Origin of the sequence: Citrobacter sp. Cpo148 (assembly GCF_030332375.1) — a bacterium.
In the GTDB taxonomy this organism is placed as follows: domain Bacteria; phylum Pseudomonadota; class Gammaproteobacteria; order Enterobacterales; family Enterobacteriaceae; genus Citrobacter; species Citrobacter portucalensis.
The window spans coordinates 57672-288357 of record NZ_JAOWHY010000042.1; the positions used below are offsets into that span (position 1 = coordinate 57672).

A 230686-nucleotide genomic window follows, 5' to 3' on the forward strand; every position below is an offset into this window, starting at 1 on the left:
AGCATGCTGAATGCGCACGGAAACTTCGCCTTCGCCGAGTAGCGTATTCAGAAAGGTGAGATCGTCTGCATTGAGCGCGGATAAATCCCATCCCAGCACATCCTGTTTGGCGGGAATTCTCTGGGTGAGCTGGTGGCGCACATCGGCTAACAATGCCATCACCGCCAGGCTGTGCGGACAGTTTTCCAGTGTTGCCATGCTGGGGTCGCTGTTGACCTGGCAGGTGAGGGGCAAGGGATTCATGCTGAAGCAGTCATCACCTGGCTGCGTTCCTGGCCCCAGCAGATGAAAAAAGGAATCGCTCATCATGCAGACTCCGGCGGTATACGTTCTTCAACTAGGGGACGCATCAGGTTGAGCAAGTCGGCCCACGGGTGGATACCGCTGAGAATGCCGCGCAGCTCACCTTGGGTAAACACCAGGGTAGCCGGAAAACGGAACACGCCGAAGCGATCGCCGATCGCCTCGCTGTGTTCAAGATCCGCCATGGCGATGTGCCAGTCAAACTGGGGAAACTCGCGGAGCAACTCGGCAATCATGACCGGGTTATCGCTGACTTCCGGTGTACGGCGAGGATCGCTACTGAGCAGGACCACGCCATTACGCACGCGGGTTATCCAGTCATCCAGTTCAGATGCGCTCAGCGGTTGCCAGCCCTTAGCCAGCATTCGCTGCCATAGCGCAGAAAACGGTTGGTCATTCAACATGTTAATTATCTCTCCAGCGTTACGCGATACTGGCGAATACGCACGCCTTCATAGTTTTCCATCGACAGGCAGTCATAGTTCAGGCAACGCGTTTCATCGCTTGTCTGTGGCGCAATGCCCCACGCGGCCAGTTGCGTAAGCGCGGCCTGTTCTGCCGCCGGGAGCTGAGCGTGCGCGATGTCGGTCAGGCTGCCGCCATAGTCGTCCAGCTGTACCGGCTGTAGTCCCACCAGAGCGATGTGCGCGGGGAGATGGCCGCGAATATCCGCCAGAGCCAGCACTTCAGAGAAGCTGTTCTGATGCAGACTCATTTTTTTAGCGCTGAGGTAACTCGGGACTTTGTCTCCGGCGTAAGTTTGCAGGGTTCCCGGCTCAAGCCCGTAGTCGATGGCGTCAAGCAGCAGCAAATGGCTGGCCTGCTCAACGTAGCCCAGCAGATTCAGTCCCTGCGTGCCGCCGTCAACAATCTCTACCGATTCTGGCCAGTGATAATGGGCGTACAGGCGCTCAGCGAGGCGAATACCAAACCCTTCATCTGCCCACAGCAGGTTGCCTAAGCCCATCACGATGACGTTAGGTTCGCTCATGACGCCTCCTTATCGTGCTGACCCTTGGGAAACTTATGGCTACGAAAGCCGTTAATCATGGTTGAGATGACGGTTTCGTCAGACATGATGTCCTCACGAATCGCCATATACACATGGCCTACGATGAAGGCGGCGATGAACCACATCCCTAACCGATGCCAGCTGTGGATATCGAGAGAGTTCCCGCCGGTCCAGTAGAAAAACTCTGTCACATAGCGGAAAGGGGTAAAAATGGCGTACTGGCTATGTTCGCTGTATAAGGCAAAACCGGTGAGGATCATAAAAACGGAAAGCAGGAAATAACCGCACATCGCCGCCTGTGCGATGGGGTTATGACCGATATCATCTCCCGGTTTTTTTTCCAGAAACAGATACCAACGCACCACAGAATACGCACCCTGCCACCAGCTGCGCCGCCAGACCGGCACGATAAACAGTTCGCGTGAATAACGGTTACCGACGAAGGCCCAGTAAATGCGCATCAGCAGTATCACCGTGAACACCATGGCGGCGGCGAAATGCACCAGCCGAATGTCGCCCATATAGAACAGATAAGTGGCCTCACCGCTGACCGACGGCAGCGGTCGGCCAATGAAGTATCCGGTCACCATCAACACCAACATGCAGCCCACCGTCAGCCAGTGCCACAAGCGTACTGGCGCTTCAAACACATAGTGGCTGGTGGTGGTATCACGCGCCTCCCCGACGCGTGGGGATGTTTTTCCAGTCATCGTTCCGTTCCTTAACGCTTAGCGAACCTGGACGGCGATAAGTTCGCTGCCGTCGTCGCCGAGTACGTGGGTTGAACATGCCAGGCAGGGGTCGAAGCTGTGCAAGGTGCGCAGGATCTCCAACGGTTGATCCGGTATCGCCATTTGGGTGCCCATCAGCGCCGCCTCGTAAGCGCCAATTTGTCCCTTTGGATCGCGCGGGCTGGCATTCCAGGTGGTCGGCACCACGCATTGATACAGGTCGATCTTCTGGTCGCGAATCGATGCCCAGTGGCCTAATGCTCCGCGCGGCGCTTCGGTAAAACCGATCCCGCGACAGTGCTGCGGCCAACTTTCAGGCTCCCACTTTTCGGTATTTGCGGTAGCCAGATTGCCGTTTTTCAGGTTGGTCATCAGCTTGTCGAAGAAATATTGCAGCTTGCTCACGGCCCACTGCGCTTCGTGCGCGCGACACAGAATACGTCCCAGCGTTGATTGCATACCCGACAGCGGCAGCTTGAGGGCGGACATCATGCGATCCACGGATTCAATCGTGGCGGCATCCCCTTTGTGATAGGCAATCAGCGTACGCGCCAACGGCCCAACTTCCATAGCGTGTCCCCGCCAGCGCGGGGCTTTAATCCACGAGTAGCGTTCCTGTTCGTTGAGCTGCTTGATATCGGTATCACTGCCTTTGACATCGCCCGGGTTATACCAGGGTTCAGTAATCCCTTCGAACGGATGACGACCTAATTGATCGTCCGGATAACGATACCAGGCATGATCGACAAACTCCTGAATTTGCTGCTGATCGTCCAGGTCCACCGGCATGACGTTGTTAAAATCACCGTTAATCACCGCGCCGCCAGGCATCAACAGGCTCTTCGCGCTGAAGTCATTGGCGATATCCGGGAACGCGCCGTAGCTTAAGACGCACTTATCAGAAAGCCCGGTGCCAATCTGGCTCCAGGGTTTATTGAACTGGCCGATAGCCAGCGCGTCAGGCACCATGACGTTGTTGATGAAATCAGCGGTGCGGGTAATGATCGACTGCACCAGGTTAAGGCGTTCCATATCGACTGCGCCTACCGCGCCGCTCTGATCGATATTGATAGCGCACGGCATCCCGCCGACAATCCAGTTCGGATGCGGATTCTTACCGCCAAACACCGTATGGATTTTGATGATCTCGCGCTGAAAATCGAGCGCTTCCAGATAGTGGGCAAAGCCCATCAGGTTGGCCTCTGGCGACAGCTTGTACTGCGGATGTCCCCAGTAACCGTTGCGGAAAATCCCCAGCTGACCGCCTTCGACAAATTTCTTCAGGCGATTTTGGACGTCAAAGAAGTAGCCTGGAGAAGACATCGGCCAGGCTGAAAGGCTTTGTGCCAACTGCGATGTGGCGCGCGGATCTGCTTTTAGGGCATTCAGCACGTCAATCCAGTCCATTCCGGCTAACTGGTAAAAGTGCACCAGATGGTCGTGGCACCACAGCGTCGCCAGCATAATATTGCGAATGATGTTGGCGTTGTCGGGCACCTTTATGCCAATAGCGTCCTCAATGGCATAGACCGAGGCGAGCGCATGTACGCCGGTGCACACTCCGCAAATTCGTTCGACAAATGCCCAGGCATCGCGCGGGTCGCGCCCCTGTAGAATGATCTCCAGCCCGCGGAACATAGTGCCGCAGGAAACCGCGTTGGTGATGATGTTCTGCTCATTAATGTTCACTTCACAACGCATATGGCCTTCAATGCGCGTGATGGGGTCGACAACCAGGCGGCGACCGGCATTATTGACCGTATATCCCTGGGTTTGATACGAATTGCTCATGCCTGTTTATCCTTATTGTCTGGAGACTGTTGTCCGGCGTCGGCTAGTTGCTGTTTGTGGCGGTGGTGTTGATTGACGGCGCTGGCGACTGCGTGAACACCGACACCGGCCGCCACGACGCCTAGCGCGGTGAGGCCCACGGTATCGGCGGTTGAATGCGTCCCCATTTGTGGAATATCAACCACGCGGCTGTAGAACGAACCGCGATCCCAGAAGCCGTTTTCCGAACATCCCAGACAACCGTGGCCGGACTGGATGGGGAAGGAAACGCCACCATTCCAGCGAGTGGTGGAACAGGCGTTATAGGTGGTTGGCCCTTTGCAGCCCATTTTGTACAGGCAATAGCCTTTGCGGGCGGCGTCATCGTCCCAACTCTCAACGAACTCCCCGGCGTCAAAGTGGGCGCGGCGGTAGCATTTATCGTGAATACGCTGACCATAGAACATCAGCGGACGACCCAGACGATCGAGTTCAGGCAAACGATCAAATGTCACCATGTAGGTAATGATGGCGCTCATGACATCCGGAATCGGCGGGCAGCCGGGCACTTTCACGATCGGCTTATCGGTGATCACCTTATCGATCGGCGTAGCCTGGGTAGGGTTAGGCCGGGCAGCCTGCACGCAGCCCCAGGAGGCGCAGGTTCCCCAGGCGATAATCGCGCTGGCACCTGCTGCGGCTCTTTTTAGCTTTTCAATAAAAGGGCGCCCGCTGCTGATGCAAAACATCCCTTGCTCGCCCAGCGGAGGGTTGCCTTCGACGGCCAGAATGTAGCGGCCATGGTACTGGCGCAAAATGTCTTCAAATACCTCTTCGGCCTGCGTTCCGGCGGCAGCCATCAGCGTGTCGTCGTAATCGAGGGAAATCAGGGAGAGGATGACGTCTTTGGCAAGTGGGTGAGAGGAGCGGATAAATGATTCGGTGCAGCAGGTGCATTCCAGCCCGTGGATCCAGACTACCGGGATCCGGGGTTTGTTCTCTAGCGCCCAAGCAATTCTGGGCGTCATTCCGGCTCCCAACCCCAGCGATGTAGCCGCGAGGCTACAATATTTGAGAAAACTGCGTCTGCTTACGCCTTTGCGGCGCATCGCCTGATAAAAGGTCTCCTCGTTATTCGTATTCATAACACGCGTTTCTTCCCCCGTTGAGTTCTGGCGCATGCCGCCAGCGATATCTAAAAAAGCGTATCCGATCGGAAGGGGGAAACAATGCAAAGAGTGTGGTTATGTCCTATTGCGATATTTTCGTACCTGTTATCTGTTTTTCGCTTTCCAGGAATAAAAAAACGCACAGGGGGGATCGCCCTGTGCGTCGGGTTTATCGCGGAAGAACTTAAACCCCAAGGCGATCGCGTAAGCTGTAATATGCCGCCCCCATGGCGGTAAACGGAATGCGCAGGCTGCGGCCTCCCGGGAACGGGTAGTGCGGCAGGTTGGCGAACGCGTCAAAGCGCTCGGCATCCCCGCGCAGCAGTTCGGAAATCAGGCGTCCTGCCAGGTGAGTACAGGTCACGCCGTGGCCGCTGTAGCCCTGCATATAGTAAATGTTGGTATCAAGACGGCCGAACTGCGGCATACGAGACAGCGTTAACAGGAAATTACCGGTCCAGCGGTAATCAATTTTTACCCCCTGCAATTGCGGGAAGGTCTTCAGCAGTTTCGGCATTACCAGACGCTCAATATCGTCCGGATCGCGAGCGCCGTAGACCACACCACCGCCGTACAGCAGGCGGTTATCCCCGGTCAGACGGTAGTAATCGAGCAGGTAGTTACAATCTTCCACACAGTAGTTTTTCGGGATCAGCGAGCGCGCCATCTCCGCCGACAGCGGTTCGGTGGTTAACACCTGCGTGCCGCACGGCATGCTGCTTTTTGCCAGCGCAGGTTCCAGTTTGTCACCGAGATAGGCGTTGCCCGCGACGATCACAAAGCGGGCCGTCACCTGGCCTTTTTCAGTGCTGACCACCGCCGGGCTGGTGTGCTGAATACGGGTGACTGGCGACTGCTCAAAGACGCGTCCGCCGTTCAGACGAATGGCGTTAGCTTCGCCAATCGCCAGGTTCAGCGGGTGAATATGACCACCGCTGTGGTCGAGCAGCGCGCCGACATAACGATCGCTGCTGACTTCGCGACGAATTTCACTGCTGTCTAACAGTTCAAGCTGCGTGTTGCCGTAGCGTTCCCAGTTCGACTTCTGCTCTTCCAGCGTTTCCATCTGTTTGTGGTTCAGCGCTACAAACAGCCCGCCGGGACGATAATCGCATTCGATCTGATAACGCTTGATGCGTTCGCGGATGATATTGCCGCCTTCAAACATCATTCCACCGAGCATTTTAGCGGCGTTCGGGCCATAGGTACGTTCGATGACGTCGATATCGCGACTGTAGGAGTTCACCAACTGACCGCCGTTACGTCCGCTGGCCCCGAAACCAATACGCGCGGATTCCAGTAGCACCACGTCGTAACCCATTTCCGCTAAATGCAGGGCGGAGGAGAGTCCGGTATAACCACCGCCCACGACGCAAACATCACAGCTAACCGATTCGCTAAGGGTCGGAAACGGTTCGTACTGATTGGCGCTTGCGGCGTAATAACTGCTGGTATGTTCAGTCATGATTAAGACTCCAGGGAGATCCAGATGGTTTTCAGTTCGCTAAATTTTTCCAGCGCATGCAGGGATTTATCGCGTCCGTTACCGCTTTGCTTATAACCGCCGAACGGCACGGTCATATCACCGTCGTTGTAGTTATTCACGAAGACCGAACCGGCCTTCAGGCGACGACTCATGCGATGGGCGCGCGACAAATCGCGGGTCCAGACCGCGGCACCCAGGCCGTAGTCGCTGTCGTTGGCCAGCGCCAGGGCTTCGGCTTCGCTGCTAAAACGGGTGATGACCAGTACCGGGCCGAAGATTTCATCACGGCTAACGTGGGCCTGCGGTGCGGTATCGACAAAAATAGTCGGGCCGATAGCGGCCGGATGTACGTGGCTGCGGCCATCCAGCGCCAGCGTGCCTTGCGCTTCACCGTCGCGAATAAAACCGTGCACGGTGTCGGCATGCGCATTGTCGATAAGCGTGCCCATCGTGGTTTCCGGATCCAACGGGTTGCCAGGCTGCCAGTTTTTCGCCTGCTCTTTCAGCAGGGCGATGAACTCGTCGGCAATGCTCTCTTCCAGCAGCAGACGCGTACCGGCGATACAAACCTGGCCCTGGTTATAGAAGATACCTGCCGCGGCATTGGCGGCGGCTTTCGGTAGATCCGGACAGTCGGCAAACACGATGTTGGCGCTTTTACCTCCGGCTTCCAGCCAGACGCGTTTCATGTTGCTGTCGCCAGCATCTTTGAGCAGTTGCTTGCCGGTACGGGTCGAGCCGGTAAAGGTGATCACATCAACATCCGGATGCTGTGACAACGCCTGACCCGCTTCGTGACCATACCCGCTAACAACGCTGAGAACGCCATCGGGCAAACCTGCTTTTTTAGCCAGCGCAGCCAGGCGAATGGCGGTCAGCGGTGATTTTTCGGAAGGCTTGAGGATCACGCTGTTACCCGCAGCCAGTGCCGGGCCGAGTTTCCAGCAGGCCAGCAGCAGAGGAAAATTCCACGGTACAATGGCGGCAATCACGCCTACCGGTTCGCGCACAATCAGTGCCAGATCGTTCACCGAGGTGGTGGCAACTTCGCCATAGACTTTATCTATAGCTTCGGCATACCAGCGGATGGCGCGTGCCGCGCCGGGAATATCATCACGCAGGCTATGGCGAATCGGTTTACCGGTATCGAGCGTTTCCAGTAGCGCCAGCTCCTCGTGATGCTGCTCCATTAAATCGGCGAGTTTGTGCAGTACCGCTTCGCGCTCTGCGGGTGATGCTTGCGACCAGTCTCCGCGTTCAAAGACGGTACGGGCTGCGGTGACCGCGCGGTCCACATCCGCTTTTTTACCGCGGGCGACTTTAGCCAGAGGACGTTGTCCTGCCGGATCCAGCGTAATAAAGGTTTCGTTATCAGCGGCGGCACAATATTCGCCGTTAATAAATAAACGGGTCTCTGGTGAATAATGGCTGGCTTTCTCACGCCAATATTTAAGATTCTGAAAGTTCATAGCTACTCCTTTTATATCAATAAGATAAAGTTCGTTGCTGATCTTTTTCAGGCAAAATCAGGCTGCACGATGCCCCAGGGATGTACCCTGTTAATGCGCGTTATTTAAGAAGGCCTGAGAAACTCAGGCCGCTACTTATTAGAAAGTGGTGGGAGTGTGGGCACTGATGATGCGGCAGATCCCTGCCGAGGTGTTGCTGAAACTGTGTGGTATGCCGGTGTTAATGGCATAGCTTTGCCCTGCAACAAGAGGATACGTTTGACCGTTGATGGTCAGTATCACTTCACCTTCCAGTATTGTGCCAATCTCTTCACCCTGGTGTTTAATTCTCTCCCCGGTTGTCGTGCCTGGCTGATAGGTTTCAAACATCATTGCCAGCGTACGATTCGGATTTCCGTTGTGTACCAGCTTCATGGATACTCCCTGACTCCCGATCTCAATCAAATCATCCTGATTGATAACCACCTGCGGTTCGTCAGGCTTTTCCGGTTCCGCGAAGAACTCGGAGAGCGACAGCCCATATACTTTCAATAGCTTTTGCAGCGTACTGATGGCAGGACTGACTTTATCCTGCTCTATGGTGCTGATGGCGCTATGCGTTAACCCAGACAGTTCGGCGGCACGACGCTGCGAAAGACCCAATTGCTGGCGGATCTCTGACAAACGTTTACCCGGCGCCAGGCCGTCATCGCTCATAATTGCATTTCCTTAACTGTAGTGGTCAGAGTCGCTGTTTTTCAGCGAGGTGGTTCTGACAAGCGGTGATAAAACCTTCAAGTAACAAACGCGACAGGGCGTATTCGCTACTGTTCCATTCCGGGTGCCACTGCACGCCGAGCGCGAAAGGATAGTCATAGACGCTGGCAGCTTCCACTAATCCATCCTGCGAGCGTGCTTCCACGCGCAGCTGCGGGCCAAGGGTTTTTGCGCCCTGACCATGCAAGGAGTTGACCCAAAACGTGCTGCAACCTGGTATTAACTGAGATAGCAATCCTCCCTGTTGAACCTGGACTTCATGAGATGGTGCATATTGCTGCTCCACCGGGAGTTCCGCATCTTCACGATGTTCCAGGAACTGTGGATGATCGCACAGGCGACGATACAGAGTCCCGCCAGTGGCGACAACTAATTCCTGTAAGCCCCGGCAGATGGCGAAAATGGGAATGCGCCTTTCGAGCCCGGCGGTAATTAGCGCCATGCTCAGAAGATCACGCCCGGGATCGGCGTCAGACTCATCGCCATTTTCACCATAGAGGTGCGGCTGCACATTGCTTGGGCTTCCTGGCAGGAAGATACCGTCCAGTTTCGGTAACAGCGCGTTCAACAATTCGGGTTCCGCAAGCGCATGGGGAAGCGCTATCGGTAATCCTCCGGCATTTAATACCGCATTTAGGTACTTTTCTTGCAGAGTCTGGGTCTGGTGACCCTTAAGCCTGTTCCTACACATCACTACACCAATAACTGGCTTGTCAAATATATTGCCCATGATCGACCTCACGTTTTGGAATAAATTATTGCCAAACGGTTCCTTGTTGTGCCATTCCGTTCATTATTTTCTCAATCTAGCAGCGGAATAACCTTCTAGCAAACTTAATTTAACATTTGACAAACAATTTGTTTGCATCCAGAGTCGAATGGTGGACATTATATTTAACAGTCAAATCACAGAACAGCTTACCAGGCCAACGGCGGTGAATCATGGAAACCAATATCGTAGAAGTTGAGAATTTTGTTCAGCATTCTGAAGAGAGACGAAGTAGCGCGTTTGCGCGCGAAGTTAAGCAGTATCTGGAACGCTATCCTAATACGCAGTATGTGGATGTGTTGTTAACCGACCTTAATGGCTGTTTTCGCGGTAAGCGCCTTCCCGTTGCGGGATTGCATAAGTTAGAGAAAGGCTGCTATTTCCCGGCATCCGTTTTCGCGATGGATATTCTGGGCAATGTGGTCGAAGAGGCGGGATTAGGCCAGGAGCTTGGCGAACCGGATCGGACCTGTGTACCCGTGGCAGGTACGTTAACCCCTTCGGCTGCCGATCCGGAATTTATTGCGCAGATGATGCTGACGATGCTGGATGAAGATGGCGCTCCCTTTGACGTTGAGCCGCGGAACGTACTAAACCGACTCTGGCAGAAACTTCGCCAGCGCGGTCTGTTCCCCGTCGTAGCGGTAGAGCTGGAGTTCTATTTACTCGATCGTAAGCGTGACCCCGAAGGTTATCTGCAGCCGCCATGCGCGCCGGGAACGGACGATCGTAATACCCAAAGTCAGGTTTATTCGGTTGATAACCTGAACCACTTTGCAGATGTGCTGAACGATATCGATGAACTGGCCCGTTTACAGCTGATCCCGGCTGACGGCGCGGTGGCTGAAGCCTCCCCTGGGCAGTTTGAAATCAACCTCTACCATACCGACAACGTGCTCGACGCCTGCGATGACGCGCTGGCGTTGAAACGTCTGGTACGGCTGGTGGCAGAGAAACATAAGATGCATGCCACGTTTATGGCAAAGCCTTATGAGGAGCATGCCGGTAGCGGGATGCATATCCACATCAGCGTCATGAATAACAAAGGTGAGAACGTGCTGGCTGATGCGAATGGCGATGATTCCGCGTTATTAAAGCGTGCGCTTGCCGGGATGATTGATCTGATGCCCGCATCAATGGCGCTGCTGGCGCCGAATGTGAACTCCTATCGCCGCTTCCAGCCGGGGATGTATGTTCCGACCCAGGCTTCCTGGGGGCATAACAACCGGACGGTGGCGCTGCGTATTCCCTGCGGCGACCGTGATAACCATCGGGTTGAATATCGCGTAGCGGGGGCTGATGCCAACCCGTATCTGGTGATGTCGACCATCCTGGCGGGGATCCTTCACGGTCTGGATAACGAACTGCCGTTACAAGAAGAAGTGGAGGGTAACGGTCTGGAGCAGGAAGGGCTGCCGTTCCCGATTCGCCAGAGTGATGCACTGTGGGAGTTTATGCAAAATGACAGTCTGCGTGAACTATTGGGTGAGCGGTTTAGCCATGTGTATCACGCCTGTAAAAACGATGAGCTTATCCAGTTTGAACGTCTGATTACCGACACTGAAATTGAGTGGATGCTGAAAAACGCCTGACCGTTGTACAGGTCATTGAAAAAGAAGTCGCATCATGCGGGCTGAGCGGAGCCAGCCCGTAAAAATTGCAGGAATACCTGCCATTTCCCGGATGTCGCGTAATGGAGCGCGGGCGACAACGGGTCTTCAGATAACCGACAGAGTTTGTGACGAGGAAATGTGATGATGCCAATGTTTAAAAACCCGCCCCGCGTGAGTATTCATGGCTCCCGCAGTAAATACGGACCGCATCTGTGCCGTACCCCATTGACGCCTTTTTTATGCCATTCCTCCCCGACACGACCCAGGTCTGCTGTACCCACGTTTCGAACGCAGATCTGGACTCGTAGCGGGGAGGAAAACTATGTCGACTAACTCTTCTGCTGATCGTTCTGCCCAGCCGGGCAAAGCACAGCTGCGTAAATCCCTCAAGCTGTGGCAGGTGGTGGTGATGGGGCTTGCCTATCTCACGCCGATGACGGTGTTTGACACCTTTGGCATTGTTTCGGGTATCAGCAATGGCCATGTTCCGGCCTCCTACCTGCTGGCCCTGGCGGGAGTACTGTTTACCGCCATCAGTTATGGAAAGCTGGTGCGCCAGTTTCCACAGGCCGGTTCGGCCTATACCTATGCGCAAAAAGCGATCAACCCGCATGTCGGGTTTATGGTCGGCTGGTCGTCACTGCTTGACTACCTTTTCCTGCCGATGATTAACGTACTATTGGCGAAAATTTACCTTTCCGCGCTGTTCCCGGGGGTTGCGCCATGGATTTGGGTGGTGATGTTCGTCGCGATCCTCACCGCGGCCAATCTGAAAAGCGTTAATCTGGTAGCCAACTTCAATGCGCTGTTTGTACTGGTGCAGGTGGCGATCATCGTGGTGTTCATTTTCCTCGTGGTGCAGGGGCTGCACAAAGGGGAAGGGGTTGGGACCGTCTGGTCGCTGCAACCGTTTATCAGCCAGAATGCGCATTTGATCCCGATTATCACCGGGGCGACCATTGTCTGCTTCTCGTTTCTCGGCTTTGACGCGGTGACGACCCTATCTGAAGAGACGCCGGATGCTGCGCGCACCATCCCGAAAGCTATTTTTCTTACCGCGCTGTACGGTGGGCTGATCTTCATTGCTGCCTCGTTCTTTATGCAACTGTTCTTCCCGGACATTAGCCGATTCAAAGACCCGGATGCGGCGCTACCGGAGATTGCGCTGTACGTCGGCGGCAAGCTGTTCCAGTCTATTTTCCTGTGTACCACCTTTGTGAATACGCTGGCTTCAGGTCTGGCGTCGCATGCCAGCGTTTCGCGTCTGCTGTACGTGATGGGCCGCGATAACGTCTTCCCGGAGAAGTACTTTGGTTATGTCCATCCCAAATGGCGTACTCCCGCGTTGAACGTCATCATGGTCGGGATTGTGGCGTTGTCGGCCCTGTTTTTTGACCTGGTGACTGCCACGGCGTTGATTAACTTTGGTGCGCTGGTGGCCTTTACGTTCGTTAATCTCTCCGTGTTTAACCACTTCTGGCGTCGTGAAGGACGCAAGCATACCTGGCAGGAGAAGCTGCACTATCTGGTATTGCCAATGGTCGGTGCCGCCACGGTTGCCGTACTGTGGGTGAATCTTGAGGTGACATCGCTGACGTTGGGACTGGTATGGGCCGGCGTTGGGCTGGTGTATCTTGCCTGGCTGACCGGACGTTTTCGCAAACCGCCGCCGCAGTTTGACGCCGCGAAATCTGAGCGCGCCTGGGAGTGATGGAAGCTGAATTGGCCGTAGCATTCGGCTGAGTTGAGTTAAAAATGAAACACGGTATGTCGCGGCAAACGGCCGCGGCATACCTGCTTTAATTAAAGTCCCGCTTGCTTTAGGGAATAAAAAAACCGGCACGGGAGCCGGTAAGTGAATCAATGTAGGAATATAATTATTATTATAATTACTGAATTATAATTCAGCCAACTCAATAGGAACGGGTTTCCCTATATGGTATCCCTGTAACCAACCAATACCCATCGTAATTAGCATCTTTTCAATTTCCTCATTTTCAACAAACTCAGCGACTACTTCCATGTTCTTGAGTTTTGCTACTTCGCAGAAGGATCTGACGGCGCATCGACTAAATTCATCGGTCAATATATTACGGATGAAGGAACCATCAATTTTCAGAATGTCTGCATCTAATGTTCGTAGTCGTGAATAGCTTGATGCTCCTGTGCCAAAATCATCAATAGCAATTTTAGAACCGGCTTTACGTAGTGCTCTCAGAACATCAGTGACATTAGCGTTGTCAATAATATCTGATTCAATGACTTCAAATATTATACGTTCAGGTGCTATTGAGTATTTTCTAAACAATGTAAAAACATTATCAAGAAAATCAATTTTATTAAGCGAGTCAGGCGTCAGATTAATGGAGAAGTGACTGTTAGGGTCAGATTTCTGCCGTGACTGTATAAAACGAAATGTTTGCTCTATAACAGTGATATCCAGCGCAGGAAGTAATCCTGCCTCGCGAGCAACCGGTAGAATGGTGTCTGGAAAGATTAACTTACCATCAACCATTTTTATCCGAATAAGTATCTCGTGATAACGTGTCAGTCCCGTGGTTGAAACGATCGGCTGAACAACCAGCATCGTTGATACGATGGGTTGAGCCATAAGCTCAAACGACTTTCTGTCAATTGCCTTTTGCAACATATGACGAATGACAGCCTGGCTGACAATTTTATCACCTGGCACTTGCGGGCTGAGTAACAACGGTTGCCCCTGCATTAACGAGATGTAGCTTTGGGTATTAAGATGCTTAATTGCTTGTGATAAATTTTTAATCAGGTTTTTCTCGGTGGTATATGCCACACCACAAGATAGCCCTAATTGGTAGTCCTTCCAGATAAAACGAAAAGAGTTTAGGTCTTTGTAGAGATCAGGAATGTCAGGGACAGCATTAAGGCGAAGAATTATTCCATGACCTGGTGCGTAATAAATGTCACCTGTACCCTTAATCAATTTACGTACATATGCGCTTAGCGCTTTTACAAATTCAAAACGGAATTCTATGCCGTGAGTTTGCTCCAGCGTATTCAACTCTGTACAACGGATGTAACACAAGCACTCTGTTGCGTGTTTACGGATGTCCATTTGCAGGGCCTGAAAGTTAGGCAGTCCGGTGTTAGGCTCTGATCTAAAAAGTTGTTTGAGGCGGCGGAGATATTTTCGGTTATGAACCACAAGTACACCGGTAACAACAATCGTAATAGAAAAGACAAACACTATCGTGGAGGAAATCACGAGACTATGTAAATAATTATTATAGTTAGCAGGTGGAATATAACTGTTTATATAATATCCCAACAGGATAAGCATCGTTACCCATACAGGGGATATCAAAGCATGGCCAATACAGATCACTCCCCATAGCATTACTGGAAGTAACCACAGTAATGAATAGTCTGTAAATATAAGAATATCTTCTCTGATGACGATCAAAGCGGACATAATGCAGAGTAACAGCACCAGCCATAATACTTGATACAGAATAGGAGGGCCGGATTTTATCAGCGCCTTTACTTGTCTAATGTATAGAATGCACCATGCAGGATTTTGAACGCTTCTAAGCAACAGATAACAAAAAGGGATGCCAGTCAGGCAAGAGTTCATCAGCCACTGTAAGTTAATTAATGTTTGTAGTGTGAAAAGGTTTGCGATCGGTGCAGAGGCTGTGTTCGATTGGAACCAGTGATCAATTGAGATGAATAGTAAGGCGTTGCAACACACGAGCCAGACAATACGCAGGGTTGTAAGCTGGCTACGACCAAAGCTAACCGCGCCTCGTTTGCCTGTCGAGAAAAAGTAGAGTGTCTGGCTAATGAGAGCAGCCAGTAGCTGAGCCGTTAGTGTGAATACCGAAGATAAAGAGTAAGTGTAAAGCGCATACAAGAAAAAGGCAGCCAAAATTGGCAGCGCCTTTTGCCGGTATAAAACCAGCAGTGCAGAAATGAGAGGTAAAGTGAGATCGTAAAAATGCAGTGTTATACCCGCAACATCCTCTTGCTTACTGAGATGACCTGCGACCAGCTGTAATGCAAAAAACGCGATGCCGACACAAAAATAGTCTCTAAATGTATTAATGAAATTTATACTTTCCGTTTTTCTTAGCAATATCATCATTCGCAATTCTCAGTGAGTTATCACCGTTCTCGATTTAAGTCATCTACTTAAAACAGGTTAGACTAGAGGTTTGAAATGTGTATTTTTGGATGTTTTCGCTAATTGAAAACTATTCTAAAATATGTTATATGGATTTTTTAAATGTGACCCTCGATAATTTCACTGTGTTTCACAACGCAGGGGAGAACAATCTTTGTGGCTGTACTGATAATAAAAGTTGCGTCAGAAGTCATTATTTAAGACAGAATATACGATCGATAATAACGATCAATATAAATCTTTTGATAGATTTTATCGATAGGTTTAGCAGATCATAAATACCATGAAAGATCGATGAAAGCTATTAAAGTGTTATCTTTTAATGGTATTTATTTCATAAATGTTAATTAGGTGCTTTGTTTATTAAAATTTAACCTATGGAGGCATCTTTCTAAGGGAATCATTCTTTTATTGCCAGGAAAGTGAGTTTCCCCACCTTCCCACAACGCACTCAATTGTTAATCATTAACGAGGCTGCTGCTGTGTCGCGCAGTGAATACCGCCGCCACCGGCAGCGATACCGTCGATATTCAACTGAATAATTTCACGATCGGCAAACAGCTCCTGCAAAATAGCATGGGTATTACGATCGGTGCGCTTATCGCCAAATTGCGGTGCAATGACGGCATCATTACACAGATAAAAATTGATATACCCCGCGGCGAAATCATCGCTCGCATAAGTCTGGCGGATGGTAGAAGGTCCTTCCAGCGTGACTACCTCCAACCGTCGGCCTTTGGCATCCGTGGCGGCCCGTAATATGTCCAGATGACGTCGGGTGATCGCGTAATCAAAGGATGACGGATCCTGCTCAAGACCCGCCACCACCGTACCCGGATGCATGAATCGGGCGTAAAAATCTGTATGGCCGTCGGTAATATCCTTGCCGGCAATACCTGGCAACCAGATGATTTTCTCCAGACCTAGCAGTCGCTTAAGTTCTTCTTCGCATTCGGCTTTGCTGACGCCAGGATTACGGTTGGAGTTAAGCACGCAGCTCTCGGTGATGATTGCTGTACCTTCACCATCTACCTCAATACCGCCACCTTCCAGAGTCAGCACTGAGCGGATAAACTCGGCATGAACGTAATCAGTAACAAATTCAGCCACATCGGCATCTCGTTCGTGCTCTTGCTTATTGCCCCAGCCGTTGAAATTAAATCCCACTCCGCCGAGCGCGCCGCTGGCACTTTTCACAAACACCGGCCCGGTGTCGCGGATCCACAGATCGTCTATTGGGTGAACCAGAAGATTGACTGACGGCCCGCACAGACGCGCGGCGAGCTCGCTGTCTTCTTCGCGTACTAACATATTCACGGGTTCAAATGCGGCGATGGTTTTGGCAACTAACGCCAGGTTTTCCTGCACCACCGGTAGCAGATGAGGTTCCCAGATCTCCGCACTGGCACCAAACGCCATCCAGGTTGCTGCATGCGGTGCGCCTTCATCAGGCATTTGCCAGCGGCGGTTCTCTGTCGCGCGGGCAAATTGGCTAAAGCTGAAGCCCGTCATACCAGCGAGTAGCATACTTGTTGAAGTCACCAGGCCTTGTCTGACGAATGAACGTCTTGTCATCATAGGATTAACCTTTGCGTATTTTTACCTGATATCAGGTGAATGAAATAATAATAGATAATAAATATTATGCGTATTTTAAATATTAAATAATAAATAAAGCAATCGCGGGTAAATTTCACGCGAAATATAGCACAGGAGATATACGTTGCAATCTCTTAGTTTTATATAATGAGTGAAACTGGCTACTATTAAAATTTCTCAACTATATATTTATATATAATTTATATTTATCAGCATGAACATATGTCACGCCGTTGGCTCTGAGCCCTCGTCTGGCGGGCCTTGCCGTGGATTGTGATCTGGCCGATTGTTCTGTTGTATTTATTAATGCCATGAACCGTGTGGACTATAGTAAAGATGGCCGTTATTTGTCATCATTAATAACCGTGAGTGGGGGATGTGAATGAAGAAGATACTGATGCTGGTCGGAGATTATGTCGAAGATTATGAAACGATGGTGCCTTTTCAGGCTTTGCAAATGCTTGGGCATCGTGTGGAGGCCGTCTGTCCGGATAAAAGTCAGGGTGACTACGTTCAAACCGCCATTCACGATTTTGATGGGGCGCAGACATACAGTGAAAAGCCGGGGCATCGTTTTACGTTAAATGCTAATTTTGCCGAGGCGCGGGCCGCCGATTACGACGCACTGTTGATCCCCGGCGGGCGTGCTCCGGAATATCTTCGACTGAATCCAGATGTCATTAAGCTGGTGCAAGATTTCAACACTGCCGGTAAGCCTATCGCCGCAGTTTGTCATGGGCCCCAACTGTTAGCGGCGGCGGGGGTGTTAGAAAACCGGACCTGTAGCGCTTATCCGGCCTGTGCGCCCGAGGTTCGTCTGAGCGGTGGACATTATGCCGATATTGGCATTGATCAGGCCCACGTTGATGGCAATCTGGTGACGGCACCAGCATGGCCCGCGCATCCGCAATGGTTAGCTAAATTTGTTGAAGTATTAATGAAGTAAGCGATGATGCGATGAAAAAAGTCGGTATAACCTGCCAGGCTATACCGACAGGACATATTACCTCTGCATGAGTGCGAACACGCCCCACCCGATATATTCCCGGGTGAATGCAACGTGGCGGACTGGTGAACTTCTCAGTTGCTCTCTGACTTCGGCGGCAAACTCATCGTCCGGATTAGCCTCTAGCCACCGGCGCATCGTCAACCATTTTGCCGCCTCGTATCTGTCCCAACCTTCCTGGTCAGCCAGTACCATTTCAACCACGTCATAACCGAGCAGGTCGAAAGACGAAACGAGTACTGGTAGAGAAAGAAAATCGGCTACTGAAGTTGCGCCGCAAGCCATAGCGATCTCCTCCGTTGCGGGTATCTGACGCCAGTACGGTTCGCCGATGAGCAGGGTCCCGCCTGGTTTGAGACTTTGTTCCAGCTGTTTGATCGTTCCGGCAACGCCGCCGGCAATCCAGGTTGCACCAACGCAGGCGGCAATATCGAATTTTTCTTCGGCGATATAACCTGTTGCATCGGCATGAATAAAACGCACGTGCTCAGTGACGCCCAATTCGCTTGCCCGCAGGGTGGCTTGCTCACTGAATAACTGGCTCATATCGATACCAACTCCGGAAATTCCATGATCGCGTGCCCAGGTGCACAACATCTCGCCCGAGCCGCTGCCGAGATCCAGGATGCGGGTTCCTGGGGGCATCCGTAAAACCTGACCTAACGTCGCATATTTTTGCGCGGTGAACGGATTATGAATGCGATGTGCGCTTTCGCTGATCGTAAAAATCTTCGGGATATCCATCTCTCTCTCCTTAGCGATTATCCAGTTGGGCGCGAACGTTGTTCAGCCCGGTGGTATTGATGCGGTAGGGCTGACCATTAACGGATTTGATCAGTTTTTTCGTTCTGAGCTTTTTGAATACGTCGAGCGTGCAGTCGCAGAGCAGTAACCCTTCGCGGCTATAGCATTCGACGGAAATGACGCGACCAGATGCATCTCGGACGTGAGCAATACGGCCACCTTTGGCGAGAACGTGTAAGGTACGTTGTTCCTGACGGGATAAATTCATACTGGAAAACCTGTTTAATCATCATGTGCAAAACGTGCAAACACACAGCGGTGTCCGCATTCGATTTCGGCGCATTGATAACCAGTCCGGCCTGAAAAGGTCGGTAAGCTGATTATCTGATGATTACATTCTCCAGCATCAAAGCCTCGGGTTGAGTTGATAGGTATTTACCTGCTGAATCATACCAGCCTGGGCGAGTAGGGGAATCGTTCTGTCGGGAAAATGTGATCTATGACGAAAAATTGCGTTTAGCTTATTTTATAATTTTTTAACTCTCGTTAGCTGAGCAGTGTATGGATATATTAAATTTATTGAATATTCAGACATCGTCAGTAGCGGTATTGGCCGTAATGATGCGTTGTTAGCCCCACTTGCGTCATACTATAGATTAGTGATATTTAATTTTTCCCTATCCTAATTTTGTTTTATTTGATAAACATGTCTTTATTATAAAAAGGATTTTTAATGGTGTTTTCTTTTAATTCTTTTTAGGAATTTTCTTAACGTCGTGAAGTGTGTATACTCAATCCAGCAAGAAGCTCTTCTGTTATCATCAAAACTATAAAAATGTCCTTAACACCCGTATTACCTCTGCCCTGAATCTCTTCTCAGGGGAGAGGTTTTTTTTGCCTGTGTATAATTTTGATAATCGTCATATATAGATAATTTAATATTATTGTTCTTGTTGTTTTGCATTAGTGATGACGACAGGTTTTGTTCTGTGAACCATACGGTAATGTTGAAATAGTATCGCTATGAATCTATTTCATGGTGAATAGTGTGATTTCATCTTTATTTATAGGGGTATTATATAGTTTTTCTTATAACTATCTGTTTTTAAGCGTTATGTTAATTTTCGCTTTTGAAGTAATTGTGATTTTGTTCACGGATTTTAGTGCGTTAAGTGGCTATTTGTAGAGAGGTGCAAACGGTTGCATGTTGCTGTTACAGCATTTGTTCATTAAAAAAATATAGCGATGGTATGTCTTGTGTCGGTATCGGGGGCAAGAATCTAAATGATTTTTATTATCCCTTAGACATACGAATTCAGTTTATGACTTCTGTTAGCTTAACACCATGGAAAATGTAGTAAAAACAGACAGGGAATATGATTTTATCAATCAAAAGGAGTTTTTAATCACTGGTATAATTACTGGCCTTTTTTATCTTCCTTTATATAAATCGTTGTCGTAACACTCATAAAATCAGCGTTCTGGGATGAGCGCTGATTTTATTTTGTTCTCAGATTATTCAACCCACGCTGTATGCAGGTCTTCTCTTGCAGTACCTCGTAAATGATACATTAAAGGATCTCCTGGAATGGATATTGTTGAACGCTTTATTAACTACACGAAAATCAATACCACGACCTCAAGGGAAAATGGTGCTAATGGGATAATGCCTTCTTCACCTGGTCAAATGGAACTGGCAAAACTACTTGCAGTAGAACTTGAAGCATTAGGAATGGAAAACATTGAGGTCAGGGATACTGCTATTGTGACCGCGACCTTACCTGGAAATACCGATGACACCATCCCTGTCGTTTCCTTTTTTGGTCATCTGGATACCAGCGCAGAACAGACCGCGGACACAAATGCGCAACGTCTTCACTACAGCGGTGGGGATTTGTGTCTGAACCAGGAGCTGAATATTTATCTGCGTGAAAGTGAATTCCCGGAACTGAAAAATTATATCGGTGATGACCTGCTGGTGACGGATGGTACCAGTCTGCTAGGGGCTGATGATAAAGCCGCCATCGCCGCGATTATGAATGCCCTAGAGTACCTTGTAGCGCATCCGGAGATTAAGCATGGGCCGGTGAAGGTCGGTTTTGTTCCTGATGAAGAGCAGGGATTACGGGGAGCAAAAGCGTTTGATGTTGCGGCGTTTGGCGCTGATTTTGGCTATACCCTGGACTGCTGCGGCATTGGAGAGTTTGTCTATGAGAACTGGAACGCGGGTGATGCGGAAATCATCTTTACCGGCCAGTCCGCGCACCCTATGTCGGCCAAAGGTAAGCTGAAGAACTCTCTGCTGATGGCGCATAAGTTTATTGCGATGCTGCCCGGTGGAGAGGCGCCTGAGTATACGGAAGGGCGCGAAGGGTATTACTGGGTAAAACAGCTTCAGGGTAACAGCGCCCGTACGGTACTTAAGCTGGATATCCGGGATTTTACCGAAGAAGGGTATAAGGCGCGTATGGCATATATCCGCCAGCTTGCCGTCAGCACCTGCGCGCTGTGGGGAGAAAACAGCGTGGTCTGTCATTTAACCGATCGCTATGCCAATGTGTTCAATAGCTTGCAGGGCGATGCACACTACCCGATTGATATTGCGTTTCGCGCGTATCAGAAGTGTGGCATTACCCCGCAACCTGTCGCCATGCGTGGTGGGTATGATGGCGCAGTGCTATCGCAGAAAGGACTGCCTTGCCCGAATATTTTTACCGGTGCTCATAACTTTCATTCAATTTATGAATATCTACCGGTGCGTTCACTGCGAGCCGCCAGCGATGTGGTGGTAGCGGTCATTGAGGAAACCTTTGCTGAGTTCGCGCAGAGGAGAACTCAGTCATGATTCAGGTGTTAATTGCCCTACTGGTTATCGTGGTGGTCGCGCGTCTGATACTGAAAGGTTATCGCGCTGAACCCGTGCTGTTCATTGCGGGCCTGGTGTTGATGATTTGTACGGCGTTAACCGGATGGGGTTCTGTATTACCGAAGGGCGTTGCCAGTACGGGGATTTCATTTCTCGATCCTTTCGAGGTGATGCGCGATCTCTTTAGTACGCGTGCTGCCGATCTCGGCCTGATGATTATGGCGCTCATGGGATTTGCGCATTACATGGATCATATCGGGGCAAATGAAGCGGTTGTGCGGGTCGTGACGAAGCCTTTGCGCGCGCTGCGTTCGCCCTATGTGCTTCTATTTTTCTCCTATCTGCTCGCCAGCCTCCTGCAGTTGGCCATCCCATCCGCTACCGGGCTTGCCGTGTTGCTGATGGGGACGATGTTCCCCATTATGCTGGGGTTAGGGCTTTCTGCGGCCTCGGCTGCTGGGGTTATTGCCACCTCGCTTGGTGTGGCGTATACCCCGACGGCCATCGATGCTATCAGGGGATCTAAAGCGGTCAATATGGATGTGGTGGAATACGTTGTTTACCACCAGGGACCCGCAGCGCTGGCAACCGTGCTGGTCGTCGGCGTCTGCCATTTCTTCTGGCAGCGGCATTGCGACCGTAAAGCGGGGACGCTTCCACGGGAAATCGGTAGCGCTGAGGTGACTGATTCAGGAAAAGCCCCGGCTTTTTATGCGCTGCTCCCGATGCTTCCGATATTGATGGCGGTGGGATCATCGGAAATGTTCGTCAGTGGTATTAACCTGAATATTATCACCATTGTGCTCATTTCAATGGCTGTCTGCATGTTGATTGAGTGGCTACGGGTGCGTGATTTAAAGTCAGTATGCGAAGGATTCAGCCATTTCCTTAAAGGCATGGGCACCGCCTTTACCGGGGTGGTTGGGCTACTGGTTGCGGCAGGTGTTTTTGCTCACGGGATTAAAGTTATTGGTGCCATTGATCAATTAATCCTGATGGCGGAGCACGTGGGATTACCTCCATTTGCTATGGCGGTGGTGTTTGCGCTGGTGACGCTGGCGGCAGCAATTATTATGGGATCGGGTAATGCGCCATTCCTTGCTTTCGTTGAGCTGATCCCGCAAATCGCGGCAAGTATGGGCGCTAACGCTGTTGCCATGATCCTGCCGATGCAACAGGCATCACATATGGGGCGGGCAATTTCACCGGTTTCCGGCGTGGTGATTGCCGTTTCCAGTGGGGCGAAAATAACGCCATTTGATGTGGTTAAACGTACCGCCGTACCGTTGATCGTGGGCTTTGTAACGCATACCCTGATCATCGGTATTTTCTATTAACTTCGTCTGTAATAAGCAAACTTCCGGGTTGCTGAATGCCCGGTAGTTTGCTTTTTCTGTTTACAGGTCTCATCACAAAAGGTGATATTGATTACTGGTGATTATTATTAACCTTTATCTTTATCGCATTATTCTTATTAGTCATTGTTGAGCCACCCCGGATTAATGATTAATAAGTATGATGTATTATATTTGCACGTTTATTACATAGAGATAAGTTAATCTGGATCATATTTTGGCGATTTTAGTTGTAGTAATTTTTTAATAGAGTAATACAAGAATGACGTGGAATAACAATGATGATTTTTTTGGGCAGGTTTAAGTGGTAAGGGATTCTGGAAGAGTTAGTACGTTACGACATCATTATCAGGATGATCTGGAAGCCTTTACCTGGAGTGCGTTAGTCGCAATTGGTATTGCAATAAAGGATCATAAAATCTACTCTAAAATGTCAGAGCATCTATTCATTATGCATTGGCTGGCTATTGCCAAAAAAAGAAAAATATTTTCGAAGAGCATTGTCAGTGAACTTCAGTGGTTAATTGATGAGGGGAAGAAAAAAAGCCTCAATGCACAACTTAAATTTAAAATAGAATATTTGTACGCCACATCGAGTGGTGATGTGACAATGCAAAACGACTATTTTAAATTTACTCACACGATTGAAGTGTTGAGAAATAATGGATGGGAGAGCTTTCTGCTCACTCCGGAGAAGTGGCAAGGCCTTCATGAAAGTATTAAGGTCAGAAAAGGTGACTTTATTTTTATGGATGACACCCGGCTTCAGGAGTGCTTTGGCGTGCAGGGCGAGATAGTCAAACCTTTCTGTATTCGAGTGTACGGCGATATTGAGTTTGCAAAGTTAACGTTCATCAAACATAACCTGCCGGTTGAGTTTGTGAAACATATTTCGAATGAGTTTTATTACTTCAATTTTCTTTCAGTTAAGTAATGCTTAACTGATATGGGGGACAAATTTCTGTTTGTTCAAAGAGTGTATTGATCTACCTGTGAAATTATCGGATTTATACCACGCGCAAAGGACAGCGAATGTTTACTCGAAAGTTAGTGATTACAACTGAATGGATAAGGTTGTCGGATACGCCAGACAATGTGTCCATTTCTTTTCGGGGCGTTCTTGAGATCGGTGAAAGCACGGTTGTACCAGATGGCAACACTCCTTTACTTCGCTTAGAAAATGAAATGGCACCTGTCGCCGTTGATGCGTTGTCATGGGTAAGGGTGCCAGTTGAACGCCAGGAAAATGTTATCGTCTATATTTTCTGAATCCTGGTTTATAAATCCATTAATAATGTTAATGTCGATTTGTTCTTATTTTATTCCTCCCGGTGCAAGATGAGATGTCTGGCTGAACAATTCGTTGGGGATCACATCGCGGGTGAGAGCATTTGTAGCGCGTGTACATTATAAATAATGCCAAACACCGCCACCGCGAGCAGAAACAGGGAGGAGATAAAAACGCTGCGTCTGGCAAACCGCTCTGGCATCCAGCGTTTGAAAACCATGATGTAAAAAGACAGCACCGTAACATCAAAAATAACCCACACCAGCGTTAGCGTCAGAATGCTGGTGGTGAAATCTTGCGTAATGGCAATGAACTGGGGAAAAAACGCTACGAAAAACAAAATGTCCTTTGGGTTAGAGACCCCTGTCAGAAATCCATGGATAAGCCCGCTGTTATCGCGTTTTGGCGCACTCAGTCCGGGGTGTGAGTCCCTGGCCCGCAGGCCGTTAATCGCCATCACACCGATATACAACGATCCCACAAGACCCAGTACGCCAAGCCATATCGCAGAGATTGATACCACGCCAGCTAGCATCAGTGCAGCCAGAGCAATCAATACTAAAGAAGCGCCGTTAGTGCCAATCAGCGTGAGAAAGGCCCGGCGATAGCCGTGCTGCGACGCGGTGGTGGTAATCAGCGCCACGACAGGACCCGGAGTTAACAGCAGGGTTACTACGCTGAGGCTATAGGCAGCCAGTAAAGTGAAATTCATACCTGATTATCCTGATGATATTTTCCATCAGTATTCCGCCTGCGTGGCGCATTGAAAAACGAATAAAACTGCGCTCTACTGTGAGTAAAACTCAACATAGAAGCTGAGAATGACGCTACCTCCGTTGTATGCCCTGAGGGCTTTTGAAGCCGCAGCCCGTCTGGGATCGTTCAGTAAAGCCGCTATTCAACTTAACGTGACGCCGGGCGCGGTAAGCCGTCATATTCGCACGCTGGAGGCATGGTTTGGTTGCGAGCTATTTGTCCGCAGCGGCCCGCGTATCGAGATAACGCCTTCTGGCCAAGGGCTGGCGCAGCAGTTGACGGCTGGGTTTCAGAGTCTGGAACACGCGTGTCATGCCTTTCGCAGCAGCAGTCATGAGCTACGGCTGAAAGCGCCGTCTACGTTGACGATGCGCTGGCTTCTGGACGTGCTGCGTCATTTCCGTGAAGCGCATCCGACCCCGGTTGTCGAAATTTCCAGCGTCTGGATGGATACCGATTCGGTATCCTTCGGTCGTGAACCGTATGACTGTGCGATCCTGTTAGGGAATGGCCATTTTGGTGACGATACTGACAGCCGGTTGCTGTTTCAGGAGTGGCTTATCCCGGTGTGCTCACCCGCACTGCTGGTGCAGGCGCAGCGCGATCTTTCTGCCTGTGAACTGATTCATCCCTCAGCGGATCGCCGTGACTGGCGTCGGTGGCTGCAACGCACCGGGAAGTTTCCGGCGTTGAATCTTGCGCGAGGCAAAGTGTTCGACACCCTGGAGCAGGGCAGTCTTGCCGCGATGAGCGGTCATGGCGTGTCCGTTGCCGACCTGCTGTTAAGCCTGGCGGCCATTCAGGCAGGGATGTTGGCGTTACCGTTTAAAGATGCGGTAGCGACTGGCGAGGGCTATTACCTTGTCTGGCCAAAGACTTCAACACGGCTTAGAAATATTGAGCTGCTGTATCGCTGGTTAAAAGAGGCTGCGCCGTGTGTCTCCTCGGCAGATCTAAACTGGCTGGATTAAGCTGTTTATTCTGCTAATCACCCATATTGATAATGGTTCTCATTATTATTGTCGTATTGCGCAGGTAATGGTAATGTTGCTTCAGTTATAAACCGTTAATCCCATTTTCTGTGCAGAAGACAGCATGAACAATACCACCGCCCTGAATGCCTCCGGACGCGTCGCTCGCACTTTCTCCGTCAGCGAGTTTATGGATTTTGGTGAGCGCTACGGGATCGATTACCGCTTTCCCCAGTTGGCACAAAGGCCGGATTTACCGTCTGGCAGCCCTGTTCTGCAAGGTGAAATTGAGGAGATGACTCTCCCATGTGGGATGTGCGTGACGCACTCCGACGTACAGGTATTGCAACCCTACGAAACCACCTCTCGTCACGACAGCCCTTTGTATATGCTGGTGGTACTGGAAGGCTGCGTGATCCTGACGCTTAACGGACAGGAGCATGTGGTGCGCTCCGGCATGGCGTTTAGCTCACGCCTGAGTGAGCACCAGACGATGCGTGCCCGTCATCATGCTGATTGTAAACTGCGGACATTATCGCTCGGTTTGTATCCCGACGGCGCGTGTCGCACGGGGTTGCTCGAATCGTTAATGCGTGAGTGGGAAAGATGCCAGACGCCGACGCTTATCTGGCAGGTGCCGGGGTTTTTACTCAGCGGACTACAGTACGCGCAGCAGAGTACGATTAGCCATATTTCTCGTCAGCTGATGCTGGAAGGGCTGATATTACAACTGTTTGGTCATGGCCTCAGCGTGTGTCAGGTCGAGAGCGGTAAACGTCTTGCGGCGAGCGGTGAGCAGCAGCGGCTGGAGGTCGTTCGCCGACTGCTGGAGCAGAGTCCCGAAAAAGACTACACCCTTAATGAACTGGCCCAACGCGCAGCGATGAGTCCCAGTAGCCTGCGCAGTAAGTTTCGCGCAGCCTATGGCTGTTCGGTATTCGACTACCTGCGCGATTGCCGTCTGGAACGTGCGCGCGGCTATCTACTGGAAGGATATAGCGTACAACAGGCGGCCTGGATGTCGGGTTATCAGCACGCCACTAACTTTTCTACTGCTTTTCGTCGCCGTTACGGCTTTTCGCCCGGCGATTTGCTCAAACTTTGCTAATCCATATTTGCGTTTTACGCACGTGATTTCCTGACAATTTGGCACTGCGCATAGGCAACCTGGCATCCGGCATAGCTATCTCCGTCAGCAAAAAGGTAATAATTCTCACTTACAATTAGACATGCCTTTGGAGATATTCATGTTCGCGAAGACTCGCTTGGCGCTGCTGGTGGGATGGGTTACCGGCAGCGTGGCTTTTCCTCTGCTGGCGCAGGAAACAACAAAAAACGATACGGTGGTTGTCACCTCGCAGATACAGAGCGGGGCCACGAAGCTTGCCACGCCGGATATTGAAACACCGCAGTCGGTATCGATCGTAACCCGTGAACAGTTTGAAGAGCAGGGCGCAACCAGCGTGCGCCAGGCCGTCAGCTATACGCCGGGGGTGTACAGCAATCAGATTGGCGCTTCCAACCGCTTTGACTACATCGTGCTGCGTGGCTTTTCTGACGGTAGCCTGGATAACGTCTATCTCGATGGTCTGAAGATGATGGGCGACACCAACTCACACAGCTCGCTGGTGGTCGATCCGTGGTTCCTCGAAGATATCGAAGTCGTACGTGGCCCGGCTTCCGTACTGTATGGCCGTTCCTCCCCGGGTGGCATTGTGGCGCTGACCTCACGTAAGCCGTCGTTTGATGCGGGTGGTGAGGTGAAGCTGTTTGCCGGCAACAATAACCAGCGCGGCGCGGCGTTTGACGTCACCGGGGCACTGGATGATAACGATCGCGTGGCGGCGCGACTGAGCGGGATGACGCGTTACGCGGACTCGCAGTTTGGTCCATTGAAGGAAGAGCGTTACGCGCTGATGCCCAGCCTGACCTGGCGTATCACCGACCAGACGCGTCTGGATCTGATGGCCTATCTGCACCGTGACCCGGAAGGCGGTAGCCACTCCGGTCTGCCGTATGACGGCACCGTGGTTCCGCATTACGGGCAAAAGATCTCCAACACCTTTTACGAAGGCGAGGATGATTACGACAAATACGATCGCCGTGAAAACATGGTGGGCTACAACATTGAGCATATGTTTGATAGCGGTTGGTCGGTGCGGCAAAAGCTGCGCTATCTGCATACCGACGTTGAGCTGAATCAGGTGTATGCGGCGGGCTGGCTGAATGAAACCGAGCTTAATCGCGGTTACTCCGGCTCCGATGAAAAAATGTCGGCGATTACGCTGGATAACCAGCTTGACGGCAGCTTTGATACCTGGCAGGTAAACCACCGTCTGCTGGTGGGGATCGACTATCAGGATCGCAGCAACAATACTACCGGTTACTACGGCGCTTTCCCGCCGATTGACGCTTTTAATCCAGTGTACGGCGCGAAGCCTGATTACATCGACATGTATGCGCGTGAGAAACACAAGCTGCGCCAGACGGGTTACTATTTGCAGGATCAGATGTCATGGGAGCGCTGGCGTATTACGCTCGGTGGTCGCTACGATCAGGTCAGCGTTTCTAACATTGATAAGATCAATGATACTCGCAGCGATCTGGATAAAAACAACTTCAGTACCCGTGCCGCGCTGCTCTATTTATTCGATAACGGCTTTGCGCCGTACGTGAGTTATTCCACTGCCTTTACGCCAACCAGTTTTGCCGATGAGAACGGCAATCTGCTGGATCCGATGAAAGGCAAGCAGTGGGAAGCCGGGCTGAAATATGAGCCGGAAGGACTCAACAGCCAGTTCAGCGCATCGGTATTCCGTATCAATCAGACGAATATAGCCACCAAAGAAGAGCCGACCGATCCGTACCGCTCGATTGGGGAAATTGAATCTGAAGGGGTGGAGCTGGAGGCAATTAGCCAACTGACGGATAGCTTCCGTTTGCAGGCGGCGTATACCTATACCGACATTCGCTATAAGAAAAGCAGCCCGGAAGAGCAGGGCAAGCGAGCAGTGTACGCCCCGCGTAACCAGGCCAGTACCTGGCTGAGCTACGATGTGAAAAGCGGTCCGCTGGACGGCCTGACGTTGGGTTCAGGCGTGCGCTACGTTAACGGTATTACCAGCGATCGCCTGAATACTCACACCCTGCCGTCCTACACACTGGTGGATATGGTGATTGGTTACGACTTAACGAATATCGGCATTAAAGGGTTGAGCGCGCAGTTGAACGTTAACAACCTGACCGACAAGCGCTACGTTGCAGCCTGTAACTCGCTCTCATACTGCTACTTCGGCGCCGAGCGCAGCATTGTCGGCAGTGTGTCCTGGAAATTCTGATGTTTTAGCCGGATGCGGCGCTGGCGCCTTATCCGGCCTACAGCAGCGTGCAAATCGTAGGCCTGATAAGCGCAGCGCATCAGGCTTTGTGATTGCGGCTATTGTGTAAAACCGTTCTGCAGACAAATCTGCGCGCTGGCGCCTTATCCGGCCTACAGCAGCGTGCAAATCGTAGGCCTGATAAGCGCAGCGCATCAGGCATTGTGATTGCGGTTATTTTGTAAAACCGTTCTGCAGACAAATCTGCGCGCTGGCGCCTTATCCGGCCTACAGCAGCGTGCAAATCGTAGGCCGGATAAGCGCAGCGCATCAGGCATTGTGATTGCGGCTATTGTGTAAAACCGTTCTGCAGACAAATCTGCGTGCTGGCGCCTTATCCGGCCTACGGCAGCGTGCAAATCGTAGGCCTGATAAGCGCAGCGCATCAGGCATAGTGGGTTGCGGTCATTGTGTGAAACCGTTCTGCAGACAAATCTGCGCGCTGGCGCCTTATCCGGTCTACGGCAGCGTGTAAATCGTAGGCCTGATAAGCGCAGCGCATCAGGCATAGTGGATTGCGATTATTGTGTAAAACCGTTTTGCAGACAAATCTGCGCGCTGGCGCCTTATCCGGCCTACGGCAGCGTGCAAATCGTAGGCCTGATAAGCGCAGCGCATCAGGCATAGTGGGTTGCGGTCATTGTGTGAAACCGTTCTGCAGACAAATCTGCGCGCTGGCGCCTTATCCGGCCTACGGCAGCGTGCAAATCGTAGGCCTGATAAGCGCAGCGCAACAGGCATAGTAGATTGCGGTTATTGTGTAAAACCGTTCTGCAGACAAATCTGCGCGCTGGCGCCTTATCCGGCCTACGGCAGCGGGTAAATCGTAGGCCTGATAAGCGCAGCGCATCAGGCATAGTGGATTGCGGTTATTGTGTAAAACCGTTCTGCATACAAATCTGCGCGCTGGTTCTCAGCGTAAAGGCGACTTTGTCTGGGTACTGGCTGTAATAGTTATGCTCTTCTTCCAGCCCTTTTGCCTGCGCCAGACGTACCGTTTCCAGCGAGCAGGTACGGTAGATCAGGTCTTTATTCATATTGGTCTGCTTCTCGCGCTGTTTATCTGCGGACAGCGCCAGCCAGCTTTCGGACAGTGAGTAATCGTAGACCACCCGATTTCCTTTCGCCTGCACGTTCTCAATGGTAATAAATTCGTCGATTTTCAGTCTTGGCTGCCCGCGCATTTTTTTCTTATCTTCTGCGGCGGCATATTGGGCCAGCGCATGAATATCCATACTGGCTATTTTCTGTTTATAAGCATCTACATAAGCGGTAGGTTGCTGATAATGCTGAGCGTAAGCGTTTCTTAATTCCCCGTCATTCATCGTACAACCTGCCAGAAACAGAGGTAATAGCAGTGCCAGTTTTATTTTAGTCATGATGTTATCCCGTTCATTATTTTGATCCCAGTCGCCCATAACAAAATAGAAAAATTATTACAGATGATATTTAAGGTTGTATAAACGAGAGCGCGATGGCACAAGTTCAATTGTCTTAAAATGGCAGGACAGGCGGGAAACCCTGCCAGAATTGGCAGGGTTTTGAACATACTGATAAAAAAATTAATGGCCGATCATCTTTGCCTTCGGGATCAGCTGGAAATACATATGATCGGGCACTGGCGTATCCCAGACATTGGCATAAACGGCATAACCAATGGTGGCAAACAGAATGCCAAGCACCAGTAGCGTCATGGCAACACCTGATAGCGTCCTCTGTCGCCATAACGGTTTACCGTTGTCTTGCGCCCCTGGTGGTGTTTGCAGTGAGAAGCTCAGCGTTGAGGCCACCGGGCAGGATTCAACGCAGGTCATGCAGCCAGTGCATTCCACGGTACGCACCTGAATCAGTCTGTCGACCGGGATATGCGACGGGCAGTTTTTCGCGCATTTTCCGCAGTCGATGCAACTGTCTGCGTTACGGCGGATTTTAAACGGCGAGAGCAGCGAGAACAGACCGAGCAGCGCACCATAAGGGCACAGATAGCGGCACCAGGCATTGCGAATAAACAGGCTCAGGACACTGATAACGACAACAAAGATGAGCGTAGCGGAGCCAATATGGCGAAAGAAATCGAGCATCTTCACGTCGATAATCATGCCATAGGCCGACATTAGAAAATACTGAATCCCCTGTGCAGGCATCGACAGGGCGATATACAAAAAGAAACTCAGCAGCAAATACTTCAGACTGAGCAGCGGGATATCCAGCCAGCGCGGCAGCGTGAAGTTGCGACCAAATACTTTTTTCCCCAGATTGCCGAGCAGTTCGGACAGCGTGCCCACCGGGCATAACCACGAACAGAAGGCTTTTTTTAACAACAAACTAATCAGGATAAACGCAACTAACAGCAGCATGGAGGCGGCATGGATAGGCGGAAGAAAACCAGTCTCCAGCGTATAGCGGATATTCATCAAACCCGCGATTGGTAGCCATCCCTCAATACCACCTGGCCTTGGAATATAGACGCTGGTGCCGGCGGTTTCGAAATAGCGGACCCAGTAATAGAACGTTACGCCAATATAAATATTAATAGCCAGCAGGAGAAACTGTGTGGCTTTTCGCCAGCTGCTGGCGTTGCGCCAGTCATTCCACGGCAGTTTGCCTCCGATCGTGCCAGGACGGCGCTGCCAGCGTGTTCTCTTCTTCCCGTTCATGATTTTATACTATCCCTCATATTTCCCCTTCTGCATTCAGAAGGCGTCATCACCGGGATATGCTAGCGCTATTCAGATTTGGTGTATTTGATTTGCATCTTATTACGTGGCTGTTATTTTCATCACGCAAATAGGCCTGAATAAAAATAACAGCTCGGTATTTATCGCCGATCAGATAAATACCCTGAACGGGGTATTTATTTCTCTGTGGCGGAGAAGGTTATTCCTGATAAACCTCAACGCGGTCGCGACCATTACTTTTTGCCTGATAAAGTGCGCGATCGGCTTTATCAACCAGCTGTTTGTAGTCGGGATGATAATCATATTCGGCAATACCGATACTGACGGTAATAGAAAACGTTTCTGTCGCAGAGGCTGCCATGCGCATCCCGGCAATTTTCATACGCAGCGTTTCCAGAATAATACTGGCCTGCGATTCATCTGACTCGACGAGCAGGATCATAAATTCTTCACCACCGTAGCGGAACACGTAATCGCTGCTACGGATATGATCATAAATGACCGCTGCGACATTTTTGAGCGTCAGATCGCCGGTATTATGCCCGAAGTTATCGTTAATTTGCTTGAAGTAGTCGATATCCAGCATCGCCAGGCTAAAAGGCTTACGCGCATGTAACGCTAACGAAATCTCACGCCGCATGATGGTCGGAATAAAGCGGCGATTAAGCAACTGGGTCAGCGAATCTTTACCATTTTCCTGCTTAACCAGCGCCTCAAACATTGAAGCGAGCAGGAAATGGATTTTTGCCGACAGCTGGCGAACATCCTGTAATAAGCTCATTCGCTCGGGTTCTGTCGGCTGATGCTGAGGTGACAGGGTGGTCGTCAGACGGGTGTCGATCTCTGCTATCAGCGATTCCATTTCTTTCAACAGATTGCTGTTGCCGAGAATGTGTTTTCCTTTATGTGAGAACCACATACCAAAATCAGAATTCGCCAGAAATACCATCTCACCGAAAGGCATACCGATGGCGATGTTATAGATAAACTGATTTTCCCAGTCGGTAAATGAGCGAATTTGCCGTTCGCGCTCGACGTTAACGTCATCGTAAATGGTCTGCAGGCGATACTGCTCCTGAGTATGCAGCGAGTTTTGGTGGCTTGGGGAATAGGAGACGGTCATGGCCTCCAGCGCAGTATCCATTGCCAGGCTGCTGAAACAGATAGCATTGCTCAACAGGGAAGACGAGTCGTCAGCTTTGGTTTTCAATACCCGATACAGCTCATCCTTGAGCTTACGCGCGCCGCGGTTTACCAGATCGATGGGCAGACCGATACGGGCATGCACCACGCCAATTTTGCGTTGTTTGGCCAGCAGTTGCGGTAGATCTTCGTGCGCGCTGCCGAGCACGCTGCGTAACCAGTCAAACATACTACCACTGAGGCGGGTACTGACCTGTTCTGTATTAAGGAACAATGCGCTCTGGGCATGGGAGAGCATATAGTCATAAAAAACGGTCACTAAATGGCGGATCTCTTCATCGCTTAACGATGTGAGGAGCGTGTGAACTTCAGGCGATGTTTGTCGTATCAGCGCCTGCCATTCTGTAAGGAGTAATGTGTCGTTTACCGGTTCAACCTGTTCCATCTCACTGCCACTCAACCTGCGATTAAAAATTCAGGCGGTATTACGGACAATTACCTCACGATGGTCAAGTTAAACTCTCTTATCGATGGCTAATACCTTCATAAATAAGTCTTAGCGCGAAAACACCTATTATTGCGCCAATCACCCGGCTGGCAACACGTTGGATACGACCATACGCCCGTCGCACGGCAGGCAAAGAAAATGCCTGGCTGAGAAATATACGCCAGATAACGGAAGACAACACAATGCCTGCCCAGGCCATCAGTCTGGCCCACGTAGGTGTGTCTGCGCTTAAGGTGACCGAGAAGATACTAATAAAAAACAGCACGGTTTGCGGGTTTGATAAATCCGTTAGTAATCCACGGCGGAAAAACACATACCAGGGAGCGGAAAGCGGTTGCTGTAGAGTGGGCATTTGCGGCGTGGCCTGATGGCGGATGCTGTTCCAGGCAAACCACAGCAGATAGGCGCCGCCGACAATCTTAATCAATGAAAATATCTCTTCACACTGGGTGATTAGCGTTGCCATACCAAAAAGCCCAAGGCCGGAGTAAAACGCATCACCCAAGGCAACACCCAGACCGGTCATCACACCTGCGCGTCGTCCGGATGCCAGGCTAGTTTGTACTACCACGAACAGATTTGCGCCGGGGTTAAAAAAGGTTAAAACAAAGAGGCTGATGGTAAGAACGACGGCGTGCAGAGGTTCCATAGACAACATTTCCTATGTTCTATTGTTTAACATTATAATATTTATACTTATTTTATAAAGATGAGATATTGCTCACAAAGAATCAGTGTTGAAATTTTTATGCCGTTATAAAAAAACAAATCACCTATTCCAATAGCCTGAAATAATAAATGCTGTAAATTCAAACGACTGCTTGTTTTTATAAAATATTATTTCAAAATAGTAGACAAAAAATCATGCAACAGCTAAATAATTAGTAAGGGCAATGTTTCTTATTGCCAAATAAAGATTGTTAAATTATGTATGCCTTAATGCTTTGGTATGATTTTATGTTGTTACTAGTAAGTTTATTATTTGATTGAGAGAACACTCAGCATCATCATAATTAAAAGATACATCAGTCCAAATAAATGCGGATGCAATTTATTGCGTCCGTACTGACACTTATAAAGCATTGTTAAAGGTGGATAATGGCTGATTACTCAGAACTAGAATTAGTTATTCAGCAGGCCTTTAATGGCAGTTTTCTTGCTCATGCAAGAAGACGCCTAAAAGAAGGTGATAGCATCACACCAATTGTTTCCATTGCTTTGGAACCTACGGACCCAAGGTTCAGGGATCCTTGCAAGTGTGGGTCACTTCTGTGCCAGGCATTGTTCTCCCCCGTTGAATTACGTAGCGAGTTCATTAAAGCGCGGGAACTATCTAAAGAGCGAGGACTACCGTTAAGAATTCGTCTTCGTATTGAGCCATCAGCGGAACGATTACATGGAATCGCATGGGAAACATTGACTGACCCAGATACGCCATTTGGTACCGAAGAACATGCACTTTTAGGGGAAAGTGAATGTGTTTTTTCACGTTACCTTTTTAGCCGTGATTTTCGTTTACCGAAGCTACGTAACCAACAGGGAACAAATGCTTTGGTTGTTGCTGCAAATCCAGTAGGGCTAAACGAAAAATTTGCCCCTATAGCAGCCGACGCCATCATAGATGTAGCTCGGAATGCGATGAGCCCACTCAAAGTACATACTCTGCCTGCAGATCAACCCGCGACTCTGAATGCCATGGCTAATATGATTGAGACGCATGCCGTTGATATTCTTTATCTGGCTTGCCACGGTTCTCGCAGCCAGGGAGAAGCTATTTTATGGCTTGAGGATGAACAGGGAAATGCGGCGAGGGTTACAGGAGAAACTTTTGCGCATTGTATTGCTGGACTGGAAAAACCGCCGACGCTAGTTGTGCTCTGTTCATGTCTGAGTGCGGGCAGCGGTTCTGCAGAAAGTGATGTATTGATGGCAGTAGGTCCTTTATTAGCCAGTAAAGGAATCCCTGCTGTGCTGGCTATGCAAGGTAATTTTCTTTTAAACACAGCGGCAAAGTTTATGCCGACATTCTTTTCTCAGCTCAAGAAACACGGTGAGGTTGATCGGGCTGTGGCGTTTGCCCGCGTTGAAATTATTAATGAACCTGACTGGTGGATGCCAGTGGTATTTACCCGATTAGACAATGCGAGAATATGGTATCCACCCGGGTTTGGCGGTGATGATAAAAACCAACAGGCATGGGATCCTATTATTGATAACTTAAGGGATGAGAAATGTACACCGATTCTTGGGTCAACGCTGAATGAAGCATTATTTGGCTCTCGTAGAGAGCTTGCACGTAGCTGGGGAGAAACATATGGTTACCCGCTAGACGACCATGATCTTGAAGACTTACCTCAGGTTGCGCAGTTTCTGGCGGTGACGCGACAGGGAAAATTTCCTCAGCATGAATTTTATAAGTCTGTCTATCGTTTTATTCTCAAACAACATGCTTCTGAACTTCCTGACCAACTAAAGCAGTTGAGTGATGCTCAGATATTGGAAAAACTGAACAGTATTATCTCGCTTGTTGGTAAGCGATTTCGACAAAGTAATCCGGACGATCCACATCGTGTGCTGGCCGGTTATCCACTTCCCGTTTATATCACGACAGATCCCAGTGATTTGTTGATAGATGCACTGAGGGAGGAGGGTAAAGCGCCTAAAGTGAGGTTATTTCGCTGGAATCATGCTGCTGAAGTATGGGATAAAAATAATGAAAAAAGAGACGGTCGGGTTGCTGCAAATAAAGCTACAGTTGATGCACCTATCGTGTTGAAATTATTCGGCACTTTAGATGTTCCCGGAACGTTGGTAATGACGGAGGATCATTATTTCGATCATCTTGCAAAAGCATCGACCAGTAATGTTAGTTTACCTTCAATTATTCGTAGTAGATTAAACGATAGTGCCTTGTTGTTTATTGGTTTGCAGGTTGATTCATGGGAATTCCGCGTCCTGTTTCGTAGCCTGTTACAACAGGAAGGTAAAGATTTACGTGACGATTACCAGCACTTCTCAGTTCAGCTTGATCCCAATAGTCTATTAGATGCCGCAAGTGCGCGACGATATATTGAAAAATATCTTCAGACAAAAGCATCATTACGATTGTATTGGGGGGACACTGAAACATTTATCCATGAATTAAATAAAAATTACAGGAGGCCATCATGATATCACCGTTCGTGGGGCCAGGACCTTTCGGGCCAGAACAAATACTGTTTGGCCGTGATAATGAAATTGAGGAGTTACATAATCGGCTGATTGCTGATCGTATCATTATTTTATATTCACCCTCAGGTGCGGGTAAGACTTCACTTTTACAAGCCAAGAATGGATTGCTTCAGCGTTTTAAGGAACGCTTTCATCTCCTCCCCATTTTGCGGATTTCCGGTGGCGCTCATCATTCTCCGGTAAAGGGAATTCTGGAACAGCTTAGTGCTAGCGGATATGGTAAATGTAGTGATGGTGACACGCTTGAAACCTATTTTGAACGGTTTCTGTACAGTGAAGGTAATGTCTTTAAGCGCGTCTTAATGGTCATTGACCAATTTGAAGAGATATTTTTATCTGAGATATCAGCAAAAGAACGTGAGGAGTTTTTTATCGATTTAGGTAATGTTTTAAGTCGCTATAGTAAAAGTGTGTGGATTGTTTTTAGTATGCGTGAAGAGTATTTTCCCTGGCTGGATGATTATCGTGATTTAATTCCGACAGGACTTGAATGTAGAGTTCGACTATCACTTTTATCCTTTGAGCAGGCTATTGAGGCGATACGAGAGCCAGCTAAGATGAGCAACATTATTTTGCCTAAAGATGATGGAAGAGATGCCGCAGAATATATTGTCGAGGAGCTTAGTAAGTTTCGTAAACGTATGGCCGGAGAGATAGCGGTTTACCAGGGAACAATTGAGCCAGTATTACTTCAGGTTGTGTGCACTGAGATCTGGAATGACCTCAGCGTTGGAGGGCAGTCGGTTCAGGAAATACGAATCGCTGACGTACGCCAGATTCAATTGGATGCTATCTTACAAAATTATTGTGAAGAGGTTTTGGAATATTCCGTTAGTAATCTAACTCGCGGTAGATGTTTGCGTGAGTGGATCGAAAATAAACTGTTAACACCAGGAGGTTTACGTACGCCTGCAATGATTGAATCCAGTGATATAAATTCCCCTCAACCTGATGAGTTGGAGTATTTAATATCTCACCACTTAATTCGACGGCAAATTAGAGAGGATGGCGATTGGTATGAATTATCTCATGATAGCCTGAGTTTGCCGATCAAAAACAGTATTGAAAAATGGCAACATGAGCATCTTGCTGAGTGGCAACGCCTTGCGTCTCAATGGCATATAAAGGGCCGGCGTAAGGATTTTTTTTCATCTTTACCTGGGCGGGTACGATTATTTCCGAGACGTGCACGAATTTTATCATTAGAATCTAATAATACAGAAAAGCCATCAGAAATAGAAAGCGCATTTATTGATGCTTATCAGGATTATTCATATTCCTGGTGGTCAAAAATAACCATTTTATTCATGGTGCTGGGATTTACGATGTGGTTTGCAATTGATAAGCATAAAAGTCAGTTATCAGCAGCAGAAGATAGATTAATAGCTCAACGGGATCTTTTTAATAAACAACAAAAAATCGTTTTGCAAAGAGAAAACGATACCTTGCAAACGGGGTTGCTGAACATATTAGGTGGGCGAACCAGTCTTGAACTCCGGGCTCTGGCAGCGGCTACAGGGGCTCAATTCCAGGAGGCATCAAATGGTGGAGTACGCACTGAGTATCGTGGACTTTTAGCTAACATATTATTTGATAATCGCTATATTTTATCTGTTGAATCTCCAGATAATGATAAAAGTAAAGTGGTCGCTATAAATGAAGATTACCGTGTTATCGCTCAAGTTGGCAAAGCAAGGAAAAATATTCAGGTTTTTGATAAAACTGATAATCTATTGTGGAATATTGATTTGTTAGCATTTTTAAAATTTCCTGTGAGCGATGCGCGAGTTATCACTTTGGTACGGAAATATTATCTGGCAATTGGCGATTCGCAAGGGAAGGTTGCGTTATGTGATATTCGTCGCAGAGAGTGTATTGCATTGAACTTGGCCAAGTCAGGACAGGAACCCGTTAATGAAACGATTCGTGGGATGTCCTTTGCCAATGATTTTCTTATTGTCAGTTATGCAGATACTACCATTTCAGCATGGCGTTTTGATACGCTGAATAATTTATTGTCGATATCCATTAATAGTAAAGACAATAAACCTAGAGCGAAATCGATAATTAACGCACTGACCTTCATTCCTGGCCAATCGGCATTTTTGGATGCAGGGCATTCCTCGCAGGGTATTAAGATTCTTAATGTAAGTGGTGGGGGAGTATATGTCAAGAAATTACCGCCTCCTCAGCGCCAGGCAATAAGTATGACATCTTCGGGAGAAATAATTTATTCTGTTGCAGTTAGTCCTGATGGTAGATTTATAGCTGCTGGGAATCGTGCAGGAAATATTCATTTATGGGATATTACTACATTGTCGCAGCCAAAATATATTTTTACTATAAAGAATGCGCATGAGGATGTAGTCTCGCAAATTAAGTTCCTGCAAGATGGCTCGCTTCTCTCAGCGGGATGGGATGGTCAATTGAAACGCTGGTCTGGGTTATCGCTAGCGGATAAATCTGCATTATTACCTCAGGCGGAAACATTACTGGGACTGCCGCACCAGATCACCAGTATAGCCATTCGTGCTGATAAGCGGGAAGCTTTTATTACCACAGAGAAAGGTAGTGTGTTAAAAGTTACACTTGCAGATGAGCATCATCCTTTCGGGATATTTTATCCAAATAATGGCCGCTTAGTTGGATTTGAGGAGACGAGAAACGGTACTCAGCTTAACTGGATTACGAGTGGACGACTGGAATCCATCCAGCCAGAGTACGCACAGGCAAATGGCTCTAAACCTCAGGTGCGAGCAGAGCTAACTGATGTTGAACATTTTGCTAGCGCCGATCGGGCAGGCATTATTTTAATCCGTCGCGGTGAGACATTAATGGCTTTGCGACATGACAGCAGTACACTTCAGGTTGTTAAAGGGGTTTACTTTTCGCCTGATGAAAAAGTTCTCTGGATGAAAGTGAATGATACAGCATCTCTTTTAATGATCGATCGTCAGGTCAGGGATAAACCACCGCGCTTATGGATTTTATCTACTGATACGATGAGTGCGGTGGAGTGTTTGCATTCTATTCCTATTGGATTTCGTGCTAGAGAACAACTTTCTGGATTTCGTCCACATAGCAAGGATTTTCTCTCTATAGATGCCTTGAATGATCAAATAACATTGTGGCAAGAAACAGCAACTGATGCTCAAGGATGTCCAATATATGTGGCGAATACTTCATTGCAGAATTCTGCCTCTTCTTTCCCTTTGCCAAAATATACGCTTAACTTTGCTTTTAGCCCTTCTGGAGAACAATTTTATCAGGGGAATTATCTTGGGCAGATTTACCCTATAGCAATTAAAGATGGAACACAGCGTCGCGAATTAATCAAGGATGACTCTACTTCCATCTCCAATACGTTGGCAGTCTTGCAGAATAAAACTGTTGCGATGGGGGATCGTAAGGGGCGGCTCTGGCTTTATTCATCCAATACTATGCTCCCTATTGAAATCAAACAGCAATTTCATCATTCAGCGATTACCGCTCTTGCCATTTCATCTGATGGTCGCTGGATGGCATCGGGTTCGCAAGAAGGTATTGCATTATGGGATCTTCGAATAGACACCTGGATTCAACGGGCGTGCGATTTTGTACCTGAAAGAAGGTTTTCAGATGCTCAAAATAGCATTTATTTTCCGGAAGTTAAAAAAAGGGTATCGCCCTGTGAAGATCATGGCGAAAAGATGACTAAGTTTCAGCAGGAGAACCCCCATGCCCTGGCAAAATATTGATGATTCGCAAACAGGTTATTTTCTGCTTTCGGTGGATAAACAGGGTAAGGAAACCCTATCTGATGTGAACAACAAAGGAGAATGTGTTTCTTCACAAGTTATCAATGTCGTTAAGTATGAGGTGATCACAGATCTTTTTCTATGGGTACATGGTTGGCAGCAAGATCCTGAGCGGGCAAGTAGCCAATTTGACTCGTGGATTGGAGCATTCAAGAATTGCACCTATGATCGACTACGGGTAGAAGCCTCAGTTCCACATTTTCGGTCACTGCATATTGGGTTCCATTGGCCCAGCCTGGCATGGGCTAATGAATCGCTAAAAGCAGTCCCTTTTGATGGTACAGAACAGCTGTCCAGAGCGATGTGGGTCGAGCAATATACGCTAATGCTGGGAAATGAGCCGGGTATTCGTCAGGCAATTGAAAACCTGTTTGACGCCATTAGTATCAATATGTGGATGGATACCTTACCAGATGATGTTTGCAGTGCGTATCTTGCTCTTAATGAGGCGCTAGCCTTGGGAGAAAATGGTTGCGACGGAGATGGTGCTGCAGATCGCCATGCTTTTGATCCACGAGCAATAGTCGAATCGGTGCCTGGGTTTGATAACTTCGCAATCAGTGGTTTAGGAGATGCTATTCTGCTGCCGCTTAGGCAACTGACATTCTGGGCGATGAAAAAACGAGCGAAGGTGGTTGGTGAAAATGGATTGTATCCGTTCATTGTTGCCCTTCAACGTTCAGCTCCTGAGCTACGTATTCATCTGATGGGGCATAGCTTTGGCTGTATCGTTGCTAGTGCTGGAATTGCTGGGCCGGAAGGTAATGCCCCGTTGATCCGTAGTATACAATCTTGTGCGTTGGTGCAGGGAGCTATGTCGATTTGGGCTTTTGCACCTACCAACGAGTATACCCCAAATACACCTGGTTACTTTTATTCCATCATTGCGGACAAAAAGGTGTCTGGCCCTTTAGTGTGCACGTTTTCTGCTTTTGACTATGCGGTAGGGCGTCTATATCCCTGGGCGGCGGGCGTTGCGAATCAAATTGCATTTGATCAACCAAGAGAAATGCCTCGCTATGCAGGGATTGGTACTTGGGGGATTCAGGGCGTTACAAACGATAAACCGAGTCCGATGCTGGAAGTAACAACAAGATACGTATGGGAAAACTCTTCCGTTATCTACAATATTGACGGTGGAAAATACATCTGCAAAGTCGATGGAATTTCAGGAGCTCACAGCGATATTGGCGGACCCGAGGTTGCGCACCTGATTTGGCAAACTGCTTTTCCGGAGGTTAATAATGAGTGAAAACGAAGAGCTACCGCTATCGTTTGGCGTTCATGCGACAACCGGAAAAACCCTGGAATTGAAACCTGGCACAGAGTTTATCTCCCAAATGTTGACCCAAGAAAAAACACTCAGTCAGGCGATCGGTACTGAAATTTTACCAGGCATGAAAGTTTGGGGGGTACCTTTTGATGTCAATCATCAGGAGCTGAGCGAAGCGGGTTGGGGTATTCTCTTTGCTGCTGATGTTGATCCTCAACCGTGGTTAGATGCTCTGGAGCCGCTTATTATGCAACGCCGTATTGAGGCCGGCGATCGGTTTCGACTCTTTTCTGGTTCAAACGGTTACCGTAAGGGCGAAAGTGCCAGTGCCTGGTTGAATAGACATGGTGCAGCGTTAATGATGATTGACCCTGCACAGGGGGTACCTTATTACCTGACGATAGTCGGGCCTCCCACGCAGGTGCCATTTAGTTTTCAATATTCGCTGGATATTGTGGCTGCTGTCGGCAGAATTGATTTTCAGTGTATCACTGAGTATCAATCCTATGCTTTAAGTGTGATTAACTGGGAACGTGACGCCAGCCGTTATACGCGGCGAAGTATTGATTTATTTGCAACGTGTCATAATTTTGACAGGGCAACTCAATTGTTTACTAACAAGGTTGCTGCTCCATTTGCTTCAGGAACAGACAAATATCCTCCTCTGGGGGAAAAATATGGATATCAGGTCAATGCGCTAATGGGGGCCAATGCTACGAAAGATAAACTTAAGCAATCCATGTGCAATGCTTTCGGCGCACCTTCGCTGATTTTCACAGGCTCACATGGAATGGCTTTTAATGCTGATGATCCGCGGCAACCGCACTGTCAGGGGGCAATAGTTTGTCAGGATTGGCCGGGATTAGGTGAAATTGATGAGCGGCATTGGTTTTCAGCAGATGATGTACCTGAACAGGCCTTTTTACATGGAGCAATACATTTTTTCTTTGCTTGTTATAGCGCTGGTACACCACAGTTTGATGATTTTAATTTTGAATCCCCCTCTCGGGCTATTGCTCCAGAGGCGATGAGTGCTCGCCTCCCGCAAAAGTTAATGAGTCTCCCTCAGGGTGGTGTTTTAGCCACGTTGGGTCATATTGATCGCGCGTGGTCTTCTAGTTTTCAGACGCCAGAAGGTGTTGCGCAGACGCAGGGATTTAAGGATGTTATCTCTCGATTATTAGCCGGACAGCGGGTGGGGCAGGCAGTAGATCGGTTTAACAGTCAGTGGGGGGTATGGAGTAGTGAGCTTGTGACAGCACTACTGAAAATTGATAGTGGCATGGCAATCAGTGATGCTCAGATCTTGTCACTGAGAACGCAGCGCGATGATTGTCGTAATTATATTGTGTTAGGTGACCCTGCTGTTCGCCTTAAACCTGAACCACTGACATAGCTTTGCCAGCTCAAGTATGACCTGAATAATTTAATTGATGAGCCTGGTCGACTGGATTTTTTTCTGAACATCAACTAATTATTTAATCAATCTGAACAAGTTATCCGTTCCGAGAACACGATGATGGCATATATAACAAAATCTGGAGCTTTTATATGAAAACTGGAATTAAAGTACTTATTGGTGCGTTAGCTTTTGTTGTGACCAACGCGTACGCCGCGGAATTTATGACGAAGGTTGAGTTTGAAAAGGTTGAGTCTCAGTATACAAAAATCGGTGATATTTCAACGAGTAATGAAGTCTCTACTTCGGATGCTAAAGAAGACCTTCTGAAGAAAGCTGAAGAGAAAGGCGCTGACGTGGTGGTATTAACCTCCGGCCAAACGGATAACAAAATCCATGGCACAGCGAATATTTACAAGAAAAAATAACGTGCAGCTGTAAAAAATACGACACCCGTCGGTCATTGTACCGGCGGGTTTTCTTTTAATCTGCGCCAGAACGTGGTTCTGCTAATTCCGAGATAGCGTGCAGCCGCGGTTTTATCACCATTGAATTGTGCCAACACCTGTTGTGGCGTCAGCAATGACGATGCTTGCGGTGAGTCTGCAACAATGGCCAGTTCCGGTAACAGCTGTTGTAAAAAATCCACATTCAGCTCTGGCTGCGGCTCGACGCTTAAAAACAGTGCCAGACGTTCCATCATATTACGCAGTTCGCGGATATTCCCCGGCCAGCCATAATTCAGCAGCGTCGGCTGACTTAATCCCAGCCCCTTGCGCACTGGCTCAGAAAAAGGCACGTCCAGTTCCGCCAGCGACTGTTTTAAAAAGCCCTCCGCCAGTGGCAGAATATCGGGCAACCGCTCGCGCAGCGGCGGCAGCTTGAGGCGTAAAATGCTCAGGCGATAAAACAGATCGGTACGAAATTCCCCCTGTTTCATCTCCTGCTCCAGATTACAGTGTGTGGCGCTAATCACCCGGACATCGACCGGAATCGGCTGATGTCCACCGACCCGGGTAACCTCTTTTTCTTCCAGCACACGCAGCAGTCGGGTTTGTAACGGCAGCGGCATCTCGCCTATCTCGTCAAGAAACAGGGTTCCGCCGTGAGCGATTTCAAACAGGCCCGCGCGTCCCCCTCGGCGAGAGCCGGTAAAGGCGCCATCCTCATAGCCGAACAGCTCCGCTTCCAGCAATGACTCGGTGATTGCCCCGCAGTTGACGGCAACAAACGGCGGTGAGGGTTTACCGCGCCGATTCTCCTGACGAGTGAAAAACTCACGGTGAATGGCCTGTGCGGCCAGCTCTTTACCCGTTCCTGTTTCACCCTGAATGAGGACCGGCGCACGCGAACGGGCGTACAGCATAATGGTGTGCCGTACCTGTTCCATCTGCGCAGAGTGACCGCGCATATCTCCGAGCGCGTAGCGAGTGCGCAACGTATCGCCAGAGACGTACTGACCGTTTCTGCGTAATGTCAGGCGGGTCATATCCAACGCATCGACAAAGGCCTGGCGCACGGTGGCCGCCGAATAGATAAAGATGCCGGTTATACCTGCTTCTTCTGCCAGATCGGTAATCAACCCCGCACCAACTACCGCTTGTGTACCGCCGGCCTTCAGCTCGTTGATTTGCCCACGAGCATCTTCCTCGGTGATATAGCTACGCTGTTCAAGCTGCAAATTGAAAGTTTTTTGAAACGCGAGAAGCGCCGGGAGGGGTTCCTGATAGGTAATGATGCCAATTGACGAGGTGAGTTTTCCCGCTTTTGCCAGTGCCTGTAGCACGTCGAATCCGCTGGGTTTAATCAGGATCACCGGAATAGACAAACGGCTTTTCAGATATGCGCCGTTGGAGCCTGCCGCAATGATGGCATCGCAACGCTCGGTGGCCAGCTTCTTACGGATATAGGCCACCGCTTTTTCGAAACCAAGCTGAATGGGGGTGATGGTCGCCAGATGGTCGAACTCCAGACTGATGTCGCGAAACAGTTCAAACAGGCGGGTGACCGAGACTGTCCAGATAACCGGTTTATCGTCGTTCACTCGCGGCGGTAGATGCGTATCTGCCATAACTAACCCCAAAAATTAAGGAACCGAGTAGTAGGGTTTAGTTGTGTTTCATAAATGTTGCAATGAAACGTGAAGGAACGTTTCATGAAACGATAGCTGACACGCTTTTGTGCAACAAAAATAGAAAAATTGGGTTTAATCTGTTGTTTTAAAAGATAAAAATTAAATTGAAGAGAAAATAAGCTCCCTGGCATACCCCTTGCTTTAGAAATATCAACGAACGATAACAAGTTGATAACAAGAGGACGGGATATGTCTCTACACTCCCCAGGGCTGGCGTTTCGCGCTGCGCTCACTAAAGAAAACCCATTACAAATCGTTGGCACCATCAACGCCAACCACGCTCTGCTGGCTCAACGTGCCGGGTATCAAGCGATTTATCTCTCCGGCGGCGGTGTCGCTGCGGGGTCGCTGGGGCTGCCGGATCTCGGCATTTCTACCCTTGATGATGTGCTGACTGATATTCGTCGCATTACGGATGTTTGCCCGCTGCCATTGCTGGTGGATGCGGATATCGGTTTTGGATCGTCTGCATTCAACGTGGCGCGTACCGTCAAGTCGATTTCCAAAGCGGGTGCTGCTGCGCTGCATATTGAAGATCAGATTGGCGCTAAGCGCTGCGGTCATCGTCCGAACAAGGCGATCGTCTCGAAAGAAGAGATGGTCGACAGGATCCGCGCAGCCGTTGATGCGCGCACCGATCCCAACTTTGTGATTATGGCGCGGACCGATGCGCTGGCGGTGGAAGGGCTAGAGGCTGCCATCGATCGTGCCCAGGCGTATGTCGAAGCGGGCGCTGACATGCTGTTCCCAGAAGCCATTACCGAACTTGAGATGTACCGCCAGTTTGCCGATGCGGTACAGGTACCAATTCTCGCCAACATTACTGAGTTTGGCGCCACACCGCTGTTTACCACCGATGAACTGCGCAGCGCGAACGTTGCGATGGCGCTATACCCGCTGTCAGCTTTCCGCGCCATGAACCGCGCGGCGGAGAAGGTTTACAACGTGCTGCGTCAGGAAGGTACGCAAAAGAACGTTATCGACATTATGCAGACGCGCAACGAGCTGTACGAAAGCATCAATTACTACCAGTTCGAAGAGAAACTCGACGCGTTGTACACAAAAAAGTAACCGTCGTAGGCCGGATAAGGCCTAGCCGCCATCCGGCAATAAATTAGTACCCTACATATTACAATAATGACGAGGACAACATGAGCGACACAACGATCCTGCAAAATAGTACCCATGTCATTAAACCCAAAAAATCGGTTGCGCTGTCAGGCGTCGCTGCCGGAAATACTGCCTTATGTACCGTGGGTAAAAGCGGTAACGATCTGCACTATCGTGGCTACGATATTCTTGACCTGGCACAACAGTGCGAATTTGAAGAAGTTGCGCATCTGCTGATTCACGGGAAATTACCCACCCGCGATGAGCTCACCGCCTATAAAAGCAAATTGAAAGCGCTGCGCGGATTGCCCGCTAACGTGCGTACCGTACTGGAAGCGCTGCCTGCCGCCTCGCATCCGATGGACGTGATGCGCACTGGTGTTTCCGCGCTAGGTTGTACGCTGCCGGAAAAAGAAGGACATACCGTCTCCGGCGCACGCGATATTGCCGACAAACTGCTGGCATCGCTCAGTTCTATCCTCCTGTACTGGTATCACTACAGCCATAACGGCGAGCGTATTCAGCCGGAGACCGATGATGATTCTATTGGCGGTCACTTCCTGCATTTGCTGCATGGTGAAAAGCCATCACAAAGCTGGGAAAAGGCGATGCACATTTCGCTGGTGCTGTACGCCGAGCACGAGTTTAACGCTTCCACCTTCACGGGGCGTGTGATTGCGGGAACTGGCTCTGATATGTACTCCGCGATTATCGGCGCGATTGGCGCACTGCGTGGGCCGAAACACGGCGGCGCGAATGAAGTGTCGCTGGAAATTCAGCAGCGCTACGAAACGCCGGATGAAGCCGAAGCGGATATCCGTAAACGCGTTGAAAACAAAGAAGTGGTGATTGGCTTTGGTCACCCGGTTTACACCATCGCCGACCCGCGCCATCAGGTGATCAAGCGTGTGGCGAAACAGCTTTCTCAGGAGGGCGGTTCGCTGAAAATGTACAACATTGCCGACCGTCTGGAAGAGGTGATGTGGGAAACGAAAAAGATGTTCCCTAACCTCGACTGGTTCTCGGCAGTCTCTTACAACATGATGGGCGTCCCCACTGAAATGTTCACACCGCTGTTCGTTATCGCCCGTGTCACCGGCTGGGCGGCGCACATCATCGAACAGCGTCAGGACAACAAAATTATCCGTCCTTCCGCCAACTATACCGGCCCGGAAGATCGCGAATTTGTCCCGATTGAAAAACGTTGCTAATGCAAAACTTCTAAAGATAAAAAAACAGGAAATGTACCCTATGTCTGCACATATTTCGAACGTCCGCCCTGAATTTGACCGTGAAATCGTTGATATCGTTGATTATGTCATGAACTACGAGATCACCTCGAAGGTGGCGTATGACACCGCGCATTATTGCCTGCTTGATACCCTTGGCTGTGGCCTGGAAGCGCTGGAATATCCGGCCTGTAAAAAACTGCTGGGGCCGGTTGTACCGGGTACCGTCGTCCCGAACGGTGTGCGCGTACCGGGTACCCAGTTCCAGCTCGATCCGGTGCAGGCGGCGTTTAACATCGGTGCGATGATCCGCTGGCTGGACTTTAACGACACGTGGCTGGCCGCAGAATGGGGTCATCCTTCCGATAACCTCGGCGGTATTCTGGCGACGGCTGACTGGCTGTCGCGCAATGCGGTGGCGGTGGGTAAAGCGCCGTTAACCATGAAAAAAGTGTTAACCGGAATGATTAAAGCCCATGAAATTCAGGGCTGTATCGCGCTGGAAAACTCCTTCAACCGCGTCGGTCTGGATCACGTCCTGCTGGTAAAAGTCGCTTCCACGGCGGTGGTTGCCGAGATGCTCGGCCTTAACCGGGATGAAATTCTCAACGCCGTCTCGCTGGCGTGGGTCGACGGTCAGTCGCTGCGTACCTATCGTCATGCGCCGAATACCGGCACGCGTAAATCCTGGGCGGCTGGCGATGCCACCTCACGTGCTGTGCGTCTGGCGCTGATGGCGAAAACCGGTGAAATGGGATATCCATCTGCACTGACGGCGAAAACCTGGGGCTTCTATGATGTCTCTTTCAAAGGCGAATCTTTCCGCTTCCAGCGACCGTACGGTTCGTACGTGATGGAAAACGTGTTGTTTAAAATTTCCTTCCCGGCAGAGTTCCACTCGCAGACCGCGGTAGAAGCGGCGATGACGCTGTACGAGCAGTTACAGGCTGCAGGTAAGACCGCTGCCGATATCGAAAAAGTGACCATTCGTACACACGAAGCCTGTATCCGCATCATCGATAAAAAAGGCCCGTTGAATAACCCGGCGGATCGTGACCACTGCATCCAGTACATGGTGGCTATCCCGCTGCTGTTCGGACGCTTAACGGCGGCAGATTACGAAGACGGCGTGGCGCAGGATAAACGCATTGATGCACTGCGTGAAAAGATTAACTGCTTCGAAGATCCGGCCTTTACTGCCGATTACCACGACCCTGAAAAACGCGCCATCGCGAATGCCATCACGCTTGAATTCACCGACGGCTCACGCTTTGAAGAAGTGGTAGTGGAATACCCAATTGGCCACGCGCGCCGTCGTAACGACGGTATGCCGAAGCTGGTCGAGAAGTTCAAAATTAACCTGGCGCGTCAGTTCCCGACCCGTCAGCAGCAGCGCATCCTGGATGTCTCCCTGGACAGAGCCCGCCTGGAGCAGATGCCGGTCAATGAGTATATGGACCTTTATGTAATCTAAACCTGCGTGCGGCAAGGCGTAAGTTCAACAGGAGAGCATTATGTCTTATAGCGAGTTTTATCAACGTTCTATTACGCAGCCGGAGTCGTTCTGGGCCGAACAGGCCCAGCGTATTGACTGGCAGCAGCCGTATACGCAGGTGCTGGATCACAGCAACCCGCCGTTTGCCCGCTGGTTTTGCGGCGGCAAGACCAATTTGTGTCATAACGCCATCGACCGCTGGGTGGAGAAACAGCCTGACGCGCTGGCGCTGATTGCCGTTTCTTCAGAAACTGAAGAAGAACGCACGTTTACCTTTCGTCAGCTGTACGACGAAGTGAACGTGGCGGCGGCAATGTTGCTGTCGCTGGGCGTACAGCGTGGCGATCGGGTACTGGTTTATATGCCGATGATCGCCGAGGCGCACATTACGCTGCTGGCCTGCGCGCGCATTGGGGCGATCCATTCGGTGGTGTTCGGTGGCTTTGCCTCGCACAGCGTGGCGGCACGCATCGACGACGCCCAACCGGTGATTATCGTTTCGGCGGATGCCGGCGCGCGCGGGGGCAAGATCCTGCCGTATAAAAAGCTGCTCGATGATGCAATCAGTCAGGCGCAGCACCAGCCGCGTCATGTGGTATTGGTCGATCGCGGTCTGGCGAAAATGGCGCGGGTAGAGGGGCGAGACCTCGACTTTGCCGCGCTGCGCCAACAGCATCTTGGCGCGCGGGTGCCGGTGACGTGGCTGGAATCGAATGAAACCTCCTGCATTCTCTATACCTCCGGGACAACCGGTAAACCGAAGGGCGTCCAGCGTGACGTTGGTGGCTACGCGGTCGCGCTGGCGACTTCAATGGACACCATTTTCGGCGGTAAAGCGGGCGGTGTGTTCTTCTGCGCGTCGGACATCGGCTGGGTGGTTGGGCATTCGTATATCGTGTATGCCCCACTGCTGGCGGGGATGGCGACGGTGGTGTACGAAGGGCTGCCAACGTATCCAGACTGTGGCGTTTGGTGGAAAATTGTTGAGAAGTATCAGGTCAGCCGGATGTTCTCCGCCCCAACCGCCATCCGCGTGCTGAAGAAATTCCCGACCGCGCAAATCCGCAATCACGATCTCTCCTCGCTGGAGGTGCTGTATCTGGCGGGTGAGCCGCTGGATGAACCGACCGCCAGTTGGGTAACGGAAACGCTGGGCGTCCCGGTTATCGACAACTACTGGCAGACTGAATCCGGTTGGCCGATTATGGCGATCGCCCGCGGGCTGGACGACCGCCCGTCGCGGCTGGGTAGCCCAGGCGTGCCGATGTACGGCTATAACGTGCAGTTGCTCAATGAGGTAACCGGTGAGCCCTGCGAAGCGAATGAAAAGGGCATGCTGGTGATTGAAGGGCCGCTGCCGCCGGGCTGTATCCAGACTATCTGGGGTGATGACGCGCGGTTTGTGAATACCTACTGGTCGCTGTTTTCTCGTCAGGTGTACGCCACCTTTGACTGGGGTATTCGCGATGCGGACGGCTATTACTTCATCCTTGGCCGTACGGATGATGTCATCAACGTGGCCGGGCATCGGTTGGGGACGCGTGAGATAGAGGAGAGTATTTCCAGCTATCCGAACGTTGCCGAAGTGGCTGTGGTCGGCGTGAAGGACGCGCTGAAGGGGCAGGTAGCGGTCGCGTTTGTCATTCCGAAACAGAGCGACAGCCTTGAAGATCGCGACATCGCACATTCGGAAGAGAAGGCGATTATGGCGCTGGTGGACAGTCAGATTGGTAACTTTGGCCGCCCGGCGCACGTCTGGTTTGTGTCGCAGTTGCCGAAAACGCGCTCTGGCAAAATGCTCAGACGGACGATCCAGGCGATCTGTGAAGGCCGCGATCCTGGCGATCTAACGACCATTGACGATCCCGCGTCATTGCAGCAAATCCGTCAGGCGATCGAAGAGTAACATCGTGTGATGCCCGGTGGCGCAATGCTTACCGGGCCTTTTAGTATCGTAGGCCGGATAAACCACGTGAGTGGTGCATCCGGCAAAGAGCCTTTTACAGCGCGACGCTTTCGCGACGACGCCGCAGGGAAAACGGCCCCGGACCGCTAAGGGTAAATACGGAAATCAGCGTGAAGCTCAGCGCAATAATCCCCAGCACCAGATAAGCTCCCTGGAAACCAATACTCTCATACATTTTCCCGGCCAGAACTGACATGAAAATCATGGCTAACTGTTTGAAGAAACAGAAACACACCAGATAAATCGTGGCCGAGAAACGTACTTCGAACTGGCTGGTGATGTATTTGAAGCAGCCGACGATCAGGAACGGTATCTCAAACATATGCAGCGTTTTGAGAATAACGACCTCCAGTGCAGTGGTGGCGAATGACGAGCCAATAATCCTTACCGACATGATCATACCGGCCAGCAGCAGGGCGTTCTTTCCGCCAATGCGGTTCACAATCAGCGGTGCAAAGAACATGATAGAGGCGTTGAGTAATTCTCCCATCGTCGTGACGTAGCCAAACACGCGGGTACCCTGTTCGCCGGTGGCAAAGAATGAGGTAAAGAAGTTGGCGAACTGCTGGTCAAACACATCGTAAGTACAGGAAACGCCGACCACATACAGGGAGAGGAACCAAAGTTTCGGTTGTTTAAATAACTCCAGCGCCAGCTTCAGGCTGAATGCCGAGTTATTGGCGCCTACCGCATCCGCGACTTTTGCAGAAGAGGGGGCATCTGTTTTTGAAAATAATAGCAGCAATGCCAGAATGACCGCACAGCCAGAGCCTAACCAGAAGACGAATTGGTTATTGATGGTGAACATAATTCCGGCAATCGAGGCGCACAGCGCCCAGCCCACGCAGCCAAACATGCGCGCGCGACCAAATTCAAAGTTGCTTCTGCGGCTGGCTTTTTCAATATAGGCTTCAATCGCTGGGGCACCGGCATTGTAAATAAAGCCAAGGTAAATCCCGCCGACAATTGAACCCAGTAAAATATTAACCTGTAATAACGGACCAAAAACGTAAATAAAGAACGGGGCAAACATTACCAGCATGCCGGTAATTACCCACAGCAGATGTTTACGCAGGCCAAGCTTATCGGACAGTAGTCCGAAAATTGGTTGGAATAACAAAGAAAACAGTGATATACAGGCGAAGATGATGCCGGTATCGCCTTTACTGATATGGTTTACATCGTGTAACCAGATAGGGAAGAAGGGGAAATACGCACCCATAATAAAAAAGTAAAAGAAGAAGAAAAAGCCGAACATCCAAAAGTTAGTGTTTTTTAAATAATACATAACAGACTTCCTATAAATGCGGGCAAGTATCAACCTGCCCTGCTTATATTATTATTTTTGGCCCCAGACGAACTGGAAGTGGTAGCGTCCGGCGCTCAGCTGGAATTCCGGCGACACGGAAGGACTCCACGAATCATCGCCGCCGACGCCCATATGGAAGCCATCAATATTGAGCCAGGTGCCTGCCTCAGGTTGCAGCAGATGGCGGTGGCTGGTTTCCATCAGTTGCTGCTGGCTAAAGCGGCTGATGTTGAACTGGAAGTCTCCGCGCCACTGGTGCGCACCGTAGTACAGTTCGCGCGTGCCGCAGCGCAGACCGTTTTCGCTCGGGAAAACATACGGGGTGTACATCTCATCAAGCGACAGATCCCAGCGATCGAAACAGGCGGCGCCCAGACGGTCCGGGTAGTTCTCATGCGGGCCAAGACCTAACCAGTTCACTCGCTCCGCAACCTGCGCCAGCTGGCAGCTCAGGCCGATGCGGGCCGGATGCGGCGTACCGCTGGCAACGTCGACATCCACCGTTACCTGCATTTCACCATTGCCGTCAATACGGTAGCGTTTTCGGCTGACGAACAGCGTTTCGCCCTGATACTGCCACGCATGTTCGGTGGTGATCAGTACCGCATTGCTCAGCGTATCGGCAGCACAGTGCAGTAACGTTGCTTCAGCCTGATAGTGACCGTCGGCCTTCCAGCGTTCAACCCAGGCGTTAGGGTCGATGCGGGTTGACTCGCTCACGCCGATGTCGTTGTCCAGCGGCGCGCGGGTGAACTGGTCAGTAAGCGGGCTTACCAACTGGGCTTCATCGCTAATCCAGTATTGTGTTAGCAGGCCGGACTGACGATCGAATTGCCAGCGTGTGTTGTTGGCCACCACGGTAAAATTGCTCTCACTAACATCCAGCTGTGGTGCGCTGCTGCCGCGTGATAGACGTACCAGGCTGAGCTTCTCTTCCAGCTTCCACTGTTGCCAGGCGCTGATATGCCCGGCTTCTGACCATGCGGTTGCCTGAGGCTGCTCTACGCGCACCGTCAACCACAGTTCGCCTGCGGTGTCCGGCATCGGAACGTTCGGCAGGGTAATCACCTGGCGGCCCTGTGGGGCGATATCCAGAACGATTTCTCCGGCGGCCAGCGGGTTGCCGTCCAGGGCAATCGACCAGTGCAGAACTTCGTTATCGCTGCGGCGGAACAGATATTCGCTGGTCACTTCAATCTGGCGTTCAGCAGCGCCCGGCAGTAACGTGAACTGGAAAAACTGCTGTTCATGTTTGGCCTCATATAACGCCGGATGCGGAGTGCGATCGGCGAACACCAGCCCGTTCATGCAAAACTGACGATCGTTAGGCGTGTCGCCAAAATCGCCACCGTAGGCTGACCATGCTTTGCCGTTCTTATCATATTTGGTCAGCGACTGATCCACCCAGTCCCAGACAAATCCGCCCTGCAGGCGCGGATACTGACGGAACGCTTGCCAGTATTTGGCGAAGCCGCCAAAGCTGTTGCCCATAGCGTGGGCGTATTCACAAAGGATCAGCGGACGCTGTTCGCCGGGCATCGACAGCCACTTTTTAATCGACCATTTGGGTACTGCGGGGAAGGGCTGATCCTGATCGACGCGGGCGTACATCGGGCAAATAATGTCGGTGGCGGCAGTATCAGCTCCACCGCCCTCGTACTGCACCGGACGTGACGGGTCTTCTGATTTTATCCAGCGGTAGAGCGCGTCGTGATTGACGCCATGGCCGGATTCATTGCCCAGTGACCAGATAATAATGCTCGGGTGGTTGCGATCGCGCTGCACCATGCGCGTGACGCGCTGGCTCATGGCAGGTAACCATGCGGGATCGTCGGTGAGGCGATTCATCGGCACCATGCCGTGGGTTTCAATGTTGGCTTCGTCGACTACATACAGGCCGTAACGATCGCACAGGGTGTACCACAGCGGATGGTTCGGGTAATGGGAACAGCGCACGGCGTTGAAGTTATTCTGCTTCATCAGGATGATGTCCTGCACCATCGTCGCCTCATCCATCACCTGGCCGTTGACCGGATGGTGCTCATGGCGGTTGGTACCGCGAATCAACAGCGGCTTGCCGTTTAACAGCAACAGGCCGTTTTCGATACAAACCTGACGAAAACCAACGTCACAGGCTTCCGCTTCAATCAGTACTCCGCCTGCGGTGTGTAACTGCACAACGGCGCGGTACAGATTGGGCGTTTCGGCACTCCATAGCGCCGGTTTTTCGACGTTCAGACGCAGAGTCACCCGGTCATGATAAGCGCCGCGTTCATCAATGATCTCGCTGCCGAGCGGTGAGGTCGTTTCGTGGGTGAGCGTTTCACTTTCCCACAATTGCAGGGTGACGCGTAAATCTTCGTTCTCGTTGCCACCCACTCTGACTTCCGCTTCCAGCGTGGCGCGGCTGAAGTCGTCATTAAAACGGGTATTAATGCGCAGGTCGCGGATTTGCGTAGTGGGCTTATGCAGCAGGGAGACATCGCGAAAAATGCCGCTCATGCGCCACATGTCCTGGTCTTCCAGATAGCTGCCGTCGCTCCAGCGCAGCACCATCACAGCCAGACGGTTTTCGCCGCGCAGCAGATAATCGCTAAGATCAAACTCAGACGGCAGACGGCTATCCTGACCGTAGCCGACCCAGCGACCGTTGCACCACAGATGAAACGCGGAGTTCACGCCGTCAAAAATAATGCGCGTCTGACCTTCCTCTAACCACGCGTCTTCAATATTAAATGTGAGCGAGTAACATCCTGTCGGGTTCTGTGCCGGAACGTACGGGGGATTCACCGGGATTGGGTAGGTGACGTTGGTATAAATTGGCGCATCATAACCGGCCATCTGCCAGTTAGAGGGGACGTTGATGATGTCTGCCTGTGGCAGATCGCTTGTCAGCCAGCTTTCTGGGACAGCCTCCGGCGCGGCAAACCAGGCAAATTGCCACTGGCCATTCAGCGAGCGTAACTGACTCGAACGCTGATTGGTACGTGCATCATCCGCTGAGCGCCAGCTACAGAACGGCGGATGTGCTTCCAGCCGGTTGAGCTGCGTGACGCCGGGATTCTCCCAGTCGCGGCGGGCCAGAACAGCGGAGAGTGAATCTGTGTTCAGGTTCATAACGGTATCCTGTTTGAATTTGTTACTCGCTCACAATTTCAATCAAAATACGAACAAGCGCTCCTTGCTGTAAAGGATGGGGCGTTCAATAAGTGAACTGACTCACACAATTGTTATGCGTTCACAATTTGGGTGTGAGCTGAGAAACTTGCCGTGCCAGCTGGATCAGTGAATCAGCCAGCGCCTGGGGAGTGGTGGTTTGCGTATCGGGAGGCAGAACCGTTTTGCGCTTGACCAGGGTGACGGGAAGCAGTTGGTTACCCACGCTGGAGCCGCCACGGGGGAGTTGCAATAGCCTGTCGACGCTGGTTTCACCCAGCAACGGAAAATCCTGCCTGATGGTGGTCAGCGGTGGGATGTAACAGGCGCTGTCTTCGGTGTCATCGTAGCCAATTACCGATATATCCACTGCAACCCGCAGACCGAACTCGCTGATTGCCCGCATCGCGCCCAGCGCCATTTGATCGTTAGCGACCAGCATGGCGGTAGGGAGGTTACCGTTATTCAGCATGTGCATCGTTTGCTGAAAACCAGACATCGCGCTCCAGTCGCCTTCCAGCTCCACAACGGGTTGTAGCTGGTAATGTGCCAGATACTTGTGCCAGCCCGCATGCCGAAGCCTTGCCGAAACGGAAGTGTGCGGCCCGCTCAGCAGGGCGATCCGTTGATGTCCGTGCTGCACCAGATGTTCAACGCCAAGGCGCGCGCCGTCGTCATGAGAGAAAATCACGCTGTTAATTGGCGTCAAGTCAGAGACATCGAGAAACAGCACCGGCACTGTACCGCAGGCAGCGGCCACGGCAATGGCATCTTCTTCATCCAGCGGATAGTTGATGATAAGCCCGGTTACGCGTTGAGAAAGCAGATTGTGGACCGCGGCTTTACAGGACTCAACGCCGCTGCGCTCGACCATGGCGATCACCACGCTGGCACCGGACTGGTCGGCGCGGGATTTTATGGCAGCAACGATTTGTGAGGGGGCATGCAGGGCAAGGTTTGCCGTCACAACGCCAATCAGTGGCGTCTGTTTGCCAGCCAGCTGCTGTGCAACGCGGTTAGGAATGTAATTGAGTTCCGTCATCGCGGCCTCAACTTTCTGTCGGGTTTTTGCGGAAACGTGGCTGGCCTGGTTCACGACGCGAGAGACGGTCTGGTAAGAGACACCTGCATGGTCTGCTACATCGTATAGCGTTACCGGTTTCACGTTTATCACCCCTGTCATGACGTTATCTGTGCGCTATGATGCCACAGCGGGACGGTTTTGGGGTATTTGCGCATGGGTTCTGCGAGGCGCATTCCAGGGTTTGAGGATAGCGTGATGAAGGATTTATCGCCGTTATACCTAACAGAAGAAAAAAGTGAGGATATTGTGAGCGATTCTGCGGCAAAAAATATTCTGTCCATCTACCGACGCCATGCGGATGCTTTTGCCAACCAGCGCTCGCGCACCTTGTTCGAGAAAAGCTGGCTCGATAAATTTATTTCCGTGATGGGCGGGCAGGGCAGCATTGTGGATATTGGCTGCGGCAACGGTCAGCCGATCGCCGGTTATTTTATCCAGCAAGGTTTTCAGCTTACCGGCGTTGATAGTTCCCCGGCGATGCTGGCGCGGGCCCGAAACACTTTTCCCGCACAGCGCTGGCTGGAACAGGATATGCGCGAGTTGACACTCAATGAGACTTTCGATGGTCTGATCGCCTGGGACAGCTTTTTCCATTTAACTCAGCAGGACCAGCAAAAGATGTTCCCGATTTTTGACCGCCTCAGCCATCCCGGCAGCGCGCTGATGTTTACCAGCGGTACGGACAACGGCATCGCGATGGGGCAATTTGAAGGTGAGCCGCTGTTTCACGCCAGCCTCGCGCCGGATGAATACCGCGCACTGCTGTCAGCACACGGTTTTGCGGTGGTCGAGATGGTGATGGAAGATCCGCACTGCACCGGGCACACCATCTGGCTGGCGCAAAAAAGAGGCTAATCACCGCGAAAGGTTTTACGCCATTCAGCCGGGCTAACGCCAAAGTGGGATTTAAAATGCTGGCGCCAGGTGACGGGCGACTGAAAACCAACCTGTTCTGCGATGCGTTCAACGGGTAACTGGCTGGACTCCAGCAACGTCTGGCTACGGCGCAGGCGCTCGGCAATCAACCATTCGGCCACGCTTGACCCTGTGGCCTTCATAAAATGACGGGTGAGGGTGCGACGGCTCATCATCACCCGTTGCGCCAGCTCGTCAAGATTATGCGGTTCATGGAGATGCTGGCGCAAATAGTCGAGCAGGACGTTGATGCGCTGATCTTTGGTATTTTTCGCCACCGGTTGCTCGATAAACTGTGCCTGGCCGCCCTCGCGATGTGGCGGCACAATCATCCGTCTGGCAATCTGATTCGCCACCGTGCTGCCAAAACGCTGGCGGATGACGTACAGGCAGCAATCCAGCGCGGCGGCGGTGCCTGCCGAGGTAATAATACCGTCGTCATCCACGTACAGCGCGTTGATATCCAGATGAGCTGCCGGAAAGCGGGCCTGAAAATCCTGCTCGAACTCCCAGTGCGTAGCCGCCCGTTTGCCATCCAGCAGACCGGCGTAGCCGAGCACAAACGCACCCAGGCATAACCCAACAATCTGCGCGCCGTTTTGTCGCGCACGATTAAGCGCATCAAGCAGGCTTTGTGGTGGCCGATGTGCCGTGGTACCCCACCAGGGGATCACCACAATGTCGGCGGCCTCCACCGCTTCATAGCCGTAGGCTGCGTTAATGGAGAAGCCATCCTGCGAGGAAACGATGCCCGGCTGTTCTGCACACAGTTGCACCTCAAAACGCTTTTTCGTCGCCACTTTGTCACTGAAAATAATGCACGGCACCGAGAAGTGAAACGGGCTGAAATCTTCCACGGCAACAATGGCGACGTTAAGCGGTTGCATAGGATTCCTTTGTGGAGTTTAAAACGTCAGGGTTTCGCCATCTTCCGGCACGTTAACGAATTGCGCAATCTGGTTGTCGCAGGCGTACTCTTTCAAGGCCGCGCGGGTCAGCAGACAGTGGTTAATCGCCTCCATGTGGGTCGCCACAATTTGTGCTTCGGGCAGCGTGAAGTGGGTTTTTAGCACATCTTCCGCGCCCATGATAATTGGGCCAAACCCGATAACGTGAGCAAAGCCTGCGTTCAGAATGACCACGCCTGGCTGGAAAGTCCGCATGTTGGTTTCCACCTCGTCGCGCCAGATGGTGTCCCCGACCAGATATAGCGTTTTTTCCGCCGGATGCTGGAAGATAACTCCGCAGGCATCGCCCAGACGTTCAGCCATTTGCGGGACGGCGTAAGCGCGATCCGAACCGTGCTGGCCGCCGGTTTTACGCAGGGTGATATCACCAAGCGCAGTGTTTTGCGTCAGTACGGTCAGTTGCGTGAAACCTTGTTCCCGCAGTACCTGCGCATCGCGATCGTTTTGCACATAAATCGGTTTGTCTTTCGGTACGACACGAGCCGCGGATTCATCCCAGTGGTCTTCATGCAGATGGGTCACGATCAGCGCATCAACGTTGAGCAGGGTGTCGATATCGACAGGCAGATCAACGGTCGGGTTGCGGATCTCGGCGCGTGCCGTACCGGCAAAGCCCGGATAAGTACCTTTTGCCGCCAGCATAGGGTCGATCAGAAAGGTTTTGCCACCAAAGGTGATGTGCTGCGTAGCGTTACGGATTTGCGTGATGTTCATGGTGTTTGCTCCACGTGTTGGGTCAGTGGTGTCATCGTAGAGTGTTGTCCAGAAGATGAATGTGGGCAAATGGGCGACTAGCGATGGGATTGGGCCAACTGCGGATTAAAGATGTCGATAATGTAATTAGAATTAAAGTAATTTAATATTTCCTTGGTGGCTCGTTATTTAATAAGCAGCCATTATATCGAACTGAATAAGAATGCTGTTATTTAAATACGGAAAGGTTTATTAAATGCGAAGTTGTGCCGGAAAACATTATTGATATATGTAATGCATAGTGACCAATAAAACAGATCGCGAACCATGAAATAAGAATGCTATCATTCACACCAGACGCGGCAGGCAACTGCTGGCACACGCATTTACCCCGGAGCAACTGATGAACAACGACATTCCGCTAAAATATTATGATATCGCCGACGAGTACGCGACCGAGGCCGCAAAGCCGGTGAGCGACACAGAACGTGACGCGCTGGCGCACTACTTCCAGCAGCTGATCACTCGTTTGATGAACAACGAAGAGATCAGCGAAGAAGCGCAGCAGGAGATGGCTACCGTGGCAGGTGTCGACGCTCAGCGTATCGATGATATTGCGGAGTTCCTCAATCGTTGGGGTAACGAGTAGCCAAAGACATGGCCTGTGTTTTACACTGCGCGCAAATTGAGTAGGTATACTCTACAAGTAATAGGTTTAATCAGGCGGAAACAGCAATGAACGGAACAATCACAACGTGGTTTAAAGATAAAGGCTTTGGATTTATCAAAGATGAAAACGGCGACAACCGCTATTTTCATGTGATTAAGGTTGCTAATCCTGAGCTGATCAAGAAAGACGCGGCGGTGACTTTTGAGCCCACCACCAACAACAAAGGCTTGTCTGCCTACGCGGTAAAAGTCATACCAGACAGCAAGTACATCTATATTGCAGGCGAGCGTCTGAAGCTCACCTCGATCAAGTCATTCCTGGTCTACAGCGAAGAAGTCCCTGTAGAGACCCGTATCGACAAAGAAAATGCTGTGCTGTCTGTCGGCGTGCTGATGAACAGCATCCGACCGAAATCAGACGTCAAGCCTGGTGAAATGCGCACGCTGAAAAAGCTGGCCATCACTACCTTCCAGGGCACGACGCTGATCTTCTCGGAAGATGAAATTGACATCGACGCGACGGTGAAACTGCTTAAAGTCTGAAACCCTTCAGACTGAATAAAAACCGGAACGCTGCTCTTTTCAGGAGCGGGTTTCGGTTTTTTTTTGATATGTGTAATTTACGTGATTCAGGTATGTAGTGATAAAATTAGTAGGTAGCAATCCGTTTCTGAATAGGTATATATTATCCGTATTAAATAAATATGATCGCCAACTATTTGCAGATTAGTAGCGCGGTTAACTAATAGTGATTCACCGGTATAACTAATGGGGTAATATAAGTGATTTTTAAAAAAATATGGAAAGCTATATCTTCTGAATATATACCATCGGCCATTTGCTTTTTTCTCCTTGCAAAAATGGATTATGAAATAATATCTATCTGGCCACAGAATGAATCGGTTGATGACAGAATTAAACTTTCTTTACTATTCATTCATTTGGTGATGATTTTAGTGATGTTTACTCCGCTAATTAATCGGTTTTTGTCACGAGTAGACAATGAGAAACTTGAAAAGTTTATAGCTCTTCCGCAGAAAGATAAAAACATCACATACATCGATTATTATGATTTTCTGAGCGGGCTTGCTTTATCAGCATTTTACTTATCTATCCTTATTTTTACAATGAAGAGTATTTACGAAGAAGCAGGATGGATAATTTCTGGTATTTATATATTTACAATGTTTGTGTCTTCTATTTCTATTGCTGCATTGTCATTACTTAGGTTTATCTGGTTATTTACAAAATTTAATAATTATATATATTGGTTTATTGTTTTACTTGCGAGCAGTATGTGTATGGCAGTTATTGGTGCCGCGATGAAAATGGCCTCGTAAAAATGCGCTTAATATCTGAAACAGTAATAATGGAGTATAAACTCTAAATAATAATACAGCTGGAACAGTGATGATTCCGCTTTGTAATCAGTGTGATGCATTGTTGCAAAGCTTAAAGCCTCTTTCGAAGAGGCTTTAAGCCCTCAGCGACCAGTGAAGTAAAAGACTTTCTTTCCTTGTGTTGAGCATCCTGCCAAAAACATAATTAACAGTAATCCCAGTATTTTCTTCATTATCACGAGACAGCCGGATTTACCACGTCATCCATCAGTATGTAACGTGCTTCCTGGCGAGTGTATTGATCGATTAATGGTACAAGTCGCTGGAAATGCTCGCTGGCACAATGTTCATCGAGAGCCGCGTGGTTTGGCCATTCTTCGATAAAAATAAAATGGCCCGGATCTTTTTCATCAATATAGAGGTCGTAAGCAATGCAGTGCGGTTCTTTCTTCGTTGCCGATATTAGCTCACGATACAACGGGAGAACGGTTTCAATATACTCAGGTTTGATGAAATCCTCAGCAATGACCTTTAACATGCAGCCTCCTGGCAGAAAACGAATGCACACTATGTAATGAAGATATTTTTTGGGCAAGAGGTCACAGAGTTTTATCGGCCGGTTAGTGAGTTATGCCAGCTATCAATCAGATGATCCGCATAACTGTGATCCATCTCACCTCCCGGCAACCAAAATCTCCTGCGATTCGACGCCGTCCTCTATCTGTTTCGCCACCTTTTGTAAGGCCGGAAGATGCTTTTCCGCGGCTTGTTCGATGGTCATGGCGCTGGCCATATACACCAAATTCAGGCAGCCGATCACCCGCTGTTCGCTGCGGATGGGGACGGCGATAGAAGCGATTTTTTCCTCCTGATCCCAACCGCGAAAGTTCTGGCCAAAACCGTCTTTTCGCGCGCGGGTCAAAATGGCATTGAGCTTCAGCGGCTCGCGCGCAAGCTGGAACTCTTCTCCCGATCGGGAGGCAAGCATTTCAATCAGTTCCTGCCGTTCATTCTCCGGGCAAAATGCCAGCCAGGTCAGGCCGGATGCGGTTTTCAGCAGTGGCAAACGACGCCCTACCATCGCCCGGTGAAACGACAGACGGCTGAAACGGTGGGTGGTTTCACGTACCACCATCGCGTCCACATCCAGCGTGGAAACGTCGGTCGGCCAGATGACCTCGCGCAGCAAATCTCCCAGCAGCGGGGCGGCGAGTGCAGAAATCCATTGCTCGTCACGAAACCCCTCGCTGAGCTGGCGGACTTTAATGGTTAAGCGAAAGCTGTCATCGGACAGGCTGCGCCGGACGTAACCCTCATCCTGCAGGGTTTCCAGCAGCCGTCTGACCGTGGTGCGATGCAGGCCGCTTAACTCAGCAAGCAAGCCAACACTGGCCCCACCATCGAGCCGGTTTAACATATTTAATAACATTAATCCGCGCGTTAATCCGCGTACGGTTTTGTACTCAGTGCTCTCGTCATTTTTCATATTCATTGACAAATCTACAGGTAAAACAACGTTGTGCACTTAGTGCACATCCTGGCATGTTTTGATTGTAGCGCAAAAACTCGCTTCTATACTGACCGCACAACAAAAAATTATTCACATATTTTTAACAAAACAAATTGCGCCTCACCAGGGTCCGCAATTGCGTTTTGTCCGAGTCGTGAGGTTCTGAAATGACAACAAAAAACCCGGATATCCAACCCGCTGTGCAGCATACCGCGCAGGTGGCAATTGCCGGTGCTGGTCCGGTAGGGCTGATGATGGCCAACTATCTTGGGCAGATGGGCATTGAGGTGTTGGTAGTGGAGAAGCTCGACACGCTGATCGACTATCCTCGCGCCATCGGCATTGACGATGAAGCGCTGCGCACTATGCAGTCTGTGGGGCTGGTCGAGAACGTTTTGCCGCACACCACGCCGTGGCACGCAATGCGCTTTCTCACCCCGAAAGGTCGCTGTTTTGCTGATATCCAGCCGATGACTGACGAATTTGGCTGGTCGCGCCGCAATGCTTTTATTCAGCCGCAGGTGGACGCGGTGATGTTGGAAGGGTTGTCGCGTTTTCCCAACGTGCGCTGCCTGTTCTCCCGCGAGCTGGAGGCCTTCAGCCAACAAAACGGCGAAGTGACGCTAAATCTGAAAGCGCCATACGGTCAACGTGAAACGGTGAAGGCTCAGTGGCTGGTGGCCTGCGACGGCGGCGGCAGCAGCGTCAGACGTTCTCTGAACGTGTCGTTTGAAGGTAAAACCGCGCCGAATCAGTGGATTGTGGTGGATATCGCCAACGATCCGCTCAGCACGCCGCATGTGTATTTATGCTGCGATCCGGTGCGCCCGTATGTCTCTGCCGCGCTGCCGCACGCGGTGCGCCGTTTTGAGTTTATGGTTATGCCGGGGGAAACCGAAGCGCAGCTTAGCGAGCCGCAGAATATGCGCCAGTTACTGAGCAAAGTGCTGCCGAACCCGGACAACGTCGAGCTGATCCGCCAGCGCGTGTATACCCATAATGCTCGTCTGGCCGAACGTTTTCGTATTGACCGCGTGCTGCTGGCGGGCGATGCGGCGCACATTATGCCGGTCTGGCAGGGTCAGGGATACAACAGCGGCATGCGCGATGCTTTCAACCTGGCATGGAAACTGGCGCTGGTGATTAACGGTAAAGCCGGCGATGCGCTGTTGGATACCTACCAGCAGGAACGCCGCGACCACGCCAAAGCGATGATCGACCTCTCCGTGACCGCTGGCAACGTACTTGCGCCGCCCAAACGCTGGCACGGCGCGGTACGCAACGGGGTTTCCTGGCTGCTGAACTATATTCCGCCGGTCAAACGCTACTTCCTTGAAATGCGCTTTAAGCCGATGCCGCAGTACCACGCCGGGGCGCTGGTGCGTGAAGGCGACGCGAAAACTTCACCGGTCGGCAAGATGTTTATCCAGCCGAAGGTGACGCTGGAATCGGGCGAAGTGACGTTGCTCGACAACGTCATCGGACCGAATTTCGCGGTGATTGGCTGGGGCTGTAACCCACTATGGGGCATGAGCGAGGCGCAGATCCAACAGTGGCAGGCGCTGGGGACGCGTTTTATCCAGGTCGTGCCGGATACGCAGATACATACCGATCAGGATAACCACGACGGCGTTACCCGCATTGGCGATACGCAAAACCGCCTGCGCGCGTGGTTTGCCCAGCACAACGCCGCGCTGGTAGTCATGCGCCCGGACCGCTTCGTGGCCGCCATCGCCATTCCGCAAACCCTGGGCAGCACCCTGAATAAACTGGCGTCGGTGATGACGCTCACTCGCGCTACTGCCGACATTCCTGTTGAAAAGGTTGCCTGATATGCACGCTTATCTTCACTGTCTTTCCCACTCGCCGCTGGTGGGCTATGTCGACCCGGCACAGGCTGTGCTCGACGAGGTTAACGGCGTGATCGCCAGTGCTCGGGCACGTATTGCGGCGTTCGAACCTGAACTGGTCGTGCTGTTTGCCCCCGATCACTACAACGGATTTTTCTACGACGTGATGCCGCCGTTCTGTTTAGGCGTTGGAGCTACAGCGATCGGCGATTTTGGTAGTGCGGCGGGGGAATTACCGGTGCCGACAGATCTGGCTGAAGCCTGCGCCCACGCGGTAATGAAAAGCGGTATCGATCTCGCCGTGTCCTACAACATGCAGGTCGATCATGGCTTCGCGCAGCCGCTGGAGTTTTTGCTCGGCGGCCTGGATAAGGTGCCGGTGCTGCCAGTGTTTATTAACGGCGTCGCCACGCCGCTGCCGGGCTTTCAGCGTACCCGCATGCTCGGTGAAGCGATTGGCCGTTTCGCCAGCTCGCTGAATAAGCGCGTGCTGTTTTTAGGCTCCGGTGGTCTGTCGCATCAGCCGCCGGTACCAGAGCTGGCGAAGGCTGATGCCCATATGCGTGACCGCCTGCTCGGCAGCGGCAAACAGTTACCTGAAAACGAGCGCGAGCTGCGCCAGCAGCGGGTGATCAGCGCCGCCGAGAAGTTTGTGGTCGATCAAAACACGCTACACCCGCTTAACCCTGTCTGGGATAACCGTTTTATGACCCTGCTTGAGCAGGGGCGTTTGCAGGAGCTGGACGCGGTCAGTAACGAAGAGCTGTCCGCGATGGCGGGCAAATCAACGCACGAAGTTAAAACCTGGGTTGCCGCCTTTGCCGCCATTTCTGCCTTTGGCAACTGGCGCAGCGAAGGCCGTTATTACCGCCCGATCCCGGAGTGGATCGCCGGATTCGGCTCCCTGAGCGCCACTACGCAGAACTAAAACAGAACTGAATATGCAGGAGAACATCATGACTTACCAACCGCAAACCGAAGCCGCTACCAGTCGTTTTCTGGAGGTGCAGGAAGCAGGCGAAACCCTACGCGTGCATTTCAATGACTGTGGGCAGGGCGAAGAGACCGTCGTGCTGCTGCACGGATCCGGTCCTGGCGCGACGGGCTGGGCAAACTTCAGCCGCAATATCGATCCGCTGGTACAGGCCGGATACCGGGTGATCCTGTTGGATTGTCCTGGCTGGGGCAAAAGCGATGGGATCGTTAACCGCGGTTCGCGATCCGATCTCAACGCCCGCATCCTGAAAAGCGTGGTCGATCAGTTGGATATTCAAAAAGTCCACCTGCTGGGTAACTCGATGGGCGGTCACAGTGCTGTGGCGTTTACCCTGAGCTGGCCGGAGCGCGTGGGCAAACTGGTGCTAATGGGCGGCGGAACGGGCGGCATGAGCCTGTTTACCCCGATGCCGACCGAAGGTATCAAGCGCCTGAATCAGCTGTATCGTGAGCCGACCATCGAGAACCTGAAGCTGATGATGGAGATCTTTGTCTTCGACACCAGCGACCTGACCGAGGCGTTGTTTGAGGCACGCCTGAATAACATGCTGTCGCGTCGCGATCACCTGGAAAACTTTGTCCAGAGCCTGGAGGCCAACCCGAAACAGTTCCCGGATTTCAGCCCGCGTCTGGGTGAAATCAAAGCTCAGACTCTGATTGTCTGGGGACGCAATGACCGCTTTGTACCGATGGATGCCGGTCTGCGCCTGCTTTCTGGGATTGCCGGTTCTGAGCTGCATATCTACCGCGACTGCGGGCACTGGGCGCAGTGGGAACATGCGGATGCCTTTAACCAACTGGTGCTGAATTTCCTCACACGCCCTTAAGGAACGGACATGACGAATCGTAATCTTGAGCAGCTAGCCGCCGATTTACGTCAGGCTGAAGAAAAAGGGGAAGCCATCGCCCCGCTGCGTGAATTGATTGGTGTGGATAACGCCGAAGCGGCCTACGCCATTCAGCGCATCAACGTACAGTACGACGTGGCGCGAGGACGTCGCGTGGTCGGGCGCAAAGTGGGGCTGACGCACCCGAAAGTGCAGCAGCAGCTGGGTGTCGATCAACCGGACTTCGGTACGCTGTTTGCTGATATGTGTTATGGCGATAACGAAACCATCCCGTTTTCCCGTGTTCTGCAACCGCGTATTGAAGCCGAAATTGCGCTGGTGCTGAACCGCGATCTGCCCAATACCGACACCACTTTTGACGAGCTTTACAACGCCATAGAGTGGGTACTTCCCGCGCTGGAAGTGGTCGGCAGCCGTATCCGCGACTGGTCGATCAAATTTGTTGATACCGTGGCGGATAACGCCTCCTGTGGCGTGTATGTGGTCGGCGGTCCGGCACAGCGTCCGGCAGGATTAGATCTGAAAAACTGCGCGATGAAAATGACGCGCAACAACGAAGAGGTCTCCAGCGGGCGCGGCAGCGAATGCCTGGGACATCCGATCAACGCCGCCGTCTGGCTGGCGCGCAAAATGGCCAGCCTCGGCGAGCCGCTGCGTGCCGGAGACATTATTCTCACCGGAGCGTTAGGTCCGATGGTGGCGGTGAATGCGGGCGAGCGTTTCGAAGCCCATATCGACGGTATTGGTTCAGTCGCCGCCACCTTTTCAGCGGCGGTTACAAAAGGAAGTCAGTCATGAGTAAGCGTAAAGTCGCCATTATCGGCTCCGGCAACATCGGTACCGATTTGATGATAAAAATTCTGCGTCACGGCGTGCATCTGGAAATGGCTGTGATGGTCGGTATCGATCCAGAATCTGATGGCCTGGCGCGTGCTCGACGCATGGGCGTTGCCACCACCCATGAAGGGGTGACAGGGCTTATCGCCATGCCGGAATTCGCCGATATCGACATCGTGTTTGACGCCACCAGTGCAGGCGCGCATGTGAAGAACGACGCCGCGCTACGTGCCGTTAAACCTGGCATCCGCCTGATCGACCTGACGCCCGCGGCAATCGGTCCTTACTGCGTGCCGGTGGTGAATCTGGCAGCCAACGTTGATCAGCAGAACGTCAATATGGTGACCTGCGGCGGACAGGCGACCATCCCAATGGTGGCGGCAGTTTCTCGCGTGGCAAAAGTCCATTACGCCGAGATTATCGCCTCGATCGCCAGTAAATCGGCGGGGCCGGGTACCCGCGCCAATATCGACGAGTTTACCGAAACTACCTCGAAGGCGATTGAAGTGGTCGGCGGCGCGGCAAAAGGCAAAGCCATTATTGTCCTTAACCCGGCCGAACCGCCGCTGATGATGCGTGACACGGTGTATGTGCTGAGCGAAGCGGCCTCTGAGGTTGAAGTTGAAGCGTCGATTAATGAGATGGCGGCGGCGGTGCAGGCCTACGTGCCGGGCTATCGCCTGAAACAGCGTGTCCAGTTTGAAGTCATCCCGGAAGATAAACCGGTGAATCTGCCGGGTATCGGCCAGTTCTCTGGGCTGAAAACCGCGGTGTATCTGGAAGTGGAAGGCGCGGCGCACTATTTACCAGCCTACGCGGGCAACCTCGACATTATGACCTCCAGCGCGCTGGCGACCGCTGAGAAGATGGCGCAGTCCCTCGCTCGTCAGGCAGGAGAAGCAGCATGAACGGTAAAAAACTCTATATCTCTGACGTGACCCTGCGCGACGGTATGCACGCTATTCGTCATCAATATTCGCTGGAGAATGTGCGCCAGATAGCCAAAGCGCTGGACGACGCACGGGTTGATTCTATTGAAGTGGCCCACGGCGACGGTTTACAAGGTTCCAGCTTCAACTACGGCTTTGGTGCGCACAGCGACCTGGAGTGGATTGAAGCGGCGGCGGACGTGGTGAAGCATGCCAAAATTGCCACGCTGTTGCTGCCGGGTATCGGCACTATTCATGACCTGAAAAATGCATATCAGGCCGGCGCACGGGTAGTGCGCGTGGCGACCCACTGCACTGAAGCGGATGTGTCGGCCCAGCATATTCAGTATGCGCGTGAGCTTGGCATGGATACCGTCGGTTTTCTGATGATGAGCCATATGACCACACCGGAGAACCTGGCACAGCAGGCGAAGCTGATGGAAAACTACGGCGCGACCTGTATTTATGTGGTCGATTCCGGCGGCGCAATGAACATGAGCGATATTCGCGCCCGCTTCCGCGCACTGAAAGCGGTGCTGAAGCCGGAAACAGAAACCGGAATGCATGCGCATCACAACCTGAGTCTTGGGGTGGCGAACTCGATTGCCGCAGTAGAAGAGGGGGGTGACCGTGTCGACGCCAGCCTGGCAGGGATGGGCGCAGGCGCGGGCAACGCGCCATTGGAGGTATTTATCGCCGCTGCGGATAAGCTTGGTTGGCAGCACGGAACCGATCTCTACGCACTGATGGACGCCGCCGACGATTTAGTGCGTCCACTACAAGACCGCCCGGTGCGGGTGGATCGTGAAACGCTGGCGCTGGGCTATGCCGGGGTGTACTCCAGTTTTCTGCGTCATTGCGAAGTGGCGGCAGCACGTTATGGCCTGAGCGCAGTAGATATTCTGGTGGAACTGGGCAAACGTCGAATGGTGGGCGGCCAGGAAGATATGATCGTCGACGTAGCGCTGGACCTGCGCAACCGCAAATAAAAAATGATTACGCGGCTGGCAACGTATCAGCCGCGATTCACCTGCATCGTGACCTCAGAGGGACATCTTATGACGACCCGTACCCCCGCATCTTACCGCCTGACGTTGACCGTTGGGCTTTGCTTTTTAGTTGCCCTGATGGAAGGGCTGGATTTACAGGCCGCCGGTATCGCTGCCGTCGGTATCGCCCACGCGTTTGCGCTGGATAAAATGCAGATGGGCTGGATCTTCAGTGCGGGCATTCTCGGGCTGCTGCCCGGCGCGCTGGTGGGTGGCATGCTGGCTGACCGCTATGGCCGCAAGCGCATTCTCATTGCCTCTGTGGCGCTGTTCGGCCTGTTCTCGCTGGCGACGGCGATTTCCTGGGATTTCTCATCACTGGTGTTTGCCCGTCTGATGACCGGTGTCGGGCTGGGCGCGGCGTTGCCGAATCTGATCGCGCTGACCTCCGAGGCGGCGGGCCCGCGTTTTCGCGGTACGGCGGTGAGCCTGATGTACTGCGGTGTGCCAATTGGCGCGGCGCTGGCGGCAGCGCTCGGGTTTAGCGGCCTGGCCTCCGCCTGGCAAACGGTGTTCTGGGTTGGCGGGGTGATCCCGCTGCTGCTGGTGCCGCTGTTGATGCGCTGGCTGCCGGAATCACAGGTTTATACCCAACAAACGCAAGTGGCCGCCGCACCGCTGCGTGCCCTGTTTGCGCCAGCGACGGCGAGTGCCACGCTGCTGCTGTGGTTGTGCTATTTCTTCACCCTGCTGGTGGTGTATATGCTGATCAACTGGCTGCCGATGCTGTTGGTGGAGCAGGGCTTTCGACCATCGCAGGCGGCAGGCGTAATGTTTGCTCTGCAAATTGGCGCGGCCAGCGGCACGTTAATTCTCGGGGCGTTAATGGATAAACTGCGCCCGGTGGTGATGTCGCTGCTGATCTACACCGGGATGTTGGCTTCACTGCTGGCGCTGGGTACGGTGTCGTCATTGAGCGGCATGCTAATGGCGGGATTTGTGGCGGGGATGTTCGCCACCGGCGGGCAAAGCGTGTTGTATGCGCTGGCGCCACTGTTTTACAGCACGCAGATCCGCGCCACAGGCGTGGGAACCGCCGTCGCAGTCGGGCGTCTGGGGGCGATGAGCGGCCCGCTGCTGGCAGGGAAAATGTTAGCGCTCGGTACCGGAACGGTAGGGGTGATGGCGGCTTCTGCGCCGGGCATTTTGCTGGCAGGCCTGGCGGTATTTATTCTGATGAGCCGCAAATCACAGATGCCGATCCCAGCCAGCGGTGCTTAAGCACTCATCCGGTTGTGGGAGTGGGGGGATTTGGTTCCTACTTCCGGGTGAACGCCGTCAGTCAACTGTGTTGCCAAAGTTTAGATAAAACATGGCAACGGAGGCGTTATGAGCTGGCGGCCCTTTTTGTATCTGATTATTAATCCCCACCCGCTATTAAGCGCCCGACGCGGTCATCTGCGTCTGGTGCAGGGTTGACTTTGCATTCTGTTAACAAACGCGGTATAACAAACCTTCTTTGGATGTTTAGATGTCCATACGTTTAGAAGGTTATATGCAAACAACACAACAAAATGCGCCACTGAAGCGCACAATGAAAACGCGTCACCTGATTATGCTTTCCCTGGGCGGCGTGATTGGCACAGGATTATTCTTCAATACCGGGTACATCATCTCCACCACCGGAGCGGCGGGAACGCTGCTGGCCTATCTGATTGGTGCGCTGGTGGTCTGGCTGGTTATGCAGTGTCTGGGCGAGCTGTCGGTCGCGATGCCGGAGACCGGGGCGTTTCACGTTTATGCCGCGCGCTATCTAGGTCCGGCTACCGGGTATACCGTGGCCTGGCTCTATTGGCTGACCTGGACCGTGGCGCTGGGTTCGAGCTTTACCGCCGCCGGATTCTGTATGCAGTACTGGTTTCCACAGGTGCCGGTATGGGTCTGGTGCATGGTGTTCTGCGCGATTATTTTTGGTCTGAATGTTATCTCTACGCGCTTTTTTGCCGAAGGGGAGTTCTGGTTCTCCCTGGTCAAGGTGGTCACTATCATCGCCTTTATCATCCTCGGTGGGGCGGCGATTTTCGGCTTTATTCCGATGCAGGATGGCTCGCCCGCGCCGGGGCTGAGTAATATCACGGCAGAAGGCTGGTTCCCGCACGGTGGCTTACCGATTCTGATGACTATGGTGGCAGTGAACTTTGCTTTTTCGGGTACCGAGCTTATCGGCATTGCCGCCGGTGAAACGGAAAACCCGCGCAAAGTTATCCCGGTAGCGATTCGTACTACCATCGCGCGACTGATTATTTTCTTTATCGGCACCGTGTTTGTGCTGGCAGCGCTGATCCCGATGCAGCAGGCGGGCGTGGAGAAAAGCCCGTTTGTGCTGGTGTTTGAGAAAGTAGGGATCCCGTACGCCGCTGATATTTTTAACTTCGTGATCCTGACGGCTATTCTTTCTGCAGCGAACTCCGGGTTATATGCCTCCGGGCGCATGCTGTGGTCGCTGTCGAATGAACGTACGCTACCGGCCTGTTTTGCGCGAGTAACGAAAAACGGCGTGCCACTGACGGCGCTGTCGGTCAGTATGCTCGGTGGTGTGCTGGCGCTGTTTTCCAGCGTGGTGGCCCCGGACACGGTATTTGTTGCGCTGTCGGCAATCTCCGGGTTTGCGGTGGTGGCGGTGTGGCTGAGTATCTGCGCCTCGCATTTTGTTTTTCGTCGCCGTCATCTGCAACAAGGTAAGGCATTGAGTGAATTACATTATCGCGCGCCGTGGTATCCGCTGGTGCCGGTATTAGGTTTTGTGCTGTGCCTGGTGGCCTGTGTAGGGCTGGCATTCGATCCAGCGCAGAGAATTGCGTTGTGGTGCGGGTTACCGTTTGTTGCGTTGTGCTATGGTGCTTATTTCCTTACTCAACCCCGAAACGCAAAACAGGAGCCAGAACATGTCGCAGAATAATCCGTTACGCGCTCTCCTTGATAAACAGGATATCCTGCTGCTGGATGGCGCGATGGCGACGGAGCTGGAAGCGCGAGGGTGTAACTTAGCCGACAGCCTGTGGTCAGCCAAAGTGCTGGTAGAAAACCCGGAGCTTATCCGCGAAGTGCATCTTGATTACTACCGGGCGGGGGCGCAATGCGCGATCACTGCCAGCTATCAGGCGACGCCGGCGGGCTTCGCCGCGCGAGGTCTGGATGAAGCGCAGTCGAAAGCGCTGATTGGCAAAAGCGTGGAGCTGGCGCGTAAAGCCCGTGAAGCGTATCTGGCAGAGAACCCGCAGGCGGGAACGCTGCTGGTGGCGGGATCCGTCGGGCCTTACGGCGCGTATCTGGCGGATGGCTCTGAATACCGTGGCGATTATCATTGTAGCGTTGAGGCATTTCAGGCGTTTCATCGCCCGCGCGTGGAAGCCTTGCTGGATGCCGGGGCCGATCTGCTGGCCTGCGAAACCCTGCCGAATTTTGCCGAGATTGAGGCGTTGGCTGAGCTGTTGACCGCATATCCGCGTGCGCGGGCGTGGTTCTCATTTACCCTGCGCGACAGCGAGCACCTGAGCGACGGTACGCTGCTGCGTGACGTGGTTGCGTTGCTGGCGGGTTATCCGCAGGTGGTGGCGCTAGGCATTAACTGTATTGCACTGGAAAACACCACCGCTGCGTTGCAGCATTTACACGGTTTAACGGCGCTGCCACTTGTGGTGTATCCGAACTCGGGCGAGCATTACGATGCCGTGAGCAAAACCTGGCATCATCACGGTGAACATTGCGCGCAGCTGGCGGATTATCTGCCGCAGTGGCAGGCCGCTGGCGCACGGTTAATTGGCGGGTGCTGTCGCACCACGCCTGCGGATATCGCCGCGCTAAAAGCGCGCAGCTGAGAGTTTTATCGGGTCTACATCGTTCATTGTAGGCCTGATAAGCGCAGCGCATCAGGCGTTGCCGGATGGCGGCGCAAGCGCCTTATCCGGCCTACATTGTTCACTGTAGGCCTGATAAGCGCAGCGCATCAGGCGTTGCCGGATGGCGGCGCAAGCGCCTTATCCGGCCTACATCGTTCATTGTAGGCCTGATAAGCGCAGCGCATCAGGCATTGCCGGATGGCGGCACAAGCGCCTTATCCGGCCTACAAAGCCACAAAACGTTATGCCGCATCCGCCAGAACAAACATGCCGTACGGATGGATTTCGAGATAATACTGTTCGCCGACGTCCGGTTGCAGGCGCGTAGCGTTGACCTGCAATAAAATCTCCTGCCCGTGCCATTCCACCGTCACTTCATACTGCGGCCCCATATAGGCGACATGGCGGATCACGCAGCGCTGGCTCTCCTCGCCGCGATCGCTGAGCGTGATCGCTTCCGGGCGCACACCGACCATCCCTTCACCCTGTGTACCAAAGTGCAGCGGGCGCGGCAGATGATAGCCGTAGATATCAACGTATCTGTCGCTGAAGGTAGCCGGGAACAGGTTGGCATCGCCCATAAAGCTCGCCATAAAGCGGGAGGCGGGCTGGCGGTAAAGATCCTGCGGTGAGCCGATCTGCATGATGTGTCCCTTGTTCATCACCAGCACGGTATCAGAAACCGCAAAGGCTTCGCTCTGATCGTGGGTGACGTACAGCGAGGTGATATCAAACTGCTTTTGCAGCTCGCGGATCTTGTCGCGCATGCTGCGACGCAGGTTGGCGTCGAGGTTACTCAACGGCTCATCAAACAGCAGCACTTTCGGCTTAAGGATCAGCGCGCGGGCCAGCGCCACGCGCTGCTGCTGACCGCCGGAGATCTGATCGACAAAGCGGTCTTCGAATCCTTCCAGATCCACCATCGCCAGCGCCTCTTTGACGCGGGCTTTCAGCTCTGCGCGCGGTACGCCGAGCATTTTCAGACCATAACCGACATTCTCTCCCAGCGACATATGCGGGAACAGGGCATAGGACTGAAACACCATGCAGATATCGCGCTGCTGAATAGAGCGATGGGTGACGTCTTCGCCATCAATGAAAATTTGCCCTTCGCTCGGTTTTTCCAGCCCGGCAACCAGGCGCAAAATAGTGGTTTTGCCGCAGCCGGACGGGCCGAGCAGCGTCACCATTTGCCCCTGCGGGATGGTGAGGTTGATATTGTCGATTACCGTATTACTGCCAAATCGTTTAGTGACGTTGTGCAGTTCAACGAAATTTTTCTGAGTCATAGTACGCTCCATTACGCCTGGTTTTTGGCTTTTGAACGGGAGGTACGTGATTCACCGATCAGCCAGTCAAAGATGAAAATAATCGCCAGCATCACCACGATCAGAATGGAACCGTAGGCAATCGCTACACCGTATTCGCCATCTTCCACGCGGTTGAGGATGTAAGCCGTCGCTACGCGGGTATCCGGCGTGACGAGGAACACAATGGCGCTGACGGTGGTAATGGCGCGCACAAAGCTGTAAATCAGCGCCGAGAGGATCGCCGGGCGCAGCAGCGGCAGCAGGATGTGCGTAATGGTACGCAGGGAACCGGCGCGCAGGCTGAGTGAGGCTTCATCCAGTGATTTATCGATTTGGCCCAAGCCCGCGATGCCTGCGCGGATACCGACCGGGACGTTACGCATCACCATCGAGATAATCACGATGGCGGCGGTGCCGGTGAGATACACCGGGGCGCTGTTAAAGGCCAGAATGTACGATACGCCCGCGACGGTGCCCGGAACGGCAAAGCACAGCATGGTGGTGAACTCGATGGTCTTCTTGCCTTTAAACTGCTGGCGCACCACGATCCATGCGATCAGCAGGCCGAAGATCGCGGTGATCGGCGCGGCAATCCCGGCATAGAGCAGGGTGTCGAGCAGTGAAGGCCACGCGCCGTCGCTCATCCCCTGACCGAACAGTTTGGTAAAGTTCGCCAGCGTTAGGGTGTAGTCCACGCCCCAGTTGACGGTGAAACTGCCGTAGAAAATGCTGCCGTAGAGCAGGGCGTTAAAGGCAATCCACACTGCCAGCAGCGCGACCACACTCCATACCAGCGTTACCGGCAACGGCTGTACGTCGCCCCGGTAGGATTTGCCGGAAACGGTGACGTATGAGCGTTTACCAATCCACATATACTGCACGCAGAACACCAGCAGCGAGAACAGCAGCAGGAAGGCACCCAGCGTACTGGCGGCCTGGTAGTCAAGCTGCGAACCGGTGATGTAGAAGTAGATTTGCGTTGCCAGCACGTCGAAGTTACCGCCGAGCACCAGCGGGTTACTAAAGTCAGCCAGCGACTGCACGACCACAATCAAAAAGGCGTTAGCCAGTGCGGGTTTCAGCAGCGGGACAAACACGCCGTTAAAGGTCTGCCAGCGGCTGGCACGCAGGGTGTATGACGCTTCTTCCAGCGACGGATGAATGGTTTTGATTGCTCCGTCGAGGATCATAAACGCCATCGGCGTAAAGGCCAGAACCTGCGCCAGCCAGATACCGGTAAAGCCATACAGCCAGTTGGTGTTGGTTAAACCAAACCATTCGACCATAAACTCGGTGATGTAACCGGAGCGTCCCATCATCAGCGTGACGCCTAAACCGACGACAAACGGCGGAGTGACGATCGGCAAAATCGAGAAGATACGTCCGATTATGGCGCTGCGTCTGGCAATACGGGTGGTGTAGATAGCCAGTACCAGACCAAAGAAGGTACAGCCGACGCCGACGGCAATCGACAGCATAATCGAGTTGAGGATCACCTGAATGATATGTGCCTGCGACAGCACATTCATAAACGCCAGCGGGGCAAATTCCCCGGCGTCGTTGGTGAACATCGGAATGAAAATGGCGATGCTTGGCCAGACGATAAAAATACCGATCAGCGCGACAATCGCGGTAAGCGAGCCGATGACGAAACGGTCACCGCCCAGCCATTCGAGGCGGGTGAGCGCCAGGGTCATGATTGCGCCAAGCGCCACAAACAGCACGATGGTGGCATAGCCTAAGCCGCGCCCCTCAAGGGTGGCGCTGGCGACAATAAAGGCCATACAGAAAAATGCCCAACCCGCGTCAAGATAATGGCGGCTGCGCTGTTCGCGCCTGGCTTCATGGAATGGGCGCACCAGCAGCAGGCTTGGCAGCAGATACCACAGCCAACTGATATTGAACTGCGACCAGCCGTAGGCGGCGAGTATTTCTTCCCGCGTTGACTCCAGCAGACCGTAGTCCAGGCTCCAGCTAGGCAGCAGGGCAAACGCCAGCCAGCCGAGCAAAACCCAAAGAAATATCGCATCCCGTTTTTTCACGGGATGGAGTGCAAGTGTGTGTGACATAGCGTTTCCGGTAATGTAGGCCGGGTAAGGCGTTTACGCCGCACCCGGCAAATGAACGCAACGTGGGCTTATTTACCCATCTTAACTTCGCTAACCCACTTATTGATCAACGCCTTACGTACGTCAGTAGAGCCGTACTTATCCATGTCGTAATTGATAAGCTTCAGGTCGTCGAGCTTCAGCGAGTTAGGAGAGGTCTCGGCAGTGGTGTTGGTCAGGATCTGATAGGATTTGCCTTTCTTCCACGCCAGCTCCTGTGCGTCTTTCGACAGCACCCAGTCAACGAACAGTTTGGCGTTGTCGACGTTGCGAGCGCCTTTCAGGATGCTGACGCCGCCGATTTCATACCCGGTGCCTTCGCAGGGGGAAATCAGCTCCAGCGGTGCGCCCTGTTCTTTTTCCAGCGAGTAGTCGTGCAGGAAGCCAATGCCGATAGCCGTTTCGCCGCGGGCGGCGTTACGCGCCGGGGCAATGCCGGATTTGGTGTATTGAGAGACGTTGGCGTTGAGCTGTTTCAGGTAATCAAAGGCCTGATCTTCACCCCACAGTTGAGCAAAGGTCGCCAGCGCGGTGTAGGCGGTACCGGAGCTTTGCGGGTCAGCAATCTGGATTTCGCCCTTGTATTCCGGTTTGGTCAGATCCTTCCAGCATTTTGGCACCGGCAGGTTTTTCTCTTTCAGGCGCTGGGTATTAACGCCAAAGCCCAGAATACCGACGTAAACCGCCGAAGAGAGATTACCTTTGACCTTCGCGGGATCGCGGAATTTCTCCATGATCTGTTCGAGGTTTGGTGATTTATACGGCTGCAGCAGACCCATTTCACCGGCCTGGGATTGCGGATCCAGCGTACCGCCGTACCACACATCCGCCTGCGGGTTTTTCTTCTCTGCATCCACTTTCGCCAGCGTACTGCCCGAGCCGTTGCGAATGAATGAGGTTTTCACATCATATTTTTCACCGAAGGCTTTGGTTTCGGTTTCGCACATCTCGTTGGTGGCGCTGCAATACACCACCAGACGGCCCTGCGCCTGGGCTGCGTTGCTGAAGGCCGCTAGCGTCAGAGCGGAAGCGATCAGGGTAGAGGTAAGCGTCAGTTTCATTGTTTTATCCTTTGACTGAGAGAAGGGGTAATGCCCGCAATGAGCAACGGCATCAGCAATAAACCCATAAATACAGCGGCAACCGAGAGCAAACTGAACATTCCCGACCAGCCGTAATGTTCTATGACCAACGACAGCGGCCAACCCGCCAGCGCGGCCCCCAGATAGGCGAAAAGCCCGAGAAAACCGGTAATTGAACCTGCCGCCGCTTTGTGTCCGCATTCAACGGCTGCGAGGCCAATTAGCATCTGTGGGCCAAACACAAAAAAGCCCACGGTAAAGAAGCACACTGCCAGTAACGCGTAGTGGTGCACTGGTGCCAGCCACAGTGCGGCGACGGAAACCATCAGCCCCAGCGTGAACAGCAAAATCATCGGCGCACGCTGACCGCTGAACAGCAGATCCGATCCCCATCCGGCAAACAGCGCCCCCAGCAAGCCGCCAACTTCAAACAGCATCACCGTGGCATTGGCGCTGAGCAGATTTACGCCGTGGCTTTCCGTCAGCCAGATGTTGCCCCAGTCGTTGAGCGCAATGCGGATCAAATAGACCAACACATACGATACGCCGAGCAGCCAGATCATCGGGTTTTTCAGCATGGTGGTACGTAACATTTGCCACAGCCCCATCGGCGGGCTTTGCTGCTCCTGACGTAGCTCCAGCGGGTCATGCCGCCATTCCCCAACCGTGGGTAATCCTTCTTCCTGGGGCGTGCCTTTCAATTGCAGGGTGAGCCAGATTCCCAGTGCCATACTGATTATCCCCGGTGCCAGCATGGCCGCCTGCCAGCCCCACCAGTGGGCGGCAAAAGCGCTAATCAGCGGGATAATGGCGCCACCGATGTTGATCGACATATTCCAGCAGCCCCACCAGAAGCCACGTTCGTTGCGCGAGTACCAGTGGGTCAGCAGTCGGGCACAGGGCGGCCAGCCCCAGCCCTGAAAAAATCCGTTCAGCGTCCAGACCACCAGCAGCAGCGTCAGCGATTCACCAAAGGCGAACAGCACGTTTAAAACGCCGGTGGCAAACAGACCAATACCCATAAACGCGCGCTGTCCGTGGCTGTCGTGCCACAGCCCGGCGGTAAATTTCGACAGACCATAGGTCAGATAAAACAGTGACCCGAGCAAGCCGATATCGCCCTTATCCAGACCCAGGTCTGTTTGTAGCGCCGGGAGGACGTAGTTAACGCTTTTGCGCGTCAAATAAAATGCGGCGTAACCAATTACCATACACATCAGCAGCCGGGGGCGTAGCGCCCGGTATTGTTGGTCTGTTTCGCTGGCTGAGCGTGTAGGCATGGCAGTCTCCGTTTGTGCTGACTATAGGAAAGTGAAAGCAAAAGGGGATGAGAGAAAGTCCGCAGTGACTAAGACTTTTTCCTGGTTAGCGACTGGTTTGTTGCAAATTTGTGGGCAGGTTAACAATTACTCGCGTGCCGTTGTTTGATTCGAGCGTCAGTTCACCGCCAAGGGCGCTCACCCGCTCACGCATCCCCTGGATACCGAAACCGGGAATTTTTTCTGGCAGAATACCAACGCCGTTGTCAGCGACGTCCAGAAACAAGCAATGTTCCCGCTGGCGCAGCGTAACCGACACATCGCTGGCATCGGCATGTTTACAGACGTTATTGAGTAACTCCTGCAACAGGCGATACAGCGTGAAGCGCACCGTTTCGTTTTCTGGCGTATTTTCTAGCTGATAATCAAAGCGGCAGCGAATACCCCGTTCAGCAAAAGCAAATTCATTCACCAGATGATGTAGTGCATCTTTAAAAGACAGTTCATCGAGCGCGGGGGGGCGCAGCTGGCGCAGCAGCTGACGGGTGGAGTGATGAATACGCCGGGCCAGGTCGTTGATTTGATTCGCAGCCTCAAGCGTTTGCTCACGACCCGGTGCGCGTTTGACCAGTTGCGACTGAATTTGAATGGCGGTGATGTTCTGACCAATTTCGTCGTGCAGTTCCCGCGCCAGGCTTTTGCGCGTGTTTTCTTCGGTGCGGATCAGCTGTTCGGTCAGCGCGCGACGCGCCGCCAGTTCGGTTTCCAGACGCTGGCGATAATGGTGCAGGTTTTGCGCCAGATGCTGCTGGCGGCTGATGGCGATCCCCAGCCCTATACCCAGCAGAGCCTGGGTGGCGAGGAAAATCTCCAGCTCCAGTAAATTACTGAACCCGACGCCGATTTGCCGGGCGATGGTGATCATCATACTGCCGAGCAATCCGGACAACACGCCGCCCTGCCAGCCAAATTTCCACGCCATCACCACGTTTGGTAAAAACACCACGATCAGCAACAGGCGCTCGATCTCCGGCGACAGCACCATCTGAGTACCGATGCCAATAATAAAAAACAGGCTACACCAGATGATAAGCGAGGTGCGCAGCGGGGGATTGGTGGTATCCAGCCCGAGCAGATGATAGCGGTGCTGCTGGCGCAGAAATTCATAGATCAGATAAACAAACGGCGTCAGCAACACGCCGCCGGTGAACGACGCCAGGCCAATCAGCGTTGCCGGGCTCTGGATAAACGGTGAAAGCAGGGCGGTATTGAGCAATGAGGTGAGCGTTACGGCGGCCAGCAGCAGCGTTAAGCGTTGCCAGTAAAGGGGAAAGCGGTGCCAGTATGACTGGCCGATGCTCGCTGGAATCAGGCTAATTAACGGAGCAGCCAGCAGGATATAGCCATTCAGTAATTGCTCGCTGTGCAGCCAGAACAACATCAACACCGGCGGCAGTATCAGCGCGGGCCAGTAACGGCGAGAAAGTAGAATTAACAGCGCGAGATAGACGCCGTGTGGCAGAAATAGCGCCGCCTGCTGGCCGTTGTGGGTCAGGTAAAACCCCAGCGTCCACAGCATCAGCCAGCCCGATCCCCAGGCCAGCAGAATAAACAGAGAAATAACCCAATGCCGAAGGTTACGCGACATTAATGCCCCGTCAATAGTTGGTGGTCGAGGGCAAAATGCACCAGATCGATGGTGCTGTGGCATTGCAGTTTGCCCAGCACGTTCGCCCGATGAACGTGCACCGTCTTGTGGCTAAGGTCGAGCTTGAAGGCGATCTCTTTTACGCTGTCACCTTTAACCAACAGATCAAACACTTCACGCTCGCGCGGGGTCAGAACTTCCAGAACCTGCGCGGGCTGCTCGCCGCCGCGTAGTGCACGCAGCGCATCGGCGCACAGGTAATGGCCGCCCATGCCTACTGAGCGTACAGCCTGCACCAGTTCTTCCGGGCCGCAGCGTTTGGTCAGGTAGCCGCTGGCGCCTGCGTCCAGCGCGCTTTGCACAAACGTGGGCGAGTCATAAATGCTGAGAATAATGGCGCGAAAACCGGGCTTCTGCGCCCGCAGTCGTTTTAACAGGCTCAGGCCATTTTCATCCGGCATGGCGATATCCATTACCGCGACGCTGACATCATCATGCAGAAGTGCAGGCCAGGCTTCCGCCGCGCTGCTGTACTGACCGGTAACGTTCAGATCGTCTTCGAGACTGAGTAATTGCGCAAAGCCGGAACGCACCACCACATGGTCATCCACCAGCACAACATGAATCATGATATTGCTCTCTTGCTGACAATGGCCTCTATGATGCCTGCCAGCGCCGCGCTGGCAATCATCGTGGCGCGGATATGTAACGAATGTAACAAAATCGCAATAATTTGCCGGGTGTTGTAGCGAGTGTAGGCCTGATAAGCACAGCGCATAAGGCATTGATTGCCGGATGGCGGCTCAAGCGCCTTATCCGGCCTACGTTCCGTAATGAGCGAAATAGCTAACTATTGCCGCTTTTTTTCTAAAAACGCTTTGTTCTTAGCCAGAATTTTTAATTCCTTTATCAAAATGTGCCGCAACGAAATACTGCCTCCATAACAAGACAGGGGAGCAGACAATCATGGCTATTTCATCGCGTAACGCACTTCTTGCCGCACTGGCATTCATCGCATTTCAGGCGCAGGCGGTGAACGTCACCGTTGCTTATCAGACCTCCGCCGAACCTGCCAAAGTGGCGCAGGCGGATAACACGTTTGCCAAAGAGAGCGGGGCGACCGTTGACTGGCGCAAATTCGACAGCGGGGCGAGCATCGTTCGTGCGCTGGCATCCGGTGATGTGCAGATCGGTAATCTTGGTTCCAGCCCGCTGGCGGTCGCTGCCAGTCAGCAGGTGCCTATTGAGGTTTTCCTGCTGGCATCAAAGCTTGGCAATTCTGAGGCGCTGGTGGTGAAGAAAAACATCAGTAAACCGGAAGATTTGATTGGCAAACGCATTGCCGTGCCGTTTATTTCCACCACCCATTACAGCCTGCTGGCGGCGTTGAAACATTGGGGGATTAAACCCGGCCAGGTGGAGATTGTGAACCTGCAACCACCAGCGATCATTGCCGCATGGCAGCGCGGAGATATTGATGGTGCGTATGTCTGGGCACCTGCGGTCAACGCGTTGGAAAAAGACGGTAAGGTGTTAACCGACTCCTCGCAGGTTGGCGAGTGGGGGGCACCGACGCTGGACGTGTGGGTGGTGCGCAAAGATTTTGCCGAGAAGCATCCTGAGGTGGTGAAAGCCTTTGCCAAAAGCGCTATCGATGCCCAGCAGCCTTATATCGCTAATCCTGATGAATGGCTGAAGCAACCGGAGAATATCAGCAAACTGTCGCGTTTGAGCGGCGTACCGGAGGCGGATATTCCGGGGCTGGTGAAAGGTAACACTTACCTGACACCGCAACAGCAAACCGCTGAGCTAACCGGCCCGGTGAACAAAGCGATTATCGACACCGCGCAGTTCCTTAAAGAGCAGGGCAAAGTCCCCGCTGTCGCGACGGATTACAGCCAGTACGTGACCGATCGCTTCGTGCAATAAATAAGGAGGCGATGATGCTGCAAATCTCTCATCTTGCCGCCAGCTACGGTGGAAAACCGGCGCTGGAGGATATCAACCTGACGCTCGATAGCGGTGAACTGCTGGTGGTACTCGGGCCTTCCGGTTGTGGGAAAACCACGTTGTTAAATCTGATTGCCGGGTTTGTGCCGTATCAGCATGGCAGCATCACGCTGGCGGGTAACAGGGTTGATGGTCCGGGGGCAGATCGCGGGGTCGTGTTCCAGAACGAAGGTCTGCTGCCCTGGCGTAACGTCCAGGACAACGTGGCTTTTGGTCTGCAGCTGGCGGGCGTGGACAAGCCGCAGCGTCAGCGTATTGCCCTGGATATGTTGCAGAAAGTCGGGCTGGAGGGCGCGGGAAAACGCTTTATCTGGCAACTTTCCGGTGGACAACGTCAGCGCGTCGGCATTGCCCGGGCGCTGGCGGCCAACCCGCAGCTGTTGCTGCTGGATGAACCTTTTGGCGCGCTCGACGCCTTTACCCGCGAGCAGATGCAAACCCTGCTGCTGAAGCTGTGGTATGAGACCGGGAAACAGGTGTTGTTGATTACCCATGATATCGAAGAAGCGGTGTTTATGGCGACAGAGCTGGTATTGCTGTCCCCAGGTCCTGGTCGGGTGCTGGAACGACTGCCGCTTAATTTTGCCCGTCGTTTTGTGGCCGGAGAGTCGAGCCGCAGCATTAAGTCCGATCCGCAGTTTATCGCCATGCGCGAGTATGTGTTAGGTCGGGTCTTTGAACAACGGGAGGCATTCTCATGAGCGTGGTGATTAATGATAAACCCCGTCGCCAGCGGGTGCTGAACTGGCGCTGGCCGTTCTCGCGGCAGATTACCTTAAGCCTTGGTACGTTGGCCGTCATTCTGGCGGTGTGGTGGACGGTGGCGGCGCTGCAGTTAATCAGTCCGCTGTTTTTACCGCCGCCGGGACAGGTTTTACAAAAGCTGATCGTCATTGCCGGGCCGCAAGGGTTTATGGATGCCACGCTGTGGCAGCATCTGGCGGCGAGTCTGACGCGTATTGTTATCGCGCTGCTGGCGGCAGTGCTGCTGGGCGTTCCGGTTGGGATCGCGATGGGGCTGAGTCCGACGATGCGCGGCATTCTCGATCCGATCATTGAACTGTATCGTCCGGTTCCTCCCCTGGCCTATTTACCGCTGATGGTCATTTGGTTTGGCATCGGTGAAACCTCCAAGATCCTGCTGATCTATCTGGCGATTTTCGCCCCTGTGGCGATGTCGGCGTTGGCGGGGGTGAAAAGTGCGCAGCAGGTGAGAGTGCGCGCCGCGCAGTCGCTGGGGGCCAGCCGTGCGCAGGTGCTGTGGTTTGTTATTTTGCCGGGGGCATTACCGGAGATCCTCACCGGGTTACGCATCGGGCTTGGCGTGGGTTGGTCGACGCTGGTGGCAGCTGAACTGATCGCTGCCACGCGAGGGTTAGGATTTATGGTGCAGTCAGCCGGTGAGTTTCTGGCAACGGATGTGGTGCTGGCAGGGATCGCGGTCATTGCCGTTATCGCATTTATTTTAGAACTGGGTCTGCGCGCGCTTCAGCGTCGCCTGACGCCCTGGCATGGAGAAGTACAATGAGTGAACGTCTGAGCATTACCCCGCTGGGGCCGTACATTGGCGCACAAATCACTGGTGCGGATTTGACGCGCCCGCTGAGCGATAATCAGTTTGAACAGCTTTATCATGCGGTACTGCGCCACCAGGTGGTGTTTCTGCGGCAGCAGGTGATTACGCCACAACAGCAGCGGGCACTGGCGCTGCGTTTCGGCGATCTGCATATTCACCCTGTCTATCCACATGCCGAAGGGGTAGAGGAAATTATCGTGCTGGATACCCATAACGATAATCCGCCGGATAACGACAACTGGCACACCGATGTCACCTTTATCGACACGCCGCCTGCCGGGGCGATTCTGGCAGCAAAAGAGCTGCCATCGGCCGGGGGAGACACTCTATGGACCAGCGGAATTGCTGCTTATGAGGCATTGTCTGAGCCGTTTCGTCAGTTGCTGAGTGGCCTGCGGGCAGAGCATGATTTCCGTAAATCGTTCCAGGAATATAAATACCGCAAGACACCAGAGGAGCATCAGCGCTGGCTGGATGCGGTGGCGAAACATCCGCCATTGCTACATCCGGTGGTGCGGACCCATCCGGTAAGCGGTAAACAGGCATTGTTTGTGAATGAGGGATTTACTACGCGAATTGTCGATGTGACGGAAAAAGAGAGCGAAGCGTTACTAAGCTTTTTATTCGCCCATATCACCAAACCGGAATTTCAGGTGCGCTGGCGCTGGCAGCCCAACGATGTGGCGATTTGGGATAATCGCGTAACACAACATTATGCCAATGCGGATTATCTGCCGCAGCGGCGTATTATGCACCGGGCGACGATCCTCGGGGATCAGCCTTTTTATCGGGCAGGGTGATTGTTGGTGGGGTTTTACTTATCGGGCCTGGAACTGTTGGCCCGATAAGGCGAAGTCGCCATTCGGCAACAAAGTGGTTAGCGCAGGATTTTTTTCTCAGCCAGATCCAGTGCGAAGTAACTGAAGATCAGATCCGCGCCAGCGCGTTTGATCGAGCCTAAGCTTTCCAGAACCACTTTCTCTTCATCTATTGCACCTGCCATCGCCGCGAATTTGATCATCGCGTATTCACCGCTGACCTGATAAGCGCCAATCGGCAGCTCGGTGCGCTCGCGGATATCACGCAGAATATCGAGATACGCGCCAGCCGGTTTCACCATCAGGCAGTCTGCGCCCTGGGCTTCATCCAGCAGCGATTCGCGAATCGCTTCACGGCGATTCATCGGGTTCATTTGATACGTTTTACGATCGCCTTTCAGCGCCGTGCCTGCGGCTTCACGGAACGGGCCGTAGAAAGAAGAGGCAAACTTGGTGGAGTAGGACATGATCGCAGTATCGGTGAAGCCCGCGGCGTCCAGCGCCTGGCGAATCGCCTGTACCTGGCCGTCCATTGCGGCGGAAGGGGCGATGAAATCTGCGCCCGCTGCTGCGGCAACGACTGCCTGCTTGCCGAGGTTAGCAAGGGTTAAGTCGTTATCAACGCCGTGTTCGCATAATACACCGCAGTGACCGTGCGAGGTGTATTCACAGAAACAGGTGTCGGACATGACGATCATTTCCGGTACGGTCTGCTTACAGATACGCGACATGCGCGCCACCAGACCGTCTTCTTTCCAGGCATCGCTGCCGGTCTCATCGGTGTGATGAGAAATCCCGAAGGTCATGACCGAGCGGATGCCTGCATTAGCAATACGTTCGATTTCGCGCGCCAGGTGTTTCTCTGGAATGCGCATCACGCCGGGCATGGCGTCGATAGCTTTGTAATCGTCGAGTTCTTCTTCAACAAAGATCGGCAACACCAGGTCATTTAAGCTGAGTGTTGTCTCTTCAAACATAGCGCGCAGCGCAGGGGATTTGCGCAGGCGACGAGGGCGTTGGATTAGGTCTGTCATGGTATGCCTGATGTTTGTGGAATCGAAGGCCGTAGTATACCCGAACCTGAGGGCGAGGGGTTTACGAAAGTTGGCGTTATGCCGAGGTTATGTTGATGTTACCAATGCTTGGTATTATGTGTTATCTCTATTTTTGCAATTATGACTATTTTAAATAGTGATTAGTTTTATGGTGAATTTAGTTTAATTTAATTTTTAATTAAGTGGCGAGATTTAACGGTATTTATTTGCTGACGTTTGATTTTTAAGCTAATCATAATTTCAATATATTGTTTTGCCAATGCCTTTACATGTAACTGTCTAAAATAAAAATGATTTTTACGTTTACTTGCTGTTTCGAATAATTTGCATATCTATTGTCCGTAATCGGACTTAAGCCAAAGAATAATTGAACCTTTCCTTTGTGAAACCGCATAATCTTCCCCGCGAAACATAAAATGTTTTCTTTGCATTGATAATTGATGGATCAACTATATTACGTCCCTGAGGAGGGATGACAAATGCACACTTGGAAAAAGAAACTTGTAGTATCACAATTAGCATTAGCCTGCACTTTGGCAATCACTTCTCAGGCGAATGCTTCAACTGATATCTCTGGGACCACCTACACAACGTTTGCTCATTATAATGACGCATCCTACGCGGATGGCGTCTATTATGATGGATATGTTGGTTGGAACAATTACGACACCGATAGTATTTATAACGGTGATATTTATCCGGTAATCAATAACGCCACTGTCAACGGCGTTATTTCGACTTATTATCTGGATGATGGGCTGTCTACTAACACCAATAACAACAGCCTGACGATTAAAAACAGCACCATTCACGGTATGGTGACATCCGAATGTATGACCACGGATTGTACTAACCGTACGGGTACTGACTATTACTATGATCGCCTGGCGATGAACATCATCAATTCAACTATCGATGACAACTACGAACATTATACCTACAACGGTACGTATAATGACGCAGCTGACACACACGTTGTCGACGTTTATAACCAGGGTACGGCTATCACGCTGGATCAAGAAGTTGATCTGTCTATCTCCGCCAACTCTCATGTCGCTGGCATTACCCTGACTCAGGGTTACGAGTGGGCAGATATTGACGATAATACCGTCAGCACTGGCGTAAACAGCAGTGAAGTATTTAACAACACTATCGCTGTCAGCGATTCTACCCTGACCTCTGGTTCATGGACTGACGAAGGCACCACCGGTTGGTTTGGTAACACCAGCAATGCAAGCGACTACAGCGGCTCTTATACTGCAGACGATATTGCATTAGCGGTTATTGCTAATCCAAATGCGGATAACGCGATGCAGACCACCGCAACGTTTAACAATTCCACACTGATGGGTGATGTGCTGTTCTCCAGCAACTTCGATGAGAACTTCTTCCCGAACGGTGCTGACACTTATCGTGATACCGATGCTGACCTGGATACCAATGGTTGGGACGGTACAGACCGTCTGGATCTGACTCTGAACAACGGCAGTAAGTGGGTCGGCGCGGCAATGTCTGTGCACCAGGTTGATCTTGGTACAGATGCTAATGGCGATGGTGTTTTCGAAAAAACAGTTGATACAGATGGTGACGGTATTCTGGATGCAACAACTCCAGACGGCGTGTATGACAGCTACGCTGCGGGCACTGATTACACATCCAGACTGATCGACATCGCTGCCAACAGCCTGTGGCCTTCTTCAACCTACGGTATCGATAGCGACACAACCTCTTATGACGAAAATGGTCATGTGGTTGGCAACGCTGTTTACCAGAGCGGTCTGTTCAACGTCACGCTGAACGGTGCTTCACAGTGGGATACTACCAAAACTTCCCTGATTGATACCCTGAGCATCAACAGCGGTTCTGTCGTCAACGTGGGTGATTCTGAGCTGGTTGCTGACTCTATCTCTCTGACCGGTGCTTCTGCACTGAACATCAACGAAGATGGTCACGTTGCGACGGATACGCTGTCTATCGACAACAGTACTGTCACAATCGCCGATGATGTTTCTGCTGGCTGGAATGTGCTTGAAGCTGCGCTGTATGCAAACACCATTAACGTCACTAACAACGGCGTTCTGGATGTGGGTAACAGTACCGGTAATGCACTGCAGGTTGATACCCTGAACCTGACTAGCTACACCGACGCTTATAACCATGTTAACGCGGGTGTTTTCGACATCAACAGCACTGACTATGTGCTGAATGCTGATCTGACCAACGATCGCACTAACGATAAATCTCAGTCTAACTACGGTTATGGCGTGATCGCGATGAACTCTGATGGTCATCTGACTATCAACGGTAACGGCGATTCCGACACCTCAGGCGATCAGTCTGAAGTTGATAACTATGGTGACCATGTAGCGGCCGCAACCGGTAACTATAAAGTCCGTATCGACAACGCGACTGGCGCTGGTTCTGTTGCGGATTACAAAGGTAACGAGTTGGTCTACGTTAACGACGCGAACAGCACTGCGACCTTCTCTGCAGCTAACAAAGCTGACCTGGGTGCTTACACCTATCAGGCACAGCAGCAGGGTAACACCGTTGTTCTGCAGCAGATGGAACTGACAGACTACGCGAACATGGCGCTGAGCATTCCGTCTGCTAACACCAATATCTGGAACCTGGAACAAGATACCGTTGGTACTCGTCTGACTAACGCGCGTCATGGCCTGGTTGATAACGGTGGCGCATGGGTAAGCTACTTCGGTGGTAGCTTCGATGCAGATAACGGCACCATTAACTACGATCAGGATGTTAACGGCATCATGGTCGGTGTTGATTCCAAAATTGATGGTAACAACGCTAAGTGGATTGTCGGTGCTGCAGCAGGCTTCGCGAAAGGTGATATGAGCGACCGTACCGGTCAGGTGGATCAGGATAGCCAGACTGCCTATATCTACTCTTCTGCTCACTTTGCCAACAACATCTTTGTTGACGGTAACTTAAGCTACTCTCACTTCAACAACGATCTGTCTGCCAACATGAGCAACGGTGAGTATGTTGATGGCAGCACCTCATCTGACGCCTGGGGCTTTGGCTTGAAACTGGGTTATGACCTGAAGCTGGGTGATGCAGGTTACGTAACGCCATACGGCAGCGTATCCGGTCTGTTCCAGTCTGGTGATGACTATAAGCTGAGCAACGACATGAAAGTTGATAGCCAGTCTTATGACAGCATGCGTTATGAACTCGGTGTCGATGCAGGTTATACCTTCGCTTATAGCGATGACCAGGCGCTGACCCCGTACTTCAAACTGGCCTACGTTTACGACGACTCTAACAACGATTCTGACGTAAACGGCGACTCTATCGACAACGGTGTAGAAGGTTCTGCGGTACGTGTTGGACTGGGTACTCAGTTCAGCTTTACCAAAAACTTCAGCGCATACACCGATGCTAACTACCTCGGTGGTGGCGATGTTGATCAAGACTGGTCTGCAAATGTTGGTGTTAAATATACCTGGTAAGACATCTCTTGTTGTTAAAGAAAAGATAATCTAACTCAGAAAAATGCCCGTCACGGATTTGACGGGCATTTATTGCAAGGAATGCCCAAATGTTGTCTGCAAATAAACCGCTTGTGGAATTTGGTAAGCTTGATAAATGTTTGTCAAAATATGGCAAACACTTTGAGTGTGATAACGATAAAGAAATAATTTATTCCAGTGATATAAACAGTGACGATACCTTTATCATTTTAAATGGTGTAATTTCTCTGAGGCGAGGGGAGAATGTGCTGGTCGGTATTGCGCAGGCACCGTTTATTATGGGGCTTTCAGATGGTGTGATAAAAACAGATATACAATACAGATTAATCACGGAAAGCGATTGTACGGGATACCATCTACCTGCCTCGCAAACAATTAATATAATTGAAGAGTGCCAGCTTTGGCGTGAAGCTTTTTGTTGGTTGGCATGGCAAAACTCCATGCTTGAATTACGCGATCTGCAGTTGATCGGCAACAACTCCTACGATCAGATCCGCGCGACATTGATCTCTATGACGAAATGGGATGAAGCCCTTCGTTCACGCATCGGCGTTATGAACTATATTCACCAACGCACACGAATTTCACGCTCGGTTGTCGCTGAGATTCTCGCAGCATTGCGTAAAGGCGGTTACATTGAAATGAATAAAGGCAAACTGGTGTGCATTAACCGTTTGCCTTTTGAGTATTGAATCAGGATGCAGGAATGACCTGTGGCTTGTACCCGCTCAATTCTGCAACCAGTTCGTTGATACCGTCGCTCATATTGGTAAAACGGGTCAGCGGAGAGCGCGTCACTACGACAAATGCCCCAACGTTTTGCTGTGGGATCATCGCCATATAGGTAATGAAGCCACCGCCGCCACCGGTTTTTTGAATAATCCCCGGTCTGCCATTCTTCGGCGCCATGTAGACCCAGCCCAAACCAAGCGCATCGGCTCTGCCTGGAACGTCCATTCCCACCACTTTAGTTAACTGCGTACGCTGGTAAATCAGTGTCTGCATACGGTCGGCCTGCTGGCTACGATGATAAAAATCAGAAGAGAGATACTGCTGCATCCAGCGCATCATATCGCCAGGTGTTGAATAGACGCCACCGCTGCCCATCGCTGCCAGCGTATTGTTACAAGGGCTGGCACCTTTTTCCGCGACCATCAGGCGTCGACACTGATCGGGGGACGGCGTAAAGGTGGTGTCTTTCATCCCCAGCGGACGGGTGATTTTTTCTTCAAACAGCTGCGGATAAGGCTTACCGGACGCGGTACCCAGCGCATCGGCCAGCAGGTCAAACGCCAGGTTGGAATAAGAAGCCTGCGATCCTGGCGCGGCTTTAAGCGTTGCCGTCGAGAGATAGCTCCACCGCTGCTCGCGGGTTGGCCAGACAAACACCGGGCGCTTGGCCGCGCCGCCAGGCTGTTCGCGCGGCAGTGCGCTGGTATGCGTCGCCAGATTCACCAGCGTAATTGGTGTTCCTTGATAAGTGGGTATGCGTGCGCCAGGAGGTGCATATTTACTCAATGGATCGTTGAGTTTGACCGTGCCCTGATCGAGTAATTTCACCAGCATTTCGCTGGTCATTAATTTGGTAATTGAGGCAATGCGGATTACGGAATCCAGTTGCGGGTGAACATTATTGCCGGGGCGTGTTTCACCAAAACTGCGAAATACACGCTGATTACCATCAATCACCACGAGCGCCATCCCCGTAGCACCACTGCCGTAAAATATATGGTCGGCATAACGATCAACGATATCAGAGGCGAAGACCGGATCGGTTATAGGCTGTGCCGCCTGGACAGATGTCAATGACGCCGCACACAGCGCGGCAGAAAAAAGCAGACTACGTTTCAACGGTGGTGTCCATGAGTTAGAGAAAGTGAAAAAGGATGTCGTGCGTATGCGTATTTATACTACTCATCGGCGTATTGCAAAGCGCTTATCAACCAATGATAGTGGGAAAAACGTAACGATGAGTAAACACAGGAGTTTCCTGGATTGCGGATGTTCGCTTTTGTGATCTCACGCTGTGATAATCTGCACATACTGGAACGTTGTCGAGTGTGAAAACCACAGAAACAATTCTTCATAACCGAGGTGCGAACTAAGTGCCTCGGTTTTGGTCACAATTGTCGGTTTCAGCTTGTGTTTTTGGGCGTAAGCCGTCTGGCCTCCGCACTCTACGGTGGCAAATGCACAGCAGTCGTCATAACGATAAGAAGTTAGCAGGAGAGCACTATGTTTAAGTCTTTTTTCCCAAAGCCGGGGCCGTTCTTTATTTCGGCATTTATTTGGGCACTGGTCGCCGTTGTATTCTGGCAAGCAGGTGGGGGAGCCTGGGTTGCACATATTACCGGCGCGTCGGGAGACGTACCTATTAGCGCAGCGCGTTTTTGGTCGTTGGATTACCTGATTTTTTATGCGTACTACATTCTTTGTGTCGGGGTGTTCGCGCTGTTCTGGTTTCTCTACAGTCCACACCGCTGGCAGTACTGGTCTATTCTGGGCACATCGCTGATTATTTTTGTGACCTGGTTTCTGGTTGAAGTCGGCGTCGCCGTCAACGCCTGGTATGCGCCATTTTATGACCTGATTCAAACAGCGCTCAGCGCACCACACAAGGTGAAGATTGAGCAGTTCTATCATGAAGTGGGCGTTTTTCTCGGCATTGCGCTGATAGCCGTGGTCATTGGTGTGATGAACAACTTCTTCGTTAGCCACTATGTGTTCCGCTGGCGTACCGCGATGAACGAACACTATATGGCGCACTGGCAGCATTTGCGTCACATCGAAGGCGCAGCGCAGCGTGTGCAGGAAGACACCATGCGTTTTGCTTCTACGCTGGAAGATATGGGCGTCAGCTTTATCAACGCGATTATGACGCTGATTGCCTTCCTGCCTGTACTGGTAACGCTCTCTGCCCATGTTCCTGACCTGCCGATTGTTGGACATGTGCCTTATGGCCTGGTGATTGCCGCGATTGTCTGGTCGCTGATGGGAACCGGTTTACTGGCCGTGGTCGGGATAAAGCTTCCCGGGCTGGAGTTTAAAAACCAGCGCGTGGAAGCGGCCTATCGTAAAGAATTGGTCTATGGCGAAGATGATGGCAACCGTGCGACGCCACCGACGGTGCGTGAACTGTTCCATGCGGTACGGCAAAACTACTTCCGTCTCTATTTTCACTATATGTACTTCAATATTGCCCGTATTCTTTACCTGCAGGTTGATAACGTTTTCGGCTTGTTCCTGCTGTTTCCGTCGATTGTTGCCGGTACGATTACGCTCGGCCTGATGACGCAAATCACTAACGTGTTTGGCCAGGTGCGCGGCTCGTTCCAGTATCTGATTAACTCCTGGACAACGTTAGTAGAACTGATGTCTATTTATAAGCGTCTGCGCAGCTTTGAACGAGAGCTTGATGGTCAGGATATTCAGGAAGTTACCCATACGCTGAGTTAATAATAAGGAGATGTTATGTCGACGGTTTCCCGTCTTTACCCCTTGTCTGGTCTGGCAGCACTGGTGCTGGTGGGATGTAGTAGCCAACCTGCGCAGCCGCTAAAAAAGGGGGAGAAAGCCGTCGATGTGGCGAGCGTGGTGCGCCAGAAAATGCCCGCCAGCGTGAAAGACCGGGACGCGTGGGCGCAGGATTTGGCAAAGACCTTTGAAAGCCAGAAGCTGGCACCGACGGTTGAAAACATCTGTTCGGTGCTGGCGGTAGCGCAGCAGGAGTCAAACTTCCAGGCCGATCCGGCTGTTCCTGGTTTAAGCAAAATCGCCTGGAAAGAGATTGACCGTCGCGCAGAACGCATGCATATCCCGCTGTTTGTCGTGCATACCGCGCTAAAGATTAACTCGCCAACGGGGAAAAGCTACAGCGAGCGTCTGGATACGGTGAAGACGGAAAAACAGCTTAGCGCCATCTTTGATGATTTCATCAACATGGTGCCGATGGGGCAGACATTGTTCGGATCGCTTAATCCGGTACATACCGGTGGTCCAATGCAGGTCAGTATCGCGTTTGCTGAGCAGCACACCAGCGGGTATCCGTGGAAAATGGCGGGGACGGTACGTCAGGAAGTGTTTAGCCGCCGTGGTGGGTTATGGTTCGGTACGTATCATCTGCTCAACTACCCGGCGAATTACAGTGCGCCAATCTTCCGCTTCGCCGATTTTAATGCCGGGTGGTATGCCAGCCGTAATGCAGCTTTCCAGAATGCGGTCAGTAAAGCCAGCGGAGTGAAGCTGGCGATGGACGGGGATTTGATTCTCTATGGCAGCAGTGAGCCGGGCAAAACGGAGCTGGCGGTACGTAAACTGGCCGGGAAGCTAGGGATGAGCGAGAGTGAGATCCGCCAGCAACTGCAAAAAGGTGACAGCCTGGCCTTTGAAAAAACCGCATTGTACGAAAAGGTTTATAAGCTGGCGGAGGCGAAGACCGGGAAAACGTTACCCCGTGAAATGCTGCCGGGCATTCAACTGGAAAGCCCGAAGATCACGCGTAATCTGACTACCGCATGGTTTGCTAAACGGGTGGATGACCGTCGGGCGAAGTGTATGAATCAGTCATCTTTATGATGACGGTGACGCCAGCGCATGACCGCCGCTATGACGCCAAGAATCAGGCTTCCGGCCAGGAAGGGGATCAGTCCAAAGAGGGTACCGACGCCTAAACCGATTTCAACCCGCGGGCGTCCTGTCTCCTGCATTTGCAGTTGCATCAGTTCTTCATAGATGCCGGGCGCGTGGGCCAACAGATTTAAAATCTGTGCACCCGCCCAGAAGCAAAACAGCACAAATACGGCATACGCAATGTTGCCGGGCAGGGAGGAGGGATCCCGATGCTTGCCCTTAAACAGGGATTTTGAGAGCGTAAAATCAGCCATAAAGACCTCCGGAAATAACCTGCTTTTTTTGACGTAATGCCTGGAACTGAGAGTGAGTCTGACAGATGATCGGCAATGTCAATATCAGAATGATGGTAATTTCAGGTAGAGATTATTCCTGGATTTCGGTTTTTTGTTGGCGGTCACAATTATGTAACCTTAAGTTAAATTGAGTTACATTTAAGAAATTCCGCACAGGCCACAGACGCCCTCGGGGAAATGTGCGAGGATGCCTCCCTGTGTTGTATTTTCACCGGAGCTGTTATGAACCTGCCTGTAAAAATCCGCCGAGACTGGCACTACTATGCCTTCGCTATTGGGCTTATCTTTATTCTGAATGGCGTGGTGGGGTTATTAGGTTTTGAAGCGCAGGGATGGCAAACTTATGCGGTGGGGCTGGTGACCTGGGTGATTAGCTTTTGGCTGGCCGGATTAATCATCCGTCGCCGCGTTGAAGATGATGAAGCAAAGGATGCCCAATAGCTCTATCAGGCATCCTGACGGGTTTACATACTGGTTTTCAGCGCGCTATCCGCAGCATGGCGTTCCAGCGCCAGTTCGATCAGGCGAGTGATCAAATCGGTATAGCCTAAACCGCTCGCCTGCCACAGCTTCGGATACATACTGATGTTGGTAAAGCCAGGCAGCGTGTTGATCTCATTGATCACAACGTCGTTTTCAGCAGTTAAGAAGACGTCCACGCGCGCCATGCCGGCACAGCCCAGAGTCTGGTAGGCCTGAATGGCGATTTCGCGGATCTTATCGTTAATCTCTGGCGCAATTGCTGCCGGAACGACAACTTTGGCACCGTTATCGTCAATGTATTTAGTGTCGTAAGCGTAAAAATCGCTGTTCAGCACGATCTCGCCACAGGTACTGGCCTGCGGATGATCGTTGCCCAATACCGCGCATTCGATCTCGCGGCCTTTGATCCCTTGCTCCACAACGACTTTATGATCGAATTCAAATGCCAGCGCGACGGCCTGATCGTATTGGGCTTCGCTGGTTACTTTACTGACGCCAACGGACGATCCCTGGTTGGCCGGTTTTACAAACAGCGGCAGACCCAGGCGGGATTCCACTTCACTAAAGCTGATGCTGTTGCGATTCGCGCGAGTGAGCGTAATAAATGGCGCGATATTTAACCCGGCATCACGCAGCAGACGTTTGGTCACGTCTTTATCCATACAGGCAGCAGAACCCAGCACATCAGAACCGACAAACGGCAGGTTCGCCACGCGCAGCATGCCCTGCAGAGAGCCATCTTCACCCAAAGTACCGTGTACGATTGGGAAAATAACATCGACCGTCGGCAGTGGTTGACCGTTTTGTGCATCGATCAACTGGTGCTCTTGTTTACCCGGTACCTGCGCCAGGCTAGTTTCAGAAGGCCGCAACGCAATATGCGCCGGATCGTCTGAATTGAGCAGATAGTTACTGGCATCGCTGACGTGCCATTGCCCTTGTTTATCAATACCTAACAGCACAACGTCAAAGCGAGTCTTGTCGATGGCATCGACAATATTTTTTGCCGATTGCAATGACACTTCATGTTCCGCTGATTTACCACCAAATACGATTCCTACCCGCAACTTTGCCATCTTAAAAACCCATTCCATGAATGCAAAGCACATACATTACCACGACAAAACGCAGGTTTCCTCGGCTTCTGGCAGATTGTTTTGTCGAATGACAGGGGATTAGAAGGGGACATACACGCAGATCGCGCGGGAAGCACAATCCCCTGTTTATAACATGGGTTTGATGTGAGCTGTATCACAAATATGATGAGCGGGAAGATAAAATCCTAAACTGTGATTTATCGCACCTGTGGATCCTTATTCAGCTAAGTAATTTGTTAAGCTGCTCGCAGTTTTCAGCTACTTATCGTTATGAGTCCTTATGGAATCCTGGAGAGTTAACCTTATTTCCGTTTGGTTCGGGTGCTTTTTTACCGGACTGGCGATTAGCCAAATCTTGCCTTTTTTACCACTCTATATCTCCCAACTGGGCGTGACCTCGCATGAAGCGCTATCAATGTGGTCCGGATTAACGTTCAGCGTCACCTTCCTGATTTCAGCCATTGTTTCTCCGATGTGGGGCAGTCTGGCCGACCGCAAAGGACGCAAGCTGATGCTGCTGCGGGCCTCACTGGGGATGGCCATTGCGATTTTGCTACAGGCATTTGCCACTAACGTCTGGCAGCTTTTTCTGCTGCGCGGGGTGATGGGGTTAACCTCCGGCTATATTCCTAATGCGATGGCGCTGGTTGCGTCCCAGGTTCCACGCGAGCGCAGCGGCTGGGCGCTGAGTACGCTCTCTACGGCGCAAATTACCGCCGCCTTGCTGGTGGTGAGTTTTCTGGTCACACTGTTCTTGATCAAAGAGGGCGTTCGCCCGACGATTAAAAAAAGCGAACGTCTGAGTGGGAAGGCCGTGTTTGCCTCGCTTTCGCATCCAGCGTTGGTGATCAGCCTGTTTTTTACCACCATGGTGATTCAACTGTGTAACGGCTCAATTGGGCCTATTCTGGCGCTGTTTATTAAATCAATGGTCCCGGACAGTTCGAATATTGCTTTTCTCAGTGGGCTGATAGCCTCAGTACCGGGCATTTCTGCTCTGATTTCCGCGCCCCGACTTGGTAAATTAGGCGACCGTATTGGTACTGAGCGGATTTTAATGGCGACGTTAATCTTCGCGGTGGTGCTGTTTTTCGCCATGTCGTGGGTCACCACGCCGTTGCAGTTGGGAATTCTACGTTTTCTGCTCGGCTTTGCTGATGGTGCGATGTTGCCGGCGGTGCAGACGCTGCTGGTGAAATACTCCAGCGACCAGATAACCGGACGCATCTTTGGCTATAACCAGTCATTTATGTACCTTGGCAACGTCGCAGGGCCATTGATGGGGGCAACGGTTTCGGCAATGGCGGGGTTCCGTTGGGTGTTCATTGCTACAGCAAGCATTGTGCTTATCAATATCTGGCAACTGGCTATCGCGTTGCGACGTCGGCGCGCGGCTCGTTGAGGTCCTGATTAACAACGCTGCCTGTCAGCGTTGTTAATCCATAATTGTGTATTATATATTTGTGTGATTATTAATTTTCTTACCTTTTTATATTGAATCATCCTGCTTCAGGACTCATTTTCCCTTATTTTGTGTTGTGATTGTTTTCGCAAATCGTTTTATTTCTTATAAAAATACAACTTTCATCCTCTAGGCAGTCGTGAGCCTTAATGATAACGTGACCCATATTTTGTTAAGGGAATAGGCAAATGAAAAACCTCGTCACTGAGTTGTTACTTAAGCTCGCGCAAAAAGAAGAAGAATCGCAAGATCTGGCGGCACAGGTCGAAACGTTAGAGCGGGTAATCATCGAAATGCTGCGCAATATGGCGTGGAACGATCGGCAAATATTTATTCGTCAAATTGAGGGGGCGCTGGCTGGCGGAAACCGCATGCCCGCGTTTCTGACGAACATACATAATGCTGGCGAGTGCGTACCAAAAGCGTTGTGATCCATCTGTGGTGGGGTAACCACAAATTATCATAAAAGTGTCACATCAAATACTTATAGTCGCTTTGTTTTAATTTTACCGTATTTATACATGGAGAATATAAAGTGAAACAAAGCGCTCTGGCTATTGCCCTGTTACCTTTGCTGTTTACCCCGGTTATTAATGCAGAAACATCTACTGTAGCGGTTATGGATAATCGTGCTGCTCAGGGAGATATCACCACGCCGGGTGGCGCTCGCCGATTGTCTGCCGATCAAACGGCAGCTCTGCGCGAATCCCTGAACGATAAACCGGCCAAAAATATAATTTTACTGATTGGCGATGGGATGGGCGACTCCGAAATAACGGCAGCGCGAAATTATGCTGAAGGCGCGGGCGGCTTTTTTAAAGGTATTGATGCTTTACCGTTGACCGGACAATACACACATTATGCGTTGGATAAGAAAACGGGCAAGCCCGATTATGTGACAGATTCAGCAGCATCTGCGACAGCATGGACAACCGGCGTGAAGACCTATAACGGGGCGCTGGGTGTGGATATTCATGAAAAAGATCACACCACGATTCTGGAAATAGCCAAAGCGGCAGGTCTGGCGACAGGCAACGTTTCCACGGCTGAATTGCAGGATGCCACGCCGGCCGCACTGGTTGCCCATGTCACTTCGCGTAAATGCTATGGTCCGAGCGTGACGGCTGAAAAATGCCCGACGAACGCGCTGGAAAAAGGCGGTAAAGGGTCAATTACCGAACAATTATTGAATGCTCGTGCGGATGTTACGTTAGGCGGCGGAGCAAAGACTTTTACTGAAACCGCTACGGCAGGTGAGTGGCAGGGTAAAACGCTGCGAGAACAAGCCCAGGCCCGTGGTTACCAGATGGTGAGTGATGCCGCGACGCTGGCGGCTGTTAGCGAAGCGAATCAGGATAAACCGCTGTTGGGTCTGTTCTCAGACGGTAATATGCCAGTGCGTTGGGAAGGGCCGAAAGCGTCTTATCACGGCAACCTGGATAAGCCGGTAGTGACCTGTACGCCAAATCCAAAACGTAACGACAGCGTGCCAACGCTGGCGCAGATGACGGATAAAGCGATTGAGCTGTTAAGCAAAAATGAGAAAGGTTTCTTCCTGCAAGTAGAAGGCGCGTCGATCGATAAACAAGATCACGCCGCTAACCCGTGTGGACAAATTGGTGAAACGGTCGATCTGGATGAAGCGGTGCAGCGTGCACTTGCCTTTGCGAAGAAAGATGGCAACACCCTGGTTGTGGTAACCGCTGACCACGCGCATGCCAGCCAGATTGTCGCACCGGATACTAAAGCACCCGGTTTAACGCAGGCGCTGAACACTAAAGATGGCGCGGTGATGGTCATCAGCTATGGCAACTCTGAAGAAGAGTCCCAGGAGCACACCGGCAGCCAACTGCGTATTGCAGCCTATGGCCCTCATGCGGCGAATGTGGTTGGCCTGACCGATCAAACCGATCTGTTTTACACTATGAAAGCGGCGTTAGGACTGAAATAAGCTGACACCCGACGGCAATACTTTTGCCGTCGGGTGGTATTTTTATCGTTAGCAGCCAAACTTACCTGTGTGTCGTCGTTCAGAAAAGGATGGTGCTATGAAAATTACATTATTAATGACGTTACTCTTTGGCCTTATTTTTTTAACTACCGTCGGTGCTGCCGAGAAGACGTTAACCCCGCAACAACAGCGTATGACCACCTGCAATCAGCAGGCCACGGCGCAGACCTTAAAAGGGGATGCGCGTAAGACCTATATGAGTGATTGCCTGAAAAACAGTAAATCTGCGCCTGAGGAAAAGAGCCTGACGCCGCAGCAGCAGAAAATGCGTGAATGCAACGTCAAGGCGACGGAGCAGTCTCTGAAAGGCGATGATCGTAATAAGTTTATGAGCGCTTGCCTGAAAAAATCTGCTTAGCACTTCCGGGTGAGCAGGTAAAATCGCTCACCCGAAATATCATACTTCCGCCACCAGACCCCTTCCTATAATTTGGGAAATTTGTTTCAGAATATTCCCAAATACGATGAATGATGAAAACTTTTATCAAAAGAAGGTCGTCCCGAATGAAGCATTTATATTGCTTCATCAAAATGACCACCAACGTTCCGGTCTGCGATTTGCCCGACGAATCAGGCTGCCGCGAGCGGTGGGACTGGGGGGAATGTTTTTCCCTATCGCGTCGGTATTAGTTTCTCAGCCAATAACCGGAGGCTGGTGGCTTTTGCTGGTGGGATGGGCGTTTGTCTGGCCGCATCTGGCATGGCAATTGGCAAGTAAAGCTATCGATCCACTGCATAGCGAATATACCAACTTAAAAGCCGATGCCATTCTCGCCGGGATGTGGATGGGGATTATGGGGATAAACTTGCTGCCATCCACGGCGCTGTTGATGATTATCTGTATCAACCTGATGGGCGCAGGGGGTATGCGTGTCTTCATCGCAGGCGCCGTGTTGATGGTGGTTTCCTGCCTGGTGACGTTACAGTTAACGGATATTCCCGTGGCTTTTAGCAGTACGCAACTGAGTGTGCTGTTGTCGCTGCCGGTGTTAGTGGTTTACCCGTTGCTGTTTGCCTGGGTGAGTTACCAGACGCTCATCAGGCTGGCAGAACATAAACGTCGCTTACAGGTTATGAGTACGCGAGATGGGATGACCGGGGTTTATAACCGACGTCATTGGGAACTGTTGCTGCGGAATGAATTTGATAATTGCCGCCGCCATCAGCGTGATGCCACGCTCCTTATCATCGATATCGACCATTTTAAGAGTATCAATGATACCTGGGGCCATGACGTCGGGGATCAGGCCATTGTTGCACTGACCCGCCAGTTACAGATGACCTTACGCGGTAGTGATGTGATTGGTCGCTTTGGCGGTGATGAGTTTGCGGTAATCATGTGTGGCACGTCAGCGAGCAGCGCGATTGCAGCGATGTCTCGTGTTCACGAACGGCTTACCCAACTGCGTTTATCCTGCGCGCCGCAGGTTGACCTGCGCATTAGCGTGGGCGTTGCGCCGCTGACGTCTGAAACTGAACACTATCGAGAATGGTTAAAATCAGCAGATATGGCTCTCTACAAAGCAAAGAATTCCGGACGTAACCGCACTGAAGCGGCGGCCTGACGTCCGGCGGTGTTAACTCAGGAGCGGCTGAGTTTTTCCGACTGCTCCATGCACTTAATCATCGCTTCAATCACCGATGAACGGAAACCGCGTTCTTCCAGGACGCGTACCGCCTCAATGGTGGTTCCACCCGGCGAGCACACCATATCCTTCAATTCGCCAGGATGTTTACCCGTTTCCAGAACCATCTTCGCCGAACCCATTACCGCTTGTGCTGCAAATTTATAAGCCTGTGCGCGGGGCATCCCCCCCTGAACGGCGGCATCTGCCATCGCTTCGATAAACATAAATACATAGGCCGGTGCTGAACCGCTGACGCCAACGACCGGATGAATCATTGCCTCCGCAATGACTTCAGCTTCGCCAAAGCAGCGGAAGATATTGAGCACGTCGGCCGTATCTTCCGGCGTGACTAAGGCGTTTGGCGTGACGGAGGTCATTCCGGCGTTCACCAGCGATGGCGTGTTTGGCATCGCGCGAATGATTTTACGGTCGTGACCCAGGGCACGGGCCAGCTGATCGAGAGTGACGCCTGCGGCAATCGAGACGACCAGGGAATCTTTGTTCAGGCTGGAGGTAATTTCGCTCAGCACCTTAATCATGATGCCTGGTTTTACGGCCCCAAAAACAATATCAGCGATTTGCGCGACTTCTTGTGCAGACTGCGCCGCATTAATGCCGTACTGGTCGTGTAGCGCGGCAACCTTATCGGGGGAAGGGGTGTAGACCCAGATTTGTCCGGGGAGAACCTGACCGCTGGCGATCATGCCGCCAAGAATGGCTTTGCCCATATTACCGCAGCCGATAAAACCAATTTTCTTGTCCATCTTGTCACTCCCTATGGATGATATTCATTGTTTTATACCCGTCATACTTCAAGTTGCATGTGTGTTGGCTGCAACCCGATTTATTTAGGGTAAATCTGGGAAAGCTAAGCTTAGCGCGGAATGAATATGTTCAGAAGGAGAAACAGCACTTTGCCTGAAAGTAAAAGCACGCGACAATGTGCGACAGCACACCAGTGGGGAGAAGTTATGACAATATGGGTGGATGCCGATGCGTGTCCGAATGTGATTAAAGACATTTTGTACCGCGCCTCTGAGCGCATGCAAATGCCGCTTGTTTTGGTGGCCAACCAAAGCCTGCGCGTCCCGCCTTCGCGTTTCATCAGCACATTACGTGTGCCTGCGGGCTTTGACGTGGCTGATAACGAGATTGTGCGTCAGTGCAGCGCCGGTGATTTAGTGATAACGGCAGATATTCCGCTGGCGGCTGAAGTGATTGAAAAAGGTGCGGCGGCGCTTAACCCGCGCGGCGAACGCTATACCGAAGCCACGATCCGTGAGCGTCTGATGATGCGTGATTTTATGGATACACTGCGTGCCAGCGGTATCCAGACCGGGGGGCCGGACAGCCTTTCGCCCCGCGACAGACAGCATTTTGCGGCTGAACTGGATAAGTGGTGGCTGGAAGTTCAGCGTAGAAAATAGAGTGTGTAATTTATTATTTACACTTTATTCATTGTGAATTCTTGTTATAGTAGGGGTTAACTCATCTCGCCATTCTTTCTGTAATTTTTTCTTTACGGTTTTGGCGATGTACTAGTTTGATGATATGATTATATTTTTAACCGCATCAGATCCCGCTTGTTGGCGGCTCTCTGGGGAAATTCTGTGATGACGCAACCTCTTTTTCTTGTTGGCCCCCGGGGGTGTGGTAAGACGACAACCGGTATGGCGCTGGCAAAGGCTATTGATTTCCAGTTCGTTGATACCGATCGCTGGTTGCAATCGCACGTGCAAATGACCGTGGCGGAAATCGTCGAAAGAGAAGGATGGGAAGGGTTTCGCGCCCAGGAAACGACCGCTCTGCAGGCTGTCACCGCTCCTGCCACGGTTGTTGCGACCGGCGGCGGTATCATTCTTACCGAATTTAATCGTCATTACATGCGCAGCCACGGCGTGGTTATCTATCTAAGCGCACCGGTATCGGTACTGGTTGATCGTCTGGAGGCCACGCCTGAAGAAGGATTACGACCGACTCTAACCGGCAAACCGTTGACCGAAGAGGTTCAGGAAGTGCTCGCCCAGCGTGATGTTCTGTATCGTGAGGCTGCGCACTATATCGTTGATGCCACCAATCCGCCTTCGCAGGTAGTGGAAGACATTCTTGGGATACTGGCGCAGGCAGCGCCACGGTTGCAGGGCGGTGTCTATACTTAATGTTCATCCAGTGAAAAGGAAGAACTATGCCGACACAACCACCTTACCCACGTCAAGCGACCATTGTTACGGTTGAAAAAGGGACGCCAGGCCAGACGGTAACCTGGTATCAACTTCGTGCCGACCACCCTAAACCGAATTCGTTGATCAGTGAGCATCCTTCAGCTCAGGAAGCGATGGATGCTAAAAAACGCTACGAAGACCCCGATAAAACCTGATATGAAGACCGCTCTGGCACGAGTCTTAAAAGTGCCAGTCCGGGCGTGCATCACATTATTTTAAATTTCGCCGTATACAGTAAAAATTGAAAATTAAACAATAACAATCCAGTACTGGAATGATCTGGAATCTTTACACAATACACCGCCGATCTACTGCTACGCTTTTGAGCATTTGTAGCACAGGTCAGCGCCCGGCACTTATCCGGGATTTCACAGCAAAGTAAGAAGACGGTGGAGCAACAAATGAGTACGTCGTTGGCTATCCTCACGATTGGCGTTGTGCCGATGTGTGAGATGTTACCGCTCCTGACGGAATATATTGATGAACAGCACATTACTCACCACAGTCTGCTGGGGCAGATGCAGCGAGAAGATGTGATGGCCGAGTACGGGGCTTCACCCGGTGACGAGCTGTTATTAACGCTGCTTAGCGACCACCAACTTGCTCATGTCTCACGTCAGAAAGTGGAACGCTCGCTGCAAAGCATTGTGGAGGTGCTCGATAATCAGGGATTTGATGTGATCCTGCTGATGAGTACCGCCTCAATCACCCGTCTGACCGCCCGCAATAGTATCTTGTTGGAACCTATACGCATTATTCCCCCGTTAGTGGCTTCGATTGTCGAAGGGCATCAGGTTGGGGTCATTGTACCTGTTGCTGAATTGCTCAAAGCCCAGACACAAAAGTGGCAGGTGTTACAAACTCCGCCAGTGTACGCCGTGGCGAATCCAGTAGAAGGTTCTGAACAACAGCTGATTGATGCCGGGAAATATCTCCTTGAGCAAGGTGCTGATGTTCTTATGCTGGACTGCCTGGGGTTTCATCAACGTCATCGTGATTTACTGCAAAAGTCGCTGGATGTCCCGGTTCTGCTGTCCAATGTGTTGATTGCCCGACTGGCTTCGGAATTGCTGGCGTAATTTTGCGTGACAGGTGGAACGTCAGCCCCCTATATTGGGTATTAACTTAATCACGAAATAGGGCCAGTTGTATGCTTCAAAGTAATGAATACTTTTCCGGCAAAGTAAAATCGATCGGTTTTACCAGCAGCAGTACTGGCCGCGCCAGTGTAGGCGTGATGGCTGAAGGTGAATATACCTTTGGTACTGCGGCGCCTGAAGAGATGACGGTAGTTAGTGGCGCACTGAACGTGCTGCTGCCAGGGGAAACCGAGTGGAAAGTGTATGCCGCAGGAGATGTGTTTAACGTACCGGGCAATAGCGAGTTTCATCTGCAGGTAGCAGAGCCAACATCCTATCTTTGCCGTTACCTGTAAGCGTAAAAATGACGAATGGCGATATTGAGTCGCCATTCGCTAAACACGGCTTAACGTTGCGCTTCGCCGCCTAATCCTTCCACCAGACTTTTAATCAGCGCCGCCAGTTCACCTGTCATCAGGATGAAATCGGCATCAAAACGCTGAGCATAATCTTCGCGGTCGATATCTTCATTCTGATCGCGCAGCTCGTCGCTGAACTTCAGACGCTTAATGGAGCTGTCGTCACACATAACGAACTGAATGCGCTGCTGCCAGTCGAGGGCCAGCTTAGTGACCAGTTTGCCCGCTTCGATATGCACGGCGATTTCGTCGCAGACCAGATCCTGCTTTTTCGCGCGGATCACACCGCCGTCTTCAAGGATCGCTTTCAGTTCAGCTTCATCCAGCAGTTGGAAGCCCTGCGCCGTGGTGCCGGAGCGAACCCATTCAGTCAGCGTCAGCTCAATAGGGTTTTCCATCGTCAGCGGAACGACCGGCAGTGAACCGAGACTCTTACGCAGCAGCGCCAGCGTATCTTCGGCTTTTTTCGCGCTCGCACAATCAACCATGATCAGATCGTTGACGGTATCGATCCACATCATTGTCTGGCTGAAGCGGCTAAAGGCGCGCGGCAGCAATGAGTGCAGAACTTCATCTTTCAGCGAGTCTTTTTCGGTCTTCTTAAGTTTGCGACCTTGCTCAGCTTCCAGTTTGAATATTTTGGCTTCCAGCGCCTGTTTGATAACCGGCGACGGCAGAATTTTTTCTTCTTTGCGGGCGCAGATAATAATTTGGCCATTGGCGGTATGCGTTAATGCATCGCTGTGCGATCCCATCGGCGGAACCCAGCCCATTTTTGCCATATCCTGGCTACCGCAAGGGGTGAACGTCATTGATGCCAGCTGTTTTTCCATCTCTTCGGCTCGCAAAGAAACATCGCGGCTAAGACGGTAAACCATTAAATTTTTGAACCACAGCATGATAATTTCCACGGCCTTGTCGTTAAATCCAGCGGGCATGATAGCGAATTGTCGCTATGCTTGCATTGTTAATCGGGAAGAGGAGCAAACAGTGCGTATAGGTATCGATTTGGGCGGTACGAAAACGGAAGTTATTGCGCTTGGCGATGCGGGCGAACAGCTTTTTCGCCATCGCCTGCCCACGCCGCGTGATGATTATCGGCAAACGATAGAAACCATTGCCACGCTGGTGGAGATGGCGGAAAACGCCACCGGTCAGACGGGAACCGTGGGAATGGGCATTCCAGGTTCAATCTCGCCCTACACCGGGGTGGTGAAGAATGCCAACTCGACCTGGCTTAACGGACAACCTTTTGACAAAGACCTGAGTTCGCGTCTGAATCGTGAAGTGCGGTTGGCAAATGATGCCAACTGTCTGGCGGTTTCAGAAGCGGTGGATGGTGCGGCGGCCGGGGCGCAAACCGTGTTTGCAGTGATTATCGGCACTGGATGTGGCGCAGGAGTGGCAATGAATGGTCGGGCGCACACGGGCGGTAACGGTACCGCGGGCGAGTGGGGGCATAATCCGCTGCCATGGATGGACGAAGATGAGCTGCGTTTTCGACAGGAAGTCCCCTGTTATTGCGGTAAACAAGGCTGCATTGAAACCTTCATTTCCGGGACCGGCTTTGCCACCGACTACCAGCGTCTGAGCGGTAAGCAGCTCAAAGGCAATGAAATTATCAGCCTTGTTACTGCGCAGGATGCTCTTGCGGAGCAGGCGTTGAGCCGCTATGAGCGTCGTCTGGCGAAATCACTGGCACATGTGGTGAATATTCTCGATCCGGACGTCATTGTGCTGGGGGGCGGAATGAGCAATGTCGATCGACTGTATCAAAACGTTCCGACGTTGATTAAGCAGTTTGTCTTTGGCGGCGAATGCGAAACGCCTCTACGCAAGGCGCTACACGGGGATTCCAGCGGTGTACGCGGTGCGGCCTGGCTGTGGCCGCAGGAGTAAGGTTCGCGTAGCCGGGTAGCGCAGATGCTATCCGGCAGCGTGTGTCATCTGGGGTACTGCGCGCTTCAGGCGACCGTACAGCAACAGTGACGACATCGCAGAAAACGACAGCAGTGCCGCCGGCAGCGTCACGTAGTTGTAGGCAAAGCCCAGCGTCAGCATCATGCCACCGCTGTAGGCGCCAATCGCGCTGCCGAGGTTAAAGGCAATTTGCCCGCCAGCCGCACCCAGCAGCTCCCCTCCTTTAGCATTTTGCAGCAATAAAATTTGCAGCGGTGCCGACAGGGCAAACAGGCCCGCGCAGCAAATAAAGGCGAAGGTCAGCGACGCGGCTTTGATCCCGCCAAAGGCAAAGAGCAACAGCAGAGCCAGCACAATCACGAAGTCGGTTATCACCGCAATGCGCAGCGGCGTATAGCGACCAGACAGCCGACCGCTCAGCAGATTTCCCAACACCATTCCTAATCCTACCAGCATCATGATGAAGGTCATCAGCGCTTCGGAAAAGCCGGAGATGAACATCATGTATGGTTTGACGTAGCTAAACCAGGCGAAAACCCCGGCGTTACCAAACATGGTGGCGGAGAAAATGAGCCACGGGGCGGGGCTTTTCAAAAAGTGAAATTGTTCGCGCAGGTTTCCTTTTGCTTCATCGCTGATGTTGGGCACCCAAAAAGCGACCGAGACCATCACGGCGATATTAAAGACGGCAATCAGCAGGAACGTATAGCGCCAGCTAAATTCCTGACTCAGCCAGGTGCCGACGGGAATGCCAACCAGATTGGCAACGGTCATACCCGAAATCATGCCCGCGACGGCGGCGGTTACTTTTCCCGGGCGGGCGAGCTTCGACAGGATAATTGCGCCAACGCCAAAAAACGCGCCGTGCGGGAAGCCTGAAACCAGCCTGCCCACCGCCAGCATAAAATACGAGGAGGAGAGGGTGAAAATGGCGTTGCCAATTACACATAGCGTGACCAGAAACAGCAGAATATGCTTGAGCGAAAAGCGGCTGGAAAAGAGTGCAATAATGGGTGCGCCAAGCACCACGCCAAAGGCGTAAAACGAAATCATATGGCCAGCGGCAGGAATGGAAATACCCACGTCCCGCGCCAATTCGGTGAGTACACCCATGATGCCAAACTCGGCCATGCCCAGCCCAAACGTCCCCAAGGCTAAAGAGAAAATGACTTTTTTCATACCACCTGTCATACACAGCAACAACAGCTAAGTAGGGCTAATGCTATCATATTTGTGAAGTCTGAACGAACGATTGCAATTATTCTTGAAAGCAATTATTTGCATGTTAGATGCCGATAACATACGGACTCTGAATTGTAGTCTTTTCAATATATAAAATACACTAAAATAATAATTTATTGATGGGCGATTTCTGGTTGGGAATGGATTATTGTATTCACAGTGTATATGAATCGATAGTGATTTATTTTTTATATATAAAGCGCATAGCTATAAATTATTTAAATATTGTTTTTATTTTATCGATTAACTTATTATAACTCGCTGTTTTGTAATGATATTATTTTTTGTCTTTGTGTTGTTGATGAATTAAAAATCATATTATATTATATATGTCGACCACAATATTCATTGGGTTAGAACGCATAAGATTCTATCTTTCGGACCTCTTCTGAGGACTGTTTGGGATTTTTATATGCAAAAGTCTTTGGCGGAAATTTCAGAGACAGCATTCGAAAGATAATAAAATTTATTATAGGGAAATTTTACATGAAAAAGAAAGTACTCCTTTCTGCCTCTTTGTTGCTTGTTGCGGCTATCAATGTTGTGCATGCGGCAGACTTAACTGATGACCAGGGCACCGTCACTTTTACCGGTACTATTATTAACCCACCTTGCCAGGTTGATACAGACAGCGAAGATGTTCAGGTACCCTTTACCCCGCTGGGTACGAACGCCTTTGCTGGTATTGGCGAAGAAGCGTCTCAGGTTCAGCCATTTGCAATTAAATTGACTAAGTGCCCGGCAAATACTGTGGTAAACCTGACCTTTGCAGGTGATACCGCAACGGAAAATACGCAGCTGAAAGCGCTTACTGGCGGCGTTGATACCGGTGTTGGTATTGTGGTTTATGGCGCTGATGCCAGCAATGATAAAGTCGTTTTTAACGACGAAGCGAACTCTGCTTTTGCTCAAACGACTGGGGCAAGCGAAGAAAATGACCTGACGTTTAACTTCACATCAAAAGTTGTGGCAACCGTTGATCCGGCGAGTATCAAAGGCGGCGAGTTTGCCGCAACCACAACCTATACCATTTACTATCCATAAGGGACGTAGAGTGGGTGTGACGTAAGTTCAGACAGGATATGCCATAGGATAATCAGGGTATGTCCTGTAATTCTTTTCGAGATTTAGCCATAAGGGATGAATGATGAATCTCAACATTTCTGGTTTGCTGTTTTCAGCAATATTCATTCTTTTTCAAAACACTGCTTTGGCGGGGGTGCAAATTAGCAATACACGTATTATTTATCCTGGAGATGTGGATGAAGTTCAGGCAACGGTAAAAAACACGGGTAATGGTAATCAGCTTGTTCAGGCATGGGTTGATAACTTCGATAAGAATGATAAAAGTAAGCCTCCTCTTATTATTACTCCTCCGTTATTTAAACTTATTGGCGGACAGACGAATATCCTGCATTTTATCTCAGTCGATAAAAATGGCATCCTGGCAAAAGATCGTGAACAAATTTTTTGGGCTAATATCAAGTCTATCGAAGCGACGCCTAAAGTGTTAGTTCAACAAAGTAAGCTACAATTGGCTACCCGCAGTCGTATTAAGCTGATATGGCGACCAAAAGGATTAAATAAAAGCGACGCGCAAGAAGCATACAAAAGTCTGATATTTTCTGTTTCAGGTGGACGTTTGGCTGTGGATAACCCGACGGCATACTATATTTCTTTGCATAACATGACCGTTGACGGCAAAGAGGTAAAGCCGCCGAAAGATACGCTTTCCGCTGTGTCTATGATGATTTCACCCTATTCAAAAATGATCTATTCCCTACCGGGTGGGAACGCTAAGTCTGTTCGGTGGAGCGCAATCGACGACTACGGTAATGCCACTTCCGAACAGGAAAAGTCACTTTAAATTTGGCGGATAAGGATATCCACAATATGCGGCCTATCAATAATTATCATGAAATACTCTCATTGAAATTATCAGCTATTGCCACCGCGTTGATGTTGTGTAGTCCGTTTTGTATCGCTGAATCACAAGTTGCTGATGATGAGTTTAATATTGATGCGCTACGTTTTGATTCCCCAATAGACAGCGCAGAGACGATCCGTACTTTTTTAGACGATAATGCACTTGCACCAGGCGTCTACCTCAGTTCTGTTTATTTTAATAATCATTTTGTTGAAAAAAAGAATGTGACGTATGTGCTTAATGAAGCCCATACCGCACTCATTCCCGTGTTAAAAAAATCAGAACTGGCCGCCTATGGCGTCAATGTCAGCAAAATGCCATTGATGAAAACGATGTCTGATGACGCCACGGTTGATGATATCGGACGTTACATTGAAGAGGCTTCCTGGACTTTCTCCACTCAGCAACAACGGCTGGATATTCGTGTTCCGCAAGTTGCTGTTAATCAGGAAGTGCAGGGGTATATCGACCCTGATAATTGGGATGATGGGATACCTGCTGCCCTGTTGGGTTATTACTATAGCGGCTCTAAAACACACTACAGCTCTCAGGGCTCGTCGACACAAAATTACCTGAGCTTAAACAGTGGACTGAATGTAGGGCCGTGGCGCATACGAAACAATGGAAATTACCAAAGCGGAGATGGTTGGGAAAACATTTCGACGTATATTCAGCGGGATATAAAGCGCCTGCGTAGCCAACTGACGCTCGGCGATAGCTCTACTGCGGGAGATATTTTTGACAGCCTTCCGATTCGTGGTATTCGTCTGCAAACAGATACCGCTATGCTGCCCTATAGCCAACAAGGGTTTGCGCCGGTGATCCGGGGGATTGCGAAAAGCGATGCTAAGGTGACCATTAAGCAAAATGGCTACACCCTCTATCAAACCTATGTTAGCGCAGGGGCGTTTGAAATTACGGATGTACCGCAGGTATCTTCCGGCAGTGATTTCGATATAACAATCACGGAGGCTGATGGGAGTGAGCGTAGATTCGTTCAGACGTCGTCTTCTTTACCTATCATGCAGCGACAGGGGGCATTGCAATATAGCGTTGCCGCCGGGCATTACCAAAATAATGATACATCAGAGGATCCTAATCTGGTCGAAGCGCAACTTATCTATGGGTTGCCTTATGGTTTTACCGTGTATAGCGGCGTGTTGGGCAGTGATTTTTATCGTTCCGCGGCATTAGGTTTTGGTATCGATCTTCATGATTTTGGCGCATTTTCGTTTGATGCCACAACGGCCAGAAGCGAAGTGGCTGATAACGTCTGGCAGGGGATGTCTTATCGTGCCCAGTATGCGAAGAATATCGATACGACCAACACCAATCTTACGCTTGCGAGTTATCGTTACTCTACCCGTAATTTTTATACGTTTACGGAAACGTTAAATAACCGAACTAACGATATTGATGACGACAGTTTTTATGCTTATCGCAATACCAATAACCGTCGTAGCCGCTTTCAGGTAAATATCAGCCAGAGCTTGAATGAGCTAGGTTCTTTCTATATCTCCGGTTATCAGCAAGATTACTGGGGACTGGCGGGATATGAGCGCACGGTATCTGTCGGTTATAACCAGAACTGGGAACGGATCCGATTTATGCTCAACTATTCGTTGACGCAAACGCCAACCTCACATCGAGATGAGCAGGTTTCATTTACTGTCAGTATTCCCTTAGATAAATGGTTACCCAGTGCCTGGGCGAATTATACTTATACAGATAACCGTCATCGTAGTCAGCAACATCTGATTGGGATCAGTGGTACTGCATTGCAGGATGATAACCTCAATTATAATCTCCAGCAGTCCTGGGGGAATAATGGAATGGGGGAGAATGGAAGTATGAATGCCACCTGGCAAGGCTCATTTGGCTCTGTTTCTGGTGGGTACAATTATGACAACAACAGCCGGCAAGTGAATTATAAGTTACAAGGTGGGATTATCGGCCATGCTGGCGGGTTTACTTTAGCACAGTCGCTACCTGAAACGGTGACCTTAGTCGATGCCGACGATGGGCCTGATATTAAAGTAGAAAACAGTACCGGCGTATATACTGATTCCTATGGCTACGCTGTTATTCCATATGCCTCACCCTATCGAACGAATAACATTATATTGAATACGGCAAGTAACCCGCAGGTTGATATTGAGGAGCCCGTCAAACAGGTGATTCCTTCGCGTGGTGCGGTCACACTGGCAACATTTTCTGCACGCACCGGTATACGTGTTTTGTTAACGCTACAACATAATGGAAATAACGTTCCTTTCGGCGCGCTTGCGGCATTGGCAGGGGAAAACGAAAAAAATTATGCCAGTATCGTGGGTGATAATGGACAGGTTTATTTAACCGGTGTATCGGCAGGCGATCGCGTTATGGTGAAGTGGGGTGAGAAAGCGACACAGCAGTGTACCGCGCAGATTGCTATTCCTGCCGATGAACTTACCAACAAAGCCGTTGCTATATTAGCGGCAGAGTGTAAATAAAGGTGAAAAGTGATAATGATATCCTTCATTAGGTATGTGATTGTATTTTTTGTACTAAACTGGTCAGTGGTAAGTTATGCTTCATGTTATTATAAAAATGATACGACAGCCGCAACCTATACGGTCACCGTTCCGACTATTAACGCTCAGCGCGATGTCCCTGCAGGAACTGTCCTATGGGATAGCGGTTATCTTAGTGCTCCAAATCAATCGGATATATTTTGTAATGGGGTGCACCCAATCTATCGCGGATATGATGACTCATCATTGACGCTGGTAAATGGTGTTGAAGAATATGTTTATCAGACGAATAACCCAGGCATTGGGATTAAAATTTGGTGGTTGTCTGTTGATAGTGGCAAAAGCTACTCACCAAGTGATGCCCGTATTTTTTATTCTCCGGCAAAGGCCGAGGGTAATAAAACATGTAAGGGGTGTGAATACACAAATGTATCGGCAATGTTTGAGGTGCGATTAATCTCAACCGGGCAACCTATTACAGATACTCCCTTGCAATTATCACGATTTAGTGCTTCCCGAATATATGAATCCGCCGCCCAACTTCATATTAACTTTACCGATGCAGATGTGGTAGTTAACAGTGCCAGTTGTGTGCTTAATAGTAAGAATATTTCTGTTAATTTGGGTCGTTACTTTAAAACTGTCAGTCTGAATAACCCGGGTGATACTGGTGATGCGGTTGATTTTAAAATTGATTTGACGTGCGATCAGGATACCAATGTCAATGTATTATTTTCTGGTACAACGGCAGCAGGCGATAGCACTATTCTGACATTAAATGATCTTGATTCTCCGACGTCTGCGCAAGGTGTCGGTGTGCAAATTTTATATAACGATCGGTTAGTGAATTTTGGCGAGCTCCTGTCCACGATAAAAAATGGTGCAGAAGGGAGCATCGCTCTGCCGTTTAAAGCTCACGTCATACGTTTAAATGAGAACTTGCGGGCCGGCGAAATCAACGCCACGGCGACCTTTGATATGATTTACCGCTAGCGGTTATTTTTTAAGCGTAAGAATAATATGCAGGGAATGATATTGCCGATCTTGTCGGCAATATCAATACGTCGAAAAATCAGCGTCATTCCACTCTGAAAGTGTTGTCGAGTTTGCTGTAGCCCAGCCCGTTGATTTTTTTCACTTTGATTTGCACCGGAATGCGTTCTTTCATTGCTTCGACGTGGCTGATCACGCCAATGGTTTTACCGCTAGCGTTGAGTGCATCCAGTGCGTCCAGCGCGGTATCCAGCGTTTCGCTGTCCAGCGTACCGAAGCCTTCGTCGAGGAACAGGGAGTCAATTCGCGTTTTGTGGCTGACCAGATCGGACAATGCCAGCGCCAGCGCCAGACTCACCAGGAAGCTCTCGCCGCCGGAGAGCGTACGCGTGTCACGCACCGCATCGGCTTGCCAGGTATCGACCACTTCCAGCTCCAGCGCTTCGCTAGCTTTGCGCTGCAACAAATAGCGACCGTGCAGACGGGTTAACTGGTTGTTGGCAAGCCAGACCAGGTTATCCAGCGTCAGCCCCTGGGCAAATTTGCGGAACTTATCTCCCTCTTTCGAGCCGATCAGCGCATTCAGATAGCCCCAGTCTTCGACCTGCTGCGCGACTTTTTCAATCTCCAGCATCAGCGCCTGCTGCTGCTGGCGGTTTTCAGTATCCTGCCTGAGCTGCTGGCGAATTTCTCCCTGACGAGTGGTGTTATCCCGCAGCAGTTGGGTGAGCTGCGCCAGCGTGTCGCGAAGATGTTGTGCCGTGAGCGTGAGATCCACCCCGGTTGGTTGCTGCTGTTGATGAGTCACCAGCGCCTGCTGGGCCTGATTAAGCAGCGTTTGTGCCTGTTGTTGCTGGTTTTCCAGCGATTGTTTCAACAGCTCAAGACGGTTGAAGGTCTCTTCATCCAGCAAGGCGGCGATAAAGGCGTCACGATTGTCAAAGATGCTGGCCTGCAATGCGGCATCAAACTGCGCCTGAATGTCTGCGGCGCGCTGAACGTCCTGTGCTTCCTGCTGCTGCAAGGTTTGCCACTGTCCCTGTAAAGAGAGGCAATCGTCGTGCACCTGCCGCCAGTTTTCCAGCGACAGATCCTCAATGATTTCAGAAAGAGCCTCTGATTCTGGCAGCGTTTCCAGCAGCGGCGCAAGCTGGGCAATCCGGGCCTGTATCTCGGTCAGTTCATTCTGGCGCTGTTGCCACATTTGCGCTTCGTTCGCCCGTTCGCTTAACCATGGGGAGACTTCGTCCTCGGGCGGAAGGGCCAGACCATGACGGTCCAGCTCTGAGGTTAACGTCGCCTGGCGCTGGTCAATATGCTGTTGGAGTTGAGTAATCTGTTCGGTATGCGCGGCGATTTGCGCCTGCAGGGTATGACGCAAGCTTAACTGGTGAAGCTGTTGTTCGTACTCTTCCTGAGCGGCCAGCCACGGGGCAATGTCATCCTGCGGTTGTAGCGATACGTTGAGGCTGGCGGTAACGGTCAACCACTCTTGAGTAAGTGCTTGCTCCTCCTGAGAAAGACTCTGTGCTTCATGTTCATCGCGCTGAAGTTGCTGCGTTATCGCCTCAAGCTGCCCGCGCAGGGTTGAACCCTCATCGGCCAGCGTTTTGACCTCTTTTTCCAGCGCTTCACGTCGTGCCTGATTTACGCTCAGCTCAAGCGTCTGGTAACGCGCGATAGCCGGATGTGTAATAGAGCCACAAAGCGGACAAGGTTTGCCGGATTCCAGTAATGCCCGATGGCTTTCCAGATCTTTGATGCGGGCTTCCTGCTCGCAAATGAGTCTCACATCGGCAAGTTGCTGATTTTTATCTTTATAGCGCTGACGTTTCTCGGCAAGTACCGCGTTGCGCTGGGTCAGCTCTTGCTGGCGCTGCACCAGTGAAGCGCGTAGCTGTGCCAGCTGCTTTTGCTTCGGGGCGATTTGCCCGTGCAGATTACTGAGGCGCTGGCGTAGTGGACGAAGCTGCACATGTTGCGCCAGCGCTTCTGTCACTTCCTGCGGCGAAAGGGTCAACGTGGGAAGCTGCAGGGCATCGAGCTTACGTGTGTCGTTCTCCCGCAGCTGTTGCCACTGGCGTAGCTGGGCGCTGGCGTCGGACTGTTGCGCCAGCAGCGCTTTCCATCCTGCCAGTTCGCTACTCCATAAGCGGAAGCGGTCATGTTCGTTCAGCCAGTCGGTTAACGTCTGTTGTTCGGCGAGTATCGCGGTCGATTGCGTGTGCGCCTGCTGACGGATACGCCCGCGCAGCGCTAAGCTGCTTTGTAAGCGAGTATTCACTTCCTGAATCTTCTGGCGCGTACGCTCGATAGTAGCCGTTTGTTCCTGGATTCGCTCCCAGTGAGGGCGCAATGCTCTGGCCGGCTGCGCCAGGCTCAGCGCTGCCAGCTGCGGCTGCGCGTCTTCTTGCGCCTGAAGTGCTGCCTCTAATGCCTGCTGGTGGCGGTTTATGTCCGTCTGAAGCTCATTTTGCCGAATAAGCCAGTTGAGGTGCTGTTGCTGGGTTTGTTGGCTGGTAAGGTATTGTTTTTCTTCGTCAGTAAGTACCTGCAAACTTTCCGTCAGGGACTGCACCTGCTCTGGTGCTAACAGCGCCACGCCACTGGCCTGGGCCTGCAGTTTTTCCAGCTCCGTACGCGCCGACTTGTGCTTTTCAAACACCATGGCGGAGATTTGGCCGTAGATCTCAGTACCAGTTAACTCCTCCAGAAGCTCGGCGCGCTCTTTCGGTTTGGCATTAAGAAAGGCGGCAAACTGGCCCTGAGACAGTAGCATCGAACGGGTAAAACGCCCGTAATCCAGCCCGGTAAGCTCGGCTGTCATCTCCAGCTTGTCTTTGACTTTATCGGCGAGGATTTTACCGTCAGCGCAGCGGGCTAGCTCTACGCGCGGGACCTGCAGGTTGCCCTCGGGCTGATTGCGCGCCCGGTTCTGGCTCCAGAATGCGCGGTAGGCTTCGCCGCGCACCTCAAACTCAACTTCGGCCAGACACTCCGCGGTATCGCGAGTCATCAGGTCGTTTTGCGACTGTGACACGGTATTCAGGCGCGGTGTTTCGTGGTACAGGGCGAGGCAAATCGCGTCCAGCAGGGTGGTTTTCCCCGCGCCCGTTGGCCCGGTAATGGCGAACAACCCGTTGCTGGCAAAAGGTTCTGCTGTGAAATCGACTTTCCATTCTCCCTTCAGGGAGTTGAGGTTCTTCAGGCGCAGGCTGAGAATTTTCATGCTTCACTCTCCCCGGCAAGCGTGTGTAAGGTTGCGCTAAACAGCTGATTCAACCGCTCACGCTGAGGCTCCTCGAGCTCTTCCAGCGCCAGGCGGCGGTCAAAAACTTCCGTTACGCTTAGCTCGCTTAACGTTTCGCGTCGTTCATTGGCCATAATACGTTCACGTTGTTCCCGACTGCGGCGCACCAATAACACCTCGACCGGTAAATCTTCGGTTAAGGCCTGGATCTTACGTTGCATGTCATGCAGATAGTCGTCGGTGGTGATTTCAATATCCAGCCATATCGGCGGCTCTTGTGGCACGTTACGCCACTGTTCAAGCTGGGCGGTAATGGCGGCTAAATCGCCTTTCAGTACCGCAAGCGGCTGGGTGACCGGTACGGTGAGATTTTCAACGGCGCTGAGTTTCCCCGCTTCAAAGCTCACCAGATGTACACATTTGTTTTTGCCGCACTCGTCAAAACTGAGGGCAATCGGTGAACCGCAGTAGCGAATATGGTCCGTCCCGCCGATAACCTGCGCCCGGTGAATATGCCCCAGTGCGATGTAGTCCGCGGGTGGAAAGTTTTGCGCCGGAAAGGCGTCCAGCGTACCGATATAAATGTCACGTACGGCGTCACTTTTACTGGCGCCAACGGTGGTCAAATGGCCGGTCGCAATGATGGGCAGGTTTCGATCGCCACGCAGCGTGCAGGCGTCCTGATACTGCTGCTGGTAATAGTCGGTGATCGCCCCCAGCAGATGCTGCTGTTTTTCTTGTCCGGTTAGCCCGGCCTGGCTGGTAATGATGTCACGTGGTCGTAAGAAAGGAACCGGACACAGGATCGCTCCCGGCGTGCCATCACGTTGCGGCAGCACCTGCGGCGCATGGCCGGCGCTGGCAACGACCGTGGTGTTGAGAAACGCCAGAATATCGCGGGATTCATTGAGCGTGGCGACGGAGTCGTGGTTGCCTGCCAGCACGACCAGATGACAGCCAGTTTGCTGCAGATTGACGACAAAACGGTTATACAGCTCACGGGCGTAGCTTGGCGGTGAGCCGGTATCGAAAATATCGCCCGCCACAATAATGGCATCCACCTGCTGGGATTGTGCCGTTTCCAGCAGCCAGTCGAGAAAGGCCTGATGTTCAGCGGCGCGGCTCTTGCTGTAGAAATTTTGGCCCAGATGCCAGTCAGACGTGTGAAGGATGCGCATAAGAGTTCCATGACGATAAAACAGTGGCGGGGATTATAACCTTTCAGAGACGGTAATATCTTGTCTCCGGGCTGTCATAATTCGTCTGGCTGCGTTAAACCTGGACTATCTTTTCATAAATCTGTCATAAAACTGACGCATAATGGCACCGTATTGATGGCAAACGATTTAATTATAAACAGGGCAAATCATGGCGAGACGTATTCTGGTCGTAGAAGATGAAGCTCCAATTCGTGAAATGGTCTGCTTCGTGCTCGAGCAAAACGGTTTTCAACCCGTAGAAGCCGAAGACTATGACAGTGCTGTGAACCAACTCAATGAACCCTGGCCGGATCTCGTCCTGCTTGACTGGATGCTTCCCGGCGGCTCGGGTCTACAGTTTATTAAGCATCTCAAGCGCGAAGCCATGACGCGGGACATCCCCGTGATGATGCTGACGGCGAGGGGAGAAGAGGAAGATCGCGTCCGGGGTCTGGAAACCGGTGCGGATGACTATATTACCAAGCCGTTTTCTCCCAAGGAGCTGGTGGCGCGTATTAAAGCTGTGCTGCGTCGAATTTCCCCCATGGCGGTGGAAGAGGTTATTGAGATGCAGGGGCTGAGTCTTGATCCCACTTCGCATCGCGTGATGACCGGCGAAGAACCGCTGGATATGGGGCCGACCGAATTCAAACTGTTGCACTTCTTTATGACTCACCCCGAGCGCGTCTACAGCCGTGAACAACTCCTCAATCATGTCTGGGGAACCAATGTCTACGTAGAAGACCGGACAGTGGATGTGCATATCCGCCGCTTACGTAAAGCGCTGGAGCACAGCGGACACGATCGAATGGTGCAGACAGTTCGCGGGACGGGATATCGTTTTTCGACCCGCTTCTGACTGACAAGAATCAGGGCCTGATGGATTAGGCCGTTTATGGAGTAAGACGTTTGCTAGAACGATTGTCATGGAAAAGGTTGGTACTGGAGCTGATCCTGTGCTGCATACCAGCATTTATCCTTAGCGCTTTTTTCGGTTACCTGCCCTGGTTTTTACTGGCGTCGGTAACGGGCCTGCTTATCTGGCATTTCTGGAATTTATTACGTTTGTCCTGGTGGTTATGGGTCGACAGAAGCATGACGCCGCCGCCGGGGCGAGGCAGTTGGGAGCCGTTGTTATATGGGCTGCATCAAATGCAGCTTCGCAACAAAAAGCGCCGTCGAGAACTGGGTAACCTGATTAAACGTTTTCGCAGCGGGGCGGAATCACTACCCGACGCGGTGGTGTTGACCACCGAAGAAGGCGGTATCTTCTGGTGTAACGGACTGGCTCAGCAGGTTCTGGGACTGCGCTGGCCGGACGATAGCGGGCAAAATATTCTTAACCTGCTGCGCTACCCGGAATTCACACAATATCTGAAAACGCGCGATTTTAGCCGGCCAATCAATCTGGTGCTCAATACCGGACGGCATCTGGAAATTCGCGTGATGCCCTATACCGATAAGCAATTGTTGATGGTGGCGCGCGACGTTACCCAGATGCACCAACTGGAAGGTTCACGGCGTAACTTTTTCGCCAACGCCAGCCATGAGTTGCGCACACCGCTGACGGTGCTGCAAGGCTACCTGGAAATGATGCAGGAGCACCCGCTGGAAGGGACAACGCGCGAAAAAGCGCTGCATACCATGCGCGAACAAACGTACCGTATGGAAGGCCTGGTGAAACAGCTGCTGACGCTGTCAAAAATTGAAGCTGCGCCGACGTTGCAACTGAATGAGAAAGTCGATGTGCCTATGATGCTGCGCGTGATCGAGCACGAAGCGCAAACCCTGAGCCAGCATAAACATACGTTTACCTTTGATGTCGATAACAGCCTGAATGTGCGAGGCAACGAGGAGCAGTTGCGTAGCGCTATCTCGAATCTCGTGTACAACGCGGTGAACCACACACCAGCGGGAACGCACATTACCGTACGCTGGCAGCATGTGCCGTCAGGGGCGGAGTTTTGCGTGGAAGACAACGGTCCGGGCATTGCCCCCGAGCATATACCACGTTTGACCGAACGTTTTTATCGTGTGGATAAGGCGAGATCGCGACAAACGGGCGGTAGCGGTCTGGGTCTGGCCATCGTGAAACATGCGCTGCATCACCACGACAGCCGTTTGAACATCGAAAGCGAACCAGGCAAAGGGACGCGATTTAGTTTCATGATCCCGGAACGTTTCATTGCCAAAAGTAACGGCTAAGACGTATTCGTAAGATAATCTTTCCAAAAGCCAGCGCAAGCTGGTTTTTTTTATGTGGTCAATAGATGCCTCCTGAATTTTACGACGTTTGATTGTTTTTTGTTCGAATTATTACCCATACCTTTTTCCATGAAATGGTGTTTTGTGCTAACCCTATTTTTCATATCGCTATATTGTTCTGGTTTTTGGATCCCACCTTGCTTTAAAACGTTATAAGCGTTTAAATTGCGCTCCAGGTGCTGTCATACCGACTGCATTTACGCGGTAAATCGAAAAACTATTCTTCGCCGCGCCAGGTCGGGAGTGTTTCCCGCTGGAATTGAGCAAAAATGCCGCTGTATTGTCCCCCAGGGAAAGGCAAAAATTTACTATTTTCAACACCACATCCACAGGCAGTAAGACTTTATGACCCATCAGTTAAAATCGCGCGATATTATCGCTTTGGGATTTATGACATTTGCACTGTTCGTTGGTGCAGGTAACATCATTTTCCCCCCAATGGTTGGTTTGCAGGCAGGTGAACACGTCTGGACTGCGGCTTTTGGCTTTTTGATTACGGCCGTTGGCCTGCCGGTACTTACCGTTGTCGCGCTGGCGAAAGTCGGCGGTGGTGTGGACCGACTGAGCACGCCTATCGGTAAAGTTGCCGGTCTGCTGCTGGCGACCGTTTGCTATCTGGCCGTTGGGCCGTTATTCGCTACCCCGCGTACCGCGACGGTCTCTTTCGAAGTCGGGATTGCACCGCTGACTGGTGATTCTGCGCTGCCGCTGTTTATCTATAGCGTTATCTATTTCGCGATTGTCATTCTGGTTTCGCTTTATCCGGGCAAACTGCTGGATACGGTGGGTAATTTCCTGGCACCGCTGAAAATCCTGGCGCTGGTGGTCCTGTCTGTCGCTGCAATCGTCTGGCCAGCAGGCCCGATCAGTAATGCGATGGAAGCCTATCAAACTGCGGCGTTTTCTAATGGCTTCGTGAACGGGTATCTGACCATGGATACGCTGGGCGCGATGGTGTTTGGTATTGTTATCGTTAACGCCGCTCGCTCGCGTGGTGTTACTGAAGCGCGTCTGCTGACTCGTTATACCGTTTGGGCGGGTTTAATGGCGGGTGTGGGCTTAACGCTGCTGTATCTCGCGCTGTTCCGTCTGGGTTCAGATAGCGCGATTCTGGTCGATCAGTCTGCTAACGGCGCGGCGATTCTGCATGCGTATGTTCAGCACACCTTTGGCGGTGCAGGAAGCTTCCTGCTGGCGGCGCTGATTTTCATCGCCTGTCTGGTCACCGCGGTTGGCCTGACCTGTGCGTGCGCAGAGTTCTTTGCCCAGTACGTTCCACTGTCTTATCGCACGCTGGTATTTATCCTCGGCGGCTTCTCGATGGTGGTTTCTAACCTGGGTCTGAGCCATCTGATTCAGATCTCTATTCCGGTGCTGACGGCTATCTATCCGCCATGTATCGCACTGGTTGTATTAAGCTTTACCCGCTCATGGTGGCATAATTCTTCCCGCGTCATTGCACCTGCGATGTTTATCAGCCTGATTTTTGGTATCCTTGATGGCATTAAAGCTTCTGCAATTGGCGACGTGTTACCGGCCTGGACCCAGCGTTTACCGCTGGCGGAGCAGGGGCTGGCGTGGTTGATGCCAACAGTCGTGATGGTGGTCCTGGCAGTTATCTGGGATCGCGCCGCGGGTCGACAGGTGACCTCCAGCGCACACTAATATCACTGACAATAAGTTTTAACCACGGGGCTATTAACATGGCCCCGTGGTTTTTTTATTGTGTTAACAGGTTAGGAATCGATGGAAAGTAATAACAAGCTAAAGCGTGGGCTGAGCACCCGGCACATCCGCTTTATGGCATTAGGTTCAGCAATTGGTACCGGGCTGTTTTACGGCTCGGCCGACGCTATCAAAATGGCGGGGCCAAGCGTATTGCTGGCCTATATTATCGGCGGTGTCGCGGCGTACATTATTATGCGTGCGCTGGGCGAAATGTCTGTTCATAACCCGGCAGCCAGCTCCTTCTCGCGCTACGCGCAGGAAAACCTCGGACCGCTGGCAGGCTACATTACCGGCTGGACCTACTGTTTTGAAATCCTGATTGTCGCCATTGCCGACGTGACAGCCTTCGGCATATACATGGGCGTCTGGTTCCCGGCGGTACCGCACTGGATTTGGGTACTCAGCGTGGTGCTGATTATCTGCGCCATCAACCTGATGAGCGTGAAGGTGTTTGGTGAGCTGGAGTTCTGGTTCTCGTTCTTCAAAGTCGCCACCATTATCATCATGATTGTCGCCGGTTTCGGTATCATCATTTGGGGGATTGGCAACGGCGGGCAACCAACCGGTATCCATAACTTATGGAGCAACGGTGGCTTCTTCAGCAACGGCTGGCTCGGCATGGTGATGTCGCTGCAAATGGTGATGTTTGCCTATGGCGGGATTGAGATTATCGGGATTACCGCAGGCGAAGCCAAAGACCCGGAAAAATCTATTCCGCGCGCCATCAACTCCGTACCAATGCGTATCCTGGTGTTTTATGTGGGGACGCTGTTCGTCATTATGTCTATCTACCCGTGGAACCAGGTGGGTACCGACGGTAGCCCGTTCGTTATGACGTTCCAGCATATGGGCATTACCTTTGCTGCCGGGATCCTCAACTTTGTGGTTCTGACTGCGTCGCTGTCGGCTATTAACTCTGACGTCTTCGGTGTGGGGCGTATGCTACACGGCATGGCGGAGCAGGGCAGTGCCCCGAAAATGTTCGCCAAGACGTCGCGTCGTGGCGTGCCGTGGGTGACGGTAATGGTGATGACTATCGCGCTGCTGTTTGCGGTGTATCTTAACTACATCATGCCGGAAAACGTCTTCCTGGTGATCGCCTCTTTGGCGACTTTCGCCACGGTATGGGTGTGGATTATGATCCTGTTGTCGCAGATTGCTTTCCGTCGTCGTCTGCCGCCGGAAGAGGTCAAAGCGCTGAAATTTAAAGTACCGGGTGGGGTAACGACGACCGTTGTTGGCCTGATTTTCCTGGTCTTTATCATCGCGCTTATCGGCTATCATCCGGATACCCGCATTTCGCTGTACGTCGGCTTTGCGTGGATTGTCCTGCTGCTGGTCGGATGGGGATTCAAGCGCCGTCGCGAGCGCCAACTGGCTGAAGCACAGTAATATTTTTGCCGGGTAGCTTTGCGTTACCCGGCAAGTTTCTCCTCCCCCGAACTCCTCCCCCAATAAACGTTAAGATGATGAGTGATCCTGCACTTCGCTATGGCAAGGTGACGTCATTATCATCAAAGGGGATACGTGATGTTGAACGCCTGGCACCTTCCGGTTGCCCCATTTGTTAAGCAAAACAAAGATCAACTGACGATTACATTATGGCTGGCGGGGGAAAATCCACCCCAGCGGGTGACGCTACGCGCAGAAAACGATAACGAAGAGATTTCGCTGGCTATGCACAAGCAGCGCAGCCAGCCGCAGCCGGGTGTGACCGCGTGGCGAGCGGCGATCGATCTCTCCAGCGGGCAGCCTCGTCGACGCTATAGCTTTAAATTACTTTGGCTCGATCGTCAGCTGTGGTTCACCCCACAGGGATTCAGCCGTTTTCCGCCTGCGCGTCTGGAGCAGTTTGCGGTTGATGTGCCGGATAACGGTCCGCAGTGGGTTGCCGATCAGATTTTCTATCAAATTTTCCCGGACCGTTTTGCCCGCAGCCAGTCGCGTGAAGCGGGCCAGGATAACGTCTATTACCACCACGCCGCCGGACACGACATCGTGCGGCGCGAATGGGACGAACCGCTTACGGCTCAGGCCGGTGGCTCCACGTTTTATGGCGGCGATTTGGACGGCATCAGCGAAAAGCTACCGTACCTGAAAACGTTAGGGATCACGGCGCTGTACCTGAATCCTGTATTTACCGCCCCGAGCGTGCATAAATACGATACCGAAGATTACCGTCATGTTGATCCGCAATTTGGCGGCGACAGGGCGCTACTGCGTCTGCGGCACAACACCCAACAGCAGGGCATGCGTCTGATTCTCGACGGCGTCTTTAACCATAGCGGCGATTCGCACGCCTGGTTTGACCGACATAATCGGGGAACAGACGGGGCGTGCCATAACCCAGAATCCCCCTGGCGCGATTGGTATCATTTTTCAGCCGACGGCGTTGCGCTCGACTGGCTGGGATATTCCAGCTTACCTAAGCTGGACTTTTCCTCGGAAAGCCTGGTGAATGAAATTTATCGTGGTGAAGACAGTATCGTCCGCCACTGGCTGAAAGCGCCGTGGAGTATGGACGGCTGGCGTCTTGATGTGGTGCACATGCTGGGAGAGGCCGGAGGCGCACGTAACAACCTACAACATGTGGCCGGAATTACGCAGGCGGCAAAAGAAACCCAGCCAGAGGCGTATGTGGTGGGTGAGCATTTTGGCGATGCGCGCCAGTGGTTGCAGGCTGATGCAGAAGATGCCGCCATGAACTATCGCGGCTTTACTTTCCCCCTCTGGGGATTTCTCGCCAATACCGATATCTCATACGACCCGCAATCCATTGATGCCCAGACCTGTATGGCATGGATGGATAACTACCGCGCGGGGTTGTCGCATCAGCAACAGCTGCGGATGTTTAATCAGCTCGACAGCCACGATACCGCCCGCTTTAAATCTCTGCTCGGTAAAGACGTCGCACGGTTACCGCTAGCGGTGGTATGGCTGTTTACCTGGCCTGGCGTGCCCTGTATTTACTACGGTGACGAAGTGGGGCTGGACGGGAACAACGATCCGTTTTGTCGCAAACCGTTCCCGTGGCAGCCTGAAAAACAGGACGCTACTCTGCTGGCGTTGTATCAGCGGTTGGCAAAATTACGCCACCAGAATCAGGCGCTGCGCCACGGTGGTTGCCAGGTGATTTACGCCGAGGATAACGTGGTAGTGTTTGTTCGCGTGCTAAACCGACAGCGCGTCCTGGTGGCGATTAACCGTGGCCACGCTTGTGAAGTGGTCCTGCCAGCCTCGCCATTACTGAGCGTGAGTCAATGGCAGCACAAAGAGGGCAACGGCATGCTTGCCGACGATATCCTGACGTTGCCGGCGATTTCCGCCTCGGTATGGATAGGTCATTGATATAAGCGCGCAATCTCCGGGCTTGCCAGCAGCGTTTCCCGCCACCAGCGCTGTGCCAGCCCATCGCGGTTATTGCGCCATGCCATATATGCCACGTCTTTTTGGCGAAATGAGATAACCGTTTTTTCCACCAGCTCGCCCGTGGTAAGCCACGGGCTGGCAATATGGCGGGGGAGAAATCCGCAGCCCATACCGGCTCGTAGTAGCATCACCTTACTGTGGAAGTCATCGACGCGGATTTGCGCCTGTTCCTCCATCAGATTGGTTTGTAACGGATGGCAGAAGCGGGCGCTGTCGCTGATAACAATCGCCCGATGCAGGCATAACTGTTCGCTGGTCAGGCCGTCTGCTGCTGCGGCCAGCGGATGCTCAGGCGCAACGACAAACACATTGTCCAACGTGCCGAGCATTTTATAGGACCAGGCTGCAGACGTTGGCGGTTCATTAATTGCCCCCAGAATAATATCGGCTCCATTATGGGTCAGCTCCTCCCAGGAGCCCGCCAGCGTATGGTGGGTAAAACTGAGGCGAGTTTGCTTATTCAGCGCATGAAATTCATCGATAATGGGCAACAGCGCGGCGAAAGGGAAGGAGTCGTCCAGCGCAATAGCCAGCTCTTTTTCCCAGCCTGAACTCAGCTGTACCGCCTGCTTTTCGAGATCTTTTGCCGCATTCAGCAGCAAACGCCCTTTTTCCAGCATCATCTGTCCGGTATCGGTAAATTTTGCCCGGTGCCCGGAACGGTCAAGCAGCTCGATATTCAAATCGCTTTCCAGCTTCTGAATCATATAGCTGAGTGCGGCAGGGGTTTTAAACAGCGACTCGGCCGCTGCGGCAAATGAACCCTGTTTGTCGAGAGCGTCGAGAATAAGCAAAACATCCAGATTAATGCGCATAAGCAGAAAATATCCTCAAAATTAAACCCTTCTGTTGTACCGAATGAAGAAAAACAATGCCAGTGAATAAATTAGATGAGTCATGCGCATTTTTTTGATGTTGTTTAGGATATATCGCAACACAAAATTAATAGTTTCACAGGATGGTAAGTTTTCTTTAATAACTCGTTAGAAATTTCCCGCTATACTCAACAAGCTTTCTGATTCAGGATCCTGCTGCTGACGGCAGATACAGACCGTTGCCTTTTAACTTATTGATTAAGAAGGTGTGCTATGTCTATTCGGGAACTGATTGACCCTCAAAACTCTACGCTTATTTTTATTGATCATCAGCCGCAAATGTCATTCGGTGTGGCGAATATTGATCGCCAGACTTTAAAAAATAATACCGTGGCATTAGCGAAAGCCGGGAAAATATTCAATGTTCCGGTGATTTATACTTCTGTAGAAACCAAAAGTTTTAGCGGATATATCTGGCCGGAATTGTTAGCGGTTCATCCTGATGTCAAACCCATTGAACGCACCTCAATGAACTCCTGGGAAGATGCGGCGTTTGTGAAAGCGGTGGAAGCGACCGGGCGTAAAAAACTGATTATCTCCGCGCTGTGGACCGAAGTATGTCTGACTTTTCCGGCGCTGATGGCACTGGAGGCAGGCTATGAAGTTTATGTGGTAACGGATACCTCCGGCGGCACGTCCGTAGATGCTCATGAGCGTTCTATCGACCGCATGGTACAGGCAGGTGCCGTACCCGTAACCTGGCAACAGGTTCTTCTCGAGTACCAGCGCGACTGGTCCCGCAAAGAAACCTACGACGCCGTAATGGATCTGGTACGCGAGCACAGCGGCGCCTACGGTATGGGCGTGGATTATGCCTATACCATGGTGCATGGCGCGCCGGAACGTAAAGCTTAAATACATGTCATCCTTCATGTTGCATCTTTGTTGGCTTCGCTTGCGTACCCCGGTCACTTACTTATGTAAGCTCCCGGGGATCCACAACCTTGCCGCCTCGATGCACCATGAATGATTTTGTGTATTGCTTTCCTGGCCTAAGCGGCCTGTTTCCTGTCAACAAGGAACCCTTCATGGCGCAGAACAAACATGTGACGTTGGTAATTACTCACACTCTGCTACCTGAGCAGGCGCAGCGGTATGAGCAGTGGCTGGGGAAAATCATGCCTGTAGCGGCTGAATTTCCCGGTCATCTCGGGGCGAACGTGATTCGCCCGGCAGATGGCAACAACCTGTGGAACATCATTATCCGCTTCGACACGCTTGAGCATCTGTATAGCTGGACCCAGTCCGATACGCGCCGCGTGTTGGTCGAAGAGATTGCTCCACTGCTGGCGGAAGGTGACAAAACCGAAGTTCGTACCGAAGCAGCATTCTGGTTTACGCCGCCCGCGCCCCATGTACGCCAGCCCAAACGCTGGAAACAGTTTCTGATAACCCTGCTGGTGATATTTCCCAGTACCAATCTGGTGCCGTGGTTGACCGGCATTGTGTTGCCTGCAATGAAGGGCTCGTTACTCCTGCATCTCATCAATGATGCCTTTGTGGTTGCGCTGGTGGTCTGGTTCTGGATGCCCATCGTAACCCGTCTGTTTGCCGGATGGCTGAAAAAAGCCTGACCGGTATCTCAGGAGATTGTTATGTCTCAAACTGCCACACTGATTCTGACACACGGAAAAATTCATACTCTCGACAGGCAAAGTCCGCAGGTCGAGGCGGTGGCGATCGCCAACGGAAAGATCCTGGCGACCGGTAGCCACGAACGGGTAATGAGCTTTGCCGCCGAAGGGACGCAGGTTGTCGATCTGCAAGGACATACGGTGATTCCGGGCCTGAACGATTCGCACCTGCACCTTATTCGTGGTGGACTGAATTACAACCTGGAATTGCGTTGGGAAGGCGTGCCGTCACTGGCGGACGCGCTACGCATGCTCAAAGACCAGGCTGACAGAACGCCGTCGCCACAATGGGTACGCGTGGTGGGCGGCTGGAGTGAATTCCAGTTTGCCGAACGTCGCATGCCAACCCTCGAAGAACTGAATGAAGCCGCTCCGGATACTCCGGTTTTTGTTCTGCATCTCTACGACCGGGCTTTGCTCAACCGCGCCGCGTTGAAAGCGGTTGGCTATACCAAAGCGACGCCGGATCCGGCGGGCGGTGAGATTGTGCGTGATAGCAACGGCAACCCGACCGGAATGCTGATCGCTAAACCGAACGCCATGATCCTTTACTCGACGCTGGCAAAGGGACCAAAACTGCCGCTGGAAATGCAGGTTAATTCGACCCGCCAGTTTATGCGTGAACTGAACCGTCTGGGACTGACCAGCGCCATCGATGCGGGCGGCGGCTTCCAGAACTACCCGGAAGATTACGAGATCATTGAGCAGTTACACGCTAACAAACAGATGACGGTACGTATTGCCTACAATCTGTTTACCCAGCGTCCGAAGCAGGAACTGGAAGACTTTGAACGCTGGACCGATATGCTCAAGCCAGGGCAGGGAACCGACTTCTATCGTGCCAACGGGGCGGGGGAAATGCTGGTCTTTTCTGCAGCGGATTTTGAAGACTTCCTTCAGCCACGTCCGGATCTGCCGGAGGGGATGGAAGATGAGCTGGAGCGCGTGGTTCGTCACCTGGTGGAGCATCGCTGGCCGTTCCGCCTGCACGCCACCTACGATGAATCTATCAGCCGAATGTTGGACGTATTTGAGAAAGTTAATCGTGATATCCCGTTCAATGGCCTGCACTGGTTCTTCGATCACGCCGAAACAATTACTGAACGGAACATTGAGCGTGTAAAAGCACTGGGCGGCGGGATTGCGGTCCAACACCGTATGGCGTTCCAGGGAGAGTATTTTGTCGATCGCTACGGCAAAGACGCGGTTAAACATACGCCGCCGGTGGCGAAAATGCTGGCGGCTGACGTTCCGGTCGGGCTGGGGACTGACGCCACCCGCGTGGCCAGCTACAACCCGTGGACCGCGCTCTACTGGCTGGTTTCGGGCCGTACCGTTGGCGGGATGGCGATGTACGATGATAACAACCGTCTGCCGCGTGATGTTGCCCTGGAACTGTGGACGGCCGGGAGCGCCTGGTTTTCCAGCGAGCAGGGTAAGAAAGGGCGCATCGAGAAAGATCAACTGGCCGACCTGGTGGTGCTGTCTAAAGATTACTTCAGCGTGCCGGAAGAAGAGATCAAAGGTATCGAGTCGGTGATGACCGTTGTTGATGGCAAAGTGGTTTACGCCGCCGGGCATTTCACCCCGCTGGCACCACCTGCTATTCCGATTGTGCCGGACTGGTCGCCAGTGGTGAAGGTGCCAGGGCATTATCGCTCAGCGCCACCTGCTGCGGCGAAAATTGGCGCAATGGTGCAGATGCACCAGTGCTGCGGCAGCTGCGGCGTACACGGTCACCAGCATGATATTGCGCGGAAATCGGGGATTCCGGTGTCAGATGACCGGGCTTTCTGGGGCGCGCTTGGCTGCTCCTGCTTCGCGTTTTAATCGCTTATCGGATCTGCTAACAATAAAAAAGGCCCGCATTTGCGGGCCTTTTGTCGATTCATGCCAATTACAGGCTGGAAACGTTCTCGGTCAGGTATTTTGCCACGCCGTCCGGAGACGCGTTCATACCTTCTTTACCTTTTTCCCACTGTGCCGGGCAAACGTCGCCGTGCTCTTCGTGGAACTGCAGCGCGTCAACCATGCGCAGCATTTCGTCGATGTTACGACCCAGCGGCAGATCGTTAACCACCTGGTGGCGAACAACGCCGTTAGCGTCGATCAGGAAAGAACCGCGCAGCGCAACGCCCGCTTCCGGGTGCTCGATGCCGTAGGCTTTCTGGATTTCGCGTTTGATGTCAGCAACCATTGCGTATTTCACTGCACCGATGCCGCCTTTGTCGACAGGGGTGTTACGCCATGCGTTGTGGACAAATTCAGAGTCGAAGGAAACGCCAACAACTTCAACGCCGCGCTTCTGGAATTCTTCGTAACGCTTGTCGAATGCGATCAGTTCAGACGGGCAAACGAAGGTGAAGTCCATCGGCCAGAAGAACAGAACGGTGGTTTTACCGTTGGTATGCTGTTTGAAGTTGAAGTTTTCAACGATCTCACCGCTACCCAGTACCGCAGCTGCTGTGAAATCCGGAGCCTGACGAGTTACCAGTACCATATAATTCTCCTGCAAAGTTAAGGGGTTTTTGGAACGCAACGCGGGCCAGTATAGAGAGTGTTCGGGAATAAGACAAAGAGGCGCTGGCAATCAATGAGACAGGTTTTGTCTATCAATCTTTTGCCGGACGGCGGCTACTGCTTATCCGGCGGGGAATGCGGGCTCGATCAAAGGGTTTTACACCGCGCCTGTTCCATCATTTGCGGATAAAACTGCCAGAATCGTTCTTCTAACGCATCGTAATGCGTATCGAGGTCATACCATGAGTCGCGTAGGGCATCGAGCCGTGGACGGCGGCTGGCCATGCCGTTCAGGACGTTCTGGATAAAATCCATGTCCCGGTAGCGCTCAAGCCATTTCTCTGACCATATATAGTTGTTCAGATTGATAAAGCGCGGCGGCGATTCCGGCAAAATAGTGGTTACCTGGGTACGGGCATAGCGCACAAAGTCCGTCAGCGGGAAGTCAGGGGAGATTTCCGACCAATGGCGCGACAGAAAATGATCCCACATAACGTCCAGCGTAATCGGCGCGACGCGGCGCGTTTCGCTACGAAACCACTCTTTGGCTTCACGCACCTGCGGTAAGTTATCGGTCATCACGTCGATACGACGATGCATGAAGATGCCTGCTACCACATCAGGCGAGTAGTGCGTTTCCGGATTACCCCGGACAAAATCGGCCAGCAGATTGCCGGAAAGCGAGCTATCGGCAAGATGAGCGAGATGCAAATGTGCAAGAAAATTCATAGTTAAACGTTTATCCAGAGGGGTAAAGGTTGCAGGGAGAACGCCCCGGCACTAGACTACCCGCCTCTTATTTTAGTCTGAGTCAGTGTCATGCGCGTTACCGATTTCACCTTTGAACTACCCGAATCCCTGATTGCCCACTATCCGCAAGCTGAGCGCAGTAGCTGCCGCTTGCTGTCTTTGGACGGGCCGACGGGCGCGCTGACGCACGGTACTTTCACCGATTTGCTCGATAAGCTCAACCCTGGAGACTTGCTGGTCTTTAACAACACCCGCGTCATTCCTGCGCGTCTGTTTGGTCGTAAAGCCAGCGGCGGCAAGATTGAAGTGCTGGTCGAGCGTATGCTGGATGACAAACGTATTCTGGCGCATATTCGTGCCTCGAAAGCGCCGAAACCGGGTGCCGAGCTGCTGCTGGGCGACGACGAAAGTATTAAAGCGACGATGGTCGCCCGCCATGACGCGCTGTTTGAAGTTGAGTTTAACGACGAACGCAGCGTGCTGGATATCCTCAACGCCATCGGCCATATGCCGTTGCCTCCGTATATCGACCGTCCGGATGAAGACGCCGACCGCGAGCTGTACCAGACCGTGTACAGCGAAAAACCGGGTGCCGTCGCTGCGCCGACCGCGGGTCTGCATTTTGACGATCCGCTGCTGGCTAAACTGCGCGATAAAGGCATTGAAATGGCGTTCGTCACCCTGCACGTTGGAGCGGGTACTTTCCAGCCGGTACGCGTAGACACCATCGAAGACCACATTATGCATTCCGAATATGCGGAAGTGCCGCAGGATGTAGTGGACGCGGTGCTGGCGGCGAAAGCGCGCGGTAATCGCGTGATTGCGGTAGGTACCACCTCCGTGCGTTCGCTGGAAAGTGCGGCGCAGGCGGCCAAAAACGATCTCATCGAGCCGTTCTTCGGCGATACACAAATCTTTATTTATCCAGGCTATAAATATCAGGTGATTGATGCTCTGGTCACCAACTTCCACCTGCCGGAATCAACGCTGATTATGCTGGTTTCCGCATTTGCTGGTTATAAAAACACCATGCACGCCTATCATGAAGCGGTAAAAGCGGAATATCGCTTTTTTAGTTACGGGGATGCCATGTTTATCACGTACAATCCGCAGGCTATTTCTGAGCGACCGTGAGAAGGCTATCTCACTTGCCATTTTGATGTCGGGCAGTGCTCGCCATCCTCACGTACTGCGTGTACGCTCCGGTGGCTGTGCGCTGGTCGCACCCCAAACTGGCTGCGCCGATTGCGCCTTCGCCAGTGGGTTAATATATTTTTACTCCGTGGAGTGATTCCGTGGGGAAAGTTTAATCATCAGACTGTCTCTCTGATGCAGGAGAAAAAATGAAATTTGAACTGGATACCACAGACGGTCGCGCTCGCCGTGGCCGCCTGGTTTTTGATCGTGGCGTAGTAGAAACGCCTGCTTTTATGCCGGTCGGTACTTACGGCACAGTAAAAGGCATGACGCCGGAAGAAGTTGAAGCGACCGGCGCACAGATTATCCTCGGCAACACTTTCCACCTGTGGCTGCGTCCGGGTCAGGAAATCATGAAACTGCACGGCGATCTGCACGATTTCATGCAGTGGAAAGGGCCGATCCTCACCGACTCCGGCGGCTTCCAGGTGTTCAGCTTGGGCGATATCCGTAAGATAACCGAGCAGGGTGTGCATTTCCGTAACCCGATCAATGGCGATCCGATTTTCCTCGATCCCGAGAAGTCGATGGAGATTCAATACGATCTCGGTTCCGATATCGTGATGATCTTCGATGAATGTACACCGTATCCGGCCGACTGGGACTATGCTAAACGCTCAATGGAGATGTCTTTGCGTTGGGCGAAGCGCAGCCGTGACCGTTTTGATAGTCTTGGCAACAAAAATGCGCTTTTTGGCATCATTCAGGGCAGTGTTTACGAAGATTTACGTGATATCTCCGTCAAAGGTCTGGTAGATATCGGCTTTGATGGCTACGCTGTCGGCGGTTTGGCTGTCGGTGAGCCGAAGGAAGATATGCACCGCATTCTGGAACATGTTTGCCCGCAGATTCCGGCAGATAAACCGCGTTACCTGATGGGCGTCGGCAAACCAGAAGATCTGGTTGAAGGCGTGCGTCGCGGTATCGATATGTTTGACTGCGTGATGCCAACGCGAAATGCCCGTAATGGTCATTTGTTTGTGACTGACGGCGTGGTAAAAATTCGTAACGCGAAACATAAAAGCGACACCAGTCCGCTCGATGCTGAGTGTGATTGTTACACCTGTCGCAATTATTCGCGCGCTTACTTGCATCATCTCGACCGTTGCAACGAAATATTGGGCGCGCGACTCAACACGATTCATAACCTTCGCTACTACCAGCGTTTGATGGCGGGTTTACGCAAGGCTATTGAAGAGGGTAAATTAGAGAGCTTCGTGACCGATTTTTACCAACGTCAGGGTAGACCAGTTCCACCTGTGAACGTTGATTAATTTTAATAATGAGGGAATTTGAATGAGCTTTTTTATTTCTGATGCGGTAGCGGCAACAGGTGCTCCGGCGCAGGGCAGCCCGATGTCTCTGATTCTGATGCTGGTGGTGTTTGGTCTGATTTTCTATTTCATGATCCTGCGCCCACAGCAAAAGCGTACCAAAGAACACAAGAACCTGATGAACTCCATTGCGAAAGGCGATGAAGTACTGACTAACGGTGGTCTGGTGGGTCGCGTGACTAAAGTAGCAGAATCTGGCTATATCGCTATCGCGCTGAACGACACCACTGAAGTGGTTATCAAACGTGATTTCGTAGCTGCCGTTCTGCCGAAAGGCACCATGAAGGCGCTGTAATTTATTGTTTTCCCAAAGGGAACTGCCGTGTTAAACCGTTATCCTTTGTGGAAGTATGTCATGCTGATCGTCGTTATTGTCGTCGGTCTGCTCTATGCGCTTCCCAACCTGTATGGTGAGGATCCGGCTGTTCAAATCACTGGCGTGCGCGGTGCCGCCGCCAGTGAGCAAACGCTGATCCAGGTCCAGAAAACGTTACAAGAAGATAAAATCACACCTAAGTCTGTGGCTCTGGAAGAGGGTGCTATTCTCGCGCGCTTCGACTCCACTGATACCCAACTGCGCGCACGTGAAGTATTAATGGGCGTACTGGGCGATCAGTACGTCGTGGCGCTTAACCTTGCTCCGGCAACCCCGCGCTGGCTGGCTGCCATTCACGCAGAACCGATGAAACTCGGTCTTGACCTGCGTGGCGGCGTTCACTTCCTGATGGAAGTGGATATGGACACCGCGCTGAGTAAGTTGCAGGAACAAAATATCGATAGCCTGCGCAGCGATCTGCGTGAAAAAGGCATTCCTTATACTACCGTTCGCAAAGAAGATAACTACGGTCTGAGCATCACTTTCCGTGATAGCAGCGCCCGTGATGAAGCTATCTCTTACCTGAGCAAACGTCACCAGGATCTGGTTATTTCCAGCCAGGGCAGCAATGCTCTGCGTGCGGTAATGACCGATGCGCGCCTGAGCGAAGCCCGTGAATACGCGGTACAGCAGAACATCAACATTCTGCGTAATCGTGTTAACCAACTGGGTGTTGCTGAGCCGGTGGTACAACGTCAGGGTGCTGACCGCATTGTGGTCGAACTGCCGGGTATTCAGGATACCGCGCGTGCGAAAGAAATTCTGGGCGCAACCGCGACGCTGGAATTCCGTCTGGTAAATACCAACGTTGACCAGTCTGCTGCGGCATCCGGGCGTGTACCGGGTGACTCGGAAGTGAAACAATCTCGTGAAGGTCAGCCGGTTGTGCTGTACAAGCGCGTGATCCTGACCGGTGACCATATCACCGACTCCACTTCCAGCCAGGACGAATACAATCAGCCGCAGGTTAACATCTCGCTGGATAGCGCAGGTGGTAACATCATGTCCAACTTCACCAAGGACAACATCGGTAAGCCGATGGCGACCCTGTTCGTGGAGTACAAAGACAGCGGTAAGAAAGATGCCAACGGTCGTGCAGTACTGGTGAAGCAGGAAGAGGTGATTAACATCGCCAATATCCAGTCTCGCCTGGGTAACAGCTTCCGTATCACCGGTATCAACAACCCGAACGAAGCACGCCAGCTTTCCCTGCTGTTACGTGCCGGTGCGTTGATTGCGCCGATTCAGATTGTTGAAGAACGTACCATCGGCCCAACCCTGGGTATGCAGAACATTAAACAGGGTCTGGAAGCATGTCTGGCCGGTCTGGTGGTGTCTATCCTGTTCATGATCTTCTTCTATAAGAAGTTCGGTCTGATTGCGACCAGTGCGCTGATTGCTAACCTGGTGCTGATTGTCGGTATTATGTCGTTGCTGCCGGGGGCTACGCTGAGTATGCCGGGGATTGCGGGGATCGTCTTAACCCTTGCCGTCGCGGTCGATGCGAACGTACTGATCAACGAACGTATCAAAGAAGAGTTGAGTAACGGGCGTTCGGTGCAGCAGGCCATCAATGAAGGTTATGCGGGCGCATTTAGCTCCATCTTTGATGCGAACATTACGACGCTGATCAAGGTCATCATCCTGTACGCAGTTGGCACCGGGGCAATTAAAGGGTTCGCGATTACTACCGGTATTGGTGTGGCGACGTCGATGTTTACCGCGATTGTCGGTACACGTGCCATCGTAAACCTGTTGTATGGCGGCAAGCGCGTCAAAAAGCTGTCAATCTGAGGAGTGCGAAGTGGCACAGGAATATACTGTTGAACAATTGAACCACGGCCGTAAAGTCTGGGACTTTATGCGCTGGGACTACTGGGCTTTCGGCATTTCAGGTTTCCTGCTGATTGCGGCCATCGTGGTGATGGGCGTACGCGGGTTTAACTGGGGTCTCGATTTCACCGGTGGTACGGTTATTGAAATCACGCTGGAAAAACCGGCCGATATGGACGTGATGCGCGATGCGCTGGAGAAAGCGGGCTTCGTTGATCCGCTTCTGCAGAACTTCGGCAGCAGCCACGACATTATGGTGCGTATGCCGCCAACTGAAGGTGCAGACGGCGGTCAGGTGCTGGGTAGCAAAGTGTTGAGTGTGATTAACGAATCCACCAACCAAAACGCCGCGGTGAAGCGAATTGAATTCGTGGGGCCGAGCGTGGGTGCAGACCTGGCGCAAACCGGTGCGATGGCGCTGATGGCGGCGTTGATCTCCATCCTGGTGTACGTCGGTTTCCGCTTTGAATGGCGACTGGCGGCAGGGGTAGTTATCGCGCTGGCGCACGACGTGATTATCACACTTGGGATCCTGTCGTTGTTCCATATCGAGATTGACCTGACTATCGTCGCATCACTGATGTCGGTAATCGGTTACTCGCTGAACGACAGTATCGTTGTATCTGACCGTATTCGTGAAAACTTCCGCAAAATTCGTCGCGGTACGCCTTACGAAATCTTTAACGTGTCACTGACTCAAACGCTGCACCGTACGTTGATTACGTCCGGTACAACGTTGATGGTTATTCTGATGCTGTTCCTGTTCGGTGGTCCGGTACTGGAAGGATTCTCGCTGACGATGCTGATCGGTGTTTCCATCGGTACTGCGTCTTCTATCTACGTGGCATCGGCGCTGGCGCTGAAGCTGGGTATGAAGCGTGAGCACATGCTGCAGCAGAAGGTCGAGAAAGAAGGGGCGGATCAACCGTCGATTCTGCCTTAACCCATCCAGGAGTGAAGATACTGGAATCCCGATCGCAAGGTCGGGATTTTTTTTGCCTGTGAATTAGCGACAGGTAATTATCTTTTCCTGTCGCCACACTACTGACAGTATGCTGTCAGTAGCCCTGTCATATAGTCCTCCTGAGATTACCCACACAGGCAGGAGGAAGTATGAGCAATGTAATTAATTGGTTTGAAATCCCCGTGGCACAAATGGACCGCGCCATCGCTTTTTATGAGCCAGTAATGCAGGTTTCTTTGCGCCGGGAGAACATGGACTGCGCTGAGCTCGCCGTATTTCCGCATCAGGATCCCGCTCCCGGCGGGGCGCTGGCTAAATTTGACGGTATTACGCCTTCAACGCAGGGCGCTATCATTTATCTGCATACGGACGATTTGGCTGCAACGCTTGAACGCGTCGCTACTGCTGGCGGTCAGTGCGTGTTTGGCCCACTAGAACTGGGGCAGGACATTGGTACGATTGCTCTATTTACTGACAGCGAAGGCAATCGTGTTGGTTTACATCAACCCGCGTAATATTTTCAGCACTGAGGATTAAAATGAGCAGACGCGCCGACCGCTTGTTTCAGATTGTGCAAATCCTGCGTGGCAGGCGAGTGACAACGGCGGCGCTGCTGGCAGAGCGTCTTGAGGTTTCTGAACGGACGATTTATCGCGATATCCGCGATCTCTCTTTATCCGGTGTGCCTATTGAAGGCGAAGTGGGCAGCGGATACCGCTTAATGGCCGGGTTTGATCTACCGCCGTTGATGTTAACGCATCACGAATCAGAAGCATTGATGGTAGCGATTCGATTGCTGAAAACATGGGGTGGGGATTCACTCTCACAGGCGTTGGAATCCGCGCAGGAAAAAGTGTTGGCGATATTGCCGCCAGAGAGTCGGCGCAGAGCCGAGCAAACGCGGATTTTCGCGCCAGATTTTGGTAATCAGCCGCATTCACGCAGTGCCTTCGATCTCATACATCGCGCGGTTTCAGCACAGCAGGTGCTGGCGCTGCATTATCGCGATGAGTCCGGGAACCTCTCCTGGCGCGACGTTCAGCCGCTGGGATTATTTTTCTGGGGCGAGCACTGGCTGCTGGTTGGCTGGTGCGAGAAGCGTGACGATTATCGTTGCTTTCGCGTTGATCGATGTCTGAAGATTACGCCACTCGACAGGCATTTTCGCGAATCGGCAGATCGCTCGCTAAGTGACTTTTTGCGTAAAGTACGCTGTGAAGACCAGCCATAAAAAAGCCAGCGGTTAAGCTGGCTTATCTGCGAGACATTGTCTGGATTAGAAGTTGTAACCTACGACCAGGTAACCACCCCAACCGGTAGATTTCGCGCTGAAGTCGCCTTCGCCCCAGTTCAGGGTATCTCCACCTTTCCACTGGCCGCCGTTATGGAAGTAACGCGCTACGACGGAGTAGTGCCAGTGATCGTAGTTCAGCGCCAGGACGTGGCTGGACGCGATAGAGTTGCTGGTGCGGTTCGGATCATCACCCAAATCTGAGCCCCAGTCGAAGTTGGTGAAGCCGATGTAGGTCAACTGGCCGCCCCAAACCTGGGTGATCGGCACAAAGTATTTAACTTTGAAACGGTAGCCATCCCACTCGTTTTCGTTGGATGCGCCATAGTTCTGCCACTGGTATTTAGCATACACGTTCAGGGACAGACCCATCGGCAGACCGGTATCGATATCGGTACCCAGACCCATGTACCAGGTGCTCTGGCGGCTGGCTTTGTTATCACCCATATCGTAGATGTAGTTGTTGGCGAAATACCATTCTTTGAACGGACCAAAGCTCAGGTCAGCACCGGTCAGTTTGTCGATGGAGAAACGCGGTTCGATTTCCATAAACAGCGGGGAACCGTCAGACCAGATACCTTTATCGTTGCCGTTACCCCAGTCGAAGGTTTTCGGAATATCGATGTAGCCATAGAAGTCAAACCAGTCTTTTTTGGCAAACGCTTCGTATTCAAGATACACGTCGTTGTTCAGTTTCGGGGAGAAACGGGTGTGATAGCTACCCACCACGTTAACGCTTTGGTGCCACCAGTCGGACAGATATTGCGGTTTGTCATTTTCTGCTGCGTTGGCAGTAAAAGACGAGGAGAGCGCCAGCACTGCACCGGCTGCAAGTAATGTTTTTTTCATATGTATGCCACTGTTTGAAATCCCTTTCGGGAGTGAAAAATGCGCAATTTGCGTTTCTAAATATTTCGTAATTCTTCGGAGCCTATTATAAAAATCATTGTTCACAAAAATATGTCTTGTTTCACAGTTCTATCATTTACGTAATCGATTGCGTTCACGTTTGCGTACTTTAGGCGGCGAATTGTACTGGCTCCCATGAATGTTGCCAAGTTTTACCAGAAATATCGGTTATGTCAGGGGAGTAACAAAAAGAAGCGGAGTGATGTTGCGGAACGCACAAAACGTTCCGCAAAAAAGTTTATTGGCTAACAGGCTGGACGTCGTGGATGCGCACAAATCCTAACTGATCTGGAGTGAGGCCATTCATCTGTAACGGAATGTCTACGTCGCTGGGAGCTAGAATACTCGCCGGAGCGTTGACCAATTGGTTATGAACGTTCACTTCCTGATAGTTGTCCGTGGTGCCCTGAATTTGCCCGTACTCGACGGTGGCGCTAAAGGCGGGTAAAGGCGTGTTGGATTCACCCTGAATTCGTAGCGTCAGTCGCGTACCATCGGCGTTCGGTGCAATGTTCACCAGCGACATGCGTAAGGTGCCAATCTGGCTGTCCAGTCGTGCCGGGGTTTTGGAGCCGGGCAGCAGATAGGCGCCGCTGGTTGATTTTGCATTCAACATATTTTGTTGCGTAATTTTTACCGTTTCCTGATTAAGCTGCGTCATCTCTTTATTCAACGTGCTAACGCTTTGATGCATCTGGCGTACTTCGCTTTGCTGTGCGCAGGCACTAAGACTAAAGAGACTTCCCACCAGGAGAATTCTTAGGTAACGTCTTGTCATTGTGATTACTTCCTTCATTGTCGCGATAGCATAATGGTAGTGTGCACTGAGCACGAAGGCATCGATCCTTTGTCTCAAAAGCGCAGCGCCTTTGTTGTCACGGCAGTTCAGGGTAAAATAGATTCTGTTAACCACTGAGGTACAGGACGCCGTATGCATTGCCCATTCTGTTTCGCCGTAGACACTAAGGTAATTGACTCTCGTCTTGTAGGCGAGGGCTCCTCGGTACGCCGCCGTCGGCAGTGTCTGGTTTGTAACGAACGTTTCACCACTTTTGAAGTGGCTGAACTTGTCATGCCGCGCGTTGTGAAAAGCAACGATGTGCGTGAACCCTTTAATGAAGAAAAGCTGCGCAGCGGCATGCTCAGAGCGCTTGAGAAACGGCCTGTCAGCGCAGATGACGTCGAAATGGCGTTAAACCATATCAAATCACAGCTGCGTGCGACGGGTGAGCGTGAGGTGCCGAGCAAGATGATTGGCAACCTGGTGATGGAGCAGTTGAAAAAGCTCGATAAAGTCGCCTACATCCGCTTTGCCTCTGTCTACCGGAGTTTCGAAGACATCAAAGAATTTGGCGAAGAGATTGCTCGCCTACAGGACTAAGCCATGCAGGATGAATTGTACATGGCGCGCGCGCTAAAGCTTGCTGCGCGCGGACGTTTTACCACTCACCCCAACCCCAACGTGGGCTGCGTGATTGTGAAAGATGGGGAGATCGTCGGTGAAGGATATCATCACCGAGCGGGCGAACCGCATGCCGAAGTTCATGCTCTGCGGATGGCCGGAGAAAAAGCGCAGGGGGCAACTGCCTACGTGACGCTTGAACCCTGTAGTCATCATGGTCGCACGCCGCCGTGTTGCGATGCGCTGATTGCGGCGGGGGTGTCGCGTGTGGTTGCGGCGATGCAGGATCCCAATCCGCAGGTCGCAGGACGTGGGCTCTACCGTTTGCAGCAGGCGGGTATCGACGTCAGCCACGGGCTGATGATGAGCGAAGTTGAGCAGCTGAATAAAGGCTTCCTTAAGCGCATGCGTACGGGATTCCCGTATCTTCAGCTTAAGCTTGGCGCGTCGCTTGATGGCCGTACAGCGATGGCCAGCGGTGAAAGCCAGTGGATCACCTCGCCACAGGCGCGCCGCGATGTGCAACGCTTGCGCGCGCAAAGCCATGCCATTTTAACCAGCAGTGCGACGGTGCTGGCAGACGACCCTCAGCTTACCGTGCGTTGGTCGGAGCTTGGGGAGTCAACTCAGGCGAGTTACCCGCAGGAAGAGCTGCGTCAGCCAATCCGCATTGTTCTTGATAGCCAGAATCAGGTCACACCGGCGCACCGAATTGTGCAACAGCCTGGAGAAACCTGGATTGTCCGGACTGAAGACGACCCTCGTAGCTGGCCGGAGACGGTGCGCAGCCTGAAGGTGCCGGAACATAACGGGCATCTGGATCTGGTGGTGCTAATGATGCAACTGGGCAAACAGCAAATTAACAGCATTTGGGTTGAAGCAGGCCCAACGCTCGCCGGGGCATTATTACAGGCCGGTTTGGTCGATGAGCTAATCGTGTACGTTGCGCCTAAACTGTTAGGCAGCGATGCGAGAGGATTATGTGTGCTTCCAGGCCTTGAGAAACTGGCTGACGCACCCCATTTCAAATTCAATGAGATACGCCAGGTGGGCCCGGACGTTTGCCTGCATTTAACGACTGCGTGAGGCTTTCTGATTTAGAGGAAGCAGCGCACAGAATATTATGATAAAATCCGCCCCCCTTACGGGGCCATAAATCGAACCCGAAGGAAGAATATGAACATTATTGAAGCTAACGTTGCTACCCCGGACGCTCGCGTCGCCATCACCATTGCGCGTTTCAACAACTTTATCAATGACAGCCTGCTGGAAGGTGCTATCGACGCCCTGAAACGTATTGGCCAGGTTAAAGATGAAAACATTACCGTTGTTTGGGTTCCAGGTGCATATGAGCTGCCACTGGCCGCTGACGCACTGGCAAAAACCGGTAAATACGACGCGGTGATTGCGCTCGGTACGGTGATCCGTGGCGGTACCGCGCACTTCGAATATGTGGCTGGCGGTGCAAGCAATGGCCTGGCGCATGTCGCTCAGGACAGTGGCATTCCGGTAGCCTTCGGTGTTCTGACCACCGAAAGTATTGAACAAGCCATCGAACGTGCTGGCACTAAAGCCGGTAACAAAGGCGCAGAAGCTGCACTGACTGCGCTTGAAATGATTAATGTATTGAAAGCCATCAAGGCCTGATTTTTGTAAGGGGAAATCCGTGAAACCTGCTGCTCGTCGCCGCGCCCGTGAGTGTGCCGTCCAGGCGCTCTACTCCTGGCAGTTGTCCCAGAACGACATCGCTGATGTTGAATACCAGTTCCTGGCGGAACAGGACGTTAAAGATGTCGACGTTCTGTATTTCCGTGAACTGCTGTCCGGGGTGGCGACTAACAGCGCGTACCTGGATGGATTAATGAAGCCTTACCTGTCTCGTCTGTTGGAAGAGCTGGGTCAGGTAGAAAAAGCCGTACTGCGTATTGCGCTGTTTGAATTGTCTAAACGTAGTGATGTGCCGTACAAAGTGGCTATCAACGAAGCGATTGAACTGGCAAAAACCTTCGGCGCTGAAGATAGCCACAAATTCGTGAACGGCGTACTGGATAAAGCAGCACCTGTGATTCGCCCCAACAAAAAGTAATCCCGAGGCCGGCTGGATGGTGGAACCTGTTTCCGCTGTCCCCGGCTTTTTCTTTTTTTTCTGCTGAGGCATAACGTATGGCATGTGGCGAGTTTTCCCTGATTGCCCGTTATTTTGACCGCGTAAGAACTTCTCGTCTTGATGTTGAAACCGGTATTGGTGACGACTGCGCACTTCTGAACATCCCTGAAAAACAAACGCTGGCGATCAGTACCGATACGCTGGTGGCAGGCAACCACTTTCTCCCCGACATTGATCCGACCGATCTCGCCTGGAAAGCACTGGCGGTGAATTTGAGCGATCTGGCGGCGATGGGGGCGGATCCTGCGTGGCTGACGCTGGCGCTCACGTTACCTGACGTCGATGAAGCCTGGCTGGAAGCCTTCAGCGATGGCCTGTTTGAACTCCTCAATTACTATGATATGCAGCTGATTGGCGGTGACACCACGCGTGGGCCGCTGTCGATGACGCTGGGTATCCATGGCTACGTCCCCGTTGGGCGGGCCTTAAAACGTTCCGGTGCGAAACCGGGTGACTGGATTTATGTTACCGGCACGCCGGGCGACAGTGCGGCCGGGCTGGCGATTTTGCAGAACCGATTGCAGGTTGCAGATGCAACAGACGCGGACTATCTTCTGCAACGCCATCTGCGTCCCACGCCGCGTATTTTGCAGGGACAAGCCCTGCGCGATCTGGCCAGTGCGGCTATCGATCTCTCCGATGGCCTGATTTCCGATTTGGGACACATCGTTAATGCCAGCGGCTGTGGCGCGCGGGTTAACGTTGAGGCGCTGCCATACTCCACGGCATTGTCACAGCACGTTGAGCCGGAACAGGCCCTGCGCTGGGCGCTCGCGGGTGGCGAAGATTATGAGTTATGCTTTACCGTACCGGAAATTAATCGTGGTGCGCTGGACGTAGCGCTGGGAAATCTCGGCGTAGCATTTACCTGTATTGGGCAGATGAGCGCGGACGTGGAAGGCATTCACTTTACGCGCGATGGAAAACCCGTCACGTTTGACTGGAAAGGATATGACCATTTTGCCGCGCCTTAAAAAAGATGTCGCCAAAAGCCGCCTGAGTATGCGCAATCCGTGGCACCTGTTAGCCACCGGTTTTGGCAGCGGGCTGAGCCCAATTGTTCCTGGCACCATGGGATCGCTGGCGGCGATCCCTTTTTGGTATTTAATGACCTTTCTGCCGTGGCAGCTGTATTCGCTGGTGGTGATGTTATCTATCTGTATCGGCGTTTATCTGTGCCATCAAACGGCGAAAGATATGGGCGTGCACGATCACGGTAGCATTGTCTGGGACGAGTTTGTCGGGATGTGGATTACCCTGATGGCGTTGCCGACCAACGACTGGCAGTGGGTTGCCGCCGGATTTGTGATTTTCCGTATTCTGGATATGTGGAAGCCGTGGCCGATTCGTTGGTTCGATCGCAACGTGCATGGCGGGACGGGGATCATGATCGACGATATTGTGGCCGGGATACTCTCTGCCGGAATTTTGTATTTTATCGGTCATCACTGGCCGGTAGGTATCATTTAACCCTTTTCAGGGGCTATTGTAGGCCCGATAAGCGCCGCGACATCGGGCGATCAGTGCCGGATGCGCTATGCTTATCCGGCCTACAATCTTCAACCGCGCTTATTTAAATCCCACCACCGGATGCTGTTTGTACGGCGTTTCCAGCTCGGCAATTTGCTCCGGCTTCAACGTTAAATCTACCGCGTTGAGCAACTCATCCAGCTGTTCCTCACGTGAAGAACCAATAATTGGCGCTGCCACGCCGGGTTTGCTCAGCAGCCAGGCCAGCGCAACCTGTGCCCGCGTTACACCCAACTCCTCACTGACACCGGTCAGTCGTGCGGCGATTTGCGCGTCGTTTTCATCGCTCTCGTTGTACAAATTTTTACCGACTTCATCGGAAACTAGACGTGCGGTTGTTTCTCCCCAGGGACGCGTCAGGCGACCGCGCGCCAGCGGGCTCCATGGGATAACGGCCACGCCTTCCTGATAGCAAAGCGGCAGCATTTCGCGTTCTTCTTCGCGGTAGATCAGGTTGTAGTGATCCTGCATGCTGACGAACTGCGCCCAGCCGTGTTGCTTCTGTAAGGCCAGAGCCTGGGCAAACTGCGAAGCGTGCATGGATGAGGCGCCAATATAGCGAGCTTTACCGGCTTTCACGACGTCGTTTAGAGCCTCCAGCGTTTCTTCGATTGGCGTGTTGTAATCCCAGCGGTGAATTTGCAGGATGTCCACATAGTCCATACCCAGGCGTCTGAGGCTGTCATCAATCGAGCGCAGAATTTGTGCGCGGGATAATCCTTCCGCTAAATCATCCACCTGGTGAAAAACCTTGGTAGCGACCACGACATCTTCGCGGCGGGCGAAATCACGCAGCGCGCGGCCGACAATCTCTTCGCTGCTGCCAGCGGAGTAGCTGTTGGCGGTATCGAAAAAGTTAATGCCGCCCTCAAGGGCGTGTTTGATTATCGGGCGGCTGCTTTCTTCAGGTAGCGTCCAGGCGTGATTGCCGCGATTGGGTTCGCCAAATGTCATGCAACCCAGGCAAAGGCGGGAGACCCGTAGGTCGGTTTTTCCTAAGATGTTGTATTTCATCAATCCACTCCTGCTTAGCTCGTGATGAATTAAGCATAGCAGGAGCGGGGAGGGGATTATGCCAGCCAGGCCTTGATTTTGGTCTCAATTCCGGCGGCATTCAAACCCAGATCGGCACGGGCTTCATCTTGAGTTCCCTGCGGGATGAAGAAGTCTGGTAGGCCAATGTTCAGCACCGGGACGGGCTTACGATGGGCCATCAGCACTTCGTTTACGCCGCTGCCAGCACCACCCATAATGGCGTTCTCTTCAATGGTAACCAGCACCTCGTGTTGGGCAGCCATTTCAAGGATCAACGTTTCATCCAGTGGTTTTACAAAGCGCATATCGACCAGCGTGGCGTTCAGCGACTCTGCGACCTGAGCGGCTTCCGGCATCAGGGTGCCGAAGTTGAGAATCGCCACTTTTTCCCCGTGACGTTTCACGATGCCTTTACCAATTGGCAGTTGTTCCAGCGGGGTCAGCTCAACGCCTACAGCGTTACCGCGTGGGTAGCGCACGACCGTTGGACCGTCGTTGTAGTGATAGCCGGTGAACAGCATCTGGCGGCATTCGTTTTCATCACTCGGGGTCATGATGACCATTTCCGGGATGCAGCGCAGGAAGGAGAGATCGAACGCCCCCTGGTGGGTTTGTCCATCTGCGCCAACAATCCCTGCCCGGTCAACGGCGAACAGGACCGGCAGTTTCTGGATGGCTACATCGTGCAGCACCTGATCGTAGGCGCGTTGCAGGAAGGTCGAGTAAATGGCTACCACCGGCTTGTAGCCGCCAATCGCCAGACCGGCAGCAAACGTCACAGCGTGCTGCTCGGCAATCGCCACATCGAAATAGCGGTCCGGGAACTTACGTGAAAACTCCACCATTCCGGAACCTTCGCGCATTGCCGGGGTGATTGCCATCAGCTTATTGTCTTTCGCTGCGGTCTCGCACAGCCAGTCACCGAAAATTTTTGAATAGCTCGGCAGACCGCCGCTGCTTTTCGGCAGGCATCCGCTGGACGGATCGAATTTGGGTACCGCGTGGAAGGTTATCGGATCTTTTTCCGCAGGCTCGTAGCCACGACCCTTTTTGGTCATGATGTGCAGGAACTGCGGGCCTTTCAGATCGCGCATGTTTTTGAGTGTAGTGATAAGCCCCAGCACGTCGTGACCATCCACCGGACCGATATAGTTAAAGCCCAGTTCTTCAAACAGCGTACCCGGCACAACCATGCCTTTGATGTGTTCTTCGGTACGTTTGAGCAGCTCTTTAATCGGCGGCACGCCGGAGAAGACTTTCTTCCCACCTTCGCGCAGCGAGGAGTAGAGTTTGCCAGAGAGCAGTTGCGCCAGATGATTGTTCAGCGCGCCAACGTTCTCTGAAATCGACATTTCGTTGTCGTTGAGGATAACCAGCATGTCGGGCCTAATATCGCCCGCGTGGTTCATCGCTTCAAACGCCATCCCAGCGGTGATGGCACCATCACCAATCACACACACGGTACGGCGCTCTTTACCTTCTTTCTCGGCGGCAACGGCAATACCGATACCTGCGCTGATGGAGGTAGAAGAGTGCCCAACGCTCAGTACGTCATACTCGCTTTCACCGCGCCATGGGAACGGATGCAGGCCGCCTTTCTGACGAATGGTGCCGATTTTATCGCGGCGACCAGTCAGAATTTTGTGCGGATAAGCCTGATGTCCCACATCCCAGATTAACTGGTCAAACGGGGTGTTGTAGACATAGTGCAGCGCGACGGTGAGTTCCACCGTGCCCAGACCAGAGGCGAAGTGCCCGCTGGAACGGCTTACGCTGTCGAGCAAATAGCGGCGCAGTTCGTCGCAAAGCTTTGGCAGGCTCTCTTTTGGCAGCAGACGTAACTCCTGGGTGGAGTCGACCAGCGCCAGGGTCGGGTATTTGGCTATATCAAAACTCATCGCAAGCTCATGGGATATGTTGGTTTATTTATCACGCTGGATTATGTAGTCCGCTAGCGCTTCCAGTGCCGAGGTATCGAGTGACTGTGCGGCCAGCAGACTTAGCGACTGGCGGGCGTCCTCGATTAAATCCCGGGCTTTATTCTGGGCTTGCTCAAGACCCAGAAGTGCAGGATAGGTACTTTTGCCAAGCTGCTGGTCAGCACCCTGACGTTTACCCAATGTTGCAGTATCGCCTACCACATCCAGGATGTCATCCTGAACCTGGAAAGCCAGACCGATGCTTTCTGCGTATTTGTCGAGTATTGGCAGGCATTCTCGCCCTTTATCGCCAGCACTTAACGCCCCCAAACGCACGGCGGCGCGAATCAATGCTCCGGTTTTATGGCGATGAATCCGCTCCAGAGCATCCAGCTCAACCTGATGACCTTCAGCTTCCAGATCCAGTGCCTGGCCGCCGCACATACCGGCGATGCCGCTGGCCTGAGCCAGTTCAGAGATCATCGCGATGCGGTCACGGTCAGTGACTTCCGGCATTGGGGCGTCGCTGATAATGGAGAATGCCAGCGTTTGTAGCGCATCTCCGGCCAGGATCGCATTTGCCTCGCCAAATTTTACGTGGCAAGTCGGCAGACCGCGTCGCAGGTCATCGTCATCCATCGCGGGCAAATCATCGTGCATCAGCGAATAGGCATGAATGCATTCGACGGCGGCAGCGGGAGCATCAAGCGTACTCAGGCTGACACCAAACATCTGACCGGTCGCATACACCAGGAACGGGCGCAGGCGTTTACCGCCTAATAATGCGCCATATTGCATGGTTTCTACCACGGGAGTGTTCTGAAAGGGCAGTGGCGCGATAAAACGGCTCAGTGCCTGGTTGGCCTGCTCAACGCAAGCCTGTAGCTGCTGCGTAAAATCCATTTACTCATTATCCGGTGTAAAAGGCGTAAGGGCCGCGTCTTCAGTATCTGACAGCAGGATTTGTACGCGCTGTTCAGCCTGTTGCAATTTGACCTGTCCCTGACGCGCCAACTGTACGCCACGTTCGAATTCGTTCAACGCTTCTTCTAACGGCAGGTCGCCGCCTTCCAGACGGGTAACAATTTGTTCCAGCTCGCTCAGCGCGGTTTCAAAACTGGCGGGCGCTTCATTTTTCTTCGGCATAATGAATGTCTGACTCTCTGTATTGGCAGCACAAGACTATGGTAACGGACTCGCACTGATAAGCAAATAACGCGCAATGTGCACAGTAGCCGCGTGATGGTGATATACTTGCGCGCCTGGATGCAGTCGCGGGTATGGGCTGCTGTATTTTTTTCCATTACAAGTCATTCAGACTTGCCTAAGAACCATTGCCGCCATGAAGTTTATCATTAAATTGTTCCCAGAAATCACCATCAAAAGCCAATCTGTGCGTTTGCGCTTTATAAAAATTCTGACAGGGAACATTCGTAACGTTTTAAAGCACTATGATGAAGACCTTGCCGTTGTCCGTCACTGGGATCACGTTGAGGTTCGCGCTAAAGATGAAAGCCAGCGCCTGGATATTCGCGACGCGCTGACCCGTATTCCGGGTATCCACCACATTCTCGAAGTAGAAGACGTGCCGTTTACCGATATGCACGATATTTTCGAGAAGGCACTGGTGCAGTATCGCGATCAACTGGAAGGTAAAACCTTCTGTGTTCGCGTGAAGCGTCGCGGGAAGCATGAGTTTAGCTCCATTGAGGTGGAACGTTATGTTGGCGGTGGACTGAACCAACATATTGAATCTGCACGCGTGAAGCTGACGAAGCCGGATGTGACCGTTAATCTTGAAATCGAAAATGATCGTCTGCTGCTGGTTAAAGGCCGCTATGAAGGTATTGGCGGTTTCCCGATTGGTACGCAGGAAGACGTACTGTCGCTGATTTCCGGCGGTTTCGACTCTGGTGTATCCAGCTACATGCTGATGCGTCGCGGCTGCCGTGTACACTATTGCTTCTTTAACCTTGGCGGCGCAGCGCATGAAATCGGCGTTCGCCAGGTGGCGCATTACCTGTGGAACCGCTTCGGTAGTTCGCATCGCGTGCGTTTTGTTGCTATCAACTTTGAACCGGTGGTCGGTGAGATCCTGGAGAAAGTTGATGACGGCCAGATGGGCGTGGTTCTCAAACGTATGATGGTTCGCGCGGCGTCGAAAGTCGCTGAGCGCTACGGCGTACAGGCGCTGGTAACCGGTGAAGCACTGGGCCAGGTGTCCAGCCAGACGCTGACCAACCTGCGTCTGATCGATAACGTTTCTGACACCCTGATCCTGCGCCCGCTTATCTCCCATGATAAAGAGCACATCATCAATCTGGCGCGTGAAATTGGCACCGAAGACTTTGCCCGTACCATGCCGGAATACTGCGGTGTAATTTCAAAAAGCCCGACGGTGAAAGCGATCAAAGCGAAGATTGAGGCCGAAGAAGAAAACTTCGATTTCTCTATCCTCGATAAAGTGGTTGAAGAAGCGAACAATATCGATATTCGCGATATCGCCCAGCAGACGCAGCAGACCGTGGTAGAAGTGGAAACCGTGAGCGGTTTCGGCCCGAATGACGTAATCCTTGATATCCGTTCTGTGGATGAACAGGATGATAAACCGCTGAAGGTTGAAGGTGTGGACGTCGTTTCTCTGCCATTCTACAAGCTGAGCACTAAATTCGGCGATCTGGACCAGAGTAAAACCTGGCTGCTGTGGTGTGAACGCGGGGTGATGAGCCGTCTGCAGGCGCTTTATCTGCGCGAGCAGGGCTTTGAGAACGTGAAGGTGTATCGCCCGTAATTGAGTAAACATCGTGTTGTAGGCCGGATAAGGCGGTTACGCCGCCATCCGGCAATATAACGATATTATTCAAAACGAACGGGAAGCGTCTTCCCGTTCGACTCCCAGACCCCCTGATAGACACCGTCTTTTAATTCCAGCGTTATCTTCTCTTGCGTTTTTTCAGCCGCAGATGTCTTCAGTTCATAATGTTGATTGTCGGCTGTGTCGCATTTGCCGGTCAATTCAATCGGTGCGCCAAATTTTTGGTAAAAGTAAGCCCCTTCAAAAAAATCACCGTATTTGCAGTCCACCTTCAACACAATACGCATGCTTTTTCCCAGCGTGCCGTACATGACTTTGCCGTCAATGCCGGGCGCTGGCGAAACTGGTGTTGTACTCTTTGCGGTAGTCAGATATTGGCCGTACGGTGTGAGTCGATTTTGCAGTTCCGCGGTTGGGATTTTCGTTGTGAAATCACCCAACTCGTCGAGCGCACGGCTGGCGTGGTTGCTACAGCGTCCGTTCAGGAAAGCCAGATGGTCTTTTTGCAGGGAGAATTTGTCGATGTAGTACAAACCGTCGGTGTAGGTTGCGCACGATGCGTAGAATTCGGCATAGTTAAAATCTTCACCTTTCTCTTCTTTTATTTGTTCTGGTGTTTGCGAATTATGCGCCGTAACAAAGGTATCGATTTGGCCGCGGATATCTTTTCTGGTGCGGGTGTTTAATTCGGCGATTGTAGCCCGGGAAAAGAGATCGTTAAGGGTAATTGCCGCACCGCTGGCTAAATCGAAGCTGATCGGCACATTGTACGACTCGCAATACGCCCCGCAACCTTCGATAAACATATTCATGGTCAGGATTTTTGCGTCGCGATACTCAACCGTGTAGTCAAGGTTTGCGGTGGGATTCATGGCTGATTTCGCAAACTGATTTACTGTGGCCTGTGGAGTATTGCCCGGTAGCTGATTGATAAAGCTTGCGAAAATATAATCGTTAATGCGTTTTGCAACTTTGGGGTTATCCGTCGAGGAAAACCATGGCAAGCGATACTGCATTTCAGTGCTTCCGGGATAGCGATATTCAATACTCTTTATTTCGAGTTGCGTCGCTGTGGCATAACCGGAAAGGAGCAGTAAAGCCACTCCACTCAGATATCCTTTCATTATGATTCCTTATAAGGGAGTGGCTCGAAGATTTACTCGTAGTAGTTATAGATTCCCGCGGCCATCACCAGTTGTGACGCCACCTCGTGAGCTTTTTCGCGACTCACCAGAAGATCAATGATTTTCAAACCGAAATCAATGGAAGTCCCCGGTCCCTGGCTGGTTAACAGGTTGACGCGAGGATCCCATACGACGCGCTTGTCCTGCCACTGGTCAGCGGGAATTTGGTCTTTCAGCGCCGGAAAACCGGTCATGTTACCGATGGGGAAAATATCGTGTGGGACGAGTACGGTGGCGGCCGCGGCGCAAATTGCCGCGACAATGCGCCCGGAACGATGAAACTGTTTCACGGTTTCGATAAGCAGCGGGCTGTCGCGAAAACACTCGGCGCCTTTAATACCGCCCGGCAGCACGATAATGTCGAAATCGCCGTCAGCAACTTCGACTAATGGCGCATCCGCCAGCAGCTTCACTCCGCGTGAGCACACGATCGCCAGGTCGCCATCGCTGGCGACGCTAGCGGTCGTGACCTTAATTCCGCCGCGCACCAGCAGATCGATAGTGGTGACCGCTTCGGTCTCTTCACTACCAGGGGCGAGACATACCAGTGCTTGAGCGCTCATACTCACTTTCCTTTCTCTTTACCATTTCAAACAGTTGGGCGTTTTCCGGGACGGCGATGCCGTGCGCGCGGGCGCGTTTTAACAAATATCCGGTAATGTAGTCGATCTCTGTATGACGCAGGGCACGAATGTCTTGCAGCATTGATGAGATATTTTCCGCCGTACTGTCAATCACTTGCTCGACATAATAGCGTAAATCATCCACAGATGTGTGGTGGCCTTCGCGTTCAATGACCGCGGCCACTTCCTCGCAGATGAGTGCTATTTTTTCAGGATGATGGCGTAACTCGCCGTTTGGGCAATCCCATAATGCGGTCAGCGGGTTAATGACGCAGTTGACGGCCAGCTTTCGCCACAGCTCGGCGCGAATAGTGTCGTGCCAGGCGACGTCCGGTAGCACCTCTTGCAGGACTTCAGCCAGATAACTGAAATCACCGTCTTGTTCACGCGCAGGACCAATGCGCGTTGTTCCCTGAGCGACATGAATGATGACGTTGCCGTCACGGCGTGCCGCGTGGGTGGTGGTGCCTATCAGCAGAGGTTGCTTAATGTTATGCAGCTCTTCAATTGTCCCCATGCCGTTGTGAATCAGCAGAATGGGAGTAGTTTCAGGCAGAATTGCGGCCAGGCCTTTTACCGCATCAGAAACCTGCCAGGCTTTCAGGGTGACCAGTAGCAGGTCGCTTTTTGCCAAAAAGTCGGGGTCGTTTGCCGTCAGGGATTCATTAAAAACTGACCCATCCGTGTCGATCAGGTTTACGCTGCAATAGGGTTGCGGTACGCGTAGCCACCCTTGCACCTCATGTCCATGTTTGCATAGCGCGGTAAGCCAAAGCTGTCCTAGCGCTCCACATCCCAGTACGGTAATTTTCATTCTTCCTCCTCACCTGCAACAGCACCAGGTGTTAATCCATATCGGCCGTACCCCATTATTGTTCGCAGGTATCAGTACCACGTACAATTAAAGGATACAGCCTAGTATAGCGCTGTCTGTTGGGTAACTTTGCAGGTATTATGCTTCGCATCAAAAATGAAGGGAGAGGAAAAGATGCCATCTTTCGATATTGTCTCTGAAGTTGATCTTCAGGAAGCCCGTAACGCGGTAGATAACGCCAGCCGCGAAGTGGAGTCACGCTTTGATTTTCGTGGCGTTGAAGCGACTTTTGAGCTGAATGAGTCAAATAAGACGATTAAGGTGCTGAGCGAATCTGATTTTCAGGTCAATCAGTTGCTGGATATTCTGCGTGCCAAGCTGCTCAAACGCGGTATTGAAGGCACGTCGCTGGACGTACCAGAAACCTTCGTGCACAGCGGTAAAACCTGGTTTGTTGAAGCTAAGCTGAAACAAGGCATTGAAAGTGCAGTGCAAAAGAAGATCGTTAAGCTGATCAAAGACAGCAAACTGAAGGTGCAGGCGCAGATTCAGGGCGAAGAAATCCGTGTAACCGGCAAGGCGCGTGACGACCTGCAATCCGTTATGGCGCTGGTTCGCGGCGGCGACCTCGGTCAACCGTTCCAGTTCAAGAACTTCCGCGATTAAGTCGTTATGTCAGATGGCGTAAGCCGCCATCTGACAAATCTCATCTTTACGCCTGCCTGATGGCCTGCTCAACCTCAAATCGATTGGTGACTTTGCTGTCGATTTTCACGTAGGCCGAATGTTCTTTCGCCACAATTAACACTTCGCTTATCCCTTCTTTAGCCAGCAGACGCTGCTTCAGGGTGTCATCCGCAGCAATTTCCGGTGGGATTTCCACCCGCAGGCTGCTGACATACGGCGGCTCTTTCATTGTACTCGCCACCAATAACCACACTGCCGCCAGAAGCGCACCGGCCAGGAATACGGCCTGACCATCAAACATTTCAACCACCCAACCGCCGAGCGAACCGCCAATCGCCACGCCAAGAAACTGGCTGGTGGAGTAAACGCCCATTGCCGTGCCTTTATAGCCAGCCGGAGACTCTTTACTGATAAGCGAGGGGAGGAGGGCTTCCATCAGGTTGAAGGCGAGGAAGAATATCTGCACGCCCGCAATCAACCCCCAGAAACGCACGTTAGCGCTCCACAATACAATCTCTGCAATAAGTATCAGTAACACGCAGGCGAGGAACACGCGTTTCATGCGGCGCTTCACTTCGGCATAAATGATGAACGGCACTACGGAAACAAAGGACAGCAGCATCGTCACCAGATAAATTTTCCAGTGCTCTGCGGCGGGGAAGCCTGCTTTCGCCAGTTGGCCTGGTAAGGCAACGAAGGTGGACATCAGCAATATGTGCAGACACATGATGCCAAAGTTGAGCTTCAGCAGTTTGGGCTCTGCCAGCACTTTGCTGAAGCTGCCTTTTACCATGCCCGACTCGCGGTTCAGCACGTGGGTAGTGCTATTGGGAACGACCCAAATGGTCAGCACGATACCCGTGGTAGCAAGGGCTGCAATCATCCAGAACAGCGCGTGTAGCCCCAGCGCATGGGTAACGATTGGTCCCAGCACCATCGCAATGGCGAAGGTGATACCAAAGCTGACGCCGATAAACGCCATCGCTTTGGTACGGTTTTGCTCACGGGTTAAGTCGGAAAGCAGCGCCATTACGGCAGCCGCAATCGCGCCAGAGCCTTGCAAAGCCCGGCCAAGAATAATTCCCCAGATTGAATCGGAGAGAGCAGCAATTATGCTGCCGAGAACAAATACCGCCAGCCCGCCGACAATAAGCGGCTTACGACCGATGCGGTCAGAGAGCAGGCCAAAGGGGATCTGGAAGACGGCTTGAGCCAGACCATATATGCCGATGGCAAGGCCTATCAGCGCTTCGCTGGCACCCTGTAGCGCCATACCGTAAGTGGTCAGAACCGGCAGGACCATAAACATGCCAAGCATGCGCAACGAAAATACGGTCCCTAAACCCCAGGTGGCGCGCAACTCACCGGGCGTCATTTTGTAATCGTTCATTCCCACCTCTGTATTAATTTCGCGCCTAGTGTAAAGCGGGGAAGGGGTGGGGTAAACCTCTACGATATGTGGAATTGTGTAGTGGGATAATTGAAATAATTACCTTCGCAACTAATTTACTTGCGATAATTACAGGTGTAGTCTTTTTGTGGTTATTACTAATGGAAACAGGGAAAAGGAAAATGGCAATTCCAGGCAATATGTGGATTTATGACGATGGTGGCGCGCTGATAAAGGGCGGGTGTGACGTAAAGGGAAGAGAATACAGTATTGAATTTAAAGGTTTTCATCACAATCTGTCTATTCCAACAGATAATGCAACGGGTAAACCGACAGGCACACGCCAGCATTCACCGATGATGATCGTCAAAGAGTTTGACTACTCTAGTCCGTATTTATACAAAGCGGTCGCTTCTGGTCAGAATCTTAAGTCTGCAGAGATTCGTTGGTACAAAATCAATGATGCCGGTCAGGAAGTTGAATACTTCAATATGTTTCTGGAAGGCGTGCGCATTGTCTCCGTTTCTCCCACGATGGCTGGTCCAGAGGACATGAACAATAACCATCTTGAAACCATAGAATTACGCTACGAAAAAATCACCTGGAAGCATTGCGATGGGAACATTATCTATACCGACGCATGGAATGACCGGCAGACGGCATAATGGGTGATTGAATGGACACAACTGAAGAAGCGAATGGAACCTATTGGTATCACGGTCACAGCAATCTATCAGCTGGGGAATTGTATGATCTCATCTTTCTGGAACAGTTTTGTGATGAGTTAGGAATTGGCATTGAATCGGGAGCAGCTATTCTGGCTGGTCAGCCTTGGTTGAAGACTAGACAGAAACCTTCTGGGGCTATTGAAGGAACAAGTGTTGTTTCCAAATACGGGAGAATGCTTCTGAGAGATACGCGGGTACCATTTGGTATTAAAGTCCCCACTCCGGTGGGTTTCAGGATACAAAGCACTAACAAACTTGCAGCTGTGATTGCTCGGTATATACCTTGGCTTGGGTGGATTGGTCTGGTAAATGCACTTGTGCAAGTATCAAGAAAGACGCAGCTAAAATACAACTTAATTGCTCGACCTAAAGATCGCATTCAGTGGACATCATTCTAATGAGTATTCAAGACGATGTGTTAAAGCTTTTCAGGGAAGAAATACCTGGGTATTTGGATGAAAACTGGAAGGAAGTTTCTTTAGAACTCGACTCAGAATTGTTTGATGTCCCCGGAGATGATCTCCACAGCGCTCTGGATCGATATGAGAAAGAGTTCAAAGTTGATTTATCATGTGTGAACTGGAAACCTTATTATCCATGGCACAATCTGCCACTATTCACGAGATGGTTCAAAGCTAACCGGGAAGAAGTGGAAGCAACACGCATACCGTTAACCGTAAGGATGTTTGCTGAGTCGGCTGAAGCGGGGAAATGGTTGTTTGAGATCTGGCCTGATAAACAAAAAGACGAGACCTGACGCTCTCAAAATAGCGTAGTAAATAAAAAGGGTGCCGAAGCACCCTTTTCGTATCCGCAGATTTTACCAGACGTAAGTCAGCAGGTTCTGCGAGTTTGGCACCATAAAGTCGACGGACATCATCACGGAAAGCGCGGTAATGGCGATGATGGAGAAACCGAACAGCTTGCGCGCCCAGACTCTGTCATCTTCCACTTTATAACCACGTAGCGCCATGCCCAACCACCAGACGCTCACCGCTGCTGCAACAATCAGGTATTTATAACCTGCATAGCCGCCCAGGGTTAGCATCAGCGTGGCGATAGCAAATGCCACGATATACAGCGTGATATGGTTCTTCGCGACCGAAATGCCTTTTACCACTGGCAGTACAGGGATGTTGGCAGCCTGATAATCCTTGAAGCGGAAAATCGCAATCGCGTAAGAGTGCGGCATCTGCCACAGGCTGAAAATAGCCAGCAGAATCAACGCACCGCTATCGAACTCACCGGTTACGGCACAGTAGCCAATCACCGGCGGCGCAGCGCCGGAGAGTGAGCCAATCAGCGTGCCATAAACGGAATGACGCTTCATGTACAGGCTATAAACGCCCACATAGACCACGAAGCCCATTACCCCCAGCCAGCAGGCCAGAGGGTTCGCGCCAAACCACAGTAGCATAAAGCCAGCAATACCCAGCAGGGTGGCGTATACCAGCGAGACCGCAGGGGAAATCAGACCTTTAACCAGCACGCGGTTTTTGGTCCTCTCCATCTTCCTGTCGATATCCCTGTCGATGTAGTTGTTAAATACACAACCCGACGCCACAACCAGTGACACCCCAACCAGCGTGTAGATAAACAGGGGATAATCAATGCTGCCTTTCGAGGCCAGCAGGAATCCCCCAATCACCGAGATCAGGTTGCCAAAGATGATGCCTGGTTTCGTTACTTGCAGGTATTGCTTAAACATCATAATCGCCGCTCTTAGTGCATCATCATGTTGTAGTTAAGGTTCCACATAATCCAGATGGAGCCCACAACCAGGATGGCGATGATTAGCACAGTAAAGACAAAGGCCGTCATGTTCCAACCTTCATCAGATTTGCTATTCATGTGCAGGAAGCACACCAGGTGCACCAGAATCTGTACCACTGCCATTGCCAGAATAGTTCCCAGAATGACGGCCGGTGAGGCAGAACCTGTCATCACCATCCAAAACGGAATGACCGTCAGGATGATCGACAGGATAAAACCTGTCATGTAGGTTTTTACGCTGCCATGGGATGCGCCGCCGCTCTCGTTAGAATGACTCATTACATCGCCCCCATCAGATAAACAACAGTGAACACACAGATCCACACCACATCCAGGAAGTGCCAGAACAGGCTCAGGCACATGATGCGGGTACGGTTAGTACTGGTCAGGCCGCGACGAGCAACTTGCACCATCAGCACAGCCATCCAGATAAGACCGGAGGTGACGTGCAGACCGTGAGTACCGACCAGCGCGAAGAACGCAGACAGGAAGCCGCTGCGATCCGGGCCCATACCGTTAACAATCAGGTGATGGAATTCATAGAGTTCCATCCCGATGAATCCGGCACCGAACAAGAAGGTCAACGCCAGCCAGGAGATAACCTGGCTCTTGTTGTTCTTGTACATGGCAATCGCTGCCATGCCGTAAGTAATGGAGCTGAATAACAGCAGGAATGTTTCAACCAGAACGAACGGCAGTTCAAAAATGTCCTTACCTGTCGGGCCACCTGCGGTGCCGTTCACCAGAACGGCATAGGTTGCAAACAGAATAGAGAACAGAATGCAGTCGCTCATCAGGTAGACCCAGAATCCGAAGATCTTGGTCTGGCCTGCATCGTGGTGCCCGTGTTCGTGCGCGTGGGCAGTCGCGTGCGTTAAAGTATCAGTTGCCATTTTTCAGCCCTGCCTTAGTAATCTCATCGAAATGCTGGTTTTCCAGTTTTTCGACTTCCGGGACCGGCACGTAGTAATCCACGTCTTCATCAAAGCTTTTCACAATCCAGCTGATGATCATGCCTGCGAAGCTTGCAATCGCCAGCCACCAGATATGCCAGATCATGGCGAAACCAAACAGTGTTGCGAAGGCGGTAATGACGATACCGGCACCGCTGTTCTTCGGCATATGAATTTCTTCATAGTGCGCAGGCTGCTTGTACGCTTCACCTTTTTCTTTCATTTCCCAGAAGGCATCACGCTCGTGAACGTGCGGCACAACGGCAAAGTTATAGAACGGAGGCGGGGAAGAGGTTGCCCACTCCAGCGTACGACCACCCCATGGGTCACCGGTCAGGTCACGGTTCTGCTCGCGGTCGCGAATAGAAACGAAGATCTGAATCAGCTGGCACAGGATACCCAGTGCAATCAGCGCGGCGCCGCAGGCGGCAACGACCAGCATCGGATGGAACTGTGGATCAATCTGCTGGCTGAGGCGACGGGTCATACCCATGAAGCCCAGCACGTACAGCGGCATAAATGCTACGAAGAAGCCGATGATCCAGAACCAGAATGCGCGTTTACCCCAGGTTTCGTTCAGCGTGAAGCCAAACGCTTTTGGCCACCAGTAGGTCATACCAGCGAAGCATCCAAATACGACACCGCCGATGATAACGTTATGGAAGTGCGCAATCAGGAACAGACTGTTGTGCAGAACGAAGTCCGCACCCGGCACCGCCAGCAGTACACCGGTCATGCCGCCGACTGAGAAGGTGACGATAAAGCCAATCGTCCACAGCATTGCTGAGTGGAATACGATACGGCCCTGATACATGGTGAACAGCCAGTTGAAGATCTTCACCCCGGTCGGGATGGCGATAATCATGGTGGTGATACCGAAGAAGGCGTTTACGTTAGCGCCTGCACCCATGGTGAAGAAGTGGTGCAGCCAAACAACGAACGACAGAACGGTGATACACACGGTTGCCCACACCAGCGAGGTGTAACCAAACAGACGTTTACGCGAGAAGGTTGCTGCGATTTCGGAGAACACGCCGAAGACTGGCAGAACCAGAATGTACACTTCCGGATGGCCCCAGGCCCAAATCAGGTTGATGTACATCATCATGTTGCCGCCCATATCGTTGGTAAAGAAATGGGTGCCCAGATAGCGATCCAGGGTCAGCAACGCGACGGTAACCGTCAGGATTGGGAAAGAAGCGATAATCAGGATGTTTGCACACAGAGATGCCCAGCTAAACACTGGCATCTTGAACATGGTCATTCCTGGTGCACGCATCTTAATGATGGTCACAAAGAAGTTGATACCGGTCAGAGTTGTACCAATACCGGACAACTGGACTGCCCATATCCAATAGTCGACCCCGACGCTTGGACTGTACTCTATTCCCGAAAGTGGCGGATACGCCAGCCAACCGGTCTGCGCGAATTCACCCACGCCCAGAGAAAGGTTAACCAGGATTACGCCGACAACGGTAAACCAGAAGCTCAGGTTGTTCAGGAACGGGAATGCAACGTCACGTGCGCCGATCTGCAGCGGAACCACCAGGTTCATCAGACCGATAACAAATGGCATTGCCACGAAGAAGATCATAATCACGCCGTGAGCCGTGAAGATCTGGTCGTAGTGGTGAGGTGGCAGGAAGCCCGCTTCACCTGCAGAAGCCAGCGCTTGCTGACTACGCATCATGATGGCGTCGGCAAAGCCACGAATCAACATGACGATTGCGACGATGACATACATGATGCCAAGGCGTTTGTGGTCAACAGAAGTCAGCCACTCTTTCCACAGGTAGGTCCACTTACCGAAGTAAGTGATAAGGCCCAGTAAGGCCGCACCACCGATGATAATGGCAGCAATCGTAACCATGACAATAGGTTCATGGAACGGAACTGCATCCAGCGTCAATTTTCCGAACATCGTATTCTTCCTCGGCCCCTTAGTGAGCGGATTCCGCGTGGCTCATGTCCATGCCTTCCATTCCTTCGTGTGCGCTGTGCTCACCTTCGGGTTGGGTCATGTCCATGCTCTTACCGTGAGCCATAAATTTGTTAATAACGTCTTTAAACAAATCCGGTTTCACGTTGGAGAAGTATTCCACCTGGTTGTATTCGCTTGGCGCAGCCACTTTCTCGAACGCTGCCATGTCGCTCATGGTGTTCGTGGACTGTTTAGCTTTAGCAACCCATTGGTCGAATTCGGCGCGGTCCTTTGTTGCGATAGCCTTGAACTTCATACCGGAGAAGCCTGGTCCGCTATAACTTGCGGAGATACCATCATAAGTACCGACTTCGTTGGCGATCAGATGCAGTCGAGTCTGCATACCGGCCATGGCATAAATCTGGCTACCCAGACGCGGGATAAAGAAGGAGTTCATCACGGAGTTGGAAGTCACTTTGAATTCAACCGGAGTATTCGCCGGGAAGGCGATTTCATTCACGGTAGCGATACCCTGTTCCGGATAGATGAAGAACCATTTCCAGTCCATGGAAACCACTTCGATGGTAATGGGCTTCTCGTCATGCGCCAGCGGTTTGCTTGGCTCAAGAGCGTGAGTGGTTTTCCAGGTCAGAACGGCAAGGAAAATGATGATTAAGATCGGCACCGTCCAGACCACAGCTTCCACTTTATTGGAGTGTGACCAGTTCGGGCTGTACTTCGCATCTTTATTGCTTGCACGATACTTCCAGGCAAAACCAACAGCCATCAAGATGGCGGGAATAACGACAATCAACATCAGGCCAAATGCCGTCAGTATCAATGACCGTTGTTCCAGTCCAATCTGTCCTTTAGGGTCAAGCAGCGCAGAATTACAGCCACTGAGTAATGCAGTGCCTGCAATTAATGACAACCATCCCAAACTTTTATTGTATTTCCTGAGTCTCATTTAACGACCTCAATTCCACGGGACCGGGTGGCGTTTAAAGTGTGAGGGCATTTTACGGGAAGGTTACATTACTGTAAACATCTCTAGATCTGTGTTACTGGGTTCTGCCGTGCATGTCACATATGTTGCAATATATGTCGCTTTGGCTTTAAGAACCTGTTGCAACATCACGTTATAACGAAAGCGGGCAGGTGGGGGGCGTACTGAGGGCAATTGGTATAACCAATACGAAAATAAAACAATTGCTTAACAATTGATTATCAATAAATGGACAATTGAGGAACAAAAAATAAATCTTTCGTGGCTGAATCGAGTAAGGGAAATAGTATATATAAAAGGCGTCAATAATTTCCAAATTCTTTGGCGCACAAAATAACAAATATTATTTTTAGCAGTTGTTGCTTATTTCGCCGTTATAATTACGCAGGGTGATTACAACGGCGATATTAATGCGGTTTTTTTACGCCAGACGGGTTTTGCGCAATGCCAGATAATCAAGCAATCCACCAAAAACGACCCCGCAGACCGCGACTACCACTGAGACTTCAAGCAGTTCCGGCAGGAAGGAGAAGTTGGTGTAATCCATCGCGTTCATGGTTAACAGCAGCAGCCAAACCAGCAGCAGGCAGCAGCCCACTACCAACGTCATTAATGCCAGACTGTATGCTCCACGAAATTCCGTACGCGGAATAAAGCTTTCATTTTGCCAGCTATGTTCCAGGGTCTGGCGACATACCAGCAGCAGTATCAGGCCGGGGATCGCGGCAAATACGGAGAACAGATAAAACGTCGGCCAGCCGTGTGCTTCGACAAACCAACCCGCTACCGGGCCAACGTAAACGCGACCAACGGCTGAAAGCGCGGAGAGCAGGGCGAACTGGGTCGCTGAGAAGGACTTATTGCACAGCGTCATTAATAAAGCGACAAATGCCGCCGTGCCCATTCCGCCGCACAGGTTTTCAAAGAAGACGGCCGCCGCCATGCTGAACATGTGTTTGTCAGTGATGGACAGTAGCCAGTAGCCCGCATTCGACGCCCCTTGCAGGATGCCGAAAATAAGCAAGGCGCGAAACAGCGAAAGGCGCTGCATCAGGATCCCACCGTACAGCGCGCCAACAATGGTGGCCAGTAGCCCCAGCGTCTTATTCACCACGCCAACTTCACCCGCATCAAACCCAACGCCGCGGATTAAAAAGGTGGTGGTCAGGCTCATGGCGAAAGCATCCCCGAGCTTATACAGCACAATAAGCAGCAGGATCAGCCATGCGTTGTTACGACCAAAGAAGTCTCGCAGCGGAGCCGCAACCGCCTGTTCCAGCGTTTTAGGCACTGGAATGGTGTCAGTCGGTTCAGGTGCTAACAGGGTGGCGATGATACAGGGAATCAACAGCGCAGCCATCAGCCAGTACATCCCTTGCCAGCCCAGCCAGCGATCGGCCATCCACAAGGCCAATCCGCCTGAAACCAGCATCCCTAGTCGATAGCCCAGCACGCTGATAGCTGCGCCGGTGCCGCGGTCTTCTGCGGGCAATACGTCGGTTTTCCAGGCATCAAAGACGATATCCTGCGATGCCGAGCAAAAAGCGATCACTACTGCGAGTGCGGCCATCCAGCGTAACTGTGTGCCAGGCTCCAGAAAGCCCATCGCGGCGATAGAAATTAACAACAGCACCTGGGTCGCCAGCAGCCAGCCGCGACGTCGACCTAAAAACGGTGGCGTGTAACGGTCCATCAACGGGGACCAGAGAAATTTAAATACGTAGGCCTGACCGACCAGGGAAAAGAAACCGATGGTTTTAAGATCGATATTCTCGACTGTCATCCACGCCTGAAGCGTACCGGAGGTGAGTGCGAGCGGTAAACCGGAGGCGAACCCCAGAATGAGCAGGATAGCTGAACGTGGTTGCTGAAAAATACGTAAGTATTGACTGGACATGGGCTTCTATAGGCCCGACGAGCGCCGGGCCATATGGGCAGAAATTAACGAGCGTTCTGCTTGATGAAATCGTGAACGCTGGTGTCCTGAGACATATCAGCGATGGTGTCGGTCAGTACGCTGTTAACGGCGTTAGCGATATTTTTGTTAGAGGCCTGCAGGGCACCTTCAACAGAATAGCTTGCGCGGTAGTTTTTGGTCATCTTGTTGCCGTTGGCGGCGGTCGCGATGATGGCGATGTCTGCTTTGGTTGCGATGTTATAGCGCACGCTACCCTGAGACACGTCAGCATACAGCTGGTTAACAATGATTTGCAGGTTGACTGCACCGTTTGGTCCAATCATATAACCACGTGCGGTCATCTGTTTTTCCAGCACTTCTTGTAGCAGGAAACGCAGATCGCGGGACGCGGTCAGGGTTACCAGCTGGTTGTCACGGGTGACTTTTGCCAGCGCTTGATCCTGGCGCTGGTCGGCACCGTTGATGCTAACGGTCACACCCATCAGGCTCGGGTCCTGCTGCGGCAGGGTAATTTTCGGGGAGACTTCAATAGTAGTCGGCGGCGTTGCGCATCCAGCTAACATAAACAGTGCGACAAACGGGACGAGGATTTTTTTAAACATGCCAGGGCTCTCAGCGAATCTAAATTGTATGGTTAGAGAAAATTCCCGCCATCATAACATCGCCAACGATGAGGGGAAGTGGGTAACGCATGTAAATTCATTGTGTTGTCCGTTTTATGACTTTGTGGAGACTATAAACGGACTTTTTGCAATAAATTGGAGTGAGGAATCAGTGAACTTCATCCGTTTGAATGAGAAAATCAGGCAAGCGCTAATTTTTTGTTGCTAAGGTGTAATGAAAACGGTAAAAGCGGCTAGTATTTAAAGGGATGGGTGACATCTCAGCGTTGTCGGAGGAAAAATTTCATGATGATTCGTGAGCAAATAGAAGAAAAATTAAGGGCAGCGTTCGAACCCGTGTTCCTCGAAGTTGTGGATGAAAGCTATCGTCACAATGTCCCGGCTGGTTCTGAAAGCCACTTTAAGGTTGTACTGGTTAGCGATCGCTTTACAGGTGAACGTTTTCTTAATCGTCATCGGATGATTTACAGCACGTTAACGGCGGAGCTTTCCACAACCGTTCATGCGCTTGCCCTGCATACCTACACTATTAAGGAGTGGGAAGCGTTGCAGGATACGATTTTTGCATCGCCTCCGTGTCGTGGAGCGGGAAGCATCGCGTAAAAACGGATTTGCAACAACCGACGCTTTTCCAGTATGTTGCTACAGATTATGTGAAAACGGCCTGCGGGCCGTTTTGTTTTGTCTGAATTCTGGGGCAGTCGTACAGTATTCAGACAAAAATTAGCCGGGAATTGTGAAAAAAGCCGCAGCAACGCGCGATAACCGTTCTCGACTCATAAAAGTGATGCCGCTATAATGCGCGTCTTATTTTTCGGAATGTCTTCGGGATGATTCTGACGACAGGGAATGTGATTGCTTATGAGAACATCCCAGTTCCGCGAAGCCAACAACCTGTGCTTGCGGAGAAGAGTTGACCGAGCACTGTGATTTTTTGAGGTAACAAGATGCAAGTTTCAGTTGAAACCACTCAAGGCCTTGGCCGCCGTGTAACGATTACTATCGCTGCTGACAGCATCGAGACCGCTGTGAAAAGCGAGCTGGTCAACGTAGCGAAGAAAGTGCGTATTGACGGTTTCCGCAAAGGAAAAGTACCGATGAATGTTGTTGCTCAGCGTTATGGCGCGTCTGTTCGCCAGGACGTTCTGGGTGACCTGATGAGCCGCAACTTCGTTGACGCGATCATCAAAGAAAAAATCAATCCGGCTGGCGCACCGAACTACGTTCCGGGCGAATACAAACTGGGTGAAGATTTTACTTACGCGGTAGAGTTTGAAGTTTACCCGGAAGTTGAGCTGACTGGCCTGGAAGCAATCGAAGTTGAAAAACCGGTTGTTGAAGTTACCGACGCTGACGTTGACGTAATGCTGGACACCCTGCGCAAGCAGCAGGCTACCTGGAAAGACAAAGACGGCGCTGCTGATGCAGAAGACCGTGTAACCATCGACTTCACCGGTTCTGTAGACGGCGAAGAGTTCGAAGGCGGCAAAGCGTCTGACTTCGTACTGGCGATGGGCCAGGGTCGTATGATCCCGGGCTTTGAAGAAGGCGTTAAAGGCCACAAAGCTGGCGAAGAGTTCACTATCGACGTGACCTTCCCGGAAGAATACCACGCTGAAAACCTGAAAGGTAAAGCTGCGAAGTTCGTTATCAACCTGAAGAAAGTTGAAGAACGCGAACTGCCAGAACTGACTGAAGAATTCATCAAACGTTTCGGCGTTGAAGATGGTTCCGTAGCAGGTCTGCGCGCTGAAGTCCGTAAAAACATGGAACGCGAGCTGAAAGGCGCTGTGCGTAACCGCGTTAAGTCTCAGGCGATCGAAGGTCTGGTAAAAGCTAACGACATCGACGTTCCGGCTGCTCTGATCGACAGCGAAATCGACGTTCTGCGTCGTCAGGCTGCACAACGTTTCGGCGGCAACGAGAAACAAGCTCTGGAACTGCCGCGTGAACTGTTCGAAGAACAGGCTAAGCGTCGCGTAGTAGTTGGTCTGCTGCTGGGCGAAGTGATTCGTACCAACGAACTGAAAGCTGACGAAGATCGCGTTAAAGGCCTGATCGAAGAGATGGCTTCTGCTTACGAAGATCCGAAAGAAGTTGTTGAGTTCTACAGCAAAAACAAAGAGCTGATGGACAACATGCGTAACGTCGCTCTGGAAGAGCAGGCTGTTGAAGCCGTTCTGGCGAAAGCGAAAGTGACTGAAAAAGCCACTTCCTTCAATGAACTGATGAACCAGCAGGCGTAATTCGTCGCTTTTTTAGCTCGAATTTCGTACGCAAGCCCGTCACCTTTTGGTGGCGGGTTTTTTTTTGTCACGCATTTTGCATGGGAAGAGTGCGAAAACAGCGTTTCAGTGTTAGCGTTACAACAAAAGATTGTTATGCTTGAATTATGGCGATGTCGTACCCATTACTGAGGGACTAGCTGATAATCCGTCCATAAGGTTACAATCAGCACAGCAGGTTTTTTCAAATTTTATCCAGGAGACGGAAATGTCATACAGCGGCGAACGAGATAACTTTGCACCCCATATGGCGCTGGTGCCGATGGTCATTGAACAGACCTCACGTGGTGAGCGCTCTTTTGATATCTATTCTCGTCTACTTAAGGAACGCGTCATTTTTCTGACCGGCCAGGTCGAAGACCATATGGCTAACCTGATCGTGGCGCAGATGCTGTTCCTGGAAGCAGAAAACCCAGAAAAAGATATCTACCTGTACATCAACTCCCCTGGTGGAGTGATCACTGCCGGGATGTCTATCTATGACACCATGCAGTTTATTAAGCCGGACGTCAGCACCATTTGTATGGGCCAGGCGGCCTCAATGGGTGCGTTCCTGCTGACCGCCGGGGCGAAAGGCAAACGTTTTTGCCTGCCTAACTCTCGCGTCATGATCCACCAGCCTCTGGGCGGTTACCAGGGCCAGGCAACGGATATTGAAATTCATGCCCGTGAAATCCTGAAGGTAAAAGGGCGCATGAACGAACTTATGGCGCATCATACGGGTCAATCTCTTGAGCAGATTGAACGTGATACCGAGCGCGATCGCTTCCTCTCCGCTTCTGAAGCGGTAGAGTACGGTCTGGTCGACTCGATTTTGACCCATCGTAATTAATGCCCAGTGCGCAGGTGTGCCGCTATAATTACCTGGAGCGGCACAACGCTGACTAGCGTCTTGCGCCTGAGAATGGCATTTGCGTCGTCGTGTGCGGCACAAAGAACAAAGAAGAGGTTTTGACCCATGACAGATAAACGCAAAGATGGCTCGGGCAAATTGTTGTACTGCTCTTTTTGCGGCAAAAGCCAGCATGAAGTGCGTAAGCTGATTGCCGGTCCATCCGTGTATATCTGCGACGAATGTGTTGATTTATGCAACGACATCATTCGCGAAGAGATTAAGGAAGTAGCACCGCACCGTGAACGCAGTGCGCTGCCAACGCCACATGAAATTCGCAACCACCTGGACGATTACGTTATCGGTCAGGAGCAGGCGAAGAAAGTGCTGGCGGTCGCGGTATACAACCATTACAAACGTCTGCGCAACGGCGACACCAGCAATGGCGTCGAGTTGGGCAAAAGTAACATCCTGCTGATTGGCCCGACGGGTTCCGGTAAAACGCTGCTGGCTGAAACGCTGGCGCGCCTGCTGGACGTTCCGTTCACTATGGCTGATGCCACCACGCTGACCGAAGCCGGTTATGTGGGTGAAGATGTTGAAAATATTATTCAGAAGCTGTTGCAGAAGTGCGATTACGACGTGCAGAAAGCACAGCGTGGGATCGTCTATATCGATGAGATCGACAAGATTTCTCGTAAGTCTGATAACCCATCTATTACCCGTGACGTTTCCGGCGAAGGCGTACAGCAGGCGCTGTTGAAACTGATCGAAGGGACGGTTGCTGCCGTTCCGCCACAGGGTGGTCGTAAACATCCTCAGCAGGAATTCCTGCAGGTTGATACCTCCAAGATCCTGTTTATCTGCGGTGGTGCATTTGCCGGTCTGGATAAAGTCATTGCTAACCGTGTTGAAACCGGCTCCGGCATTGGTTTTGGCGCAACGGTAAAAGCACAGTCTGATAAAGCCAGCGAAGGTGAACTGCTGTCGCAGGTCGAACCGGAAGATCTGATCAAATTTGGTCTGATCCCTGAGTTCATCGGTCGTCTGCCGGTTGTGGCAACGCTGAGCGAGCTGAGCGAAGAAGCGTTGATCCAGATCCTCAAAGAGCCGAAAAACGCCCTGACCAAGCAGTACCAGGCGCTGTTCAATCTTGAAGGTGTCGATCTGGAATTCCGTGAGGAAGCGCTGGATGCGATCGCCAAGAAAGCGATGGCGCGTAAAACCGGTGCTCGTGGTCTGCGTTCTATCGTCGAAGCCGCGCTGCTCGACACCATGTACGATCTGCCTTCTATGGAAGACGTCGAAAAAGTGGTGATCGATGAGTCGGTGATTGGCGGTCAGAGCAAGCCATTGCTGATTTACGGTAAGCCGGAAGCGCAGCAGGCATCTGGCGAATAATTCATCAATTCATACAGACATTTAATTAAAAAGGGGGGATTTTATCTCCCCTTTTATTTTTCCGTAAACATGGCGTTGAATGTGTGGGAAACATCCCCATATACTGACATACATGTTAAAGGTGGTGTGAAGCACAGTCGTACCATCTGATTACCTGGCGGAAACTAAACTAAGAGAGAGCTCTATGAATCCTGAGCGTTCTGAACGCATTGAAATCCCCGTATTGCCGTTGCGCGATGTGGTGGTTTATCCGCACATGGTCATACCCTTATTTGTAGGGCGGGAAAAATCTATCCGTTGTCTGGAAGCGGCTATGGACCATGATAAAAAAATCATGCTGGTCGCACAGAAAGAAGCGTCAACGGATGAGCCGGGTGTAAACGATCTTTTCACCGTCGGGACCGTGGCCTCTATTTTGCAGATGCTGAAACTGCCTGACGGCACCGTAAAAGTGCTGGTCGAGGGGTTACAGCGTGCGCGTATTTCTGCGCTGTCTGACAACGGCGAGCATTTCTCTGCGAAAGCAGAGTACCTTGACTCGCCTGCTATTGATGAGCGCGAACAGGAAGTGCTGGTGCGTACCGCTATCAGCCAGTTCGAAGGCTATATCAAGCTGAACAAGAAAATCCCACCAGAAGTGCTGACGTCGCTGAACAGCATTGACGATCCTGCACGTCTGGCGGATACCATCGCTGCACACATGCCGCTGAAGCTGGCTGACAAGCAGTCCGTGCTGGAGATGTCCGACGTTAACGAACGTCTGGAATATCTGATGGCGATGATGGAATCTGAAATCGATCTGCTGCAGGTTGAGAAACGCATTCGCAACCGTGTGAAAAAGCAGATGGAAAAATCTCAGCGCGAGTACTATCTGAACGAGCAGATGAAAGCTATTCAGAAAGAACTCGGTGAGATGGACGATGCACCGGACGAAAACGAAGCGTTGAAGCGTAAAATCGACGCGGCGAAAATGCCGAAAGAGGCAAAAGAGAAAGCGGAAGCAGAACTGCAGAAGCTGAAAATGATGTCTCCTATGTCGGCGGAAGCGACCGTGGTGCGTGGCTACATCGACTGGATGGTACAGGTGCCGTGGAATGCGCGTAGCAAGGTCAAAAAAGACCTGCGTCAGGCGCAGGAAATCCTCGATACCGACCATTATGGTCTGGAGCGCGTCAAAGACCGTATCCTTGAGTATCTCGCGGTTCAAAGCCGTGTAAATAAAATCAAGGGGCCGATCCTGTGTCTGGTTGGACCGCCGGGGGTAGGTAAAACCTCTCTGGGGCAGTCCATCGCTAAGGCAACTGGGCGTAAATACATCCGTATGGCGCTGGGCGGCGTGCGTGATGAAGCCGAAATTCGCGGTCACCGCCGGACCTATATCGGTTCTATGCCGGGTAAACTGATCCAGAAAATGGCCAAAGTGGGCGTTAAAAACCCGCTGTTCCTGCTTGATGAGATCGACAAAATGTCTTCCGACATGCGTGGCGATCCGGCTTCCGCACTGCTTGAAGTGCTGGATCCAGAGCAGAACGTGGCGTTCAGCGATCACTACCTGGAAGTGGACTACGATCTCAGCGACGTGATGTTTGTTGCGACCTCTAACTCCATGAATATTCCGGCACCGTTGCTGGATCGTATGGAAGTGATCCGTCTGTCCGGTTATACCGAAGACGAAAAGCTGAACATTGCCAAACGTCACCTGTTGCCGAAACAGATTGAGCGTAATGCGCTGAAAAAAGGTGAGCTGACGGTCGACGATAGCGCCATTGTGGGCATTATTCGTTACTACACCCGTGAAGCAGGTGTGCGTAGTCTGGAACGTGAAATCTCTAAACTGTGCCGTAAAGCGGTGAAACAGCTGCTGCTGGATAAATCGCTGAAACATATTGAGATCAATGGCGACAACCTGCACGACTATCTGGGTGTACAGCGCTTTGACTATGGCCGCGCGGACAACGAAAACCGCGTTGGTCAGGTGACGGGTCTGGCGTGGACGGAAGTGGGCGGCGATCTGCTGACCATCGAAACCGCCTGCGTACCGGGTAAAGGTAAGTTGACCTACACCGGTTCTCTGGGTGAAGTCATGCAGGAGTCGATTCAGGCTGCGCTGACCGTGGTGCGCGCTCGTGCGGAAAAACTGGGTATTAACCCGGACTTTTACGAAAAACGCGACATCCACGTTCACGTACCTGAAGGGGCTACGCCGAAAGACGGTCCAAGTGCGGGTATTGCTATGTGTACTGCGCTGGTGTCTTGTCTTACCGGTAACCCAGTTCGCGCCGACGTGGCGATGACGGGTGAGATCACCCTGCGTGGTCAGGTTCTGCCTATCGGTGGTTTGAAAGAAAAACTGCTGGCGGCACACCGTGGCGGCATTAAGACGGTCTTAATTCCCGATGAGAACAAACGTGACCTGGAAGAGATTCCGGACAACGTAATTGCCGATCTTAATATTCACCCGGTGAAACGTATTGAGGAAGTTCTGACTCTTGCGTTGCAAAATGAACCCTCTGGAATGCAGGTTGTGACGGCAAAATAGTGACCTCGCGCAAAGAGCATTAATAAAAACAGGGCTGGCAGGCCATTTCGGGCTTGCCAGCCTTTTTTTGTATAGCTAATTTAGATAACGGATTAGGCTTGCCATCATTAACGGGTGTTGTAAGGGCATGGCAGGCCTGATATAACTGCTGCGCGGTCGCACTTTGAAGGATTCAGGTGCGATATAAATTATAAAGAGGAAGAGAAGAGTGAATAAATCTCAACTGATCGACAAAATTGCTGCAGGGGCTGATATCTCTAAAGCTGCGGCTGGACGTGCGTTAGATGCAATTATTGCTTCTGTTACCGAATCTCTGAAAGAAGGTGATGACGTAGCGCTGGTAGGTTTTGGTACTTTTGCCGTTAAAGAGCGTGCTGCCCGTACTGGTCGCAACCCGCAAACAGGTAAAGAGATCACCATTGCCGCGGCTAAAGTACCGGGCTTCCGTGCAGGTAAAGCACTGAAAGACGCGGTAAACTAAGTGATTTCCCCTTTGGGGATGTGACGAAGTACAAGGGCGCATCGACTGATGTGCCTTTTTTATTTGTAATTCCGGTACTTTCTACGCGTTGTGGGCTGACAATTGCCCCTGTTTCTTGTCACAATAGACCTTTGTGCGCAGCGTTCAGGAAACGCTATGCTGCGTGAAGCATATATACTCAAAATCCTTGTTGCCGTTGTTGTCATCAACGCGGGGGCAGCAGAGAGGATAACGCGTATAGTCATCTACAGCGGAGTGTGGTTACACCATGATGGACAGCTTACGCACGGCTGCTAACAGTCTCGTGCTCAAGATTATTTTCGGTATCATTATCGTGTCGTTCATTTTGACCGGCGTGAGTGGTTACCTGATTGGCGGAGGCAATAACTTCGCCGCCAAAGTGAATGGCCAGGAGATCAGCCGCGGGCAGTTCGAGAATGCGTTCAACAGCGAACGTAACCGCATGCAGCAACAGCTGGGCGATCAATACTCCGAGCTGGCCGCGAACGAAGGTTATATGAAAACGCTGCGTCAGCAGGTGCTGAATCGTCTTGTTGACGAAGCACTGCTGGATCAGTATTCCCGCGAGCTTAAGCTCAACATCAGCGACGATCAGGTTAAACAGGCCATTTTCGCCACGCCTGCGTTCCAGGTGGACGGCAAGTTTGATAACAACCGCTACAACGCGATTGTCAATCAAATGGGAATGACTGCAGACCAGTACGCTCAGGCATTACGTAATCAGCTTACGACACAGCAGCTGATTAACGGTGTTGCCGGTACGGACTTCATGCTGAAAGGTGAAACGGACGAACTGGCGGCGCTGGTCGCACAGCAGCGTATCGTGCGCGAGGCGACGATTGACGTTAACGCACTGGCCGCGAAGCAGTCTGTTACCGAGCAGGAAGTTGCCAGCTACTACGAGCAGAATAAAAACAACTTTATGACGCCGGAACAGTTCCGCGTGAGCTACATCAAGCTGGACGCTGCTGCAATGCAGGAGACGGCCAGCGATGCTGATATTCAGTCTTACTATGACCAGCATCAGGATCAGTTCACTCAGCCGCAGCGTAACCGCTACAGCATCATTCAGACCAAAACGGAAGATGAAGCCAAAGCGGTACTGGACGAGCTGAACAAAGGCGGTGATTTTGCTGCGCTGGCGAAAGAAAAATCTGCCGATATCATCTCTGCCCGTAAAGGCGGCGATATGGGATGGCTGGAAGATTCCACCACCCCGGATGAGCTGAAAAATGCTGGTCTGAAAGAAAAAGGCCAACTGTCTGGCGTAATTAAGTCTTCCGTTGGTTTCCTCGTTGCGCGTCTTGACGACGTACAGCCTGCGCAAGTTAAACCGCTGAGCGAAGCCCGTGACGAGATTGCGGCAAAAGTGAAGCAGGAAAAAGCGCTGGATGCGTACTATGCGCTGCAGCAGAAAGTCAGCGACGCGGCCAGCAATGATAACGAATCTCTGGCGGGTGCAGAGCAGGCTGCGGGTATGAAAGCGGTTGAAACGGGCTGGTTTAGCCGTGACAGCCTGCCGGAAGAACTGAATTTCAAACCAGTCGCTGACATCATTTTCAATGGTGGACTGGTTGGTGAGAACGGTACGCCTGGCAGTAACTCCGATATCATCACCGTGGACGGCGATCGTGCGTTCGTGCTGCGTATTGCAGAGCACAAAGCCGAAGCCGTGAAGCCACTGGCTGAAGTGAAAGAGCAGGTAACTGCGCTCGTTAAGCACAATAAAGCAGAGCAGCAGGCGAAGCTTGATGCCGATAAACTGCTGGCGGATCTGAAAGCCGGTAAAGGCGATGAAGCGATGAAAGCGGCGGGTCTGAGCTTTGGCGAGGCGAAAACGCTGAGCCGTACGGGTCAGGATCCGCTGAGCCAGGCTGCCTTTGGTCTGAGCCTGCCGGCGAAAGACAAACCGAGCTACGGCGTCGCGAACGACATGCAGGGTAACGTTGTTCTGTTGGCGTTGGACGAGGTGAAAGCCGGTTCTATGCCTGAAGCGCAGAAGAAAGCGATGGTTCAGGGGATCACTCAGAACAACGCGCAGATTGTCTTCGAAGCGCTGATGAGCAACCTGCGTAAAGCCGCAAAAATTAAAATCGGGGATGCGCTGGAACAGCAGCAATAACCGAGGCAGTTCGCAAAAAATTGCAAAAAGTTGTATCTACCAAAGGCCGCTTTCGCGGCCTTTTCCATTTCTGATATTTGCCGTTTGTCTGCCGTTCTGCACCTCGCTATCGTGATTCCACTGTTAACAAACAAGGAGAAAACAGTATGAAACATGGAATCAAAGCTCTGCTTATCACTCTTTCATTGACCTGCGCTGGTATGGCCCAAACCGCATTGGCGGCTGAGCCTGTCGCCAAAAGCCAGGCGACTCAAACCAAAGCGGAAAACCCAGGGGCGGCACAAAGCAAAGCCACACAGCCCGCTAAAGCAAGCGACGATGAGGGCACCAGGGTAAGCATCAACAACGCTTCTGCGGAGGATTTAGCGCGAGTTATGAATGGCGTGGGTCTAAAGAAAGCGCAGGCGATTGTGAGCTATCGTGAGGAGTACGGGCCGTTTAAAACGGTGGACGATTTAAAGCAGGTGCCGGGCATGGGCAGTTCACTGGTTGAGCGTAACCTGGCAGTTTTAACACTTCAATAACTTGCAGAGCGCTGAAAGTTTGCCAGACTGTAGAGGTCATACCAGTTATGACCTCTTTACCCAAAAATCTGTTCCTATAAAAACAACGTAAGGCTCCTGCGCTATGCAAACACAAATCAAAGTTCGTGGTTTTCACCTTGATGTCTATCAGCACGTTAACAATGCCCGCTATCTGGAGTTTCTGGAAGAGGCCCGCTGGGATGGTCTGGAAAACAGCGACAGCTTTCAGTGGATGACCGCACACAACATCGCTTTTGTGGTCGTGAATATTAATATCAACTACCGCCGTCCTGCGGTGCTGAGCGACCTGCTGACTATCACCAGTCAGGTTCAACAGTTAAATGGCAAAAGTGGCGTGTTAAACCAGACCATTACCCTGGAGCCAGAAGGGCAGGTGGTGGCAGACGCGCTGATTACGTTCGTCTGTATTGATTTGAAAACGCAAAAAGCGTTGCCGCTGGAAGGGGAGTTGCGCGAAAAACTGGAGCAGATGGTGCAGTAGTGGCTGCGACTGCCGGAAGGCGACGCTCAAGCGTCTTATCCGGCCTACAAGAGTTGCTGCAACTGCATGTAGGCCGGATAAGCAAAGCGCCATCCGGCAATACAATCACTTTAACCCGGTTTTCTGCTTCATTGCCGCCATTACTGCCGATTTATCCGCCAGATAATGGTTCAGGCCGTTGGCACGCAGATTACACGCCGCACAGTGACCGCAACCGTCACCTTTGATGCCGTTATAGCAGGTCAGAGTTTCTTCGCGTACCAGGTCCAGCTTGCCCCAATAATCGGCCAGTGCCCAGGTTTCGGCTTTATCGATCCACATCAGTGGGGTTTCAAAGCGAATATCTTTCGCCATCCCCAGGCTTACAGCATGGTTCAGGGCTTTAACGAACTCGTCGCGACAGTCCGGATAGCCGGAGAAATCGGTCTCACAAACGCCGGTAATGACCGCCTCTGCCTGCACCTGGTACGCGTAAATTGCTGCCAGCGTTAAGAACAGAATATTGCGTCCTGGCACAAAGGTATTGGGAATGCCGTTCGCATCCGGTTCGTAATCGGGTACTGGAATGTTATCGCGGGTCAGGCTGCTGACAGCCAGTTCACTGAGCAATGTGACATCAAGCACTTTGTGCGCGCGCGCGCCAAGTTTTAAGGCCAGGTCACGTGCGACATCAATCTCAGCGCGATGGCGCTGACCATAATCAAAGGTCACGCAGTGCACTTCATCATACTGATGCAGCGCTTGCGCCAGACAAGTCGTGGAGTCCTGACCTCCACTGAATACAACAACGGCACGTTTCATGGCTTTTCCTGACAAAATAACGAAGCCCTTATGGTAGCGCCTGGGCGTGCCGTCGACCAGCTTCTTCACGCGGAAGGAGGTGGCAGCCAGGCTTCGGTAAACTCGAACCAGCCACGAGGATTCAGGCGTACGCCGTTCACGCCCGGTGGTGCGCTGATGCGATAGTGATAATTGAACAGTGGCGTCAGGGTAGCGTCATGCATTAGCGTGGCGAAAACTTGTTGTAAAGCCGCGTGGCGATCGTCCTCATCGGCCTGAATTTGAAGGGCATCCAGGGTCGTTTGCAAATGTGTGTATGTTGGCGCATTCAATACATGTGACCAGAGCTGATCACAGCGCAACCACTGTTCGAGAGTATATTCAGGTGCCTCACCAATCAGCCTGTCGCCCATCATCAGGTCGGCCTGGGCTAAGGGATGATCGCCATCCCAGTTTTTAGCATTATGAAAAATAAGCGTTAATTCACAGCCGAGCAGCGCCAACGCCTGGCGAAGCTGTTCAGCCATAGCGTGAAGTTCTACCGGCAGGTGATAAGCCAGCGTCAGCTTTTCCGGCAGCGCTACCTCGTCGAGTTCATCCCATTGCGGGATAGTCCATCCGGGGAGCAGTGCATTGCTTGGCGTGATCAGATTTTCATCCACTTCAAGCGTTTGTAGCAGGGAAGAACGGTGGATGATATTTATTAGTCTACGGGCCTGCTGCGTATTCAGTCGCGCGCTTTTTCTGAGCGTGAGATAGCAAAAACCAAGACTGATCCCGCTGCTTACCTGGCTTAGCATAGGCAACTCTTCGGGTTTACCAATCGCAATTTGCACCGGATGGCGACAGCTGGTGCCCAGATCCTGGGAGAAGAGCTGCGGGGTTATCCAGTATTCAATGGCTTTTAGCAGCGGATGACTCAGATGGTAGTGATCGTGACTCTCGATACGCACCAGCTCAGGAGTAAACAGCGTCAGCCGGAACGGGCCGGTACCCACAAACGGGTGCTCAGGATGCGCCAGGTGACTGCTGTAGCTTGCCAGACGGTGCGCCAACCAGAAGTCGGGACGATGCAGAATAAAGGTCAGACACTGGGGATGCGTCACCTCAATGCGCTTTACGCTGATAAACAGCTTATTCAGCGCGGGGAGTTCTAACAGCTTCAGCAACTGCTGATGTAGCTGTGTGCTGCTGACCGCATCGCCGTTATGCCAGTACAGGGTGGAACGAATATAGAAATCCCAGCGCAGGCCGTCAGCGGAGATATTCCAGTGGTGGGCTAAGTCTCCACAGGGACGTTGCGTAGTGCTGTCAAACCGGGTCAGGCCAGAGAAAACTTGTCCAGCGAGGTGTTGCTCCGCGCGACCGGGGAGAAACCCGGGGTGCAAGGGGTCGAGCGGGCGGTAATAGGGTATACGCAGGGTTGGCGTGTCGTTTTGCCACTGACCGCCCATAAACGGTTGTAGCAGTGTTCTCAATTCGCCCGGCGCCAGCTGAGCCAGTTCCAGTACGCTAAGCTGCTCTCCCTTTTGCAGGGCCTGTTCCATCATGGTGTTGCGCAGTGAATCTGGCGTCACTAAAAACCGCAGCTGCCCGCGTTTCCCGCGCCCCGACTGGGCATGCCACTCCAGCCAGCCCGCATCCTGCGCTTGCTTTAGCAGGGTACGCACATGGCGTTCGCTACAAAAACAGCGTTCGGCCAGTTCCCCGACGGTCACCGACTGCGGTTCGCCGTTCGAGGGCAGCCACAGGCGTTGGTACTGGTTCAGGCGATTAAGCAGACGCATTGATACTTTTTCCTTCAGGATGTTCGTTAACGGTTTATGCGTAGAGAAACCCGGAACAATTCATTTTATCTATTCACTATTACTTCCGTATATCTCAGGTGATACTGGATCACAAGTTAACCGCGTCACAGTGTGGAGAAAGAAATGGCTCGTCTGGCTGCATTTGATATGGATGGCACCCTTTTGATGCCGAATCACCATTTAGGTGACGAAACGCTTTCAACGCTGTCGCGCCTGCGTGAACGCGATATTACTCTGACATTTGCTACCGGTCGCCATGTGCTTGAGATGCGCCATATTTTAGGCTCGATCTCACTGGACGCCTTTTTGATCACGGGTAATGGCACGCGCATTCACTCTCTTGAGGGCGATGTGTTACACCGTCAGGATCTGGATCCGAATGTCGCGGACATTGTGTTGCATCAGAAGTGGGACAGTACCGCCAGCATGCATGTCTTTAATGACAATGGCTGGTTCACCGGACAAGAGATCCCCTCGCTGCTGCAGGCGCATGTATATAGCGGATTTCGCTATCAGATCGTCGATGTGAAACGTATTCCGGCGCATCAGGTCACCAAAGTCTGCTTCTGCGGCGATCATGACTCTCTTATCCAATTGCGCATTCAACTGAATGAAGCGCTGGGTGAACAGGCGAATCTCTGTTTTTCCGCGTTTGATTGCCTTGAGGTGCTGCCGCTGGGCTGTAATAAAGGATCGGCATTGGCGGTGTTGAGCGACCATTTAGGTTATTCAATGGCCGAGTGTATGGCGTTTGGCGATGCCATGAACGATCGCGAAATGTTAGGCAGCGTTGGGCGCGGCCTGATTATGGGTAACGCGATGCCGCAACTGATTGCTGAACTGCCTCATTTATCGGTGATTGGGCATTGCCGTAATCAGGCAGTGTCACACTTTTTGACGCATTGGCTGGACAATCCACATCTACCTTATTCCCCCGAATGAGAGATCCCTTCCAGCAAGCCAGACTTCGCGTCTGGCTTTTTTTTATCCCATTAATGGGTGTTCAGTAGTTGGGCAAGCTCCGCTTTCCACGGCGTTAAATCACCGATGTGCGCGTCGACCCACTGTGGGTTGTAGTAGGTTTCCAGATAGCGTTCGCCGCTGTCACACAACAGTGTCACCAGCGAACCGGTAACGCCTGCATCGCGCATACGGGCGGCAAGTTGTAGCGTTCCCCACATGTTTGTGCCGGTAGAGGCGCCGACCTTGCGGCCCAACTGCGTTTCCAGCCAGTGTGCGGTGGCCACGCTTGCGGCATCCGGCACGCGCAGCATTTCATCGACCACGTCAGGAATGAAAGAGGGTTCTACGCGCGGACGCCCGATACCTTCAATTTTACTTCCTACCGGGCTGCGTAACGTGGCATCGCGATCCTGCCAGAAGGGCAGAAAGACCGAGTTTTCCGGGTCCACTACCATCAGTTGAGTGTCGTAGCCCTGACAGCGAATATAGCGGCCAATGGTTGCTGAGGTGCCACCGGTTCCGGCGCTCATCACAATATGGCGGGGAACGGGGTTGGGCTCGCACTGCATCTGACGAAAGATGCTGTCTGCGATATTATTATTGCCGCGCCAATCGGTGGCGCGCTCAGCGTAAGTGAACTGGTCCATGTAATGACCGTTCAGCTCACGCGCCAGTTGCTCAGAGGCCGCATAGATTTCGCAGGCGCTTTCCACGAAATGACAGCGACCGCCGTAAAATTCAATCTGTTCAACTTTACGTTTTGCCGTACAGGAAGGCATGACGGCAATAAATGGCAACCCTAGCAGTCGAGCGAAATAAGCCTCAGAGACCGCCGTTGAACCGGACGATGATTCAATGATGGTGGTGCCTTCTTTGATCCAGCCATTGCACAATCCGTACAGAAACAGTGAGCGCGCCAGACGATGCTTCAGACTCCCGGTCGGATGCGTGCTCTCATCTTTTAAATAGAGCTGAATGCCCGGGAACGCCGGTAGCGACAGGCGAATGAGATGCGTATCCGCAGAACGCTGATAATCCGCGTTGATTTCATTGATGGCGTTTTTAACCCAGGAGCTATTCATCATTAATAGATATCCATTTGTCATTTTGTGCCCAGAATAGCGAAAAGCACGGAAAAAATTGTTGCCATTTAGCCTTTAAAATAGAATGTAAGGAGAAAATTCTTCTCTGTGGAGTGGATATGTTAGACAAAATTGACCGCAAGCTACTCGGCTTACTGCAACAGGACTGCACCCTTTCTTTGCAGGCATTAGCAGATGCCGTTAATCTGACTACCACCCCCTGCTGGAAACGTCTCAAACGACTCGAGGATGACGGTATCCTGCTGGGCAGAGTCGCCCTGTTGGATCCAGAAAAACTGGGGCTGGGACTCACCGCGTTTGTGCTGATCAAAACTCAGCATCACAGCAGCGAATGGTATTGCCGCTTTGTCACTGAAGTGACCGGAATGCCCGAGGTTCTGGGGTTCTGGCGTATGGCAGGGGAGTATGACTACCTGATGCGAGTGCAGGTTGCTGATATGAAAAGCTATGATGAATTCTATAAGCGCCTGGTGAACAGCGTACCGGGCCTGTCTGACGTCACCTCCAGCTTTGCCATGGAACAGATTAAATACACAACTGCTCTACCTATTGAATAATTCTCCCGGCGCTTATTGCCGGAAATCTTGTCAGGACATAACGCGTGCGATTATTTGCTCAATTAAGCTGGTACTTCCGCCGGGAGTGGCGTCGCTACCTCGGGGCAGTGGCCCTGCTTATCATCATCGCTATCCTTCAGCTTATTCCGCCGAAAGTGGTCGGGATCATTGTGGATGGCGTGACGACTCAACGCTTCACCACCGAGCGGCTGCTGATGTGGGTGGGGACAATTGCCCTGATTGCCGTGGTGGTTTATTTGCTGCGTTATGTCTGGCGCGTGCTGCTGTTTGGCGCATCCTACCAACTGGCGGTTGAGCTGCGGGAAGATTATTACCGTCAGTTGAGTCGCCAGCATCCAGAATTTTATCTGCGGCACCGTACGGGCGATCTGATGGCGCGGGCAACCAACGATGTCGATCGCGTCGTATTTGCCGCCGGAGAAGGGGTGCTGACGCTGGTGGATTCGCTGGTAATGGGGTGTGTGGTGCTGATCGTGATGTCAACGCAGATAAGCTGGCAACTGACGCTCATTGCGCTGCTGCCGATGCCGGTGATGGCGTTGATGATCAAACGTTACGGCGATCGACTCCATAACCGTTTTAAGCTGGCGCAGGCGGCGTTTTCCAGTCTCAACGATCGTACTCAGGAAAGCCTGACCAGTATTCGTATGATCAAGGCCTTTGGGCTGGAGGATCGGCAGTCGGCATTATTTGCCGCTGATGCTGAAGATACCGGTAAGAAAAACCTGCGTGTGGCGCGCATTGACGCCCGCTTTGATCCTACGATTTATATCGCCATTGGTATGGCTAACCTGCTGGCGATTGCCGGGGGAAGCTGGATGGTGGTTCACGGCTCGCTGACGCTCGGGCAGCTCACCAGCTTTATGATGTATCTCGGTCTGATGATTTGGCCGATGCTGGCGCTGGCCTGGATGTTTAATATCGTCGAACGCGGCAGCGCCGCGTATAGCCGAATTCGCGCCATGCTGGCAGAAGCGCCGGTAGTGGATGACGGTACTGAACCGGTGCCGGAAGGACGCGGCGAGCTGGCGGTGGCGATTCGCGAATTTTGTTACCCGCAAACCACCCACCCGGCGCTGGAAAATGTGAATTTCCAGCTCAAACCTGGACAGATGCTGGGCATCTGTGGTCCGACCGGCGCGGGAAAAAGTACGGTGCTGTCGCTGATCCAGCGTCATTTTGATATCACCCAGGGCGATGTGCGCTTTCATGATATCCCATTAACGCGCTTACAGCTGGATAGCTGGCGCAGCCGACTGGCGGTTGTCAGCCAGACGCCATTCCTGTTTTCCGATACCGTCGGTAATAACATCGCCTTAGGACGCCCGCAGGCCACGCAGGAAGAGATCGAGCATGTGGCGCGCCTTGCCAGCGTTCATGAGGATATTTTACGTCTTCCTCAGGGCTACGACACCGAAGTGGGCGAACGCGGGGTGATGCTGTCTGGCGGGCAAAAACAGCGTATTTCTATCGCTCGAGCGTTATTGCTGAACGCTGAAATTCTGATTCTGGATGATGCGCTGTCGGCGGTGGATGGTCGTACCGAACATCAGATCCTACATAACCTGCGCCAGTGGGGCGAAGGCAGAACCGTGATTATCAGCGCACACCGTTTATCGGCTCTGACGGAAGCCAGCGAGATTATCGTGATGCAGCATGGGCATATTGCTCAGCGCGGTGAGCATGAATCTTTAGTGCAACAGCCCGGTTGGTATCGCGACATGTACCGCTATCAGCAACTTGAAGCGGCGCTGTCTGATGCACCAGAGATAAACGAGGAGGCGGCTAATGCGTAGTTTCGGGCAATTATGGCCAACTCTGAAAAGACTGCTGGCGTATGGTTCCCCATGGCGAAAACAGCTGGCGATTGCGGTAGTCATGCTATGGGTGGCTGCGGCGGCGGAAGTCAGCGGTCCGCTGCTGATTAGCTATTTTATCGATAACATGGTGGCGAAGAACATTCTGCCATTGGCGATGGTTGCCGGGCTGGTTGCGGCCTATGTCGGTCTGCAACTGCTGGCGGCAGGTCTGCATTACGCGCAGTCATTGCTGTTTAACCAGGCGGCGGTTGGCGTAGTACAACAGTTACGCACCGACGTAATGGACGCTGCGCTGCGCCAGCCGCTCAGCGCTTTTGATACTCAGCCCGTCGGGCAGCTTATCTCCCGCGTGACCAATGATACTGAAGTTATTCGCGACCTGTACGTGACGGTGGTCGCAACGGTCCTGCGCAGCGCGGCCTTAATCGGCGCGATGTTAGTGGCAATGTTCAGCCTGGAATGGCGCATGGCGCTGGTGGCAATGGCCATTTTCCCGGCCGTGCTGGTGGTGATGGTGATTTACCAACGCTACAGCACCCCGATTGTGCGTCGGGTGCGCGCTTATCTGGCGGATATTAACGATGGCTTTAACGAAGTCATCAACGGCATGAGCGTTATCCAGCAGTTCCGCCAGCAGGCAAGGTTTGGCGAGAGAATGGGCGAGGCCAGCCGCTCGCACTATATGGCGCGTATGCAAACCCTGCGACTGGATGGTTTTTTGCTGCGTCCGCTGCTGAGCCTGTTCTCGGCGCTGATCCTCTGCGGTTTGCTGATGCTGTTCAGTTTTACTTCTGGCACCTCCATCGAGGTTGGCGTGCTGTACGCGTTCATCAGCTACCTCGGCCGTTTGAACGAACCGCTGATCGAGCTGACCACCCAGCAATCAATGCTGCAGCAGGCGGTTGTCGCTGGTGAGCGAGTGTTCGAACTGATGGACGGGCCTCGTCAGCGCTATGGTGAAGACGATCGCCCGCTCAAAAGCGGAGACATTGAGGTGGATAACGTTTCATTTGCCTATCGCGACGACAATCTGGTGCTGCAAAACATCAGTCTGTCCGTGCCTTCGCGCAGCTTTGTGGCTTTGGTCGGACACACAGGCAGCGGCAAAAGCACGCTGGCCAGCCTGCTGATGGGATATTACCCGCTGACGCAGGGGGAAATCCGCCTTGACGGACGTCCGTTGTCTTCTCTGAGCCACGGTGCGTTACGTCAGGGCATCGCGATGGTGCAGCAGGATCCGGTGGTGATGGCGGATACCTTCCTGGCAAACGTCACGCTGGGTCGCGATATCTCAGAAGAGCGGGTCTGGCAGGCTCTGGAGACCGTGCAACTGGCAGAACTGGCTCGGGGTTTGAGCGAGGGGATTCATACCCGGCTGGGCGAGCAGGGCAATAATCTCTCCGTTGGGCAGAAACAGCTGCTGGCGCTGGCGCGGGTATTGGTTGAAACGCCGCAGGTGCTGATCCTCGATGAAGCCACGGCCAGTATTGATTCCGGTACTGAACAGGCCATTCAGCACGCGCTGGCGGCGGTCCGTGAACACACTACGCTGGTGGTGATTGCGCATCGGTTATCGACGATTGTCGATGCGGATACCATTCTGGTGCTGCATCGAGGTCAGGCGGTTGAGCGTGGTACGCACCAGCAATTACTGGCGGCGCAAGGCCGTTACTTGCAGATGTATCAGCTGCAGCTGGCGGGCGAAGAGTTAGCCGCCAGCACGCAAGAGGATTCTGTTATCGCCTGACGGCGCAGCGCTTACCCGGCCACGCGGTATCGTAGGCCGGGTAAGGCGTTTACGCCGCCATCCGGCAATCAACAATCTGGTGCAAAAATGTAACGCACTATGCACCGTTATAGTGCGTTTTTTCTTTTTCTCTCCCGATAGTACCCGGCGAACCTGAATCATTCCGCGTTTTTCATTCCTGGCACACCCCTTGCAATATTCCTCTCGTGTATCTGCAGCCACTACTGAATTCTGACTGGAGGGGATCTATGAAGCTGGTTACCGTGGTAATCAAACCGTTCAAACTGGAAGACGTCCGTGAAGCACTGTCGTCTATTGGTATTCAGGGGCTGACCGTCACCGAAGTGAAGGGGTTTGGCCGACAGAAAGGTCATGCTGAGCTGTACCGCGGGGCTGAATATAGCGTCAATTTTCTGCCAAAGGTGAAGATTGATGTGGCGATTGCCGACGACCAACTGGATGGCGTGATTGATGTCATCAGTAAGGCGGCATACACCGGAAAAATTGGCGACGGCAAAATCTTCGTCGCCGAGCTGCAACGTGTGATTCGTATTCGTACCGGCGAAGCCGACGAAGCCGCACTGTAACTTCTGGCACACAGTGATAGGAAACCAAAAAATGAAGATAGCAACGATGAAAACGGGTATTGCTTCACTGGCGCTACTGCCGGGACTGGCAATGGCGGCACCGGCGGTTGCGGATAAAGCAGATAACGCTTTTATGATGATCTGTACCGCGCTGGTGCTGTTTATGACTATCCCTGGCATTGCGTTGTTCTACGGCGGTTTGATTCGCGGTAAGAACGTGCTGTCGATGCTGACTCAGGTGACGGTGACATTCGCTCTGGTTTGTATTCTATGGGTGGTTTATGGCTACTCACTGGCCTTTGGCGAAGGGAATAATTTCTTCGGCAACTTCAACTGGGTATTGCTGAAGAACATCGCGCTGACGGCGGTCACGGGGAGCTTCTACCAGTACATTCACGTTGCTTTTCAGGGATCTTTTGCCTGCATCACCGTTGGGCTGATTGTCGGGGCGCTGGCTGAGCGTATTCGTTTCTCTGCGGTGCTGATTTTTGTGGTGGTGTGGTTAACGCTGTCGTACATCCCCATTGCACATATGGTCTGGGGCGGTGGATTGCTGGCTTCTCACGGCGCACTGGATTTTGCGGGCGGGACGGTCGTGCACATCAACGCAGCGATTGCCGGTCTGGTTGGCGCGTATCTGATTGGCAAACGCGTCGGTTTTGGCAAAGAAGCCTTTAAACCGCATAACCTGCCGATGGTCTTCACCGGTACCGCTATTCTCTACATTGGTTGGTTTGGCTTTAACGCCGGTTCAGCGGGAACGGCGAATGAAATTGCTGCACTGGCCTTCGTCAATACCGTGGTCGCCACCGCTGCCGCCATCCTCGGATGGATCTTCGGTGAATGGGCGCTGCGTGGTAAACCGTCTCTGCTGGGCGCCTGTTCCGGTGCTATTGCAGGTCTGGTGGGCGTAACACCTTCATGTGGCTACATCGGTGTCGGCGGGGCGCTGATTATCGGTGTAGTTGCGGGGTTGGCTGGTCTGTGGGGCGTAACCATGCTGAAGCGTTTTCTGCGCGTGGACGATCCGTGTGACGTGTTTGGCGTGCACGGCGTGTGCGGTATTGTTGGCTGCATCCTGACCGGGGTTTTCGCTGCCAGCTCTCTGGGCGGCGTGGGATTTGCTGAGGGCGTTACCATGGGGCATCAGCTGCTGGTGCAACTGGAAAGCGTGGCGATCACCATCGTCTGGTCCGGCGTGGTGGCCTTCATTGGCTATAAGCTGGCGGATATGACGGTGGGTCTGCGCGTACCGGAAGAGCAGGAACGCGAAGGTCTGGATGTGAACAGTCACGGCGAGAACGCTTACAACGCTTGATGTTTCAATCTGCCGGATGGTAACGCTTTTGCGCCACCATCCGGTAATTCTCAATTGCGATTACGCATTACCCCTTCCTGCACGGTAGAGGCGACCAGCACGCCGTCCTGCGTATAAAACTCCCCACGTACAAAACCTCTGGCACCGGAGGCCGAAGTACTCTCGACGTTATACAACAGCCACTCATTAATATTGAACGGACGGTGGAACCACATTGAATGGTCAATGGTGGCGATCTGAATCCCTTTTTCCAGAAAACCAATCCCGTACGGCTGCAGCGCTACAGGCAGGAAGTTCAGGTCTGAGGCATAACCCAGCAGATATTGATGGACGCGCAGATCGTCCTGCAGCTCGCCGTTTGCACGGATCCATACCTGGCGCGCCGGAGGTGCGACGTGACCTTTTAAGGGGTTATGAAATTCAACCGGGCGCACTTCCAACGGACGATCGTTGATAAATTTTTCTTTCAACAGCGGCGGCAGTAAATGCGCCACTGAGCGGGCAATTTCTGTTTCTGATTTCAGCTCATCGGGACCCGGCGCATCCGGCATGGTTTTCTGATGTTCAAATCCGTCTTCCGGTGCCTGGAAAGAGGCGGTCATGTAAAAAATGGGTTTACCATTCTGAATTGCGGCAACGCGGCGCGCGCTGAAGCTGTTACCATCACGCAAGACTTCAACATCATAGATGATGGGCTTTTGGCTATCGCCGGGGCGTAAAAAGTAGCTGTGGAAGGAGTGCACCAGACGCTCTTCCGGTACGGTTTCTTTGGCGGCATACAGCGCCTGACCGACAACCTGTCCCCCAAAAACCTGACGTAACCCTAAGTCTTCACTTTGGCCCCGAAAGAGTCCTTCTTCAATTTTTTCCAGATTTAACAATGTCAGCAAATTTTTCAGCGCCAGACTCATACGTGCTCTCCAGGTTATATCGATCTCGCAGCGAGGTAGGCAGAGTATAACGCAATTTTGAAAGTGGTCCGATGGGTGCAATTGTCTGAATTAAAGGCCTATTACAGGCAAAAACAGCTGTCTTGTGCCACACTTAGTCACGTTATGTTTTTGTTAACCACTCTTCTGGCGAGGAAAGTTCTCGCTGGTGCATAGATGATAAGGAGAATTTAATGAAACTCGTGCACATGGTAAGTGGTTTAGCGGTTGCGGTCGCTCTGGCGGCCTGTGCTGATAAAAGTGCAGATATTCAGACACCTGCGCCAAGCCCTAATACGTCAATTGCTGACACACAGTCTAAAATTCAACAGCCAAATGTTTCTGGTACGGTATGGATCCGCCAGAAAGTGGCCTTGCCACCCGATGCGGTGCTGACCGTCACGCTGTCAGATGCGTCGCTGGCCGATGCACCGTCAAAAGTGCTGTCGCAAAAAGCGGTCCGTACTGAAGGTAAGCAGGCCCCATTCAGCTTTGTATTACCATTTAACCCGGCAGATATTCAGCCTAACGCCCGTATTCTGCTGAGTGCGGCAATTACGGTTAATGACAAACTGGTCTTTATTACTGATACCGTTCAGACTGTCATTAATCAGGGTGGTACGAAAGCTGACCTGACGCTGGTCCCTGTACAGCAAACAGCAGTACCGGTTCAGGCAAGCGGTGGGGCAGCCACCACGGTGCCATCAACGTCACCAACCCAGGTGAATCCTTCTTCTGCCGTTCCTGCTCCCACGCAGTACTAAGGCAGTCGTAACCCTCTCCGCCTGGAGAGGGTTAGTACACCCAGCGATAGCGCTGTAAATCGATCTGCCCGCTTCCTGAAACCACTATTCCCTCTGCCAGCAACGCCTGACGCTGCCGTTGTAAGTCGGGGCCGGTCAGCGAAATGGCACCATGACGATTAACCACCCGATGCCAGGGCAAAGTGCTGCCTTCGGGGAGACGCTTAAGCACGCCGCCGACCTGGCGCGCAGCGCGCGGCGAACCGGCAAGCCTGGCAACATCGCCATACGTGGTGACGAAACCTTCGGGGATTGACGCGACGATTTGCCAGACGCGTTGGGGGAAAGTGTCTTGTATATCCATTATTTATTCCTGCGCTAATCCTCCAGCATAATGCCGAATGGCGAGGGAGTGAAGCCGCATTGCACAAGAAAACAGCATCCGATGCTGGATGGGTTGCAATTACAGGGTGCAGCAGTGATAATGCGCCTGCGCGTTGGTTAACAACGCTCTCAATGGGGGCTCTGTTGGTTCTCCCGCAACACTACTCTGTTTACCAGGTCAGGTCCGGAAGGAAGCAGCCAAGGCAGATGACGTGTGTGCCGGGATGTAGCTGGCAGGGCCCCCACCCAATTCTGCCGTCCGGCAATTTCCCTTCTGCTTATCTTCTTTTCTTTGTCATCGTATTGTCATTTTATTGTCATCAAATGCTGTCAATGTGTTTCGGGGATGTAATTTGATGCTTTTGCCGCCGCCATCGCGCTGTAACGACAGGGTCTTACATTCGGTGTGTTTTGGCTGACCACAAGGATTTTCTACGATGTCGACCGCTGTATTGAATGTCAAAATTGATGAGGCGCTAAAAGAAAAGCTTCGCCATTACGCTGAAGTGCATAACGAAAATTTAAGTGTTGCGACGGAAAAACTGCTGCTGATTGCGTTTACCGCCGTTGAAGAGGCGGGAGTCTCCGCTGAGGATATCGATAGCCAGCATACGGAAGAGTCCGTAGTTGAAGCACTGACTCCTAAAGAAATCAAAGCATTGCGCAGACTACTGAAGAAGAAAAAATGAAACAACAACCGCTCTCAACCGCCAGTAATTACGGCGAAGCTTGTGATTTACTACGCTCCGGTTATGTGAAACATGTCCGCCTGAGCTGGAATGTCGGCAGCGACGAGTTCTTCCGTATTGCCTCAGACTGGTGTGATGCCGGGGCAAAAATTAAGAAAGACGGTGAAAATTTCGTGATTTCACTGAAGGGTTTTCCGGTTCCCCCTCAGCGGTAATATCACCGGGACTCTCTCATCCATCCCGGCTTATAAGGGCGAGTCCTTTGACTCGTCGCTTAAATTATTTTGCGTACTTTCCCGCTGTTGGCCTGCAAACGCAGGTTATCCCAAATGGGTTGTAACACCCTGAAGGCGGCACGCGCTGTGTCATCCGGCAACGTGAAAGGCATACGCAAAAAACGATCGAATGCGCCATCAAGGCCAAACCGCGTACCGGTTCCTAACTGAATGCCTACGCTTTCGGCGCGCGTAGCGAACAGCGTTGCCAGCGTATCGGGCAGTTCAACCCAAAAAGAGAGTCCTCCCTGTGGCTGGGTAAACTGCCACTCCGGGAAATGTGCGTTCATCAGGCTCGAGCACAGATCGCGCTGCGATGTGAGTAGCCGTCTTCTGTCAGGAAGAAAGTCGGCGGCGTTATCCAGCAGCCAACTGGTGGCAAGTTGTTCAAGCACCGGGGAGCCTAAATCGAAGGTGTCGCGGGTTTGTACCAGCGCCGCAATGGTTCGCGCCGACGCACGGATCCAGCCCAGACGTAATCCCCCCCAAAAGCTTTTCCCGGCCGAACCCAACAGAATGATCGGCGCGTCGCGATTGAATGCGGCAAGCGGCGGCGGCGGCGGGGCGTCATACCACAGGTTCACCATCGTCTCATCGACCACCAGGGTAGTGCGGGTTCGTTCGGCAAGATCCGCCACGACCTGGCGAGTTGCAGCGTCCATGCAACGCCCGGTCGGATTGTGAAAGTCCGGCATCAGGTAGGCCATTCTCGGTGCGGTTTGCGCGATGGTGGCGACCAGACCCGCGGTATCCCAACCGTGCTCGGGTAGCGACACGCCGACGGGACGACAGGATGCGCCTTGAATCGCGGCAATCGCCAGCGGATAAGTGGGGTGATCGACCACCACGCGATCGCCGGGGCCGGTGAGCAAACGCAGGATCAGCGCCAGGCCGCTGACTGCACCATTCACGACCATGATTTCATCGGGCTGCGTCGGGAGCCCGCGATCGCAATAATGCCGGGCGATGGATTCACGTAATACCGACAACCCCTGCGGCAGATACCCGGAGCTCAGCAAATGCTGTGGCATAGCAAACAGCGCCTGCTGGTAAGCCTGATGAATTTCGGAACCGGCACTTAGAGCCGCCGTGGACAAATCAAGTGCTGTGCCGGTACTGGTCCGGGTTGGCACATGGCGAATATGTTCCGGCAGGATCACCCGTGAGCCGCTACCATGACGGCTTTCCAGATATCCCTCTTCACGCAGTTGCGCCATAGCGCTGGCGACGGTAGTTCGACTTACTTGCAGGACTACGGCGAGCTCGCGTTCACCCGGTAAGCGGCTATCCAGCGCCAGTCGACCATCGAGAATAAGCAGACGTAATGCTTCTGCCAGCTGTCGCCAGATGGGCGTTCGCGAGGGGCTTTCCAGCCAGTGTCCGAGCAGGCGTTGCAAAGACTGACTTCCATAACGGCGAGATGACATAGCAGTCCACTTTTTGAAAACTGGACATTAATCATAGTGCCAATTGCGGTGAAGATGAAAGTTATCCGAAGTGGGAGGGAAATGCATGCTGCGTCGTTTACTTCAGTTATATATCGGGCTGACACTGTACGGTGTATCGACGGCGATGTTTGTCCGTGCTGATTTAGGGGCCGATCCGTGGAACGTGTTTCACCTGGGTGTAGCCAATTTATTGTCGATGAATATCGGCGTGGTGATTATTGCCGTGGGCGTGTTTGTGTTGCTGGCGTGGATACCGCTGCGCCAGCGTCCAGGCTTTGGCACGCTGAGCAACGTGATTATGATCGGGCTGGCGGCAGATGCCGCGCTGCTGGTGATTCCTGGATTTGAATCCCTGCTGGCGCGCAGTGGGCTGCTGGTGTCAGCGGTAATATTGAATGCGTTAGCAACTAGCCTGTACATTGGCGCAGGTTTTGGCGCCGGTCCGCGTGATGGTCTGATGACCGGTATCCACGCGCGTACCGGCTGGCCAGTACGACGAATTCGAACCGCAATCGAAGTGTCGGTGCTGCTTATCGGTTGGCTGCTGGGTGGAACCGTGGGCGTTGGTACGGTGCTGTATGCCTTGGCTATCGGACCGTTGATTCAGCTTTGCCTGCCGTGGTTTCGGCATCAGCCGCAGTCACGTACGCGTATCAGGAATGCGCCTGGGGCGCGATCGCCTACTGGCGACTAAACTTAACCTCGACTGACGCGGCCGGAATCGGCTTGCCGCGCAGTACACTTCGGAGGTTTTTCTCATGAAGTATGTTGATGGCTTTGTGGTTGCCGTACCCGCTGAAAACAAGGAGGCGTACATTGCGATGGCGGCAAAAGCAGCTCCGCTTTTCAAGGAGTTCGGTGCATTGCGCATAGTGGAGTGCTGGGCAGATGATGTCCCCGACGGCAAACTGACCGATTTTCGCATGGCTGTGAAAGCACAGGAGCATGAAGAAGTGGTATTCAGCTGGATTGAATACCCTTCCAAAGAGGTCCGCGATGCGGCGAATCAGAAGATGATGTCCGATCCCCGTATGAAGGAGTTCGGTGAATCTATGCCATTTGACGGCAAGCGAATGATCTACGGTGGATTTGCGCCCATTATGGAAGAGTGATGTGACTGGCTGTGCGGCGTGCCGCCAGCCATCTCAACATCAACAGCAATGTTAAAGCCGTTTTTCTGCCCACAGAATAAATTCCGCCTTCGGCAGCGCTTTGCTGTAAAGCCAGCCCTGACCGTACTGCACGCCGTGCTGGCGTAGCCAGGCTTCCTGATTCTCGGTTTCGATACCTTCCGCCACCATCTCAAGTTTCAGCGTTTTTGCTATCTCGATGATATGCGGCGTCACGTTGTTGTATTCCAGTGCATCAACGAACGATTTGTCTATCTTCAGGATGTCGACATCCAGATCCTGTAAATAGCTCAGGCTGGAATAGCCGGTGCCAAAGTCATCAATATAGATTGAATGACCTGCCTGACGGTATTTGGCAATAAACGGCGCGCTGTTTTTCGGGTCGGCAAACTCGCGTTCGGTTAGTTCCAGCGCGATTTGCGTAGGCTTAAGTTGCCAGTGGTTCACTTTCTGGCTTAACAGAGCAGGAAGCGTTTCGGAGGCGAGATCGGCTGACTCAAGATTGATGGATATATGCTGGTCTGGATGCTGACGCAGCCATTTACCTAAATCTTCAAATACGCTTTCAATAATCAACCGTGTGAGAGGCTCTGTCAGCCCGGTCTCTTGCGCCAGCGCGACGAAAATTTCTGGCGACAGATAGCTTCCGTCAGCCTGTTGCCAGCGAGCCAGTGCTTCAGCCCCGACGACTTTTCCCGTTTTGAGCGAGATAATCGGTTGGTAGTAGACCTTGATATCCCGATGCTGGATAGCGTCCTGTAATTGGTGATGGGGCGACTGTAAGCGGCGCAAAATGCGCAAAACAAAGGCGGCGGTGAGCAATCCGATAAGAATGCCTGCCGGAAGCCAGATCAGCGCCTGTCGGTGCCAGGTTTTTTGTAACGGCAGGGTAGATGCCCAGGTTACGATCGTGATACCCAGTTCCGGGAAGGGGCGAGCGTTAAAAATATTGCCATCCTTCTGAAAATGGGTAATCGAGCTCTCTTGTTTTACATGCTGTAAAACGTCCGATGGCAGGTTGGCGCTACTGGCAACGACTATGTTGCGCACGGTTCCAATGATAGTGACTTCAATCGGCCATGAGCCAAACGGGATGACGTCAATAAAAGAGCCCGGATCGACCATCACAACATAATGTTCGCTCCCTAATGCCGCCATAAAACGCTTGATACCTAAATCGTTTTGCGTAGTAAGCCATGCGCGATATCCATCAGGCGTGACTTTCATCGCTGATGGAAACGCGGCGGCCTTACTTCTTTTTTCCAGGGATGAGCATTGTGGAACATTATCTTTGAGGTACAGCACTTCCTGAATATAGCGATAGCTATAGGACAAACGACGCATTTCCAGCAAATGCTCGTCACTGCAAGGCACTCCCTGAAAAGCTTCAATATTGCGTAATGCTTTTTTCGCCTGCTCGCCTACGCGCTCCGTACGTAATGCGACTCGCGTTGAGAACATATCGAGTTCATCGATAAATTTCGTTTCGACCTGACGATGTGCCAGCCACAGGCTTAAACCTACAGGCGCGAGGATAGAAAGGAACAGTACCCCAGTCACCAGGCTTATCAAATGTCGTGTTGTCACAGTGATATCCTTATTTACACAGCGTAGGGAAAGTATATCCGAAACCCCAAAAAGCTATTCGATTGGCATCATATATTTACGGCCATTTATCATCCCGTTTGACTCCCTGTAGCGTAAATCAGGTTGTGGTTTGTGCAAGAGTGGTGTATTTTTATGGTTATGTTATAACGTATCAAGTTGAGGTTGCCATGAAACCGGATATTCATCCTTTTTACCGTACCGTAGTGTTTCACGATACCAGTGCCAATGAATTCTTTAAGGTCGGTTCGACCATCAAGACTGAGCGTGAAATTGAGTTTGAGGGGAAAATGTACCCGTACGTGACCCTCGATATCTCTTCTAAATCACATCCGTACTATACCGGGAAACAAAAAACCTTTGATAATGAAGGTAGTGCAGCACGTTTCCAAAAACGTTTTGGTCATTTTATTGGCGTTAAGCGGGGTTAAAATGCAGGTACTCAATTCACTTCGCAGCGCAAAACAGCGCCATCCTGACTGCCAGATAGTAAAACGCAAAGGGCGTTTGTACGTTATCTGCAAAACGAATCCGCGCTTTAAAGCAGTACAGGGGCGTAAAAAAAGACGTTAGTTTCTTTGCCAGCATTTCAGGGATTAAAGTGCGTTACCTTCGCAGGAACGCACTTTTTTTATCTGTGCTGAGATGCCGTTACTGGCTGGTCTGGGCGCGGGTAAGCGTAAAGACATCGTAAAACGAGAGTTCGCCTTTGCGCGATATCATCTTTTGCAGCTGTGCTTTATGTTCGCTATCCACGGACGGTGAGTGCAGGATAGTATCGATGAGAGAGGAGGGGACAAAGCGAGTGTTGTACCATTCTCCGTTATAGCAAACTCTAAAATCCAGAACGTCGATATCTTCAAAGCGGTATCGTGGCGCAACGTCGAAAAAGAAAAAGCCGTTGAGTACAACGAACAGTACCACCAGCAGCCATACTGAATCGACTAACGTTTCTGACTGTAGCATCACCGCCAACGTGGCAAACCATGCAATATACATGCCGATAAACAGCCCTGGGTGTTTGCGAATAAAGCTGATGCTAAAGCGCGGTTTGTTGTCGCGCTTCTCGCGAATATTTAAGTCGTCGATTGTTTCAGTAAGCAGGCGCTGTATTTCTGTCATCTCTTGCCTTCGTGATATCTGCAAAATTCAGGAGGGATCGCCCTATTTTAAAAGGGGATACCCTTTGAAGAAAGTAACAGATTAACCGCAATTTAGCATAACAGTTACATTTAAGATCACAGCGTTTTGATGATCCTTGCGGGATTGCCCCCAACCACGGTGTTTGCCGGAACGCTTTTAGTGACCACTGCGCCTGATGCCACAACCACGTTATCGCCCAGCGTGACGCCGGGATTGATCACTGCACGGCCACCTATCCAGACATTATTGCCGATAGTCACGGGCTTTCCGAACTCCAGGCCACTGTTGCGCTCGGTAGCATCCAGCGGATGGGTCGCGGTATAGATATGAACGCCTGGTGCCAGCATGCAGTTGTCGCCAATATGAATTGGACAGACGTCGAGCATAACGCAGTCGAAGTTGGCGTAAAAGTCTTTACCAAGATAGATGTTATAACCGTAATCACAACGGAAAGAGGGTTCAATATAGGCTCCCTCACTCTGACCTAACAGATCGTGCAGGATTGCCTGACGCTCTTTTTTTTCATCGGGAGCGGTGAGATTGTAGCGATGGATCAACTGACGAGCGCGTAGTCGGTCACTGCGCAGCATTTCATCTGCCGGGCGATAGTATTCGCCGGCGATCATTTTTTGCTTTTCATTACGCATTACGAATTCCCTGTGTACTGAAGGTTATTTCAGCACAGTAAAACGTAATGCAAACAAGGGGAACGTTCCCGCTTCTTTGCTGTGATCATAGTCACGCGATTTGAATTAAATAACCATTGTAAATACGAAAATGGTCAGCCAGACAACGGTACCGCTATACCTGACTTAACCTTGAGTGCAATTAGCGAATGAATTTCCAAACAGAAGTTGGAATCTTGTCGTAAAGCTTATTCATGGTCAATTCAGCAAGGCGATGATCCGCTGCTGAGTAAAATACAGCCAGTTCGTTGTCGGACAATTCATATTTATTTTTTTCAATAACGCGCTCTAGCGTATCAATTGTCTGGCAACGTCGCAGGCGCATCAAATAATCTGTTTTAGTTAATGGTTTATCGGACATAACTCTTACCTATGATTGTAATAATTTTTAACAAGACAAACTAACAGGATTAGCCCTGGTGGCATTGACAAAACAGCGAAACAGTCGATTACCTGACTTCCGCCATTTCTGCAGATCCTGCGTATTAATACCATAACTGCTGAACAACATAAAAGTGTCATCCAGGTATTCATCTATCTGCGCGATCAGCTTATTGTCCTCATTGTACTTAATTTTATAATTAAGTGCGAAGGTTGCAATATGCTCTATCAGTTCATTGAGCTGCAAGCTGGTTGCAGAGGTAGGGTCATTAACCCAGCCATGGTTACTTTGTTCAAGGTTTGCAAGACAGTCATGATACAGAGTTTCGCAGAGAAATTTAAGCTGCGCGATATCATGTCTTTTGGGTGAGTATTCATCCATAACGCATCCCCTTCTTAGTGGCTTAAACTAACCGAACACCTTTCGGGATGGATACAACAACTACCTGGAACTTGCCCGCGACTCCTGATGATTTAACTATAATCTACTCTAAAAAAGATTTCATCGTCATATCACGAAAAATTACAATTATGTAAAATTATGATGCTACGTCATTTTTACATTTTAACAGATAAATGCCGCTATTCGAAATGGGACAATTTCTTTATTCTTCGGGCAATCATCGGGTTATCTTGTTTAGGTTTAGCAACGAAAGGCAACAACCGACAATGTGAACCAGTGGATAGGATTAATCTTAATATTTATTAAAGTAAATAAGAACTCTCGCTGTTTTTTTAAGAATAGCCTTTAAGGCTGCAAGGATTATATCGCTTATTTATCCGATAGAAAATAAACGGAATGGCAATAAGTGATTTTTATGATTTTTCCAGAAAAAAGGCCGCTTGCGCGGCCTTATCTTTAGAGATGTATCAATGATGCTCTACTGAGTGGCTATGCTCAATATCTTCATTTTTGCGGCTAAAGCGGCGGCGTACCACCACAAAGAACACCGGAACAAAGAAGATCGCCAACACGGTTGCCGTCACCATCCCGCCCATTACGCCAGTACCAACGGCGTTCTGTGCACCGGAACCTGCGCCGGAGCTGATGACCAGCGGCATTACGCCCAGAATAAAGGCCAGTGACGTCATCAGGATTGGACGTAAACGCATGCGTACTGCGTCCAGCGTCGCCTCTATCAGACCTTTACCTTCTTTATCCATCAAGTCTTTGGCGAATTCGACGATAAGTATCGCGTTCTTCGCCGACAACCCAATGGTTGTGAGCAGGCCTACCTGGAAGTAAACGTCGTTGGTCAGGCCGCGGAACGTTGCTGCCAGCAATGCACCGATAACACCCAGCGGTACAACCAGCATTACGGAGAACGGAATTGACCAGCTCTCGTACAGCGCTGCCAGACACAAGAACACGACGATCAGTGAAATGGCATACAGGGCAGGGGCCTGGTTGCCGGACAGTCGTTCCTGGTAGGACATACCGGTCCAGTCATAACCGATACCGGATGGCAGTTTGCTGGCCAGTTGCTCCATCATGGCCATGGCTTCACCGGTACTTTTACCCGGAGCGGCCTGGCCTAAGATTTCCATGGACGGCAGACCGTTATAGCGTTCCAGACGCGGTGAACCGTATTCCCAACGTGAGGTAGAGAAGGCGGAGAACGGTACCATCTGTCCATCGCTGCCGCGGACGTACCAGTTTCCAATATCTTCCGGCAACATACGGTATTTCGCTTCAGACATGACGTAAACTTTCTTCACACGACCACGGTCGATGAAGTCATTCACGTAGCTTCCGCCCCATGCTGCACCCAGCGTTGTATTAATATCACTAATGGAAACGCCCAGAGCCTGCGCTTTTTCCTGATCGATATCGATCTTGAACTGCGGCGTATCTTCCAGACCGTTAGGACGAACACCGACCAACAGATCAGGATGCTTCGCGACTTCACCAAACAGTTGGTTACGCGCCTGAGTCAGCTTCTCATGGCCCAGACCTGCCTGGTCAATCAACTGGAAGTCAAAACCGGTCGCGGTCCCTAACTCCACAATCGCTGGCAGGTTAAAGGCAAAGACCATCGCGTCTTTGATCTGCGAGAATGCGCCCATTGCACGTTGAGTAATCGCTTCAACTTTGTTCTCTTTACCTGGACGTTCACTCCAGTCTTTCAAAGAGACGAATGCGATACCGGTGTTCTGACCACGACCTGCAAAACCGAAGCCGTTAACGGCAAACACCGATTCAACGTTCGCTTTTTCTTTGGTCAGATAGTAATCCGTCATTTCGTCCAGCACCTTCTGGGTACGCTCTTGCGTTGCACCCGCTGGCAGCTGAGCCATAGACAGGAATACCCCCTGATCTTCATCTGGCAGGAACGAACTTGGCAGACGAACGAACAGATAGGCCATGCCCACGACGATGATCAGATACAGCGCCAGATAACGACCGGTGCTGCGCAGAATACCGCCTACGCTATCGGTGTAATGGTGCGTACTCTTATCGAACATGCGGTTAAACCAGCCGAAGAAGCCTTTTTTGCCTTCTCCGTGATCGCCTTTAGCAATCGGTTTGAGCATGGTCGCACACAGGGCAGGGGTCAGAATCAACGCCACCAGCACAGACAACGCCATCGCGGAAACAATGGTGATGGAGAACTGACGGTAAATTGCACCGGTAGAACCTCCGAAGAACGCCATTGGGATAAATACCGCTGACAGTACCATCGCGATACCCACCAGTGCGCCCTGAATCTGGCCCATTGATTTACGCGTTGCTTCCTTCGGCGGTAGTCCTTCCTCAGCCATTACACGTTCAACGTTCTCGACCACAACGATGGCGTCATCCACCAGCAGGCCGATGGCGAGCACCATCCCGAACATCGTCAGGGTGTTTATCGAGAAGCCGAAAATCGCAAGGACGGCAAACGTACCCAAGAGCACCACCGGCACGGCGATAGTCGGAATCAGCGTCGCGCGGAAGTTCTGCAGGAACAGATACATTACCAGGAACACGAGGATGATTGCTTCCGCCAGCGTTTTCACTACTTCGTGAATAGATATTTTCACGAACGGCGTGGTGTCATACGGGTAAACGATCTTCAGACCTGACGGGAAGAACGGTTCCATCTTCTTCAGTTCATCGCGGATAGCGTTTGCTGTATCCAGGGCGTTAGCACCTGTCGCCAGCTTGATACCCAGACCGGATGCCGGTTTACCGTTGAACTTCGCAATGATGTCGTAGTTCTCACCGCCCAGTTCCACTTTCGCCACGTCACGCAGACGAACCTGGGAACCATCCTGATTCACTTTCAGCAGAATTTTGCTGAACTCATCAGCGGAGGTCAGACGGGTTTGCGCGATGATTGACGCGTTAAGCTGCTGGCCTTTCACCGGTGGTGTACCACCTAACTGACCGGCTGCAACCTGGGCGTTCTGCGCTTTGATGGCGCTGATTACATCAACCGGCGTCAGCTGGAAGTTGTTCAGTTTGTTCGGATCCATCCAGATACGCATCGCGTACTGAGAACCGAACAGCTGAACATCACCCACACCTGAAGTACGGCTGATGGCATCCTTCATGTTGGCGCCAACGTAGTCGGAAATATCCTCCTGCGTCATGGTGCCGTTGGTGTTGATAACACCGACAACCATCAGGAAGCTGCTGGATGACTTCTCAACGCTAACCCCTTGTTGCTGTACTTCCTGAGGCAGCAACGGCATGGCCAGCTGCAGTTTGTTCTGCACCTGTACCTGCGCGATATCCGCATCAGTACCAGACTGGAAGGTTAGGGTGATCTGCACGGTACCCGTGGAGTCACTGTTAGAGGACATGTACATCAGGTTATCGATACCGTTCATGTTCTGTTCGATAACCTGCGTAACAGTATCCTGTACTGTTTTGGCATCAGCGCCAGGGTAGGTCGCGGAGATCGTCACTGCTGGCGGTGCAATAGTCGGATATTGCGCTACCGGCAATTTGAGGATCGCGAGCCCCCCTGCCAACATGATGATAATGGCGATCACCCACGCAAATATTGGGCGATCGATAAAGAAATTAGGCATGTCTTAACGGCTCCTGTTTAAGTTAAGACTTGGACTGTTCAGGCTGGCTACCGCTTTGGCCTTGCTGGTTGTTATCAGCGGTGATTTCCTGCGCTTTTACCTGCGCGCCAGGACGTACTTTCTGCAGCCCAGTGACAATCACGCGGTCGCCCGGCTTAAGTCCATCAGTGACTAACCATTTGTCGCCAATCGCTTGTGCGGCGACAATTTGACGAGTTTCAACTTTGTTGTCTGCACCGATAACCAATGCACTGGCATCGCCACGCGGTGTACGGGTAACGCCTTGCTGTGGAACCAGTAATGCCGTTGGGTTAATCCCTTCTTCCAGACGTGCGCGAACGAACATACCCGGCAGTAAGGTGTGATCCGGGTTAGGGAAGATGGCGCGTAACGTAATCGACCCGGTAGTTTGATCAACCGTCACATCAGAAAATTCCAGCGTGCCGGACTGCGGGAATTTAATGCCGTCATTGGTTACCAGTTCGACTTTCGCTTTGCCGTTCTCTTGCTTCAGCGTGCCGTTGGCCAGCTCTTGTTTCAGGCGCAGGAAGTCGTTGCTTGACTGCGTCACGTCCACGTAGATCGGGTCCAACTGTTGAACGGTCGCCAGCGCGGTCGCTTGACCGTTTTGCACCAGAGCACCTTCCGTAACGGATGATTTACCAATGCGGCCGCTGATCGGCGACGTCACTTTGGTATAGGCCAGATTGATGCGTGCAGTTTCTACCGCGGCTTTCGCGGCGACAACGGCGGCGTTTGCCTGCTGTGCGTCTGCCAGCGCGCTATCATAGTCCTGTTGACTGATGTACTTGGTACCCAACAGTTTTTGATAACGTTTAACCGTCAGTTGAGCGATATTTGCTGCGGCTTGTGCTTTGGCCAGATCGCCTTTTGCGCTTTCATAAGCGGCCTGGTAAGTTGCAGGATCAATCTGATAGAGAGATACACCCGCTTCGATATCGCCACCTTCCGTGAAATTACGCTTCAGGATAATACCGCTAACCTGAGGACGAACTTCTGCAATGCGAAACGCACTGGTGCGACCCGGAAGCTCAGTTGTTATCTGTAGAGGTTCAGTTTTGAGCGTAACAACTCCAACCTCTGGCATCTGCTGGCCCCCTTGTTGGGCCTGTTTGTCGTCACATCCTGTTAGCGCTAAGCTGCCTGAGAGCATCAGAACGACTGCCAGAGGCGTTAACCCTCTGTTTTTGTTCATATGTAAACCTCGAGTGTCCGATTTCAAATTGATCAATGGCTTAAAGCCCATAAACCCATTGCTGCGTTTATATTATCGTCGTGCTATGGTACATACATTCACAAATGTATGTAAATCTAACGCCTGTAAATTCACTGACATATGGCACGAAAAACCAAACAACAAGCACAGGAAACACGACAGCATATTCTCGATGTTGCTCTGCATTTGTTTTCGCAACAAGGGGTATCATCCACCTCGCTTGCGGAGATCGCAAAAGCCGCTGGTGTCACGCGCGGCGCAATCTATTGGCATTTCAAAAACAAGTCGGATTTATTCAGTGAAATCTGGGAGCTAGCAAAACCTAACATTGATGAGTTAGAGACTGAGTATCAGGCAAAATTCCCCGACGATCCACTATCAGTATTAAGAGAAATTTTAATTTACGTTCTTGAAGCTACCGTGACAGAAGAACGCCGACGTTTGTTGCTGGAAATTATATTCCACAAATGCGAATTTGTCGGGGAAATGGCCTCTGTTCAGTTAGCTCAACGCCATCTTTGTATTGAAAATTACGATCGTATCGAACAAACATTGCGGCACTGTATGGATGCCAATATGCTGCCGGAAAACCTGAACACCCGTCGCGTGGCGGTCCTGTTGCGCAGCTATATTACCGGAATCATAGAAAACTGGTTATTTGCCCCCGAATCGTTTGATCTGAAAAAAGAAGCTCGGGAATACGTCGCTGTGCTGCTGGAGATGTGCCTTATGTGCCCAACTCTGCGGCTTGGCGTGGCGGAAATCCACTAAACGTTTTGGGCCTGTACCAGGAATTCTCCTGGTCGTTTTGCCTGCTGCTATTCTGCCGGTCACAGCCGTGATATTCTTGCCGCTTGACTATTTTCGGTCACTTTTCCGGTTCAGAAACGTTCATTCTCATGACTATGTTGCAGCTCTATAAACGTTCACAGCATCTTATTGCTATTACCATTCTTTTCTTCATTCTCTTGCTATCTTGCCAGTCGTCTGCTTTTGCGCGGGCGCAACAGAGTGGTGAACTGCCGACGAAAGCGGATATTCAGAGCCAACTGGACGCACTGAGTAAACAAAAAGATCTCTCCGCGCAGGATAAGCTGGTCCAACAGGATCTCATCGATACCATCGCCACGTTGGATAAAATCGATCGCGTGAAAGATGAGACCGTACAGCTTCGCCAGAAAGTTGCCCAGGCACCGGAGAAAATGCGTCAGGCGACGGATGCGTTAAATTCGCTCAGCGATGTCGATAACGACGATGAAACGCGAAAAACGCTGAGTACACTCTCCTTGCGACAGCTTGAGTCGCGCGTGGCACAGGTTTTGGATGACCTGCAAAGTGCGCAAAACGATCTTGCCGCTTACAACAGCCAACTGGTGTCGCTCCAGACGCAGCCAGAGCGTGTGCAGAATGCGATGTACACCGCGTCGCAGCAAATGCAGCAAATTCGTAATCGACTCGATGGCAACAATGTGGGAGAGGCTGCGTTACGCCCCAGCCAGCAGGTGTTGCTGCAGGCACAGCAGGCGCTGCTGAGTGCGCAGATCGACCAACAGCGTAAGAGCCTCGAAGGTAATACTGTTTTGCAGGATACCTTGCAAAAACAACGTGATTACGTAACAGCTAACAGTAACCGGCTTGAACATCAGCTCCAGCTTCTGCAAGAAGCGGTGAACAGCAAACGACTAACGTTAACCGAAAAGACGGCTCAGGAAGCGGTAACGCCGGATGAAGCCGAACGTATTCAGTCAAACCCGTTAGTGAAGCAGGAACTGGACGTTAACCATCAGCTCAGCCAGCGTCTGATTGCCGCGACCGAAAACGGCAACAACCTGATGCAGCAGAATATCAAAGTCAAAAACTGGCTTGACCGCGCGCTGCAATCCGAACGCAATATTAAAGAACAGATCGCCGTCCTGAAAGGCAGCCTGCTGCTGTCGCGTATTCTGTATCAGCAACAACAAACACTGCCGTCGGCGGATGAACTTGCCGATATGACTAACCGGATCGCTGATTTGCGTCTGGAACAGTTTGAGATTAACCAGCAGCGTGATGCGCTATTCCAGAACGATGCGTTTGTCGCCAAATTGGAAGAAGGGCACAGCAACGAAGTGAATGGTGAAGTCCATGATGCCCTGCTGCAGGTTGTGGATATGCGCCGTGAACTGTTGGATCAGCTGAACAAGCAGCTGGGCAACCAGTTGATGATGGCGATTAACCTGCAAATCAATCAACAGCAGCTAATGAGCGTCTCGAAGAACCTGAAAGGGATCCTCACGCAGCAAATCTTCTGGGTTAATAGTAACCGTCCGATGGACTGGGACTGGATCAAAGCCTTCCCACAAACGCTAAAAGACCAGTTTAAGTCGATGAAAATCACGGTGAACTGGGAAAAAGCCTGGCCCGCCGTCTTTATTGCGTTCCTGGCGGGGCTGCCACTACTGCTTATTGCTGGGTTAATCCGCTGGCGTTTGAAATGGTTGAAAGAGTATCAGGCGAAATTAGCCGCCGCAGTAGGGAATCTACGTAATGACAGTCAGCTCAATACGCCAAAAGCGATTCTGATCGATCTGATCCGAGCGTTGCCGGCGTGCCTGATTATCCTCGCCGTGGGCCTGATTCTGCTTACCATGCAGTTGAATATCAGCGACCTGCTGTGGGCGTTCAGTAAGAAGATGACAGTCTTCTGGCTGGTGTTTGGTCTGTGCTGGAAGGTGCTGGAAAAAGATGGCGTGGCAATTCGTCATTTTGGTATGCCAGCGAAGCAGACCAGCCACTGGCGCCGCCAGATCGTGCGTATTAGCCTGGCGCTGTTACCGCTCAACTTCTGGTCGGTCATTGCTGAGCTGTCGCCGCTTAATTTGATGGACGATGTGCTGGGTCAGGTAGTTATTTTCCTCAACCTGCTGCTGATCGCCTTCCTGGTATGGCCAATGTGTCGTGAAAGCTGGCGCGACAAAGAGTCGCATGGCTTGCGTCTGGTTACCATTACTGTCCTCTCAATTATCCCGATTGCATTAATGGTGCTGACGGCGACAGGGTATTTCTACACCACGTTGCGCCTGGCCGGTCGTTGGATTGAAACGGTCTATCTGGTTATCCTCTGGAACCTGCTGTATCAGACGGTACTGCGTGGATTGAGCGTGGCGGCACGGCGTATCGCCTGGCGCCGTGCCTTAGCGCGTCGTCAGAACCTGGTGAAAGAAGGGGCGGAAGGAGCCGAGCCGCAGGAAGAACCGACCATTGCGCTTGAGCAGGTGAACCAGCAAACGCTGCGCATCACCATGCTGGTAATGGTTGCCCTGTTTGGTGTTCTGTTCTGGGCTATTTGGTCTGATTTGATAACTGTATTCAGCTACCTCGATAGCATTACGCTCTGGCATTACAACGGCACCGAAGCGGGAGCTGCGGTGGTGAAAGACGTCACCATGGGCAGCCTGCTGTTTGCGATTATTGCGTCAATGGTCGCGTGGGCGCTGATCCGTAACTTACCCGGCCTGCTGGAAGTGCTGGTGCTGTCGCGACTGAAGATGCGCCAGGGCGCTTCGTATGCGATCACCACGATCCTTAACTACGCGATCATCGCCATCGGCGCGATGACGGTCTTCGGATCGCTCGGTGTTTCATGGGATAAGCTACAGTGGCTGGCAGCAGCCCTGTCGGTTGGTCTTGGTTTTGGCTTGCAGGAAATCTTCGGTAACTTTGTTTCGGGTCTGATTATTCTGTTTGAACGCCCGGTCCGCATCGGCGATACCGTGACTATCGGTACGTTCTCAGGAACGGTCAGCAAGATCCGTATCCGTGCCACCACTATTACCGACTTCGATCGCAAAGAGGTGATCATCCCGAACAAAGCATTTGTGACGGAGCGTTTGATCAACTGGTCGCTTTCCGATACCACCACGCGTCTGGTGATCCGCATCGGTGTGGCCTACGGTTCGGATCTGGATAAAGTGAAGAAAGTGCTGCTGCAGGCGGCGATGGAACACCCGAAAGTGATGCATGATCCAGAGCCTGCGGTGTTCTTTACCGCCTTCGGCGCCAGCACGCTGGATCATGAACTGCGATTATACGTACGTGAACTGCGCGATCGTAGCCACACGGTTGATGAACTGAACCGTGCGGTCGATCGTTTGTGCCGTGAAAACGACATTGATATCGCCTTTAACCAGCTCGAAGTGCATCTGCATAACGCGAAAGGTGATACCGTGACCGAGGTTAAGCGTGACATCATTAAAGGTGATGATCCGACGCCTTCGGTAGGTTAAGTTGCAATCAGGGCGGCATATTTGTCGCCCTGATTGCATTTAGTGCGCCAGCGCGACCAGTTCTTCCTGCGTCAGGCCTGTAAGGTGCGTAATCAGCTCCAGTTCCAGGCCGCGGGCGAGCATTTTTTGTGCGATATTACGCGCTTCAACCTGCCGACCTTCTTCTAACCCTTTTTCCAGCCCTTGTTGTATGCCTTCCACTCTGCCTTTTTCTTCCAACCATTCGGCAATCGTCATCAGCTGTTCCTTGTACTGTGGCGCACTCTGCGCCAGATGGCGGACAAGTACGCCGGGTTCCGTGGTATTTCCTGCTTTAAGCATGTAATTAATCAAAACGTCGATTTGATATTCTGTCAGATGCTCTTGTGTTAAGAGTGTGACCAGTTGATCCAATAGCTCACTCAGATCCCGTCGACGAATATGTTTTTGCAGGAGTTCCAGCATCGCTACCCGTTGATGCTGCAAGATCTGATTATCTGGCATTACGGTCAGGTCTACCAGTGTAAATTCATTGCCGTAAAGCGCTTTCGCAAGCTTTGGTTCGCTAAACAGGTGATGCCAGTTAAGGGTATAAGGCCACGGACTTTCCATACCATGGTAAAACAGGATAGGAACGACCAGAGGTAATGTCTTATGCCCGGCGTTAAGATGGTGTTGCATGGCGGCAATTGCGTAGCGCATCAGGCGAAAGGCCATGAATTTATCGGGCTTACTCTGATGTTCAATCAGTGCGTAAACGTAGCTGGGTCCATGTGTTGTTTGCAGGGAATAGAGGATATCTGAATAGCTGGTATGTAAATCGTCCTCAATAAAGCTGCCTGATTCCAGCGTTAATGTATCCATATCGCATATATTGAGAAATGCTTCAGGCAAATGGATCTGCAAAAAATCTCGGGCAACCTCCTTTTGCGTCAGCATTTGCCGAAAGACCGCGTCGTGGGGTGTGGTGGGGAGTCGTTCCATGATCTGTCCGTTATCGTCGTGATGTTGCGACGACTCTGACACCGAAGCCAATGGCAGACCAGAGGGCAATTAATCAGTTTGCGAGGTGCCTTCCGCAGTTTTAAGTTTGTTTTCATAATCACGCATGACGATCTCCAGCGCGCGTAGCACTGTTCGTGCTGGTAGCTGATTTTCCTCAAGTAAAACAATCAGGTCGACGGCCAGTTTGACCTCGTCCGGGGCGTTCTCTAATGACATAAATTCTCCGGGGATTAGCGGGTTAAACGCGCCAGCACGTTTTCTATTCTTGCCAGTGCATGACGACAACGCGCGAGTCGCGCTTCGAATGCTTCTACTTCACGATGCAGTTTTTGCTGTTCTTCAAAGCCGGTAGCCTGAGCCAGGCGCTCTTTGCGTTCTCGCGTCATTTCAACCAGACGGCGTTCAAACTCCTGGTGTTGGACCCGCTTGCGCTGCCAGCGCGCAAGACCTGGAGATGCGCTGTCCCACTCCCGGAGCGACCAACTGGCGGTTTCACGTGAAATCGCCTCTAACTGTGAGGCAAGGTGTTCCGCAAGCCAGGTGATTTGTGGGAGTTGCTGCTGCTCAACGGCGCGACGCAGGGCAGTAAGATTATCGTCAGCCTCATCCAGACAGGCCTGCAGCAACGTGCTGCGCGTGTGAAACAGATGCCTGTCAAAGCGGGCGCTAAGCGTTGTGTGGTGCGCCAGCGGGGCGCAATGTTGTCGCAAGCGGTTAAGCTGGTTTTCGAGCGTCTGTAACAGCATGGCGGTTTTCACAACAACACTCCGATGAAAATGAGAACCGTTATGCTAAAGTAGCGATTCTCTGTGTTAAGTACTCATATTATGCAACGCATTATTCTAATCATCATTGGCTGGATAGCGGTAGTGCTAGGTACGCTGGGCGTTGTATTGCCTCTGTTGCCGACGACGCCGTTTATACTGCTGGCTGCCTGGTGTTTTGCCCGCTCATCGCCGCGTTTTCACGACTGGTTGCTTTACCGTTCGTGGTTCGGCGGGTATTTGCGCCACTGGCAAAAACACCGTGCGATGCCGCCGGGAGCAAAACCGCGCGCTATTTTGTTGATCCTGGTGACGTTTGGTATTTCACTGTGGCTGGTCAATATGATGTGGGTACGCGGCCTGCTGCTGGTTATTCTCGCCTGTTTACTGATTTTTATGTGGCGGATCCCGGTGATTGATGAAAAACAACAAAAGCAGTAAAGCGCAATAATCGCTGTTGCAATTGTCTCTCACAGCCAGTAAATTCGACCGTTTTCGAGCACAGGCGCAGGTGGTCAAAGGTTAAGCAAGTGTAACCTTGGCTCTTATATAGACACAAAATCATTCAAGATTCGTCGAGGATGAAGTGTTTAGTGCGCCGTGAAGTAATACTGTATTAATCAGGCACAAACTTATGACCGCGACAGCACAGCAGCTTGAGTTTCTCAAAAATAGCATCAAAAGCATCCACGACTACCCAAAACCGGGCATTCTCTTTCGTGATGTCACCAGTTTACTGGAAGACCCGAAAGCCTACGCCCTCAGCATTGAATTGCTGGTTGAACGCTACAAAAATGCGGGTATCACTAAAGTGGTTGGCACCGAAGCGCGTGGCTTCCTGTTTGGCGCGCCGGTAGCGTTGGGTTTGGGCGTCGGCTTTGTTCCGGTACGCAAACCCCGTAAGCTTCCGCGTGAAGTTATTGCTGAGACCTATGAGCTGGAGTACGGCACCGATCAGCTGGAAATCCACGTTGATGCCATCAAACCTGGCGATAAAGTGCTGGTTGTGGACGACCTGCTGGCAACTGGCGGCACGATTGAAGCGACCGTGAAGCTGATCCGCCGTCTGGGTGGTGAAGTTACCGATGCTGCTTTTATCATTAACCTGTTTGATCTGGGCGGCGAACAGCGTCTGGAAAAACAGGGGCTTACCTGTTATAGCCTGGTTCCATTCCCGGGCCACTAATTTAGGGCTATCTTTTTTGCCATTTTGGCCCCGGTCAGTGCTCGAAATCCTCACGTACTGCGTGTACGCTCCGGTTTCTGTGCGCTGCCCGAAACCAAACTGACTGCAACGATAACGCCCGAATATAACGTGTCAACCTCGCCGTCGCTGCGAGGTTGTGTTAGCATTATCCCCCTGTGAATCCACCCTCCAGCCTTTCAGAGCCTGCCAATGAGTTATCAGGTCTTAGCCCGAAAATGGCGCCCACAAACCTTTGCTGACGTCGTCGGCCAGGAACATGTGCTGACGGCACTGGCGAACGGCTTGTCGCTAGGGCGTATTCATCATGCTTATTTGTTTTCCGGCACCCGTGGCGTCGGGAAAACCTCTATCGCCCGCTTGCTGGCGAAGGGATTAAACTGTGAAACCGGCATCACCGCCACGCCGTGTGGCGTGTGCGATAACTGCCGGGAAATCGAGCAGGGGCGTTTTGTCGATCTGATTGAAATCGACGCCGCCTCACGCACCAAAGTCGAAGACACCCGTGACCTGCTGGATAACGTCCAGTATGCGCCTGCGCGCGGTCGCTTTAAGGTCTACTTGATCGACGAAGTGCACATGCTGTCGCGCCACAGTTTTAATGCCTTACTGAAAACGCTCGAAGAGCCGCCCGCGCACGTTAAGTTCCTGCTGGCGACTACCGATCCGCAGAAGCTGCCGGTGACTATCCTGTCGCGCTGTCTGCAATTCCATCTTAAAGCGTTGGATGTCGAACAGATTCGCCATCAGCTTGAGCATATCCTCAAAGAAGAGCATATCGCCCATGAACCGCGTGCACTGCAACTGCTGGCTCGCGCCGCGGACGGCAGCCTGCGTGATGCGCTGAGCCTGACCGATCAGGCGATCGCCAGCGGCGATGGTCAGGTCTCGACCGAGGCGGTCAGCACCATGCTCGGCACGCTGGACGATGACCAGGCGCTCTCGCTCGTTGAAGCGGTTGTGGCTGCGGACGGCGAACGCGTTATGGCGCTGGTAAACGACGCTGCCGCGCGCGGTATCGAATGGGAAGCGCTACTGATTGAGATGTCGGCTTTGCTGCATCGTATTGCCATGGTTCAGCTTTCGCCTGCCGCGCTCGGCAGCGATATGGTCGCCATTGAACAGCGTATGCGTGAACTGGCGCGAATTGTTCCGCCAACTGATGTGCAGCTTTACTACCAGACTTTGTTAATCGGGCGCAAAGAACTGCCATATGCGCCGGACAGGCGAATGGGCGTCGAAATGACGCTGCTGCGTGCGCTGGCTTTTCATCCGCGCATGCCGCTCCCGGAACCTGAAGTTCCACGACAGTCGTTTGCCCCGGTCGCACCCACTGCGGTGATGACCCCGACGCAGGTGCAGCAGCAGCCTGCGCCTGCCCAACAGCAACAGAATGTGCCGCTCTCCGATGCCACCAGTCAGGTGTTGGCGGCGCGTAGCCAGTTGCAACGTGCTCAGGGAGCAACCAAAGCAAAAAAGAGTGAACCGGCAGCCGCTTCCCGCGCGCGGCCGGTGAATAATGCTGCGCTGGAAAGACTGGCTTCGGTGTCGGAACGTGTTCAGGCGCGTCCGGCGGTCTCTGCGCTGGAAAAAGCACCGGCGAAGAAAGAAGCGTATCGCTGGAAAGCGACCAATCCTGTTGCAGAAGTTAAAGAAGTCGTTGCCACGCCGAAAGCGCTGAAAAAAGCGCTTGAGCATGAAAAAACGCCGGAACTGGCGGCAAAGCTTGCGGCTGAAGCCATTGAACGTGACCCGTGGGCCGCCCAGGTGAGTCAGCTCTCGCTGCCTAAACTGGTGGAGCAGGTGGCGCTTAATGCCTGGAAAGAAGAGAATGGCAACGTAGTTTGCCTGCACCTGCGTTCCACGCAGCGACACCTAAATTCCAGCGGCGCGCAGCAAAAACTGGCTGAAGCACTGAGTTCCTTAACGGGGTCAACGGTTGAATTGACCATCGTTGAAGATGATAATCCAGCGGTGCGTACGCCGCTGGAGTGGCGTCAGGCCATTTATGAAGAGAAACTCGCGCAGGCGCGTGAGTCGATTATTGCGGATAATAACATCCAGACGCTGCGTCGTTTTTTCGATGCGGAGCTGGACGAAGAGAGTATTCGCCCCATTTGATCGTGAGCCTAATGGTTTGACGGTCGTCATCCCTTAACGTGATTGAGAGAGAAGCCTATGTTTGGTAAAGGCGGTCTGGGTAACCTGATGAAACAGGCCCAGCAGATGCAAGAAAAAATGCAGCAGATGCAGGAAGAAGTCGCCAAGCTGGAAGTGACCGGCGAATCTGGCGCGGGTCTGGTAAAAGTGACCATTAACGGCGCGCACAACTGCCGTCGCGTGGAGATCGATCCAAGCCTGCTGGAAGACGACAAAGAGATGCTGGAAGACCTGGTTGCTGCGGCATTCAACGACGCGGCGCGTCGCATTGAAGAGACGCAGAAAGAGAAGATGGCCTCTGTTTCCTCCGGAATGCAGCTGCCGCCTGGCTTTAAGATGCCGTTCTGATGCAAACCAGCCCGCTGTTAACTCAGCTTATGGAAGCACTGCGCTGTCTGCCGGGCGTTGGCCCGAAGTCGGCGCAGCGCATGGCGTTCACGCTACTTCAGCGCGATCGCAGCGGCGGGATGCGTCTGGCACAGGCGTTAACGAAGGCAATGTCGGAAATCGGCCATTGTGCCGATTGCCGCACCTTCACAGAGCAAGACGTCTGCAACATTTGCTCGAACCCGCGTCGGCAGGAAAACGGTCAGATTTGTGTGGTGGAGAGTCCGGCGGACATCTACGCCATTGAGCAAACCGGGCAGTTTTCCGGACGTTACTTCGTGCTGATGGGACACCTGTCGCCGCTGGACGGTATTGGCCCTGATGATATCGGGCTGGATCGTCTCGAACAGCGACTGGAGTCTGAGCAAATCAACGAACTGATCCTGGCTACCAATCCTACGGTCGAAGGAGAGGCGACCGCCAACTATATTGCTGAGCTTTGCATGCAATATGGCGTTGAAGCCAGCCGTATCGCCCATGGCGTACCGGTCGGCGGCGAGCTGGAAATGGTCGATGGCACTACGCTGTCGCACTCTCTGGCAGGGCGACACAAGATTAAATTCTGAACAAACGGAGGCCGCGACGGCGGCTTCCGCTTGAAATCCTTCCCGCTTGTCCCCATTTCACCCTCAACGTGTTTTTACCATTGAAAATGGCATTGTTGAGGTAGATCTACATGAAAGGACAAGAAACTCGTGGTTTTCAGTCAGAAGTAAAACAGCTTCTGCACCTGATGATCCATTCTCTGTATTCCAATAAAGAAATCTTCCTGCGTGAGCTTATCTCTAACGCCTCGGATGCAGCAGACAAGCTGCGTTTCCGCGCCCTGTCTAACCCGGACCTGTATGAAGGGGACGGTGAGCTGCGTGTACGTGTTTCCTTCGATAAAGATAAACGTACGTTGACCATTGCCGATAACGGCGTGGGGATGAACCGTGATGACGTTATCGATCATCTGGGGACCATTGCGAAATCCGGTACTAAATCTTTCCTCGAATCCATGGGATCCGATCAGGCGAAAGACAGCCAGTTGATCGGCCAGTTCGGGGTGGGTTTCTACTCTGCGTTCATCGTGGCGGACAAAGTCACCGTGCGTACCCGCGCTGCGGGCGATAAGCCGGAAAACGGCGTGTTCTGGGAATCTGCGGGCGAAGGTGAGTACACCGTTGCCGACATCACCAAAGACGATCGCGGCACCGAAATCACCCTGCATCTGCGTGAAGGCGAAGATGAGTTCCTTGATGACTGGCGCGTACGTTCCATCATCAGCAAATATTCCGACCATATAGCGCTGCCGGTAGAGATCGAAAAATCCGAAGAAAAAGACGGCGAGACCGTGGTTTCCTGGGAAAAGATCAACAAAGCGCAGGCGCTGTGGACCCGTAACAAGTCGGAAATCAAAGACGACGAATACAACGAGTTCTACAAGCACATCGCCCACGACTTCACTGACCCGCTGACCTGGAGCCACAACCGTGTGGAAGGTAAGCAGGAGTACACCAGCCTGCTGTACATCCCGTCCCAGGCTCCGTGGGATATGTGGAACCGCGATCACAAGCATGGTCTGAAACTGTACGTCCAGCGTGTGTTTATTATGGACGACGCCGAGCAGTTCATGCCGAACTACCTGCGCTTTGTGCGCGGTCTGATAGATTCCAACGATCTGCCGCTGAACGTTTCCCGTGAGATCCTGCAGGACAGCACCGTCACCCGTAACCTGCGCAGCGCGCTGACCAAACGCGTACTGCAGATGCTGGAAAAACTGGCGAAAGACGACGCGGAAAAATACCAGACCTTCTGGAAACAGTTCGGCCTGGTACTGAAAGAAGGCCCGGCGGAAGATCACGCCAACCAGGAAACGATCGCTAAGCTGATGCGCTTCGCGTCTACGCACACTGACTCCTCCGCACAGACCGTGTCGCTGGAAGACTACGTGTTGCGTATGAAAGAAGGGCAGGAGAAAATCTACTACATCACCGCAGACAGCTATGCGGCAGCGAAGAGCAGCCCGCACCTGGAACTGCTGCGTAAGAAAGGCATCGAAGTCCTGCTGCTTTCTGACCGCATCGATGAGTGGATGATGAACTACCTGACCGAGTTCGACGGTAAGGCATTCCAGTCTGTTGCCAAAGCAGACGAGTCCATCGACAAGCTGGCGGATGAAGTTGATGAATCGGCAAAAGAAGCGGAAAAAGCGCTGACGCCGTTCGTTGAGCGCGTGAAAACCCTGCTGGGCGACCGCGTGAAAGAAGTGCGTCTGACTCACCGTCTGACTGACACGCCAGCCATCGTCACCACCGATGCGGATGAAATGAGCACTCAGATGGCGAAACTGTTTGCCGCTGCGGGCCAGGCCGTACCGGAAGTGAAATATATCTTTGAACTGAACCCGGACCACGTGCTGGTAAAACGCACGGCGGATACCCAGGACGAAGCGCAGTTCAAAGAATGGGTCGAACTGCTGCTGGATCAGGCGCTGTTTGCTGAGCGCGGCACGCTGGAAGACCCGAACCAGTTCATCCGTCGTATGAACCAGTTGCTGGTGTCCTGATACCCGTAATGTAATGCCGGATGGCGCTAACGCTTATCCGGCCTACAGCATCTCGTAATAGTATGCCGGATACGGTGTTTCCACCGCCATCCGGCATTTTCTCGCCTTATTTTTAATTTTCCCACCGTTAACCGTTTCAGCGTCGGGCGTCTTTCTTGAGCCAATTGCGTGATGGTGGTATCGTTTAGCGCTTTTTAAAAAATATCGACAACCTTTAAGGGGATTTTCGTAATGCGTATCATTCTGCTTGGCGCTCCGGGCGCGGGTAAAGGAACTCAGGCTCAGTTCATCATGGAGAAGTATGGTATTCCGCAAATCTCCACCGGTGATATGCTGCGTGCCGCCGTGAAATCTGGCTCCGAGCTGGGCAAACAAGCGAAAGACATCATGGACGCCGGTAAGCTGGTGACTGATGAGCTGGTGATCGCGCTGGTAAAAGAGCGTATTGCTCAGGAAGACTGCCGTAATGGTTTCCTGCTGGATGGCTTCCCGCGTACTATTCCGCAGGCAGACGCCATGAAAGAAGCGGGCATCAACGTGGACTACGTTCTGGAGTTCGATGTTCCTGACGAACTGATCGTTGACCGTATCGTGGGTCGTCGCGTACACGCTGCTTCTGGCCGCGTTTACCACATCAAATTCAACCCGCCTAAGGTTGAAGGTAAAGACGACGTGACCGGCGAAGAGCTGACCACCCGTAAAGACGATCAGGAAGAAACTGTACGTAAGCGCCTGGTGGAATACCATCAGATGACCGCTCCGCTGATCGGCTACTACTCTAAAGAAGCGCAGGCGGGTAACACCAAATACGCGAAAGTTGACGGCACCCAGGCCGTTGCTGACGTGCGCGCAGCGCTGGAAAAAATCCTCGGCTAATTTTTTCGCGTAATAAACCTCTTATCAGGCCTGCCATTATCGCGTAGGCCTGATAAGCGTAGCGCCATCAGGCAAATTCTCGTCTTACCTCTCACAGCAATTAGTTCTTCTTTATCGCTTTTCCGCTACAATTATCAACAATTTGAATCGATAAGAGGCGGTAATGCGTCAGACGAAAACCGGTATCCTGCTGGCAAACCTCGGCACTCCCGATGCCCCAACCCCCGAAGCCGTTAAGCGCTACCTGCGCCAGTTTTTAAGCGATCCACGCGTAGTTGATACGTCACCTGCACTGTGGTGGCCGCTGCTGCGCGGGGTGATTTTACCGTTGCGTGCGCCACGCGTAGCCAAGCTGTACCAGTCAATCTGGATGGAAGACGGTTCTCCGCTGATGGTTTATAGCAAGGCACAACAGCGGGCGCTGGCAGAACGCCTACCAAATACCCCTGTCGCGCTGGGAATGAGCTACGGTTCGCCGTCGCTTGAAAGCGCGGTCGATGAACTGTTGGCAAGCGGGGTTGAACACATGGTGGTGTTACCGCTGTACCCGCAATATTCCTGTTCGACGGTAGCGGCCGTCTGGGACGAACTGGCGCGTATCTTAGCGCGTAAACGCGGTATTCCTGGCGTTTCATTTATTCGTGATTACGCCGATGACAGCAGCTACATCGATGCGCTGGCGAAGAGTGCCCGGGATTCATTTGCTCAACACGGTGAACCTGATTTGCTGCTGCTCTCCTATCACGGCATTCCGCAGCGTTACGCCGATGAAGGTGATGACTACCCGCAGCGCTGTCGCGATACCACCCGAGAGCTGGTTTCAGCGCTTGGTCTGCCGCCAGAAAAAGTAATGATGACCTTCCAGTCTCGCTTTGGTCGCGAACCGTGGCTGACGCCGTATACCGACGAAACGTTAAAAATGCTGGCGGAGAAAGGGACACAACATATCCAGGTTATGTGTCCGGGCTTCTCGGCAGATTGCCTCGAAACGCTGGAAGAGATAGCGGTACAAAACCGGGAGATTTTCCTCGAGGCTGGCGGTAAGCAATATGAATATATTCCGGCGCTTAATGCCGCACCGGAACATATCGAAATGATGGTTAAACTGACCGACGCTTACCGTTAAAGCTGGGCTCTGAAGTAACGAGCGCCTTCCCGCAACGCATCGTCGGCGGTTTTCATCATTCGCGAATAGTGCAGGAAGGCGTGCAGCGTACCGGGGTACATTTTGTACTGGCAGGGCTGCTGATGCGCCTGCAACGTCTGGAATAGTAAGCGGCTATCGTCAATCAGCGGATCAAACTCAGCGCCAGCGATAAAACACGGTGGCACGTCACGCGTCAGATCGTTATTAAACAGGCAATAATACGGTGACTCGCGATCGTCAGCGCTACGCAGGTACGCGTTTTCGTACATCTGCAAGTCCTCGCGGGTTAACCCATCCCACGCTCCGCCCATCAGCCGTCGGCTCAGTGAATCCTGCAGGCCGTAAAGTCCATACCACAACAGCACCCCAGCCACCTTGCCGCAGACAATGCGTTTATCCCGCAGCCACAGCGCACTGGCAAGCGCCAGCATGGCTCCGGCGGAATCGCCCGCAAAACCGATATGATTCACATTAAGAGAATAGTCGCCAGCGTGCTGATGAAAATACTGGCAGACGGCGGCAATCTCTTCGATGGCTTGCGGGAAACGGGCTTCTGGCGCAAGCGAATAATCGATACCAATTACCGTGCACTGCGTATAGCGCGCCAGCAAGCGCATAATACGGTCGTGGGTATCCAGATTACCGAGAATAAAACCGCCGCCGTGCAGATAATACAACGTTGCCAGGCTATGAGGCTGCGGTGAGTAAATACGTGTGGCCACGGGGCCGCATGCGGTAGAAATAACGCATTCGCGGGTATTCATCTCTGGGGCATCGGCATTCCACAACTGCCGTTCATGAATGTAGTGTTGGCGCTGGGCCACGAAGTCATCTGCAGCGGGCCACGGCGGCAGATCGTCGCGATGAAAATTCACCACGCTTTTCATTTCATCCGAAATTCTGTCGAGTACGGGGATCTTGTTTTCCGGCTTCATAAAACGCTCCTTGTGAAGGTGAGTTATTGTAGAAATTAATCCCGTATAAACTGCGATCTCACCGTCTGATATTGAAACTTAGCGCCGCATCGCATGCGTGGCAGGGAATGTGCTACCATGCATCGCTCAGTTAACCACCCGTAAAATCGACCATGAAATTTCCCGGTAAACGCAAATCCAAACACTATTTTCCCGTCAGCGCGCGCGATCCGTTGCTGCAACAAATTCAGCCAGAAAATGAAACCAGCGCAGCCTGGGTGGTGGGCATCGACCAGACGCTGGTGGATATTGAAGCCAAAGTGGATGATGACTTTGTAAAACGTTATGGATTAAGCGCCGGGCATTCTCTGGTGATTGCCGATGATGTCGCAGAAGCGCTCTACCAGGAACTGGTGCGTGAAAACTTGATCACCCATCAGTTTGCGGGCGGTACTATCGGTAACACGATGCACAACTACTCTGTGCTGGCGGATGACCGCTCGGTGCTGCTGGGCGTGATGTGCAGCAATATCGAGATTGGCAGCTATGCGTACCGCTATTTATGCAATACCTCCAGCCGTACCGACCTGAACTACCTGCAAGGCGTTAACGGACCGATTGGCCGCTGCTTTACGCTGATTGGCGAGTCAGGTGAGCGTACCTTCGCAATCAGCCCTGGGCATATGAATAAGCTACGGGCGGATAGCATCCCTGAATCGGTGATTGCCGGAGCGTCCGCGCTGGTGCTGACGTCTTATCTGGTGCGCTGCGAACCGGGTGAGCCGATGCCGGAAGCGACCATGAAGGCGATTGAATACGCCAAAAAGCACAATGTGCCGGTGGTTCTGACCCTGGGCACCAAATTCGTCATTGCCGATAACCCGCAGTGGTGGCAGGCATTCCTGAAGGAGCATGTCTCTATTCTGGCGATGAATGAAGAAGAGGCTGAAGCGCTGACCGGCGAGAACGACCCGCTGCTGGCGTCTGACAAGGCGCTGGATTGGGTGGATCTGGTGCTGTGCACGGCGGGTCCGGCGGGTCTGTATATGGCGGGCTTTACGGAAGAAGAAGTGAAACGTAAAACCCAGCATCCTCTGCTCCCTGGTGCTATTGCCGAATTTAATCAGTACGAATTCAGCCGCGCCATGCGCCATAAAGACTGTACCAATCCGCTGCGCGTGTATTCGCACATCGCACCGTATATGGGCGGACCTGAAAAGATAATGAACACCAACGGCGCAGGTGACGGCGCGCTGGCGGCATTGCTGCATGATATTACCGCCAACAGCTATCACCGCAGCAACGTGCCTAACTCCAGCAAGCACAAGTTCACCTGGCTGACCTATTCGTCGTTAGCCCAGGTGTGTAAGTATGCTAATCGCGTGAGTTATCAGGTACTGAACCAGCATTCACCGCGCCTGACGCGCGGTTTGCCGGAACGTGAAGACAGTCTCGAAGAGTCGTACTGGGACCGTTAAATCTTGTATAGGCCGGATAAGCGATAACGCTATCCGGCACGGACATTAACTGGCCGTAGCAACTTCACCTGCAGGCGGCGTTTCAATCAGCTCCAGCATGGTGCGGGCGATTTCACGCTCACCCATGACGACCTGGTTGGCGCCGCGTTCGGTAATATATTCCACCTCATCGTCATAATGCGCGCGGGCGATAATCTCAATCGACGGGCATTTCTCACGCGCGGAAGCGACAATTTCACCCGCTTCATAACCATTGGGGATGGTCAACAGCAGCCAGCGCGCGCAATCCAGATGCGCCAGATTCATAATCTCTTCGTTGGCGGCATTTCCCAGTACCGCGCGGATCCCACGCTCGCGCAGTTCATCCACCCGGGTACGTGAGGTTTCGATCACCACCAGCGGGATCCCCGCAGCCATCAATTTCTCACCCAGCAGGCTGCCGACGCGACCAAAGCCAACCAGCAAGGCATGATTGCAGATATCCACCGGAATTTGCTTCTCTTCTTCGATAGCCTCTTCCAGCGTCTGCTCTTCCAGCGTTTCTGTTTTGGCGAGGTATTTTTCTAACACCGCAAACAGCACCGGGTTGAGCATGATGGACAGGATTGCCCCGGCCAGCACCAGATTCTGTCCGGCCTGCGGCAGCAGGTTCAACGCCATTCCCAGACCCGCCAGGATAAAGGCAAATTCACCAATCTGCGCCAGGCTGGTGGCAATGGTGAGCGCCGTGCGTTGGGAGTGACCAAACAGGCGCACCAGGAAATAGGCGGCAAGGGATTTACCAAAGATAATAATCGCCAGCGTGCCCAGTACCGCCAACGGCTGCTGGATCAGAACTAACGGATCGAACAGCATCCCGACGGAGACGAAGAACAGCACGGCGAACGCATCGCGCAGCGGCAGAGTATCATGCGCCGCACGGTGGCTTAGTTCAGATTCATTCAGCACCATACCGGCGAAGAACGCGCCCAGCGCAAAGGAGACATCGAACAGCTCTACTGCGCCAAAGGCGATACCTAAGGCGAGGGCGAGGACTGAGAGGGTAAACAGTTCGCGTGAACCGGTTGCGGCGCTGCGGGCCATAATCCACGGTACCAGGCGACGACCCACCAGCATCATAATCGCGATAAACGCCACCACCTTACCGATGGTAATGCCCATATCGACGGCCAGCGAGGCGAAGCCGACGTCTTCTTTTTCCAGCATCCCGGCGACGGCTGGCAGGAGAACCAGCGTCAGCACCATCATCAGATCTTCGACAATCAACCAGCCAATGGCAATTTGCCCGCGCTGGCTGTCAATGAGCTGTCGTTCTTCAAGCGCGCGCAGTAGCACCACGGTACTGGCGGTTGAAAGACACAGACCAAACACGATCCCCACCATCAGTGACCAGCCCAATATGGCGGAAAGCGCCATACCCAGCAGCGTTGCCACCGCTATCTGGGCAATCGCGCCGGGAATGGCGATAGACTTTACCGCCATCAAATCCTTCAACGAAAAGTGCAGCCCCACGCCAAACATCAGCAGAATAACGCCAAGCTCGGCCAGCTCAGGCGCGAGCTTAGTATCAGCAACAAAACCAGGTGTAAATGGACCGGCCAGAACGCCCGCTAACAGATATCCCACCAGAGGAGAAATACGCAGTTTATTGGCAATCATGCCTAATATAAAAGCGAGCACAAGGCCGCCGACAATGGTGGTGATAAGCGGGGTGGCGTGATGCATTCCGTCTCCTTTGGTTGCTGTGATGATCCTGAAAACCCAAACTACGAGTAATAGTTTATGACAATTTTAATGTTTATGTTTATGAATAATTGTTGAATTTTGAAGAAAACGGGATTTTAAGCGTAAAAAAGCACGGATCGGAAAAGTACGGTGATATGTGAGAGGTAAAGGCTGATGGCTACTGCAAGTAATGACGGCCAAAATTTACTTTTGGCCGTCAGAAAATCAGGCTTTGTGTCGGTTATCAGGTAAGAATATGGTCAGTATCCCCAGAAGTGGCAGGAAAGCACATATTTTGTAGACCAAATCGATGCTGGTATGGTCGGCTATCAGCCCTAGCACCGCGGCTCCCAAGCCGCCCATGCCGAAGGCAAACCCGAAAAATAGCCCAGAAACCATGCCAATACGCCCAGGAAGCAGCTCCTGCGCGTAGACCAAAATAGCAGAAAACGCCGATGCGAGGATAAAACCAATGATCACGGTTAAAATCCCGGTCCATTCCAGCGTTGCGTAGGGTAAAACGAGGGTAAATGGCGCAACTCCGAGGATAGAGCCCCAAATAACATATTTTCTGCCAATTTTATCGCCTAATGGTCCGCCAATCACCGTCCCGGCCGCGACGGCAAACAGAAAGGCAAACAGGTGAAACTGGGCGTTTTGTACCGATAATCCGAATTTTTGCATCAGATAAAAGGTGTAATAGCTGCTGATGCTCGCCATATAGAAGTATTTGGAGAAAATCAGCACCAGCAGGATGCTTACCGCCAGCACCACTTTATTGCGCGGTAACGGATTTACGATGGCGACTTTCGGTTTTCCTTTACTCATCCGATGCTGCGCGGCATACCAACGGCTGATTTGTGCCAGGACGACAATCGCTAATAACGCAGCCAGAACAAACCAGGCCACATTACCCTTACCATATGGCGCGATGATGACAGCTGCCAGCAAGGGTCCCAGAGAGCTGCCGAAGTTGCCGCCAACCTGGAAAATTGACTGCGCCAGGCCGTGACGACCGCCGGAGGCCATGCGCGCCACGCGGGATGATTCCGGATGAAATACCGAAGAGCCGGTGCCAACCAGCGCCGCGGCGAGCAGCACCATATGGAAGCTGCCGGCCATGGCCAGCAAAACAAGCCCACTCAGCGTGAAGCACATCCCAATGGGCAGCGACCACGGCATCGGGTATTTGTCCGTCCAGTAACCCACCACCGGTTGCAGCAGCGAAGAAGCAAGCTGGAAGGTTAGGGTGATCATCCCGATCTGCATGAACGTTAGCGAGAACTCTGACTGCAATAGCGGATAAATCGCCAGGATCAGCGACTGAATCATATCGTTTAGCAGATGGGAGAGGCTGATCGCTCCTAAAATGCCAAATGAGGTGCGTGCTTTAGCAACCGACGCTGACGCGCCAGCCACAGGCTGGGTTGGTTCACTTATTGCCATAGAAAGTCACTTCTGTTTGGGTTGCGATTATGAGGGTAATCTATTTTGTTATTATTACCTGACTAACATACCTGCGGAAGGTGTTTGAAGGAAGTCTCATTTCTGAAAACATTTTCGACTATTATTTCATATCATTGTAATTTCAGTCGTTGATTTTGGCTCAGGGAGAGAAATATGAAGTTTTTAAAACGGGGCGTGGCGCTGGCGTTATTAGCCGCATTTACGCTGGCAGGTCAGCCTGCACAAGCGTACGAAAAAGATAAAACCTACAAAATTACCATTCTGCATACCAACGATCATCACGGTCACTTCTGGCGCAGCGAATACGGAGAATACGGACTGGCGGCGCAAAAAACGCTGGTGGACGGTATTCGTAAAGAGGTGGCAGAGGAAGGGGGCAGCGTACTGCTGCTTTCCGGTGGCGACATTAATACCGGCGTACCGGAGTCCGATCTGCAGGATGCGGAACCTGATTTTCGTGGGATGAACCTGATTGGCTATGACGCGATGGCGGTCGGAAACCACGAGTTTGATAATCCCATGACCGTACTGCGCCAGCAGGAAAAATGGTCCAAATTCCCGTTTCTCTCGGCCAATATCTATCAGAAAAGCACCGGCGAGCGTTTGTTTAAACCGTGGGCCATCTTTAAGCGGCAGGATTTAAAAATTGCCGTACTCGGTTTAACCACCGACGATACGGCAAAAATAGGCAACCCCGAGTTCTTTACCGATATTGAGTTCCGTAAACCAGCTGATGAAGCCAAACTGGTTATCCAGGAACTGAATATGGGTGAAAAGCCAGACATCATTATCGCGACCACCCATATGGGACATTATGACAACGGCAACCACGGCTCGAATGCCCCTGGCGATGTCGAAATGGCGCGTAGCCTGCCGGCGGGATCGCTGGCGATGATTGTCGGTGGTCACTCGCAGGATCCGGTGTGTATGGCTTCAGAGAACAAGAAGCAGGTTGATTACGTACCGGGTACGCCGTGTGCGCCAGACAAGCAAAATGGGATCTGGATTGTGCAGGCGCACGAGTGGGGGAAATATGTGGGCCGGGCGGACTTTGAGTTCCGTAACGGCGAAATGAAAATGGTCAACTACCAGCTCATTCCCGTCAACCTGAAGAAAAAAGTGACCTGGGACAACGGTAAAAGTGAGCGCGTACTCTATACCCCGGAAATAGCTGAAAATCAGCAAATGCTTTCGCTGCTGACGCCGTTCCAGAATAAAGGTAAAGCGCAGCTCGACGTGAAAATTGGTAGCGTCAATGCGCGCCTCGAAGGCGACCGAAGCAAAGTCCGTTTCGTGCAGACCAACATGGGACATTTGCTGCTGGCTGCGCAAATGGCGCGAACCAGCGCAGATTTTGGCGTGATGAGCGGCGGTGGCATCCGTGATTCCATCGAAGGCGGTGATATCACCTATAAGAGCGTACTGAAAGTACAGCCGTTCGGAAACATCGTGGTGTATGCCGACATGAGCGGGAAAGAGGTGATTGACTATCTGACCGCCGTGGCGCAAATGAAGCCGGACTCCGGGGCCTATCCGCAGTTTGCCAACGTCAGCTTTGTGGCGAAAGACGGCAAGCTTAACGATTTGAAAATCAAAGGCGAACCCGTTGACCCAGCCAAAACCTATCGCATGGCAACGCTAAGCTTCAACGCAACCGGTGGTGATGGCTATCCGCGCATTGATAACAAACCAGGCTATGTGAATACCGGGTTTATTGATGCGGAAGTGCTGAAAGAGTTCGTGCAGAAGAGCTCACCGCTGGATGCCAGTGTGTATGAGCCGAGGGGTGAAGTTACCTGGCAGTAACAGGGCGGAGTGCCGGATGGCGGTGCGGGCACCTTATCCGGCCTACAGGTCAGTGCGATTTGTAGGCCTTAAAGCTGCGCGCCATCAGGCAATCATTCTATAACCGCTTAATCGCGACGAGCGATGTCGGCGAATTTCGCATCCAGAATTTTCGCCAGATCGCCCGCTGCCAGTTCGATATCCAGCCCGCGTTTGCCGCCGGAAACATAAATGGTGTCAAACGTCTGGGCAGGGGCATCAATGAGCGTTGGCAATCTCTTTTTCTGTCCTAATGGGCTGATCCCCCCCACCAGATAACCGGTGGTTCGTTGCGCAACCATTGGATCGGCCATATCAACCTTTTTAGCTCCCAGCGCCTTAGCGACTTTTTTGAGATCCAGTTGACCGGCTACAGGCGTGACCGCAACTGCCAGATGCTTCATATCGCCATTCACGGCAACCAGCAGCGTTTTGTAGACCTGGTCCGCATTCAGACCTAACTTGCGCACCACTTCATCACCAAAGTTCGTCTCGGACGGATCGTGATCGTAGGTGTGGATCTGGAAAGAAATTTTGTTTTTTTCGAGTAATTTAACGGCGGGTGTCATAGCAATTTTCCTGGACCAGACAAAATACGACTCAAGCATACGCCTGATGTCTGTCTAAAAAATAGTACCATCTTGCGCAATAGTATTGGCAGGATGATGACTTTGAGCGACAATCGAACTACACCGATGCTTTAAGCATTGGGATCATAATAATGATGAAATTCCTCTTTGACGGGCCAATAGAAATATTGGCCATTTTTTTTACCGTAACATCTCCGGCAAATTTCCCTCTCCGTACAGATGTAGCGCGCCAACGGCCACGACGTAATGACCAGCAGGCATCGCCCTGAGCCGATCGCGCCAGGCTGTGTTGCGTTGATGCATCAATACGTCATACAACGACTGGCTAAAGGTATTGGGAAGCGCCAGTTCGCTATTGCGTGGCGGTGTTTTAAGCCACCAGCCCATCATCTGTTGCAACAATCTGGCATTGGTATGCCAGTGCGTCAGAGTATCGTCCAACAGAGCCAGTCCGTTATCAGGCAACTGACATAACAGCTCGATTTGACTGGATGCGCCCTCCAGTTCGATAACGGGTTTATGCGCTTGTTTTGCCGCTTTCAGCAATTGGTAATCAATCCCGTATTCTGCCCGTAGACCCAACTGCTGTGCCTGTGTCGCCTGTAATACCATGGCGATTTGCCACAACGGCTGAGTAGATAACAGCGATGGGGAAATACCCAGTTCGTTGGTGACTTTACGCAGGTTTTCTAACTGCTCCGGGCTGATACGTTCTTCGAGTGCGGCAAATGTAGGAAGGTTAGCAAACGGCGCGTCGTCACCGGAAACATCCGCTTCGACAATCAGCGCGTCGGCATGGTTGAGTTTTTTGAGTAATTTGGCAGGCAGAGGTGCCATATCGCGACTGCCCATGTGAATACTGCCAATCAGATGAAAATGGCGGTTGCCGGGCAATGAAATGTCGATGGCAGGCCAGGTATAGTGGTTGCCGCGTAGCGCGGTGAAAAATGTTTTTACCCGGTATAACAGATCCATACGACCTCCCTAAGTAGACTTTCATGCTAGCGCGTGGTCCAGGAAGGTGCAATGCGAGAATCGCCGGATGGCGACGCGAAATCGTCTTATCCAGCCTACAATGTTACCTGCACTTTGTAGGCCGGATAAGCGTGAGCGCCATGCGGTAGAGGGTTACTCTTTCGGTTTGAAGCGCAGCAGTCGGTTAGCGTTGCTCACCACAGTAATGGAGGAGAGCGCCATCGCCGCCCCGGCAACGACTGGATTCAGCAGTGTTCCGGTGAACGGCCACAGGATCCCCGCGGCAACGGGAATACCGATGCTGTTATAAATAAACGCGCCGACCAGGTTCTGCTTCATATTACGCAACGTTGCCCGGGAGATAGACAGTGCATCCGCAACGCCCATCAGGCTATGGCGCATCAGCGTAATCGCGGCGGTTTCAATCGCCACATCGCTGCCGCCACCCATGGCAATTCCTACATCGGCCTGAGCCAGCGCAGGTGCATCGTTGATACCGTCACCCACCATGGCAACCTGACGCCCCTGGCTTTGCAGACGTTTAATCGCCTCGGCTTTACCGTCCGGCAGAACACCGGCAATCACCTCATCAATACCGGCTTCTTTGGCAATAGCGTTAGCCGTGGTCGGGTTGTCACCGGTAAGCATCACCAGACGATACCCGTTGCGGTGCAGGCGCTGAAGTGCTGCCACGCTGTCGCTACGCAGCGGATCACGCACCGCTAACAGCGCCGCCGCTTTACCATCAATCGCCAACAGGACCGGGGTTGACCCCTGGGATGCCTGAGCGGTGATTTCAGCTTCCATTTCAGTGGTATCTACCTGTTGCTCATTGAGCAGCGCCTGGTTGCCCAGCAGCAGCGTATGACCTTCCGTTTCACCGCTTACGCCTAAACCGCGCAGCGTACGGAAACCATTGACCTGTGGCAGCGTAATATCACCGGCTTTGTCCAGTATCGCCCTGGCCAGCGGGTGACTGGAACCCTGTTCAAGGGCCGCAGCCAGACGAATTGCCAGTGCTTCATCGGTGTTGCCAAACGTTTTGATGGCGACAACCTGCGGTTTACCTTCAGTCAATGTCCCGGTTTTATCAAATACGACGGTATCAAGCGTACTGGCGCGCTGCAGCGCATCGGCATCACGAACCAGAACCCCAAACTCAGCAGCACGACCCACACCGGAAATAATCGACATTGGTGTAGCCAGGCCCAGCGCACAAGGGCAGGCAATAATCAGTACGGTAGTGGCAATCACCAGCGTATAAACAATTTGTGGTGCCGGCCCGAAGAAATACCAGATTGCCGCACTCACCAGCGCAATGACGACGACGACCGGAACGAACACTGAGGAGATACGGTCGGCTAGTTTACCAATCTCCGGTTTACTGCTTTGCGCCTGGCGCACCATACGAATAATGCGTGACAGCGTGGTATGGCTGCCAACGGCACTGGCGCGGAACAGAACGCTGCCGTCCTGTACGACCGTACCGGCGTGGACGCTATCGCCTTCGCCTTTTTGTTGCGGAATAGGCTCTCCGGTCAGCATGGCTTCATCCAGCCAGGCTTCGCCCTGAGTGATTTCGCCATCTACCGGAACGCGGTCACCGGTGGTCAGGCGCAGCAACATTCCCGCCTGAACGTCTGCCAGCGGCACGTTCTTTTCGCCTTCGTCGGTAACAACACGCGCGGTCGGCGGTGTCAGATCGAGTAATTTTTCCAGTGCTTTGGACGAACGCTGGCGAGCCCGCGCTTCCAGCATGTGCCCGAGGTTAATCAGACCGATAATCATCGCACTGGCTTCATAATAGAGGTGTCGCGCTTCCATCGGGAACCATTGCGGCCAGAGGTTGACGCTCATGGAATAAAGCCATGCCACCCCTGTACCCAGCGCCACCAGCGTATCCATGGTCGCGGTGCCGTTCATCAGGCTTTTCCACGCATTGCGGTAAAAGTGACCGCCCGCGAAAACCATCACGGCAAGCGTTGCCAGACCAATCGTCAGCCACAGGCTGCGGTTGTCGGCAGTGACCATCATGTTTTCGCCAATCATTCCCCATACCATGACAGGGATACCCAGCAGCAGCGCGACGGCCGCCTGCCAGCGAAAACGTTTCATGGTTGCTACGGCGGTTTCTTGCTGACGCTCGCGGCGCTTAACATCATCTTCAATGGCTTCTGCACCGTAGCCCGCTTTTTCCACCGCTTTCACTAACTGGTCGGCGGACGCACTGCCCATTACCAGCGCAGTACGTTCCGCCAGGTTTACCCGTGCCTGCGTGACACCCGGTACGCTTTGCAGAGCATCTTGTACGCGGATAACACAGCTGGCGCAGCTCATGCCGTTTAACAGCAACTGTTGGCTGTCATCATCAGCCGTAGCTGCCGGAAGCTCGGAAGGGACCGCTGCCAGTGCTTCCGACGGGATTGATGACTCCGTCAGCGGTTTAGCCTTTGGGTGGCTTAACTCCGCGCCGTAACCGGCTTGTTTGATGGTTTCAATCAGCGCTTCAGCACTGGCGCTCCCGGTGATGTGCGCTTCAGTCACAGTGACATCCGCTTGCTCAACGTCCGGGCGTTGCTCCAGACTTTCTTTAACGCGTTTTACGCAGTGACCACAGGACAAGCCGTCCAGGGTTAGATCGATTGTTTGAGACATAACCAACTCCTTTATTGCAGGATTAACTGACTGTGATAAAGGTTAAACCTTCCATCTAGGGGAAGGTCAAGGGAGTTTTTAGAAAAGGTGCAAAAAGGGCGTAAAGGAAGAAAAACGGGAACGTCAGGTCAGCACGTTCCCGGTCTGTTATTGATTGAGAACGATAAGCGGCGTTCGATGCTGCGGTTCATTCATCACCGTGAGATCGGCGCCGTACAGTGCATTTAGTGACGATTGCTGCAGAACATCCTGCGGACGACCGTTATCAACTATCCTGCCGCGTTCCATCAATACAACGCGGTCAGCATAGCGCGCCGCAAGGTTGAGATCGTGCAGGACGCAGCAGACGCTGAACTGTCGTTCACCTACCAGACGACGCAGCAGACGAAAAAGATGCTGTTGGTGGTGAATATCCAGGGCGGAGGTGGGTTCATCGAGAAACAACCATTTTGGCCTGGGTTCGGGCTCCCAAAGTTGAACCAGCAGACGCGCCAGCTGTACCCGCTGTTGTTCTCCTCCCGACAGGTGCCGGTAATCGCGCGCGGCCAGCGCCTGGCAGTCACACAACGTCATGATGTGCTCCGTTTCATCGCCCGTGTTGCGCGTACGATACGGATGCCTGCCCATGCGGATGACCTCCTGCACGCTAAACGGGAAGGCCATATGACTGTTCTGGCGCATCACGGCACGGGTTTTTGCCAGCTCGGTGATTGACCACTCGTTCAGCGGCTTGCCAAACAAGCTACAACGCCCGCTGTGGGGCTGCAGATAGCCCGTAAGCTGGCGAAGCAGCGTCGATTTTCCGGCCCCATTCGGGCCAAGAATCGCGATGATTTCTCCATCAGGTAGCGTCACGGAAACGTCATCGGTCAGTCGTCTGCCCTGAATGTGGTAGACCAGATTTTCAGCGACGATCATGACATCCTCCGGCTACGCAGTATTAACCACAGGAAATACGGTCCACCGATCAGGCTGGTTAACAGACCAACGGGCATTTCGGCAGGCTGAACAAGTGTGCGGGCCAGCGTGTCGGCAATCAGAAGTAAACAGGCACCGGCCAACGTAGAGCAAGGAATCAACCAGCGATGATCGGCGCCGGTAGTCATTCTGATCAGATGCGGGATCACCAGGCCAATAAAGCCAATCACGCCGCTGACGGAAACGGCAGCGCCAACCAGGAGCGAGCTGAGCAACAGTAACTGCTGGCGCTTACGTTTGACGTTTACGCCGAGGTAATGCGCCTCTTCATCACCCAACTGCAGCAAATTAAGCGTTCCCGCCATACAGACGGTGACTGCAATGGCTGGAAGAACAAACGTGCTGGCAACCAGCAGCGTTGGCCACTGGGCCTGGCCGAGATTCCCCATCATCCACAGCGTAAGTTGACGTAGCTGCTGTTCGTCGCCCACATAGCTCAGCACACCAATAGCCGAACCGCACAGAGCATTGATAGCGATACCTGCTAACAGTAGTTGCATCATTCCGCCGTGGTTATGACGCTGACTTATCAGGAAAATAATCGTGCAGACCACCATGCTGCCCGCGACGGCAAAAATCATCTGCTCATACAACACCAGCACTACGGGGAATGAAAATGGGATAACTATCGCGATGCCGACCATCAGCGCGGAGCCGCTGCTGACGCCAAGCAGGCCGGGATCGGCCATTGGATTGCGAAAAAGTCCCTGCATAATGACCCCTGCCGTAGCCAGCGCAGCACCGACCAAAACGGCCAGCAGTACGCGGGGCAGGCGGATGTTCAACCAGATATCTCGGTATTCGTCGTTGAACAGGGCGCTGAAGCTAATGTTCAACGCCCCCTGGCTGGCACCGAACAGCATCAGAGCGACCAGCAAGAGAGAAAGGCCCGTCAGAATGCTGACGGAAGAAAGCGAGTCCTTAAGCACGCAACGCTCCATAACGTCTTTGCGGCGCGAAGTTTCCGCGCCGCGAGGGGTTTACGCGGGTTTCAGTCCCGGCTCAACTAAACTGTAAATCTGGTTATTGAGTGTCGGCGCCGTGGCCAGTTCGTGAATGTGCCTGGCAACATCCGCGCGCATCACAAAGCCATGACACTCCTCGGCCTGTATGCGTTGCGCCAGACCTGTGGCTTCACCATTCAGCAAACCGCCGGGGCGGAGAATGGCGTAGTCCAGTAGACTGGTTTGTAGCCAGCTTTCAGCCAACGATTTTTCCCGTACGGCCTGGCCAAATGCGGCCCTGGCGCGTGGGGACAAAAAGGGCCAACTGTCGCCACAGCCCAGAGAGGTAACCAGAATCATGCGTTTGATCTCAGCTTTTTCTGCTTCATCAATGACGGTTCTGTGCGCCAGATAATCCTGGGCACCGCCCATGGAGGAGATCACCGTGGCATGCTGACCCGCTGCGCGACAGGCGCAGGCGGTGACCTGGCTGTCGCAGGCGTCGCCAATAAAGACCTGCACACCTTTTTCCTGCAGCCCGGCAGCAACCTGGGGATTGCGAACGACAGCAATCACCGGACGATGCTCCGCCAGTGCGAGCTCCAGCGTTTTCGCGCCGACGCCGCTTCCACCTGCACCAAAAATAAGCCATGGAGCCATCAGGCATGTTCCTTTAAAGATGAAGACAACGTGTGAAAGGCGCTGACTTGTTCGGCCAGCAGCTGTCGATGCTCATCGCGACCGAGGAAAATTTTGAACATAGCGCTACCCGCCTGGTTGAAGAAGAGAATGGACGCAGTGTCCATTCCCATAAATTTGCGTTCAATCAGGGCAATATGCGTGCAGTTTTCTGCCTTGATATGACCGGTCATGCCTTTTTTGCCGCGCAGGTTGAAGTAACCGTGGCGGTGGAATCCGGAAGGTAATTCACCGGTGAATTCCAGAATGACATCAGCAGTATGGACCAGGGTGGTGACTTTGCCCCATTCGCAGACGGTTTCCCAGACGGTATCAAATTGACTGCCGGAAACCAGCGTTGGGGAAGGGAGGTTTTTCACCACCTCCAGCAATGTAGTGTTGTACTGGGCTGCGATAGCTTCCAGCGTACCGTCCGGCTCAGTTTTCAAAAAATCCTGTAAAGAGACATGGCTCATTATTCACTCCTTTTATGGTTGCTCTACCGCAATGCGCGGCGCGTTAAGTTCCTGAATCAGTTCATCAAGAGACTGCAAAATATTGCTCGCCCAAAAACGCCCTTCATTGGTCAGGCGTACACAGGTGCTGGCATCTCGCGTCAGTCCTGCGTGATGCCATTGGGTCAGTAGCGGGGCCAGTTTTTGTGCATGAGGCGTCAGCTCATCCAGCGGAATGCGGGCCGTCTCAATACCGGCCTGGAGAGTGTGTCGCCACTGGAAACCACGCTCGGCGGTGCGCATCATCATCATTAGCGGTTTTTTTCCGGCGGCGATAGATTCATGCCATGTATTCAGGTTGCGCTCGACCATCCAGGAATAGCCATTGACTGACCCTCCTGCGCCAGAGCCGAATGCCAGACAGTCTGCACCCTGTTTAATCAGCAGGTTGTACAGATTGCGTTCCCGTGTGGTACGCGCCCAGTGGCTGTTGCTGATGCAGCGCCAGCCCGCGCTGTCCATGAAATCGCAGCCCTGAAGATAGAGATCGCGGCGTTCGGCGGGAGAGGGAACGGTTGTGCGCCCGGTTTCAACCGCTTTGCCAAGCGGTGTATTAGGGATCAGATTCAGCGCATAAAGATCTACGCCGTCGAGGCCGATGTCGCGGGCAATCGCCAGATCCTCGCCCCACAGTTTTGCGTCTTGTCCTGGCAGACCAAACAGCAGATCGCACACCACGGCGGCACGATCTCGTTTTACCAGTCCCTGCATAAAGGCCGTCGCGGTCGGGCCGTCCGAAGTACGCGCCATTTTCTTGCGGATTCGGCTGTTAAAAGACTGAATACCGATTGAAAATCTATTGGCGCCAGCGTCAAGGCAGGCATCAATTCGCGCATCGTCAAAATTGAGCACCCGTCCCTCAATGGTGATTTCGCAGTCCGGCGCCAACGGTAGCTTGTCACGCAGCGCGGTAATGATTCTGGCCAGGTCCTGTGCAGACAGCGCAGAAGGCGTACCGCCGCCAAAATAGACGGCGTGAATGGGGGCCGACTGATGTAATGCGCTATCAGCTTCCATCTCTATTTCGCGCAACAGCGCGTTGGTGTAGAGGGCGCAGTTGTCTTCTTCAAATCGGTTTTGATAAAAACCGCAGAAAGTACAATGTGTTGCACAAAAAGGAATATGCAAGTACACCAGCCGTTTACGCGGTGGGGTTGGCTGGTTGATGACCTCCTGCCAGGTCTGTGACAATAGCTCTTTGGCAACCGGGATCGCCCCACGCCAGGGCATCGTGGCGCGGCGATCCTTAAATGGCTGACTTCCCTCGAGCGCAAAATGCGCGGTGAGATCCAGCGAATGTTCAGTTTTCATTCTTCTTAATAAATCCAGTTAGTGAGGCCAGAATTGCTGGTGCAGGGCTTCAACCGCATCGGCGACGCGTGGTCCCATTCCCAGAATCAGCGCCTGGTCTACCGCCACAATGCGCTGGTTTTTCCAGGCCGCAGTGTGGGTAATACCGGCAATCGCGCTCAGGCGAGCCAGACCGCCATCGACCATTTGCGACGTCACCACGATCACCTCCGGGTTGGCGGCGATCAGTGACTCCGCGCTGTAGCTTTTATACTGCGCATGGGTGGCGACATTTTGTGCGCCTGCGAGGGTCATAATGGCATCGGCAACGCTGCCTTTTCCGGCGATCTGAGGTGCGCTGCCGCCAGCAGAGAGAATGAACATGGCTTTGACCGGCGCGTTTTTCGCCGCCACGCTGTGCTTAATACGCTCCAGACGTTGCTGCAGGCGATTGACTAGCGCCTCACCTTGGTCAGGAATGTGCAGTGTTGTAGCCAGTTCTCGAATGTTGGCGTACATCTGTTCGACGGTGGCCGGTACGCGCGGCAACGTCACGACGTTAACCTTTTGCGCCCGCAACTGATCCAACACGATTTGGGGACCTGCATCCTGCCAGGTGATAAAGCTGTCCGGATGGAGCGACAAAATGCCCTCGCTGCTTAACTGCTTCCAGTAGCCGATATGCGGGAGTGCGGCAGTTTCGGGCGGATACGAGGTGGTTTCATCAACGCCAACCACCCGGTTGCCGACGCCC

Annotated in this window: 205 protein-coding genes, 1 other RNA gene, 1 pseudogene and 1 other annotated feature (2 of these 208 only partly in view); of the genes and pseudogenes, 117 read left to right on the forward strand and 90 right to left on the reverse strand. The window is 52.1% G+C overall.

Translation table 11 applies throughout. The features are described 5' to 3' along the window. The 10 genes from OGY10_RS06970 to puuD form a co-directional block, all read right to left on the reverse strand. Nucleotides 1-306: the 5' portion of a hydrogenase expression/formation protein gene (locus tag OGY10_RS06970; RefSeq protein ID WP_286576683.1), read on the reverse strand. The gene continues 552 nt to the left of window position 1, outside the view; 306 of the gene's 858 nt are visible here — the first part of the coding sequence; the start codon lies at nt 304-306; its stop codon lies beyond the left edge, outside the window. After that, on the reverse strand, nt 306-707 hold the full coding sequence (hyaE, locus tag OGY10_RS06975; protein WP_048236031.1) for a hydrogenase-1 operon protein HyaE: 402 nt from the start codon (nt 705-707) through the stop codon (nt 306-308). The genes OGY10_RS06970 and hyaE overlap by 1 nt, the downstream gene beginning before the upstream one ends. 5 nt (nt 708-712) lie before the next feature. Beyond that, nucleotides 713-1294, reverse strand: a complete 582-nt coding sequence (hyaD, locus tag OGY10_RS06980; protein WP_286576543.1) for a hydrogenase 1 maturation protease — start codon at nt 1292-1294, stop codon at nt 713-715. Beyond that, nucleotides 1291-2025: a Ni/Fe-hydrogenase b-type cytochrome subunit gene (hyaC, locus tag OGY10_RS06985; protein ID WP_100271449.1), complete on the reverse strand. Its 735-nt coding sequence runs from the start codon at nt 2023-2025 to the stop codon at nt 1291-1293. Before hyaC ends, hyaD begins: the two co-directional genes overlap by 4 nt. Before the next feature lie 18 nt (nt 2026-2043). Beyond that, nucleotides 2044-3837: a Ni/Fe-hydrogenase large subunit gene (gene hyaB, locus OGY10_RS06990; RefSeq protein ID WP_032942453.1), complete on the reverse strand. Its 1794-nt coding sequence runs from the start codon at nt 3835-3837 to the stop codon at nt 2044-2046. After that, entirely contained in the window at nt 3834-4961 is a 1128-nt protein-coding gene (hyaA, locus tag OGY10_RS06995; RefSeq protein ID WP_234103582.1) for a hydrogenase 1 small subunit, read from the reverse strand. Before hyaA ends, hyaB begins: the two co-directional genes overlap by 4 nt. Nucleotides 4962-5169: 208 nt before the next feature. Continuing rightward, nucleotides 5170-6450, reverse strand: a complete 1281-nt coding sequence (locus OGY10_RS07000; RefSeq protein ID WP_220395099.1) for an NAD(P)/FAD-dependent oxidoreductase — start codon at nt 6448-6450, stop codon at nt 5170-5172. A gap of 2 nt (nt 6451-6452) precedes the next feature. Then, nucleotides 6453-7940: an aldehyde dehydrogenase PuuC gene (gene puuC, locus OGY10_RS07005; protein WP_286576547.1), complete on the reverse strand. Its 1488-nt coding sequence runs from the start codon at nt 7938-7940 to the stop codon at nt 6453-6455. A 138-nt stretch (nt 7941-8078) separates the two neighbouring features. Next, a complete protein-coding gene (puuR, locus tag OGY10_RS07010; RefSeq protein WP_003830877.1) occupies nt 8079-8636 on the reverse strand; it encodes an HTH-type transcriptional regulator PuuR in 558 nt (185 codons plus the stop codon). Nucleotides 8637-8661: 25 nt separating this feature from the next. After that, entirely contained in the window at nt 8662-9426 is a 765-nt protein-coding gene (gene puuD, locus OGY10_RS07015; protein ID WP_286576549.1) for a gamma-glutamyl-gamma-aminobutyrate hydrolase, read from the reverse strand. 212 nt (nt 9427-9638) lie between these two features. On the opposite strand from puuD, the gene OGY10_RS07020 reads away from it, so the two are divergent. Together OGY10_RS07020 and OGY10_RS07025 are read left to right on the forward strand one after the other, a co-directional pair. After that, nucleotides 9639-11057, forward strand: coding sequence for a glutamine synthetase family protein (locus OGY10_RS07020; RefSeq protein WP_003830879.1), 1419 nt, complete (start codon nt 9639-9641; stop codon nt 11055-11057). A gap of 343 nt (nt 11058-11400) precedes the next feature. Beyond that, the gene (locus OGY10_RS07025; protein WP_071444618.1) at nt 11401-12789 is read left to right on the forward strand and encodes an APC family permease; all 1389 of its coding nucleotides are present in this window, start codon (nt 11401-11403) and stop codon (nt 12787-12789) included. 186 nt (nt 12790-12975) lie between these two features. Here the strand turns inward: OGY10_RS07025 and OGY10_RS07030 are convergent, their stop codons facing one another. Further along, a complete protein-coding gene (locus OGY10_RS07030) occupies nt 12976-15198 on the reverse strand; it encodes an EAL domain-containing protein (protein ID WP_284884287.1) in 2223 nt (740 codons plus the stop codon). A gap of 504 nt (nt 15199-15702) precedes the next feature. After that, nucleotides 15703-16815: an agmatine deiminase family protein gene (locus OGY10_RS07035; RefSeq protein WP_286576552.1), complete on the reverse strand. Its 1113-nt coding sequence runs from the start codon at nt 16813-16815 to the stop codon at nt 15703-15705. Nucleotides 16816-17218: 403 nt separating this feature from the next. Between OGY10_RS07035 and OGY10_RS07040 the strand changes: the two genes are divergently transcribed. After that, a complete protein-coding gene (locus tag OGY10_RS07040) occupies nt 17219-17782 on the forward strand; it encodes a DJ-1/PfpI family protein (RefSeq protein WP_079935105.1) in 564 nt (187 codons plus the stop codon). 57 nt (nt 17783-17839) lie between these two features. On the opposite strand, the gene OGY10_RS07045 is transcribed toward OGY10_RS07040, so the two are convergent. Both OGY10_RS07045 and OGY10_RS07050 read right to left on the reverse strand, forming a co-directional pair. Next, nucleotides 17840-18586, reverse strand: a complete 747-nt coding sequence (locus tag OGY10_RS07045; RefSeq protein WP_079935106.1) for an SAM-dependent methyltransferase — start codon at nt 18584-18586, stop codon at nt 17840-17842. A 10-nt stretch (nt 18587-18596) separates the two neighbouring features. Beyond that, nucleotides 18597-18854: a YjhX family toxin gene (locus OGY10_RS07050; protein WP_008783846.1), complete on the reverse strand. Its 258-nt coding sequence runs from the start codon at nt 18852-18854 to the stop codon at nt 18597-18599. 1320 nt (nt 18855-20174) lie between these two features. Between OGY10_RS07050 and pepT the strand changes: the two genes are divergently transcribed. The 4 genes from pepT (at nt 20175) to OGY10_RS07070 (ending at nt 24076) form a co-directional block, all read left to right on the forward strand. Continuing rightward, complete coding sequence (gene pepT / locus OGY10_RS07055; RefSeq protein WP_286576554.1) at nt 20175-21431, forward strand: peptidase T; 1257 nt, start codon at nt 20175-20177, stop codon at nt 21429-21431. Further along, complete coding sequence (gene dcuC / locus OGY10_RS07060; protein WP_003830889.1) at nt 21428-22789, forward strand: C4-dicarboxylate transporter DcuC; 1362 nt, start codon at nt 21428-21430, stop codon at nt 22787-22789. Before pepT ends, dcuC begins: the two co-directional genes overlap by 4 nt. A 322-nt stretch (nt 22790-23111) precedes the next feature. Further along, nucleotides 23112-23741: a DUF2913 family protein gene (locus OGY10_RS07065; protein ID WP_048226383.1), complete on the forward strand. Its 630-nt coding sequence runs from the start codon at nt 23112-23114 to the stop codon at nt 23739-23741. Nucleotides 23742-23839: 98 nt separating this feature from the next. After that, nucleotides 23840-24076, forward strand: coding sequence for a hypothetical protein (locus OGY10_RS07070; RefSeq protein ID WP_020996594.1), 237 nt, complete (start codon nt 23840-23842; stop codon nt 24074-24076). 101 nt (nt 24077-24177) lie between these two features. On the opposite strand, the gene OGY10_RS07075 is transcribed toward OGY10_RS07070, so the two are convergent. Next, nucleotides 24178-24807: a LysE family translocator gene (locus OGY10_RS07075; protein WP_286576556.1), complete on the reverse strand. Its 630-nt coding sequence runs from the start codon at nt 24805-24807 to the stop codon at nt 24178-24180. A gap of 109 nt (nt 24808-24916) precedes the next feature. Here OGY10_RS07075 and OGY10_RS07080 point away from each other — a divergent pair, with 109 nt between their 5' ends. From OGY10_RS07080 to foxA, 3 genes are all read left to right on the forward strand, one after another. Beyond that, complete coding sequence (locus OGY10_RS07080; RefSeq protein WP_048236016.1) at nt 24917-25822, forward strand: LysR substrate-binding domain-containing protein; 906 nt, start codon at nt 24917-24919, stop codon at nt 25820-25822. Nucleotides 25823-25946: 124 nt separating this feature from the next. Beyond that, nucleotides 25947-26930, forward strand: coding sequence for a helix-turn-helix transcriptional regulator (locus tag OGY10_RS07085; protein ID WP_008783852.1), 984 nt, complete (start codon nt 25947-25949; stop codon nt 26928-26930). A gap of 121 nt (nt 26931-27051) precedes the next feature. Beyond that, on the forward strand, nt 27052-29160 hold the full coding sequence (gene foxA / locus OGY10_RS07090) for a ferrioxamine B receptor FoxA (protein WP_286576558.1): 2109 nt from the start codon (nt 27052-27054) through the stop codon (nt 29158-29160). Nucleotides 29161-30068: 908 nt separating this feature from the next. On the opposite strand, the gene OGY10_RS07095 is transcribed toward foxA, so the two are convergent. From OGY10_RS07095 to OGY10_RS07110, 4 genes are all read right to left on the reverse strand, one after another. Continuing rightward, nucleotides 30069-30578 (reverse strand): hypothetical protein, encoded by a 510-nt coding sequence (locus OGY10_RS07095; RefSeq protein ID WP_239497872.1) that lies wholly within the window; start codon nt 30576-30578, stop codon nt 30069-30071. 183 nt (nt 30579-30761) lie between these two features. Further along, the gene (locus tag OGY10_RS07100) at nt 30762-31856 is read right to left on the reverse strand and encodes a 4Fe-4S binding protein (protein ID WP_008783855.1); all 1095 of its coding nucleotides are present in this window, start codon (nt 31854-31856) and stop codon (nt 30762-30764) included. Between the two features lie 220 nt (nt 31857-32076). After that, entirely contained in the window at nt 32077-33465 is a 1389-nt protein-coding gene (locus OGY10_RS07105) for a diguanylate cyclase (RefSeq protein ID WP_286576561.1), read from the reverse strand. Between the two features lie 79 nt (nt 33466-33544). Beyond that, complete coding sequence (locus OGY10_RS07110; RefSeq protein WP_008783857.1) at nt 33545-34177, reverse strand: LysE family transporter; 633 nt, start codon at nt 34175-34177, stop codon at nt 33545-33547. Between the two features lie 449 nt (nt 34178-34626). On the opposite strand from OGY10_RS07110, the gene OGY10_RS07115 reads away from it, so the two are divergent. The 5 genes from OGY10_RS07115 to yahO all read left to right on the forward strand — a co-directional run bounded on the left by OGY10_RS07115 (nt 34627) and on the right by yahO (nt 43656). Next, nucleotides 34627-36699, forward strand: coding sequence for a CHAT domain-containing protein (locus OGY10_RS07115; RefSeq protein WP_079935113.1), 2073 nt, complete (start codon nt 34627-34629; stop codon nt 36697-36699). After that, the gene (locus OGY10_RS07120; RefSeq protein WP_191226359.1) at nt 36696-40496 is read left to right on the forward strand and encodes an NACHT and WD repeat domain-containing protein; all 3801 of its coding nucleotides are present in this window, start codon (nt 36696-36698) and stop codon (nt 40494-40496) included. The genes OGY10_RS07115 and OGY10_RS07120 overlap by 4 nt, the downstream gene beginning before the upstream one ends. After that, nucleotides 40477-41808 carry a hypothetical protein gene (locus OGY10_RS07125; protein ID WP_191226358.1) on the forward strand — a complete coding sequence of 444 codons (1332 nt, stop codon included), beginning with the start codon at nt 40477-40479 and terminating at the stop codon, nt 41806-41808. The genes OGY10_RS07120 and OGY10_RS07125 overlap by 20 nt, the downstream gene beginning before the upstream one ends. Continuing rightward, complete coding sequence (locus OGY10_RS07130) at nt 41801-43225, forward strand: C25 family cysteine peptidase (RefSeq protein WP_079935115.1); 1425 nt, start codon at nt 41801-41803, stop codon at nt 43223-43225. The genes OGY10_RS07125 and OGY10_RS07130 overlap by 8 nt, the downstream gene beginning before the upstream one ends. Nucleotides 43226-43380: 155 nt before the next feature. After that, nucleotides 43381-43656: a DUF1471 family periplasmic protein YahO gene (yahO, locus tag OGY10_RS07135; protein ID WP_032942474.1), complete on the forward strand. Its 276-nt coding sequence runs from the start codon at nt 43381-43383 to the stop codon at nt 43654-43656. A 32-nt stretch (nt 43657-43688) separates the two neighbouring features. On the opposite strand, the gene prpR is transcribed toward yahO, so the two are convergent. Beyond that, on the reverse strand, nt 43689-45299 hold the full coding sequence (gene prpR, locus OGY10_RS07140; RefSeq protein ID WP_032942475.1) for a propionate catabolism operon regulatory protein PrpR: 1611 nt from the start codon (nt 45297-45299) through the stop codon (nt 43689-43691). 252 nt (nt 45300-45551) lie between these two features. Here prpR and prpB point away from each other — a divergent pair, with 252 nt between their 5' ends. The 4 genes from prpB to prpE all read left to right on the forward strand — a co-directional run bounded on the left by prpB (nt 45552) and on the right by prpE (nt 51102). Beyond that, the gene (gene prpB / locus OGY10_RS07145; protein ID WP_048226370.1) at nt 45552-46433 is read left to right on the forward strand and encodes a methylisocitrate lyase; all 882 of its coding nucleotides are present in this window, start codon (nt 45552-45554) and stop codon (nt 46431-46433) included. An 80-nt stretch (nt 46434-46513) separates the two neighbouring features. Next, nucleotides 46514-47683, forward strand: a complete 1170-nt coding sequence (prpC, locus tag OGY10_RS07150; RefSeq protein ID WP_032942476.1) for a bifunctional 2-methylcitrate synthase/citrate synthase — start codon at nt 46514-46516, stop codon at nt 47681-47683. Nucleotides 47684-47723: 40 nt separating this feature from the next. Continuing rightward, entirely contained in the window at nt 47724-49175 is a 1452-nt protein-coding gene (locus tag OGY10_RS07155; protein ID WP_048214832.1) for a bifunctional 2-methylcitrate dehydratase/aconitate hydratase, read from the forward strand. 40 nt (nt 49176-49215) lie between these two features. Next, complete coding sequence (gene prpE, locus OGY10_RS07160; RefSeq protein WP_100271437.1) at nt 49216-51102, forward strand: propionate--CoA ligase; 1887 nt, start codon at nt 49216-49218, stop codon at nt 51100-51102. Between the two features lie 94 nt (nt 51103-51196). On the opposite strand, the gene OGY10_RS07165 is transcribed toward prpE, so the two are convergent. From OGY10_RS07165 to OGY10_RS07175, 3 genes are all read right to left on the reverse strand, one after another. Beyond that, entirely contained in the window at nt 51197-52450 is a 1254-nt protein-coding gene (locus tag OGY10_RS07165) for an MFS transporter (RefSeq protein WP_071444600.1), read from the reverse strand. Between the two features lie 51 nt (nt 52451-52501). Next, nucleotides 52502-55588, reverse strand: a complete 3087-nt coding sequence (locus OGY10_RS07170) for a beta-galactosidase (protein ID WP_267458715.1) — start codon at nt 55586-55588, stop codon at nt 52502-52504. 121 nt (nt 55589-55709) lie between these two features. Continuing rightward, nucleotides 55710-56792 carry a LacI family DNA-binding transcriptional regulator gene (locus OGY10_RS07175; RefSeq protein ID WP_071444598.1) on the reverse strand — a complete coding sequence of 361 codons (1083 nt, stop codon included), beginning with the start codon at nt 56790-56792 and terminating at the stop codon, nt 55710-55712. A 114-nt stretch (nt 56793-56906) separates the two neighbouring features. On the opposite strand from OGY10_RS07175, the gene OGY10_RS07180 reads away from it, so the two are divergent. Then, on the forward strand, nt 56907-57566 hold the full coding sequence (locus OGY10_RS07180) for a class I SAM-dependent DNA methyltransferase (protein WP_410733844.1): 660 nt from the start codon (nt 56907-56909) through the stop codon (nt 57564-57566). On the opposite strand, the gene OGY10_RS07185 is transcribed toward OGY10_RS07180, so the two are convergent. Continuing rightward, nucleotides 57563-58513 carry a GlxA family transcriptional regulator gene (locus tag OGY10_RS07185; RefSeq protein WP_137377064.1) on the reverse strand — a complete coding sequence of 317 codons (951 nt, stop codon included), beginning with the start codon at nt 58511-58513 and terminating at the stop codon, nt 57563-57565. The genes OGY10_RS07180 and OGY10_RS07185 overlap by 4 nt on opposite strands. An 18-nt stretch (nt 58514-58531) precedes the next feature. Next, on the reverse strand, nt 58532-59308 hold the full coding sequence (locus OGY10_RS07190; RefSeq protein ID WP_008783872.1) for an MBL fold metallo-hydrolase: 777 nt from the start codon (nt 59306-59308) through the stop codon (nt 58532-58534). Between the two features lie 382 nt (nt 59309-59690). Here OGY10_RS07190 and OGY10_RS07195 point away from each other — a divergent pair, with 382 nt between their 5' ends. The 3 genes from OGY10_RS07195 to OGY10_RS07205 all read left to right on the forward strand — a co-directional run bounded on the left by OGY10_RS07195 (nt 59691) and on the right by OGY10_RS07205 (nt 61296). Continuing rightward, nucleotides 59691-59936, forward strand: coding sequence for a YmjA family protein (locus tag OGY10_RS07195; protein ID WP_003021350.1), 246 nt, complete (start codon nt 59691-59693; stop codon nt 59934-59936). Between the two features lie 86 nt (nt 59937-60022). Further along, nucleotides 60023-60499 (forward strand): cold-shock protein, encoded by a 477-nt coding sequence (locus OGY10_RS07200; RefSeq protein ID WP_003830914.1) that lies wholly within the window; start codon nt 60023-60025, stop codon nt 60497-60499. A 239-nt stretch (nt 60500-60738) separates the two neighbouring features. Beyond that, complete coding sequence (locus OGY10_RS07205) at nt 60739-61296, forward strand: hypothetical protein (protein WP_223849069.1); 558 nt, start codon at nt 60739-60741, stop codon at nt 61294-61296. 235 nt (nt 61297-61531) lie between these two features. Here the strand turns inward: OGY10_RS07205 and OGY10_RS07210 are convergent, their stop codons facing one another. Both OGY10_RS07210 and OGY10_RS07215 read right to left on the reverse strand, forming a co-directional pair. Then, nucleotides 61532-61834 (reverse strand): putative quinol monooxygenase, encoded by a 303-nt coding sequence (locus tag OGY10_RS07210; RefSeq protein WP_003830918.1) that lies wholly within the window; start codon nt 61832-61834, stop codon nt 61532-61534. 135 nt (nt 61835-61969) lie between these two features. Continuing rightward, entirely contained in the window at nt 61970-62782 is an 813-nt protein-coding gene (locus OGY10_RS07215; RefSeq protein WP_048226474.1) for a DNA-binding transcriptional regulator, read from the reverse strand. Between the two features lie 191 nt (nt 62783-62973). On the opposite strand from OGY10_RS07215, the gene OGY10_RS07220 reads away from it, so the two are divergent. The 9 genes from OGY10_RS07220 to mmuM all read left to right on the forward strand — a co-directional run bounded on the left by OGY10_RS07220 (nt 62974) and on the right by mmuM (nt 73133). Further along, a complete protein-coding gene (locus OGY10_RS07220; RefSeq protein WP_286576571.1) occupies nt 62974-64638 on the forward strand; it encodes a bifunctional 3-(3-hydroxy-phenyl)propionate/3-hydroxycinnamic acid hydroxylase in 1665 nt (554 codons plus the stop codon). Between the two features lies 1 nt (nt 64639). Further along, nucleotides 64640-65584, forward strand: a complete 945-nt coding sequence (gene mhpB, locus OGY10_RS07225; protein ID WP_048236000.1) for a 2,3-dihydroxyphenylpropionate/2,3-dihydroxicinnamic acid 1,2-dioxygenase — start codon at nt 64640-64642, stop codon at nt 65582-65584. A gap of 28 nt (nt 65585-65612) precedes the next feature. Then, nucleotides 65613-66479 carry a 2-hydroxy-6-oxonona-2,4-dienedioate hydrolase gene (gene mhpC, locus OGY10_RS07230; protein WP_111466010.1) on the forward strand — a complete coding sequence of 289 codons (867 nt, stop codon included), beginning with the start codon at nt 65613-65615 and terminating at the stop codon, nt 66477-66479. Nucleotides 66480-66488: 9 nt separating this feature from the next. After that, a complete protein-coding gene (gene mhpD, locus OGY10_RS07235) occupies nt 66489-67298 on the forward strand; it encodes a 2-keto-4-pentenoate hydratase (protein ID WP_048214821.1) in 810 nt (269 codons plus the stop codon). Then, complete coding sequence (gene mhpF / locus OGY10_RS07240) at nt 67295-68245, forward strand: acetaldehyde dehydrogenase (protein WP_003830924.1); 951 nt, start codon at nt 67295-67297, stop codon at nt 68243-68245. Before mhpD ends, mhpF begins: the two co-directional genes overlap by 4 nt. Next, nucleotides 68242-69255 (forward strand): 4-hydroxy-2-oxovalerate aldolase, encoded by a 1014-nt coding sequence (mhpE, locus tag OGY10_RS07245; RefSeq protein ID WP_147699986.1) that lies wholly within the window; start codon nt 68242-68244, stop codon nt 69253-69255. The genes mhpF and mhpE overlap by 4 nt, the downstream gene beginning before the upstream one ends. A 69-nt stretch (nt 69256-69324) precedes the next feature. Continuing rightward, nucleotides 69325-70536 (forward strand): 3-(3-hydroxy-phenyl)propionate transporter MhpT, encoded by a 1212-nt coding sequence (mhpT, locus tag OGY10_RS07250; protein ID WP_020996588.1) that lies wholly within the window; start codon nt 69325-69327, stop codon nt 70534-70536. 274 nt (nt 70537-70810) lie between these two features. After that, nucleotides 70811-72214 carry an S-methylmethionine permease gene (gene mmuP, locus OGY10_RS07255; RefSeq protein ID WP_008783882.1) on the forward strand — a complete coding sequence of 468 codons (1404 nt, stop codon included), beginning with the start codon at nt 70811-70813 and terminating at the stop codon, nt 72212-72214. Further along, nucleotides 72201-73133, forward strand: a complete 933-nt coding sequence (gene mmuM / locus OGY10_RS07260) for a homocysteine S-methyltransferase (protein WP_008783883.1) — start codon at nt 72201-72203, stop codon at nt 73131-73133. Before mmuP ends, mmuM begins: the two co-directional genes overlap by 14 nt. A 263-nt stretch (nt 73134-73396) precedes the next feature. Here mmuM and fbpC read toward each other — a convergent pair whose 3' ends face one another. From fbpC to OGY10_RS07290, 6 genes are all read right to left on the reverse strand, one after another. Beyond that, nucleotides 73397-74443 carry a ferric ABC transporter ATP-binding protein gene (gene fbpC, locus OGY10_RS07265; protein ID WP_267458644.1) on the reverse strand — a complete coding sequence of 349 codons (1047 nt, stop codon included), beginning with the start codon at nt 74441-74443 and terminating at the stop codon, nt 73397-73399. Nucleotides 74444-74454: 11 nt separating this feature from the next. After that, nucleotides 74455-76533 carry an ABC transporter permease gene (locus OGY10_RS07270; protein WP_008783887.1) on the reverse strand — a complete coding sequence of 693 codons (2079 nt, stop codon included), beginning with the start codon at nt 76531-76533 and terminating at the stop codon, nt 74455-74457. Nucleotides 76534-76601: 68 nt separating this feature from the next. Continuing rightward, nucleotides 76602-77633, reverse strand: coding sequence for an ABC transporter substrate-binding protein (locus OGY10_RS07275; protein ID WP_003830932.1), 1032 nt, complete (start codon nt 77631-77633; stop codon nt 76602-76604). Continuing rightward, nucleotides 77630-78934, reverse strand: a complete 1305-nt coding sequence (gene uhpC, locus OGY10_RS07280; RefSeq protein ID WP_060682680.1) for an MFS transporter family glucose-6-phosphate receptor UhpC — start codon at nt 78932-78934, stop codon at nt 77630-77632. The genes OGY10_RS07275 and uhpC overlap by 4 nt, the downstream gene beginning before the upstream one ends. An 85-nt stretch (nt 78935-79019) precedes the next feature. Next, the gene (locus OGY10_RS07285; RefSeq protein ID WP_234692782.1) at nt 79020-80561 is read right to left on the reverse strand and encodes an MASE1 domain-containing sensor histidine kinase; all 1542 of its coding nucleotides are present in this window, start codon (nt 80559-80561) and stop codon (nt 79020-79022) included. After that, nucleotides 80561-81190, reverse strand: coding sequence for a response regulator transcription factor (locus OGY10_RS07290; protein ID WP_008783889.1), 630 nt, complete (start codon nt 81188-81190; stop codon nt 80561-80563). The genes OGY10_RS07285 and OGY10_RS07290 overlap by 1 nt, the downstream gene beginning before the upstream one ends. Before the next feature lie 337 nt (nt 81191-81527). On the opposite strand from OGY10_RS07290, the gene tauA reads away from it, so the two are divergent. Genes tauA through tauD form a run of 4 tightly spaced genes read left to right on the forward strand, consistent with a single transcriptional unit; the run spans nt 81528 to nt 84947 of the window. After that, nucleotides 81528-82490, forward strand: a complete 963-nt coding sequence (gene tauA, locus OGY10_RS07295; protein WP_219988129.1) for a taurine ABC transporter substrate-binding protein — start codon at nt 81528-81530, stop codon at nt 82488-82490. 14 nt (nt 82491-82504) lie between these two features. After that, complete coding sequence (gene tauB / locus OGY10_RS07300) at nt 82505-83272, forward strand: taurine ABC transporter ATP-binding subunit (protein WP_267458647.1); 768 nt, start codon at nt 82505-82507, stop codon at nt 83270-83272. Continuing rightward, nucleotides 83269-84099 carry a taurine ABC transporter permease TauC gene (tauC, locus tag OGY10_RS07305; protein WP_008783892.1) on the forward strand — a complete coding sequence of 277 codons (831 nt, stop codon included), beginning with the start codon at nt 83269-83271 and terminating at the stop codon, nt 84097-84099. The genes tauB and tauC overlap by 4 nt, the downstream gene beginning before the upstream one ends. Further along, entirely contained in the window at nt 84096-84947 is an 852-nt protein-coding gene (tauD, locus tag OGY10_RS07310) for a taurine dioxygenase (RefSeq protein WP_057067134.1), read from the forward strand. Before tauC ends, tauD begins: the two co-directional genes overlap by 4 nt. 77 nt (nt 84948-85024) lie before the next feature. Here tauD and hemB read toward each other — a convergent pair whose 3' ends face one another. After that, nucleotides 85025-85999 (reverse strand): porphobilinogen synthase, encoded by a 975-nt coding sequence (gene hemB, locus OGY10_RS07315; RefSeq protein ID WP_003830941.1) that lies wholly within the window; start codon nt 85997-85999, stop codon nt 85025-85027. Nucleotides 86000-86499: 500 nt separating this feature from the next. On the opposite strand from hemB, the gene ehaB reads away from it, so the two are divergent. Continuing rightward, nucleotides 86500-89496 carry an autotransporter adhesin EhaB gene (gene ehaB / locus OGY10_RS07320; RefSeq protein ID WP_191226345.1) on the forward strand — a complete coding sequence of 999 codons (2997 nt, stop codon included), beginning with the start codon at nt 86500-86502 and terminating at the stop codon, nt 89494-89496. Nucleotides 89497-89585: 89 nt separating this feature from the next. After that, nucleotides 89586-90209 (forward strand): hydrogen peroxide resistance inhibitor IprA, encoded by a 624-nt coding sequence (gene iprA, locus OGY10_RS07325; RefSeq protein WP_103285695.1) that lies wholly within the window; start codon nt 89586-89588, stop codon nt 90207-90209. 1 nt (nt 90210) lies between these two features. On the opposite strand, the gene ampH is transcribed toward iprA, so the two are convergent. Beyond that, entirely contained in the window at nt 90211-91368 is a 1158-nt protein-coding gene (ampH, locus tag OGY10_RS07330) for a D-alanyl-D-alanine-carboxypeptidase/endopeptidase AmpH (RefSeq protein ID WP_191226344.1), read from the reverse strand. 384 nt (nt 91369-91752) lie between these two features. On the opposite strand from ampH, the gene sbmA reads away from it, so the two are divergent. After that, nucleotides 91753-92973, forward strand: coding sequence for a peptide antibiotic transporter SbmA (sbmA, locus tag OGY10_RS07335; RefSeq protein ID WP_191226343.1), 1221 nt, complete (start codon nt 91753-91755; stop codon nt 92971-92973). A 15-nt stretch (nt 92974-92988) separates the two neighbouring features. Then, nucleotides 92989-94092, forward strand: coding sequence for a DUF1615 domain-containing protein (locus OGY10_RS07340; RefSeq protein WP_008783898.1), 1104 nt, complete (start codon nt 92989-92991; stop codon nt 94090-94092). Here the strand turns inward: OGY10_RS07340 and OGY10_RS07345 are convergent. Further along, nucleotides 94077-94400, reverse strand: a complete 324-nt coding sequence (locus OGY10_RS07345; protein ID WP_032942507.1) for a DUF2755 family protein — start codon at nt 94398-94400, stop codon at nt 94077-94079. The genes OGY10_RS07340 and OGY10_RS07345 overlap by 16 nt on opposite strands. Before the next feature lie 264 nt (nt 94401-94664). Here OGY10_RS07345 and OGY10_RS07350 point away from each other — a divergent pair, with 264 nt between their 5' ends. After that, nucleotides 94665-94883, forward strand: coding sequence for a DUF2754 domain-containing protein (locus OGY10_RS07350; RefSeq protein ID WP_003830949.1), 219 nt, complete (start codon nt 94665-94667; stop codon nt 94881-94883). A gap of 23 nt (nt 94884-94906) precedes the next feature. Here the strand turns inward: OGY10_RS07350 and ddlA are convergent, their stop codons facing one another. Then, complete coding sequence (gene ddlA / locus OGY10_RS07355; protein WP_153753668.1) at nt 94907-96001, reverse strand: D-alanine--D-alanine ligase; 1095 nt, start codon at nt 95999-96001, stop codon at nt 94907-94909. A 301-nt stretch (nt 96002-96302) separates the two neighbouring features. On the opposite strand from ddlA, the gene OGY10_RS07360 reads away from it, so the two are divergent. The 5 genes from OGY10_RS07360 (at nt 96303) to adrA (ending at nt 101060) form a co-directional block, all read left to right on the forward strand. Then, nucleotides 96303-97424 (forward strand): multidrug efflux MFS transporter, encoded by a 1122-nt coding sequence (locus OGY10_RS07360; RefSeq protein WP_286576583.1) that lies wholly within the window; start codon nt 96303-96305, stop codon nt 97422-97424. Nucleotides 97425-97672: 248 nt separating this feature from the next. Further along, nucleotides 97673-97915, forward strand: coding sequence for a sigma-S stabilization anti-adapter protein IraP (locus tag OGY10_RS07365; RefSeq protein ID WP_079935136.1), 243 nt, complete (start codon nt 97673-97675; stop codon nt 97913-97915). A gap of 104 nt (nt 97916-98019) precedes the next feature. Then, nucleotides 98020-99435, forward strand: coding sequence for an alkaline phosphatase (phoA, locus tag OGY10_RS07370; protein ID WP_286576584.1), 1416 nt, complete (start codon nt 98020-98022; stop codon nt 99433-99435). Between the two features lie 97 nt (nt 99436-99532). Beyond that, nucleotides 99533-99853: a phosphate starvation-inducible protein PsiF gene (gene psiF / locus OGY10_RS07375; RefSeq protein WP_003830956.1), complete on the forward strand. Its 321-nt coding sequence runs from the start codon at nt 99533-99535 to the stop codon at nt 99851-99853. A 91-nt stretch (nt 99854-99944) separates the two neighbouring features. After that, nucleotides 99945-101060 (forward strand): diguanylate cyclase AdrA, encoded by a 1116-nt coding sequence (gene adrA, locus OGY10_RS07380; RefSeq protein WP_095533161.1) that lies wholly within the window; start codon nt 99945-99947, stop codon nt 101058-101060. Nucleotides 101061-101077: 17 nt separating this feature from the next. On the opposite strand, the gene proC is transcribed toward adrA, so the two are convergent. After that, the gene (proC, locus tag OGY10_RS07385; RefSeq protein WP_003021462.1) at nt 101078-101887 is read right to left on the reverse strand and encodes a pyrroline-5-carboxylate reductase; all 810 of its coding nucleotides are present in this window, start codon (nt 101885-101887) and stop codon (nt 101078-101080) included. A gap of 207 nt (nt 101888-102094) precedes the next feature. On the opposite strand from proC, the gene OGY10_RS07390 reads away from it, so the two are divergent. From OGY10_RS07390 to ppnP, 5 genes are all read left to right on the forward strand, one after another. Continuing rightward, nucleotides 102095-102550, forward strand: coding sequence for a YaiI/YqxD family protein (locus OGY10_RS07390; RefSeq protein ID WP_008783909.1), 456 nt, complete (start codon nt 102095-102097; stop codon nt 102548-102550). A gap of 186 nt (nt 102551-102736) precedes the next feature. After that, the gene (gene aroL, locus OGY10_RS07395) at nt 102737-103282 is read left to right on the forward strand and encodes a shikimate kinase AroL (RefSeq protein WP_008783910.1); all 546 of its coding nucleotides are present in this window, start codon (nt 102737-102739) and stop codon (nt 103280-103282) included. A 26-nt stretch (nt 103283-103308) separates the two neighbouring features. Next, a complete protein-coding gene (yaiA, locus tag OGY10_RS07400; protein ID WP_003021472.1) occupies nt 103309-103500 on the forward strand; it encodes a protein YaiA in 192 nt (63 codons plus the stop codon). Nucleotides 103501-103746: 246 nt separating this feature from the next. Further along, entirely contained in the window at nt 103747-104424 is a 678-nt protein-coding gene (locus tag OGY10_RS07405) for an AroM family protein (RefSeq protein WP_003830963.1), read from the forward strand. Between the two features lie 71 nt (nt 104425-104495). Further along, entirely contained in the window at nt 104496-104780 is a 285-nt protein-coding gene (gene ppnP, locus OGY10_RS07410; RefSeq protein WP_003021477.1) for a pyrimidine/purine nucleoside phosphorylase, read from the forward strand. 50 nt (nt 104781-104830) lie between these two features. On the opposite strand, the gene rdgC is transcribed toward ppnP, so the two are convergent. Next, nucleotides 104831-105742, reverse strand: a complete 912-nt coding sequence (gene rdgC, locus OGY10_RS07415) for a recombination-associated protein RdgC (protein ID WP_286576586.1) — start codon at nt 105740-105742, stop codon at nt 104831-104833. 91 nt (nt 105743-105833) lie between these two features. Between rdgC and mak the strand changes: the two genes are divergently transcribed. Continuing rightward, the gene (gene mak / locus OGY10_RS07420; protein ID WP_128612084.1) at nt 105834-106742 is read left to right on the forward strand and encodes a fructokinase; all 909 of its coding nucleotides are present in this window, start codon (nt 105834-105836) and stop codon (nt 106740-106742) included. 27 nt (nt 106743-106769) lie between these two features. Here the strand turns inward: mak and araJ are convergent, their stop codons facing one another. Beyond that, a complete protein-coding gene (gene araJ / locus OGY10_RS07425; RefSeq protein WP_032942515.1) occupies nt 106770-107942 on the reverse strand; it encodes an MFS transporter AraJ in 1173 nt (390 codons plus the stop codon). A 549-nt stretch (nt 107943-108491) separates the two neighbouring features. Between araJ and OGY10_RS07430 the strand changes: the two genes are divergently transcribed. The 4 genes from OGY10_RS07430 (at nt 108492) to OGY10_RS07445 (ending at nt 113438) form a co-directional block, all read left to right on the forward strand. After that, nucleotides 108492-109049, forward strand: coding sequence for a fimbrial protein (locus OGY10_RS07430; RefSeq protein WP_008783915.1), 558 nt, complete (start codon nt 108492-108494; stop codon nt 109047-109049). 100 nt (nt 109050-109149) lie between these two features. Beyond that, nucleotides 109150-109872 (forward strand): fimbrial biogenesis chaperone, encoded by a 723-nt coding sequence (locus OGY10_RS07435; RefSeq protein WP_231587315.1) that lies wholly within the window; start codon nt 109150-109152, stop codon nt 109870-109872. A gap of 2 nt (nt 109873-109874) precedes the next feature. Beyond that, the gene (locus OGY10_RS07440) at nt 109875-112424 is read left to right on the forward strand and encodes a fimbria/pilus outer membrane usher protein (protein ID WP_286576589.1); all 2550 of its coding nucleotides are present in this window, start codon (nt 109875-109877) and stop codon (nt 112422-112424) included. A gap of 15 nt (nt 112425-112439) precedes the next feature. Beyond that, on the forward strand, nt 112440-113438 hold the full coding sequence (locus OGY10_RS07445) for a fimbrial protein (protein ID WP_191226339.1): 999 nt from the start codon (nt 112440-112442) through the stop codon (nt 113436-113438). 85 nt (nt 113439-113523) lie between these two features. Here OGY10_RS07445 and sbcC read toward each other — a convergent pair whose 3' ends face one another. Together sbcC and sbcD are read right to left on the reverse strand one after the other, a co-directional pair. Then, the gene (gene sbcC, locus OGY10_RS07450) at nt 113524-116667 is read right to left on the reverse strand and encodes an exonuclease subunit SbcC (protein WP_191226338.1); all 3144 of its coding nucleotides are present in this window, start codon (nt 116665-116667) and stop codon (nt 113524-113526) included. Continuing rightward, the gene (gene sbcD / locus OGY10_RS07455; protein ID WP_191226337.1) at nt 116664-117866 is read right to left on the reverse strand and encodes an exonuclease subunit SbcD; all 1203 of its coding nucleotides are present in this window, start codon (nt 117864-117866) and stop codon (nt 116664-116666) included. The genes sbcC and sbcD overlap by 4 nt, the downstream gene beginning before the upstream one ends. Nucleotides 117867-118056: 190 nt before the next feature. Here sbcD and phoB point away from each other — a divergent pair, with 190 nt between their 5' ends. From phoB to malZ, 5 genes are all read left to right on the forward strand, one after another. Then, nucleotides 118057-118746 (forward strand): phosphate response regulator transcription factor PhoB, encoded by a 690-nt coding sequence (gene phoB, locus OGY10_RS07460; RefSeq protein WP_003830970.1) that lies wholly within the window; start codon nt 118057-118059, stop codon nt 118744-118746. A 50-nt stretch (nt 118747-118796) separates the two neighbouring features. Continuing rightward, complete coding sequence (gene phoR / locus OGY10_RS07465) at nt 118797-120092, forward strand: phosphate regulon sensor histidine kinase PhoR (protein ID WP_079934856.1); 1296 nt, start codon at nt 118797-118799, stop codon at nt 120090-120092. Nucleotides 120093-120497: 405 nt separating this feature from the next. Next, nucleotides 120498-121817: a branched-chain amino acid transporter carrier protein BrnQ gene (gene brnQ, locus OGY10_RS07470; protein ID WP_003021501.1), complete on the forward strand. Its 1320-nt coding sequence runs from the start codon at nt 120498-120500 to the stop codon at nt 121815-121817. 81 nt (nt 121818-121898) lie between these two features. Then, entirely contained in the window at nt 121899-123272 is a 1374-nt protein-coding gene (gene proY / locus OGY10_RS07475) for a proline-specific permease ProY (RefSeq protein WP_003021504.1), read from the forward strand. Nucleotides 123273-123410: 138 nt separating this feature from the next. Next, the gene (malZ, locus tag OGY10_RS07480; RefSeq protein WP_191226336.1) at nt 123411-125228 is read left to right on the forward strand and encodes a maltodextrin glucosidase; all 1818 of its coding nucleotides are present in this window, start codon (nt 123411-123413) and stop codon (nt 125226-125228) included. Here malZ and OGY10_RS07485 read toward each other — a convergent pair. Continuing rightward, nucleotides 125222-126124, reverse strand: a complete 903-nt coding sequence (locus OGY10_RS07485; protein ID WP_191226335.1) for a LysR family transcriptional regulator — start codon at nt 126122-126124, stop codon at nt 125222-125224. The two genes, malZ and OGY10_RS07485, sit on opposite strands and share 7 nt — an antisense overlap. A 273-nt stretch (nt 126125-126397) precedes the next feature. Between OGY10_RS07485 and OGY10_RS07490 the strand changes: the two genes are divergently transcribed. From OGY10_RS07490 to OGY10_RS07500, 3 genes are all read left to right on the forward strand, one after another. After that, on the forward strand, nt 126398-127039 hold the full coding sequence (locus OGY10_RS07490; protein ID WP_003021513.1) for a hydrolase: 642 nt from the start codon (nt 126398-126400) through the stop codon (nt 127037-127039). Between the two features lie 173 nt (nt 127040-127212). Further along, complete coding sequence (locus OGY10_RS07495; protein WP_191226334.1) at nt 127213-127758, forward strand: antibiotic biosynthesis monooxygenase; 546 nt, start codon at nt 127213-127215, stop codon at nt 127756-127758. A 21-nt stretch (nt 127759-127779) separates the two neighbouring features. Continuing rightward, nucleotides 127780-129648 (forward strand): amidohydrolase, encoded by a 1869-nt coding sequence (locus OGY10_RS07500; RefSeq protein ID WP_100272841.1) that lies wholly within the window; start codon nt 127780-127782, stop codon nt 129646-129648. A gap of 67 nt (nt 129649-129715) precedes the next feature. Here OGY10_RS07500 and OGY10_RS07505 read toward each other — a convergent pair whose 3' ends face one another. Next, nucleotides 129716-130318, reverse strand: coding sequence for a peroxiredoxin (locus OGY10_RS07505; RefSeq protein ID WP_003021524.1), 603 nt, complete (start codon nt 130316-130318; stop codon nt 129716-129718). A 167-nt stretch (nt 130319-130485) separates the two neighbouring features. Next, complete coding sequence (acpH, locus tag OGY10_RS07510; protein WP_003830978.1) at nt 130486-131067, reverse strand: ACP phosphodiesterase; 582 nt, start codon at nt 131065-131067, stop codon at nt 130486-130488. 90 nt (nt 131068-131157) lie between these two features. Between acpH and queA the strand changes: the two genes are divergently transcribed. The 7 genes from queA to OGY10_RS07545 all read left to right on the forward strand — a co-directional run bounded on the left by queA (nt 131158) and on the right by OGY10_RS07545 (nt 138023). Then, nucleotides 131158-132222 (forward strand): tRNA preQ1(34) S-adenosylmethionine ribosyltransferase-isomerase QueA, encoded by a 1065-nt coding sequence (gene queA, locus OGY10_RS07515; protein WP_032942525.1) that lies wholly within the window; start codon nt 131158-131160, stop codon nt 132220-132222. A 209-nt stretch (nt 132223-132431) separates the two neighbouring features. Next, complete coding sequence (tgt, locus tag OGY10_RS07520) at nt 132432-133559, forward strand: tRNA guanosine(34) transglycosylase Tgt (RefSeq protein ID WP_003021535.1); 1128 nt, start codon at nt 132432-132434, stop codon at nt 133557-133559. A gap of 22 nt (nt 133560-133581) precedes the next feature. Beyond that, complete coding sequence (gene yajC / locus OGY10_RS07525) at nt 133582-133914, forward strand: preprotein translocase subunit YajC (protein ID WP_003021544.1); 333 nt, start codon at nt 133582-133584, stop codon at nt 133912-133914. A gap of 27 nt (nt 133915-133941) precedes the next feature. Then, nucleotides 133942-135789, forward strand: a complete 1848-nt coding sequence (gene secD, locus OGY10_RS07530) for a protein translocase subunit SecD (protein WP_003021547.1) — start codon at nt 133942-133944, stop codon at nt 135787-135789. A 10-nt stretch (nt 135790-135799) separates the two neighbouring features. Further along, the gene (gene secF, locus OGY10_RS07535; RefSeq protein ID WP_003021550.1) at nt 135800-136771 is read left to right on the forward strand and encodes a protein translocase subunit SecF; all 972 of its coding nucleotides are present in this window, start codon (nt 135800-135802) and stop codon (nt 136769-136771) included. 170 nt (nt 136772-136941) lie between these two features. Continuing rightward, on the forward strand, nt 136942-137307 hold the full coding sequence (locus tag OGY10_RS07540; RefSeq protein ID WP_008783926.1) for a VOC family protein: 366 nt from the start codon (nt 136942-136944) through the stop codon (nt 137305-137307). A 23-nt stretch (nt 137308-137330) separates the two neighbouring features. After that, a complete protein-coding gene (locus OGY10_RS07545; protein ID WP_032942528.1) occupies nt 137331-138023 on the forward strand; it encodes a helix-turn-helix transcriptional regulator in 693 nt (230 codons plus the stop codon). Nucleotides 138024-138068: 45 nt separating this feature from the next. Here OGY10_RS07545 and OGY10_RS07550 read toward each other — a convergent pair whose 3' ends face one another. Continuing rightward, nucleotides 138069-138932 carry a nucleoside-specific channel-forming protein Tsx gene (locus OGY10_RS07550; protein WP_003021561.1) on the reverse strand — a complete coding sequence of 288 codons (864 nt, stop codon included), beginning with the start codon at nt 138930-138932 and terminating at the stop codon, nt 138069-138071. Nucleotides 138933-139230: 298 nt separating this feature from the next. Continuing rightward, a complete protein-coding gene (locus tag OGY10_RS07555; RefSeq protein WP_032944319.1) occupies nt 139231-139770 on the reverse strand; it encodes a SadB/YajI family lipoprotein in 540 nt (179 codons plus the stop codon). Between the two features lie 153 nt (nt 139771-139923). On the opposite strand from OGY10_RS07555, the gene nrdR reads away from it, so the two are divergent. From nrdR to pgpA, 6 genes are all read left to right on the forward strand, one after another. Then, nucleotides 139924-140373: a transcriptional regulator NrdR gene (gene nrdR, locus OGY10_RS07560; protein ID WP_003021571.1), complete on the forward strand. Its 450-nt coding sequence runs from the start codon at nt 139924-139926 to the stop codon at nt 140371-140373. A 3-nt stretch (nt 140374-140376) separates the two neighbouring features. Beyond that, nucleotides 140377-141480: a bifunctional diaminohydroxyphosphoribosylaminopyrimidine deaminase/5-amino-6-(5-phosphoribosylamino)uracil reductase RibD gene (gene ribD, locus OGY10_RS07565; RefSeq protein ID WP_008783929.1), complete on the forward strand. Its 1104-nt coding sequence runs from the start codon at nt 140377-140379 to the stop codon at nt 141478-141480. A 90-nt stretch (nt 141481-141570) separates the two neighbouring features. Continuing rightward, entirely contained in the window at nt 141571-142041 is a 471-nt protein-coding gene (ribH, locus tag OGY10_RS07570) for a 6,7-dimethyl-8-ribityllumazine synthase (protein WP_003021575.1), read from the forward strand. Between the two features lie 19 nt (nt 142042-142060). Beyond that, nucleotides 142061-142480, forward strand: coding sequence for a transcription antitermination factor NusB (nusB, locus tag OGY10_RS07575; protein ID WP_000801129.1), 420 nt, complete (start codon nt 142061-142063; stop codon nt 142478-142480). A gap of 77 nt (nt 142481-142557) precedes the next feature. Then, nucleotides 142558-143535: a thiamine-phosphate kinase gene (gene thiL, locus OGY10_RS07580; protein ID WP_286576591.1), complete on the forward strand. Its 978-nt coding sequence runs from the start codon at nt 142558-142560 to the stop codon at nt 143533-143535. Then, nucleotides 143513-144031 (forward strand): phosphatidylglycerophosphatase A, encoded by a 519-nt coding sequence (pgpA, locus tag OGY10_RS07585; RefSeq protein ID WP_003021578.1) that lies wholly within the window; start codon nt 143513-143515, stop codon nt 144029-144031. The genes thiL and pgpA overlap by 23 nt, the downstream gene beginning before the upstream one ends. 99 nt (nt 144032-144130) lie before the next feature. On the opposite strand, the gene yajO is transcribed toward pgpA, so the two are convergent. Genes yajO through xseB form a run of 4 tightly spaced genes read right to left on the reverse strand, consistent with a single transcriptional unit; the run spans nt 144131 to nt 148191 of the window. Beyond that, on the reverse strand, nt 144131-145105 hold the full coding sequence (gene yajO / locus OGY10_RS07590) for a 1-deoxyxylulose-5-phosphate synthase YajO (RefSeq protein ID WP_008783931.1): 975 nt from the start codon (nt 145103-145105) through the stop codon (nt 144131-144133). Between the two features lie 56 nt (nt 145106-145161). Then, on the reverse strand, nt 145162-147024 hold the full coding sequence (dxs, locus tag OGY10_RS07595) for a 1-deoxy-D-xylulose-5-phosphate synthase (RefSeq protein ID WP_003830996.1): 1863 nt from the start codon (nt 147022-147024) through the stop codon (nt 145162-145164). 24 nt (nt 147025-147048) lie between these two features. Then, nucleotides 147049-147948 (reverse strand): (2E,6E)-farnesyl diphosphate synthase, encoded by a 900-nt coding sequence (ispA, locus tag OGY10_RS07600; protein ID WP_008783932.1) that lies wholly within the window; start codon nt 147946-147948, stop codon nt 147049-147051. Beyond that, entirely contained in the window at nt 147949-148191 is a 243-nt protein-coding gene (xseB, locus tag OGY10_RS07605; protein ID WP_003021586.1) for an exodeoxyribonuclease VII small subunit, read from the reverse strand. 196 nt (nt 148192-148387) lie between these two features. On the opposite strand from xseB, the gene thiI reads away from it, so the two are divergent. Beyond that, on the forward strand, nt 148388-149836 hold the full coding sequence (gene thiI / locus OGY10_RS07610; RefSeq protein ID WP_008783933.1) for a tRNA uracil 4-sulfurtransferase ThiI: 1449 nt from the start codon (nt 148388-148390) through the stop codon (nt 149834-149836). A gap of 65 nt (nt 149837-149901) precedes the next feature. Here thiI and OGY10_RS07615 read toward each other — a convergent pair whose 3' ends face one another. The 3 genes from OGY10_RS07615 to panE are packed head-to-tail and all read right to left on the reverse strand — an operon-like array spanning nt 149902 to nt 152481. Continuing rightward, nucleotides 149902-150984, reverse strand: coding sequence for a hypothetical protein (locus OGY10_RS07615; RefSeq protein ID WP_191226332.1), 1083 nt, complete (start codon nt 150982-150984; stop codon nt 149902-149904). A 32-nt stretch (nt 150985-151016) separates the two neighbouring features. After that, a complete protein-coding gene (gene yajL, locus OGY10_RS07620) occupies nt 151017-151607 on the reverse strand; it encodes a protein deglycase YajL (RefSeq protein WP_032942530.1) in 591 nt (196 codons plus the stop codon). Next, entirely contained in the window at nt 151570-152481 is a 912-nt protein-coding gene (panE, locus tag OGY10_RS07625; RefSeq protein WP_032942532.1) for a 2-dehydropantoate 2-reductase, read from the reverse strand. Before panE ends, yajL begins: the two co-directional genes overlap by 38 nt. Before the next feature lie 174 nt (nt 152482-152655). Between panE and OGY10_RS07630 the strand changes: the two genes are divergently transcribed. Further along, nucleotides 152656-153147, forward strand: coding sequence for a YajQ family cyclic di-GMP-binding protein (locus OGY10_RS07630; RefSeq protein WP_003831002.1), 492 nt, complete (start codon nt 152656-152658; stop codon nt 153145-153147). Between the two features lie 46 nt (nt 153148-153193). Here OGY10_RS07630 and OGY10_RS07635 read toward each other — a convergent pair whose 3' ends face one another. Continuing rightward, nucleotides 153194-154558, reverse strand: a complete 1365-nt coding sequence (locus OGY10_RS07635) for an MFS transporter (RefSeq protein ID WP_032942533.1) — start codon at nt 154556-154558, stop codon at nt 153194-153196. Nucleotides 154559-154740: 182 nt separating this feature from the next. Between OGY10_RS07635 and OGY10_RS07640 the strand changes: the two genes are divergently transcribed. Genes OGY10_RS07640 through OGY10_RS07650 form a run of 3 tightly spaced genes read left to right on the forward strand, consistent with a single transcriptional unit; the run spans nt 154741 to nt 156043 of the window. After that, entirely contained in the window at nt 154741-155223 is a 483-nt protein-coding gene (locus OGY10_RS07640) for an Hcp family type VI secretion system effector (protein ID WP_071445873.1), read from the forward strand. Between the two features lie 11 nt (nt 155224-155234). Beyond that, the gene (locus tag OGY10_RS07645; RefSeq protein WP_048214793.1) at nt 155235-155684 is read left to right on the forward strand and encodes an STM2901 family protein; all 450 of its coding nucleotides are present in this window, start codon (nt 155235-155237) and stop codon (nt 155682-155684) included. Next, nucleotides 155684-156043, forward strand: a complete 360-nt coding sequence (locus tag OGY10_RS07650) for a DUF1493 family protein (protein WP_048214792.1) — start codon at nt 155684-155686, stop codon at nt 156041-156043. Before OGY10_RS07645 ends, OGY10_RS07650 begins: the two co-directional genes overlap by 1 nt. A gap of 63 nt (nt 156044-156106) precedes the next feature. Here OGY10_RS07650 and cyoE read toward each other — a convergent pair whose 3' ends face one another. The 7 genes from cyoE to OGY10_RS07685 form a co-directional block, all read right to left on the reverse strand. Next, entirely contained in the window at nt 156107-156997 is an 891-nt protein-coding gene (gene cyoE, locus OGY10_RS07655) for a heme o synthase (protein WP_003831005.1), read from the reverse strand. An 11-nt stretch (nt 156998-157008) separates the two neighbouring features. After that, a complete protein-coding gene (locus OGY10_RS07660; RefSeq protein ID WP_003831006.1) occupies nt 157009-157338 on the reverse strand; it encodes a cytochrome o ubiquinol oxidase subunit IV in 330 nt (109 codons plus the stop codon). Next, entirely contained in the window at nt 157338-157952 is a 615-nt protein-coding gene (locus OGY10_RS07665; protein WP_003831007.1) for a cytochrome o ubiquinol oxidase subunit III, read from the reverse strand. Before OGY10_RS07665 ends, OGY10_RS07660 begins: the two co-directional genes overlap by 1 nt. Further along, entirely contained in the window at nt 157942-159933 is a 1992-nt protein-coding gene (gene cyoB / locus OGY10_RS07670; RefSeq protein WP_003831008.1) for a cytochrome o ubiquinol oxidase subunit I, read from the reverse strand. Before cyoB ends, OGY10_RS07665 begins: the two co-directional genes overlap by 11 nt. A gap of 19 nt (nt 159934-159952) precedes the next feature. After that, nucleotides 159953-160900, reverse strand: coding sequence for a cytochrome o ubiquinol oxidase subunit II (gene cyoA / locus OGY10_RS07675; protein WP_032942534.1), 948 nt, complete (start codon nt 160898-160900; stop codon nt 159953-159955). 460 nt (nt 160901-161360) lie between these two features. After that, nucleotides 161361-162836, reverse strand: coding sequence for a muropeptide MFS transporter AmpG (gene ampG / locus OGY10_RS07680; protein ID WP_191226331.1), 1476 nt, complete (start codon nt 162834-162836; stop codon nt 161361-161363). A 44-nt stretch (nt 162837-162880) separates the two neighbouring features. Next, complete coding sequence (locus OGY10_RS07685; RefSeq protein ID WP_032941838.1) at nt 162881-163459, reverse strand: lipoprotein; 579 nt, start codon at nt 163457-163459, stop codon at nt 162881-162883. Between the two features lie 306 nt (nt 163460-163765). Between OGY10_RS07685 and bolA the strand changes: the two genes are divergently transcribed. From bolA to fadM, 9 genes are all read left to right on the forward strand, one after another. Continuing rightward, entirely contained in the window at nt 163766-164083 is a 318-nt protein-coding gene (gene bolA, locus OGY10_RS07690) for a transcriptional regulator BolA (RefSeq protein ID WP_003021619.1), read from the forward strand. 344 nt (nt 164084-164427) lie between these two features. Beyond that, entirely contained in the window at nt 164428-165726 is a 1299-nt protein-coding gene (gene tig, locus OGY10_RS07695; protein WP_003021622.1) for a trigger factor, read from the forward strand. 247 nt (nt 165727-165973) lie between these two features. Further along, a complete protein-coding gene (gene clpP / locus OGY10_RS07700) occupies nt 165974-166597 on the forward strand; it encodes an ATP-dependent Clp endopeptidase proteolytic subunit ClpP (RefSeq protein WP_003021624.1) in 624 nt (207 codons plus the stop codon). A 126-nt stretch (nt 166598-166723) separates the two neighbouring features. Then, the gene (gene clpX / locus OGY10_RS07705) at nt 166724-167998 is read left to right on the forward strand and encodes an ATP-dependent protease ATP-binding subunit ClpX (protein WP_003831013.1); all 1275 of its coding nucleotides are present in this window, start codon (nt 166724-166726) and stop codon (nt 167996-167998) included. A 184-nt stretch (nt 167999-168182) separates the two neighbouring features. Continuing rightward, nucleotides 168183-170537 (forward strand): endopeptidase La, encoded by a 2355-nt coding sequence (lon, locus tag OGY10_RS07710; protein WP_003831014.1) that lies wholly within the window; start codon nt 168183-168185, stop codon nt 170535-170537. A 190-nt stretch (nt 170538-170727) separates the two neighbouring features. Next, on the forward strand, nt 170728-171018 hold the full coding sequence (hupB, locus tag OGY10_RS07715) for a nucleoid-associated protein HU-beta (RefSeq protein WP_219352570.1): 291 nt from the start codon (nt 170728-170730) through the stop codon (nt 171016-171018). A gap of 268 nt (nt 171019-171286) precedes the next feature. Further along, nucleotides 171287-173161 (forward strand): peptidylprolyl isomerase, encoded by a 1875-nt coding sequence (gene ppiD / locus OGY10_RS07720; RefSeq protein ID WP_003831016.1) that lies wholly within the window; start codon nt 171287-171289, stop codon nt 173159-173161. A 146-nt stretch (nt 173162-173307) separates the two neighbouring features. Further along, complete coding sequence (locus tag OGY10_RS07725; RefSeq protein WP_191226330.1) at nt 173308-173685, forward strand: helix-hairpin-helix domain-containing protein; 378 nt, start codon at nt 173308-173310, stop codon at nt 173683-173685. A 103-nt stretch (nt 173686-173788) separates the two neighbouring features. After that, the gene (gene fadM / locus OGY10_RS07730; RefSeq protein WP_003021636.1) at nt 173789-174187 is read left to right on the forward strand and encodes a long-chain acyl-CoA thioesterase FadM; all 399 of its coding nucleotides are present in this window, start codon (nt 173789-173791) and stop codon (nt 174185-174187) included. Nucleotides 174188-174292: 105 nt separating this feature from the next. Here the strand turns inward: fadM and queC are convergent, their stop codons facing one another. Both queC and OGY10_RS07740 read right to left on the reverse strand, forming a co-directional pair. Beyond that, entirely contained in the window at nt 174293-174988 is a 696-nt protein-coding gene (gene queC, locus OGY10_RS07735) for a 7-cyano-7-deazaguanine synthase QueC (protein WP_043015404.1), read from the reverse strand. 65 nt (nt 174989-175053) lie between these two features. Next, nucleotides 175054-176754: an SgrR family transcriptional regulator gene (locus tag OGY10_RS07740; protein WP_167820277.1), complete on the reverse strand. Its 1701-nt coding sequence runs from the start codon at nt 176752-176754 to the stop codon at nt 175054-175056. Between the two features lie 144 nt (nt 176755-176898). Here OGY10_RS07740 and cof point away from each other — a divergent pair, with 144 nt between their 5' ends. Next, nucleotides 176899-177717 (forward strand): HMP-PP phosphatase, encoded by an 819-nt coding sequence (gene cof / locus OGY10_RS07745; RefSeq protein WP_191226329.1) that lies wholly within the window; start codon nt 176899-176901, stop codon nt 177715-177717. Between the two features lie 50 nt (nt 177718-177767). Here the strand turns inward: cof and OGY10_RS07750 are convergent, their stop codons facing one another. Next, the gene (locus OGY10_RS07750; protein ID WP_220471131.1) at nt 177768-178823 is read right to left on the reverse strand and encodes a PLP-dependent cysteine synthase family protein; all 1056 of its coding nucleotides are present in this window, start codon (nt 178821-178823) and stop codon (nt 177768-177770) included. A gap of 116 nt (nt 178824-178939) precedes the next feature. Here OGY10_RS07750 and decR point away from each other — a divergent pair, with 116 nt between their 5' ends. From decR to amtB, 5 genes are all read left to right on the forward strand, one after another. Further along, nucleotides 178940-179398 carry a DNA-binding transcriptional regulator DecR gene (gene decR / locus OGY10_RS07755; protein WP_003831023.1) on the forward strand — a complete coding sequence of 153 codons (459 nt, stop codon included), beginning with the start codon at nt 178940-178942 and terminating at the stop codon, nt 179396-179398. 44 nt (nt 179399-179442) lie between these two features. Continuing rightward, nucleotides 179443-181215: a SmdA family multidrug ABC transporter permease/ATP-binding protein gene (locus tag OGY10_RS07760; RefSeq protein WP_191226328.1), complete on the forward strand. Its 1773-nt coding sequence runs from the start codon at nt 179443-179445 to the stop codon at nt 181213-181215. Beyond that, nucleotides 181208-182986, forward strand: coding sequence for a SmdB family multidrug efflux ABC transporter permease/ATP-binding protein (locus OGY10_RS07765; protein ID WP_234103276.1), 1779 nt, complete (start codon nt 181208-181210; stop codon nt 182984-182986). The genes OGY10_RS07760 and OGY10_RS07765 overlap by 8 nt, the downstream gene beginning before the upstream one ends. Before the next feature lie 248 nt (nt 182987-183234). Beyond that, on the forward strand, nt 183235-183573 hold the full coding sequence (gene glnK, locus OGY10_RS07770; RefSeq protein ID WP_003021657.1) for a P-II family nitrogen regulator: 339 nt from the start codon (nt 183235-183237) through the stop codon (nt 183571-183573). Nucleotides 183574-183604: 31 nt separating this feature from the next. After that, nucleotides 183605-184891 carry an ammonium transporter AmtB gene (amtB, locus tag OGY10_RS07775; RefSeq protein WP_286576597.1) on the forward strand — a complete coding sequence of 429 codons (1287 nt, stop codon included), beginning with the start codon at nt 183605-183607 and terminating at the stop codon, nt 184889-184891. Between the two features lie 50 nt (nt 184892-184941). On the opposite strand, the gene tesB is transcribed toward amtB, so the two are convergent. Continuing rightward, nucleotides 184942-185802: an acyl-CoA thioesterase II gene (tesB, locus tag OGY10_RS07780; RefSeq protein WP_003831027.1), complete on the reverse strand. Its 861-nt coding sequence runs from the start codon at nt 185800-185802 to the stop codon at nt 184942-184944. A 212-nt stretch (nt 185803-186014) separates the two neighbouring features. On the opposite strand from tesB, the gene OGY10_RS07785 reads away from it, so the two are divergent. Beyond that, complete coding sequence (locus OGY10_RS07785) at nt 186015-186584, forward strand: YbaY family lipoprotein (protein ID WP_003021666.1); 570 nt, start codon at nt 186015-186017, stop codon at nt 186582-186584. A 31-nt stretch (nt 186585-186615) separates the two neighbouring features. Here the strand turns inward: OGY10_RS07785 and OGY10_RS07790 are convergent. Next, nucleotides 186616-187005 (reverse strand): annotated as a pseudogene (locus tag OGY10_RS07790) (MGMT family protein). An 84-nt stretch (nt 187006-187089) separates the two neighbouring features. Between OGY10_RS07790 and ffs the strand changes: the two are divergent. The 3 genes from ffs (at nt 187090) to OGY10_RS07805 (ending at nt 187851) form a co-directional block, all read left to right on the forward strand. Next, an RNA gene (gene ffs / locus OGY10_RS07795) (signal recognition particle sRNA small type) lies at nt 187090-187186 on the forward strand. Nucleotides 187187-187384: 198 nt separating this feature from the next. After that, nucleotides 187385-187636, forward strand: coding sequence for a hypothetical protein (locus OGY10_RS07800; RefSeq protein ID WP_003831029.1), 252 nt, complete (start codon nt 187385-187387; stop codon nt 187634-187636). Continuing rightward, nucleotides 187633-187851, forward strand: coding sequence for a hypothetical protein (locus OGY10_RS07805; protein WP_008783956.1), 219 nt, complete (start codon nt 187633-187635; stop codon nt 187849-187851). The genes OGY10_RS07800 and OGY10_RS07805 overlap by 4 nt, the downstream gene beginning before the upstream one ends. 59 nt (nt 187852-187910) lie before the next feature. Here the strand turns inward: OGY10_RS07805 and yczR are convergent, their stop codons facing one another. Next, complete coding sequence (gene yczR / locus OGY10_RS07810; RefSeq protein WP_234103274.1) at nt 187911-189338, reverse strand: MocR-like transcription factor YczR; 1428 nt, start codon at nt 189336-189338, stop codon at nt 187911-187913. Between the two features lie 85 nt (nt 189339-189423). Here yczR and yczE point away from each other — a divergent pair, with 85 nt between their 5' ends. Both yczE and OGY10_RS07820 read left to right on the forward strand, forming a co-directional pair. After that, nucleotides 189424-190053 carry a membrane protein YczE gene (gene yczE / locus OGY10_RS07815; RefSeq protein ID WP_234103273.1) on the forward strand — a complete coding sequence of 210 codons (630 nt, stop codon included), beginning with the start codon at nt 189424-189426 and terminating at the stop codon, nt 190051-190053. 64 nt (nt 190054-190117) lie between these two features. Beyond that, nucleotides 190118-190471 carry a DUF1428 domain-containing protein gene (locus tag OGY10_RS07820; protein ID WP_048226278.1) on the forward strand — a complete coding sequence of 118 codons (354 nt, stop codon included), beginning with the start codon at nt 190118-190120 and terminating at the stop codon, nt 190469-190471. A gap of 51 nt (nt 190472-190522) precedes the next feature. Here the strand turns inward: OGY10_RS07820 and pdeB are convergent, their stop codons facing one another. Beyond that, the gene (gene pdeB / locus OGY10_RS07825) at nt 190523-192076 is read right to left on the reverse strand and encodes a cyclic di-3',5'-guanosine monophosphate phosphodiesterase PdeB (protein ID WP_234103271.1); all 1554 of its coding nucleotides are present in this window, start codon (nt 192074-192076) and stop codon (nt 190523-190525) included. Nucleotides 192077-192264: 188 nt separating this feature from the next. Between pdeB and OGY10_RS07830 the strand changes: the two genes are divergently transcribed. Together OGY10_RS07830 and ykgO are read left to right on the forward strand one after the other, a co-directional pair. Then, nucleotides 192265-192525, forward strand: coding sequence for a type B 50S ribosomal protein L31 (locus OGY10_RS07830; protein WP_008783961.1), 261 nt, complete (start codon nt 192265-192267; stop codon nt 192523-192525). Between the two features lies 1 nt (nt 192526). Next, nucleotides 192527-192667: a type B 50S ribosomal protein L36 gene (gene ykgO, locus OGY10_RS07835; RefSeq protein ID WP_005125190.1), complete on the forward strand. Its 141-nt coding sequence runs from the start codon at nt 192527-192529 to the stop codon at nt 192665-192667. Between the two features lie 78 nt (nt 192668-192745). Here the strand turns inward: ykgO and OGY10_RS07840 are convergent, their stop codons facing one another. From OGY10_RS07840 to acrA, 6 genes are all read right to left on the reverse strand, one after another. Further along, nucleotides 192746-193216: a YlaC family protein gene (locus OGY10_RS07840; protein WP_198801664.1), complete on the reverse strand. Its 471-nt coding sequence runs from the start codon at nt 193214-193216 to the stop codon at nt 192746-192748. A 116-nt stretch (nt 193217-193332) separates the two neighbouring features. Then, nucleotides 193333-193884 (reverse strand): maltose O-acetyltransferase, encoded by a 552-nt coding sequence (gene maa / locus OGY10_RS07845; protein ID WP_234103269.1) that lies wholly within the window; start codon nt 193882-193884, stop codon nt 193333-193335. 181 nt (nt 193885-194065) lie between these two features. After that, nucleotides 194066-194284: a hemolysin expression-modulating protein Hha gene (gene hha / locus OGY10_RS07850; RefSeq protein WP_002892050.1), complete on the reverse strand. Its 219-nt coding sequence runs from the start codon at nt 194282-194284 to the stop codon at nt 194066-194068. A 27-nt stretch (nt 194285-194311) separates the two neighbouring features. Next, on the reverse strand, nt 194312-194686 hold the full coding sequence (gene tomB, locus OGY10_RS07855) for an Hha toxicity modulator TomB (RefSeq protein ID WP_003021733.1): 375 nt from the start codon (nt 194684-194686) through the stop codon (nt 194312-194314). A gap of 488 nt (nt 194687-195174) precedes the next feature. Further along, entirely contained in the window at nt 195175-198324 is a 3150-nt protein-coding gene (gene acrB / locus OGY10_RS07860) for an efflux RND transporter permease AcrB (RefSeq protein ID WP_008783964.1), read from the reverse strand. Nucleotides 198325-198346: 22 nt separating this feature from the next. After that, entirely contained in the window at nt 198347-199540 is a 1194-nt protein-coding gene (gene acrA / locus OGY10_RS07865; protein ID WP_003831044.1) for a multidrug efflux RND transporter periplasmic adaptor subunit AcrA, read from the reverse strand. A 141-nt stretch (nt 199541-199681) separates the two neighbouring features. On the opposite strand from acrA, the gene acrR reads away from it, so the two are divergent. Further along, on the forward strand, nt 199682-200332 hold the full coding sequence (gene acrR / locus OGY10_RS07870; protein ID WP_003831045.1) for a multidrug efflux transporter transcriptional repressor AcrR: 651 nt from the start codon (nt 199682-199684) through the stop codon (nt 200330-200332). Nucleotides 200333-200460: 128 nt separating this feature from the next. Continuing rightward, nucleotides 200461-203826 carry a mechanosensitive channel MscK gene (gene mscK, locus OGY10_RS07875; RefSeq protein WP_032942551.1) on the forward strand — a complete coding sequence of 1122 codons (3366 nt, stop codon included), beginning with the start codon at nt 200461-200463 and terminating at the stop codon, nt 203824-203826. Between the two features lie 39 nt (nt 203827-203865). Here mscK and OGY10_RS07880 read toward each other — a convergent pair whose 3' ends face one another. From OGY10_RS07880 to priC, 3 genes are all read right to left on the reverse strand, one after another. After that, complete coding sequence (locus tag OGY10_RS07880; RefSeq protein ID WP_048214781.1) at nt 203866-204789, reverse strand: Rpn family recombination-promoting nuclease/putative transposase; 924 nt, start codon at nt 204787-204789, stop codon at nt 203866-203868. A gap of 69 nt (nt 204790-204858) precedes the next feature. Next, complete coding sequence (gene rsmS, locus OGY10_RS07885; protein WP_065772037.1) at nt 204859-205026, reverse strand: pleiotropic regulatory protein RsmS; 168 nt, start codon at nt 205024-205026, stop codon at nt 204859-204861. A gap of 14 nt (nt 205027-205040) precedes the next feature. Beyond that, a complete protein-coding gene (gene priC / locus OGY10_RS07890) occupies nt 205041-205568 on the reverse strand; it encodes a primosomal replication protein N'' (RefSeq protein ID WP_008783968.1) in 528 nt (175 codons plus the stop codon). 69 nt (nt 205569-205637) lie between these two features. Here priC and OGY10_RS07895 point away from each other — a divergent pair, with 69 nt between their 5' ends. From OGY10_RS07895 to hemH, 8 genes are all read left to right on the forward strand, one after another. Then, on the forward strand, nt 205638-206015 hold the full coding sequence (locus OGY10_RS07895; protein WP_008783969.1) for a DUF454 family protein: 378 nt from the start codon (nt 205638-205640) through the stop codon (nt 206013-206015). A gap of 193 nt (nt 206016-206208) precedes the next feature. Further along, nucleotides 206209-206760 (forward strand): adenine phosphoribosyltransferase, encoded by a 552-nt coding sequence (gene apt, locus OGY10_RS07900; protein WP_003021759.1) that lies wholly within the window; start codon nt 206209-206211, stop codon nt 206758-206760. A gap of 210 nt (nt 206761-206970) precedes the next feature. Further along, entirely contained in the window at nt 206971-208899 is a 1929-nt protein-coding gene (gene dnaX, locus OGY10_RS07905) for a DNA polymerase III subunit gamma/tau (RefSeq protein ID WP_267445056.1), read from the forward strand. Further along, nucleotides 208232-208296 (forward strand) — a sequence feature (DnaX frameshifting element). It overlaps the preceding gene by 65 nt. A 57-nt stretch (nt 208900-208956) precedes the next feature. Then, nucleotides 208957-209286 (forward strand): YbaB/EbfC family nucleoid-associated protein, encoded by a 330-nt coding sequence (locus tag OGY10_RS07910; RefSeq protein ID WP_003021764.1) that lies wholly within the window; start codon nt 208957-208959, stop codon nt 209284-209286. Next, nucleotides 209286-209891 (forward strand): recombination mediator RecR, encoded by a 606-nt coding sequence (gene recR, locus OGY10_RS07915; RefSeq protein WP_003831050.1) that lies wholly within the window; start codon nt 209286-209288, stop codon nt 209889-209891. The genes OGY10_RS07910 and recR overlap by 1 nt, the downstream gene beginning before the upstream one ends. A gap of 110 nt (nt 209892-210001) precedes the next feature. Next, nucleotides 210002-211876, forward strand: a complete 1875-nt coding sequence (gene htpG / locus OGY10_RS07920; protein WP_057063194.1) for a molecular chaperone HtpG — start codon at nt 210002-210004, stop codon at nt 211874-211876. 231 nt (nt 211877-212107) lie between these two features. Further along, nucleotides 212108-212752: an adenylate kinase gene (adk, locus tag OGY10_RS07925; RefSeq protein ID WP_003021773.1), complete on the forward strand. Its 645-nt coding sequence runs from the start codon at nt 212108-212110 to the stop codon at nt 212750-212752. A gap of 163 nt (nt 212753-212915) precedes the next feature. Then, nucleotides 212916-213878 (forward strand): ferrochelatase, encoded by a 963-nt coding sequence (gene hemH, locus OGY10_RS07930; RefSeq protein ID WP_003831052.1) that lies wholly within the window; start codon nt 212916-212918, stop codon nt 213876-213878. Here hemH and aes read toward each other — a convergent pair. Then, entirely contained in the window at nt 213875-214834 is a 960-nt protein-coding gene (aes, locus tag OGY10_RS07935) for an acetyl esterase (RefSeq protein WP_003831053.1), read from the reverse strand. The genes hemH and aes overlap by 4 nt on opposite strands. 152 nt (nt 214835-214986) lie before the next feature. On the opposite strand from aes, the gene gsk reads away from it, so the two are divergent. Then, nucleotides 214987-216291, forward strand: coding sequence for an inosine/guanosine kinase (gsk, locus tag OGY10_RS07940; RefSeq protein WP_003021781.1), 1305 nt, complete (start codon nt 214987-214989; stop codon nt 216289-216291). Between the two features lie 45 nt (nt 216292-216336). Here the strand turns inward: gsk and ybaL are convergent, their stop codons facing one another. Then, complete coding sequence (gene ybaL / locus OGY10_RS07945) at nt 216337-218016, reverse strand: YbaL family putative K(+) efflux transporter (RefSeq protein WP_048214776.1); 1680 nt, start codon at nt 218014-218016, stop codon at nt 216337-216339. Nucleotides 218017-218241: 225 nt separating this feature from the next. After that, on the reverse strand, nt 218242-219462 hold the full coding sequence (gene fsr, locus OGY10_RS07950; RefSeq protein WP_003021788.1) for a fosmidomycin MFS transporter: 1221 nt from the start codon (nt 219460-219462) through the stop codon (nt 218242-218244). Between the two features lie 174 nt (nt 219463-219636). Between fsr and ushA the strand changes: the two genes are divergently transcribed. Next, a complete protein-coding gene (gene ushA / locus OGY10_RS07955) occupies nt 219637-221289 on the forward strand; it encodes a bifunctional UDP-sugar hydrolase/5'-nucleotidase UshA (protein ID WP_286576598.1) in 1653 nt (550 codons plus the stop codon). Nucleotides 221290-221396: 107 nt separating this feature from the next. Here the strand turns inward: ushA and ybaK are convergent, their stop codons facing one another. The 9 genes from ybaK to OGY10_RS08000 form a co-directional block, all read right to left on the reverse strand. Next, nucleotides 221397-221876 carry a Cys-tRNA(Pro)/Cys-tRNA(Cys) deacylase YbaK gene (ybaK, locus tag OGY10_RS07960; RefSeq protein ID WP_003831056.1) on the reverse strand — a complete coding sequence of 160 codons (480 nt, stop codon included), beginning with the start codon at nt 221874-221876 and terminating at the stop codon, nt 221397-221399. 201 nt (nt 221877-222077) lie between these two features. After that, on the reverse strand, nt 222078-222872 hold the full coding sequence (locus OGY10_RS07965; RefSeq protein ID WP_060682642.1) for a TraB/GumN family protein: 795 nt from the start codon (nt 222870-222872) through the stop codon (nt 222078-222080). Nucleotides 222873-223025: 153 nt separating this feature from the next. Further along, nucleotides 223026-225527, reverse strand: a complete 2502-nt coding sequence (gene copA, locus OGY10_RS07970) for a copper-exporting P-type ATPase CopA (RefSeq protein ID WP_267445349.1) — start codon at nt 225525-225527, stop codon at nt 223026-223028. Between the two features lie 147 nt (nt 225528-225674). Then, on the reverse strand, nt 225675-226445 hold the full coding sequence (locus OGY10_RS07975) for a heme ABC transporter ATP-binding protein (RefSeq protein WP_048235959.1): 771 nt from the start codon (nt 226443-226445) through the stop codon (nt 225675-225677). Next, entirely contained in the window at nt 226442-227434 is a 993-nt protein-coding gene (locus OGY10_RS07980; RefSeq protein ID WP_048235958.1) for a FecCD family ABC transporter permease, read from the reverse strand. Before OGY10_RS07980 ends, OGY10_RS07975 begins: the two co-directional genes overlap by 4 nt. A gap of 51 nt (nt 227435-227485) precedes the next feature. Then, the gene (gene chuY, locus OGY10_RS07985; protein ID WP_100272828.1) at nt 227486-228109 is read right to left on the reverse strand and encodes an anaerobilin reductase; all 624 of its coding nucleotides are present in this window, start codon (nt 228107-228109) and stop codon (nt 227486-227488) included. Beyond that, complete coding sequence (hutX, locus tag OGY10_RS07990) at nt 228109-228603, reverse strand: heme utilization cystosolic carrier protein HutX (protein ID WP_032942563.1); 495 nt, start codon at nt 228601-228603, stop codon at nt 228109-228111. The genes chuY and hutX overlap by 1 nt, the downstream gene beginning before the upstream one ends. A 12-nt stretch (nt 228604-228615) precedes the next feature. Next, nucleotides 228616-229953 carry a heme anaerobic degradation radical SAM methyltransferase ChuW/HutW gene (gene hutW / locus OGY10_RS07995; protein ID WP_008783980.1) on the reverse strand — a complete coding sequence of 446 codons (1338 nt, stop codon included), beginning with the start codon at nt 229951-229953 and terminating at the stop codon, nt 228616-228618. A gap of 18 nt (nt 229954-229971) precedes the next feature. Next, nucleotides 229972-230686: the 3' portion of a heme/hemin ABC transporter substrate-binding protein gene (locus OGY10_RS08000; RefSeq protein WP_032942568.1), read on the reverse strand. The gene runs 110 nt beyond the window's last position; the window shows 715 of its 825 coding nt (coding positions 111-825); its start codon lies off the right edge, out of view; the stop codon is at nt 229972-229974.

Coding starts and splice junctions, on each gene's coding strand:
- sbcD (WP_191226337.1), bottom strand. CDS start 117,866: ATGCGCATCCTTCACACGTCTGACTGGCATCTGGGCCAAAATTTCTAC.
- gsk (WP_003021781.1), top strand. CDS start 214,987: ATGAAATTTCCCGGTAAACGCAAATCCAAACACTATTTTCCCGTCAGC.
- OGY10_RS07365 (WP_079935136.1), top strand. CDS start 97,673: ATGAAAAACCTCGTCACTGAGTTGTTACTTAAGCTCGCGCAAAAAGAA.
- OGY10_RS07750 (WP_220471131.1), bottom strand. CDS start 178,823: ATGATGAATAGCTCCTGGGTTAAAAACGCCATCAATGAAATCAACGCG.
- mscK (WP_032942551.1), top strand. CDS start 200,461: ATGACTATGTTGCAGCTCTATAAACGTTCACAGCATCTTATTGCTATT.
- OGY10_RS07215 (WP_048226474.1), bottom strand. CDS start 62,782: ATGAAAAATGACGAGAGCACTGAGTACAAAACCGTACGCGGATTAACG.
- yczE (WP_234103273.1), top strand. CDS start 189,424: ATGCTGCGTCGTTTACTTCAGTTATATATCGGGCTGACACTGTACGGT.
- OGY10_RS07740 (WP_167820277.1), bottom strand. CDS start 176,754: ATGCGTCTGCTTAATCGCCTGAACCAGTACCAACGCCTGTGGCTGCCC.
- ushA (WP_286576598.1), top strand. CDS start 219,637: ATGAAGTTTTTAAAACGGGGCGTGGCGCTGGCGTTATTAGCCGCATTT.
- OGY10_RS07000 (WP_220395099.1), bottom strand. CDS start 6,450: ATGACTGAACATACCAGCAGTTATTACGCCGCAAGCGCCAATCAGTAC.
- OGY10_RS07285 (WP_234692782.1), bottom strand. CDS start 80,561: ATGTCGCGTAACCTTCGGCATTGGGTTATTTCTCTGTTTATTCTGCTG.
- OGY10_RS07635 (WP_032942533.1), bottom strand. CDS start 154,558: ATGAACGATTACAAAATGACGCCCGGTGAGTTGCGCGCCACCTGGGGT.
- OGY10_RS07290 (WP_008783889.1), bottom strand. CDS start 81,190: ATGATTCATGTTGTGCTGGTGGATGACCATGTGGTGGTGCGTTCCGGC.
- OGY10_RS07050 (WP_008783846.1), bottom strand. CDS start 18,854: ATGAATTTATCCCGTCAGGAACAACGTACCTTACACGTTCTCGCCAAA.
- adk (WP_003021773.1), top strand. CDS start 212,108: ATGCGTATCATTCTGCTTGGCGCTCCGGGCGCGGGTAAAGGAACTCAG.
- OGY10_RS07110 (WP_008783857.1), bottom strand. CDS start 34,177: ATGGAACCTCTGCACGCCGTCGTTCTTACCATCAGCCTCTTTGTTTTA.
- puuC (WP_286576547.1), bottom strand. CDS start 7,940: ATGAACTTTCAGAATCTTAAATATTGGCGTGAGAAAGCCAGCCATTAT.
- OGY10_RS07130 (WP_079935115.1), top strand. CDS start 41,801: ATGAGTGAAAACGAAGAGCTACCGCTATCGTTTGGCGTTCATGCGACA.
- acpH (WP_003830978.1), bottom strand. CDS start 131,067: ATGAATTTTCTTGCACATTTGCATCTCGCTCATCTTGCCGATAGCTCG.
- malZ (WP_191226336.1), top strand. CDS start 123,411: ATGTTGAACGCCTGGCACCTTCCGGTTGCCCCATTTGTTAAGCAAAAC.
- OGY10_RS07345 (WP_032942507.1), bottom strand. CDS start 94,400: ATGGCTGATTTTACGCTCTCAAAATCCCTGTTTAAGGGCAAGCATCGG.
- chuY (WP_100272828.1), bottom strand. CDS start 228,109: ATGGCTCCATGGCTTATTTTTGGTGCAGGTGGAAGCGGCGTCGGCGCG.
- uhpC (WP_060682680.1), bottom strand. CDS start 78,934: ATGCCTACACGCTCAGCCAGCGAAACAGACCAACAATACCGGGCGCTA.
- ykgO (WP_005125190.1), top strand. CDS start 192,527: ATGCAGGTACTCAATTCACTTCGCAGCGCAAAACAGCGCCATCCTGAC.
- yajO (WP_008783931.1), bottom strand. CDS start 145,105: ATGAAATACAACATCTTAGGAAAAACCGACCTACGGGTCTCCCGCCTT.
- hyaB (WP_032942453.1), bottom strand. CDS start 3,837: ATGAGCAATTCGTATCAAACCCAGGGATATACGGTCAATAATGCCGGT.
- hutW (WP_008783980.1), bottom strand. CDS start 229,953: ATGAAAACTGAACATTCGCTGGATCTCACCGCGCATTTTGCGCTCGAG.
- fsr (WP_003021788.1), bottom strand. CDS start 219,462: ATGGCAATAAGTGAACCAACCCAGCCTGTGGCTGGCGCGTCAGCGTCG.
- prpR (WP_032942475.1), bottom strand. CDS start 45,299: ATGGCAGATACGCATCTACCGCCGCGAGTGAACGACGATAAACCGGTT.
- tig (WP_003021622.1), top strand. CDS start 164,428: ATGCAAGTTTCAGTTGAAACCACTCAAGGCCTTGGCCGCCGTGTAACG.
- OGY10_RS07630 (WP_003831002.1), top strand. CDS start 152,656: ATGCCATCTTTCGATATTGTCTCTGAAGTTGATCTTCAGGAAGCCCGT.
- mhpB (WP_048236000.1), top strand. CDS start 64,640: ATGCACGCTTATCTTCACTGTCTTTCCCACTCGCCGCTGGTGGGCTAT.
- OGY10_RS07075 (WP_286576556.1), bottom strand. CDS start 24,807: ATGAATTTCACTTTACTGGCTGCCTATAGCCTCAGCGTAGTAACCCTG.
- acrB (WP_008783964.1), bottom strand. CDS start 198,324: ATGCCTAATTTCTTTATCGATCGCCCAATATTTGCGTGGGTGATCGCC.
- OGY10_RS07115 (WP_079935113.1), top strand. CDS start 34,627: ATGGCTGATTACTCAGAACTAGAATTAGTTATTCAGCAGGCCTTTAAT.
- OGY10_RS07070 (WP_020996594.1), top strand. CDS start 23,840: ATGTTTACTCGAAAGTTAGTGATTACAACTGAATGGATAAGGTTGTCG.
- tesB (WP_003831027.1), bottom strand. CDS start 185,802: ATGAGTCTGGCGCTGAAAAATTTGCTGACATTGTTAAATCTGGAAAAA.
- puuR (WP_003830877.1), bottom strand. CDS start 8,636: ATGAGCGATGACGGCCTGGCGCCGGGTAAACGTTTGTCAGAGATCCGC.
- rsmS (WP_065772037.1), bottom strand. CDS start 205,026: ATGTCATTAGAGAACGCCCCGGACGAGGTCAAACTGGCCGTCGACCTG.
- copA (WP_267445349.1), bottom strand. CDS start 225,527: ATGTCTCAAACAATCGATCTAACCCTGGACGGCTTGTCCTGTGGTCAC.
- thiI (WP_008783933.1), top strand. CDS start 148,388: ATGAAGTTTATCATTAAATTGTTCCCAGAAATCACCATCAAAAGCCAA.
- OGY10_RS07350 (WP_003830949.1), top strand. CDS start 94,665: ATGAACCTGCCTGTAAAAATCCGCCGAGACTGGCACTACTATGCCTTC.
- yajC (WP_003021544.1), top strand. CDS start 133,582: ATGAGCTTTTTTATTTCTGATGCGGTAGCGGCAACAGGTGCTCCGGCG.
- OGY10_RS07785 (WP_003021666.1), top strand. CDS start 186,015: ATGAAACTCGTGCACATGGTAAGTGGTTTAGCGGTTGCGGTCGCTCTG.
- psiF (WP_003830956.1), top strand. CDS start 99,533: ATGAAAATTACATTATTAATGACGTTACTCTTTGGCCTTATTTTTTTA.
- cof (WP_191226329.1), top strand. CDS start 176,899: ATGGCTCGTCTGGCTGCATTTGATATGGATGGCACCCTTTTGATGCCG.
- tauA (WP_219988129.1), top strand. CDS start 81,528: ATGGCTATTTCATCGCGTAACGCACTTCTTGCCGCACTGGCATTCATC.
- OGY10_RS07840 (WP_198801664.1), bottom strand. CDS start 193,216: ATGACAGAAATACAGCGCCTGCTTACTGAAACAATCGACGACTTAAAT.
- OGY10_RS07550 (WP_003021561.1), bottom strand. CDS start 138,932: ATGAAAAAAACATTACTTGCAGCCGGTGCAGTGCTGGCGCTCTCCTCG.
- OGY10_RS07660 (WP_003831006.1), bottom strand. CDS start 157,338: ATGAGTCATTCTAACGAGAGCGGCGGCGCATCCCATGGCAGCGTAAAA.
- ybaK (WP_003831056.1), bottom strand. CDS start 221,876: ATGACACCCGCCGTTAAATTACTCGAAAAAAACAAAATTTCTTTCCAG.
- OGY10_RS07910 (WP_003021764.1), top strand. CDS start 208,957: ATGTTTGGTAAAGGCGGTCTGGGTAACCTGATGAAACAGGCCCAGCAG.
- OGY10_RS07340 (WP_008783898.1), top strand. CDS start 92,989: ATGTCGACGGTTTCCCGTCTTTACCCCTTGTCTGGTCTGGCAGCACTG.
- prpE (WP_100271437.1), top strand. CDS start 49,216: ATGTCTTATAGCGAGTTTTATCAACGTTCTATTACGCAGCCGGAGTCG.
- sbcC (WP_191226338.1), bottom strand. CDS start 116,667: ATGAAAATTCTCAGCCTGCGCCTGAAGAACCTCAACTCCCTGAAGGGA.
- hyaC (WP_100271449.1), bottom strand. CDS start 2,025: ATGACTGGAAAAACATCCCCACGCGTCGGGGAGGCGCGTGATACCACC.
- yajL (WP_032942530.1), bottom strand. CDS start 151,607: ATGAGCGCTCAAGCACTGGTATGTCTCGCCCCTGGTAGTGAAGAGACC.
- recR (WP_003831050.1), top strand. CDS start 209,286: ATGCAAACCAGCCCGCTGTTAACTCAGCTTATGGAAGCACTGCGCTGT.
- mmuP (WP_008783882.1), top strand. CDS start 70,811: ATGCAAACAACACAACAAAATGCGCCACTGAAGCGCACAATGAAAACG.
- OGY10_RS07360 (WP_286576583.1), top strand. CDS start 96,303: ATGGAATCCTGGAGAGTTAACCTTATTTCCGTTTGGTTCGGGTGCTTT.
- OGY10_RS07100 (WP_008783855.1), bottom strand. CDS start 31,856: ATGAACGGGAAGAAGAGAACACGCTGGCAGCGCCGTCCTGGCACGATC.
- OGY10_RS07035 (WP_286576552.1), bottom strand. CDS start 16,815: ATGATGACAAGACGTTCATTCGTCAGACAAGGCCTGGTGACTTCAACA.
- OGY10_RS07210 (WP_003830918.1), bottom strand. CDS start 61,834: ATGTTAAAGGTCATTGCTGAGGATTTCATCAAACCTGAGTATATTGAA.
- cyoA (WP_032942534.1), bottom strand. CDS start 160,900: ATGAGACTCAGGAAATACAATAAAAGTTTGGGATGGTTGTCATTAATT.
- OGY10_RS07820 (WP_048226278.1), top strand. CDS start 190,118: ATGAAGTATGTTGATGGCTTTGTGGTTGCCGTACCCGCTGAAAACAAG.
- hutX (WP_032942563.1), bottom strand. CDS start 228,603: ATGAGCCATGTCTCTTTACAGGATTTTTTGAAAACTGAGCCGGACGGT.
- phoB (WP_003830970.1), top strand. CDS start 118,057: ATGGCGAGACGTATTCTGGTCGTAGAAGATGAAGCTCCAATTCGTGAA.
- clpX (WP_003831013.1), top strand. CDS start 166,724: ATGACAGATAAACGCAAAGATGGCTCGGGCAAATTGTTGTACTGCTCT.
- ddlA (WP_153753668.1), bottom strand. CDS start 96,001: ATGGCAAAGTTGCGGGTAGGAATCGTATTTGGTGGTAAATCAGCGGAA.
- yaiA (WP_003021472.1), top strand. CDS start 103,309: ATGCCGACACAACCACCTTACCCACGTCAAGCGACCATTGTTACGGTT.
- OGY10_RS07405 (WP_003830963.1), top strand. CDS start 103,747: ATGAGTACGTCGTTGGCTATCCTCACGATTGGCGTTGTGCCGATGTGT.
- mhpD (WP_048214821.1), top strand. CDS start 66,489: ATGACGAATCGTAATCTTGAGCAGCTAGCCGCCGATTTACGTCAGGCT.
- OGY10_RS07105 (WP_286576561.1), bottom strand. CDS start 33,465: ATGGAACAGGTTGAACCGGTAAACGACACATTACTCCTTACAGAATGG.
- OGY10_RS07270 (WP_008783887.1), bottom strand. CDS start 76,533: ATGTCACACACACTTGCACTCCATCCCGTGAAAAAACGGGATGCGATA.
- OGY10_RS07080 (WP_048236016.1), top strand. CDS start 24,917: ATGACGCTACCTCCGTTGTATGCCCTGAGGGCTTTTGAAGCCGCAGCC.
- OGY10_RS07615 (WP_191226332.1), bottom strand. CDS start 150,984: ATGAAAGGATATCTGAGTGGAGTGGCTTTACTGCTCCTTTCCGGTTAT.
- OGY10_RS07040 (WP_079935105.1), top strand. CDS start 17,219: ATGAAGAAGATACTGATGCTGGTCGGAGATTATGTCGAAGATTATGAA.
- mhpF (WP_003830924.1), top strand. CDS start 67,295: ATGAGTAAGCGTAAAGTCGCCATTATCGGCTCCGGCAACATCGGTACC.
- OGY10_RS07665 (WP_003831007.1), bottom strand. CDS start 157,952: ATGGCAACTGATACTTTAACGCACGCGACTGCCCACGCGCACGAACAC.
- OGY10_RS07540 (WP_008783926.1), top strand. CDS start 136,942: ATGAGCAATGTAATTAATTGGTTTGAAATCCCCGTGGCACAAATGGAC.
- OGY10_RS07125 (WP_191226358.1), top strand. CDS start 40,477: ATGCCCTGGCAAAATATTGATGATTCGCAAACAGGTTATTTTCTGCTT.
- ppiD (WP_003831016.1), top strand. CDS start 171,287: ATGATGGACAGCTTACGCACGGCTGCTAACAGTCTCGTGCTCAAGATT.
- queC (WP_043015404.1), bottom strand. CDS start 174,988: ATGAAACGTGCCGTTGTTGTATTCAGTGGAGGTCAGGACTCCACGACT.
- glnK (WP_003021657.1), top strand. CDS start 183,235: ATGAAGCTGGTTACCGTGGTAATCAAACCGTTCAAACTGGAAGACGTC.
- araJ (WP_032942515.1), bottom strand. CDS start 107,942: ATGAAAAAAGTCATTTTCTCTTTAGCCTTGGGGACGTTTGGGCTGGGC.
- hyaE (WP_048236031.1), bottom strand. CDS start 707: ATGTTGAATGACCAACCGTTTTCTGCGCTATGGCAGCGAATGCTGGCT.
- hemH (WP_003831052.1), top strand. CDS start 212,916: ATGCGTCAGACGAAAACCGGTATCCTGCTGGCAAACCTCGGCACTCCC.
- OGY10_RS07190 (WP_008783872.1), bottom strand. CDS start 59,308: ATGAACATCACGCAAATCCGTAACGCTACGCAGCACATCACCTTTGGT.
- ribH (WP_003021575.1), top strand. CDS start 141,571: ATGAACATTATTGAAGCTAACGTTGCTACCCCGGACGCTCGCGTCGCC.
- pgpA (WP_003021578.1), top strand. CDS start 143,513: ATGACCATTTTGCCGCGCCTTAAAAAAGATGTCGCCAAAAGCCGCCTG.
- OGY10_RS07975 (WP_048235959.1), bottom strand. CDS start 226,445: ATGATCGTCGCTGAAAATCTGGTCTACCACATTCAGGGCAGACGACTG.
- mhpC (WP_111466010.1), top strand. CDS start 65,613: ATGACTTACCAACCGCAAACCGAAGCCGCTACCAGTCGTTTTCTGGAG.
- brnQ (WP_003021501.1), top strand. CDS start 120,498: ATGACCCATCAGTTAAAATCGCGCGATATTATCGCTTTGGGATTTATG.
- acrA (WP_003831044.1), bottom strand. CDS start 199,540: ATGAACAAAAACAGAGGGTTAACGCCTCTGGCAGTCGTTCTGATGCTC.
- OGY10_RS07895 (WP_008783969.1), top strand. CDS start 205,638: ATGCAACGCATTATTCTAATCATCATTGGCTGGATAGCGGTAGTGCTA.
- fadM (WP_003021636.1), top strand. CDS start 173,789: ATGCAAACACAAATCAAAGTTCGTGGTTTTCACCTTGATGTCTATCAG.
- OGY10_RS07445 (WP_191226339.1), top strand. CDS start 112,440: ATGATATCCTTCATTAGGTATGTGATTGTATTTTTTGTACTAAACTGG.
- acrR (WP_003831045.1), top strand. CDS start 199,682: ATGGCACGAAAAACCAAACAACAAGCACAGGAAACACGACAGCATATT.
- dcuC (WP_003830889.1), top strand. CDS start 21,428: ATGATTCAGGTGTTAATTGCCCTACTGGTTATCGTGGTGGTCGCGCGT.
- OGY10_RS07120 (WP_191226359.1), top strand. CDS start 36,696: ATGATATCACCGTTCGTGGGGCCAGGACCTTTCGGGCCAGAACAAATA.
- OGY10_RS07185 (WP_137377064.1), bottom strand. CDS start 58,513: ATGCAACCGCTTAACGTCGCCATTGTTGCCGTGGAAGATTTCAGCCCG.
- OGY10_RS07170 (WP_267458715.1), bottom strand. CDS start 55,588: ATGAACCTGAACACAGATTCACTCTCCGCTGTTCTGGCCCGCCGCGAC.
- OGY10_RS07195 (WP_003021350.1), top strand. CDS start 59,691: ATGAACAACGACATTCCGCTAAAATATTATGATATCGCCGACGAGTAC.
- puuD (WP_286576549.1), bottom strand. CDS start 9,426: ATGGGCAATATATTTGACAAGCCAGTTATTGGTGTAGTGATGTGTAGG.
- proY (WP_003021504.1), top strand. CDS start 121,899: ATGGAAAGTAATAACAAGCTAAAGCGTGGGCTGAGCACCCGGCACATC.
- yahO (WP_032942474.1), top strand. CDS start 43,381: ATGAAAACTGGAATTAAAGTACTTATTGGTGCGTTAGCTTTTGTTGTG.
- ribD (WP_008783929.1), top strand. CDS start 140,377: ATGCAGGATGAATTGTACATGGCGCGCGCGCTAAAGCTTGCTGCGCGC.
- OGY10_RS07025 (WP_071444618.1), top strand. CDS start 11,401: ATGTCGACTAACTCTTCTGCTGATCGTTCTGCCCAGCCGGGCAAAGCA.
- OGY10_RS07165 (WP_071444600.1), bottom strand. CDS start 52,450: ATGTATTATTTAAAAAACACTAACTTTTGGATGTTCGGCTTTTTCTTC.
- OGY10_RS07275 (WP_003830932.1), bottom strand. CDS start 77,633: ATGAAACTGACGCTTACCTCTACCCTGATCGCTTCCGCTCTGACGCTA.
- OGY10_RS07200 (WP_003830914.1), top strand. CDS start 60,023: ATGAACGGAACAATCACAACGTGGTTTAAAGATAAAGGCTTTGGATTT.
- aes (WP_003831053.1), bottom strand. CDS start 214,834: ATGAAGCCGGAAAACAAGATCCCCGTACTCGACAGAATTTCGGATGAA.
- proC (WP_003021462.1), bottom strand. CDS start 101,887: ATGGACAAGAAAATTGGTTTTATCGGCTGCGGTAATATGGGCAAAGCC.
- OGY10_RS07085 (WP_008783852.1), top strand. CDS start 25,947: ATGAACAATACCACCGCCCTGAATGCCTCCGGACGCGTCGCTCGCACT.
- OGY10_RS07545 (WP_032942528.1), top strand. CDS start 137,331: ATGAGCAGACGCGCCGACCGCTTGTTTCAGATTGTGCAAATCCTGCGT.
- OGY10_RS07030 (WP_284884287.1), bottom strand. CDS start 15,198: ATGATGATATTGCTAAGAAAAACGGAAAGTATAAATTTCATTAATACA.
- tgt (WP_003021535.1), top strand. CDS start 132,432: ATGAAATTTGAACTGGATACCACAGACGGTCGCGCTCGCCGTGGCCGC.
- OGY10_RS07880 (WP_048214781.1), bottom strand. CDS start 204,789: ATGGAACGACTCCCCACCACACCCCACGACGCGGTCTTTCGGCAAATG.
- dnaX (WP_267445056.1), top strand. CDS start 206,971: ATGAGTTATCAGGTCTTAGCCCGAAAATGGCGCCCACAAACCTTTGCT.
- decR (WP_003831023.1), top strand. CDS start 178,940: ATGTTAGACAAAATTGACCGCAAGCTACTCGGCTTACTGCAACAGGAC.
- OGY10_RS07505 (WP_003021524.1), bottom strand. CDS start 130,318: ATGGTACTGGTAACTCGTCAGGCTCCGGATTTCACAGCAGCTGCGGTA.
- OGY10_RS07490 (WP_003021513.1), top strand. CDS start 126,398: ATGTCTATTCGGGAACTGATTGACCCTCAAAACTCTACGCTTATTTTT.
- OGY10_RS07435 (WP_231587315.1), top strand. CDS start 109,150: ATGATGAATCTCAACATTTCTGGTTTGCTGTTTTCAGCAATATTCATT.
- tomB (WP_003021733.1), bottom strand. CDS start 194,686: ATGGATGAATACTCACCCAAAAGACATGATATCGCGCAGCTTAAATTT.
- prpC (WP_032942476.1), top strand. CDS start 46,514: ATGAGCGACACAACGATCCTGCAAAATAGTACCCATGTCATTAAACCC.
- OGY10_RS07095 (WP_239497872.1), bottom strand. CDS start 30,578: ATGACTAAAATAAAACTGGCACTGCTATTACCTCTGTTTCTGGCAGGT.
- apt (WP_003021759.1), top strand. CDS start 206,209: ATGACCGCGACAGCACAGCAGCTTGAGTTTCTCAAAAATAGCATCAAA.
- OGY10_RS07965 (WP_060682642.1), bottom strand. CDS start 222,872: ATGGATCTGTTATACCGGGTAAAAACATTTTTCACCGCGCTACGCGGC.
- hemB (WP_003830941.1), bottom strand. CDS start 85,999: ATGACAGACCTAATCCAACGCCCTCGTCGCCTGCGCAAATCCCCTGCG.
- panE (WP_032942532.1), bottom strand. CDS start 152,481: ATGAAAATTACCGTACTGGGATGTGGAGCGCTAGGACAGCTTTGGCTT.
- OGY10_RS07485 (WP_191226335.1), bottom strand. CDS start 126,124: ATGCGCATTAATCTGGATGTTTTGCTTATTCTCGACGCTCTCGACAAA.
- mmuM (WP_008783883.1), top strand. CDS start 72,201: ATGTCGCAGAATAATCCGTTACGCGCTCTCCTTGATAAACAGGATATC.
- mhpT (WP_020996588.1), top strand. CDS start 69,325: ATGACGACCCGTACCCCCGCATCTTACCGCCTGACGTTGACCGTTGGG.
- mhpE (WP_147699986.1), top strand. CDS start 68,242: ATGAACGGTAAAAAACTCTATATCTCTGACGTGACCCTGCGCGACGGT.
- OGY10_RS07430 (WP_008783915.1), top strand. CDS start 108,492: ATGAAAAAGAAAGTACTCCTTTCTGCCTCTTTGTTGCTTGTTGCGGCT.
- OGY10_RS07020 (WP_003830879.1), top strand. CDS start 9,639: ATGGAAACCAATATCGTAGAAGTTGAGAATTTTGTTCAGCATTCTGAA.
- htpG (WP_057063194.1), top strand. CDS start 210,002: ATGAAAGGACAAGAAACTCGTGGTTTTCAGTCAGAAGTAAAACAGCTT.
- OGY10_RS07640 (WP_071445873.1), top strand. CDS start 154,741: ATGGCAATTCCAGGCAATATGTGGATTTATGACGATGGTGGCGCGCTG.
- yczR (WP_234103274.1), bottom strand. CDS start 189,338: ATGTCATCTCGCCGTTATGGAAGTCAGTCTTTGCAACGCCTGCTCGGA.
- OGY10_RS07155 (WP_048214832.1), top strand. CDS start 47,724: ATGTCTGCACATATTTCGAACGTCCGCCCTGAATTTGACCGTGAAATC.
- ehaB (WP_191226345.1), top strand. CDS start 86,500: ATGCACACTTGGAAAAAGAAACTTGTAGTATCACAATTAGCATTAGCC.
- OGY10_RS07725 (WP_191226330.1), top strand. CDS start 173,308: ATGAAACATGGAATCAAAGCTCTGCTTATCACTCTTTCATTGACCTGC.
- OGY10_RS07390 (WP_008783909.1), top strand. CDS start 102,095: ATGACAATATGGGTGGATGCCGATGCGTGTCCGAATGTGATTAAAGAC.
- OGY10_RS07765 (WP_234103276.1), top strand. CDS start 181,208: ATGCGTAGTTTCGGGCAATTATGGCCAACTCTGAAAAGACTGCTGGCG.
- cyoE (WP_003831005.1), bottom strand. CDS start 156,997: ATGATGTTTAAGCAATACCTGCAAGTAACGAAACCAGGCATCATCTTT.
- OGY10_RS07500 (WP_100272841.1), top strand. CDS start 127,780: ATGTCTCAAACTGCCACACTGATTCTGACACACGGAAAAATTCATACT.
- OGY10_RS07045 (WP_079935106.1), bottom strand. CDS start 18,586: ATGGATATCCCGAAGATTTTTACGATCAGCGAAAGCGCACATCGCATT.
- fbpC (WP_267458644.1), bottom strand. CDS start 74,443: ATGACTCAGAAAAATTTCGTTGAACTGCACAACGTCACTAAACGATTT.
- OGY10_RS07685 (WP_032941838.1), bottom strand. CDS start 163,459: ATGTTTAAAAAAATCCTCGTCCCGTTTGTCGCACTGTTTATGTTAGCT.
- cyoB (WP_003831008.1), bottom strand. CDS start 159,933: ATGTTCGGAAAATTGACGCTGGATGCAGTTCCGTTCCATGAACCTATT.
- OGY10_RS07555 (WP_032944319.1), bottom strand. CDS start 139,770: ATGACAAGACGTTACCTAAGAATTCTCCTGGTGGGAAGTCTCTTTAGT.
- OGY10_RS07650 (WP_048214792.1), top strand. CDS start 155,684: ATGAGTATTCAAGACGATGTGTTAAAGCTTTTCAGGGAAGAAATACCT.
- queA (WP_032942525.1), top strand. CDS start 131,158: ATGCGCGTTACCGATTTCACCTTTGAACTACCCGAATCCCTGATTGCC.
- OGY10_RS07830 (WP_008783961.1), top strand. CDS start 192,265: ATGAAACCGGATATTCATCCTTTTTACCGTACCGTAGTGTTTCACGAT.
- dxs (WP_003830996.1), bottom strand. CDS start 147,024: ATGAGTTTTGATATAGCCAAATACCCGACCCTGGCGCTGGTCGACTCC.
- bolA (WP_003021619.1), top strand. CDS start 163,766: ATGATGATTCGTGAGCAAATAGAAGAAAAATTAAGGGCAGCGTTCGAA.
- iprA (WP_103285695.1), top strand. CDS start 89,586: ATGTTGTCTGCAAATAAACCGCTTGTGGAATTTGGTAAGCTTGATAAA.
- OGY10_RS07645 (WP_048214793.1), top strand. CDS start 155,235: ATGGACACAACTGAAGAAGCGAATGGAACCTATTGGTATCACGGTCAC.
- hha (WP_002892050.1), bottom strand. CDS start 194,284: ATGTCCGATAAACCATTAACTAAAACAGATTATTTGATGCGCCTGCGA.
- thiL (WP_286576591.1), top strand. CDS start 142,558: ATGGCATGTGGCGAGTTTTCCCTGATTGCCCGTTATTTTGACCGCGTA.
- ybaL (WP_048214776.1), bottom strand. CDS start 218,016: ATGCATCACGCCACCCCGCTTATCACCACCATTGTCGGCGGCCTTGTG.
- lon (WP_003831014.1), top strand. CDS start 168,183: ATGAATCCTGAGCGTTCTGAACGCATTGAAATCCCCGTATTGCCGTTG.
- clpP (WP_003021624.1), top strand. CDS start 165,974: ATGTCATACAGCGGCGAACGAGATAACTTTGCACCCCATATGGCGCTG.
- foxA (WP_286576558.1), top strand. CDS start 27,052: ATGCCTTTGGAGATATTCATGTTCGCGAAGACTCGCTTGGCGCTGCTG.
- aroL (WP_008783910.1), top strand. CDS start 102,737: ATGACGCAACCTCTTTTTCTTGTTGGCCCCCGGGGGTGTGGTAAGACG.
- OGY10_RS07805 (WP_008783956.1), top strand. CDS start 187,633: ATGAAACAACAACCGCTCTCAACCGCCAGTAATTACGGCGAAGCTTGT.
- amtB (WP_286576597.1), top strand. CDS start 183,605: ATGAAGATAGCAACGATGAAAACGGGTATTGCTTCACTGGCGCTACTG.
- tauC (WP_008783892.1), top strand. CDS start 83,269: ATGAGCGTGGTGATTAATGATAAACCCCGTCGCCAGCGGGTGCTGAAC.
- OGY10_RS07800 (WP_003831029.1), top strand. CDS start 187,385: ATGTCGACCGCTGTATTGAATGTCAAAATTGATGAGGCGCTAAAAGAA.
- nrdR (WP_003021571.1), top strand. CDS start 139,924: ATGCATTGCCCATTCTGTTTCGCCGTAGACACTAAGGTAATTGACTCT.
- OGY10_RS07495 (WP_191226334.1), top strand. CDS start 127,213: ATGGCGCAGAACAAACATGTGACGTTGGTAATTACTCACACTCTGCTA.
- ispA (WP_008783932.1), bottom strand. CDS start 147,948: ATGGATTTTACGCAGCAGCTACAGGCTTGCGTTGAGCAGGCCAACCAG.
- hyaD (WP_286576543.1), bottom strand. CDS start 1,294: ATGAGCGAACCTAACGTCATCGTGATGGGCTTAGGCAACCTGCTGTGG.
- ppnP (WP_003021477.1), top strand. CDS start 104,496: ATGCTTCAAAGTAATGAATACTTTTCCGGCAAAGTAAAATCGATCGGT.
- tauD (WP_057067134.1), top strand. CDS start 84,096: ATGAGTGAACGTCTGAGCATTACCCCGCTGGGGCCGTACATTGGCGCA.
- sbmA (WP_191226343.1), top strand. CDS start 91,753: ATGTTTAAGTCTTTTTTCCCAAAGCCGGGGCCGTTCTTTATTTCGGCA.
- ampG (WP_191226331.1), bottom strand. CDS start 162,836: ATGTCCAGTCAATACTTACGTATTTTTCAGCAACCACGTTCAGCTATC.
- pepT (WP_286576554.1), top strand. CDS start 20,175: ATGGATATTGTTGAACGCTTTATTAACTACACGAAAATCAATACCACG.
- tauB (WP_267458647.1), top strand. CDS start 82,505: ATGCTGCAAATCTCTCATCTTGCCGCCAGCTACGGTGGAAAACCGGCG.
- rdgC (WP_286576586.1), bottom strand. CDS start 105,742: ATGCTGTGGTTCAAAAATTTAATGGTTTACCGTCTTAGCCGCGATGTT.
- maa (WP_234103269.1), bottom strand. CDS start 193,884: ATGCGTAATGAAAAGCAAAAAATGATCGCCGGCGAATACTATCGCCCG.
- OGY10_RS07220 (WP_286576571.1), top strand. CDS start 62,974: ATGACAACAAAAAACCCGGATATCCAACCCGCTGTGCAGCATACCGCG.
- OGY10_RS07180 (WP_410733844.1), top strand. CDS start 56,907: ATGAAGGATTTATCGCCGTTATACCTAACAGAAGAAAAAAGTGAGGAT.
- xseB (WP_003021586.1), bottom strand. CDS start 148,191: ATGCCGAAGAAAAATGAAGCGCCCGCCAGTTTTGAAACCGCGCTGAGC.
- hyaA (WP_234103582.1), bottom strand. CDS start 4,961: ATGAATACGAATAACGAGGAGACCTTTTATCAGGCGATGCGCCGCAAA.
- prpB (WP_048226370.1), top strand. CDS start 45,552: ATGTCTCTACACTCCCCAGGGCTGGCGTTTCGCGCTGCGCTCACTAAA.